Source organism: Parabacteroides vesiculifaciens (assembly GCF_049860805.1).
Classification (GTDB): domain Bacteria; phylum Bacteroidota; class Bacteroidia; order Bacteroidales; family Tannerellaceae; genus Parabacteroides.
On sequence record NZ_CP187555.1, the window covers coordinates 519,043 to 749,728 of the forward strand.

A 230,686-nucleotide genomic window follows, 5' to 3' on the forward strand; every position below is an offset into this window, starting at 1 on the left:
GCAGGATTTCTTATAATACCTTCTTTGATGCGTTTGTCCGGAGCGTGAACGGTGTCTGCCCTGTTACAGTTGCCGAGTGGCAAAAAGAATGGTTGCAGATTGAATCTATTATCCGTTCCATGAATCTTTCCCTACCCGGTTACGATGCCGATCGAAAAGAAATAGAAGATCGTTTGGATCGGGGAGAATATGTGGGGCATCACAGTAAAGTTTTCGAAGAATCCTATTCGCCGCATTATCGTATAATCAGCAGGCTGATATTTGAAAAGGATCTACAACCTTTGTTGTGAGAAACGAGCCTATTCTTGATCTTCCGTATCTTCGAAGTCAAACTCGAAATCGAATCCGTCGTCCGGCATACCCGGATCGGTAAACTGCTCCAATTCGCGGCGGTCTTTCTTGGTCGGCCGGCCTAAACCGCGTGCACGGTCTACAAAACCGGATATACGATTCATTTCCAATATCTCGTATTGGTCGGGAGTTGTAACGTTTTCCAGATAACCGGGCACCAATTTAGCTCCCATACGGCGTTCTGTCAGGTCGAGCACCTTGAAGGAAAAGGTGATAGGCGGCTTTCGAACCTGAATCACTTCTCCAACTTTGATCATGCGGGAAGGTTTTACATTGACCCCGTTTATCATCACCCTGTTCTTCTTGCAAGCCTCGGCTGCTATGGTACGTGTCTTGAATATGCGGGTAGCCCACATCCATTTGTCTATACGGACTTCGTTCATCTTATTATGAGTTGGCAGCTGGTTGGTTGATAACTATGATGTTAAACAACCGGCTGCCGCTTGTTTACTATTTATTGTTATATAAGTTCATCGTATTCTGTATGCCGGCCAGGCAGAAACTTTTGATGATTTCTACAGCCCGTTTCATCTTTTCGGGCATCTCCTGGAGTTCTTCCGGCGGAAACTTGCCAAGCACATAGTTGATTTGTCCGCCACGTGGGAAATCGCTGCCAATACCGAAACGAAGGCGGCTGTATTCTTGTGTGCCTAACAGCTGTTGGATATTTTTCAATCCGTTGTGTCCGGCATCGCTGCCTTTCGGCTTCAGGCGGAGTGTTCCGAACGGGAGTGCCAGATCGTCCACTACGACTAACAGATTCTCTATCGGAATGTTTTCTTTCTGCAACCAATAGCGGACGGCGTTGCCGCTCAGGTTCATGAATGTGTTAGGCTTCAGAATGATCAGCTCACAGTTCTTGACGCGCATCCGGGCGATTGCACCATAACGTTCTTCCGTGAAAGGGACGCCGGCATCTTCTGCCAATGCATTTACAACACGGAATCCGATATTATGGCGGGTCCCTAAATATTCGGAGCCGATATTTCCAAGTCCTGTTATCAGATATTTCATTGTTATGTTGTTTTATAGTATAACAAAGGGAAGAATACTCTGCTGAATATTCTCCCCTTACATTATTTAGGAATAATAATTTTATTATGCCTTAGCCTGAGCACCACGAGCGGCACGAGTCAACTGAACGGCGCAAACAACAGCGTTTTTAGCGTTCATCAGTTCAAGACCTTCGAAGTGTAAAGCGCCAACCTGCATAGTTTTACCTAATCCCAGGTGGTCGACATTGATATGTAATTTCTCAGGGATTGCTGTGTAAAGGGCTTTTACTTTCAGCTTTCTCATCTGCAAGCTCAACTTACCACCGGCTTTAACACCTTCGGCATGACCTTCCAGAACAACCGGGACTTCCATTACTACCGGTTTGCTGTCTGATACTTCCATGAAGTCCATGTGCATGATAGCGTCGGTTACAGGCTGGAACTGGATATCTTTAACGATAGCCATAGTTTTCTTGCCGTCGATACTCAGTTCTACTACAAAGATTTCAGGGCTGTAAACCAAGTTACGAACGCTGTCTTTTGTGATAATGAAATGAGATACTTTTTCACCGCCGTACAGAACAGCAGGAATTTCATTGTTTTTACGCATAGCCTTTAAAGCTCTCTTCTGGTCTGCAGAAGTAGCGGCTACTTCTCTTGACTTTCCTTCTAATTGAAATGTCTTCATTTTGTTTTAATTTTTGTGTTACTCAAAATTAGATGTTTATGCTTTCTAATTTCCCATCACACGTACGGGGGTTAAAAGCGGTGCAAAGGTACGATTTATATTTATATTTGCAAAATCTTGCCTGCATGAAATTTTAGTTCCATAGGCATGGAACCAAAATTCCATAGGCATGGAATTAAAGGGGGATGCTGGCTCAGAGAGAGATTCCCTTTTGCCGGAGTAAAACTTCCGTATCATCCCAGAGCTGTTTTTGCTGTGCATGGTTCCGGATGCGTTCCGATACATTCCTTTTTTTGCAATTGGCGTAACAACAACCGTTTTTATCTTTCGCCTCGTCCGAGAGGGCCAGATGGATGGCGGTTGCCGCACCCTGGGCCGCTGTTTTGATAAAGGGGCGGAACAGGATGTCGGTAAGTGGGTCGAACCAGGCCTGCATCGTGATCATGTTCGTGCTGACAATCCCCGGATCCGATGCGTTGATGGTGATATCCTTGTCGCGGACTCGTCTGGCAAGTTCCTGAGTGAACAGGAGCAACGCCAGTTTGGTATTGCCATAGACCGGGATACGGAAAAAACGTCCGTTCTTTCCTTTTTCAAAGAAATCCGGGTCGATCCGGCCGATCGCATACGTGCAGGACACCGTGTTTACAACGCGGCATCCCGGTTGCATCAAGGGCAATAACTGGCGGGTGAGCATATAAGGAGCCACGTAATTGACACTTACGATTGTTTCCAGCCCGTCTTCGGTTTTACGTACCGGAGTCGTCAGGATTCCGGCATTGTTCATCAGGCGGCTGATCGGGCGTCCTTCTTTTAGTAATTGGCCGGTGAAATTGTTTACGGATGAGAGGGAAGCGAGGTTGATGGCCCGCACTTCAATTTGCATGTTACCGGTTTCTTGTTGGATCCGTGTGCATACGGGAGCGGCTTTCGCCGGATTGAGGCAGGCCATAATCACCGGATAGCCCTCTTTAGCGAGGGCTGCCGTGATTACTTGTCCCATGCCTCCGTCGGCACCGGTTATGATGGCTAATCCTTTTTCCATTACTTATACTCCAGTTTTTCTATTTCTTTGACAATACTTTTGGGCAAGTTCTGAATATGTTTGTGGCAGGCCATCTCGATGGAATACATACGGGCGATGCAATAGTTGCTATGTCCGCAGTCGCAACGGGCATGTTCGTCTTCTTTCATCTTGTTTACGAATGACGGATCGTTCAGCAAGGCGCGTGCCATGCTTACGAACTCGAAACCGTCGTTCAATACCTCGTCTATCTTTTCGCGCGAGATCAGTCCGCCTACATAAACAAGCGGCATTTTCAAAGCTGCCCGGAACTTCAGCGCATCTTCCAGAAAATAAGCCTCCTTGAACGGTTCGGACGGGATCATGAATCGTCCGGCCAGCTTCACACCGAGCGGCAACCAGCCAGCCGGCATATAATGCGTCATTGTGTGGATCGGCATGGAACCCCGCATCACGTACATCGGGGCACGGCTGACGAAACCTCCGCTAAGTATCAGTGCCTGTGCGCCGCATTCATCCTGCAACGTGCGAGCCACTTCGATGGTTTCATCAAGCTCCATTCCGCCTTTGAAACCATCGCGCATATTCATCTTTACCAGTACTGCCATATCCTGTCCGGCGGCTTTCATCACTTCGTCCATGCACATTCTCATGAAACGCATCCGGTTTTGCAGGCTGCCTCCGTATTCGTCTTTCCGGTGGTTGGTGTAAGGGGAGAGGAACTGGCTGATCAGATAACCATGACCGGCATGTATTTCCACGGCATCCATCCCGGCTTCGCGTGCCAGATGAACCGCTTGTCCGAATGCTTTCGACATGTCCACTATCTCGGAGGGCTTCATTCCCCGGACAAGAGTGGGGGAATAGATATTGAAACCGCCGGAAGCAGAGATAGGCCTGCATCCGCAGATGTTTTTGTGGGACATGTTTCCGCAATGTCCGAGTTGTACGGAGGCGGCCGCCCCTTCCTTATGGATGGCATCGGTGATGCGTTTTACTCCGGGGATGATATCCGGGCGCATCCAGAGTTGCCGTTCGAAGGAAAGTCCGCTTTGCGTAACAGCTGCATAGGCTAGCGTCGTCATACCGATCCCGCCGGCGGCAACCGATTTATGGTAGTCGTACAACATGTCGGAAGGTGCATTTCCAGGGCACATGCTTTCGAATGCAGCTGCCCGTATCGTCCGGTTTCTCAGGGTCAACGGCCCGATTTTACCGGGAGTGAATAGTACAGATTCTTTTTTCATCTCTTTATGAGTTAGTCATTCAGTATATAAAAGGAATAATCCGTTTCCGGTTTCCCAGTTCGTTGCCAAACATCGCTTTGTATTTATGGTAGATGGTGTTTGCGCGGGGTACAAGGTTTGCAAATGTCCACCAGGCGAAAACGGCTCCGCTTGCGCTCCAGGTCAGGATGGCAAATCCGCACCATTCCACGATCTCCCCGAAATAGTTGGCCGATGTCACATATTTGAACAGCCCTTTTTTAGGCAGATAATGGTTCGTATCGCCAGGCTTTCGCAGGTGGCGGACAATATGGTCCGATTGGATATTGATTCCCATGCCGGTGAAAAACAAGATTGTCCCGATGATGAATTGGGGACTGCACAACCAGCTTTCCGTATACATATCCTGCGGTGCCAGGTGGAAAATCCACTCTCCCTGCATATAACCGTTCAAGAGGTTGAAAGTTATTCCCATAAGCATAATACCTGCCGGCATTTTACTTTTGCCTTTTATCAGTAAAGGAAAAATAAAAGACCGTTGGAAGTAATGTAGTTCGAAGAACAGGAATATAAGGAGCGGAACCGTCTCGAACTGCCGTTCGGAACCGTTCCACAACAAAAGCATTACGATAAAAACCGGAGCTTCCATACATACCCAAGCGATCTTGTTCGGTATCGGAAATCCCCATTTCTTATCGAACAACATCCCATAGCCGGCTTCAACAAAATAAAGGGCTATAAAGACAATGGCGGCGATAGCTGCCATTATGATTAGGAATAAGGTGAAATGTTCAATTGTCATCTTCGTGTGTTGATAATTTATAACCTTTCCCGTGGACGTTTATAATTTTGATAGTCGGATCATCCTGCAATAATTTGCGTAGTTTGGTGATATAAACATCCATGCTCCGGGCACTGAAATAGTTATCGCTTTTCCATATAACCTTTAGCGCATACATCCTGTCTACCATGTTGTTTGCGTGCTGGCACAGCAACGTAAGCAGATCGGCTTCCTTAGTCGTTAGCTTGGTCGTTTTGCCATCGATAGATAAGAGCTGCTTTTGTAAGTCGAATTTGAATTTTCCGAAAAGATAGATCTTTACCTCTTTGTCGTTTTGAGGCCGGTAACGGTTTTGTATCGCTTTTATCCGCGCTTGCAAGATATCAGAATCAAGTGGCAGGCGAATCACATCGTCTGCATGGAATGAGAACAGCAACGCAATTTCTTCTCTTGTCGGATGTTCGCACAGGAAAATGATAGGGATGATGTTGTCCGAACTTTTGATCATGGCTGCCAATGTCCGTGTTTCTTTCCTGGCCATATCGTGGTCGATAATACAGAATGTGAAGTTTCTGGAAAGGAAGCCCTCATACGCCTCCTCCTCCAGATTGAATACTTGTGAGTCGTATCCGGCAGCTTTTATATAGTCCTGGATGATAGCTCCCTGATTATAGTCTTTACTGAAAATTAGAATGTTACAAATATCGTTCATTATATACTTAAATTGTTTTTTCGATGTTCCAGACAAAAGCACGTAATCCCTGAGCTTCCGTCTTCTGATCCATCTGATGAAGTATCTCCAGGAAATGGTCGACTTTCTCGTCATCCACCATTGCCAGGATTGCCGAGTTCAGTGTCGGCCAGGCGTGACTTCCATAATGCGGTTCGCCAGTTTTACTTCCACGCCCCTGTACTTCGTCCCAGTATGTGAAGCCCCGGATGTTATTCCGGTCCATCGCACTCAGGATCATTTCGTAATATGCTTGATTAAACGATACAAATATAGCTTTCATATTATCTTATTCCTAATTATTATTAATTCTTTTTTTAGATGGTATGTCATCCCTTACCTTGGATGGTATGCTATCCCTTACCTTAGATAGGATACCATCCCTTACCTTGGATAGGGTACCATCTATTCTCTTAGATGATACCCTATCTGAAGGAATGATGTTTTCTTATCTGTCTTTTGCCATCTTCCGGCGTCTGCGGCGGACTCCGTTTCCGGCAAACACGCTGTATACGACCGGCACGATTACCAAGGTGATCAAGGTAGACACCGAAAGTCCCCATGCAACCGTCATACCCATCGAACGCCACATTTCCGAACCTTCGCCTGTCCCGACCGCCATTGGGATCATACCCAATACGGTGGTAAGGGTGGTCATCAATACCGGACGGAGACGTGATTTACCGGCTGTCACTACGGCTGTCAGGATTCCCATGCCTCTTTCGCGGCAGAGGATCGTGTAGTCGATCAGCACAATACCGTTTTTAACAACGATACCCATCAACATGATCAGACCGATCAGTGCCATAACGCCCAATGGAGTCTGCGTGACCGCCAGTCCCAGGATAATGCCGGTGAAGGCGAAGGGAATGGAGAACATGATCACAAACGGGTCTGTCAGCGACTCGAATTGGGCGGCCATTACGATAAATACCAGAATGATGATCAGGATCATCAGGATTGTAAGGTCGAAGAAGGTGTCCATCTGGTCTTCGTACGTGCCGCCTAACTGCCAGCTGACATCCGAGGGTATATCCATCTCCTTCAACTGGTCGCGGGCAGCTGTTACGATATCACTCATAGCTGCGCCTTTTCCGACTACTGCCGATACGGTGATGACACGTTCGCGGTCTTTACGTTCGATGGTCGGAGGCGTCATGCGTTCTACCACTTGGCCTAAGTCGCGGATGCGGATGCCCTGGCCGGCACTGTTATAGACCAAAATATTTTCGATATCTTCAACCGACTGGCGGAATTCGGGGGCGTAACGTACCTTTATATCATACTCGTCGCCGTCTTCACGATATTTGGAGGCGGTGGAACCGTTGATGCGGTTACGTAGAGCCATTGCAGCCGTCGTGATGTTCAGCCCGTTGATTGCCAGTTTTTCCCGGTCGAAGTCAACCTGGTATTCGGGTATGTAGTCCTCGCGGCTGATGTTGACCTGTGAACAACCTTTCACCTTACGCATTCTTGCGGCCAGTTCGGCAGCTACGGCATCGGTCCGGCCGAAGTCGAAACCGTAAATCTCGATGTCGACGGCATTCTGTCCGCCCATGCCTTCTTCCTGTCCGCCTTCGATAACCTTGAAGGTTTTAATCTCCGGGTATTTAGCCAGATCCTTACGCATCTCTTCGCAGATCTCGACCATGCCGCGTTCACGGTCGCCCACGCTCAGCATATTGATGTAATAGTCGATGATATGTGTCCCGTTGTTGCTGAGCTGCGCCCAGGTGTTGTCGGAATCGGCTTGTCCTTCCGTGAAGTTACTGGTCTTTATTTCCGGATATTTCTGTCGGAACAGTTCGTCTATCTCCAGTGCCAGTTTGCGGGTGATATCCTGGCGGGTACCGACCGGCAGTTCGATGTGGACACTGATCTGGGCGTTGTCCTGAGTCGGGAAAAACTCCGTCTTGATGGTCGGGACCAGCAACATACTTCCTGCAAATACAAGTGTCGCTCCGAGTATCACAGTTTTCCGGTGGCGTACCGCCCAGTACAGGAAACGGGAGTAACCCCGGTCTAAGGCATCCAGCGCCTTTTCGATCGGCGTGAAGAATAAGGTGTACAGGCGGCCTTTTTTCGGATTCAGTTTAAGCAGTTGCGAACTCAACATCGGAGTCAGCGTCAAAGCGCCGACTGTCGAAACGATCATGATGATGCTGACAATCCAGCCTAACTGCTTGAACAAAATACCGGCCATCCCCGTCACCATTGTCAAGGGCAGGAACACCGCCAACATGGTCAGCGTGGAAGCGATTACGGAGATCGCCACCTCGTTCGTCGCATGTACGGCAGCCTGTTTCGGGGCACTGCCTCTTTCGATATGCGTCGTAATGTTTTCTAATACCACGATCGCATCGTCCACCACCATACCGATGGCAATGGAAAGTGAACTGAGCGAAATAATATTCAACGTATTGCCGGATGCCAGCAAGTAGGCGAACGAGGCAATCAACGAGATCGGAATGGTCAGGATAATGATAAACGTCGCTCTCCATCGTCCGAGGAACACGAACACCACCAACATAACGATGATAAAGGTGATGAAGATAGTTTCCTTCAAACTGTCGATCGTATTCAGGATATTTGTAGAAGTGTCCAGAATAACACCCAATTTGACATCCGACGGGAGACTTTCCTGAATCTCCGGCAGTTTCTGGTGCACCTTCTTGGCGATATTCACCGAGTTGGCCCCCGATTGTTTCTGGATAACGATCATACCGCCCTTCTTTCCGTTGTTATAGGTTTCCTGGGCGCGTTCTTCGATGCTGTCCTCGATGCGGGCAACGTCGCGGAGGTAAATAGTCTTATTGTCCTTATGGCCGATCACGAGGTTGTCCATCTGGTGGGCATCCGTGAACTCTCCCTGCACGCGGAGCGCATAGGCGTTGGAACCGATATCCACGCTACCGCCCGGTGTATTCCGGTTCTCCTGTGCGATGATAGCGGATATCCCTTCGATCGAGACTCCGTAGGCTTCCAGCTTGTAAGGATCGCAATAGACCTGTATTTCACGAGTCGGCGTACCGGAGATAGATACCGCGCCCACGCCGCTGATACGTGCCAACGGGTTGGAAACCTTATCGTCCAGGATCTTGTACAGGGCGTTCGTACTCTCTTCCGCCGTAACCGACAGGATGATAATCGGAATATCGTTCGTACCGAATTTGAAGATGATGGGGTTGTCCACATCGTCCGGCAGCATCGGTTCGGCAACGTCCAGTTTGTCACGTACGTCATTGGTCGCCACGTCGATATCCGTACCATAGTCGAATTCGAGTGTGATGATCGATATGTTTTCACGCGACTGTGACGTGATGTGTTTCAAGTCGCTGACACTGTTCAGCACGTTCTCCAACGGTTTGGAGACGTTCATCTCGATATCCGCAGCACTGGCGCCGGCATAGGAGGTCATGACCATGATCGTATTCGTTTCGATCTCCGGCAGCAAGTCCACAGATAATCTGGTTAATGAAAAAAGACCGAAGATCACGATTGCCACAAAGACAAGGGCGGTCGTAACCGGCTTTTTTACCGCTGTTGCATATAAACTCATAGTGTTTGTCTCTTACTTTTCGATTTCTACTTCCATTCCGTTGTTGAGGCGGCTCTGACCGGATACCACTACCTGGTCGCCGTTGTTTACCCCCGAAATGACTTCATATTTGTTTCCCATACGACGTCCCAGTTCCACTTTTTCGTAGGACACCTTTCCGTCTTTATATACATATATATAACGGTCGCCTGCGCCTGACTGTTTTACGATGGCGAGATCCGGAGCAACCACATGGTTCTGTGTGCCGAAACCAATCGTCACGCGTGCAAACATACCCGGACGGACACGCTCGTCGCTGTTGTCGATCTTGATCTCTACCGGAAATGTGCGAGTGTTCGGGTCGATGGTCGGGTAGACTAAGCTGACTTTCCCTTTGAAAACTTCGTCTCCGTAAACATCCAGCCGGACGTCGACCTCTTTTCCTTTTTTTACTTTGGTGAAGAGGCTCTCGGACACATTGACCAGCAGTTTGACCGGACGGATCTGCTCTACGGTGAAGATCGGCGAACCTCCGCTATACATATCGCCGCTGTCATAATTGCGGGCGGTTACGATACCGGTTACCGGACTTAACAACTGCGTGTTTTCCTGCAGGTTTTTGTAGGCGGCACGGCTGACGTCCAATTGTGTCTTTTGTGCATCCCAAGCTGATTTGGAAGCACCGCCCACTTTGTACAATTCGTCGATTCGCTTGAATTCCAGCTCCTGGTTGTCTAATTGTATTTTAGTCTGTTTGAGGTTCGTCTCGTCCATCTTGACAAGGAGTTGACCGGCTTTTACATGGTCGCCCACTTCTGCAAACAGTTTTTCGATACGCACTGGTGCTTGCGGAGCGATGTTATTGGATATGTTGGCTTCGACTGTCGCCGTAAATTCACTGATCTGTTCTACATCCTGTGCCGAAACGGTCTCAACTCTCACGATGGCCTTGTTGCTGACGGCCTCCGTTGGCGCGGAATCTTTCTTTTCTCCCGAGCAGGACAGCAATAAAGGTAAAATGAGGAGTGATATGAAGTGTTGTCTTTTATTTGTTTCCATCTTGTGATATTTTTATTCTATGTCTATTTTCTGTTCTTTAAAATTCTTGCTGGCCTAACACTTTTTCCAGGTCAGCTTTTGCTACCATATAATCGTAAATAGCCTGGTTGAAATTCAGCTTTGCTTGTGTCAGCGCCAATTCCGAATCGTTCATTTCGAGCAGAGTACCGGCGCCTGTATCATAGCGCTTCTGTGAGATCATATATCCCCGCTCAGCCTGTTCCACTCCTTTCTGTGAGGCGTCGAACCGTTTGACACAAGTATTCATATTATCGATATATTGCTTGATCGCCAGTTGCAGGTTCCGTTGCGTGTCCTCTCTTTGCAGGCTCAGTTGCTCGATCGAGTTTCTCGTCTGTTTGATCTTATAGAACTTGCTGCCGCCTGAAAAGATCGGAATGGACAGGGAGACGCCAATCATGGAGTAGGGGTTCCACATATAGTCCTTGAACTTGAAATCGTTGTTCATCGCTGTCCATTGATACAATCCGGTTAGCGACAATGTCGGCAGGTAATCGAACTTTTGCATTGTCAATGTCTTTGCTAATTGTTTAGCCTGCAAATCCATCTGTCTCAAGTCTGTGTTATCGGCCAGCGTCGTATCTGTCGAAAGGTAATCGCCGAACAAATCCTTTTCAAAGTCGGCCAGTTGTCCTTCGCATTCGATATTGATGTCCAGATCCATACCCAGCAATGCTTTCAGTTGCCATTTGGCGAGTACCAATGCGTTTTCTGCCTGTAGCATATTGGGCTCGCTGTTCTTTACGGTAACATTGGCACGTATCAGGTCATATTCGGCAACGGTTCCCTGTTCGAATTTGCGTTTGATATCCAGGTAATTTTCCATCGCGTTGTCATAACTTTCCTTGAATACACGATATGAATCGTTTGCAAGAAGTACGCCATAATACCCTTTCTTCACTTGGTTGATCATGGCTATTTTGGAAGAACGTGCCTGTTCGACAGCCAGTTCCACGTCGACAGCCGAGATGCTCAGGCTCTTCCAGAGAGCGGCATTGACAATCGGCATCGAGGCGTTGAAGCCGAGGCTCCAGTTATTGTCACGACCCACTTCGATCCCTTCGTCCATATTCGGCATATCTTCCATGCCCGGTATTTCGGAACTTCCCATATCGAAACCGTCCATATACATCACCTGCTTTTTCAGAGTCCGGTTGTAATCGGCGGCAAAACTGACCTGGGGAAATAGAGCGGCATACGATCCTTTCTGAGCATATTTTTTCTTTTGGATTTCCTTATTAGCCACTTTTACAGTGGGATTTTCACTCAGCGCAATCTCAAGTGCTTTCCCTATATCGAGGACGAGCGTGTCCTGAGCTTTAGCGGAGGTGAAAGCCAGGGAGGGTAATAATATCATCACCGCCCACATCATCTTTTTTGTAATTAAGATTTGTCTCATTTAAAATAAGTAAATTTGATTTTTAATAAAATCGTTCGTTCAATCTAATAGCTTCTTCGTATATTTTAATAAATAACGGTCTAAAATGGCAATACCTTTTTCTGTAGAGATTCCCCGAAGGAAAGTATAAAGAATCGTATTGAACACTTCAGCCACGGAATGATTAGAGAGGGCTTTGGACGGACGGATCATCTTCGCCTGCTCTTTTGCCAGCAAAGCTACAATCTCGAAGTTAATATTCGGTTGGAAAACACCTTCTTTTGCTCCTCGCGACAGTAGTTTGATGCTTTTCTTCAAAAAACGGGACTTTTCTTCTTCTGTTTTCTGTAATGCTTTCGGATAACGTTTCAGATCATCATAGAATTTCCGGTTAAACCAACGAGGCCGTTTCATAAGCTCTTCATAGAAAAGCAATGCAACTTCAAGAGCCGTTATCGGCTCGGATTCAAGTTGCTTCATGGATAGCTTCATTTTGGTGTAACTCAGGGCTATACACTCTGTTAGCAACGTTTCCTTATCTTCGAAAAGTTCATAAAGTGTCCGTTTGGATATACTCATGTTATGAGCGATATTATCCATACTGACATTCTTAATCCCATGTTCAGAAAATAAGTCGAATGCCGTTAACAATATTTGTTCTTTTATGATCATCGATTTTTTATGATTATATTATATGCGATCAGATGGTGCAAATATCTGTCTAATTTGGAAAACTAAAAAGGTTTATTCTGTTACGGAATTAGTCGAAAACGAATAAAAGTATTCCTTCGTATTCTTAAAAAACCGTTATTCATTGGTAAAAATTGAAACATTTCTCTGCCTATTGAAAAAATGTTTACCTTTGCAAGTACACGATTAGTAAATATATGTAGAGATGGAAAAACTTCCTTTAATAGAATTGGCGGAGTTAAATAAGAGCATTATTCTTCGTGATAGTTATCAAGATATTTTTTCGATTGCAGATCTGGACGGAAGTCAGGATATCGGTGATCCTGATGCTCCTGAGCGTTACGCGCCGATGAGAATGGATGCGCTTTTAATGGTATTGACTTTCGAGGGTACGCTTGAAATCAGTCTGGACTATGTCGAATATAAAGTCAATCCGAATAGTTTTATAATGATCATGCCTACGCATGCGCTCCAGCTTAACAGGATCAGTAAGGACTTCAAAGGCCGTTTGCTGATTGCTGCCAAAGAGTTTCTGGAGGATTGCCATCCCGGCGGAGGCAACCGGCCTCATGCGATTGCGAACTATATGGAGGTCCGTAAGAATCCTTGTACGGAACTTGAACCGGAAGAGGCTGCTAAACTGGCCGGCTGCATGTCGGTCATACAGGAGAAGATGAGGGAACGCACTCATTTTTACCAGAAAGAATTGGTGCAAAACGCCTTTATCGGTTTCCTGCTGGATTTGGGAAATATCATGTTAAGTAAGAAAGACCGTTTGATCCGGCCGACTCTTTCCCGTAAGGAAGAACTGTTCGAGCAGTTCCTGCAGTTGTTGTTCGAACATTGCAAAGAACAGCATGTGGTTACTTTTTATGCTGAAAAGTTATTCATCACGCCACAATATCTTTCATTGATCTTGAAAGAATTGACAGGTAAGTCTGCTAATAAGTGGATAGATGATGCTTTGATCGTTGAGGCTAAGATACTTTTGAAAGCCCCGCAGGCGACTGTCCAGCAGGTGGCGGATGTCCTTCATTTTTCCGACCAGTCGACTTTTGGGAAATTCTTTAAGAAACATATGGGGATTTCTCCGATGGAGTACCGTAAGTCTTGAAACAGACGGTACTCCGTTTCCTTTTTATCTTTTACTGAACTTATACCAGTTGATCAATTCGGATATGCCGTAGATCAGGCAAGCTACCCCGAAGATCACAAATGTGTTGGCTGCTGCTCCGAACGGATAGGCGAGGATCATGACTCCTGTTATCAGGATCAGGGACGGTATGATATAAAATCCGTAAGGAACAGTGCTCCATTTACGGGCGGAGACCAGCGATATCAGCTGCTGTGCACCTGCGATAACCAGCAGAGCCCCTAAAATATACATTAATATGCTAACGAAAAATTGTGGCATGATCACTAACCATGCACCGAACAGGATGCTGCCCGCTCCGTCTATCGGGAACATCGGGCTCGGCTCGCCTTCCACTTTCTCACGGGTGAAATAATTTAACAGCGAGAATAATCCGGGTATGATAAAGCAGATCCCGATCGTAATCACCAGATAAGTAACGGCCGCCTCCGGCCAAAGAACCAAAACAAGCCCCAATACGATCGCAAATATGCAACGCAGGACTGAACCATTTAAACTTTTCATGCTATGATGTATTTTAGAATATCTCTTTTTTATATAACAGCGAAGGTACGCTATTTTCTTTTGAAAGCGAAATGAAAAATCAAATGTACAGGGCAACCGCACCAAATCCGGCAGTAACAATTCTTTATTTCCATGGAGAGAAAAACCCGTTTTTGTCCCGAATAATTCTTTCTTAAGTGCCTGCTAATTCTGTAATCGGTGTCAGTGATTATATAATCAGTGGTTGTGATTATATAATTGCTGGCACTGATTTTATAATCACTGGCACTGATTATAGAATTGATAGGCATTCCGATGTTTTTTTATGCCTATGTAGATAAGTTTTCTTGTAGCAGGGATAGATTATTCCTTATCTTATGTAGTCCATAAGATCGTATCGCTTAAAAATGAATTTGGTGCGGTTGCCCTACAAATGTATTCTTTCCCCTTGCGATATGGATGAAAATATGTAACTTTGCAGTTTTGAAATGCGAGTGTGCAATTAAAAGATAATTAAAATATTACTATCGTGGCAGATACAAAGTACATCTTCGTTACGGGCGGCGTGGTCTCTTCATTAGGTAAGGGGATTATTGCCGCATCATTGGGTAAACTACTTCAAGCAAGAGGTTACAAGGTTACCATTCAGAAATTTGACCCCTATATTAATATCGATCCGGGTACGTTGAACCCGTACGAACATGGGGAATGCTATGTAACCGTAGACGGACATGAAGCGGACTTGGACCTCGGACACTACGAACGTTTCCTGAATGTCCAGACAACCCGCGCAAATAACATCACTACAGGACGCATCTACCAGAGCGTCATCAGCAAAGAACGTAAAGGGGATTACTTGGGAAAGACCGTTCAGGTGGTGCCTCATATCACGGACGAGATCAAGCGCAATGTGAAATTGTTGGGGAATAAATACAAATTTGATTTCGTGATTACCGAGATAGGCGGTACGGTTGGTGATATCGAATCCCTGCCGTTTATCGAAAGCGTACGCCAGCTGAAATGGGAATTAGGTAAGAATTGTATATGCGTACATCTTACTTATGTGCCTTATATTGCGGCTGCAAAGGAATACAAAACTAAACCGACACAGCATTCCGTAAAGCAACTGCAGGAGTTGGGCATTCAGCCGGATGTCCTGGTGTTGCGTACCGAACATGAGTTGAGTGCTAATATATTAAGCAAAGTAGCCCTGTTCTGTAATGTTGCACAGGATGCCGTTATACAGTCGATCGACGTTCCGACGATCTACGAAGTCCCGCTGGTATTGCAACGTCAGAAAATGGATGAAGTGATCCTGCGTAAAGTCGGGCTGGAAGTCGGACCGACACCGGAGATGAAACCCTGGCATCAGTTCTTGCAGCGCAAGGTAGACGCTACCGAAACTGTTAAGATCGGTTTGGTCGGTAAATATGTCGAACTGCAGGATGCTTATAAGTCGATCGACGAATCTTTGCTGCAGGCTGCCATTTATAACGATCGCAAGCTGGATTTGCATTTGTTCCATTCCGAAAAACTGAATGACGATAATGCTGCCGAATTATTGAAAGATATGGACGGAATCCTGATTGCTCCGGGATTCGGACAACGCGGTATCGAAGGTAAGTTTGCCGCATTGAAGTATGCCCGCGAAAACGATGTTCCTTGCCTGGGTATCTGTTTGGGTATGCAGTGCATGGTGATCGAATTTGCCCGCGACGTAATGGGATTGACGGAAGCCAACTCGACAGAGATGGAACCGAACACTCCGTATAAAGTAATCGACCTGATGGAAGAGCAGAAGAACGTAACCAATATGGGCGGTTCAATGCGTCTGGGAGCTTACGATTGTACATTAAAGAAAGGTTCCAAGGCTTATGAAGCGTATGGACAGGCACATATCCAGGAACGTCACCGTCACCGTTTCGAATTTAACAGCGAGTATCGCGATAAGTTTGAAGCTGCCGGCATGATGTGCGTAGGCGAAAACCCTGAATCGAACCTGGTCGAAGTGGTCGAGATCCCGGCTCTGAAATGGTTTGTAGGCGTTCAGTTCCATCCGGAATATAACAGCACGGTCGTTAATCCTAATCCTCTTTTCGTTAGCTTTGTAAAAGCTGCAGTTGAAAATAAAAAATAAGAAGTATAGATGGATAAAAACACGATAATAGGTTTCCTGCTTATTGGAGTTGTCTTAATTGTATTTACCTGGTTGAACAAACCTACTCCGGAGCAGATGGAAGCACAGCGCCGGATGCAGGATTCGATAGCACAGATTGAATATGCAAAGCAGCTGGAACAGCAGAAAGAATTGAATAAAGAAACAAAGGCGGACGATGAACTGGCTGGCTTGCCCGATTCTGTGCGGCTTGCCCGCTTGCAGAACAGTTTTGGAGTCTTCGCCGATGCGATGGTAGGAGAGGACGGTTCTACTGTTTTGGAAAACGAGCTGATTGAAGTCCGTTTGGATAATAAGGGGGGACGTGTAGGATATGTCCGTCTGAAAAAGTATGATAATTATAAAAACGAACCTTTGGTCCTTTTCGATGAAAAAGATTCGAAGTTCGATTTTACGTTGGTGACAGCCGACAACCGTGTCGTAAATACAGGCGACCTGTATTTTACACCTGTAAAAGGAAATGATCCCAACAGCATCACTATGCGTTTGAATACAGGTGAAGGCAGTTATCTGGATTTTATGTATACCTTGAAACCGGACGATTATATGTTGCAGTTCTCCATTAAGGGAACCGGTTTGAATGGCGTGCTGTCACCGGGTACGACTGCTCTGGATCTGTTGTGGCAGCAGAAAATAACCCAGCAGGAAAAAGGACGTAAGTTTGAAGACCGTTATGCAACGGTGTACTATAAATTTATGGCTGACAATGTGGAATACCTGAGTGAGACGAAGGACGACAGCAAACAAATTTCCGGTCGTTTGAAATGGCTTGCTTATAAGGATATGTATTTCTCTTCTATCCTGATTGCCGGAAACAACGGTTTCGAGTCGACAACCATCGATTCGAAGATGCTTCCTGCAGACAGCCCTTTCCTGAAAGAATACAAAACAACGACGTCCGTCCCTTTTGACTTGAAAGGAAATGAGGCGACCGATCTGCGTTTTTATTTCGGCCCGAACCAGTTTTCACTGTTGAAATCTTTTGACGACAATGTGGAAAAGGCCGATCAGCTGGATCTGGAAAAGATCGTTCCGCTTGGATGGGGTATTTTCCGTTGGGTGAACCAGTACTTTGTTATTCCGCTGTTTAACTTCCTCGGACAGTTTATCCATAGCTACGGTTTGCTGATCTTCCTGTTGACGGTTATCGTGAAATTGATCCTGTTCCCGTTGACGTATAAGTCTTATATGTCATCAGCCAAGATGCGTGTGTTGCGCCCGCAGGTGGAAGAACTCAATGCCAAGTACCCAGGACAGGACAAGGCTGTAGAGCGTCAGCGTGCAACGATGGAATTGTATAGCCGCGCCGGAGCAAGCCCGATGGCGGGATGTGTCCCGATGTTGTTACAGATGCCGATTCTGGTCGCTTTGTTCATGTTCTTCCCGTCGGCAATCGAGTTGCGTCACCAGAGTTTCCTATGGGCGCACGACTTGTCTACTTATGATGCGATTGTAAGCTGGAATACCTATATTCCTATTATTACACCTTACTTCGGTAACCATATCAGTTTGTTCTGTCTGCTGATGACCGTGACAAACATCATTTATACGAAGTTCAATATGGAACAGACCAATACCGGACAGCAGCAGATGCCGGGGATGAAGGCGATGATGTATATGATGCCGTTGATGATGTTGGTATTTTTCAACCAGTATGCATCCGGTTTGACTTATTACTACTTTATCTCTACTTTGATCACGATCCTGCAGACTGTTATCTTCCGTTATACGATTAACGAAGATAAGTTGTTGGCCAAGCTGGAAGAGAATAAGAAGAAGCCTATGAAGAAGTCCGGTTTCATGAAACGTCTGGAAGAGGCCCAGAAAGCTCAACAATCTCAGTTGGAAAGACAAAAACAGCAAAGAAAGAATCGATAAGATTCTTTTCTAAATAGTTTGTCATAGATAAAACAGGCAAGGAACGAATTCTCGTTCCTTGCCTGTTTTTCTTCTATATGGACAGAGCCTGTTTTTCTATGCTTTTAGAAAATAAATCGGATTCCGGGATTATTTTATTATGGAATGTTTGTACATTTGCAAAATCTATCAATAAGTAGCGAGTTGATAAGTAAAATGATGATGAGGACTTACATAGATCGTTTCATTGTAGGGTGTTTAGGTATTTTATAGGGTATAAATTTTTCGCGGATGGCAAAAAGAGAAATTCTTTTGCAGAGTATTGCGGCTATTTTATTTGGCGCGATGTGCTTTGCTTTTTTCAGGTTTGTATATCCTTCTGACTTTTTTCAGAAAGAACAAGCCGAGGGATTGTTTACGTTAGGGTCCTTTGCTTCTTATCTGGATAAACCGGCATGGCTGGTTCGTTACAGCGGAAAAGTGTTGATGTCTTTTTGCGGGCCGTCCGGCGCCCCTTTTCTGATTACTTTGGTTTTACTTCTCGAATGGCGGTTACTTACTCTGATTCTGAAACGTTTTAATGTCGGCGGGATGGCGTCTTTGTATGCATTCTTTCCAGTCGTGCTGGAATGGGGCGGGTATTGTCATCCGACTTATCTCTTACATTCAATTCTGTCGACGATAGTCTCTCTTTCCCTCTTTTGGGGATATACTTATATAAGGAACAAATGGTTGAGTGTGCTGGCAGGGCTATTGGCGCTGCCGGCTATCTATTTTATTGCAGGCAACCGGCTTAATTTCTTTGTGCTGTTAATTCTTTTTTATGAGATAGGCAAAGATTATAGGCGTTGGGTGTATTGGGGGCTGCTCCTGGTGACAGGAATTATGATGCCGATTTGGATGGGGCATTTTTATTCACTGTCACAAGAGCAGGCTTATTTATATCCGCATAACGGATTGCCCTCTTTCTTTCCACCGATTCTGTTTTGCTTCAGCTTGCTACTATTGCAGATGAAGAAGTTCCGGAATATGGCGGTTCGGGCCTTGCCGGTTATGGCTACGGCTTGTACCTTGTTGGTATTGTTGGGAACCTTTATTTTGCTGCTTGCCGACTTCTAAGGAAGGCCAATGCCTTTTCCATGTCCTCCGGTGTGTCGATCCCGATCGTTTCTTGCTGGGTGATTCCGACTTTGATTTTGTAGCCGTTTTCCAACCAGCGCAGTTGTTCCAGGCTTTCGGCCAGTTCCAACGGAGACTGGGGCAAATGGGTGATCTCTTTTAAGGTATCGGCCCGGTAAGCATACAATCCGATATGTTTGTAATAAGTATGGTTCGGTAGCCATTCGGTATATTTCTTACCCCTCATATAAGGAATGATCGAACGGCTGAAATACATGGCTTCATTCTTCTTGTTCAAGACCACTTTCGGGGAATTGGCATTGAATAAGGTCGTTTCGAAATCATCATCCGGGCGGAATGGTTTTACCAGAGTGGCGATTTGGACGCTTTTATCTATGAAACAGGTCTTTAATATTTCGATCTGCTCCGGTTGGATGAACGGTTCGTCACCTTGTATGTTGACAACCACGTCATATCCGTCACCTGTTTTGCAATACGCTTCATAACAACGGTCTGTGCCGCTTTTGTGTTGGTCGGATGTCATGACGACATTGCCTCCGAAAGTCTGGACGGCTGCTTCTATACGGCTGTCATCCGTAGCTACGCAGACAGCATCGAGCACATCCCGGACTTGTTCGTATACCCGTTGGATCATCGGTTTGCCAGCCATATCGGCAAGTGGCTTCCCCGGGAAACGGGTAGAGGCATAACGTGCTGGAATTATTCCTATAAACTTCATGATTTATAATTTATGATTTATTTTTGTTCGGTTTTTATAGCCGATAGCCTTGTCAGTTGCTTACTGTTTTTCCTTCGCTCAGCCGGAGTACTTTTTCATGTTCCCCGACAATCCATACAATATCCCCTTCTTCAAAAACGGTAGATGGAGACGGGTTCTTGATGGAAGAAGTACCTCGTTCTATACCGATGACCAGGCAGGCTGACTTGTCGCGTATGCCGGATTCCAGGATCGTGCGTCCGATCAGGTGCGAGCCTTCGGCGATGGTGAATTGTTCCATGTTGACTTCATGTATTGTCTGTTCCTTGTTGGTCTGGGCTTTTTTGTATCGTTCGACCAGATATTGACGGAAATGTTCGAGATCGTCATCCGCGCCGACTACTACCAATTTGTCAAAAGGATAGAGGCGTTCCTCTCCTCCGGGGATATTAATCCGTTGTTCCCCCCGGATAATTGTTACGATGTTGACATTGCATTTCTGACGGAAGTTGAGCTCTTTCAATGTTTTTCCCATGCTGGGAGAATTCTGCTTTACTTCGAAATCAGCCAGGTGAAGATCCCGTTCCAGTAGGTGGTTGGCAAACCGTTGGTTGATCGGTGCCTTCCGCTCTTTCTCCAATTCACGTGCGGACAGGTTACTGAAAAAATGCCGTTCCATCAGGATGGATTGCCTTTTCAGTCGTTTGGATAAAATGACAATAACTATTACAGTTGCCGCAATCGCCAGTACGATACCGACTGCGGCATTCAGTAAACGGGCGACGGGCAGCATGACTAAGCCGATACATAATATAATACGTAAGATAACCAGTGAAACCAATGGCCCCCGGTTATATTTGCTATCCAGCCATAATTGTTGAAATTCGGCAGAATGATTCTTTTTCATCATGATTGCGCGCAACATGGGAGCAATCAATAGCAGGATCAGAATAAGTGAAATACCTGCCCCTCGTATGCCGGGGAGTTCCTTCATGATAAAAGGAGCTACGAATTGAAGCCAGATAAAGATCAGGACGAGGGTAACGGCTGTATAAGTACCGACTATGCGAACCAAAGCTTTCAACAATTTATTCCAGGCGCTTTTCTGATGTATGGTATTGGAACCTGAAGAGTAGCGTTCGAGAAATTTCATCCATGATTTCGGAATGACCCGGTCGGCAACCCTGCATGCAGGCTCTGCCAGGCGAATCATATAAGGCGTAAAGAATGTCGTAACAACTGAAACTGCAACGACAATCGGGTAGAGGAAATTGTCGGTTACCCCTAATGATAATCCCAGCGAGGCTATGATAAAGGCAAATTCGCCTATTTGAGCAAGAGAGAAACCGGATTGAATGGCTATTTTGACCGGTTGACCGGATAGCAGCACACCAAAGCCGGCGAATACTATTTGTCCGGCCATAACAACCAATGTAAGAATCAAGATGGGAATTTTGTATTCCCACAGTAACGCCGGATCGATTAGCATTCCGACAGAGACGAAGAATATGGCTCCGAAAAGATCTTTTACAGGTTTGATAATATGTTCGATATGTTCCGCGTAAATTGTCTCTGCCAGGATAGATCCCATAACAAAGGCTCCCAATGCGGAAGAAAATCCGGCTTTTGTAGCAATCATAACCATCCCCAGGCATAGTCCCAGACTGACAATTAACAACGTTTCGTCATTCAGAAAAGTCTTGGCTTTCTTCAGAAAAGAGGGGATCAGGTAAATGCCGATAACGAAACAGAACAGCAAGAAGATTCCTAACTTGACCACGCTGTTGAGTAATTCCATCCCTTCCACATGTTTGCTGACAGCCAGTGTGGAAAGCAAAACCATCAGTAAAACAGCAAACAAGTCTTCGACAACGAGTATTCCGAAAACCACTCCGGCAAACCGCTGGTTACGCAGTCCCATATCGTCAAATGCTTTGAAAATGATAGTTGTAGACGACATGGAAAGCATTCCCCCGAGAAAGAGGCTGTTCATATGCCCCCAACCTAAAGACAGTCCGGTGGTATAGCCGAGCGTCATCATACCTATCACGATGGTGATAGCCCCGATCACGGCGGTTCCGCCGACTTTCATCAGCTTCTTGAAACTAAAGTCGAGCCCTAAAGCAAACAGGAGGAAGATAACGCCTATATCCGCCCAGATGCGGATACTCTCTACATCTGTAACTGTCGGGATTTCCGTAATAGCCGGACCGGCAAGAATTCCGGCAACAATATATCCGAGTACGACCGGTTGCTTTAATCTTTTGAAAAGCAAGGTAACCAATCCTGCCGAGATCAGTATGACAGCAAGATCCGATATGAGAGATGGTATTTGAGACATGCTTTCATTGTTTTTCCGTTGGCAAAGTTATGTATTTATTTTAATTTTGCCGGTCTAAAAAATTGCCAAAATGAAGAAGATACATCCGATAGAAGCGTTGATAGAGCAAGGGGAGCACCAACAACTTGATTTTAAGTTCGAAGTGAGCGACAGCAAGAAGATTGCGCGTACGCTGAGTGCTTTTGCCAATACTGACGGCGGACGCCTCTTGATAGGTGTGAAAGATAATGGGAATATCTCCGGTGTCCGAAGCGAGGAAGAATATTATATGATCGAGGCGGCCTCCAAGATGTACACCCGTCCGGAAGTCCCTTTTGAGGCAACTCGTTGGGAGGTGAACGGCAAGACGGTTCTCGAGGTCTATATTGCCCCCAGTCCGGACAAACCGTATACCGCTCCCGATAAGGATGATAAGTTCAAAGCCTATATCAGAGTCGCCGATGAAAATATATTGGCAAATGAAGTGTTGGTACTTGCCTGGCAGAAGAAGCATAAACCCGACGGGACCTTATTGAAGATAAGCAAACCCGTAGAACGTTTGTTTGCTTATCTGGAGGATCATCCTCATATCAATATCAGTCAGTTCTGCCGTATCGGGCGGATCAATTATTACACGGCGAAAAATATTATAAGCGACCTGCTGGCTATGAACGCCCTGCAATACATTGTAATAGACAAGCGCATCTTATATCAACGCGTCCCCGCATAGAGGCGCCTTTTGTTGAGGTCGTCCGTGTATGTTAAAGGTCTTCAACATAAACCTGTGCATTCTCGAAACGGATAACCTTAACCTTGCGTCCTTTTTCTATAAAGCCGGATTCGGAAACCCCGTCATAATATTCCCCGTCGATCGATACCTTTCCGGAAGGACGTAATACGGTAGCCGCTATTCCCTCTTTTCCGACCAGCGAAGATAAATCAGGAGATGATATCGCATCTTTCAAATCCGTATTCAGCGCGACTTTCCGGAACATACCCCGGTGCCCGATCTTATTGGATAACCAGATCATCAACCCGAAGCCAGCCACTAACCCGACCAGCACCGTCAATGTCGCTTCTCCGATCTCTTGACTGCTCACTCCTTCAAAATCGAAGTTGTCATTATTCAATAAGCCCATTACCAGGCCGCCGATAACCAATATGATACCGCTTATTCCGGCAACACCGAATCCCGGAATGACAAAGATTTCGACCGCGAGCAACAAAACCCCGATGACAAAGACCAAAATTTCCCAGTTTGCAGCCAGCCCGTCTATATAAAGCGGAGCAAAATAGAGGATCGCCGCCAGCAAGGCAGCCGCAGAAGGAAAGCCCAGCCCTGGCGTTTGCATTTCAAAATAAATACCGCCGATGATAATAATGATCAGAATGGACTGAAAAATCGGGTTCATCAAAAATCCTTTTAAATCATCCTGCCAACTGGGGGTATAACTTTTCATTTCATAATCTTTATATCCTAAGTATTGCGTGATAACTTCGTCCGGACTTTCTGCTAATCCGTCGCAATAACCCCACTTTTGGGCCTCCTGCGCTGTGAATGTAAGGACTTTTCCGGTATCTATCAGGTTCGGAATGGCAACCCGTTCGTCGACCATTGCTTCGGCTATCATCGGATCTCGTTTCCACTTATATAAAGTGTCGTTCTTTTGTATGATTGTATCCTGCCCGTGTGCTTCGGCTGTCGAGCGCATCATAGAGCGCATATAGGATTGGTATTTGTCCGGCATCGCTGCACCCGTTTGGTTCACGACGGTGGCTGCTCCGATATTGGCGCCTTTCCGCATATAAATTTTTTTACAGGCGATGGAGATGAGTGCCCCGGCAGAAGCGGCATTGTTGTCGATAAAGACATAAACAGGGATGGGGCTATATAAAATAGCCGTACGCATCGAATCTGCCGCATCCACTTGACCGCCGTATGTGTTCATATGGATCAGAACTGCGTCTGCCCCCAATGTGTTCGCTTCCGCTAAACCGTTACTGAGATACAGGCGTGTGGTGTTGCTGATCTCTTTTTTTATATCGATTTTGTATACTAACGGGCGCGAAACGTCTGCCGCTGATATAAATGGGGCCATCTGGACCAATATGACAGCTAAAAAAAGTCCTAATTTTTTCTTCATTTTATATTATTCTCCATCTCTTTTACATGTCGTACGAATTTGTAATATACATGTTGTAAATTTTGTATTTTAGTTGCTTGAAAACTTGTAAATACTACTCATTTTCAGGGCTATTTGTTATAAATGTATTAAGTTACGATTTTTAATATTAATAATCATCAAACCGTATTGTAATTAGAATATTATTCTTACATTTGTAATGTCCTTCAATGCTGGAGGATAATACTAAACCGGTATTAAACCTTATAAAAAAGTTAGTAATTATGAACGCGTTGCAATTTCAGAAAAAATTATTGAGCATGCAAGAAAATATGATGAATTTTGCTCTTATGCTCACTGCCAACAGGGATGACGCCCAGGATTTGATGCAGGATACAACGCTGAAGGTTTTAGACAATCAGGAAAAGTTTGTAGACAATATTAATTTCAAAGGATGGGTCTTGACCGTGATGCGTAATATTTTTATAAATAATTACCATAAAATCGTTCGTACCCAGACCGTGGTTGATCAGGGGGTCGATTTGTATAATTTGGATGTCGTGAATGACTCAGGCTTTGATTCTCCGGACGGTGCTTATCAAATTAAAGAAATTACAAAGGCGATAAATAGCCTGAATGATGAGTTGAAAATACCGTTCTCTATGTTTTTGAGTGGCTACAAGTATAATGAGATCGCTGAAAAGCTTTGTGTTCCTCTGGGTACGGTTAAGAGTCGCATCTTCTTCGCCCGTCAGGAATTGCAGAAAGTCTTGAAAGATTTCCATCAGAGATGAGGTGAAGTTTAAAATAAATATGAAAAAAATAAACGGGGGCATCCGATGGGTGCTCCCGTTTATTTTTATTACTTTTGGCGCAAAATAGTAAACAGAAATGAGAAGTTTTGCAAGTGATAACAATTCAGGTGTTCATCCTTTGGTAATGGATGCCGTGATTCAGGCGAACGATAATCATGCAGTAGGATATGGCGACGATCCCTGGACCGCAGCAGCTACTGTGAAGATAAAAGAAGTGTTTGGCGAAATGGCATCGCCTTTTTTTGTTTTTAACGGGACGGGGGCGAACTCTGTTGCTTTGCAGGCGGTAACACGTCCGTTTAATAGTATTTTGTGCGCTGAAACGGCTCATATCAATGTGGATGAGTGTGGTGCTCCGGCCCGTATGACCGGCTGCGCTGTCGTGACGATTCCGACTCCGGACGGGAAATTGACGCCGGAGTTGATCAAGCCTCGTCTGCATAATTTCGGTGTCTGCCATCATTCGCAGCCGAAAGCGGTTTATATTTCACAAGTTTCCGAGTTGGGAACGATTTATACGGTCGAAGAAGTCAAGGCGATTGCCGATCTGTTGCATTCTTATAATATGTATTTGCACATGGACGGAGCACGCCTGGCAAATGCCTGTGCTTATCTGAATTGTTCGATGCGGGAGGTGACGGTCGATGCCGGAGTGGATATCCTTAGTTTCGGGGGAACTAAAAATGGGATGATGATGGGAGAAGCTGTCGTTTCTTTCCGTCCGGAGATAACCGGGAATTTGCAGTACTTCAGAAAACAATCTGCCCAATTGGCCTCCAAGTTGCGTTATCTTTCCTGCCAGTTTATCCCTTATCTGGAAAATAACCTGTGGCTGGAAAATGCACGGAAAGCTAACAATAGCGCCTATCGTCTGGCTGAAGCCTTGAAAAAGTATCCGCAAATCCGGTTTACCCAGAAAATAGAATCCAACCAGCTTTTCTTTACGATCCCCACAGAACCGTTGAAGAAACTGCAAGAAAAATATTTCTTCTATATGTGGAATGAAGAAGCCAACGAAGCCCGTTTGGTAACTTCCTGGGACACGACGGAGGAAGATATTAATGATATGATACGGACGTTGGATGTCGTATTTAAAGAAACTCCTTCATCCTTATTGTAAAAAACGATTTATTTAACGTTTGGAGAACTTGATGCTGGAAAGATTCAGCAGCTTGTTTTTTGAGAGTAAAAACGGATCTTTTTCATCTATTTGCCGTTTTTCCGGGATGACGACCGTCTTTATTGCCGTGAAGATTGACTTTGCCGCCATGAAGACGGTCGTCATTACTCATGATCCCGGCAGCTCACGGCGACGAAGACGGTCGTCATGGGAAAGTTCTGCGCACCTCATGGTAGAGAGACCTGAAAAAACTTTTGGCGTAAACGGGAGTGGACCTGTTCTTGTTTGTAAATATTCGATTCTCCGAGAGTTTAGGTTTAACATTTTGTTCTATTATTTGTGACCAGACCGACAAAACGAATCTGCTATCAGAATGAGGTGCCTGCCTCATGAACCCTGTTGTCATTCGGAATATACCTGATCCGAACAAAATGTAAGTTCAAAATAGACTGAAGTTTCAGATGAAATAGAAAAATACCGGAATTTGGGGTTATTGTGTACTTTAACAATAAGAGGGTCTGATTCTACATATAATACTATTTCCGGTTAGTTTGTTGTTGTGTGAGTAATTTTACTCTTTGTTTTTTAGACGGTTAAATGTTTTGTATGCGCTCATTTTCCTGATGGGCGTTTGAAAATTGCGTCAATTTTCGTGTAAGATTGCGCCGTCTCTCCTCACGGTAGAGCTCTTTCAAACCTAATTTTGCTGGTAAAGAAATCAGACGTTTCACCTAATCTATTTCGAGTATGGAAGAAGAAAAACTGACGAAGCCCCTGCTTTCTTATGAAGAGGTGATTGAAGTCATGGACAAGCATATTTCACGCGGTGAACCTGCTGTCTGCGATAAACGGATCGTCTGTGTGGAAAAAGTGGCTGAACAAATGGATGAGGATCGTAAAAAAGGGAGATCATACTGCAGAAAAGTTTTTCTCTTTTATCGGAGATTCATGAAAAAGTCATTAATCGCATTTATGTTTATCGCGAGCTTCCTGATTATGACGGCTTGCGGCGGACCACCTGTCGATAAGGCATTGAAGAAAGTGGACGCTTCAATCGAAAAACTTGAAAAAATCCAGAAGAAAGGTGGCAAATTGAACAAGGAAGAACTTGATGCCTTAGGGAAAGAATTGGAAGAACCGATCGAAACATTGAAAAAGGCAGTTGAAAACGATGAGGTCGGTGGACTTACCAAAATAAAAATTGTCACGAAGTTGGGTAAGTGGGCGGTACTGGCTGTGATCGGTATCATCAATGCTGTAAACGGGCGGGCGAAGGAACTCCCACTCATCGGTAAATACCGTATCCTGAAGTAGTTTACAGGTTTTGATTCTTAATTGTCAATTATCGATATGACAATAAAAAAATATTTTTCAAAACATTACAGTTTGGCTGGATCGAGTTAGGATCGTTGTAGAAACTGTGGGATGCAGCTCGCATGAGCAACGATTCAGATTATATCTTGTACAAGTCGGCTATTTAGAAAATAGGACGGCTTGTGCAAGATGTTTTTTATTGATATACATGTTAGTATATAGTAATATTAAGATGATAGAAATATTGTAGTTCTTGCAGAACTATGTCCAATTATGAAACAAATATTAAATGTAAGGGCGTATATGGAACCGGATATAGCTTTTGTTGAACTAACAAAAAATCAGCAAAAGAAGGATAAAGTATCAATTCGTTACTTTTTACTGTTTAAATTATTTTTTTGATTAAATATTGCTGATATTTGATTTATTCCTATATTTGCAAGTGTATTAACAACTACTTGTTATTAATCACAAATATTAATCTGGTTAATAAAGAAAGGTTAGAGTAGAGTAGCGATTTGTTGCATTTCTATTTTACCATAGTTCTGCAAGAACTACAGTCTTTTGATATTAAATTTTTTGTAATTCTAATATTAATAAAAAAAGTGTCTATGAAACGAGTATTTTACTTTATGTTGTGCTTGATATCAAGTATAAACATACTATTAGCTCAGGATAGCAAGATAACGGGAACCGTTATTTTTGCTGAAGACAATGAACCCGTGATTGGGGCGGCAGTTGTTGTAAGAGGAACGCAAATCGGAACTGTTACGAACATGGATGGAGTCTTTACTCTGGATGTTCCGGTTTCAGCCAAAACGTTAGTCATATCTTATTTAGGTATGAAAACACAAGAGGTAGCTATCAAAGATGGAATCAAGGTGATTCTCCAGTCCGATTCGCAAAGCCTTGATGAAGTCGTAGTAACGGCTATGGGTTTAACCCGTGAAAAAAAATCATTGGGATATGCGATCCAGGAAGTGGGGGCCGAAGATTTGACAAAGGTAGGGCAGCTTAACGTGACGAGCGCTTTATCCGGAAAAGTAGCAGGCGTGCAAGTCAACCAGTTCGGTGGTGGAGTAGGTGCATCATCACGTATTTCCATCCGTGGAAACTCCTCTTTGCAGAATGACCAGCAACCGTTGATCGTTGTCGACGGTGTTCCGATCTCGAACGATACGCAACGTACGGGAGACAATACGTATAATGGTGTGGACTACGGTTCGGGGCTGAACGATATCAATCCTGAAGATATAGAAACCATGACCGTGCTGAAAGGCGGATCTGCCGCTCTTTATGGAATGCGGGCAGGTAACGGCGTTATCCTTATTACGACAAAATCGGGTAAAAAATCAGGCGGTATAAAAGTCTCTTACGACGGAAGCGTTACTGTCGACCGGATTTCCAACCTCCCTAAATTACAAAACTCATACGGCCAGGGTAACAACGGTGACGAATATCATTGGAAGGCCAATCATCCGGAGCTTTCTTACCAGGAATACGCCGAACAGTATGGTTTCAACTGGGTGGACGGTTCGAATGGTATCAATGACTTCTACGACGAGTCATGGGGACCGCGTCTCGACGCCGGTTTGAACCTCGTGCAATATGACAGTAATGGCCAGAAAGCACCATGGGTGTCCAATCCGGATAACGTAAAAGAATTTTTCAGGACAGGCGTTTCGCAGAACCATACGATCTCCGTTACCGCCAGTTCAGAAAAAGCGACGACCCGTGCCTCCCTGTCTTACCGTGGCCAGAACGGTACGGTTCCCAACACGGACCAGAAGCGCTATTCCGCCATGCTGAATACTTCGATCAAGCTAAGTAAATACTTGACATATGACTTGAGTACCAGTTATACACGTACACAGAGCGACAACCTCGTCGGACAGGGTTATGGCGGCAATAACCCGATCAACTCACTGTTCGCCTGGTCAGGACGCCAGATCAATATGAAATCATTGGAAGCAAACTGGGATCAGAAAGATGCTTCCGGCAATTATACCTATTATAACTGGAATACGAACTACCATATGAACCCGTATTTCACCGTAAACGAGAACACGAACAGCTACAAACGCGACCGCGTGTTCGGCAAGACCTCCTTATTCTACCAACCGTTTGAATTTTTAAAATTCGAAGGCCGCGCCGGTCTCGATTACTACAATGCAACAGCATTCGAGCGCCATTACATCGACCGTAGCGATTATCCGAAGGGAGGTTTCAAGCAGACGAATCAAGGTAATACGGAATTGAACTTGGATTTTATCGCCAGCTTCAATAAAACCTTCGGACAATTCAATATCACCGGTATGGCCGGAGCCAATTACCGCGATGTATCATGGGATAAGACCATCTTTGGCGCCAATGAGCTGACTGTACCGGGAGTTTATACGATTGCGAACAAGAACGGCGATGCCTTGACCGAGATGGACCACAGCCATATCCGTTCCAACTCCGTTTATGCCAGTGCATCGGTCGGCTGGAAGAACCAATTGTATGCCGACTTCAGTGCCCGTAACGACTGGAGTTCGACGATCAAAGAAGCATTCTTCTACCCTTCGGTCAGCTTAAGTTGGATCGCAACGGAGTCGTTGCCATGGCTGAAAGGCGATGGAGATATCCTGAGCTTCCTGAAGCTGCGTGCGGGATGGGCTGAAATCGGTAATGCAACGAATGCCTACCGCAACCGCGCCTATTACCAACTGTATACGGACGGTTCGTTCAATGGTGTGGCACAGATTTATAAAAGTACGATATATCCGAATGAAAACCTGAAGCCCGAAAGCATCAAATCTTGGGAAATCGGTGCCGAGTTCGGGTTCCTGAACGATCGCCTGCACTTCGACGTGGCTTATTATAACAAAAGTACGAGCGATCAGATCCTGAACGTAACGACTCCTTATTCGACTGGCTATTCTTCCATGCTGATCAACGCCGGCGAGATCCAGAACAAAGGAGTCGAAATCCAACTGAGTGGCGACATCCTTCAAAATAAAAACGGTTTGAACTGGACCAGCACATTCAACTTCTCAAAAGACAACAGCAAGGTTATCGAACTTTATCCTGCCATGGATCTGAACACATACGGGATCGGTTGGACCTGGGGAGTCGCAACCCAGGCTATCGAAGGGCAGAAATGGGGTTCGCTGGTCGGAACCGGCTTTAATCGCATCCAGCAGGAAGATGTAGACAAAGGACTTGCCACGAAAGACCAGATCGGCGCTATCAAAGTCAATTCGAAAGGTCTCGCACAGACGAAGAGCGGCGTGAACTTCGGCAATGTAACGCCAGATTTTATGATCAACTGGCGGAACGAGTTTTCAATTAAGAATTTCAACTTCGGATTCCTGCTCGACCTGCGTATCGGAGGCGATATATGGTCGCAGACTATGGCGCACGGTTACACGGCAGGTACTTCGGTCGTGACAGCCGAGGGCGGCATCCGCGAACGCTCGATCGTAGGTGGTGTAGACGTTATGCAGGACCAAAAATTCGTTATGCAGGATGCCAGCGGCAATTGGGTTACAAATACGATCGAAACGGATGCGTACAGCTGGTTTAAAAACGATGTTTCCGAATATTATACCTTCGACGGTTCCTACCTGAAACTTCGCGAAGCATATATCTCTTACGCTTTGCCGAAAAACTGGCTTGTACGGACACGTTATATCAGCGCCGCCACGGTATCGCTCACCGGCAACAATCTGGCGTTGCTTTGGGTGCATAAATCAAATAAGATGCGTATCGATCCGGAGACGGGAGGCGTGTCGAGCGATAGCCGCGGTATAGGTTTCGAACAATCATCCGTTCCTACTTCAAGAAGCTTCGGATTGAAAGTGAATTTGACATTCTAATTAATCACATCAAAAAAAATAGCTAAAATTATGGTTAGAAATATATTCAAATCAACAATAGCCGCCTCCCTCGGTGCACTTCTCTTCCTTGGAGGCTGTACGAGCGATTTCGAGCAGATAAACACCGATCCCGATGCTTTGGAAGCCGGTTCGCCGACCAATCAGTTAGGATATGTCCTGCGTTCCACAGCGGCACAATACGGGGCGATCGACGCCACCGAAACTTGGGCCGGTTATATAGTCAAGATCCAATACATGGACAATTTTGCTTACCTGCCGACCAACAATACGTATGGGAACAAATTCTCTTGCTGCTACCGTTGTAACGTCCAGTTAGACGACATCCTGAAGCAAACTGAAGCGACTGCCGGCGAATTTAAAAATATCCGTTTCGCAGCCCGCATCTGGAAAGAATTCCTTTGGTTATGGTGTACCGACCAGTTCGGCCCCATCCCTTATACGGAAGCCAACAAAATCAGCGATGGCACATTGAAAGCAAAATATGATTCGCAGGAAACGATCTACACCGGCATCCTGAGCAACCTCAAAACCATTGCCGACGAAATGGCTGCCGGCATGGGGACGGATGAACTTGGCGGCGGGGACTTCCTCTATGAAGGGAAAATCGCTAATTGGCGCAAATTATGCAACTCCTTACGCCTTCGGGCAGCGATGCGCATCGTTAATGTAGCACCCGAACTCTCGCGCACTACAATCGAAGAAGTTTGCGACAATCCGTCTTCCTATCCGATATTAGATAAGAGCGAAGACAATGCTTATTTCTACTGGCAGGGCAGCAGCCCGTATTTCGAACCATGGTATGACAATTCCCGTACGCGTGATGATCATGGTATGAGCAATATCTTTGTCTCCCACATGAAAAACATGAATGATCCGCGCATTTCGGTCATCATGAAACCAGCAGCGTCAGACGGAGAATACCGGGGCTATGAGAATGGCGCTTTGTCTGCACCTTCGAATATCCGTACCATTTCACGTATGGGTGCGATGTATCGTGAAGAAGAAGCCGGCTTTACGCCTTTCATGAAATCCTGCGAAAACTATTTCATCATCGCCGAAGCCGCCCTTCGCGGATGGAATGTGGGTATGACTGCCGAAGCAGCCTATGATAAAGCGGTCCGGTTATCGATGGACGACAACGGCATCCCTTCGGCCGACGCCGATGCTTACTTGGCCGGAGCCGGGAAATGGGACGGAACGATGGAACGTGTCTATATGGAAGAATGGGTTGCCCTGTTTAAGAATAATCTTGAGGCATGGAGCCTCTACCGCCGTACGGGTTACCCGAAAGCCATCCGGGAATCGGGCGAATACCCTGGCAAATTCTGTATTTACGGCAGCGACCACAATGATGTTCCTTTCCGTATGCCTTACCCGAATAACGAGTACTTATATAATAATGACAATATATCTGCTGCATCTTCCGGCATTGTGGACTATGCCTGGGGTGAAAAAATGTGGTGGGATACACGTACAAACGTAAAATAATTATATGAAACCAAGACAAGAATGTATTTAGACACACATTAGAAACATTCAACAACGAAGGCTGCTTGTGAAAGTGGCCTTTGTTTTCTCGTCAAGATGTCCGTTTTACCTGTCAAATCGTAATCTTATTGCTACTTAAGAGATCATTGGGGATATGATTTTTCAAAATTATAAATCCTAATAATTAGAATGAAGATAATTGGTTTACTTTTTAAATTAGATATATTATGAAAATGAAATTATTTATCCCACTGCTTTTGTTCATAGTAACAAGTATGACTATCTCTGCCCAAATAGTGCAACCTGAAGGTTACCGATCCCTATACTTCGATCGTGAAGACTATATTTCGGCGAATGGCGACACCACCGTATATCTTTATGAAAAAGCGAACCGGTTCAAACCTGAACAAATACATCCGTGAGTGTAATTTTCACTTTATCCATATGTACCGGGCATTGATATTACCGGAAAAGTAGTGGGAAATTCCGAAAATCATCCGAAAATCGAACAGAAACCATGAATATCTTCCTTTTTCTCTTGTTTCATTAAAAATAAAGCCTATCTTTATCCCAGAAAGTAATAAAAATTTTTTTTTTTAGTTTTCCGGCCGCCGTCTAACTATAAAAATGAAAAAATAGAGTTTTCCGGCGGCCGGAAAGTAAAGAAAAAAGAAAAATAGAGTTTTCCGGCGGCCGGAAAGTGAAGAAAAAAGAAAAATAGAGTTTTCCGGCGGCCGGAAAGTGAGAAAAAAGGAAAAATAGAGTTTTCCGGCGGCCGGAAAGTAAGAAAAAAGGAAAAATAGAGTTTTCCGGCCGCCGGAAAGTGAGAAAAAAAGAAAAATGGGGGTTTCCGGCCGCCGGAAAGTGATGAAAAAAGAAAAATAAAGTTTTCCGGCCTCCGGAAAGTGAGGAAAAAGGGGGAAATAAAGTTTATGTTTTTCCGGACGGCTTTGTAAGATTGAAATGATTGCTGGAAGGCGGCAGGAAACCTCTGTTTTGCGAGAATTTAGTATATACCATTTAAAAAGGTGAAAAAAGTATGGAAACAATTGTAACAATGGATCTGAAAGCAATGTCTAATGCGCTTTTCGTACAGTTCATGTCTGACGTCGATGCACAAGTGCAGCGTGTAACACCCGATGCGTTGAAGGTCAAGAAATGCTATGCGGCATTTACGGATGCACGGACTGAAATGGATGGTGTATACCTCTCCCAGAAGAAGGACAACGATACGGCGAAGTCGGATGCGAAAGATATTTGGCGCGACGAGATGTTCCGTTGCTTTTCGGGACATATAAACGCTGCTCTGTTTAGCTACGATCCTAAAAACAGGGAGTATGCACGTGTACTGCGCAACAAACTGAATGCTTATGGTAATTTAACTACTTTGGGTAATGTCGCCGAATCTGCCAAGATGGAAGATTTAGGCCGCGACCTGCTGACCTCACCCTGGAAAGAGGCTGTTGAGGCACTCGGGCTGGCTGACGAACGAGATGCGATGATTCTTGCTAACAAAGAGTTTGTCGAACTATCCCGTACACGGATAGAAAAGCGCAAGCTGGTTCTCGTAACAATGAAATCGGCTCGTGAAAATATAGGAGAGGCCTATCGGAACTTGGTCACTTTAATAAATTCGCAGATCATGGTGCAAAACCTGAAAGACGAAGAGTCGGGAGGTGAAGAAGATCGTCCCGGCGAACTGTCGGTGCTGGTCGATACGCCGGAAGATCCATATACCGATTTCGTACGCAGCCTCAACGTACTGATCAAGGACTACAAAACACGTGTCGCACAGTCGGGCAAGCGTAAGAAAGACGATGAAAGGCCCGGCGAACTCTAAACGGCATCCACTCATATAACAGGCTTTATAAAACGTTGGCTGTTTCTCCTCGCAAGAACGGAAGGAGGGACAGCCAACGTTTTTTTATTTTTATCCCGGCAGGAAAAGACATCTGTTTGTGTCGCGATAGTAGGCATATCGGAGGGCGGCATGACTGTTTTTTCATCGAAAATCCTTACATTTGTACTCTAATCTATAATCCGGCGATAAAATGAAACAGGCGGTTTGGATGGCGGCAATATTGATGTTGTTGTTGCCACAGGGGAAAGCCTACTCGAGGGAGAGTGGCGAACGCGAGAGTAATACGTTACGTATTATGAGTTATAACATCCGTAACGGCAGAGGGATGGACGATGTGGCCGATTTCCGGCGTACGGCGGAGGTGATCCGCAAGGTGTGCCCCGATGTCGTGGCCGTGCAGGAGATCGACAGCGTGACGGGACGCAGCGGCGGGAAAGATGTTTTGCGGGAAATTGCCGGACTCACCCTGATGCACCCTGTGTATGCCCCGGCGATCGATTACGACGGAGGAAAATACGGTATCGGAATGTTGAGCAAGGAGAAGCCTCTCGGCTATCGTTACCTGCCGCTGCCCGGAAGGGAGGAAGCCCGTGCGCTGCTTATCGTGGAGTTTGAAACGTATATATATTGTTGTACGCACCTTTCGCTGACGGAGGAAGACCGGATGCTTTCCTTGTCGGCCATCCGGCAGGCGGCGGCTTCGGCCAGGAAGCCTTTCTTTATTGCCGGTGATATGAATGCGCATCCCGGTTCGGAGTTTATCCGGCAGTTACAGAATGATTTTGTGGTCTTGACGGATATGAAAAAGCCGACTTTCCCGGCGGATGACCCCGATGAGACGATCGATTACATTGCGGCCTATGCGAAAGACACGGCTGCCTTTACCCGCATCTCCTCACGCGTGTGGGACGAGCCGGCCGCTTCCGACCATCGCCCGATACTTGCGGATATCATCTTCAAACAGCCCGCGGACAAGATATTCCGTACGGAACCCTACCTGCAAAACCCTGTGGGGAACGGCATAACGGTCATGTGGCAGACTACCGTCCCCGCTTATAGCTGGGTGGAATACGGGACCGACAAGGAGTATCTCCAAAAAGCCCGCACGATCGTGGACGGGCAAGTGATCTGCAACGATCTGCAAAATAAAATCAGGTTGGACGGCCTGCAACCGGGTAAAACTTATTATTACCGGGTGTGCTCGCAGGAAATCATGCTTTACCAGGCTTATAAGAAGGTGTTCGGCGAGACGGCCGTTTCCGATTTCCATACTTTTACCTTGCCTGATGCGGCGGAGACAGATTTTACGGCTATTATATTCAATGACCTGCATAAAAACTCCGAGACTTTGCAGGCGCTATATGAGCAGGTGAAGGATTTGAAATATGATTTTGTTATTTTCAATGGCGACTGCATCGACGATCCGGCCAACCATGACGAGGCGACCCGTTTCCTTAGCGAGCTGAACGTAACGGTCGGGGCCGACCGTGTGCCGGTATTCTATATCCGTGGGAACCATGAAATCCGCAATGCCTATTCGATCGGCCTGCGCCGTTTGTTCGATTATGTGGGCGACAAGACGTATGGCGCTTTCAATTGGGGCGATACGCGTATCGTCATGCTGGATTGCGGAGAGGATAAACCGGATACGCATTGGGTCTATTACGGGTTGAACGATTTTTCGGATCTGCGTAAGGCGCAGGCCGGTTTCCTCAGGGAAGAACTGTCGTCCAAAGCATTCCGGAAAGCTTCCAAGCGGGTGTTGGTCCACCATATACCTGTCTTTGGCAAAGGTGAGGACTATGATTCGTATAACCCTTGTCGCGAGGAGTGGGGAGCGATCCTCGAGAAAGCGCCTTTTGCCGTCAGCATCAATGCGCATACCCATCGTTTCGCTTTTATCCCCAAAGGTGCAAACGGCAACAATTATCCTGTCGTAGTTGGAGGTGGTCCCAGGATGGATGGCGCTACGGTGATGGTTTTGCAGAAGAAAGGGAAGGGGATGACGCTTCGTGTGCTGAATGCGAAAGGGGAAACATTGCAGGAAGCGGACTTATAAAAAAATAGAGTGCAGGTTTGAAACCGAATCCGGAAGAACCGGAAGGCCGGCCGGGTCATAACAGCGGGGCTTGCCGTTGTTTTCGCGAATGTATTGTTACGAGTCAAAGAAGATAAAAACAGAATAAAAATGGAATTACTTAAACAGCGAATTTTGCAGGACGGCAGATGTTATCCGGGAGGAATCCTGAAGGTCGACAGTTTTATCAACCATCAGATGGACCCTATGCTGCTTTACAAGGTGGCTGAAGAATTTATATACCGTTTCCGGGATGCCGATATAAATAAAATCGTGACGATAGAGGCAAGCGGTATCGCCCCGGCCATTATGGTGGGGTATATATTGCATCTGCCTGTCGTCTTTATCAAGAAAAAGCAGCCGAAGACGATGGAGAATATGCTCACTACCGTTGTCCATTCGTTTACGAAAGACCGCGATTATACGGTGTGCATCAGTAACAACTTTTTGACTCCCGACGACCGCATCCTCTTCATCGATGACTTCCTGGCGTATGGCAATGCCGCGATGGGGGTGCTCGATCTGGTGAAACAGTCCGGGGCGAAGTTGGAAGGCATGGGCTTTATCATCGAAAAAGCATTCCAGAAGGGACGTGATGTGCTCAATGAAGCGAAAGTGCGGGTGGAAAGCCTCGCCATCATCGATAGCTTGGAAGATTGTACGATCACCATCCGCTAATGATTAAAAAAATCTTATAATATGGATCAGGAAGTAAAGGAACGGCTCATTAGCCGTGTGAATACGAACCCGTATGTCAATCATTTGGGTATTGATTTTACGGTGGTGGAAGAGGGCAGGGTGGAAGCCCGCATGCCTTTGCATGATGAACAGCGGCAGTATAGCGGCGTTATCCACGGAGGCGTCTTGGCTGCCCTTGCCGACACGATTGCCGGCTTTGCCGCCTACACAATGTTGCCTTTAGACCGCGATGTGCTGACTGCCGAGCTTAAAATATCCTTTCTGCGGGCGGCATGGGGTAAAGAATTGATCGCAAAAGGCTATGTCGTGAAGCCGGGAAGCCATCTTCACTTTTGCGAATGCGAGATTTACTGCGATGACAAGCTTGTCAGCAAATCATCGGGTACTTTCTGCGTCGTACATCCCCAGATATAAAGCCGGTTGTTGGAAGCAGACCGTCGGAAGATTACGGCAGCGTGAAACGCATGCATGCCGTATTCTTCATGATCGGCAGGCTCAGTATTTTTTCAGGGGCCAGCTTCTCCAACTGTACGATAATAGCTCGGTTGAAGCCTCCATGCCCGATCGCCAGTACTCTTTTTCCAGGAAACTCCTTTTTCAGGAAGCCGACAAAATCCCCAGCCCTCTTATAGAGGGCGTCAAGCGTCTCCACGCTTTCCGGCAATGTCGTAAAATCCATTTCATCCGCCACCTTTCCGGTATATTCACCCCAATCCATCTCGCGGAGCAGGGGAGTCGCTACCGGTTGCAACCCTTTCCGGCGGGCAACGGCCATGGCTGTGTCATAACTGCGTGCAAGGTCACTGCACACAATCACGTCCAACTCTTCTTTATCCAGCATTTCAGCCAATGATTCGGCTTGCTGTTTCCCTAATTCCGAAAGGTGGCCGGGGAGCTGCCCTTGCATAATATGTAATTTGTTTTCTTCCGTCTCGCCGTGGCGGCTCAGGATTAATTCTATCTGGCTCATATCTCTTTTCTATTTGGCGGCAAAGGTAAATAAAAAAAGAGAACCAATTGCTTGATTCTCTTTTACTGGTTGCGGAGGCAAGACTCGAACTTACGACCTTTGGGTTATGAGCCCAACGAGCTACCACTGCTCCACTCCGCGATATGTAGCAATCATTCCCGATTGTGAGTGCAAAGGTACAAAAATATTCTTATGTTCCAAATTTATTTGCAAATAGTTTGTGGAATATTCTTGTACCTCTGCTCTCAAGCCTTAAGAAACAGCAATTTGATACTTTATAAATCTTCTATCGAATCATGATTCTCCGTTTCATATAATTTTAGTTTACTTTTCAACCGGTTAATCTCTTGCTGCATGGACTTCACCCGGTCCAGCAAGTGATGGATGGCGTCGATCCCTTCTATGTTGATAGAGAGGTCGTAATACATACGCGTATATCGTTCTACGTCATACAACTGGGAGGATGGCAAATAGTTTTCCCCTTCCACCGTATCTATCTCTATCAAGCCGCCTTTTTGGAGCAGGTATAGAAACGACGGTTCGATATGGCATATCCGGCAGTATTCATTGACTATGATTAAATCTGTTTGCATAACAATCTCGTTTTTTTAATTAAGACTTTGTATTTCGCGGAACAATTCTTTTTGTTTGTCCGTCAGGTTAGTCGGGATGTCGATAGAGTAGGTGACTATCATATCTCCAAACTTTCCCTCTTCCTTATAAACGGGGAATCCTTTTCCTTTCAACCGTACTTTACTGTTGTTCTGGGTTCCCGGTTTAACCTTGAGCTTGACTTTGCTGTCCATTGTCTCGACAATCTGCTCGCCGCCGAGGATTGCCGTGTACAGATTTAAAGGAGCGGTAACGTACAGGTCGTCACCCACCCGTTTGAACCGGCTGTCTTCGGGGATATGGAAGGTGATATACAAATCGCCTGCCGGTCCTCCGTTTACGCCCGGTCCGCCCTGGCCTCTCAGCTTGATGGTCTGTCCGTCGGCAATACCGGCCGGGATGGTGATTCGCAGGTTTTTGCCGTTTACGGTGATGATCTGCTTGTGTGTTTTGGCTGCATCTGCCAAAGAGACCTGCAACTCTGTCGTGTAATCCTGTCCGCGGAAACCGTGGCTGCCTCTGCTGCTGCGTCCGCCTCTGCCGCCCATGCCTCCGAACATCTGTTCGAAGAAGTCGGAGAATTCGCTGCCATCGCCGGAGCTACTCCAGTAAGTGCCGCCTCCGCTACCGTTCTGGTATTGGCGGTATTGCTGTTGCTGGGCTTCAAATTCGTCGGCGTGCTTCCAGTTTTCTCCGTACTGGTCATATTTCTTCCGTTTCTCCGGGTCGCTGAGTACCTCGTTGGCTTCATTTATCTCCTGAAACTTGCGGTGAGCGTCCGAATCATTCGGGTTCAAGTCGGGATGGTATTTCCGCGCAAGCTTTTTGTACGCCTTCTTGACGTCCTCCTGCGAAGCGTTTTTGTCCAACCCTAAAATTTTGTAGTAATCTATATAGGCCATATTTATATATGTTATTAAGTCTACTTCTTTTTGATATTAATACATATATAGAATAACAACAAATATGCCGCAGAGTTCATGCCGGAATTAAATGGAACTAATAAAATTTAGGAAAAGTAAAAAAGAAAAGCCTCCGGTTCTGAAGAACCGAAGGCTTTTTAGTTGCGGAGGCAAGACTCGAACTTACGACCTTTGGGTTATGAGCCCAACGAGCTACCACTGCTCCACTCCGCGATATAGTTGCGATCATTTCGTGATTGCGAGTGCAAAGGTACGACTTCTTTTTAATAAAACAAATTTTTCGGCAGTTTTCTTCATCTTTGGGCGAAAAGAATATTTGGAATAACTTTCCGGGGATAAGTTCCGTTCTTTGAGAAAACGATTGGTCCATATCCCTATTATAAAGGTTTGTTTGGATAAAATGTAAGTATGTTTTTGGTAGTTATTATTTTTTCCGGTACTTTTGCGCACAGTTTTAATCAAAATGTGCAATACAAATGCCGATGACAGTTTCTAAAACACGTGAGATGTTGGTGGATGTGGCCAGACAATTGTTTGCCCGCATGGGGGTGGATAATACGACAATGAACGATATTGCACAGGCATCCAAAAAGGGAAGGCGTACGCTTTACACGTACTTTAAAAGCAAGAACGAGATTTATCTCGCAGTAGTCGAGTCTGAGTTGGATCAACTATACAAGATGTTGCAGGATGTAGCTGCTAAAGATCTGCCGGCAGATGAAAAGTTGATAACATTTCTTTATGCCAGACTGGATGCTATCAAAGCGCTGGTGTTCCGTAACGGGACATTGAAGGCTAATTTTTTCCGTGATATCTGGCGGGTGGAGAAGATCAGGAAGAGCTTCGATATCCGTGAGACGGAATTGATACAGGGAATTCTGGAAGCCGGAGTGAAGGAAGGAATTTTTGCGATGCCCGATACCGAGATTACGGCGGTCGTTCTTCATCATGCCCTGAAAGGTTTGGAAGTGCCCTATATACGTGGAATCATGGGGGATAATATCAGCCAGCGGATTAAACGGAGAGATAATGTAATGAATTTGATATTCAATGGTATAAAGATAAAGTAACACAATACTGAGGAATGTTTATTAATGCAACAGGGTTTTATGTACCTGAAGAACGGGTCGATAACCAACATTTTTTAGAGTTAAACGGGCTAACCAGCGAGTGGATTGAACAACGCACAGGGATTCGTTCCCGGTCTAAGGCAAAAGCGGAGGAAAATATCAATACGATGAGTATGGAAGCTGTTCGTAACGCCCTACCTAAATTGCCGTATGATATTACGGATGTGGATTTGATTGTTTCTGCCTCCTATTCTCCGTACGATACGGTAGCGACAGCTGCCCATCTTGCCCAGCATGAATTCAATATTGAAAAAGCAAAAGCACTCTATCTTTCTTCCGCCTGCTCTTCATTCCTGAATGCGCTGGAAGTCGTGGAAGGATATTTTGCCATGGGTAAAGCGACAAAAGCGCTGATTCTCTCGGCAGATAAGAACTCGGCTTACTATAATGAGACGGACCCGAAAGCCGGCCACCTCTGGGGTGACGCAGCAGCAGCCTTTTTCATCTCGAAAGAGCGCGTTTCGGAAAAGGACCCGGAAATCGTGGAAGTATATACACAGGGGCTCGGTTCCCTGGGGAAAGCTCCTGTTGCGGTGAACCTTCGTCCGCGTGACGGCGGTATCATGATGCCGGAAGGACGCGACGTGTTTATCCAGGCTTGCACCTACATGCCGAAGAATGTGCTTTATTTATTGGAAAAGAATGGCTATACGCTGGACAACCTGACGTATTTCATCGGTCATCAGGCCAATATGCGTATCATGTCCAATATTGCCAAACAGCTCAACCTGCCGGAAGAGAAGTTCCTCCACAATATCGAAGAATTAGGGAATACCGGTTCGGTAAGCTCTGCGCTGGTATATGCCCAAAATGATCATAATTTCAAGGAAGGCGACCTGGTTGCCATTACCGTGTTCGGCGGTGGCTATTCCACAGGTGCTTGCTTGATTAAGTGTTGAATTTAAAACGGAATTAATATGAAATTATTAGAAGGTAAAGTGGCTATCGTTACCGGTGCTGCTCGCGGTATTGGTAAGGCGATCGCACTGAAGTTCGCTGCAGAAGGTGCAAATATTGCATTCACGGATCTGGTGATCGACGAAAACGGTCTGGCTACCCAGAAGGAAATCGAAGCATTGGGTGTTAAAGCAAAAGGTTATGCTTCCAACGCTGCCAATTTTGAAGAAACGCACAATGTCGTAGCTGAAATCGTAAAAGATTTCGGTCGTGTGGATATCCTTGTAAACAATGCAGGTATCACGAAAGACGGCCTGATGATGCGTATGAGCGAAAGCCAGTGGGATGCTGTTATCGGCGTCAACCTGAAATCTGCTTTCAACTTCGTCCACGCTTGTACTCCGGTGATGATGAAACAGCGTTCGGGCAGCATTATCAATATGGCTTCCGTTGTTGGTGTACACGGAAATGCCGGTCAGAGCAACTATTCTGCATCTAAGGCAGGTATGATCGGTCTGGCTAAATCTATCGCACAGGAACTGGGTTCACGCGGTATCCGTGCCAACGCAATCGCTCCGGGCTTTATCATTACCGATATGACTGCCGGTCTGCCGGAAGAAGTAAAGACGGAATGGGCAAAGAAGATTCCTCTGCGTCGTGGCGGTACGCCTGAAGATGTGGCAAACATCGCTACATTCCTGGCTTCCGATATGTCTTCTTATGTATCAGGCCAGGTGATCCAGGTAGATGGTGGCATGAATATGTAAAGAGATTTACGATTTATAATTTATGATTTATGTAGGTGACGTTTGTTTTGTAAAATCATAAATTCATAAATCATAAATTATAAATCATAAATTTGAAATCATGGAAGTTATCTACGAAGACAATCATATCATTGCGGTAAATAAGACTTGCCGGGAGATTGTACAAGGAGATAAAACCGGTGATACTCCTCTTTCGGACATGCTGAAGGTGTGGCTGAAAGAGAAGTATTGTAAACCCGGAAATGTCTTTGTCGGCGTCACGCATCGTCTGGACCGCCCGGTCAGCGGCGTTGTGCTGTTTGCCAAAACGAGTAAGGCGCTTGCCCGTCTGAACGAGATGTTCCGGGTAGGCGAGGTGAAGAAAACCTATTGGGCGATTGTGAAAAATTGTCCGCCGGCAGAAGAAGGTGAATTGGTGAACTGGCTGGTCCGCAACGAGAAGCAAAACAAGAGTTATGCTTACGACACGGAGCGTCCGGATGCCAAGAAAGCAATCCTGCATTATAAGGTGATTGCCCGCTCGGACAATTATTATTTACTGGCTATAGACCTGAAGACAGGCCGCCATCATCAAATCCGTTGCCAGCTTGCCAAGATGGGATGTCCTATCAAAGGCGACTTGAAATACGGTTTCCCCCGTTCCAATCCGGACGGTGGCATCAGTCTGCATTCCCGCAGTGCCGAATTCATCCATCCTGTATCGAAGCAACCGGTAAGCATTATCGCTCCTGTTCCGGGAGATTCGCTTTGGAAAGCGATGGAACAGTTGAGAGTTGAAAGGTGAAAGTATGATAACCTATTTGCCGTGGGTACAAAAGCAGAAAAACTGTCAAAACTGTCAAAACTTCGCCCCCCATATTTTGAAAAGTATATTATTGGAGTGTGTGTATTAATATTCTGATTATTAATGTGTTATTTGAATTTTATCTCATTTTTTTTGCCTCAAAACAACTATTTCTACGGACATTTTTCTGCTTAATGGTTGGTTCTTATCTCATTGCTATGCGTGAGGATGGAACGGGTTGAGGTATAATAAGGGAAATGTCCGTAGAACAATCCGTTTTATGTACCCAATGTTCTTTTTGTAGCTTGTTATTTTGTGTATAATGTGTTGTTATATAGTGATTTATTTGTTGTAACTCGTCTTTTTGAAGAAAATGTGATAATAAAATATGGGGGGCGAAGTTTTGACAGTTTTGACAGTTTTTTATTTTTTGAGTGGTTTTTAAGTAGAAGATTGCAGGCGGACAGGCGTCCGTTTGAGGTTCGACAGGCATCCGTTTCCGCATCGACAGGCATCCGTTTAGAGATGGATGCCCATGCAATTCGGCATCTCTCTTTTGGAAATATAGGGAAGTTTCGCATAATAGTTTTATCTTTGTATATAGTAGAAACAATAATGGTGAAATTCTTATGAAACCGACTCGTATTATCGAAATTTGTGCAAACTCCGCACAAAGCTGTGTGGAAGCAGAAGCCGGAGGAGCTAAACGTGTGGAACTTTGTGCCGGAATCCCGGAAGGAGGGACGACACCCAGCTACGGGGAGATCCGGACGGCACAGGCACTCACTTCGTCTATCGATATAAATGTGATTATCCGTCCGCGTGGAGGCGATTTCCTCTATACGCCGGCAGAGATTCAATCGATGTTGCTGGATATCGAACTGTGCAAGCAGTTGAAGGTGCACGGCGTAGTCTTTGGCTGCCTGACGAAAGACGGGGATATCGACGTCCCTTTGATGCGCCGGCTGATCGAGGCCGCCAAGCCGCTGTCCGTTACCTGCCACCGCGCCTTTGATGTCTGCCGCGATCCCTTTGCCGCTTTGGAGCAGTTGATCGAGTTGGGCTGCGACCGTATCCTGACTTCCGGCCAGCAGTCTGATGCTGTGAAAGGGATTCCTCTCATTGCCGAACTGGTGAAGCGTGCGGCAGGACGTATCATTGTCATGCCGGGTTGCGGAGTCCGGGAGAATAACATTGCCCGTATCGAAGAAGAGACCGGAGCGAAGGAGTTCCATACATCCGCCCGCAGCATCGTCTACAGCAAGATGGAATACCGGAACGAGAATGTCCCGATGGGCAGCAGTATCGTTTCCTCCGAGTTCGAAACGGTCGAGACGGATCGTAAGAAGGTGGCTGCCTATTTGTAAGGAATATATTTATAAGTACCTTTGTAAGGTAAAGGTGAAATAAAAGGATAAACAATAAAACGAAGGAACAATGGAAGAATCTAAAAAACTTTACCGTTCGAACAACGGGATGATTGCAGGTGTTTGTGGGGGAATCGCTAATTATTTCGGCTGGGACCCGACATTAGTGCGTATCGGATATATATTATTGAGTATCTTTACCGTATTTTCCGGGGTGATCGCTTACCTGATCCTCTGGATGGTTATACCTAAACAACCTATAAATAAAGAATGAATTTTGAATTATCTTCTCCATTCAGTCCGACGGGCGACCAGCCGGAAGCAATTGCGGCCCTGTCCGACGGTATAAAGAGTGGTGTGCCTTTCCAGACCTTGTTAGGGGTAACAGGGTCCGGAAAGACTTTCACTATCGCCAATGTGATCAAGGAAGTGCAAAAACCGACCTTGATACTGAGTCATAACAAAACCCTCGCTGCCCAGTTGTATAGCGAGTTCAAGGCATTCTTCCCGAACAATGCCGTCGAGTATTTCGTCTCGTATTACGATTACTACCAACCGGAAGCCTACCTGCCGACAACGGATACTTATATAGAAAAGGATCTGGCGATTAATGACGAGATCGATAAACTCCGCCTGCGTGCAACGGCTTCGTTGCTGTCGGGGCGGAAGGATGTCATTGTCGTTTCGTCTGTCTCCTGCCTCTATGGTATGGCGGACCCGACTGCTTTTGCCGAAAAGGTGGTGCATATGGAAAAGGGGATGCGGATAGACCGGGATAAACTGCTGCGCCGTTTCGTGGATGCCCTTTATGTCAATAATAAAATAGAGTTCAATCGTGGCTGCTTTCGCGTAAACGGCGATACGGTCGATATCTTTCCAGCTATCGAAACCTTTGACGGGGCAGCCTACCGCATCGAGTTCTGGGACGACGAGGTCGACCGTATTTCTTCGTTCGATCCGCAGACCGGACAGGAGATTGACGAGCAGGATGAACTGAACATCTATCCGACCAACCTCTTCGTGACTACGCAGGATCGTATCAATACCGCTATCGGGCAGATCGATGTCGACTTGGGGACGCAGGTGAATTTCTTGCGGGAGATCGGCAAGCCCTATGAGGCGAAACGCCTGTACGAACGTGTTACGTTCGACTTGGAAATGATCCGCGAACTGGGGCATTGTTCCGGCATCGAGAATTATTCACGCTATTTCGACGGTCGCCAGGCGGGTGAACGTCCTTTCTGCCTGCTCGATTATTTCCCGAAAGATTTTATGCTGGTGGTCGACGAGAGCCATGTGACGATCCCTCAGATACGGGCGATGTACGGAGGCGATTATTCCCGGAAAAAGAATCTGGTGGAATATGGTTTCCGTCTGCCGGCAGCGATGGATAACCGTCCGTTGACGTTCGACGAGTTCGAGTCGTTGACTCCGCTGGCGATTTACGTGAGTGCGACACCTGCCGATTACGAGTTGGAAAAGAGTGAAGGGATTGTGGTGGATCAGGTGATCCGTCCGACAGGCCTGCTCGACCCGGTTATCGAAGTGCGTCCGACACTGAACCAGATCGACGACCTGATGGAGGAGATCACACAACGTTCTGCCGTGGACGAGCGCATCTTGGTTACGACCTTGACGAAGCGCATGGCGGAAGAATTGACTACATACCTGACGCGCATGGGAATCCGTTGCAACTATATCCATAGCGATGTCGATACGCTCGAACGCATTCAGATCATGGACGATTTGCGGAAAGGACTCTTTGACGTGCTGATCGGCGTCAACCTGCTCCGTGAAGGCCTCGATTTGCCGGAAGTCTCTTTGGTCGCTATCTTAGATGCCGATAAGGAAGGTTTCCTGCGCTCGCACCGTTCTCTGACGCAGACGGCCGGACGTGCCGCCCGAAACGTAAACGGAAAGGTGATCTTCTATGCTGACAAGATAACGGACAGTATGCGTCTGACAATGGATGAAACGGCCCGCCGGCGTGAAAAACAGCTCGCCTATAACGAGGCGCATGGCATTACGCCTAAACAGGTCATCAAAAATAGTGTTTCCCTGATGGCGGAGAAACAACAACCTGCCATCGGCGAACCGTATGCTTATGTGGAACCGGAGCCCAGCTTAGTCGCAGATCCTGTGGTTCAGTATATGAATCGTAAGCAACTTGAAAAAGCGATCGAACGGACTAAGAAGCAGATGATGGAGGCGGCCAAGAAGTTAGACTTTATCGAAGCGGCACAGTTCCGCGACGAGCTGGTGAAGCTGGAAGATCTGTTAGTGACAAAACAGGATTGAAATCGAATCATGAGATGAAAAGGAAGCTGTTTTATTTGTTCTTTTTAGCCTTTCTTTCCTTGTCCGGCAAAGCACAAGGCGATAAGGAGATTTACGAGCGTTATTGTGCGGCCATGAAGGAGAAAGCGGATTTGCCGACGGGCGACCTGACGGTGGAAACCGCCCGTTTCTTCCTGGGAACTCCTTATGTGGCCGGGACCTTGGAGGAAGTGCCCGAAAAACTGGTGATCAACCTGCATGGTTTGGATTGCATGACTTTGGTCGAGAATACGGTTGCTTTGGCCCGCTCTGTCAAGCATTGTCCGGCATTTGACAGATATGTTTCTACCCTGAAAGAGTTGCGTTACCGGAATGCCGGCAAGATAACTCTCGATTATACCGATCGCCTCCATTATACCACCGATTGGATCTATGAAAACGAAAGGAGAGGTTACCTGAAGGATGTGACAAAAGAGATAGGAGGAAAGCCGTTTAATCTCGACTTGTCTTTTATGTCCACGCATCCCGATAGCTATAAGCAGTTGAAAGGCAATCCGGAGCGCATCGCTATAATGGCGGCGAAGGAAAAGGAAATCAGTGCCCGTCCGCATTATTATATTCCGCAGGATGAAATCGATACGCATACCGGTCAAATCAGGAATGGCGATATCGTCTGCTTTGTCACGACGGTGAAAGGACTGGATATCTCACACGTCGGCATTATCTGCCGGGAAGGTAATAAACTGACTTTTATCCATGCCTCGACCACTAAGAAGCAAGTGATCGTGAACGAAGAACCCTTGCAGGAGTATGTACAGGGTATCAAGCGCAACTGCGGTATTATGATTGTCCGTCCACAGTTCTGACGGCTACTGGAAGAGCTCGAACGCAAACTTGAACCCGATGCCGTCATACTTCCATTTGTCAAACCCGACGAAGGCGGCGACGTTGAAGATATGGTTACCGAAACCGTACCCGATTTCCGTGTAGCTGGGTTTGACCGGCATCCATAACTGGCTGAGGTAGAAACGTTCCGAAATGATGTGCTTGGTGGCTTCCGGCTTGAATAGCTGGAAGAGCATGAACGGGCTTTCGTACATGACATGTGCCTGGACATATTTGTCGGATGCATTGAACCATACACTTCTTAGCTGATGGAAGACACCTCCGAAATCGTCTCCTCCCCATGATTCGGGGAAGTTGTGCCGCGTGAAATACCGGTAGTCGGCAAAGTAGGTTGACTTCTGGGCCGTATAGAGTCCTCCGCTGATATGGTAATTGAAGCGGCGCGACAGGCCTAAGTAAATGCTTTGGTGGATATCGGCTTCCACACGTCCGTAATTACCGCTGCTGTTCCATATACCCGGTATGGCCTGCCCGAACTCGATGGAGACCGTCGGATAGTAGGAGTAGAGATATTCCTTGCGGTAACCGTCCATCCAGTAATACTGTCTGGGCGTGTAGGAAAAACCGATCGTAGGCATGAAATCGTGATAGTTTTCGTTGATGATCTCCGTGACGCCGTCTCCCGGATCGATAGCGCTTTTCCGGGTAGGCACGCGGCGGTGGTAGGAGATTCCGGTAGTCAGCTGGAAGCCGTTGAACAGTTCGATCTGGTTCTTGAGCTCGATGTAATAGTGCTTAAAGTATTCCAGGTCCAGGTTCTCGAAATTGAAAGCGGAATCTTTCAGTTGTTCGTTGATCTCGTTCATGATCTTGGAAGAATATCCCTGATTGGTGTTTCCGAGGCTGAGGCTTAGGGCGCCTCGTTTCTCCGGAAGATATTCCCAGTCTCCTCCGAACTTGAAAAACAACTCTTTCCGTTTGAATACAAAACCGATCTCAGGACGAAAACGCAACTGGCGGTCCTTCTTGAAGGTCTTGCTGAAACGTAGCTGTTGCCTGTAGGTAATACCGTTCCGCCCGGAATAGCCCAACTGGAAGGGGTTCAGTATGCCGGAGTATTTCAGACGGGTTGTTTTATAGTCGAGATTGATTGTGTTGGTCAGCCTTTCCGTTATTTTGAGGTATTTCCGGATGTTACTTGTGTCGTTGTCCTGAACGGTCCTGGCGATTGTCTTTTCGTATTTTTTTTCTTCTTCCTGAGTCAGCGGAACGTCCCGTTTTTTTCTCCAGTAGCTGCTGTCGCTGATGATCGGGATCGTATCGGATGATAACTGGTAATATCCGGTCAGGTCGAGTGACCGGTATTTTTTGCTCTCATAGTTTTCTTCCACCCATTCTACGGCATCGTATTTGAATGAAGTATGATAATAACTGGCGATGGCATTACCCAATACATGATACCGGAGAAACAGATCCGCTTTTTGCGGCAGGATGAAATGGCGGTAATCCCGTCCGAATGTCATGACTAAGTTAAATTCGGCAAAGGAGAAACGTCCGTTTACGTCGATCTTGTCGATGTGCCAGTCTTTATCCGTGATATACAGGTCGCCGCAAATGAGCTTCTGGCTCCATCGCTTGGGCATGAAACGTATCTTATAGATTTTCAGGTTATCGGCTATTTCGATACTTTCCAGGTTGAAGTTGTAGAATTTGAATGCTTCATGGGCAACCGGCATGATGATCCCTTCGTTGTAAATGGTCGGTGAGTAGACATTTAGGTTCAGGAATGTCAAGACCTCCTGCTGCTTTGCGCCGTTGGGGATGCTGTTCCCGTTTATCGCATCGAAGGTGTGCAGGTAGTTGTTGGGAGCGTTGAACTTGGAATGGCTGACCATCTCGAAGATCATATCTTTGTTCTTCCGGTCTACCGGGAATAGATGATGGGCAAAACGCATCAGGATATTTTGTTTGAGGATCTCGGTCTTTCCTTTGATATAGATTTCTGCCTCGTACCGGGAAACGACCGTCTTGTATTTGTCGGCCTGCTCGATTACCTTCTTCATAATAGAATCCCCTTGCTGTGACGATATCGTTTTAGGAGTCCGGCCCAGCAATAAAAGATTTCCATAACTACCGTCAGGGTTAGCTAAGGCATTTACTGCGATAAAAAGCAGAATGATTATATTAAAATACTTTTTCAACAAATTATCGTCCCTTTCTTTACAAACGTAACGAATAAAATTGAATTTCCTGGTGAAAGAAAGTAAAATGTTCGCATTTTATTAATTTATCGTATTAAACTTATTCAGCTTTTAAAAGAAAAGTATTATATTTGTGCTTCACAAGTATGTTATATAGCAGTCGTGGTTAAACAACAAAAAGAAGAGGTCGATCTATCGGCCAGTTTGGCAGAAGTGTGGAGAGTCCTGACCGAAAAAGAGCGGGATGTTCTCCGTAATAATTCGACGATCCAGCATTTCAAACGTAATGAGTTGATATATTGCGAGGGCGACGAACCGAGAGACATGATGTGCTTATTAAAAGGCAAGGTGAAAATCTTTAAGGAAGGTGTTGGTGGCCGAAGCCAGATCATCCGAATGATCAAGCCGGTGCAGTACTTTGGTTATCGGGCAAACTTTGCTCAGGAAAACTATCTGACGAATGCTTCTGCTTTTGAAGCTTCGACGGTATGCCTGATTCCGATGACTATCGTTACGGATCTTTTAATGGGCAATGCAAACCTTGCCATGTTTTTTATCCGCCAGCTTTCTCTCGATTTAGGAATTGCTGACGAGCGTACAGTCAACCTTACTCAGAAACATATTCGGGGTCGTTTGGCGGAATCCTTGTTATTCCTGAAAGACAGTTACGGTTTGGAGGAAGATGGGGCGACATTGAGTATCTATCTGTCCCGGGAAGATTTGGCTAATCTCTCGAATATGACAACGTCTAACGCAATCCGTACATTGTCTACATTTGTGGCTGAGCGTATCATCGCCATCGACGGTCGAAAGATCAAACTGATAGACGAGGACAAGCTCAGAAAAATAAGTAAGATGGGATAGCTGAATAAATTGAAAATAGAAAATGGATAATTGAAAAGTGGAAGACCGCTGAGGCTTCTGTTTTTCAGTTATCCATTTTTTGTATCGTAATTTTCAATTCTCAACTTTCCATATTCAATTTCCAACCGCTTCCCTTATCCGCACCAACTTTGCCAGCAGTCCTTCCAGCAAGTCGAGTTGCAGCATGTTAGCTCCGTCGGACTTGGCTTTGGAGGGTTCCGGATGGGTTTCGATGAACAAGCCGTCGGCTCCGACTGCAATGGCTGCTTTGGCTATCGTTTCGATCAGGGCGGGGAGGCCGCCTGTCACGCCTGAAGTCTGGTTGGGTTGTTGCAGGGAATGGGTTACGTCCATAATGACGGGATAACCGAACTGCTGCATTTGGGGAATGCCCCGGTAATCGACAACTAAGTCTGTATATCCGAATGTTGTGCCTCTTTCCGTAATCATAACGTTGTCATTTCCGGCATCGGCAACTTTCTGTACGGCAAACTGCATGGCTCCCGGCGAGAGGAACTGTCCTTTTTTGATGTTGACGATCTTTCCTGTCTTGGCTGCGGCGACCAACAGGTCTGTCTGCCGGCAGAGGAAAGCGGGGATTTGCAGGACGTCCACATACTCGGCGGCCATTGCGGCTTCAGTCGTTTCGTGAATATCGGTTACGGTCGGGATGCCGAATGTTTCGCCAACCTTGCGAAGTATTTTCAGGGCTTTTTCGTCGCCTATGCCTGTGAAGGAATCCAAGCGTGAACGGTTGGCTTTCCGGTATGATCCTTTGAATACATACGGGATATTTAATTTATTCGTAATGCCGACTACCTTCTCCGCAATACGCAATGCCATATCTTCCCCCTCTATCACGCATGGTCCCGCCATCAGAAAGAAGTTGTCTTTATCCTTTAAATCCTTAATTGTTACCATAATTGTTATATATTGTTTTGTTTCTAAATTTGCCAGAAATGAATCATAAATGATGATTTATGGGTATATTTAAGGTGTCGCCGTAGGGGCGGGTTCTAAACCCGCCCGATTGCAACATGTATATTTGTCGATATCGGGCAGGTTTAGAACCTGCCCCTACGGAACGACAATCATTTTGCATGACCATGTCATCCATGTTTCACACCCATGAATCATCATTTAATTGGCTCATTATTTCCTCCATTGGCACATTATCTCATTATTTCTTATAATTTCAATAACTCCAATGTCCTTTCTATCTTTTCTTCTGTCGGCCATGTCGCATCTATCCAATGGATGGTGCTTCCCCGGCGTTCCATGCCCCGGAACCAGGTCATTTGCCGTTTGGCAAACTGATGTATGGCGATCTCCAGTTGGGATACCATATCTTCATAAGACAGTTCGCCGATTATATATAAAGTAAGATATTTATACTCCAGCCCGTAGTAAATCAGGTCTTCCGGCTTTACTCCCGAATCGATGATCTTCCGCACTTCATCGACCATCCCTTCATCTAAGCGGGTACGCAGGCGGCGGGAAATCTTTTCGCGTCGTAGTTCCCGGTCTATGTCGATACCGATGATCAGGCTGTTGATTGGATCATACTCATTGGCATCCGGTGCTTCGTTTTTGTAATACTCTTCGATTTCGATTGCCCGGATAGCCCGTTGGGCTGTATCCACATCCGTCTTGTTATGCAGGACCTTGTAGCCGGCAAGTATCTGCTCCAGCTCCGGGAGCGTTTTATCTTTCAAAGACTCTCGCAACTCCGGGTTCTGGGGTACATCCAAGAGCTTATATCCTTTCAGTACGGCTTCTATGTACATCCCCGTACCGCCGCATAGAACCGGCAGTTTCCCTTTTTCCCGGATTGCTTCGTAAGCCCGGAAGAAATCATGCTGGTATTCGAATACGTTATATTTATATCCCGGATCGCAGATGTCGATCAGGTGGTAAGGGATCGCTTTTCCGTTTACCGTATAGTCGGCCAGGTCTTTCCCGGTCCCGATATCCATCGAACGGTAGATTTGTCTGGAATCGGCGCTGATGATCTCCGTGTCCAGCCGGGCGGCGAGTGCTGCGGCAAATGTCGTTTTGCCGGATGCTGTCGGCCCTAAAACAGTGATAAGTTGGTAGGCATCCATAGTGATACAAAGATATACAAAAAAAGCCGCAACCCGAAGGATGCGGCTTTCAAACTATATAATCTTAAATTGATTAGCAGTTTACAGATGCCATGTGAGCGATCAGGTCAAGAACCTTGTTAGAATAACCGATTTCGTTATCATACCAAGAAACAACCTTTACGAATGTATCTGTCAAAGCGATACCAGCTTTTGCATCGAAGATAGAAGTACGAGTGTCTCCTAAGAAGTCAGAAGAAACTACTGCATCTTCAGTGTAGCCCAGAACGCCTTTCAGTTCGCCTTCAGAAGCTTCCTTCATTGCAGCGCAGATTTCAGCGTAAGTAGCCGGTTTAGCCAAGTTAACTGTCAAGTCAACAACAGAAACGTCCAGAGTCGGAACACGCATAGACATACCAGTCAGTTTGCCGTTCAGTTCAGGAATAACTTTACCTACAGCCTTAGCAGCACCTGTAGAAGAAGGGATGATGTTGCCGGAAGCAGCACGGCCACCTCTCCAGTCCTTCATAGACGGACCGTCAACAGTCTTCTGAGTAGCGGTTGTAGAGTGAACAGTTGTCATCAAACCGTCTGTGATACCCCACTTGTCATTCAGAACCTTAGCGATAGGAGCCAAGCAGTTAGTAGTACAAGAAGCGTTAGAAACGAACTGAGTACCTTTAACGTATGATTTTTCGTTTACGCCACAAACGAACATAGGAGTATCGTCTTTTGAAGGAGCAGACATTACTACATATTTAGCACCGGCTTCGATATGAGCCTGAGCTTTTTCTTTTGTCAGGAACAGACCAGTTGATTCAACAACATATTCTGCACCGATTGCATCCCATTTCAAATCAGCAGGGTTTCTTTCTGCAGTTACGCGGATTTCCTTACCGTTTACGATCAGTTTGCTGTTTTCAACATCAGCTTCGATAGTTCCTTCGAACTGACCGTGCATTGTGTCGTATTTCAGCATGTATGCCAAGTAATCAACCGGGCAAAGGTCGTTAATACCTACGATCTGAATATCGCTTCTCTTCTGAGCAGCACGGAAAACGAAACGTCCGATACGGCCGAAACCGTTAATACCTACTTTAATCATTGTAATAAAACTTTTATGGGTTTATTAAAAATATTACTTATCTCCAATTTGACTTAACAGCTGCAAAGAAAATCGATTCGTCGCACCTTGTTTTTAACGACTGCAAATTTAGTCATTTTTTTTATTGTACAGGAATTAGAACGAGAAAAATATGCCCTCTAACATAAATTAATTGTTGAGGCTTATTTCTTTTTCTTAAAAAGTTTCTTAATTATCCACGTCTGGACTTTCTGGATGCCCCAGGCGGTCAGTAACGGGCGTGCGACCTCCCATGCGACGGGTAATAAACCTTGTGCTACAGAAAGATAATCGGCAAAGCCCAATGACATGGATGGAACTTCCGACGTCTGCGCCGGCTGGCTGGTTTCTGTCCCTTTAGATTTGGCTTTTGAGTTAGGAAATAAGAGTGCGGAGACACCTGAAAGTAACAAAGTGCCTGCATTCTCTTGTATGTAAGAGAAATCGGCATTTAATTTCTGCTCCTGTATCGTGCATTCCTGTTGGATGCGGCGACGGTCAGAAATCAGTTTCTCCAGTGGTGTCTGTTGCGGATTGTTCATTGTCTGTCGCGTTTGTTTTATCATCATTTGTTGTCAATGCGGAGATCACAACGTTTAAAACTTTATTGCTGATTCTGTCTTTGTTCATAATAATAATGCCGATCAGCAGCAGATAGAGTACGGCTACGACACCGAATCCCGAACCTGCCGAACCGAACAGATCCCCCAGGAAAAAACCTAAAGCGAGGAAAATGAACAGAATCGCGAAGAAAGCCAGAAATAATAAAATGACACCATACGAGAGAACGGCAATCACTTTTCCCGTCCTCTCATATGTGTTTAATTTTAGGAGTTCGAGCTTCAACTCCACGTAAGCCGAAAGATCTTTTTTCAGCTCCCGGAAGATTTCACCTGAGTCTTTCTCCATACAAAATTATTCAGCTACGATTTCTTCTGTAGTTTTTACAACTTCAGCTTTTCCTTCTTTGTATTTAGCAAGAGCTGAATTGAAGCCTTCTTTTACTTTACCAACTACACCATTCAATTCTTCCAGTAGTTGTTCTCTTTTATCTGTTGCTGCCAGATAACCAACTGCGGCGCCAACGGCTGCACCAACTACTAATCCCAGTAATAATTTAGAATCTACGTTTTTCATAACTCTTTCTTTTTATAATTATGTTGCTACTAAGATAACGAATATACTTGAATGATGGTTTATTTTGGTCTTAACTTTTAGGGTTAATTAATGTTATTGCTTTTGGACTTTCACTGCAACCCAATTATTCTTCTCTGTGTGCGACAACAATGCCAATCCGTTGCGTTTGCACTCTTCTTCAATGGCAGCAATGTCATCTACATAAAAGCCGCTCATATAGAGAAATGCCCCTGGTTTCATACATTCGTTGTAATGGCGGATGTCATTGAGCAGGATATTCCGGTTGATATTGGCGAATACGATATCGAACTTTCCGAACGCCGGAATCTGTTCGGCTCCCCCGAGGGCGACCTGGATATCGTTCGTATTGTTAAGCCGGATATTCTCGAGCGCATTGTTGTAAGCCCATTCGTCGATGTCGATCGCTACGACACGACCGGCTCCTTTCATGCGGGCAAGTATGGCCAGCACGGCTGTTCCGCACCCCATGTCGAGCAACTCTTTGCCGGTCAGGTCCAGTTTGAGCATTTCGCTGATCATCAGGAAGGTCGTCTCATGGTTGCCGGTCCCGAATGCCATCTTCGGATCGATGATGATGTTATAGGTGTAGCCCGGTTCGTATTCGTGGAAAGAGGCGCGGATGACGCAATCCTTGCCGATACGGATCGGCTTGAAGTAGTTCTTTTCCCATTCTTCGTTCCAGTCCTTGCTCTCCACAAGTGATTCGGTAAAATGGATTTCCACGTTTTCCAACGGAAACACGGCAAGTTTGTCCTGCAACCCCTTTACATTATATAATTGGTCGGAAATATACCCCTGCAACCCGTTTTCGTTTTCGGTAAAACTTTCAAAACCGATTTCTCCCAGCTCGGCTGCCAGCACATCGTTGATGATGAAGGTCTCGATCGGAGAGGTGTACGTGAACGTAAGCTCGTAATAATTCATGTTGATTCCTTTTTAATTGGTTCTACAGGCAAAAGTACTTAATTTGTATCAGGAATGCAACCCGATGTTTTTCCTGTTTTCATTAAGTGTAATTTGTTTCCGGCGTCGCCGTGCATATATTCGGCATCGTCGTGTATATTCTTGACGTCGTCGAATATGTACACGACAACGTCGAAAACAAATTACACTTGCATCTTTTTGCCGCCGGATAGGCATTAGATATGAATTTCCCTTTGACCGGTCCGGCAAGCGGTTACTATCGGATTCCTGTTTCCTTTTTATCAAAATCATAAGATATAAAATCATTTTTAGGCATGGAATTAAGCATAAAACGATTTCCTTTGACAACAAGAGTCATGCTATTAACAGATTAAATCGCAACGATATGAAAAAGACAGCTCTATTGCTTTTGATCGCTTTGGTATTGGGATGGACGGGATGCTCGTCCGACCCGACTGTCGAAGTGAAGAATCTCCGGTTGGAAATGAAAGAAAATCCATTGGGAATTAATGTGGCGCAACCCCGTTTCTCCTGGCAGATCGCTTCGGGCAAGCCGGACCTGAAACAGACTGCTTACCAGATACAGGTGGCAGCTTCTCCCGGGCAATTGGAATCCGGTGACGGGCTTTTGTGGGATTCGGGTGTGGTACGTTCGGATGAATCGGTACTGATCCCATATGCAGGAAAGGCATTGGAATCGGGAAAGCCTTACTACTGGCGCGTGAAGTTGGCAACCAATCAGGGAGATACACCCTGGAGCGATGCCGGCAGCTGGTCGATGGCTCTGCTCGATGATTCGGAGTGGAAAGCGACCTGGATCGGTGAAGATTCACTTTCCAATCCGGGAGAGGAGATAGGTGTGGCCGGTGGAAACAATAAAACACGCTTGGCGGCACGCTATCTGCGGAAAGAGTTTACGGCGGATAAGGCGGTGAAAAGAGCTGTCCTGTATATTTCCGGTCTCGGCTCGTATGAAGCTTGGCTGAACGGAAAGAAGGTGAGCGAAGATGTTTTTGCCCCGATGCCATCCTTGTATTATAAACGTATATATTATAATGTATATGATGTGACGGATTTGCTGGCTCCTGATAAGAACACGTTGGGTGTGATTCTGGGGAACGGCCGCTTCTTCTCTATGCGCAATCCGGGGATGAAAACGTTCGGCCTGCCCCGTTTGCTCGCACAGCTTCAGATCGAATATGCCGACGGATCGCAGGCGGCAGTTGTCAGCGATGCTTCCTGGAAGATCACCTCGAAAGGCCCGATCGTTGCGAACAACGAGTTTGACGGCGAAGAGTATGACGCACGCCTCGAGATGGATGGCTGGAACGAGAATGGCTTTGACGACGGCGCCTGGAAAGTTCCCGACGTGATGGAAACCCCGGCGGGCAAGCTGACCGCACAGCAGAATCCGAATATCCGCGTGCAGGAAACCTTGAAACCGGTTGCCATCTTTGAACGCCCCGACGGAAAGTATATCCTGGACATGGGGCAGAACATGGTCGGCTGGTTGTCCGTTGACCTGAAAGGGAAGAAGGATAAGCCGGTATCGATGAAGTTCGCCGAAATGTTGCAGAAAGACGGTTCGCTTTATCTGGCAAACTTGCGCAAAGCAATGGTGACCGATATCTATACGCCGGCTAAAGATGGCGGTTTCAGCTGGCAGCCCCGTTTCGTCTATCATGGTTTCCGTTTCGTCGAAGTTTCGGGACTCGACTATAAGCCGGAACTGTCTGCCTTCACCGGACATGTCATTTATGACCGGATGGAGACAACCGGACGTTTTGAGACATCCAACCCGTTAGTCAACCAGATCCATAAGAACTCATATTGGGGAATCCGTAGCAATTACCGCGGAATGCCGACCGACTGTCCGCAGCGCGACGAACGTCTCGGCTGGTTGGGCGACCGTGCGACGGGTGCTTACGGCGAAGCTTTTATCTTCAACAATGCGCAGTTGTATAATAAATGGTTGCAGGATATTGAAGATTCCATGAGCCCGGAAGGAAGCATTTCGGATGTCTCTCCGAATTACTGGACGATCTATGCCGATGATGTGACCTGGCCGTCCGCCTTCTTCTATGTGGCCGATATGTTGTACCGGCAGTTTGGCGACGACAGCGCGATCCGTGCCCACTATCCGGCCATGAAACGCTGGATGGAGCATATGGAAGAGGTGACCATGAAAGATTACATTATGACAAAAGACCAGTATGGCGACTGGTGCATGCCTCCCGAATCGCAGGAACTGATCCACTCCAAAGATCCTTCGCGCAAGACGGATGGCGCCATCCTCAGCACGACTGTCTATTACGACCTGCTGAATAAGATGGCCGGCTTTGCCCGTATCTGCGGACAGGAAGCCGACATCCCCGGCTACGAATCGCTGGCCGCCAAAATGAAGGCCGCTTATAATGCCAGATTCTTTAATAAGGAAACAGCAGAGTATGGCAATAATACCGTTACGGCGAACATTCTGTCCCTGCGCCTCGGACTTGTGCCGGCAGGAAAGGAAGGGAAAGTGTTTGAAAATATCGTGAAGAAGACCGAAGGAGACTTTAACGGGCATGTAAGCACCGGCGTTCTCGGAATCCAGCACCTGATGCGCGGACTGACCGAATACGGACGTGTCGATATGGCCTATAAGATCCTGACGAACGAGACCTATCCGAGTTGGGGCTATATGATCAAGAACGGAGCGACAACCATCTGGGAACTTTGGAACGGCGATACGGCGGATCCCGCCATGAACTCCGCCAACCACGTGATGCTGCTCGGCGACCTGCTGATCTGGTACTACGAAGACCTGGCCGGTATCAAATGCGCCCCCGATGCAACCGGTTTCAAGAAATTAGTGATGGAACCCGTCTTCCCCGCCGGCCTGGACGAAGTTTCCGCTTCTTATCAGTCTGTCTACGGCGAGATCAAGAGTGCATGGACGAAGAAGGACGGCAACTTTAGCTGGGATATCACGTTGCCGGGCAATACGTCGGCAATCGTCCGGATACCGAAAGAATATAATGTAACGGTCGGCAACCTGCCGGGCGTACGCAAAGTTTCGGCGACGGAAAAGTATATGGAAGTCGAGATCGGTTCGGGAAGCTATCATTTTGGAAAATAGTTTCAAAAAGATTTGGATGATACATCGAGAAACCGTAATTTTGCGCTCTGAATTCCTCAGGAGGTAAACAAGTGATGCTTAGAAGCGTATCCACCCCCGGGACATAACCTGTTTAAATATAAAAAAGACAGATGTACGTAATCGTAGAAATCAACGGACAGCAGTTCAAGGCTGAAGAAGGTAAAAAGTTGTTCGTTCATCACATTCAGAACGCAGAAAGCGGTGCTGTTGTGGAATTTGAAAAAGTATTGTTGGTTGACAACAATGGCGAAGTTAAAGTAGGTGTTCCTACCGTAGAAGGCGCAAAGGTAGTATGCGAAGTACTGTCTCCGCTGGTAAAAGGTGAAAAGGTGCTGATCTTCCACAAGAAGAGAAGAAAAGGGTATCGTAAATTGAACGGTCACCGTCAGCAGTTCACTGAAGTGAGTGTAAAAGAAATTGTTGCTTAACGTTTAAAGGAGAAAAGAAGAAATGGCACATAAGAAAGGTGTGGGTAGTTCTAAGAACGGCCGTGAATCACAAAGTAAGAGATTAGGTGTTAAGCTTTTCGGTGGCGAAGTTGCTAAAGCTGGTAACATTTTAGTTCGTCAGAGAGGAACAGTTCATCATCCGGGTGAAAACGTAGGTATCGGTAAAGACCATACGTTGTATGCATTGGTTGATGGCGTGGTTACTTTCCGCAGAGGTAAAGAAAACCGTTCTTTCGTTTCTGTAAAAGAAGTGGTAGCAGAAGCATAAGTACCGGTTTACATAGAATAAGAAAAAAGGATATTCGCTTGGCGGATATCCTTTTTTTGTCTTTTTTTGATGATCTTGTAGGAACGAAGAGAGGTGGAAACACACAGTAACGGGAAAGTGGCTTTCCATAAACTGTTTTTTTGCTATATGTATCGAAACTATCGAGTAGTTTCTTATCTTTGTCAACACCATGACTCGTAGAAATTTTATCATATCTTATATCGGAATCCTGCTTTTTATGCTGGCGCTTACATCCTGTGGCAGTAAAAAGCAACGTGTAGCCTTGCCTTCGGACTTCAAGGGACCGAAAGAACTTTCCCGTCTCTATGGTGTCCGCCTGACTCCGGATGATAACATATTTCTGTACAATGAAGGGGTTAAATGGCTTGGCGTTCCTCACCGGATGGGGGGGCTGACGAAGAAGGGGGTAGACTGCTCCGGTTTTGTGGCGATCGTATTTCGTGAAGTATATGGAAAGCAGTTGGCACGTTCGTCGGCCGATATGCTGAAGCACAACTGCAAGAAAGTCAGCCGTGCCAACCTGAAGGAAGGCGACCTGGTGTTTTTCCGCACGGGGAAGGGGAAGAAGAAAGTGCCCAACCATGTCGGGATCTATCTGAAAAACGGAAAATTCATTCATACCAGTACTTCGAGCGGCGTGATCGTCAGCAGCCTGAGTGAACCCTATTATGTCCGGTCATGGCTTACAGGCGGACGGGTGAAGAATTTGTGATTTATGAATTATGATTTATGATTTATGCGTCGATGATAAATCATAAATCTTGCTTATCTTTGCAACTCAAATAAAAAACATCATTAAAGTATGTTGACGCTTAAAATAATTACGGAAGAAACAGACCGGGTGATTCGTGGTCTGGAAAAGAAACACTTTAAAGGTGCGCAGGAAAGCATCGCAAAAGTGATCGAACTGAATGATAAAAGACGTAGTGCGCAAAATCAATTAGATAAAAACCTGGCAGAGGTAAACCAGGCTTCGAAAGCCATCGGTATGCTGATGAAAGAAGGTAAAAAAGAGGAGGCTGAAACTGCCAAACAACGTGTTGCCGAGATCAAGGAAGCTAATAAAACTATCCAGGCAGAAATGGATCAGGCAACCGAAGATATGCAGAACTTGCTCTACACAATCCCGAACGTGCCTTATGATGAGGTTCCCGAAGGTGTCGGAGCAGACGATAATAAGGTGGAAAAGATGGGCGGTATGGAAACAGAACTGCCGAAAGACGCACTGCCTCACTGGGAATTGGCTAAGAAATACGACCTGATCGATTTCGACTTGGGCGTGAAGATCACAGGTGCCGGTTTTCCGGTTTACAAAGGACAGGGTGCTCAGTTGCAACGTGCGCTGATCAACTTCTTCCTGGACGAAGCCCGCAAATCCGGTTATATGGAAATCATGCCGCCGACGGTCGTGAATGCAGCCTCCGGTTATGGTACGGGACAGTTGCCCGATAAGGAAGGACAGATGTATCATTGTGAAGTGGATGATCTCTATCTGATCCCGACAGCCGAGGTTCCGGTTACTAATATTTATCGTGATGTTATCCTCGACGAGAAGCAGTTGCCGATCAAGAATTGTGCCTATACGCAGTGTTTCCGTCGCGAAGCCGGCTCTTATGGAAAAGACGTGCGCGGACTGAACCGCCTGCATGAGTTTTCTAAAGTTGAATTGGTTCGTATCGACAAGCCGGAACACTCCAAACAGTCTCATCAGGAAATGTTGGATCACGTGGAAGGTCTGCTTCAAAAGCTGGAACTTCCGTACCGTATTCTTCGTCTTTGCGGTGGCGATATGAGTTTCACGGCCGCTCTTTGCTTCGACTTCGAAGTCTATTCGGAAGCCCAAAAACGTTGGTTGGAAGTAAGTTCGGTTTCAAACTTCGATAATTACCAGGCAAACCGCCTGAAATGCCGTTATCGTGACGAAAACAAAAAGACACAGCTTTGCCATACGTTGAACGGAAGCGCGTTGGCTTTGCCGCGTATCGTAGCAGCCCTGCTCGAAAATAATCAGACTCCCGAAGGCATCCGCATTCCGAAGGCATTGGTTCCGTATACGGGATTTGATATGATTAAGTAAATATGATATCATAATCTGAGGGCGGATGAATAAACCGCTCCGATGGAAACGGGATAAAAGTAAAAAATACTTTTATCCCGTTTTTCTTTTGGCTAATTCCTATTGCTATCTAATCGGATTTATATAAGTTTGTGGCTTGAACTTTGAAATGGAGTATGGTCGAGAGGAATAGCGGGAAAATACAGGATGATATATTTATGCTCAGATTGATCAGGGCGGGAGACAAGCAAGCCTTTGAGTATCTGTTCAAAACCTATTTTGTACCTCTTTGCCGTTTTATCTGTATCTATGTAAAGGAGAGCGGAGTAGCGGAGGAGTTGGCGCTCGATATTTTTACTTCCGTTTGGGAAAAACGTGAGAACCTGGATATAAAACTGACCTTGAAATCCTATCTTTTCCAATCTGCCCGTAACCGGGCAATGAATTACTTGCGGGATAACGACCGCTTTGTTACGGTATCGGACTGGTCTGTGTTGGAACGTTTCGAAGTGGATGAGTCGCTTGAGTTAAAAGAGCTTGAACGTTTGATAACCGAAGCGATCTGTTCCCTTCCCGACAGATGCCGTGAAATATTCCAAAAAAGTCGCGCCGAACATCTATCCAACAAGGAGATAGCAGAGAATCTGAACGTCTCTGTGAAGAATGTAGAAGCCCAAATTACCAAAGCATTGAAGTTGATAAAAGCCTATCTGGGGGATTCTTATACCTATTTTTGGTAAAAAGATTTAATTTTCTTTGATTATTGAGTAGGGTTGTAAGGGTTTGATGTGTCTTATTTAAAAGGACAAGTGTATGATGTACAAAACAATTCCCTGGAATCTAATCATCTCTCATCTGAAACAGGAAACAGATCAGAAAGAGGAAGCAGCCTTGAATGATTGGAAAAATTCTGAAGGCAACGGTGCCCTATATAAAGAATTGAAATCACTCTGGAAAGAAATACAGGCTGAAGTCGGGGAGTATGATCCGGATGTGTCATACTATTGGGAGCAGATGGAAGCCCGAATGGGGGCGAAGCGTAATGTATATACGGTTCCTGTCTGGAAATATAAGTTTGCGATGGTTGCCGCTTCCTTATTATTGATCGTATCTGTTTCGGCTGCTTTTCTGGCCGGCAGGATATCGGGAAGACCGGAGATAACTTCTCAAAGTTATTCGGCTTTGAACGGTAAATCTCAGATGATACTGCCGGATGGAAGTGTAGTCTGGCTGAATATCGGTTCAACGCTGGCATATAAAACTTCTTTTACCGGAAACCGGGAAGTATGGCTTGAGGGGGAAGCACTGTTTCAGGTAAAGAAAGACCGGGAGCACCCGTTTACAGTTTGTGCGGATAATATTAAGGTAAACGTGCACGGTACGCGTTTCAATGTGAAAGCTTATCCCGGGAACCCGGATATACGTGTTGCTCTTTTGGAGGGGCGGATTTCGTTGCAGGTAGGTGATAAGGAAACGTTCATGAAAGCCGGAGAGTTGGCGCAAGTTGACCGGAAAACAAATTTACTCCTGATGCCTTCGGCCGATGTCTATTTCGAGTCGTGTTGGGCAAACAAATCTTGTTCGTTTGAAGCCAGGCCGTTGGATTATATTTGTAAGTATCTGGAACGGTGGTATAATATAAGCATCGAACTCGATCCGGCTATAGCTAACACGAGCTATACATTTACCATAACGGATGAGCCCCTTGAAACGATCCTGCAGATCATGTCACGGATTAATCCGATACGATACTCTTTTGAAGAGAACAAACGTGTCATTATATCAGAAGTCAAACCATTAAAAAAGATAAAGCCTATGAAGTAATACGGATTGAAGAACACAAATAAGGCACGGACGGGAGCCCATGCCTTACGCGGAGTAAATCTCCCACAAGAAAACAACGAGAGCCCGTTTCTGATTTGGTCGTCCGATTTGAGCTCTTTAATGTTAACTTTAAATTTCACAAAGATATGAATAATACAAAGATCTTACTGAAAAAAAGGATGTCTTTTATATCCTTTATTTTTCTACTGTTCCTCTCGTCTTATGTGTACGCCGATAGTGCAAACGAGAAAATAACAGTGTCTTTTTCTAAAATTCCTTTATCGGAAGCAATTAAGAAAGTGGAAGCCGTCTGTAGTTATACCTTCTTTTATGATGTGGATAAAACAGACCTGAAGCAACAAGTCAGCCTTCGGGCAAACGAATTGGATATCGAGATGGCCGTCGACCGTATGTTGAAGCCTACCAATCTGCAATTTGAAATCAATAACCATCAAATCGTCCTGATGCCTAAACTGGTTAAACAAGCCGGAGCGGTGCAGGACGTGAGGGGGCGCGTGGTGGATGAGAACAGCGAACCTATCATTGGTGCCAATGTCTCGGTTAAAGGTACGACAAACGGAACTATCACCGATGCAGAAGGCCGTTTCAACTTATCGGGGGTACCTTCTAATGCAACCTTGCTGATCTCTTATATCGGTATGGAATCCCAGGAGATAATTGTAAAAGGGAATACGGCTGTCAATGTTATTTTGAAAGAGGATGCTGTTGCCCTGTCTGATGTCGTGGTAATCGGTTATGGCGTGACGAAGAAAGCCGATTTGACCGGATCCGTCTCTTCTGTTTCTCTTGAAGATGTTTCCCGCCAACCGGTACTTCGGGTGGAGGAGGCGTTGCGTGGTAAGGCTCCGGGTGTACAGATCACTCAGACAAACGGTGCTCCTGGCACTAATATGAGGATTCGTATTCGTGGAACCAACTCCGTGAACGGTAGCAACGATCCGCTCTATGTAGTCGATGGTTTTTTGGGAGCCGATTATTCGATGCTTAACCCGAACGACATCGAATCGATTACGATTTTGAAGGATGCTTCGGCGACTTCCATGTACGGATCGCAAGGGTCGAATGGTGTAGTATTGATCACGACTAAGTCTGCGAAAGAGGGGGAAATGAAAGTTGAATATAACGGCTTTGTCAGTTTTGACCAACCTTTCCGTAAACTGGATGTTTTAGATGCGACCCAATATAGAACGGTCTTTAATGAACGTTTGGTTGCACTTGGCAACGATCCTTATTATACGGATGCGGAATTAGCTGCTACGGGAAAAGGTATCAACTGGCAGGATGAAGTTTTGCGTTCGGCTGTTTCACAAAACCATCAGTTGGCAATTAGCGGAGGACAGAGTAAAATCAAATACTACTTGTCTGCTTCTTATATCAACCAAGAAGGGGTGGTGGAAAACTCTTTTCATAAGAAATACGGTTTTACTGGCAATATCAATTCCAAGATCAGGGATAATTTTGATATAGTATTTAATATGAACGGAAATTATTATGAATCAAAGAACCTGAATACCGCAACTTATAATGGTCATCCGGTAAGTGCCGCTTTATTATATCCACCCGATTATCCGATCTTTGATGAAAACGGGAAGTATGAAACTCCGGGTGGAACGTATGGAAATGTCGGCTCGAATCCTGTTTGGTTATTGAACAAAGGGGATGAAGACGGATACGGTTTTAAAGTTCTGGCAAGCTTACAGTTGAACTGGATGATTATCGATGGGTTAAAACTGTCTGTAAGTGGCGGTGCCAATCTGATATCAACCAAAAGTACTTCATTGTCATTGAACGATAAAAACTCCTCTGTAACCACCGCCATAGCTCAGGCGTATGATGGAATGGTTGTTTCCTATCAGAACACGAACCAGTTGTCTTATTCCAAAACGTTCAATGAAATCCATAAATTGGATGCGACATTGGTTTATGAGCAGCAGAAGTATATCAACCGCCAGTTGGGTGCTTATGTGACCGGTTTCTCGACAATCTCTTTAGGAGTGAATAATCTGGGGCTGGGATCTAACCAGACTGCATCCAGCGGTTACACGGAATGGTCGCTTCAATCTTACTTGGGGCGTGTCAACTATACTTTGCTGGATCGCTATTTGTTCACGGCTTCTATGCGTATAGACGGTTCGTCTAAATTTGCCGAAGGCAATAAATACGGTTACTTTCCTTCCGGTGCGGTTGCTTGGAGACTGTCGGACGAGCCATTTATTAAGGATTTGAATATTTTCCGGAATTTGAAATTGCGCGGAAGTTACGGGCATGTAGGAAGCCAGGCTATCAACCCTTATGCAACATTGCAGAAAATGTCGAGTGGTAACGGACAGGGGATGAACTATCATTTTGATAATACATCGACTTCTATTGGTGTCGCTCCATCCACAGCAACTAACAAAGACCTGAAATGGGAGACGACCCAGCAGACAAATGTCGGTTTGGACTTTGCCGTATTAAATGGTCGGTTAAGCGGTACGGTGGATTATTATTACAAGAAGACTGTCGATTTGCTGTTTAATGTGTCTGTCCCGGATTACCTGTACGGCGGCTCGGTTTTAAAGAATGTCGGTTCCATGCGGAATAAGGGATGGGAGTTTATGCTGAGCGGCATCCTGGTCGATAACAAAGACTGGTTTGTGGAAACAAGCGCTACATTAAGTTTGAATCGCAATAAGGTATTGAACATGGGAGAAGAGAAAGAAATATTTGTGAATTCAAGCTACGGTTCCCGTGTCTATACCGGATATTCTGTCTTGCAAGTGGATAAGCCCATCGGGCAAATGTACGGATATACCTATTTGGGAACCTGGAAAAGCAATGAGGCGGAAGAAGCCGCCAAATACGGGGCTGTTCCGGGCGATAGCAGGTTTGCCGATCTGAACGGCGACCATACGATAAACGGCGAAGATATGACCGTGATCGGTAATGCTTTGCCTAAGTTTACCTATTCCTGGAACACGACTGTCTCTTATAAGAACTGGGATTTGAATTTGTTATTCAATGGAGTGCAGGGAAATGATATCTGGAATTTTACACGTGCCACAATGAACACAGGCTATGTCCCTACGGATGTTGCTGTGTTGGATCGTTGGAGTCCGACAAATGAAAATTCTAATTATCCGGAATTCAGTAATTCTAACCGGAATGAAACGCAATCGGATCGCTGGCTTGAAAACGGCAGTTACTTGCGTCTGAGTAACCTGACGTTAGGCTATACTTTCAATCAATTGAAACGCAACACTTTTGTCAAGGATGCCAAACTGTACGTAAGTGCACAGAATCTGTTTACTATTACGAAATATTCAGGATATAACCCGGAATCCAATACAAGTGGAAGTAGCGATACGGCATTTGGGTATGATGCCTCCGGCTATCCGGCTATTCGTTCGTTTATGGTCGGTGTCAAGTTTGCATTTTAATAAATCAACTTTAAAACATTGAGATATGAGTACATTAAAATATATAGTTTCATCTATTCTCGGGGGAGCAATCTTCCTGGGTTTGTTGGGCGGTTGCCAGAGTCTGGATGAAAATCCGGCAGGGACGTTGGTGGCAGATTCCTATTTCTCTACAGAAGAAGATTTGGATGCAGCGCTGACGGGTGTGTATGCGCAGTTGGCTTCCAATCGTTGGGGTGGATTGGGACATACCAATATATGGGTTCCCTTGATGGGAGCGGATGATTTGACTTCTCAGGCTGGTAAACCTGATTATGTCCAATTCGATACCTTCAATCCATCCTCTACCAATAGTGGTCTGAAAGCCGCTTCATGGACGGCTCCTTATCGCGTCATATTTGCAGCCAATAATCTATTGAATAATGTCGATAATATGACTATTTCAGAATCTGCAAAGACGAAGGCGAAAGCGGAAGCCTGCTTCTTGCGTGCCTGGTCTTACTTCTGGATGGTCCGGGTTTTCGGCGAGATTCCGCTGCAATTAGATAATAGCATGAATTATAAACTGCCTAAATCTTCGCTCAAAGAAATCTATGCGCAGATAGTCGAAGATTTGCAGTATGCTGTAGACAATCTTTCCGCTGATCTTCCGTCCAGTGTCGGACGACCGTGTAAAATCTCGGCCAAAGGCATATTGGCACAGGTCTATCTGATGATGGCCGGTTATCCGTTGAATGAAACGGATAAATATGCTTTGGCTGCACAAGAGGCTAAGGACGTGATAGACAGTGGACTGTATTATTTGTTGGATAATTATGCCGATTTGTGGAAATGGAATTCGGATGGAAATCCGGAAGTATTGTGGGCAATCATTTTTTGTAACTTTAATGATTGCGGCAATCAGAATATGAATACGTTCACAGGGCTGAACACGCAACCGAGCGAAGAAAATGGCTGGGATCAGGTCTTTTGTGAGATCGGTTTCTTCAATCGCTTCCCGGAAGGACCGCGTAAGGATGCTACTTATCTGACGGTTTTCACAGGACGGGATGATGGCAAGAAAACACCGTGGCAGGAAAGTACTTTCAAGCATCCGTTCCTTGCCAAATACCGTGACGGGATGGTTCCGAACGAACCAAACTATAGTGGTAGTGACCACATGGGTGGCCGTGACCTCAACTACCTGCGTTTCGCTGAAATCCTGCTGATCTATGCTGAAGCACAGGCAATGGCGGACGGGGCGCCGAACGCATTGGCTTATGAATGTATAAATAAGGTCCGCCGTCGTGCCGGGTTGGAAGATCTGAAGGCAGGATTGAACCAGACTGCTTTCCGGAATGCCGTGATCGATGAGAAAGGGTGGGAGCTTTGTGGCGAGTATTGCCGCTGGTTCGATCTGGTCCGGACGGAGAAGGTCGAGGAGATGAACCAATATAAGGATGCAGATGACCTGAAACCTCAAGGGACAATTGACAAGAGCAAATACTTTGCTCCGATACCTTATACGGAAGTCCTGTTGAATCCCTCTTTGGGTGATTGATAAAACAAGCTGCCGGGAACTCCGCCAACGTATTTTCCTTTATGGGCCGGGGTTCCCGTTGGTACTTTTAAAAGTTAAAAGATGCAGTTGGGGTGACTCATCCCGATAAACCTGATTACATTTAGGGAGAAATTCCTGTAAACGTTACAATTATGAATAAAACGATTTTACTTCTTTTGCTTATCAGCTTCTCCGTATGCGGGATGCAGGCGCAAATCTCCTGGCCGGACGGTAAAAAGGCTGCCATTGTATTGACCTACGACGATGGGCTGAAATCTCAGCGCGATATCGTTATGCCCCAACTGGAAGCCCAAAACTTCCGGGGGACTTTCTTCCTCTACGGGCAAGTCGTGAAAGATAGTGATGTTCCCGAATGGCGCGAAGCCAGCAAGCGCGGACACGAATTGGGTAATCACAGCCTCTTTCATCCCTGTCTTGCAGGGACGGTCGAAACTTCCTCATCCTCCCTTTGCCGCTCGCTCGAATGTTATTCGGTGAAAGATATGCTCACGGAGATCGGAATGATGAACAGTTTCCTTTATGCCATCGATGGGAAAAAGGAGCATGCTTACGCCTATCCCTGCGGACAGAGCGTTGCCGGCGGGGAAGACTATTCACAGCCCCTGCTGGACTCCGGGCTGGCCAAGTATTGCCGTGGGGCGGCCGGACGCCATGTGGTAGCTGATGCGAAGACGCTGAATTTTGCTTTGATCCCGACTTTGCCCGCAATGACCGGATGCAAAGCCGGCGATCTGATCCGGTACGTGCAGGATGCACTCGACAAGCATGGATTAGGAATTATCGTATTCCACGGTGTGGGAGGCGATTACCTGACGGTCGATGCAGCCGAACATCAGAAGTTGGTCGACTTTCTGGCTGCTCATTCCGACGAGATCTGGGTCGGAACATTCTCTGAAGTGCTCGATTATGTAGCTGCGCAAGCGAAGAAGTAGAACTCTGTTTTTAATCTTGAGAAAACCAATGTATATACGATTATTCCTGATAATAGCAGCCTTGTTGTACCCTGTTCTTCTCCCGAGCTTCCGGGCATATGCTTCGGTCATAAAGATAACTGAAGATATGGTAACGGACGAATCCGGGTCCGGCGACTTTATGGCTTGGTTCGATGAGCAGGACCTAAGTAAAACCCCCGTCACCCGTTGGGTTACTTCGGGCAATGTGAACTGTTGGCCGGCAGGACTGGTCATCGATCTGAAACGGATGTACCGCATCGAAGCCGTTTATGTGTTCGACGCTCCGAAATCCTATCGGGTAGAAAGGGGCTATCTGAAGGTTTCGGGTGGGCGGCCTTTCGAATGGTGCGACTCGGTTGTGCAACTCCTCCGCAATACGGGGAAGTGGGTGAAGATAAACTGTCCGCTGAAGACACGCTATATCCAGTTGCAGAAGAACGCGACAGTCATGTGCAACCTCAATGGCCGTTATCCGGAGAACTGTGACTTGGCTATCAACGAGATTCTGATAGAAGGAGAACCTGTCGGAGCGGTCGAGTCCGTTGTGAAGTCGGCCGGCAAGCGTCCCGATCCCTGCCCGATGGATCTCTTCATCGGAATGAATTCTTATATCGACACCCCCGACAAGGCACACGAAGCCGTAGGCTGCGTCCGTGAATACCGTCCCTGGGGATGGAATGGCGTGACGGACCTTCAAACGCCTATTTCATGGGCGACTTTGCGCGATGGCAACAGTGACGACTATTACCGCAAACTAAAAAAACTGGGTGTAGATTGTGTTCCTTGCATACATCGCCATGTCGATGCCAAAAAACAGGGCGAACGCATCCCCGCTTTCGGGGAGGATCCAACGAAGCCTGAGACCTACCGTGTCATGGCAGACTATTCTTTCCAGTATGCCGCACGCTACGGTTCGCGAAAGATCCCCAACCGGTTGTTGCGCACCACGGAAGCCGCCCCGAAGAAGAGCGGTCTCGGTCTGATCCGTTATTTTGAGAACTGGAACGAAGGGAACCGCGAGTGGGGCGACCCGCAGGAACACTTCAATCCCTATGTTTTTTCCGCCTTTTGCAGTGCTTCGTATGACGGGCATTTGGGAACGATGGGAGAGGGCTTTGGCGTGAAACAGGCTGACCCGGATATGAAGTTTGTCTTCGGTGGCTTGGCCGGTTTGTCCCTTAGCTATATACAGGCAATGAAACTGTGGGCCGATTACTACCGCAACGGCTCTTTCCCCGCTGATGTCATCAATGTTCATCACTACTGCAACACGCGCGGCAAACAGCATCCCAAGGAAACCGCCTACGGGATCAGCCCCGAGGAAGACGGCTTGAAGGAGAAACTGGAGAAGCTGGTGAAATGGCGGAACGCCAATCTTCCCGACAAGGAAATCTGGCTCACCGAATTTGGCTGGGATACCGATCCGGCCACCTATCAATCTGCGGCGAAAGGACACAAGCTCTATCCCGGCGGTATCACAATGAACGAAATACAGGGGCAGTGGCTCGTCAGAGCTTTTCTCGCCGGCTCGGCTGCCGGACTGGACCGGATGATGATGTTTCTCGCCAACGACATAAAAGGATATACCTTAGGTGTGTATGGTAGCTGCGGATTCTTTACGGTGGACGGCGAGTATAAACCCTCCTGGTATTATGTGAAGACTATGAAGACAGTCCTTACCGGCATGGTGTTCGATGCCGAATGCCCTTCCGGTGATAAGGATGTCCGTATCTACCGCTATAAAGACCGGAATACGGGAAAGCTGGCTTATGCCCTTTGGTGCCCCACAAGCGACGGGACACGGAAAGACCGCTACCTGTTTCGCCCCGATTATCCGTCCGCCCGCGAAGTTCTCCGGATTACTCTTGAAGATAAGAAAGATTTTGGAGTGAAAGAGACGCTCCCCGTGAAGGATGGAGTCGTAGAAGTGAACGTAAGCGAACGCCCTGTCTTTATCCTTGTTGACCGCCCGGAGGAAGATACCCCTTTGCTAAAGGTCGATACCTCTGGCGATTTTATCACTTACCTCTCCCCCTATTATGCTCTTTCCTGGGCAAAAGACTTCCCGATGATGTCCTATTTCAATGTCGAGTCGGGCGGAAGGAACCGGCGCTATCAGGATAAGTCCCTGTTGCGTCCCGGTAAAGGCGGTTGCCTGGTCGGAGGGGGTGAAAGCTCTTTCGGCATGGCTTCGCCGGCTGTGTGCGACGGTTGGAAGACTGTCTACGAGGATGTTCCGTTCACCGAGGGCGGACGGATGGATTGTGTGGTGTCTCCTTCCGGTGACCGCAGGTTCAGCGTCTCCGTCAGAAGCCGTTCGGAGGGTATCGAAGGTGAATTTTTCCGCATCCATACCGCTCCGGATATATCACCAGTTTCCGTATGGGCAGGGAAAACGGCACAGGAGCCGTCCGCACAATACGATACGCCCGTTACATTCTTTACTCCCAAGATCGTAAAAGCCTCTTTCCGTCTTCCCGCCGTCCTGCATTTCCCCGACTGCGGACTGGTGAAGGTGGAGGCCGACACTCCAGGAATCTATCTGCAGGAACATTTCGTCCCCGACTACGAGAACACCGGGCTTTTGCTTGGTCCGTTCAACCGGGGCGGTCATGTCTGGCGTAAGTCGATACACATGGGTTCGGTTATCCTCTCTTTCCATACGGACAGACCGCTGAAAGAAGCTGGGCTTACCTTCACGGTCCTGGAAGAGAACTATCCGCAGATTCCCGGTTGCGACTTCTCGGATGCCCGTTTCGACGGGTTGAAGCGCTGTTGGCAAAACGCTTTCACCGTCAATCCCGTCCACCAGACGATGGGCGACAATATCCTACTCGAAGGCATCGGTCACCTGGCATTGGCGTTTAAGGCGGACATGATCCCCTTCACGCCACCGCTGCCGGGTACCTATTCCATGCGCGAAGCCTTGCGCACCTCCATCGAAGTCGCTTTGCGGGAACGGATCGGCGAGAACGGCCGGATCAAGGATTATGGTTGGGAGAGTACCGAGGTGACGCTTATTTCCCTCTATGATTACCTGTTGGCGACGAACGACTGGGCTTTTATCCGACGTTATCAGGAGGCTATTTGCCACCTCGTGCGCGGTGTCCTGGCGACAGATACGGACGAAGACGGTATTTTCGAATCCCCGTTCCACGGGAACTATATGGACCCTAAGCGCGAAAGCCTCAATTGGTGGGACGACTTCGCTTTCGGCCACAAAGATGCCTATGTCAACTTGCAGGCTTACCGCGGGCTGGCGGGGATGCAGAAGGTCCTGGCGTTACTCGGTCTGCCGGAAGAGGCGGCGGCAGTCGGTTCGCAACTCGGGAAGTTCCGTTCAGCCTTCGATGCTACCTTCTACAATCCGCAGACCGGTATGTACGCCGGATGGGTGAGCCGCGACGGCAGGATGCACGACTATCAGTTCACCTTTATCAGTTCGATGGCGATCAACGAAGGACTGGTTACCGGCAAGCGTGCCCGTAAGATCCTTCAGAAGATGTTGAAAAAACTCGAAGAGGAAGGATATGATTATATCTATGGCATACCCGGTCCGCTCGTTCCCGTGGCCAAAGAGGATAAAGGGTCCTGGGAGGAAATGACCCGCTGGGGACGGTACGAGAACGGCGGCCTTTGCGGTCAGGCTGCTTATCACTTCATCCAGGCATTGTATAACACTGGAATGCGTACCGAAGCGGATAAAATCCTGTTCACGATGATGGCCACTTACGAGCGCGAATACACCCACTCCGGCGTTTTTCCCGGCTACCTGCAAAGCGTGGACTGGCGGACGAAGGGCGGTGCACCGACCGGCTATAACTACCTGGCGGATAATTATTATTTCCTGCTCGCCGCCGTCACCGGGCATTACGGTGTCAAATATCCCGACCTGCAAGCCCCATCCACCGATCCCGATTATGCTGCAGCGCTCTATGCCGATCGCTTGTTCGACGACGGATGGAAGTTCAGCGAAGAAGCCCCGGTCGATGCTTCGGACGTCTCTTTCGATGATTCCGCCTGGCGGACACTCACTCTTCCCCACGATTTCAGCATCGAACGGCGCAATTCGGACGGCGGCAACTCGGTCGGCCCTTTTGTGAAAGGACTTAAAGATTCGATTTCCACTGGGAACCTGCCCGGCGGGACAGGTTGGTACCGCAAACGCTTCACGCTGGACGAGTGGACTTCACGGCAACAGGTCGGTGTCTGCTTCGACGGGGTTATGGAGCGGTCGGATGTCTGGATCAACGGGCACCATCTCGGTTTCCACCCGAATGGATATATGCCTTTCTGCTATAACCTGACCCCTTTTCTGAATCCCGCCGGAGAGGAGAATGTGATGGTGGTCCGTGCGTTCAATCCCGGTGACAACAGCCGTTGGTATCAAGGAGCGGGCATCTACCGCCACGTTCGTCTGACTGTCTCCGGCCACCTTTTCATCCCGGATCAGGAGGTGCAGGTGAAGACTCCGGTCGTCACTGCTGAACGGGCAAAGGTGGAGATCACACTTCCCGTCTGTAATCGGATGGATGAGGAAGCCGGTGTAACGGTGCAGCTCACCCTGGTTCGTCCTGACGGTACGGCCATCACGACAAAAGAATATCCCGGCAAAGTGGTCGCGGGCGGTTCGCATACGTTCCGGCTTTCTGCCGGCGTAGGGCAGCCGGAAGTCTGGTCGGTCGACCGGCCGGCCCTTTACGAAGCGCATGTCCGGGTGGTTTCCGCCGGCGAAACAACCGATTACTACCGGACCGCATTCGGCATCCGGTCGCTTGACTTCTCGGTAGGCAGGGGATTTCTGTTGAATGGTAATCCCGTCAAGCTGAAAGGCGCTTGCCTGCATCATGACAACGGGCTGCTGGGAGCGGCTGCCTATGACGGGGCGGAGGAACGTAAGGTGCGCCTTCTGAAAGAGAATGGCTTCAATGCCGTCCGCACCAGTCACAACCCGCCGTCCGGGCAGTTTCTCGATGCCTGTGACCGCTTGGGAATGCTGGTGATCGACGAGGCTTTCGATATGTGGGAGCATCCCAAGCGCGATCAGGATTACCACCTCTTTTTCCGTGAACATGCCGCGTCTGATATGGCGGCGCTTATAAAACGCGACCGTAATCATCCTTCGGTCATTATCTGGAGCATCGGCAACGAGATCTATGAGCGTGCCGACTCCTCCGGACTACGGATCGCCAGTGAACTGATCTCAGTGGTCAAATCTCTTGATACTACCCGCCCTGTCACTCAGGCGATCTGCGCCTTCTGGGAACAGAAAAGCCGTGAGTGGGAGGAATCAGCGCCGGCGTATGCCTTGTTGGATCTGGGTGGCTACAATTACGAGGCGAAGCAGTATCTTTCCGATCACAAGGCTTATCCCCGCCGCATCATGGTCGGTACCGAAAGTTTCCCTGCCGAAACACTAGAAAACTGGCAGGCGGCAAACCTTTATCCCTTCGTATTGGGCGACTTCGTCTGGACGGGGATGGATTATATAGGGGAGGTCGGGATCGGTAACTTCAGCTATGTTGCCGACGACCGGCCCTATTCGACTCCGGTTCGGTCATGGCCCTGGTTCCTGTCCAATTGCGGAGATCTGGATATGAACGGGAGCAAGAAGCCGCAGTCGCTTTTCCGTGATGTGGTGTGGGGCAGGAGCGAACTGGAACTGCTTGTACATGCTCCCATCCCCGCAGGCAAGCGGGAGGTACTCAGTAAATGGGGCTGGCCCGACGAGCATCCGCACTGGAACTGGAAAGGGCATGAAGGGGAGGCGCTGGCAGTCCGTGCCTATTCCCGTTGTGATTCGGTCCGGCTCTACTTGAACGGGAAATGCCTGGGCACGAAAGTTGTATCTCCTCGGCTTGCCGCAGATTTCGAAGTTCCGTTCTCGGCTGGTTGTCTTGTGGCTGCCGGCATACGGGACGGACGTGAGGTGGTGCGTAAATCCTTGCAAACGACCGGGCGGCCGCGCCATCTGGTCCTGTTTCCGGAAAAGCGTACCGTGTCTGCCGATCCGAATGACCTGGCCTATGTCCGGGTTTGTGTGACGGATGAGGAAGGACGGATAGTGCCTGACGCCGCTGTACGGCTGAAGATGACAGTCGAAGGGGATGGCATCCTGCTCGCTTCGGGCAATGCCGCTCCTGATGATATGCATAGTTTCCGGAACCCGGCTTGCACCACCTGGCAGGGCCAATGCCTCGCTATTCTCCAACCCGGTGTGAAAAGTGGTGTGATGCTCTTGAAAGTTGTGGCAGAGGGGATGCTTCCCGTGGAGATGGAAATACGGATCGCATCCGTGAAATACGAGCCGTAATTATCCATTGATATCTTGTGTTCTATAGGTAACGGACCCTACCGGGTGACGGACTTCATCCCCGGTAGGGGGTAGGAGGGTTAAATGAACAGGTTCACATTCGCCTCCTCTGCCCGTTCGAGGTAGGAAGCCACGCCGCCCAGTGTAACGTTGTCCATCAGTTCTTCCTTCTGCACACCCATGACGTCCATGCTCATGGTGCAGGCGATCATTTCCACGCCGTTGTCGACGGCTTGCCGGATCAGGCTTTCCAGGCTGTCGATTCGCTTTTTCTTCATGATGAGGCGCATCATCCAGCTACCGGCGCCACCCATGTTCATTTTAGACAGCTTGAGTTTGCCGCTGTGCGCCGGAAGCATCCAGCCGAACATCTTGCCGAAGATATCTTTGGAGACTGCCGGCTTCTGCTGTTTCTTGATCACGTTCAGGCCCCAGAAGGTAAAGAACATCGTCACTTTCTTGCCGGTCGATGCTGCTCCGTTGGCAATGACGAAGGAGGCCAGTGCCTTGTCGAGGTCGTCACTGAAGACGATCAGCGTCTTGTTGTCGGCATTGTTACGCGAAATTTCGCAGGCGGCTGTTTTCTCTTGCTTACGGATTGTGGCGGCGACTACCCCGTTTTTGTTTTCCAGCGCAACCAGTTCTGCGCCTGTCATCTTGCACCAGGACGCGACATCCTTTCCGAAAGCCTGGTCGGTGGCGGTTATCTGGAGCTGCTCGCCTGCCTTCAACGTCTCGTAGTTCTTTTTCAGTTGCATCACGGGTCCCGGACACATCAACCCGCAGGCGTCCACTTTCAGCGGGGCGGTCTGGGTGGCAGGGCATCCGCAACTTGTGCTTTCCGGTGATTCCGGCTTGCAGAGGACGACCTCTTTTACCGGTGCAGTCGCCACACTCCATGTCTTGTATCCTCCCGACAGGTTGCGTACATTATTGAAACCATTCTGTACCAGGATGCGGTAAGCCAGGTAACCGCGTAGTCCGACCGCGCAGGTCACGACGATCGGCTTATCCTTCGGCAGCTCGTCGAGGTGCTCGCGCAATTCGTCTACCGGTATGTTTATGAATCCGGGGATTGTACCTAATTTATATTCATCGCGTGTGCGGACGTCGATCCGGATTGTGTCGGCTGGTAGTTCGGCAAGCTCGCGCCATTGGATGATCCGGGACTTTCCGGTCAGTATGTTTTCTGCAACGAAGCCTGCCATATTGACCGGATCTTTTGCCGACGAGTAGGGAGGGGCATAGGCCTGTTCCAATTTTGCCAGGTCGTAGACCGTCCCGTCATGCTGGATCACCTGTTCCAGCATCTCGATGCGCTTGTCTACCCCGTCGAAGCCGACTATCTGGGCGCCTAACAGCTTACCGTTTTCCGGTGCGAACAATATCTTGATGGACAAGGGTACGGCTCCGGGATAATATCCGGCATGTGACACCCCGTGCGTATAGGATGATATGTAAGCGATATTATTCCGCTTCAACAACTTCGCATTGGCTCCGGCCGCGGCAACCGTCAGGTCAAACACTTTCGCGATGGAAGTGCCTATTGACCCCGGATATTTTTCTTTGTTGCCGAATACGATGTTGTCCGCTACGATACGTCCCTGTTTGTTGGCAGGGCCGGCCAGTGGGATAAGGGCCGGTTGCCCGGTTACGAGATGGCGCACTTCGACGGCATCGCCGAGGGCATATATATCCACGTCGGAAGTTTGCATATAATCGTTTACGGCAATGCCTCCCCGTTCCCCGATAGCGAGTCCTGCGTCTTTTGCCAGTTTGGTTTCCGGGCGTACGCCGATGCTCAGGAGCACGATGTCGGTTGCGATCTTTTTGCCGCTGTGCAGGTGTACGGTTACACCACCGTCTTTTTCCTCAAAACGGCTGACACCATCTTCCAGGTGTAGCCTGACTCCTTTGCCGGTCAGTTGCTGGTGAACGATTGCGGCCATCGAGAAGTCCAGCGGAGCCATCACCTGGTTTGCCATTTCCACCACATCGACCAGGATACCTAAGTCGTGCAGGTTTTCCGCCATTTCCAACCCGATGAAGCCGCCGCCCACGACGATGGCGCGTTTCGGGTTTTCCGTGTTGACATAATTCTTGATCGTATCGGTGTCAGGCACGTTGCGGAGGGTGAATATCTTCTTGCTCCCGATTCCCTCGATACCAGGCCGCAGCGGTTCGGCTCCCGGCGAGAGGACCAGTTTGTCGTATGTTTCGGTGTATGTCTCGCCTGTGGAGAGGTTCTTGACTTCCACTTCTTTTTTTTCCGGATGGATGGCGGTCACCTCCTGTTCGGTGCGGATGTCGATCCGGAAACGATCGGTGAAGCCTTTCACGGTCTGTACAAACAGCTTCTCCCGGTTATTGATTGTGCCTCCTATATAATAAGGTAGGCCACAGTTTGCATACGATACGTATTTCCCTCGTTCGAACAGGATGATATTGGCTTTTTCATCCATTCTGCGCAGGCGGGCTGCAACGGTAGCACCTCCGGCTACTCCTCCGATAATCACGTAATTCATGTTGAGAAAGTATTTATTTGTATTATACATATTTGTTAATAGAAAATATTAGGATAAAAAAAGGTTTCAACCTCTTTCCATACAAGTTTTCAGTTTCCCGAACAGTCCGTCGAAACGCAGTTCTGCGTTCATCATCTGCCGTATTTTCTCTTTTCCGTCAGGGGTGAGAGAGAAGAACATCTGCCGCTTATCGTTTTTGTTGATGTTGCGACGAATATAGCCTTTGTTTTCTACGGCTGTAATAACTTTCGAGACGCGTGAGTTGGACAGTCCGATATATTCACAGATCATACCCGCCGATTTCGTTTCTCCGTCTTTCAAACAGCAGAGCAGCATGGCCTCGTTGATCGTGATATCGTGTACTTCAGCAAAAGCTTTCTCGAACTGATATAAAGTTTTGTATATATCCTTGATTGCACAAATTGATTCCATATTCTTATATATTGTTGATGGGTACAAAGATATATATTATTTTTAATATGAATAGTGTTTAGTGGAAAATATTTTAGACAAATAAAAAAGGATGCATGCTATTCCGGAATAGCATGCATCCTTATATAAATAATCCCTACCGGATAACGGAGGAAGTTTTTAATCTCTGTTGGAGAAGTATTTCATGAACTGTGAGCGTTCGTACATCGCCGGATTGGGGATGTTGGCATAGTTTAATTTGCCTTTGAACTGGTCGAGCGATTGGTAATGTGCCTGATGCATCCATTCTTCAATACAAGTGAGTACCTGCGAAATGATTTCTGCCCCGTGTGTATAGACAGCACTACACATCTGTACAGCGTCGGCACCTGCGAGCAAACATTTAATGACATCTTCCCAGTCGTGAACCCCGGTAGAAGACGCAATGCTGATTCCGGGTATCTTGCCCGAAACGATTGCTGTCCAACGAAGCGTGTCACTCAGATCGGAATGGTTGCTGAAGACGTTACCTGAGACAATTTGCATATTGTTGATGTCGATGTCCGGCTGGTAGAAACGGTTGAAAAGGACGATTCCGTCCGCTCCATTTACTGTCAACGTATGGGCGACAGCCGGGATATTGCCGACCATTTTGCTCATCTTGATCATGACAGGGATCGAAACCGTTTCTTTTACTTTACGGATAATGCTGACATACAGGTCGCGCATATTTTCACTACTATAGGTGAGGTCTGTTTCCAGAAAGAACACATTCAACTCCAGGGCATCGGCTCCTGCCAGTTCGATCTGGCGGGCAAATTCGATCCAGGCATCCGATTTGTAGCAATTAATGCTTGCGATAACCGGGATGGTGCAAAGTTCTTTAGTCTTCTGGATCAGTTCCAGATAACCGTTTATCTGATTCGCTTTTACATACCCGCGTATGTAATCGGCCGCTTCGGGATAGTCCGAATCCTGCATTAGTACGTCACTTTGCATTTCGATCTGCTCTTCAAAGAGCGATTTCAGCACGATCGCACCGGCGCCGGCTTTTTCAAATTCCTTATTTCGTTCCGCGTTGTTTGTCAAACCGGAACTTCCGACTATAAGCGGGTTACGAAGTGTCAGGCCCGCATATTGTGTTTTAATGTCAATCATGTCAGATTCAATTATGTTCAACGATTACAAAAATAGAGAATTATTTTCTACCTTATCTATTCTTGCTCTTTAAAATGGTTAAAACTCAATATTCACGTTCTCCGAAAATACTGGTTCCGATGCGTATCATCGTACTGCCTTCGCGGATGGCGATCGGGTAGTCATGACTCATTCCCATCGATAATTCACAAAAATGATCGTCATCTTTGAATACCGAGCTTTTCAGTTCGTGGAAAAGTCCATGGATCTTATGAAACTCACCTTGTATCAGTGCCGTGTCATCGGTGTTCGTTGCCATCCCCATCAGTCCGGATATCCGGATATTGGGAAGGGCGTCGGGCGACAGGCTGTGCAGTAGTTCCCGACATTCGTCGGGGCTGAAACCATGCTTGGCTTCTTCCTGTGCGACATGGATCTCCAGCAAGATACGGATGATACGGTCATATTTGGCCGCTTGTTTGTTGACTTCCTGAAGGAGTTTCAGCGAGTCGATGCTGTGTATCATGTGGATGAACGGGGCGATATCTTTCACCTTGTTGCTTTGTAGCGGGCCGATAAAATGCCATTCTATGTCACCGGGCAATACTTTTTGTTTAGCTGTAAGCTCTTGAGCCCTGCTTTCACCAAATACACGTTGTCCGGCGTCATAGGCTTCTTGTAAAGCCTCGACGGGGTGGAACTTAGAGACCGCCACCAGCGTGACACCTGCCGGTAGCGATGTTTTTAGTCTTGTGATATTTTGGGTGATGCTCATGCCTCTCTTGTTTCCGCCTGTTTTTTCTGTTCGGCAATCAGCTCTTCTTCTGATTTCTTCTCCGCAGGGACACTGTTGGCATCAAAGGGGAAGACATCCATCAGTTGGGTTTCTGCAACGGATGCAATGGTATAGTCGGCAAGCGTGCCTTTCATACCGTCTTCCAGAACGGCGATGGCATCTTTCAGGTTAGACGCCTGTGCCAGCATCTGTGCTGCGGTTTTCTTTTCAGCTCCGCTTTTCTCGTCGAGCGTGATAAAGTAAACTTTGATCTTATAAAAACGGTCGCCGTTTTCATTGAAGAACAACTCCGACAAGCGGGCGCGTTTGATGTCTGTCACTGTAAACTCCCCGGATATGAAGGGACGGATTTCTTCGATGATGCGGGCTTCTGCTTCCGTGAACGACAGGGCGTCAACCAAATAAGGTTCCGTCACTTTCTTTTGCATTCCATTCTCCAAAACTTTTTCGAAGGAGACTTTACATTCAAACCAGTTATGCATATTTTATATGTTTTATAATGTCTGTATTCTTATTCCAAACGAGGTACAAATATAACGGCAATTCGGGAATTAAACAACCGGAACGGATTTCTTTGTCGATTATTGGAATCACAGTGAACCTTTTGCCGGGTGCTCCGGTTATATATGCGTAGTGTGTTTTTTCATGGTATTAGATTTTTAGATTAGTAATTAGGTTGTTTTGCCCGGTTCGCGAGGGATAGGGCAAAGGTTCTAAAATATCAGAGCCGGAGGTGTCAGGGATTTTCCCCATACATTCCGGCTCTTTTATGTTTCAGAATTCGTCATTGGCGTAAATCGCCAGAAGGTTATTCATCTTGTAGTCGAACAATTCGTCGTCACTGAAGAAACGTTTCAGCTCTGTAATAGCTGTTTCGGGCGAATCGGAAGCATGTACGATGTTTTCCTGTACACTCATGCTATAGTCGCCGCGGATCGTTCCCGGTTGCGCATTCCGTCCGTTGGTCGCACCTGCCAACTGCCGGACGACATGGATGGCGTCTACTCCTTCCCAGCAGCATACGATGACGGGGCATACGGACATGGCGTCTTTGATGCGTTGGAAGAACGGTTTCTCTTTCAGGTGTGCATAATGTTCACTGAGGATTTCATCTGTCAGCCAGGACATCTTCATGCCTGCCAGTTTCAAGCCCTTTCTCTCGAAGCGGGAGATTATTTCCCCAATCAGTCCTCGCTGAATGGTACAGGGTTTTAGGATAACGAGTGTCTTTTCCATTCTGTTTATGTTTATAAGGTTCGACGTATCTGTCAAAGATAAGATAATTATTCCTGATAAGTTAATTTGTAGTATAATATTCAATAAAGATTTTGAAATAGGGGGGAAGCAGAAGGGGAGGGGGACTGTTCATGGTTGCATGGAAAGAGTAATTTTCGGTTTATAGGAAGAAAGAATAAAGCACACAAAACCTACCGCACACTGGTGGCGAAGTGTGCAGAGGTATTGGATTATTTAGTATGCGGACCATTTTACCCCGTCGGGTACGCCGTATTGACTGATAATAAATTATTTCAAAAACAATTCATTAAGGTTACATTGATTAACATTCAGACAATTAGAGCCATGAAGGTCCGATTACTTAATATATCTGTATTTCCTCCAGTCCGGGAATGTATCCCGGAGGAAATCGCGGAGAGTCTGACGGTTTACTCCGAATTTCTCGGCGATTTCATTCATCGAGCATTTCTCATTAATCATTTTCCGGATAACATTTTCCTTTCCGGACAACTTAACCTGCATGGTCTTTTTACCTTTAGGGCGACCGAGCTTCGTGCCTTCCACCTTTTTACGTGCAAGCGCCTCGCGGGTACGTTGTGAGATCAGATTACGTTCGATTTCTGCACTCAGACTGAAGGCAAAGGCCAGGATTTTACTATTGATGTTGTTTCCTAATTCATAGCGTTCTTTGACAGTAAGGACGATGATATCCCGCTCCATGCATTGGTGGAGGAAGCTCATGACCTGCATCAAATTACGTCCAAGCCTTGATAGTTCTGTTGTAACAAGTGTGTCACCTTTACGAATTTGTTTTAATAGTCTGCCGAGCTGGCGATCCGATACACTTGTCGTTCCGCTGATTGTTTCGTCTACCCAACGTTCAATACGGAAACCTTTCGCTTTTGAATAGTTTTCAATCTCGAAACGTTGATTCTCAGTACTCTGCTTATCTGTACTGACTCTTACATAACCGTATATCATACCATCTGAATATTAAATGAATAACTAAAGATACTTCAGAAATAGAAATGAAAGGGTGGGATTAGTATTTACCAACTTTTTTTATTGTCGTATGATTATAAGAGCGCATTCCCTCTACAAAGGTGGATATAATAATTTAAACGAAACGACCTCTGAATGCAAAAATTAAATTAAATTTTGCGCAATGATAAGGGAAAGGAGTACTTTTGCCGGAAAGAATGGTGAGATATGAAGAAATTATTGTCGTTGCCGCCTAACCTGGTTGGCAGTTTCCATGAGATAACGAATGCAGATCCGGCGGACTGGTTTTGTACATCCGATCCCGTAGGCTCCCGTTTGGGGTCGGGGGGAGGAACGACCTGGTTACTTGAGGCTTGTCGTCGGGACGATGCTGCTGCAGGAGTGTTAACACCCGGAGAATGGCTGGCGCGTGAAAAACGAATTTTGCTGCATGCGGGAGGGCAGAGCCGGCGTTTGCCGGGATATGCGCCTTCAGGTAAGATATTGACGCCCGTTCCTGTGTTTCGGTGGGCGAGGGGGCAGAAATTGTCTCAGAATCTCCTTTCGCTCCAACTTCCGCTGTATGAGGAGATCATGTGTAAAGCTCCGGATTCGCTGCATACGCTGATTGCCAGTGGTGATGTCTACCTACGTAACAGTGAGCCGTTGCAGGATATCCCCGAGGCAGATGTTGTCTGTTACGGTCTGTGGGTGGATCCCGCGCTTGCCACCCGTCACGGGGTGTTTGTGTCGGACCGTAAGGTTCCCGACCAGCTTGATTTCATGCTTCAGAAACCCTCCCTCGATGAGTTGGGACGTCTGGCAGGTACACACCTTTTTCTAATGGATATTGGAGTTTGGCTGCTCAGTGACCGGGCGGTTGAACTGCTGATGAAACATTCCTACACCAAGGACGGAAAACAGATGAAGGAATACGATCTGTATTCTGAGTTCGGTCTTGCCCTCGGCTCTCATCCGCGCATTACCGACGAAGAGTTGAATGCGTTAACCGTTGCCATCCTACCATTGCCGGGAGGTGAGTTTTATCATTATGGTACGAGTCGCGAACTGATTTCCTCGACGTTGTCGGTACAGAATCTCGTTCGAGACCAGCGGGCGATCATGCAGCGTAAGGTGAAGCCGCATCCTGCCATGTTTGTCCAGAACGCTGAAGTTAGCTGTCCGTTGACCTCAGGTAATTCCGAGTTATGGATTGAAAACAGTTTTGTCGGTAAACGATGGATGCTTGCCGACCGGCATGTTATTACAGGCGTACCGGCAAATGACTGGGAGTTGCACATACCTTCCGGAGTATGTATAGATGTCGTGCCGGTCGGTGACGAAGGTTGGGTGGCACGTCCGTACGGCTTCAATGATCCTTTCAAAGGGAATACAAGTGATGAGGCAACACTCTTTATGGGGCGTCCTGCCGTGGAATGGGCTGCGGAGCGGGGAATTTGTCTGCCTATGTGTGCCGACATACAGAATGCGGCTTTGTTTCCCGTCTGCCGGAATGTGGACGAACTGGGTGTTGTGCTACGCTGGATGGTGTCCGAACCCCGCTTGGAAGAAGGGCGTAAGGTATGGGAAGTGGCTGAAAAGATGTCTGCCAACCAACTTTCCGACTGTGCGAACCTCCGGCGATTGTTTGCACAGCGCGAAGCGTTCAGGAAAAAGAACTGGCCGGTGCTTGCTGCTAATCACGATAAAAGCATTTTCTATCAGCTGGATCTGGCGGATGCAGCCGCCGAATTTATAGCCGGAGGGATCGCATTGCCTGAAGCTTTGCCGGTGGATGCTCCGTTGATGAAGCGTGTACATGACCATATGTTTCGCGCCCGCGTCCTGCAATTTTCGGGAGATAGCCGGAGTATGGAGGAACAGCAGCAGGCATTCTCATTGTTGCGCGAGGGGCTGATCGAAACCATTGCGGGCGAGAAGCAGACGCCCCGCCTCAACGTTTATCGTGACCAGATTGTCTGGGGACGCAGCCCTGTGCGTATAGATTTGGCAGGGGGATGGACGGATACGCCGCCTTACTGCATGTACGCCGGTGGCAATGTTGTGAACGTGGCGATCGAGTTGAACGGCCAGCCTCCTTTGCAGGTTTATGTGAAGCCTGCTCGCGAGCATCGCATCATTCTTCGTTCCATCGATATTGGGGCGATGGAGAGCATCTCGACATGGGACGAATTGCGTAATTTCAACAAGGTCGGTTCTCCTTTCTCCATCCCGAAGGCGGCGCTGGCGTTGGCCGGGTTTGTCCCCGAATTTTCGGCCGGTCGTTACGCTTCGTTGGAAGAGCAGTTGAAGATGTTCGGATGCGGGTTGGAAGTGACGTTGCTGGCTGCTATCCCTGCCGGTTCCGGCTTGGGGACAAGTTCGATCCTGGCCGCTACGGTATTGGGCGCGTTGTCGGATTTCTGCGGTTTGGCATGGGATAAGAACGAGATTGGCAACCGCACGCTGATCCTCGAACAGTTGCTTACGACCGGAGGCGGCTGGCAAGACCAGTACGGAGGCGTGTTGCATGGCTTGAAACTGTTGCAGACCGGTGAGGGTTTCCACCAGAACCCGTCGGTGCGCTGGCTACCGGAGCATCTTTTTACCGATCCGGAATATCGCGCTTGCCACCTGCTTTACTACACGGGGATTACCCGTACGGCGAAAGATATCCTTGCCGAAATCGTACGTGGAATGTTTCTTAACAGCGGTACTCATCTCCGCCTGCTTTTCGAAATGAAAGTGCATGCGCTGGATATGTACGAGGCTATTCTTCGGGGTGATTTCGCCTCTTATGGCCGATTAGTCGGTAAAAGTTGGGAACAAAACAAGGCGCTTGATGCCGGAACAAATCCGCCTGCTGTAGAACGACTTATCTCTCGTATTAGAGATTACACGCTGGGTTATAAACTTCCGGGTGCCGGCGGAGGTGGTTATCTTTATATCGTAGCTAAAGACCCTGAAGCCTCTTTGCAGATCCGCCGCCTTCTCACGGCCGACCCACAAAATGACAATGCTCGTTTTGTTGAAATGAGTTTGTCGGATAAGGGGTTGCAGGTGAGCAGATCGTAAGCCGTTGCAGATACATCTGTTATGCGCGTTGGCATATCACGAGTTGGGACGTCTGTTTTTGTGGCAAAAAGCTATTATTTTGGATTACGTTTCAGATCCCGGCGACGGGATGATCGCATATTTTTTGATGAGCAAGTATCCGCATCCTCCGATGAAAGCGAGGAAGATGAACGCTACAAGAATCAGCAATTTTTTGGGAAAGGAAGCTTTGAGAGGAACGGTAGCCGGTTCGATAATGGTGTAGACCGGTGTCTGTTCCTGTACCCGGAGTTTATCCTGTTCGAGTTTTTGTGCTAACGTGTTATAGACATTGAATGTAAGAGTCATCTCGTTACGTAAACGTTCCTGCTCGGTGCGATAGCTGGCGGAGATGATGTTTTTGTTGCCATCTTCGAAAGCTGCGTATGCTTGCTGTGCTTTGTAATAGGCGGCACGGGATTCTTTCAGCACTTTCTCCGTAAATTCCAGGTCTTTCTTTGCTTTCTGTGTCCGGTAATGCGTGATGTAGGTCTGTAGCTTTATCACGATGTTGTGCGCCACGTCGGCCGAGATCAGCGGGTCCTGCATGTCGACACCGAGAGTGACGACCTGTGTCTTTTTATCGACAAAGACGGTGATGCGCTGGCGTAGGTTTTTCAGTACCTCCTCTTGCTTGCGGGTGAGCTGGAAAGGATTGAGCTGTCCTTCGTTCTCTTCGTTATCGGAGAAGAGCGAACGAAGGGCAGCTAACCCTTTCAGGGGGGCTTTTATGAGGACAGTCCACCAAGCGGAATGCTGATGGTCGGCCATGTAATCGTATAAAGTGATCGTGTGTTTCTTCTTTTTGTCGGTCACTTTTTCGGGGAAGAGTTCCAACAGGAAAGGCGTACTGTGCACAATGTCGGGATAGAGGTTGGGCGACAAGGCGTCTTGGCCGGAAGTCGAGCTGAGGTCTATCCCTGCCATTGCAGCCAGTCCGCCGAGACTGCCCATTTTGCTTGTGGCATCGGTAGTTTCAGGTGCCAGTTTTACTGTTGTCGTGAATTCTTTGGGTATGCTGAAAGCGATGATCAGTCCCACTACAGCCGCGATCCCGCAGCATTTCAATAAGAAGCATCGCTTCTTCCACAGATAGCCGGTGAGGGCGACCAAGTCGATCTCCGGCAGGGGAGACGGCGGGATATGATTGTTCTTATTCATCTGCTTACTTTAATAGATTAACCATTGATGTTATCATTGCAGCCATCGAAGTGACGGAGCTACCGACACTCATGATCTCTGCCAAACTTGCCCGCCGGTCGCGTTGTGTTTTGGCGGGTACTACGATTTCGCAGCCCGGTTCGACCTTCGGGTAGCGTTTGAAGAAAATCATTTTACGCTGCGTGGTTGCCACTTTTCCGTTCATGTAAATAACGATAGGATACTTGCGGGCAATGTCGTTGTAGCCACCAGCCTGCGAGAGACAATCTCGGACGCTCATCCCTTTCGTGTAGGTCACGCTGTTGGGGTAGGTGACGGAACCACTTACCTTCACCGTACTTTGCTGCTGGGGAATATAGAGTACATCTCCGTCGCGCAGTACCAGGTCGTCGGCGCTACCCGGATGGGCGAGAGCCTTTTGCAGGTCGATACCTACGGGGTATTCTTTCAAGTTGGCAAGTGAGACGGAAATAGAATCGCGGCTCTGCTTACTGTTGTTGCTCAGTTGCAGGAGAGTTTCGATCTGGCGCAGTTCGTCGGTCGTCAGTTTGCGTTTCAGGCTGGCTCCCCTCACATAGGCGTCCGGGGTGATGCCGCCCGACTGTGTGATCAGTTCGCTGAGGCGCGTATTCTTTTTCTTTAATGCATAGTTGCCTGCAAAGGTGATCTCGCCGCCGACCTCCACCACTTGCTGTTCCTGGTAGCCGGGAGAGAAGCGGACGAACACTTCGTCGAACGGTTCGAGGGTGAAAAGCGTATCGCCGGAGGTGACCGCCAACCCTTCGTCGAGGGTGAAATTAAATGTTTCGGCCGTCTGGTTACTGCTCCGGGTGGCAGACGGGTCCTTGATCCGTCTTGCCACTTCTACGTTGATGATCGAAGCAGCTTCACGCAGGCCGCCTGCGAGGATAATGACATCCTCTACCGTCAGGTTCTTGCGGAAGGGCAGCACAGTGTCAGGAGCGTTGACTGCTCCACTCACTTTGATAGTATAGGGTTCGCGGAGGTCGAACAGGGAAGGAATAAATAACTGGTCCTCTTTCTGCAATTCAAGATCGGGAGCTTTACCGTTCAATATGTCTACAATGTTGATGGCGATTACCGAACTGGTGAAGTCCGGATTTAACCGTGTGATCTGTGCACGTCCTGCAAACTCGTCACCTTTAAGTCCTGAAGCCTGTTCGATCAACTGTTTGACGGTGTGCACATCCGGACTCAGTTCATATTCGCCGGGACGCCAGACTGCCCCGGAAATGATGATCCGGTTATCATAGTAGGGAATGACCGAATCGACTATCAGCGAGTCACCGTCCTGCATCACGAATGCCTGGAACTGATCTTCGTTGACCGTGGCAATCTTGTAGCGGTCGCCAGCCTTGCGTTTCACCCGTATGCTACCGGTGTAGGCATCTCCTGTGAAACCGCCTGCCATGTCAAGCAGGTCGGCAAGCGTCTCTCCGCGCCGGAGCTCGTAGGTACGGTCACGCTTCACCTTACCGCCGGCGGTGACAAGCTGGTCGTATGGACCGATAATGATCATGTCGTTGTCTTCCAGGCGTATGTTCGTGTCGTACTTGCCGTTCAGCAAGTAGTCGTACACGTCGAGGTTTGCAATCTCCTTGCTGTTCCGGTATACCTTTATATTTCGCAGCGAACCGATATCGTTCACGCCGCCTGCAGCATAAAGGGCGTTGAAAAGTGTAGCGAGTGACGAGAAGGTATAGGTGCCCGGTGCGACGGCCTCGCCGACAATATTGACTTTGATGCTGCGGATTTGTCCCAGTCCGACGGAAACGAATGTGTTAGGTTGGCTACCATCGAGCGTTGCCATGATTTTCCCTAACTCCTGCCGGATGCGATTCTCCGCCGCTTCGATGGTTAGTCCGCTCAGGGAAACGGGGCCGACGTTGGGGATCAGGACCGTCCCGTCAGGCGAAATGGTGAGTTTCAAGTTTAGTTCCGAATCTCCCCACACATTGATCAGCAATTCGTCTCCTGCCGATAAGACATAATTTTTAGGCGTCGGCATATTCAGATCCGGCTCGAATGTCAGATTTTTATCCGAAAAGATTTCACGTCCGAAGACAATTTCTTCTAAAGGTTGCTTGGGCTTATGTTCGTCGCGTTGCTCCGTCAGCGGGGTAAGCGTCTGCTGGGTGGGGCGAGAGCGGTCGGATACGGTATTTTCCGTAGTCGGATTGATGATCTGGTTGATGCCTGTTTGCTCTTTACTATGTTTGGCTATTTCTTTTTGTATCTGCTCTTCTGTCATGCCGGCGGCGCGGGCTTTGTCAATCAGTTCTTGCGGGATTTGTGCACGTATGGTAATCGATACCAGCAGAAAGAGGAATCCAATGATACATTCTGTCAGAAGCCGTAGCTTCGTTCGATGGCGGTCCGATGGCTTTTGCCGGCACGGTATGTCGTGCTTTTTGTCAAGATCTTTCATATTACTTTTTCTATTGTTTGAACGATTCGTTGGCTGGCAGTCCCGTCACCATAGGGATTTACTGCCTGGCTCATACGATTATAATAAACATTGTCGTCCAGCAAGCGGGATACTTCATTCACGATCCGGTCATAGTTCGCTCCCACTAATTTCACTGTTCCTGCATCGAGTGCTTCCGGACGTTCCGTCGTGTCACGCATGACAAGCACGGGCTTTCCCAAGCCCGGAGCCTCTTCTTGTATACCTCCGCTATCGGTCAGGATAAGTGCCGACTTCTCCATTAGATAGACGAAAGGTAAATATTCCAAAGGCTCGATAAAGAACAGGTTAGGGAGATGAATGCCTCCGAACACTTCGTGAATGGGCTTTCTGACATTTGGGTTCAAGTGCATAGGATAGACAAAGTCCACCTTCGTGTACCGCTCCGCCAGTGTCTTGATTGCCCGGCATATCTGGATGAATCCATCACCGAAGTTTTCCCGGCGGTGGCCTGTTATTAAAACCAGTTTGCAGCTACTTTGTTCGGCAGGTGGAGTAGTTTCATAACCTGCAGACGTCAGTTCGGTGTCAAGCTGTTTACGTAGGGTGGAGTCTTCCCGGATAGTAGCGACAACATGGTAAAGGGCGTCGATCACTGTATTACCGGTAATGCGGATCTTCTCCTCATCCACCCCTTCCAGAATCAGGTTGTTACGGCTCAAGGCTGTAGGGGAGAAGTGCCAGGTGGCAATCCTTCCGGTGATCTGTCTGTTCATCTCTTCCGGCCAAGGGCTGTAGATGTTGTGCGTACGTAATCCCGCTTCTACATGACCGATCGGTATTTGTTGATAGAAGGCGGCAAGCGACGCTACCATTGAAGTGGTGGTATCTCCGTGGACCAGGACGATGTCTGGTTTTGTTTCCTGCAGAATGCTCCGCATCCCCGTTAGGACCCGTGCAGTCACGTCGTAGAGGTCCTGCCCTTGCTTCATGATGTCGAGATCGTAGTCGGGTCGGATATTGAAAAGCCTCAAAACCTGGTCCAGCATCTCCCGGTGTTGCCCGGTGACGCAGACTATGGTTTCAAATTTTTCGGGATATCTCCTGAACTCTTTTACCAGCGGAGCCATCTTGATTGCTTCGGGGCGTGTGCCGAAGACAAGCATTATTTTCTTCATGATGTTTCTGTTTAGATTTTTCCTGCCTTTACCAGTATCAGGAATTTGATTAAATGAATCTGTCGTTTGATGCGGGAAGGCTGTTTCAAGAGGCGGTATGCAAATTCTAAATTGTGCTTCACCCACCATTCGGGCGCTCGTTTCACATTCCCGGTATAGACATCGAAACTACCTCCCAAACCTTGGTAGATGGCGGGATGTGCTTCGTACATTTCCTCCATCAGCAACTCTTGTCTGGGTGATCCCATTGCAACGAAGACAGCATCCGGTTGCTTCGCTTTAATGTCTTCGATCAGTTCTTTTTGCTCCGCCTTCGTCTGTAAATATCCGTTTCGGTAACCGGCAATCCTGATGCCGGGGAAATCTTCCTTCAATTTGGCGGCGGTTTTTTCTATTATCGGCTGTTTGCTCCCGACCAGATAGAATGTTTTTCCTTTTTTATGCAGTGATGCAATGATCTTTAGCCATAATTCGCATCCCGCAATCTTGACGACCTCCCGGATACCATGGCGGCGTACTGCTATGACAGCCCCTATGCCGTCACAATATCCGATGTTCCGGTTTACGATCTCCCGTATCTGTTCATTCGCATGCAGGATCTTCTCTGCATTAATCGCCACCAATATCCCTTTATGTTGCTCCACATACTCCAGCAAATTGGAATCTGAGGGAAAGGGATGGACTTTTATTCCGTTTAATTGTATTCTGTTATCGTTCATACTTATTTTTGAAAAAAGATTTAATGATTGTTCTATATTCATTTATCATTGTAAAAGCCCTGAAGCGTTTTTCATAAAGTGCTCTCGAGTGTTTAGATAAGGATTGATATTTTTCTGAATTGGGCAATGGTAATGAGTTAAGACAAGTAACGAGTTTTTCCCATGTGCTTGCAACAAAACCATTATAGCCGTTTATATTGACATCTTGCACACTTGCCAGATCATTCGATATTAATGGTTTTCCGAACATACACCCTTCAATTAGGGTTAGCCCTAAACCTTCATTCTGAGAAAACAGACAGACGTAATCGTATTTGGGCATTTCCTCTCCGATATCTATTTGCCCTAATACAAAATACTGTTCGGAATTTCCAATCTCCTGTTTCAGCAAAGCTATTTGTTCTCCGGTACCGGCAAAATAAAACTTAATATGAGGCAATAGTTTTCCTTTAGTTTGTTTGACTAATTCTATTTGTTGTTTTACAGGGCAGATACGTCCTGCTAATAAGATTCTTATTTCGTTTGTGTTTTGTGTGTAATGGGTATTGTGGAAAATATCTTCTATTCCGTTAAAAATGACGGTGATCCTGTCGTTTTTTATCTGGAAATAGTCAATAAGATTTTGTTTCACACCATTGGAGATGGCTACGATCTTTTCAGGTAACCATGTGAGTGATTTTAAGTTTGTGAATGTACTGTGAGCAATATGTATAACTTTTAATTTCCCAGCTAATAAAAAGTTTAAAAACACCAAACGTGAAGTTTGAGAACGATGGTGGGATAGAAACACTGTGTTTGGGGTATTATACTTAAAAATCGTATAAATACTGAATTTCTCAAAGTGTATATCTTCTTTTTTATAATCCTGATGTATTTTTTCAATTGGAGTGTTTGTCAATATGATTGGAGTATTTCCATTTAGCTCTTTTGCTAATTGTATAGTGATATTCTGAGCACCTCCTTTATTCTTAAAATTGGGATAGATTGAAATAATTTTCATACCGTATCTTTTTTGATATAAGATGAAACAGTCTCTAAAGAATATAGGAACCAAGCCTGGAATTCGATATAGGGAATTTTATTCTTACCCCATATTAGAATTTCACTGGCAAAGGCTCCTGTTTTTTTATCATAGAATTCTTTATGTAGATAGGAAAGCAGCCCGTTTATCATTGTCTCGTCATAGCTATATTTGGAAAAGAAAACTAAAGCTTCAGCAATGTCTCTCCCATCAACACTTTGAAATAACCATGTGTTTCGGGGAAGGTATCTTTTGTCATACCGGATAGGAATAATCAGATCACCACGCATTTTAAATAAGCTCTGTCGGTAATAGCGAGTGCCTTTTTCTATACTTATGGAAATATCAAATGGTAGATAATCTTTTGCTATACAGAGAGCTTGTAAAATGTAAGATTGGTGGAAACAATCGATCGATTTCCTTTCGGGAGGGGAAGCATAAAACCAACTACCATCGTCATTTTGTTTATTAACAATGTATTGGATACCTCTCTCTCCCAGTGTTTTATAGAGTTGAATATCATATAAATGACCGACACGCAGTAGAAATGCACTTATTAAAGCGCTTGCATTGTATATCTCTTTTTTTAGCGTAGGTCCGTAGTAAAAATAGACTCCCTCTGAATAGTGATCGTTATATCCCAGTTCTTCTATTAAATAATCTGATATGGATAATAGAAGTTTTTTTTTATTTTGTTTACTGAATATCCCTGTTTGTTCTTCCAAAAGAAATTGTCCGAACCATACTGTATTTAATGGAGTTGGATCATCTTTATCATTTTCATATAAACTAATAGATATTTTTATACCTTGCTTTAATGCAAAATGTTTTGTCTTTGTTGAACGGAGTTTCCTTATTCGTTTAAGAAGTATTTGGATAACTTTTTTGTTTTTTGATAGGTTATATGCTTTTAATAATGCAACATTTGCTTGAGGTGTTAAGGGATATGTATCTCCTTTTTTATCCCCTCTGATATTGATAGGAAAAAGACGAAAGAAAGTTCTTAAAATAATATTTAAATGATGATTGTTCGTCAATAATTTTTCCGGGACATAATTACATTCCATATAACAGAACTGGATGGATTGTAGCCATTTGTCCAGTCCGTTTATCATTTGATTGAGATAGGAAGTATTTATCATAATGTTCTTTGTGTTATCCTTTAAAGTTTAAAACTGTTTTAAGTTTGTTTTCCATATTAAGTGCAATTCGGGATGCCAGAAAATGCTTTTGTGCATATTGATAATTATATTGTGACATTTGTTTTACCAGAGTGGCATTTGTAAGAAGAGGCTCTATTGCATCAGTGAAGTCGGATGGTTTCATGCTATCGACCATTTTTCCCATTTTTCCATTTTCAAAAAAATCAACCAAGCCTCCTACCGGACGTGTTATGACTGGAATCCCAAAAGCCATGGCTTCCAAAACAGAAGTTGGCATTCCTTCATGGAAGGAAGGGAATAAATATAAATCTCCATTACGGAAGGCTTCTTTCAATTTCTCGCCTTGTAAAGCACCTGTGAATATCACATGTTGTAAATTGTGTTTTGCACAGTAATTTTCTGCTTCTTTTAAAGCATCTCCTTCCCCGACAATCGTAAGTTTTAGTTGTGGATGAAGGGTTTGTAATTTTTGGTAAGCCTGTATTGCAATAAAGATTCCTTTTTCTATGGTAATACGTGATAAAAAAAGAATATTTTGAATGTTCCCTGTACGAGAATGGATGTTAAAATTATCAACAAGCCTGTCATCAACTTTGGTTGTCATTGTATAAATAGGAACTTTTACCCCCCACATTTCGAATGTTTTTTTGAAGTTTTTTGCTAAAACGAATATACAGACATTCCGATTTAATGTTTTTGTTAATCTCCTTTTGTCGATGTTTGTAACAGCATTTTCGTTGAAACCGTGGAAAAACAGGGCTGTTTTTCTGTGGAATAATCTACTTAGTGTTAGAAATATGGTATCTCTTTTTAATGCAGACACTCCTAAAGAAGGGTTTAAAATGACGATATCCGGAGAAAAGAAGATTAAGTTCAGAGTAAACTTGATGATATCAAAAGGTAACCAATATATTCCTTTTATGTTATGCCTTTTCCCTATTATATTATATTTGACATTTTCTGTCCAGTAACTTTTCAATCCGGAGTAGTGATTAGCAACACCGCCGATCAAAGATAATGAAGGAACAGTGAATAATATTTTTAGTTGTCTCATTTTTATTGTGTTTTGAAACATATATATATTCTTTATGAGTGATAGATTTGCAGATATTTATCAGTGCATTGTTTCATCGAATAATTGCTTTTGAAATGTATTTTCAATGTCTCTTTGTTTATATAGTTCGGACGATTCATGAATGCTTTTATTGCAGAAAAATAAGAGTCGACTGACAAATCCGAGAGATAACCTTCTACCTTGTCTTCAATCACATCCGTGATTCCCCCTACGGCGGTACATATAGGAACACACCCACATGACAGAGCTTCCAACAGGCTGATGGGCAAACCTTCGTACTGTGATGTCAGGCAGAAAGCATCGGAGCAGAGAAGATAATCACCGACATTAGGCTTTAGTCCTAAAAAATGGATATTCCGACAAGCTTTTTGTTGCAGTTCAAGCCCTTTCGGTGTATCAAAGCCATTCCCGATAATGAGAAGCGTAAATTGATCTTTTTCGGTAGCCAGTTTGTTAAAAGCATTGATCAACATTTCCTGGTTCTTTTGTGGATGAAATCTGGCAACATGGATGAAAACCGGATCAGTTGCGTTTGCTTTATAGCTTGAAACCTCTTTGTGAGTTTCAGGAAACAGAGGGGAAGGGAGTACTTCCGGGCAACCATTGTTTATGCAGGAAACTTCAGGTAATTTGTAAAGTCTTTCATACGAAAGTTGGCATTCCCTGGAAATGGTGACTGGCCTGATTAACCGGTTAGCATAAAAGAATTTGTTGACGTAAAACTGATATTTACCCTCGTATGTCTTTTCGGCAAGGTTATGTAACGTATGGAATATTTTTATTTTCCGGTTGGTTGCTGCCAGTCGGTAGAAGTAGGGGATTACATTCAAATGGCAATGGATGATGTCGGGTTCCGTCTCCTTTACGAAGTCCTCTACCCGTTTTATTTTTTTGATCGAAAAGCCCGTCGAGATTTTTAGATTGACATAACGGACTTTCTCATTCAGAAATTGCCGGTTGAATGACATTGTCGGGGTGGCCTCGTCATCCCTGAAAGTACATAGTGTAACCTGATGTCCCTTTTCTGCCAGTTCATTAGATAAATTGACAACGAAACGTTCGGCTCCACCTTGCGAAAGGCTATATATAACTTGCAATATATTCATTGTAATCTATGTTCCCAACCAAATAAACGGAAAGATTTTAAAACAAATTAAGAATATTGCAAAAATCTAAGCCGTTTGGTCGAAAGTTTGGTTCCTGACCAATGCACAGATTCGATGTATCAGTTTGTTTCTAATATTGTTTATAACTAAATTATGATGCTTCCCCTCTTCTCTTTTGCGCCTGTAATATTCTCTTAATATTGGATCATGTATGGCAGCGGTTCGTGCCGCTTGGGTGAGTAGCGTGTTTAGTTTTTTATTGGCAAATCCACTTGTCTTGGCATTGCTTTTGACACTGGAGCCGGAGGTTCGTTGGAACGGTACCACTCCCGCATAGCAGGCCAGCTTGCGCGGATCGTCAAAACAGGTGAAGTTTTCGGTATAAACGATCAAAGCAAGGGCGTTGACAAAAGCCACGCCTTTGATGGATGTAATACGCTCATAATTGTTTTTGATCTCCTCTTCACTGTTGATCAGATCCATTATTTCCTTTTCCACATCTTTTATTTCACGGTTCAAGTTATCCACTTGTGTCAGGCTATGTTGATATATGTAATCTGTTGCGTGATTCCCTTTTAGGACCGAATGGAGTTCTTTGGCATGTACCAATGCTTCATTTTTCATTTTCACCAATAAATCACGGAATGTGAAAAATGAGTGCAGCGCCCGGATGGTTTCCGTATTGGGGGTATAGACCTTGGCCATATCCTCGAAACGGCAAGCGTATTGTGCGATCAGCAATGAATCCAATTTATCGTTTTTCCCGCGTTGCATGCCGCTGCTGTGTTTGATCCTGTAAGGATGTTCCAGCCACAGTGTATAACCCTCGTGCGCGAGAGTGTTACTCAAACAAACGCTGTAAAGTCCCGTGTTCTCACCGCAAAAGAGCATCTGATCTTTGCCTGTCTGCGGATAGCTATCACAAAGCCATGCCAACAGACTCTCATGTCCGGCAACATCATTACTGAACTCACGGTGGACACCTGAAGATATGTTTTCTTTCTCTATCACACTTACATCTACTTTTTTCTTGGAGAAATCAATCCCGATAAATAATTTATTCATACCTTTATATTGTTTTTGGATTAACCGAAAGCAGGAATGGGCTACTACTCTAAATGATATCCTATTATATATCAATAATCTATTTAGTCTTTGCCTGCTTGACTAACGGAAGTCTGTTACAATAACTAGTCTTTAAAGACTATCGTTTTCCATTAGTGTACTTCCGTTAGTCGGTTAATTTAGTTTCTTCATACAACAAAGATATAAATTAACCTCAGCTTCTTGCTTTACGCAAACTTAGAGTTGTTTTTTATTGGATGCGATATTGTTTTATGTTCGTATGAATAGAAGAAAGGTAAAGTCGCAATCAAGAAAAAGAGAGGAAACTCGATTTCATATGATAAAGATATCAGAAGCAAAACTATAAAAAGTAGATATTTGGCACCTTCCACCTGATAAAACGATTGGACAAATACCGAGAATCTGTAAAAAACGTACATCCAAATGATAGCCATCGATATCCCATAGTAGACCAATAGCATGGCAAATCCGCTTACCAGCATTACTTCCCCGTCATACAGGTCGGACAAAGAGGAGACTTTTGTTCCCCCACCCCAAAACGGGTGATGTAGAAAGTCTATGAATGCCAACCTGAGCGAGATCAACCTTCCGGGAGTTTGTGTGGAATCCGTCTCCTTGGCCAACTGGAACACCTGTTCGTAGTTGATCATCTGCTCATAGTCATTTGTGATTTTCAGAATAAAAAAGTCTGAATACAAAAGTGGCAAAAGAATCAGGATGAACAGAGGAAAGAGTAGGAGCGAATACTTCTTTGACCGGTTATATCCCACTACTATCAAAATGAACAGATAGATAATAAACCCGGTTGTCGAGAGAGTCGTCAGTAATACGCAGGTGAGAAGGAAAAAACGTCTTCCGAATTTTAGGCCGTTTCTCATTATATTCAGTGCCAATGCCAGGCAGAGAATGCATGCATGTAACCCCGGTTCGAAGAATAGCCCGCAGTTGCGGGTAAACGATCCGTCGAACGGGGAGTTTATCGAGTATATAAGTATGTTGTAGGCAAACCTGTTTTCGGATGATGCAAGGGCATCCGGGTATTGTACGCCGATCAGTTTGATGATATAAAACAGGCTTGCCGGATTGGCAAGTTGCCATAAAAAGAAAAACACGCTAATGTAGGCGAACATGGTAATGGCTGTCTCGGTGTAAAATAAAAGATTGTTTGAGACAATCCGTATAGCCGCATACGCCGCATACGAATAGGTGAAATAACAAATGAACTTGTAATATTCCAGCTGGTGGTGCAGGAAAGAGAGTAATCCGAAATAAACCAATAGCAACCCAATGAAGAGTAAAAACTTACGGCTGATAAGTATTTTCCTTTCCTGGATAAGCTGGTACGAAAGAGTGCATGTAAACAAAAGGATACACCCTGGGATACCGGATAAATGTATATTGGCACTCGTTGAAAACAACAAGATGATACATATAAATATATAGTCAATGCTATTCCTCGAAATTGTCAGCATTTCAGATCGCGAATGTATTACCCGTTTTCTTTTTGAGACAGTCTATCGCTCCTTTGCGGACCGCTTTTTTCATTTTCTGCCTGAGAGGTTTATCCAACTGTGAGTACCTGTATGTATACGATTTCAAAATACCAAGGGTAAATCTGATTTTTGTCCAGAAAGTGAATCCTTTGTTTTCAGATAGTTTCCGGCAGTATTCGTTTCGGAGATGGAAATTCCGGATCAGATAGTAGGTATACATCGGGCTGTATTTTGTTTCGGAAGAAAGAGCCTGCCGTTTTAATTTGGCATCCCGCACGAGTGTGACATCCGTATACTGGCTTGCGAGATGCCCGTATATCCTGTCGTCGCTGGTGATAAAAAAACGTTTGTCCGGGAAACCGATCTTACGGATAATGGAACGGTGGATAAGCATCCCTTCGAAACAACCGACATTAACGGAAAAAATATCTTTCTCAAAATTCTTAGGAGAGACTTTTATCTCCTTATCCCTTCGTATGTCATACTGATATCCCCATGGGACATAAACGTCGTCGGAATAATATCTTGCCGGATGGAGGCAAAGTGAACGGTCACTATATTTCAGTAATGTTTCCAGGCAATCCGGTGCCGGGAAAACATCATCATCCATCATCCATATCCAGTCGGCACCTTCCTCGTATGCGAATCGGACTCCGGTAGAAAAACCACCGGCACCGCCGGTATTCTGTTGGTGGATTATCTGTAAACCGGGCTGAGTGGATAACCATTCAGCCGTGCCATCGGTCGAACCATTATTCACGATAAACAATTTATCGATGGGGTAGGATTGATGTTGCAGACAGGCAATTGTTTTTTTTAGCAGATCGAGCCTGTTGTAAGTCACGACAAATGCATATACAATCATATCAAAACCTTTTAAGAACTTCTTCGATAATCTGGTGCATATCGTAATACTTGTATTCGGCGAGGCGTCCGCCAAAGATGATATTCTCCTCTTTGTCGGCCAGCTCCTTGTATTGCCTATAAACATCATTGTTACCATGATCGTTAATAGGATAGTAAGGTTCGTCGTTCTCCTTCCATTCGGTGGAATATTCGCGCGTGATGACAGTTTTGCTTTGTGTACCGAATTCGAAATGCTTGTGTTCGATAATACGTGTAAAAGGCACTTCTGCATCCGTATAGTTTACGACGGCATTTCCTTGATAGTTGGGGCAATCCAATATCTCTTCCTCGAAGCGGAGGCTCCTGTATGCCAGCTTCCCGAATTGATAACGGTAGAATTCGTCAATCTTGCCGGTATAGACTAACGTATCGGCGAGCAGTTCGAAGTAGGGGCGGTCAGAGAAAAAATCAATCCCTGTCCGGACTTCAGTGCCTTCAAGCAGGCCTTCTATCAGTTTGTTATAGCCACCGATGGGTATACCTTGATACCGGTCGTTAAAATAATTATTGTCAAAAGTGAAGCGTACAGGTAACCTTTTGATGATGAAAGCTGGAACCTCCGTTGCTTTCCTGCCCCACTGTTTTTCTGTATATCCTTTGATTAATATCTCATAGATGTCTTTCCCAACCAATGAGATCGCTTGCTCTTCCAGGTTTTGAGGATCGGCAATACCGGAAGTCTTTCGCTGTTCTTCGATCTTTTTCATCGCTTCTTCCGGTGTTTTCGTGCCCCATAATGTGTAAAATGTATTCATATTGAAGGGAAGATTGAATAATTTCCCTTTGTAGTTGGCAAGCGGTGAGTTCGTATACCGGTTGAACTCGACAATAGAGTTGACGAAATCCCATACTTCCTTGTTGGATGTATGGAAAATATGGGCTCCGTATTTGTGAACATTGATTCCCTCTATGTTTTCACAATACAGGTTTCCTCCAATATGCGGACGTTTGTCTATGACTAATGCTTTCTTTCCTGCCTGCTTTGCTTTGTAGGCGAATACGGAACCATATAGTCCGGCTCCGACAATCAGGTAATCATACTCTTTCATATATGTAATTTTAATTTTGATACAAGGATATTTTTGATCTGTAAGGCAAATATATCTTTCCGGCTATAGAGGTACAGGCTATAGAGGATGATCGATGCCGGTATTCCGATAAGTACTTTCAGATAGTCGTTAAGCCTTACATGATTTATTAGAAACAAAAAAAACGTTATTAGGAGAGTCCCCAGGACATATTGCAGGTTTTGCCTGCTTATGAACCTGATCGGAAGGAATCTCTTTCCGATCAGGATTATTGTGACGAGTACAGACAACTCGGCTATCGAGGTGGAGAAGGCTGCGCCGTATTGGAAGTACTGGGGGATTAGTAAGTAATTCAGTGTAAAATTGATGACCGCTCCCGTCCCCGTTGCGATTATAACCAGCTTTTCTTTTCCTTGTGGATAGAGGATCTGCATACCCAGGATTCCCGATATACCGATGAAGAGAATGGTTGGGGCGATCAGTTGCAAGGTGAAGATGGAAGGATCGAAATCCGGCCCGCAAAACAGATGGATAATCGGCGTCGACATGAAGACGATTCCCGTCGCCATCGGCAGGCACAGGCAGATAATAAAGCTTACCGCCTTATCCGCCAAAGCTCTGAAATCTTTTAGTTGCCTGTTGCTGATCATATTGGAGAACCTGGGGAGAAGCACCATACCCAATGACGAGACTATTCCTATGACCGCTTTTGTCACTCGTGTGGCGGCCGTATAGAATCCGACAGCCTGTTCATCTTTGAGAAAGCCCAGCATGATGGAATCGAGATTGACATAAATACTGATCATCAGGTTCAGAATGAATATCCGTAGAGCCGGTTTCAGATGTTTCCACAGGTTTAACTCTTTCCAAGGAATGAACAGGATGTATTTTCGTAGACGAAAGAAGTTGAATACGTTACTCCCTACGTTTGCAATTACCAGGATGGCGGCATAGTAGAATAAGTCGTTCCTGTTTTTGACAAACACAAAGAGAGTGACCAGAGACACAACACGGACGATCAGGGTCCGAATCGTGATATATTTGAAATCTTCTATCGCCTGATAGAACCAGGCAACTCCGATCGCGTTGAAAAATAAAGTAGCACTGAGCAACAGGAATAAAGGAACATCCACCTCAATCTTGGCAATCGTGAAAGCCAGCAGCAGCACAACCCCATAACCCGCTAATGTCAACAGGGCATGAAGCAATAGGATTTCAGTAGTCGTTTTGCTTCGTAATACCGTGTCGTCCCGTACTCTTGCAATTTCCCGTACGGCGTATAAAGGAATTCCTAATGCTGTGCATAAGGCGATGTAGTCAATAATCGACAGGAAGAACTGTACCCGCCCAATGCCTTCCGCAAATAAAATCCGTGAAGCATAAGGAAACGTAATCAAAGGGAAAAGGAGCGCCGTTACCGTATTCAGGAGGTTCAATACAAAATTTCTTTTGATTGAAGCCGCGTTGATGGGTTTGGATTTGTTCGCTATGCCCATCCCTATTTTTTAAACACCCCGCAAAAATCCAATATCACCTTTCCTTCGGTGTGGGGTAATGTTTTGAATTCTTTGTGGGCGACGAGGAAGGCGACGATGTCGGCGCGGGAGTAGGCATCTTCGTAGTCGGTCAGTTTGAAGACAGGATGTTCGAGAACGTTGGGTTCGACGATCAGGATGTCGGTGTCGGCTGAACGTTGGAGGACTTTCGAAGTGATGTATTTGGCTGGCGATTCGCGCAGGTCGTCGATGTCAGGCTTGAAGGCGAGACCCATCAGAGCCACTACCGGCTTGCGGTGGTGCTCGAGGAAGAAGCGGAGGATGGCGTTTTCGGTCTTTTCGGCACACCAGAACGCCTTATAGTTGTTGATCTCGCGTGCTTTCGAGATAAGCTGCGACTCGTAGGGAAACTCGGAGGTTAGGAAATAAGGATCGACGGCGATGCAATGGCCTCCCACGCCCGAACCCGGTTGCAGGATGTTGACACGCGGGTGCTTGTTGGCGAGTTCGATCAGCTCCCAGACGTTGATACCCGCCTTGTCGCAGATTAGCGAAAGCTCGTTGGCAAAAGCGATCTGGACGTCGCGCGATGAATTCTCCGTCAGCTTGCACATCTCCGCTGTCCGGGCGTTTGTCCGGTGGAGCGTCCCCTTGACGAAACGGCTGTAGAATTGTACTGCCTTTTCGGTCGATTCGGCGTTGATGCCGCCGATCACCCGGTCGTTCTGCATCAGTTCGTAGATGACGTTGCCCGGTAAGACACGCTCCGGACAGTAAGCGATATATATTTTCCCTTCCAGCTCTGGGCGCAACGCGTAGAGCAGGTTCGCCATCTTCTCGGTAGTCCCGACAGGCGAGGTCGACTCGATCACGAAGAGATCCCCCTTTTTAAGGAAAGGGGCGACCATACGGGTGGCTGCTTCGACGTATGAAATGTCCGGTTCGTGGTTGCCTTTGAACGGAGTCGGCACGACGACGAGGTACACATCGCTTTCCTCTGGAGTACCCGATGCCCTCAGTTTGCCCGATTCCACGACTTCTGCACACAACTCCTGCAAACCCGGTTCCACGATATGGATTATACCCCGGTTTGTCATATCCACCACCTTCGGGTTTACGTCGACCCCGATGACATCAATGCCGCTTCCGGCTGCGATAATTGCGGTAGGCAGGCCGATATAGCCCAATCCCATAAAACATGCTTTCATTATCTGTATTTTTTCTAAATTCGTTTGACCCATTCTTTTCCGTTTAAAGATTCTTTTTTGTTTCCTGCCTTTTCAAACCAAATGCTCAATGCCACCCAGATCACGATGTCGCCGGCAAACACGATATTGATATTCACGAACGACACCAGCAGGATATTGAGGCTACTGAACAGGCAGGCGATCAGGACGATGCTGATCATCGCCTTGTGTGCACTCATCCCCATGTCGAGGAATTTATGATGGATGTGGTTGCGGTCCGGTTTGAAGAGTGGCCGATGGTTGCGTGCCCGTACGATCATTACGCGTACTACGTCGAGCATCGGCACGATCAGTGTTGAGAAGGCGATCACGATCGCCCCGGCGGAATAGTGCGCCACGTCCGGATTGTAGGACGCATAGCGGATGGCAAGAAACGCCAGGATATAGCCCAGTGTCAGGCTTCCCGTATCGCCCATAAAAATTTTTCTCCCGTGATCCGCCTGCCCGAAAACGTTGTAATAGAAAAAGGGCACCAGTACCCCCAGCGTAGCGAACGACAGCATGGCGTATATCCACAATCCGTTGATCAGGAAGAGGCTGCCGAGCACGAGCAATGCCGAACCACTCAGTCCCGAAGCCAGTCCGTCGATCCCGTCGATCAGGTTGATGGCGTTGGTGATAAACACGATTACGACGATAGTAAGTGGAATACCTATCCACGATGCCAGCTCGTGCACCCCGAACAATCCGTACAGGTTGTTGATCCACAGCCCCGACAACGGCAGGAGCAAGGCCGCCACGATCTGCACCATGAACTTCTTGGTATAACGCATCCCCACCAAATCGTCTTTAAGTCCGGCGAGGTAGAGCAGGATCACCCCGCACACCAGCAGATAAAACTCCGACAGGATATGTGTGAACAACCATAGCGGTATTTGCTGCCCGTACATATATCCCGCACAATAGAGGGCGGTAACGAACGCGAGGGAGAACAGGATTGACGGAGCGAAAGACAATCCTCCCAGTCTTGGGATAGCCCCTTTATGTACCTTTCGGCTGTCCGGGATGTCAAAAAGTCGCTTTTTCAGCGCGACGACCAGAATCCTTGGAATAATGATCATCGACATCAGGGCGGAAATCGTGAAGGCCAATAAAATCAATAAGTATATCATATGACAAATCTCGGTTTATACGTGACAAAGTTCGTCAGTCACATGGATATGTTCTGGCGATTGTCCACTATTCTTATAGCATGGGAATTAACAAGAGGCAGGAATAAAACGTTTTGGCTTTTGATTGTAATTGTGCTATTTTAGAAACCGTTTCCTAAAAATTATGGAGAGAATGCGAAGGGTAGGATTTGTATAAACGGAAAAGAATGGGAGGTATGGTTTATGATTCAAGTCATAAATGCGAATTACTGATTAAGCGAATGGATTATGGTATGTTAATAAAGAAAATAATATTTAGCGAGTGTGCAAATGTGGTTTCCGGAAGTGACGAATAGGTATTATATAGCTTCCTTCCGCCCCAGTATATGAAGGATAGGATAGGGTTCACGCATTTGTAAATATTTAATAGCCAATTATTTAATGTGAACCCTGTGAAGGCTTGGACTTACCTCCGGGTAAGCGTCTCCGCGATCCCCTCTTTTTACCCGTATATAATAAGAGTATCTGCCTTTGCCGCGATGATTCAAAAATCTCAAATTTTTATAGGGTTAACATCAAATCCCAGTTAATTAATGAGTTGCAGTAGTGTGAACCAGGATTGGTTTTATGAAAAAGGGAGACAGGAGTCATATAATATGATTCCCGTCGTGTAAAATATAGCCTATAGGGAAAAGATTATAGCCTATAGGCCGTTCGTGAATAGGTTATAACCTGTCCTGAAAAAGGTATAAGTCTTTTCCGGAAGGGATGCCGGCCTTTTTACTAAGCGGTAGGCATTCCTTTTTCTTTGTTTCCAACCTTTGGAACTAATCCCGGCAAGTCGCGCTTGACGACGAACTGAGTTGCACGGTCCGCCCTGAAACAACAAAGGCTGTCAATCTTTCGATAGACAGCCTTTGGAGCGGAAGCGGGGGGATTCGAACCCCCGGTACCCTTACGAGTACGTCAGTTTAGCAAACTGGTGGTTTCAGCCACTCACCCACACTTCCATGGGTTTCGCGCTTCATTTCCTTGAATTGCGCTGCAAAGATATGCTTAAGTTTTTAAATACACAAAGCATTTTGTGCATTATTTTTTAAGAAAAAAACATTTCTCCCTCCACGTTGTTGGCAATCAGATGATTTCAGAATTAAAAAAGATTGCATTTGTCCTTCCGGTCGCTGTTGCAGGAATAAGTTTGAAAAGAGGTAGGGCATTCGGGAAAAAGATACTATTTTTGTGGCCGGTTCTGATATACAGCAGACTATATATAATATGAAGAAAAAAAAGATGCGGAAGCGCACTCTCATAACCGGAATCCTTTCGTTTATCGTGCTTTTATTGGCAGGGGCGGGGTTCTGGGCATACCGTCTGGTGCTTGCGCCTGATTTCGAGCCGAGCAAGACCGTATATATTTATATTGACGGGAAGAAAGATTTCGGCGACCTCTGTCGCCAGTTGGTCGATTCTGCCGGTTGCCGGCATATCGGGAGTTTCAGGCAGCTTGCCGGAATGCTGGGATATCCCGCCAATATGCGTACCGGGCGCTACGCCGTGGAGCCGGGGATGAATAACCTGGCGCTACTCAACAACTTGCGCCGCGGGCACCAGGAGGCTACCCGGATCACCTTTAATAATATACGTTTCAAGCAGGATCTGGCCGAGCGGCTTGCCGGGCAGCTGATGATCGGGGAGGACGACCTGCTCCCTCTGCTGACCGATTCCGCCTACTGCGCTTCGCTGGGCTTTACGCCCGAGACGATTCTTGCGTTGTTTATTCCCAACACCTACGAGGTGTACTGGAACATTTCCGCCGGGAAACTGATGCAGCGTATGCAGCGTGAATACAAGGCTTTCTGGAACGACATCCGCCTGGCGAAAGCGAAGGAGATCGGATTGACGCCGGTCGAAGTCGCCATCCTCGCCTCCATAGTCGAGGAAGAGACGGCGGCGGCAGACGAATATCCCATCGTGGCAGGTCTGTATCTCAACCGGCTGCAACGCGGTATTCCTCTGCAGGCCGATCCGACCGTTAAGTTTGCCGTGGGTGACTTCTCCCTCCAGCGTATCCTGTTCGAACATTTGGAGATCGATTCTCCCTACAATACCTACAAACATGCCGGACTTCCTCCCGGGCCGCTCCGCATCCCGACGATCAGGGGGCTGGATGCCGTGCTGAACCATATGAAGCATAACTATCTTTATATGTGTGCGAAGGAAGATTTCTCCGGACGTCATAACTTTGCCGCCACCCTTGCCGAGCATAACCGCAACGCCAACCGCTACAGGGCGGAGCTGAACAGGCGTCGCATACGATAGGAGCGGCGGGCGTAAATAATGGCTTTTACCTTTTGATTTGTCATAAAAGTCTTATCTTTGTGAGTTGGATAACACAGAAAAATCAATTAAAACAAATAAACGTTACATGGAAAAACATCTATTTTTAGGGGATGAAGCCGTGGCACAAGCTGCTATCGATGCAGGTCTGTCCGGTGTTTATGCCTATCCGGGAACCCCTTCGACCGAGATTACCGAATTTATACAAGGTTCGGCCGTCGCAAAGGAAAGGGGCATTCACTGCCGTTGGAGCGCGAATGAAAAGACTGCAATGGAAGCTGCTTTGGGTATGAGCTACGCAGGCAAGCGGGCTCTTTGCTGCATGAAACATGTGGGGCTGAACGTTGCCGCCGATTGTTTTATGAATGCTGCCATGAGCGGTATCAATGGAGGTATGATCATCATTACAGCCGATGACCCTTCGATGCACTCTTCACAGAATGAACAGGACAACCGTATGTATGGCAACTTCGCCATGATCCCGATGCTTGAGCCGTCCAGCCAGCAGGAGGCATACGACATGGTATATGAAGGGTTCGAATTGTCCGAAAAGCTGGGTTACCCCGTTTTGGTGCGCATCACCACCCGTATGGCTCACTCCCGTGCAGGTGTGGTCAGACGTGAACAGAAGGTGGAGAACGAAATGCATACTCCCGAAGACGGACGTCAGCGTTTTATCCTCCTTCCGGCGCTTGCCCGCAAACGCTTCAAGACGTTGATCTCGGCACAGGATACATTTACCGCTTCTTCCGAAGCCTCTCCCTATAATACCTATTTCGAAGGCCCGAACAAGGACCTCGGCATCATCACGACCGGTATTGCGTTTAATTACCTTTCGGAGAACTATCCTGACGGGTTCGAACATCCGGTATTGAAGATCAGTCAATACCCGCTGCCCCGCAAGATGGTCGAAAAGATCGTCAGCGAATGCAAGGAAATACTTGTCCTCGAAGAAGGTTATCCGGTAGTCGAGGAGCAATTGAAAGGTTTCCTTAGCATCGGCATCCAGGTGCATGGCCGTCTCGACGGAACGTTGCAACGCGATGGCGAGCTGACTCCCGATGCTGTCGGCAAGGCGCTGGGCAAGCAGATCACAAGCTACTATGCCACTCCGGAAGTTGTCGAACAGCGGCCGCCCGCATTGTGCCAGGGTTGCGGACACCGCGATATGTACGAAGCGCTGAATGAAGTGCTCGCCGGGTACAAAGGCGCCAAAGTGTTCGGCGATATCGGCTGCTACACGTTGGGAGCTTTGCCTCCTTTCCGGGCAATCGACACTTGTATCGACATGGGGGCCTCTATCACGATGGCCAAAGGAGCTTCCGACGCGGGCGTTTACCCGGCTGTGTCGGTGATCGGCGACTCGACGTTCACGCACTCCGGAATGACCGGCTTGCTCGATTGCGTCAATGAAAATACGAATATCACGATCGTTATTTCCGATAACGAGACGACAGCTATGACCGGCGGACAGGACTCTGCGGGAACAGGACGCCTCGAATCGATATGTGCCGGTATCGGTGTCGATCCGGCCCATATCCGCGTTATGGTTCCTTTGAAGAAGAACTACGACGAGATGAAAGCGATCATACGCGAAGAGATCGAATATAAAGGCGTATCTGTCTTGATCCCCCGCCGCGAATGTATCCAGACATTAACAAGAAAGAAAAAAGCAAGCAAGAAATGAAAGCAGATATTATATTATCCGGTGTGGGAGGACAGGGCATCCTCTCCATCGCTGCCGTTATCGGTGAAGCCGCATTAAAAGAAGGTTTGTACATGAAACAAGCCGAAGTTCACGGAATGAGTCAGCGTGGGGGCGACGTGCAGTCCAACCTCCGTCTGTCCGACCAGCCGATTGCGTCCGATCTGATCCCGCTGGGGCAGGCCGACCTTATCATCTCGCTCGAACCGATGGAAGCGCTTCGCTACCTGCCGTATCTGAAGAAGGAGGGCTGGCTGGTGACCAATTCTGAACCTTTCATCAACATCCCCAATTATCCGGAGGTGGAAAAAGTGAGCGAAGAACTGCGGAAACTGCCGCATAAGGTCGTGCTGGATGTGGAAGCGATCGCCAAGGAGGTGGGTTCCGTCCGTGCGGCCAACATCGTGATGCTGGGAGCTGCCGCTCCCTTTATCGGGATCGAATATGACAAGATTGCCGATGGTATCCGTCGCATCTTCGGACGCAAAGGCGAAGAGATCGTCGAAATGAACCTCAAGGCTTTGAAAGCCGGCTACGATGTTGCGCAGGGTATGCAGAAATAATAAAATGCCAACAGGGGAAGTTTTCCGGTTGCCGGAAAGTTTCTCCTGTTGATTTTGGGCTTTACCGGCTGCCGGAGAGCTTCGCCGAACGATTTAGGATGTTTCCGACTGCCGGAAGCTCCACAAACAAAAAATAAACAATGATAAGATGAGAAAGTATTTATTCCTTACCTTTTTTGCTCTCCTTGCCCTCGTATTGAAGGCGCAGGATGAGAGTGGCGACCTTGTAAAAGTAGGGCAACAGATGCCGGCTTTTACGATTGTGAACGATAATGGTACGCAGACGCCTTCTTCTTCCTTGAAGGGGAAAGTGATCCTGGTGAACTTTTTTGCTACCTGGTGTCCTCCCTGCCAGAAAGAACTTGCTGAGGTGCAGAAGACGCTTTGGCCGAAGTATAAGGACAATAAGGATTTCGCCTTGTTGGTGATCGGCCGCGAGCATACGGACGCCGAATTGCAGAAGTATAACGAAAAGAAAGGTTTTACCTTCCCCCTCTATCCGGACAGGAACCGGGCTATCTATGGCGCTTTTGCCAAGAACCTGATCCCGCGTAGCTATCTGGTCGACAAGACCGGCAAAGTGGTGTATGCCACCAAAGGCTATAGCGACGAAGAATTTGCCGAACTGATGGAAAAGATTGAATCAGCTTTAAAATAAGGAATAATGGAATATAAGCATATACATATCATTTATTTCTCCCCGACGCATACGTCAGCCAAGACTGCCTATGCGATTGCGGAAGGACTGAGCGGCGACGTCCTGCTGGAGTCGGACATTACTTACGATGCCCCGGCGGAAGAACTCGATATCCATGACGACGAACTGACTATCGTGGCCGCCCCCGTCTATGGCGGGCGTGTAGCCGAGACGGCGATGGAACGGCTTCGTGCCTTCCATGCCCATCAGGCTCCGGTCGTTCCGGTTGTGGTCTACGGCAACCGCGATTACGAGGATGCGCTGAAAGAATTGTCCGACACGTTGGCTTCCGCCGGCTTTGTCCCTGTTTCGGCAGGTGCTTTCATCGGAGAGCACTCTTTCAGCCGCAAGGATATGCCGATCGCTGCCGGACGTCCTGACAATGTCGACCATAAAGCCGCCGTCAACTTCGGACGTGCGATCAAAGCGAAGCTCGAAAAAGTGGATGAACTTTCCTGCCTGAAGCCGTTGGAGATGAAAGGAAATTTTCCCTACAAGGTAAAAGGCCCTTCCACGCCGCAGGCTCCTGTGACGGATGAGGATTTGTGTACGCAGTGTGAATATTGCATCGACGTATGCCCCGTATCGGCCATTTCGATTGTCGACGACCGTATGTTCAGTGATCCGGCGACCTGCATCAAATGTTGCGCTTGTGTGAAGGAATGTCCCGAAGGCGCCCGCACGTTCGACACTCCTTACACGGCGATGTTGCATAAGAACTTTAGCGCCCGCCGCGAACCGGAACTGTTTATTTGATTTTCTAAAATATCAGCTTATAGCCGATTCCTCGTAGATTCAGTTTCTGGACCGAGGGATCGGCTTTTAGTTTTTTACGGAGCTTGGTGATGAAGACATCCATGAGTATTTCGGCCTCGCGGTGCGAAAGCGTCTCCTTTTGATCTCGATACCTCTTTTGCGCGGTAACACTAAATAACAGAATAAAAATAGTATCTTTGCCTCTGTCCTTATTTGTTTAATCTCTAATACCAATGTATTGAATGAAGACACGTGTATTGATTTTTCTATCTCTACTTTGCAGTCTGTCGCTTGGCGCCCAGATCCGTTTGGAAGGTTACCGGCAAGCCGACATCAATCCCGGACTCCTTGCCGGACGTTGGAAAGCGCACTGGATTTCCATGCCTGGAGAGCCAGCCAATGTGTATGGCGTCTACCATATGCGTAAGACGTTCGAACTGGACGAAGTCCCGTCCCGCTTTATTGTCCATGTGACGGCTGACAATCGTTATAAGCTCTATCTGAACGGCCGTTTCGTCTCGCTTGGGCCGGCACGCGGGGATATCTATAACTGGAATTTTGAAACGGTTGATCTGGCTCCTTACCTGAAAAAGGGAAAGAATGTGTTGGCAGCTGTCGTCTGGAATTATGCCGAACAGAAGCCGGTTGCACAGATAAGTTTTAACCAGACTGGATTTCTTCTGCAAGGAAATACGGATGCTGAGGCCGTGGTCAACACCGATGCTTCCTGGTTGTGCATGAAGAACGAAGCATACGCTCCCTGGCATAAGCCCGTCCTGGGCTATTATGTGGCGGGACCCGGTGAACTTCTCTCTGCCTCGAAGTATCCCTGGGGATGGGAACGGCTTGCTTACGACGACAGCAAGTGGCTGCCTGCCCGCGCAGGTATCGAAGGGGGCGCGAAGGGATCGCGCGACTATCCCGGACGTCTGCTTGTTCCCTGTCCCATCCCTCCGATGGACTTGCAGCCTGAACGTTTTGAGGCGGTACGTGTCTCCGAAGGGGTGAAGGCACCTGTCGGATTTCTGAAAACTAAGACTTCACTGACGGTTCCGGCAAACAGCAAGGTGCACCTCCTGCTTGACAATGGCAAGCTGACGACGGGCTATCTCTCCCTTTTGTTCAGCCGCGGTAAGGATGCCGAAATTGCAATCGCTTATGCCGAAGCTCTCTATGAAGGTAAGGAGCAGAGTACGACCAAGTCTTATTCGCTCCCGGCAAAGGGAAACCGGAATGAGGTAAAGGGGAAAAGATTTATAGGATATGAAGACAAAGTGATCGCCGACGGGGGGGAGGGACGTGATTTCACTACCCTCTGGTGGCGCACGTGGCGGTATGTGGACCTGACGATCTCGACCGCTGACGAACCGCTCGTGTTGGAAGATGTTTACGGCACGTTCTCCGCCTATCCTTTCCGGAGCGAGATTGCTTTTTCCGCACCCGGACACGACGAATTGAACAAGATGCTCGATATAGGCTGGCACACGGCACGTCTTTGTGCGAACGAGACTTATATGGATTGCCCTTATTACGAGCAGTTGCAGTATTTCGGTGATACCCGCATCCAGGCGATGATTACCTTATATAATACGCATGATGCTTATATGGTGAAGAACGCAATCGAGCAGGGGCGGCAGTCGATCGTGGCGGATGGGATCACGATGAGCCGCTACCCGTCGAGCCTGCATCAGTTTATTTCTTCCTTTTCGCTTTGGTGGATCTTTATGGGGCATGACTACTGGATGTACCGTGGGGATGAGGCTTATATGAAGACTTTGCTGCCCGCTTATCGCGGGGTGCTTTCCTGGTACGAGCAGTGGTTGAAACCGGATCATAGCCTGGGTTATGTGCCGCATTGGTTCTTTGCCGACTGGGCTGCCGGTTTTGATTCGGGCGAGCCGGTGCGTGAAAAGGAGGGGAATTCAGCCTTCCAGGATTTGATGTATATCCTGACACTTGAGTCGGCTGCCGGAATGGAACGGGCTTTCGGTATTCCGTCGATGGCGGATCATTATACGCAGATCGCTTCTGCAATCCGGGGAACGATCCGGGCAAAATACTGGGATGCTGACCGCGGATTGTTTGCCGACACCTACGATCATCACAGTTTCTCACAGCATGTCAACTCATTGGCTATATTGGCGGGTATCGTGACGGGCGAAGAGGCTGCCGGCGTGATGGAGCGTACGTTGAGCGATCCGTCGCTGATCCAGGCGACAATCTATTTTCGCTACTATGTGCACCAGGCGTTGAAGGCAGCGGGTATGGGTGACCGCCTGCTCGACAACCTGCAGATCTGGCGTGACCAGATGGCACTGGGACTGACGACCTGGGCAGAAATGCCCGAACCTACTCGTTCCGATTGCCATGCCTGGGGGGCCAGTCCGAACATCGAGTTTTTCCGTATCTTGTTGGGGATAGACAGCAATGCGCCGGGATTCAAATCCGTTCGCATCGCTCCGTCGCTGGGTGGCCTGAAAGAGGTGTCAGGTACGATGCCGCACCCGGCAGGTAGTGTGACTGCTTCCTACAAACTCGATAAGAAGGGTAAGCTGACGGCACGTCTTGTCTTGCCGGCTGGTACGGACGGTGTGTTCGTCTGGAAAGGAAAAGAATATCAACTTAAATCCGGTGAACAGGTCTTGACGGTGGAATAGGGAGGCACACTTTGTAGTTGTGCAACTATTACGAATATAAATTCCAAGTAGAAGGTTAACATTAACCGGAATTTAAAAGAACAGGCAAAGCCGCTGGAATTCCAGCGGCTTTGCCTTGTCAAAACTTTAAATCGTGAATAAGTCGGTATCGTTCTCTGAATTTATAAGACTTATTGTCCAAAACGTGCTGAAAACAACCTTGTAAGCTCCTTATAAAGTTTCTTCCGAGCGATTGTACCCGGATCAAAAAAATGGTAATTTTAAGTTTTAGCCGTGAGTTGCGCAGTTTTTTCCCGTGACGACCGTCTTCATCGCCATGAAGTCCGTTCTCATGTATAGTGAACTCGGCAACTCGGGGCAATGAAGACGGTCGTCATGGTGATGAAGACGGTCGTCGTGGAAACGAGGTGCCGGACATCCCCAAAATATCCCCCGAATCCCTCTTTTGTTCCTGTACGTTCCCTGGCAGCTTTTCAAATATTCGATTCTCCGGGAGTTAAGGTTTTCCAGAATGTCCTGTATTTAAAAAAAACGATTGACGAATGTAGTCCGAATTTAGACGAGATAGGCAGACGGTTATCCTATGTGTAAGATAAAACGCTTTATCGGTGTGAAAAAGACAGAACAAAATGAATCGTTTTTTCTCATTAAATAGAAAAATAGGGGGTTATTGTGAAAAATGAATAAGAATGCCCGTTTATCGAGATGAAATATTGTAGTCTGTTGGCAAAGTTGAATGTGCATTAATTTAATTCCATCAACAGGTATTTTCCATACATTATAAAACGCGTATAAAAAGGAGCAGTTTACTATGAAAATGGGTGTTTTGGATGATAAAAAAAGTTTTACTTGTAACAGGCAGAAGCTCAGAGGTTAGCAGAAAAACGCTACAAATTCGTAAAAAAAACACTCCGAATAATTTGGATAGTAGAATCAGAAGTTCTACTTTTGCACCCGCATTCGAGAGAGAACGGCAGCAGTCAACATGATGATAGAAGGTAGCCCGGATAGGGGGATGAGGTTAGCAAAGCTAAGCGAGATGTCCGGCCTCCCGGTGGCTTGAAAAACTTTCCGAAATTTTTCTTCGAAAAAATTTGGCAGTTAAGAAAAAGTCCTTACCTTTGCAGCCGCAATCGAAAGATAGCATAAGTTCTTTGAAAGATTTACATATCAACAAGTAGTACAAGAGACGTAGTAGAAATACTAAACATACCGTCAAGGAACTACAATAAAATAACGAGATTCTGAGCGAAGATATAAAACAATTTAACAACGAAGAGTTTGATCCTGGCTCAGGATGAACGCTAGCGACAGGCTTAACACATGCAAGTCGAGGGGCATCGGGGTGTAGCAATACATTGCCGGCGACCGGCGCACGGGTGAGTAACGCGTATGCAACTTACCTATCAGAGGGGAATAGCCCGGCGAAAGTCGGATTAATGCCCCATAAAACAGGGGTCCCGCATGGGACTATTTGTTAAAGATTCATCGCTGATAGATAGGCATGCGTTCCATTAGGCAGTTGGCGGGGTAACGGCCCACCAAACCGACGATGGATAGGGGTTCTGAGAGGAAGGTCCCCCACATTGGAACTGAGACACGGTCCAAACTCCTACGGGAGGCAGCAGTGAGGAATATTGGTCAATGGACGTGAGTCTGAACCAGCCAAGTCGCGTGAAGGAAGAAGGTTCTATGGATTGTAAACTTCTTTTATACGGGAATAAAGTGCGCCACGTGTGGTGTTTTGTATGTACCGTATGAATAAGCATCGGCTAACTCCGTGCCAGCAGCCGCGGTAATACGGAGGATGCGAGCGTTATCCGGATTTATTGGGTTTAAAGGGTGCGTAGGTTGTTTTTTAAGTCAGCGGTGAAAGTTTGTGGCTCAACCATAAAATTGCCGTTGAAACTGGAAGACTTGAGTGTGTTTGAGGTAGGCGGAATGCGTGGTGTAGCGGTGAAATGCATAGATATCACGCAGAACTCCGATTGCGAAGGCAGCTTACTAAACCATAACTGACACTGAAGCACGAAAGCGTGGGGATCAAACAGGATTAGATACCCTGGTAGTCCACGCAGTAAACGATGATTACTAGGAGTTTGCGATAGACAGTAAGCTCTACAGCGAAAGCGTTAAGTAATCCACCTGGGGAGTACGCCGGCAACGGTGAAACTCAAAGGAATTGACGGGGGCCCGCACAAGCGGAGGAACATGTGGTTTAATTCGATGATACGCGAGGAACCTTACCCGGGTTTGAACGTAGTCGGACCGGCCTTGAAAGAGGCCTTCTAGCAATAGCTGATTACGAGGTGCTGCATGGTTGTCGTCAGCTCGTGCCGTGAGGTGTCGGCTTAAGTGCCATAACGAGCGCAACCCTTATCACTAGTTACTAACAGGTAAAGCTGAGGACTCTGGTGAGACTGCCAGCGTAAGCTGTGAGGAAGGTGGGGATGACGTCAAATCAGCACGGCCCTTACATCCGGGGCGACACACGTGTTACAATGGCATGGACAAAGGGCAGCTACACAGCGATGTGATGCTAATCTCCAAACCATGTCTCAGTTCGGATCGGAGTCTGCAACTCGACTCCGTGAAGCTGGATTCGCTAGTAATCGCGCATCAGCCATGGCGCGGTGAATACGTTCCCGGGCCTTGTACACACCGCCCGTCAAGCCATGGGAGCCGGGGGTACCTGAAGTCCGTAACCGCAAGGATCGGCCTAGGGTAAAACTGGTGACTGGGGCTAAGTCGTAACAAGGTAGCCGTACCGGAAGGTGCGGCTGGAACACCTCCTTTCTGGAGCCTGAATCTGGTTAAAGTAGGAGAACGACAGGTATGTAGTTCTCGTGTACTACGGTTGAATATGTATTCATATATGATCTTAAAACTGGACAACCAGTAAAGAGAAAGATGAAGCTGAGATGAGAAACTCTCAGGCAACACAACAGTTGACAGTCCTATAGCTCAGTTGGTTAGAGCGCTACACTGATAATGTAGAGGTCGGCAGTTCAACTCTGCCTGGGACTACTTATGAAGTTGAAAGTTAAGAGTTGAAAGTTGAAAGTTAAGAAACTGTCCACTTTCACCTGTTATACGGGGGATTAGCTCAGCTGGCTAGAGCATCTGCCTTGCACGCAGAGGGTCAACGGTTCGAATCCGTTATTCTCCACATAAGATGAGTGGTTTTTAATTGTTAATTATTAATTATTCATTAAACAAAAGATCTTTGACGTATTGGACAACTTCAAAAAAGTTAAGTAACGAATAAATAAGAGCAAACTGAAGATATATCAATCCGACGCGCGATGGATAAGTAATTGCAAAATTGCGAATCCGTCAAGTGTCAGTGATAAAGAAAGTAAGTAAGGGCAGACGGTGGATGCCTTGGCTCTCGGAGGCGATGAAGGACGTGATAAGCTGCGATAAGCCTGGGGTAGGTGCAAATAACCATTGATCCCGGGATTTCCGAATGGGGCAACCCGGCTGGTTGAAGGCCAGCCATTCCGTAAGGAAAGCGAACGTGGGGAACTGAAACATCTAAGTACCCATAGGAGAAGAAAACAAAAGTGATTCCGCAAGTAGTGGCGAGCGAACGCGGAATAGCCCAAACCGTCAATGTTTAGGCATTGTCGGGGTTGTAGGACCACGGCGTAGCAAGAAATTAAGGAAGTAGAATATCTTGGAAAAGATGGCCATAGACGGTGATAGCCCGGTATACGACTCCTTGACGAAGCTTAGTGGTATCCTGAGTAGCGCGGAGCACGAGAAATTCTGTGTGAATCTACGGGGCCCATCCCGTAAGGCTAAATACTCCCGAGAGACCGATAGCGAACCAGTACTGTGAAGGAAAGGTGAAAAGCACCTCGAACAGAGGAGTGAAATAGTCCCTGAAACCGTCTGCCTACAAGCGGTCGGAGCATCGTAAGATGTGACGGCGTGCCTTTTGCATAATGAACCTACGAGTTACTTTCTCCGGCAAGGTTAAGGACTTCAGGTCCGGAGCCGAAGCGAAAGCGAGTCTGAATAGGGCGCCATAGTCGGAGGGAGTAGACGCGAAACCAAGTGATCTACCCTTGGTCAGGATGAAGGTTAGGTAACACTAACTGGAGGTCCGAATGGGTATACGTTGAAAAGTGTTCCAATGAACTGAGGGTAGGGGTGAAAGGCTAATCAAACTTGGAGATAGCTCGTACTCCCCGAAATGCATTTAGGTGCAGCCTTTATTAAGTATAGTATGAGGTAGAGCGACTGATTGGATGCGAGGGCTTCACCGCCTATCAAGTCCAGATAAACTCCGAATGCGTGCTATATATTGATAAGGAGTGAGGGCGCGGGTGCTAAGGTCCGCGTCCGAGAGGAGAAGAATCCAGACCATCAGCTAAGGTCCCCAAATAACAGTTAAGTTGAACTAACGAAGTCAGACTGCAGAGACAGCTAGGATGTTGGCTTGGAAGCAGCCATTCATTTAAAGAGTGCGTAACAGCTCACTAGTCGAGGAGTCTGGCGTGGATAATACTCGGGCATAAACTGTTTACCGAAGCTATGGATGTAGTAATACATGGTAGGGGAGCATTCCATGTGCGTCGAAGGTAAGGGATAACCGTTGCTGGAGCGCATGGAAAAGCAAATGTAGGTATAAGTAACGATAAAGGGAGTGAGAAACTCCCTCGCCGAAAGACTAAGGTTTCCTGATCAACGTTAATCGGATCAGGGTAAGTCGGGACCTAAGGATAAGCCGAACGGCGATTCCGATGGAAGAATGGTTTAATATTCCCATACTACTTTATGGAGCGATGTGGAGACGGAGAAGTGACAGTCCTGCCATCTGACGGAATAGATGGTTGAAGGGTGTAGGCGTCGATCGGGGTAGGCAAATCCGCCCCGAGAGTTGAACCTGACAGTATGCCGAGTACTTGTACAAGGCAATATGGATGTAATCAGGCTCCCTAGAAAATCCGCTAAGCATATTCATAAAGTACCCGTACCGTAAACGGACACACGTAGTTGGGTTGAAAATACTGAGGCGCTCGAGTGATTCACGGTTAAGGAACTAGGCAAATTGACCCTGTAACTTCGGGATAAAGGGTCCCAGCTGTAAGGCTGGGCGCAGAGAATAGGTCCAGGCAACTGTTTAACAAAAACACATGGCTGTGCGAAATAGAAATATGAAGTATACAGCCTGACACCTGCCCGGTGCTGGAAGGTTAAGAGGAGAGCTTATCGCAAGAGAAGGTTTGAATTGAAGCCCCAGTAAACGGCGGCCGTAACTATAACGGTCCTAAGGTAGCGAAATTCCTTGTCGGGTAAGTTCCGACCTGCACGAATGGTGTAATGATCTGGACACTGTCTCAACCGTGAGCTCGGTGAAATTGTAGTATCGGTGAAGATGCCGATTACCCGCGATGGGACGAAAAGACCCCGTGAACCTTTACTATAGCTTTACATTGAATTTGGGCAATTGATGTGTAGGATAGGCCGGAGACAATGAATCAGGCACGCCAGTGTTTGTGGAGTCGCCGTTGAAATACGGCCCTTTGATTGTTTGAGTTCTAACTCTTGGAAAAGAGGACACTGTATGGTGGGTAGTTTGACTGGGGTGGTCGCCTCCAAAAGAGTAACGGAGGCTTCTAAAGGTACCCTCAGACCGATTGGTAACCGGTCGTAGAGTGTAATGGCATAAGGGTGCTTGACTGGGAGACTCACAAGTCGATCAGGTAGGAAACTAGAGCATAGTGATCCGGTGGTTCCGCATGGAAGGGCCATCGCTCAAAGGATAAAAGGTACTCCGGGGATAACAGGCTGATCGCTCCCAAGAGCTCATATCGACGGAGCGGTTTGGCACCTCGATGTCGGCTCGTCACATCCTGGGGCTGGAGAAGGTCCCAAGGGTTGGGCTGTTCGCCCATTAAAGTGGCACGCGAGCTGGGTTCAGAACGTCGTGAGACAGTTCGGTCTCTATCTATCGTGGGCGTAGGATATTTGAGGGGCTCTGACACTAGTACGAGAGGACCGTGTTGGACAGACCACTGGTTTACCGGTTGTTCCGCCAGGAGCACCGCCGGGTATCTAAGTCTGGATTGGATAAGTGCTGAAAGCATCTAAGTACGAAGCCAGCCTCAAGATGAGATATCCCTCAAGGGTCGTTGTAGACTACGACGTAGATAGGCTACAGGTGTAAGGGCAGTAATGTCGAAGCCGAGTAGTACTAATAGCCCGGGACTTTCAAATCATGTAAGGGTTGCTATATAGGCAGTATGCTTGAAAAGAACATAAGAGTTACAAGACAAATCCTTGGGGTTGTCCAGTCAAAAATCTTAATATATAAGAAAAAAGATATTAAGGTGGTTATAGCGTTGGGGATCCACCTCTTCCCATTCCGAACAGAGAAGTTAAGCCCAACCACGTCGATGGTACTGCGTAAAAGTGGGAGAGTAGATAGCCGCCGTTTTAGAGCAAGAAAGCCGATCCAGTTTTGGGTCGGCTTTCTTCGTTTAAGAAGGTCGGTGGAACAGAAGAACCACCGATAGTTTCCGCACATTTCGTATTATACACATCTCCTTTTTCTGTTCTATAGAAGTCTCTTTGAAGGATTGCTTTATATAGGGAAACACTTAAACGTCGTAATTGGGGATATTTCAGGGAGAATGTGGAATAATTCTACATATAGGGATTATGGTTTAGATAACAAGCTATTTCATGCCAGGATTATAGCGTTAATAATAAGCTATATAATGTTTTTTAACGTCTCTGTTGAAACAATGGTATGATTATTTCATTTCTTAATTTAGAGATAGATATATAGTATGATTAAATGTCAATTATAGATATTAGAAAATGGTAGGAGAAAGATTGATTAAAGGGGCTGTGTTTTTAGCCTTAATTGTGTTTGCTACAGGATGTCGGCATAAGGATCAACCTTTGAAACCCCTTGTGATTGTTGATAAACCAGCGAAGGAGGATGTACAGATCTTTGGTGAATATGTAGGGCGCATCCGGGCAGCCCGGTTCGTAGAGATACATGCCCGTGTTGAAGGTTATCTGGAAAAGATGTTGTTTGTGGAAGGAAAGGAAGTGAAGCAGAACGAACCTCTTTTCATTATTAATTCAGCTCTTTATAAGGCAAAGGTAGAGAAAGCCAAAGCACAATTGAAAAAGAACGAAGCGCAGGCTGCAAAAGCCAAACGTGATGTAGAACGTTTGCAGCCTTTGTACGAGCAACATGCAGCCAGCCAATTGGATTTGGATAATGCGTTAGCGTCGTTGGGAGATGCAGAAGCGAATATTGCCATGAGTAAGGCAGATCTGGACCTGGCACAACTTGAATTGAGTTATACGACCGTAATTTCTCCGCTTGCCGGATACATCAGTGAACGTTTTGTGGATGTAGGTGCCCTCGTCGGACCCGGTGTAAATTCTAAACTGGCGGCAGTTGTAAAGAGCGACACTGTGCTGGTAGACTTTAAGATGACGGCATTGGACTATTTACGTGCCGAACGCCGTAACATTAAATTCGGGGAGCAGGACACCTCCCGTTCCTGGCAGCCGACCGTAACGGTTACATTGGCCGACGATTCCGAATACCCGGTTAAAGGCATAGTTGATTTTGCCGATCCGATTGTTGATCCGCAGACCGGTACATTCGGAGTACGTGCCGAACTACCCAACCCGAACCGGAAACTTCTTCCGGGACAGTTCACAAAGGTGAAACTCTTGCTGGATGTCCGTGAACGCGCAATTGTTGTTCCCCGTAAAGCTATTTCCATCGAGAAAGGAGGAGCTTTCATTTATGTAGTCCGCCGGGATGACGTGGCAGAGAAACGTTTTGTGCAGACGGGACCGGAAATTGGAAACAACATCGTCATCGAACGCGGATTGGGAGAAAATGAACAAGTCGTAATAGAAGGCTATCATAAGTTAGTCCCCGGTATGCTGGTACAACCGATACAGGCGGGTGACGATAAAGCGATTGAAGCATTAAGAGCAGAGGAGGAAGGAGAATGAAGCCTGGATTCTTTATAGACCGTCCCGTTTTCTCGACAGTACTCTCTTTGGTGATTGTTATTGTCGGGGTTATCGGGTTGGTGATGTTGCCGGTGGATCAATATCCGCAGATCACGCCGCCGGTTGTGAAGATTAGTGCTTCTTATCCGGGTGCAAGTGCCATGACGGTTTCGCAGGCCGTTGCGACTCCTATTGAACAGGAACTGAACGGTACGCCGGGTATGATCTATATGCAAAGTAGTAGCTCCAACTCAGGAGGGTTGACTATCACGGTTACGTTCGATGTGAATGCGAATCCGGATCTTTCGGCCGTAGAGATTCAGAACCGTGTGAAACTGGCGGAATCCCGTTTGCCGGTAGATGTCGTGCAGAATGGCATCACGGTGGAAAAACAATCAGCCAGCCAGCTGATGACATTGAGCCTGCTTTCGGACGATCCTCGTTTCGACGAGATCTATTTGAGTAACTTTGCGACCATCAACGTGCTGGACGTGCTGCGCCGTATTCCCGGTGTAGGCCGTGTCTCGAATATCGGTAGCCGCTATTATGGCATGCAGATCTGGGTTTATCCGGATCGCCTGGCAAATATGGGATTGACCGTAAAAGACTTGCAGAATGCTTTGAAAGAGCAAAACAGCGAATCGGCAGCCGGTGAATTGGGAAAACAACCCGTTTTGGATGTCGACATCACCCTGCCTGTTACTGCCCGCGGACGTTTGTCCACGGTAAAGGAGTTTGAAGATATCGTAGTCCGTGCCAATCCCGACGGCTCCATCGTTCGTATCCGTGACGTGGCAAGAGTTTCGCTCGAAGCCTCTTCTTATTCGACTGAAAGCGGGTTGAACGGCAAGAATGCGGCTATCCTCGCCATCTATATGTTGCCGGGAGCCAATGCACTCGAAGTGGCTACGAACGTAAAGGAAGCGATGAAAGAAATCAGTCGGAACTTTCCCGAAGGATTGGAATATAAGTTCCCCTTCGACGCAACCGAATATATATCACAGTCTATCCACGAGGTATATAAAACCTTGTTTGAAGCCCTGCTCTTAGTGGTACTGGTCGTATTCCTGTCCCTGCAGAACTGGCGTGCAGCCCTGATTCCGACAATCGCCGTGCCTATCTCCCTGATCGGAACATTCGGCTTTATGCTGGTTATGGGATTTTCGCTCAATATGCTGACGTTGTTAGGCCTGATCCTGGCAATCGGTATTGTGGTGGATGATGCGATCGTCGTCGTGGAAAATGTGGAACGCCTGATGCACGAAGAACATCTGACGGCACGCGAGGCAACCCATAAAGCCATGCGCGAACTGTCGGGAGCCCTGATCGCTACCTCTATGGTGCTGGCAGCCGTGTTTGTCCCCGTCAGCTTTCTGAGTGGAATAACCGGAGCCTTGTACCGCCAGTTTTCCATTACGATTGTGGTATCCGTGTTACTGTCCACGGTCGTGGCGTTGACGCTAAGCCCTGCCATGTGTGCGATTATCCTGCGTCCGAACAGGAAAAAAAAGAATATAGTATTCCGGAAGATCAATATCTGGCTTGCCAAAGGCAATAACAAATATGTCTACTTACTGGAAAAAGCGATCCGGAACCCGAAGCGCATCCTGGTCGGTTTCGGAATGGTGATCGTATTTATTTTTGTGCTGAACCGGGTGATTCCGACCAGCTTTATTCCCGAAGAGGACCAGGGATTCTTTACTGTCGAATTGGTAATGCCTGAAGGAGCGACTCTGGAACGCACCCGCAAAGTCACGGAACGCGCCATTTCTTTCATCGAGAACCTGTCGGCTGTCGCATATGTACAGAACGTAACAGGTAGCAGTACCCGTGTCGGAACATCGCAGAGCCGTTCCACCTTGACCGTTATCCTGAAACCCTGGGAGGAACGCAAATCATCCGACATGAGAGTGGAAGACGTAATGGAGCAGTGCCGCAAAGAGTTTTTATACTATCCGGAGATACTGGCCTACTTGAACCGCCCCCCTGTGATACCTGGGCTGGGAGAGAGCGGAGGTCTGGAAATGCAATTGGAAGCCCGTGGCGATGCCAGCTGGGATAACCTGGTGGCGGCGACCGACACCTTCATGCTTTATGCATCGAAAGCGCCGGAATTGACAGGCGTGTCATCCGCTTTGCAGTCGGAGATACCGCAGCTCTACTTCAATGTAGATCGCGACCGCGCGAAATTCCTCGGTATCCCGCTGACGGATATCTTCTCGACCATGAAAGCCTATCTGGGTTCCGTCTACGTCAACGACTTCAATATGTTCAACCGTATCTATAAGGTGTATATCCAGGCGGAAGCCCCCTATCGTGCAACGCGCGAAAACCTCGGACTGTTCTTTGTCCGTGCGCAGAACGGCTCGATGGTCCCGTTGACCGCCTTAGGAACGACCAGCTATACGACCGGACCGGGAACGATCAAGCGCTTCAATATGTTCACGACTGCCGCTATCAGTGCCGTTGCCGCTCCCGGATATAGCTCCGGCGAGGCGATGGCCGCTATGCAACGGATTGCCCGCGAGCATCTGCCGGAAAACATCGGGCTGGAATGGAGCGGACTTTCCTATCAGGAGAAGAAAGCTGGCGGACAGACCGGATTCGTCTTGGCCCTGGTCTTCCTGTTTGTTTTTCTTTTTTTAGCTGCCCAATATGAAAGCTGGATCGTGCCGATCGCCGTACTGCTTTCCCTGCCGGTTGCGGCGTTGGGGGCATACCTTGGGATATGGGCGACGGGCCTGCATAACGATATCTATTTCCAGATCGGATTAGTGACGTTGATCGGCCTGGCGGCAAAAAATGCGATCCTGATCGTCGAGTTTGCCAAAGTGCAGGTCGATTCCGGTATCGAGGTTACCAAAGCCGCCCTCCATGCCGCCCGGATGCGTTTCCGTCCGATCCTGATGACGTCATTGGCATTCGTTCTGGGCATGCTTCCGATGGTATTGGCAAGCGGACCGGGTTCTGCTTCGCGCCACAGCATCGGTACCGGCGTATTTTTCGGGATGCTGGTCGCCATCACGGTCGGGATTGTTTTGGTTCCCTTTTTCTTTGTCTTGATTTACAAGATGAAGGCGAAAGTAAGAATGGAACGTATTCTTCGTCGAACAACAAACAAATAATCACAATGAAACGAAACATCTATTATATACTCACGGTCTTGTCCCTCACGCTGGCGCTTTCTTCCTGCAAAATCGGCAAGAAGTACGCCCGTCCGGAACTGGACCTCCCGCAAGAGATCACGGCAGGGGCGGACACCGCTTCGATCGACAGCATCCCCTGGCAGAGCCTCTACGCCGATACGACTTTGCAGCGCCTGATCACTATAGCTCTCGAACATAACAAAGATATGAAGATCGCTGCCTCGAAAATCAAGGAGATGGTCGCCTCGAAGCGGATCACCTTTGCCGACCAGTTTCCTGAAATAGGAGCCCGTATCTACGGACAGAAGGAACGTCTAAATTACGGAGGCGACACCCCTAAACCCGATCCCGAATACGGAGCCAAGCTGACCCTCTCGTGGGAGCTGGACCTCTGGGGAAACCTTCGCTGGGCAAACGAAGCGGGGATTGCCGCCTACCTGCAATCAGTGGAAGCGCGCCGCGCCTTGCAGATGACCTTGGTGGCGGAAGTGGCTGCCGCCTATTACGAACTGTGCGCGCTCGATCAGGAGCAGGACATCGTGCGTCACACGTTAGCTGCCCGCCGCGAAGGTATCCGCCTTGCCAAACTGCGTTTTGAAGGCGGCCTGACATCCGAGACATCCTATAGTCAGGCACAGGTGGAACTGGCCCGTACGGAAACCCTGCTTCCTTCGATCGAGCGGAAAATCCGGATTAAGGAGAGCGAACTCTCTTTCCTGCTCGGCCGGTATCCGGGGGATATCCCGCGCGGATTGCCTTTCGACGAACAACACTTGCCGGAAACATTGCCGGTCGGTTTGCCCTCTTCCCTGCTTGAACGGCGTCCGGATATGCGGCAGGCTGAACAGAAGCTGCGCGAAGCGAATGCCCGGGTAGGGATAGCCCAGACCGACCTCTTCCCGAAGATCAGCCTGACCGGTAACTTAGGCTTTGAGAACGAGGAACTGACGAATTTCATCAAGAGTCCCGCCTGGCTTCTTGCTGGCGACTTGTTGCAACCGTTGTTCGCGATGGGCAAGAACAAAGCGAAGCTGAAAGCGGCCCGTGCGCGCTACGAACAGGAGGTATATAACTACCAGAAAAGCGTGCTCGGCGCCTTCAAGGAAGTCAATAATGCGATCGTCACGATCCGCAAAGCAAAGGAGGTTCGCCGTTCATACGAGAAATTGCTCAAGGCGGCCGATACCTATCTCCAGCTGGCCCAATTGCAATACATCAATGGTGTCATCAGCTACATGGACGTGCTGGACGCCCAGCGTGGTTTTCTCGAGGCGCAACTGAGCTTGAACAGGGGGATGCTGGACGAACTGTTGTCGGCGGTCTACCTTTACAAAGCGTTAGGGGGCGGCTGGGAATAGGTTTAATCCTGTAGGGGCAGGTTCCAAACCTAGGGCAACCGCACCAAATCCAGCAGTAACAAATCTTTATTTTCATGGAGAGAAAAACCCGTTTTTGTCCCGAATAATTCTTTCTTAAGTGCCTGCTAATTCTGTAATCGGTGTCAGTGATTTTATAATCAGTGGTTGTGATTATATAATTGCTGGCACTGATTTTATAATCACTGGCACTGATTACAGAATTGATAGGCACTCCGATGTTTTTTTATGCCTATATAAATAAGTTTTCTTGTAGCAGGGATAGATTATTCCTTGAATTATGTAGCCCATAAGATCGTATCGCTTAAAAATGAATTTGGTGCGGTCGCCCTGTTCCAAACCAGTCCGATTGTGTCAATGAAAAAAATCTCATTATCTTTGTGTCCTATATCAATAATCAAGGAAATAAGATGCCTTTAAACCTACAGAAAAACTTACCAGCCGTTGAGCTGTTGAAGAAAGAGCACATTTTTGTGATGGACTCGTTGCGTGCGTCTGAACAGGACATCCGTCCGCTGCGTGTGGTTGTGCTGAACCTGATGCCGCTGAAGATCACGACGGAGACGGACCTTGTGCGCCTCCTGAGTAACACCCCCCTGCAAGTAGAGCTTGACTTTATGAAGATAAAGGGCCATACTCCCAAGAACACCCCGATCGAGCATATGCAGGAGTTTTATAAAGATTTCGACGAGATGAAGGGTGACTACTACGACGGTATGATCATCACCGGCGCCCCTGTAGAGCAGATGCCTTTCGAGGAGGTGAGCTATTGGGAGGAAGTGACCGAGATATTCGACTGGGCACGTACACATGTGACATCCACCTTATATATCTGTTGGGCGGCGCAGGCCGGGTTGTACCATTTCTATGGTGTGCCTAAATACGACCTGCCGGCCAAGATGTTCGGCGTGTTCCGGCATACGTTGCGCGAGCCTTACGTGCCGATCTTCCGTGGCTTCGACGACGAGTTTTATGTGCCGCACAGCCGGCATACGGAAATCCGCCGCGAAGATGTGATGAAAGTGCCCGAACTGACACTCTTGTCCGAGAGCGAGGAATCCGGCGTTTATATGGCGATGGCGCGCGGGGGACGTGAGTTTTTTATCACCGGGCATTCCGAATATTCGCCTTATACGCTGAACGACGAGTATATGCGTGACGTAAACAAGGGATTGCCCATTGCCGTTCCCCGCAATTATTACCGCAATAACAATCCCGCCCTCGGCCCGGTAGTTCGCTGGCGTGGCCATGCCAATCTGTTGTTCACCAACTGGCTGAACTATTACATCTACCAGGAAACCCCGTTCCGCATCGAGGATATCAGCAAGTTGGGGGATTTGTAATTAAGGAATAATGTGAATAATTAAATGATGATTTATCAGTGTGATTATATTGACGGTGTCTTAGGGCTTACAGATCTAAGATATTGTCGCTGTTAACATACCCATAAATCATCATTCATGTTTTATATCAGACAGTACATAACAACAACATTATGCAAACAAAATCCCGTCCCATAGAACTTCTCTCACCCGCCAAAGATCTCAATTGCGGGATCGAAGCTATCAATCATGGAGCTGACGCCGTCTATATCGGCGCCCCTAAGTTCGGTGCCCGCGCTGCTGCCGGCAACTCTTTGGAAGATATACGCGCGCTTTGCGAGTATGCACACCTGTACGACGCCCGCATCTACGTTACGCTTAATACGATCCTGATGGACGAAGAGCTGGACGAGGCCGAACGGATGATCTGGGACCTTTGGCGCGCCGGGACGGATGCCTTGATCGTCCAGGATATGGGGATCACCCGGCTGAACCTGCCGCCTATCCCGCTTCACGCCAGCACACAAACGGACAACCGCACGCCGGAAAAAGTCCGCTTCCTCGAAGCAGCCGGCTTTACGCAGGTCGTCCTCGCACGTGAACTGTCGCTCAACGAGATACGCAGGATCGCGGCAGCAACCACCGTCCCCCTGGAAGTATTCGTGCACGGCGCCCTGTGTGTCAGTTACAGCGGACAGTGTTACCTGAGTGCCGCCCTGAGCGGGCGCAGCGCCAATCGTGGTGAATGCGCCCAATACTGCCGCCTGCCCTACACGATGGTCGATGCTGCCGGGACGGAAATTGTCTGCAACAAGCATCTACTTTCGCTCAGGGACATGAACCGTTCCGGCCAGCTGGAGGCTCTGCTGGATGCCGGCGTCTCTTCCTTCAAGATCGAAGGGCGGTTGAAAGATGTCGACTATGTGAAGAATATCACGGCTTGTTACCGGAAAAAATTAGACGCAATCCTGTCCCGCCGCCCCGAATACCGTCGCGCCTCTGCCGGACGAAGCATCTATACGTTCGAGCCGGTAGCCGAAAAGAGCTTTAACCGCGGTTTCACTCCCTTCCTGCTGGAAGGGCGGACGGCGGATATTACCGCTTTCGATACGCCCAAATCCTTAGGCGAACCCGTCGGAACGGTCAAGGAGATCAAAGGTAATTCCTTTACCGTGGCCGGACTGAAGCAGTTGAACAACGGCGACGGTCTTGTCTTCTTCAACAAGAAAGGCGAGTTGGAAGGTTTTCGCGTGAACCGGGTGGAGGCAAATCGGGTGTTCCCGTTGGATATGCCGCAGCTTACCCCCAAAACTCCGCTCTACCGCAATTTCGACCAGGCTTTCGACAAACTGCTCGCCAAGCCTTCGGCCGAACGCAAATTGTCCGTCAGGATCGAGTTTCTCGACAACCCCTTTGGTTTTACGCTCTGCATGGAGGATGAGACAGGCGCGCGGATCATGCTGACCGAGCCGTTTGCGAAGAAACTGGCCCGCCGTGAGCAGCAAGACAATATCCGCACACAGCTTTCCAAGTTGGGGAATACGCCGTTCGAAGCATCCGAAGTCACAGTCGGCCTGTCTGAAAACTGGTTCGTCCCCTCCTCCCTGCTCGCCGATATGCGCCGGGCAGGAGTGGAGAAACTGTTGGAAGCCCGCCGCGTCCGCTATCCCCGGGAGACGGTGAAACGCGTGCAGCCGTCGGAGGTAACGCCCTTTCCCGAAAACAGCTTGACCTATTTGGGAAATGTCGCCAACGCGAAAGCCCGCTCGTTCTACCAGGACCACGGGGTGGAGCAGGTCGACCCGGCCTTTGAACTCTCTCCCCGGAAAGACGTTCCGCTGATGTTCTCCAAACACTGCCTGCGCTACAGCATGGGCTGGTGTCCTACTTATCAGAAGAACAAGTCCCCCTACAAGGAGCCCTATTATCTGCTTTATAAAGATACGCGCCTCCGCCTGCAGTTCGACTGCAAGCATTGCCAGATGCTGGTATTTGAAAGTTGAAAGTTTAAAATTTAAAGTTATGAGAACACTATTATTGCTTTGTTTGTCTTTGTTGACTTTGGCCTCCTGTGCAGAGAAGCCGTTGGATCCGGATAAGCCGGTTTATGTAACGGTCCGCACCTCGATGGGAGACGTAACCGTCCTGCTCTATGACGATACACCTTTGCATCGCGACAATTTCATCAAGCTCTGCCAGGCAGGCGAGTATGAAGGGATGTTGTTCCACCGCATTATCAAGGATTTTGTCGTACAGGGTGGCGATCCGGCCAGTAAAGCGCATGAACCCGGTGTGCTTTATGGCGACGGCGACGGAGGCTATACCGTCCCGGCCGAGATCTTACCCCATCATTTTAACAAACGCGGCGCTCTGATCGATGCGAAAGAAACCGACGACGTGAATATAGAACGTGCTTCCGCCGGCACACAATTTTGTTTCGTCCAGGGAAAGAAGCTGACGGATGAAGAGCTGGTGCAGAAAGAAACCCGCATCAACGAGATACGCCGTAACTGGTTGTTCTATAAATTTCAGGATCGCCTGAAGAAACAGGAACCGTCCTTAGCCGCCGACTCGATGAAGACGGAGCTGGAGAACCGGGCGCTCGTCATGTTGGAAGATACGCTTGAAGTGCTGGGATATTACACGATCCCTGCCGACCGCCGCGAGATTTATAAGAATGTCGGTGGCGTTCCGCATCTGGATGGCTCGGTGACGATCTTCGGCGAAGTGGTGGACGGCTTCGATATAGTCGAGAAGATGTCGCTTGTCAAGACCGATAAAAACGACCGCCCGGTGAAAGATGTCATGATCCGTTCGACTAAAGTATTCCAGAAATAGATGAAAACTGTGTTTTTCATGAAAAGTTGCGCCACGAACCGGCTTCTGTTTATGCAAAACACTTGGATGTGGAAACCAAGCACCTGCATGGCGTCATGTATGCCCTCACAGGAATGAGCTTTCTCGAATGGCAGCGCCGTTATCTGTTGTTGATGGCAAAAGAACTGTTGCGCGACACGGATATGAACTGTCTGGAGATCGCCCGTTTCATGCATTTCGGGAGCAACACGGCTTTTAGCCAATGGCTGGTTCCGCTTCTGGGCTGCCATCCGTCGGAATGGCGCAAATTATAGCCGTTTTTAGCATTTCCAGGTAACTTTGAATCTCTTCCGTTTCTTCGGGGGCTGGGCTCCAGGGCGCGAAATTATCCGGTGCGAGCGGAGCGAACGGCCCCTCTTTAATCTCATATATGACAGAGCCGGACTCCAGGACGAGCAGGCCGTGCCATGTCCCCGCCTTTATTTCGGCGCCGTAGACCCCCGCTTTCGGATCGAGTATCTGTGTCGCTGTGATCTTTCCCTCATTGTCGAAGAGGAAAACGGCGACCTGTCCGCGAAGCAGGAGGAAGATTTCGTCCTTTGCAGGGTTCAGATGGCGGTGTGGACGGAGGTAAGTCCCCGGTTCCAAGGCATTGAGCAGGCGGTTGACGGGATCGTCCAAACGTTCATGAAAGTTGTAGTTCATGCGTAGCCGGGGCGACTGTTTGGCACGCCCGGTCGTTTCGTCCAATAGAGTTTCGTTTATGATCTTCATGTGAATAATTGATTTCTGAGGGACGAATGTACAAAATAAATATTGGCTGGTATGCCATTTCTCCGTACATTTGCAGAAACCTGTAAACAAAACAGAATGAAACCTGCTCTAACTTATTACGCTCTACTAGTATTACTTCTGGCATTCTGTTTTTCCTGCAAAACAGATTCGGAGAAGAAGAAGTATGTTATTGGCGTCTCGCAGTGTACGCTTGAAGGTTCCTGGCGCAAGTCGATGTTGCTGGATATGAAGGTGCAGGCCTCCGAATATCCGGGTGTCTCCCTGTTGGTCGAGGATGCTGCGGACAGCAGTTTATTGCAGGTGGAGCAGATACGTAGCCTGATAAAACGGAAGGTCGATCTGCTGATTATCTCCGCCAACGAATCGGAACCTGTCACTCCCATTGCAATCGAGGCCTACCGTGCCGGCATCCCGACTATCCTGGTGGACCGGAAGATCAGTTCGGACGAATATACGACTTATATCGGCGGAAACAATTACGAGATCGGTCGTCAGGCGGGATTTTTTGTGAACCGTCAGGTGAAAGAAAAATATCCTACCGTACTGGAAGTATGGGGCTTGTCCGGTTCTTCTCCGGCACAAGATCGCCATCGCGGTTTTATGGATGTCTTGAACTCCCGCATAAAGGTGAAGGAAATATTCGGGAAATGGAAGCCGGAAACGGTGGAGAAGGAAATTGCGAAAATGGATTCGCTGGAGGAGGTGGACGTGGTGTTCGCTCATAATGATGTGATGGCAATGGCTGCCCGCAGGGCAATCGAAAGGAAGCATCCCGGATTGGCCGATCGGATTCGCTTTGTGGGGATCGATGCTGTTTCGGGACGCGGTTCAGGGCTGGAAGCCGTCATGCACGGGGAACTGGCCGCTTCGATCTTGTATCCGACGGGTGGGAGCTTAGCTATTCGCGTAGCCATGCAGATATTGAACGGGGAAGATGTGTCCCGGCAATATTTGCTTTCTTCCGCCTTGATCGATAAGAACAATGCCGGGACGCTGTTTATCCAGTCCGAACAGGTGGTCGACTACCAGCATCAGATCGAGTTGCAACGGGAGAATTTGGAGAGTATGCTTTCCAAATATACGTTTCTCCAAAACTCCGTCGGCATCATCCTCTTGCTGATGGGGCTGCTGCTTTTGTCCGCCTTGTATGTGATCCATGTGAACCGCGCGGTGAAACGGAAGAACCGTGAGCTGAAACGTACGAACTTGCAGGTACAGCAGCAAAAAGAAGAATTAGCCGAGGCAAACCGTTATATCGAGAAGTCGACGGCTCAGAAACTTCAATTCTTTACCAATATCACGCACGAGATCAAGACGCCGCTGACGCTTATCCTCGGTCCGCTCGGCAAGCTGTCGAAAGAGGCGCCCGAAGGTTCTTCGTTAGCCGACGATATCCGCATTATCCGGAAAAATGCGGAGAGGTTGAAGAAGGTGGTGGACCAGTTGCTCGATTTCCGCAAGGTGGAGAGCAATAAGATGAATATGCGGGTCGGCGAGGTAGATTTAGTCGCTTTTGTGGCGGAAGTGAAATCTTGTTTCGATACGATGGCTGCCGCCAAGCAGATACATTTCACGTTCGAACATGACTGTCCTTCTGTCAGTATATGGGTGGACAGGGACAAGATGGAGAAGATTCTGGCCAATCTTTTGTCTAATGCATTCAAGTTCACGCTGGACGGAGGTACGATCACGGTTCGCCTGAAGGATAAAGGCGATCAGGTCGAACTTGCTGTCGAAGATAATGGTAAAGGCATTCCGTCGGAAAACATTGCTTCCGTTTTTGACCGTTTCTTTACCGGCGACCAGAACTATGTGACGGGGACGGGGATCGGCCTGCACCTGACGCGTGAGTTCGTCCATATGCACAAAGGTACGATCCGGGTGGCGAGTGTTCCGCATAAAAGCACCGTCTTTACGGTTGTCCTCTTGAAAGGTAAATCTCATTTTGACGAATCCTGTACGTTCGATCTTTCCGTAACCGAGCTTTCCAGCGGTGTCGCCAATCTGAACACGGACGAATTGCAGGAAGTTTTGGGCCGCACTTACGATTATACGGTCTTGGTCGTAGAAGACGATCCTGATATACAGGGTTACTTGCAGGCGGAATTAAAACAGAACTTCCATGTATTGGTTGCCGATAACGGTGTGAAGGCTTTGGAGGTGCTGATGAACGAAGAGGTTTCGATGGTTGTCAGTGATGTGATGATGCCGGAAATGAACGGTTTCGATCTTTGCCGCAAAATCAAGTCGGATATTGTCCTGAGCCATCTTCCGGTTATGCTGTTGACCGCTTTGGCCGACGACAAGCAGCAGATGTACGGGGCTGCCAGCGGTGCGGATGCGTATATCCAGAAGCCTTTTAACATAGAAGTCGTGAAACTGCGTATCATTAAATTGTTGGAGGACCGTGCCCGGTTGCGTGAGGCTTATGCTCGCGATGCTTCCTCGCCTGCCGTTTCCGTGAAGGAGGAAAAAGCGGAAAGCATGGACGATCTTTTTATGAATCGTTTCTTGAAACTGATTGAAGAGTCATATGCCGATCCGGATTTCAGCATCGAGAAAGGCAGTGAAAAGTTGGGTTTGTCGCGCGTGCACCTTTACCGGAAAGTGAAGGAACTTGCCGGAGTGACGCCGACCGATTTCCTGCGTAACTATCGTTTGAAGAAAGCCGCCGCCCTGCTCCGTCGGAAAGCCGGTAATGTGAACGAGGTGGCTTATGCGACAGGCTTCGGTTCGCCTGCTTATTTCTCGAAATGTTTTAAAGCCGTTTACAATATTACTCCGACGGAGTATCTGGAAAAAGAATAATATCCTTCTCTTTGATAACGCTCGTTACATTTGTGTAACATCTGTGTATGTGATTTGAAAATAAGTGCATTATGTAACAAGCGTTATCAATCCTGTAGCATTTGTTATCGTCACATCCGCCACCCGGTATCTATCTTTGCATCGTGAAAAACGAAATTATCCTTGTCAAATAAACTATAATGAAACAAATGCAAAGCAACAATAAGAAACCGGTCGTAGTAGGCATAGGAGAACTCCTGTGGGACATGCTGCCAACAGGAAAGAAAGCAGGCGGTGCTCCTATTAATTTCGTCTACCATGCTTCACGATTGGGTGCGGAAGGATATGCTATCAGCGCCGTGGGAGATGACGAGCTGGGACATGAAATCCTCGGCGAGCTGGATAATAATTCGATCCGGTATCTGATCGAGAAAGTCCCTTATCCGACTGGAACGGTACAGGTTACTTTGCAGAATGGTGTCCCTGATTATATTATCAACGAACGTGTAGCCTGGGATCATCTTTCCCCGACATCGAACGCGATCGATCTGGCTGAACGGGCGGATGCCATTTGCTTCGGTACGTTAGGACAGCGTTCCGCGCAGTCGAGAGAGACGATACAGGCGATTCTTTCTTTTGCCCCGGATGATGCTTATCGTTGCTTTGACATCAATTTGCGTCAGCATTATTATACGAAAGAGCTGATCGAAGAGTCGCTTTATCTGGCCAATGTGTTGAAGGTGAATGACGGGGAGTTGGTTGTCCTGCGGGAGATGTTTCATTTGGAAGGAACGGACAAGGAGGTAGCGCATTGGTTTATAGAACGTTATAATCTTCGCCTCGTAGTGTTGACTGCCGGAGATGTCTGTAGCACGATCTATACTGCTGATGAAGAATCGACTTTGCAGACACCGGAAGTGCAGGTGGTGGATACGGTAGGGGCGGGTGATGCTTTCTCCGGTGCACTGATCATTTCGCTGCTGCAAGGGGCTTCGCTCAAGGAAGCACATGAATTTGCTGTCCGCACTGCTGCTTATGTCTGCACGAAAGAGGGGGCATGGCCGGTATACGAAGAGTAAAATACTTGGTAAATATTTAGATATACGATTTGATAGGTTTAGTTTTTAGGTTAAAAAGATTGTTTAGTAATAGGAAGCCTTAACGTAGAGTATAACAAAAAGAAAAAGATGGTTGATGTTTTAGGTTTTTAGGTTTTTTTGTTTTGGTTGATTGAATGGCTCGGAACCTCCGGGCCATTTTTATTGTTGAATATCTATAGAAACATAAATAGTGAATGATATGGACAAAGATTTTACCAAAATTCCGGAGAATGCCGAATCGAAAGCATCAGACAGGGAAAAAGAAGAATACCCCGTGCAACAAGTTGCCGTAACCTACCCGATAGGCGAAAAAGAAGTAAAGGATGCTGTAAAAGAACTCAATCCTGATACGGATAGTCTCGGTAGCAGAGGATGAGAGAAATGGAGAATTGAAAATTAGTTACAGATGTAATTTTCAATTCTCCATTTTCAAATTTCAATTCTCAAATAGCTCCTTCCATTTTATATCTTAGCTGATCCAGCATCAGGGCTACTTCGGCTTCTTCGATGCCGGCGATCAAGAGGTCGGCCACGTCTTGGTTGAATTGTTCCTGGAACTTGATGAAGTTACCGTTTTCCATTTGTACGGCCTGCTGGTAATAGGAGAGGGCTCCTTTGATGTTTTGCAACGCCCATTCGGTATGACCGGCGTTCAGCAGGTCTTGTGCGTTGGGTTGGTTATCCAATATCTTTTTATAGTAGTTCCGTGCTTGGTCGTACTTTCCTGTCAGGAATGAACACCATGCGATAGGGCGCCATGCTTTATGGCTTTTACCATCCAGATAATCAACTTTGAAGAAGCATTTCAACGCTTCGTTATAATCCTTTAGCTCGAGGTGGCAATGGCCGATGCTGATTTGAACCGACAAATTGTCCGGATTTAATGCTTCGTACCGGCGGTAATATTTCAGGGCTTCTTCCGGTTGCTTAAGTGAACGGTAGCAACCGGCGATTCGCCGGATCACCCATTTGCTTTCGGAGTTCAGTAAGTCTGCGTGCAGGTAGGCTTCCAGAGCGCCTTTCAAATCCCCTTCCATCTGTTTGCAGTGACCTATTTTCTGGAAAAGGATGTCGCTGTCCTGATCCGTTTCCGCCAATTGACTGAATATGGTCAGTGCATCGCTGAAATAGTTTTTACGGAGGTAATATTCGGCGATGGTCGTAAGGCTCTCTTTGTCCGATATGTAAGGATGGAGAATGGCCAGATTGTGGAAGTCGAACGGCATCGTGAAGATATCTGTAAAATCCAAATGGCCCGGGTATAGCTTGAAGAAACGATACAGGTCTTGTATGTATTGGCCGATGATCGTATCTTGCTTCCCACGCTTGCTTATCAGTTCCTCTTTGTTTTGCTGGATCATTTCCGTGGCCTGGCTGTCGAACTGATTCATCATCACTTTCCGGGCTTCTTTCGGTAGCTGCATCATGCTGAAATAAAGCGAGTATTTATCTGAGTTGCACATAAAGGCTGCCAATGTCATGGAGTCGAGCATCTGCTTTTCAGCTTCATTGTCCGGAGTGAATTGATCATCGAAAGATGAATGTTCGATTGTGAATGGAAGCAGCCAGTTGCTTAGTTCGCGGAAAAACGGGAAGTTCTTCAGATGAACGAAGGTCGAGTGCATGACGTCGGCCCCTTCCTGTTGGAGTTCCCCGAACTCTTCCATCTTTTTGCCCAGGTTGCTGTCCGAGAAAAAGTTTTCCCATTCCGGATTCATATCTTCGCTTGTCATATCCTCAGGCGTGAGATCTTTCAGATTGATTTTATTGCTGATCTTCGGGCTTAGCTTCATCATTTCCGGAATAATCTCGTCCTGTAGTTTGCGGGTGATCTTCTCCGTCTCACGTGCTAAGATAAAGCGTAAAATAATTGTCCGGATCACTTTGGTGAATCCCGGAACTTCGGCCAATGCCGCCAGCCGGTTGGTTATCTGCGGGTATAAGGCAGTCCGTTTTCTATATGTATATAAAGTGATCAGGATTGAGATTAATGCTCTGACTTTGATCTCATCATCCGGATGATTGGCGGCATCGAACAGTAACAGCATTTTTTCTTTGTCGAAAAATTCTTGCAACCCCAACATCAGTGCGGAAACAATCTGGCTACCGGTTGTAAAAGGCAGTGCGTTATCCAAGAACATATCGCGAATATCTTCTACTTCCTCTTTCTTTAGAAAAGATGATATCCATATTTTATTGAAGATGATAGTATTGAAAGCGTCGCTTTCTTTATGCTTTCCGGCTTCATGCTCCAGTACCAGTTGGTTGTGCAACTGTTTGTAAGTGAGAGGCGGCTGTGCGTTCAAGCTTCTTCGACGGCTGTAATAGGAAAGGGGTGATTCTACTGCCATCGCCTTTTGCTTGACCAAATCCGCCAGTTCATAGGTGGACGCCTGCAAATTGGTATATATCTGTTCCTGCATCGGATCTTTCGCCCCTTCGATGCGATAGCGCAACATATACTTGTAGGTATCCTGCAGTTCGTTCAGTTTGTCCTGAAAAAAATATTCACGGCTTCCTGCAATAAGAGCCTGTAAGGAATCGAAGGCATTCTTTAATTCTTTACTATCCAATGAACCGACTATGCGGTTGTATGCTTTGTTTATTTCTTGTAGTGTCATATTTTATTAACAACAAATGGTGTGCCAAATGTATGACAAATTAGCCTAAATTTTCTATCTTTGCACACCTAAATAAATTTAGCAGATGAAGAATATCCGCAATTTCTGTATTATTGCCCATATTGACCATGGTAAAAGTACTTTGGCCGACCGTTTGCTCGAGTATACCAAGACAGTAGAAGGTAAAGATTTGCAGGCGCAGGTTCTGGACGATATGGACCTGGAGCGTGAACGAGGCATTACGATCAAGAGTCATGCCATTCAGATGAAGTATAATTATAAAGGAGAAGAATATATCCTGAATCTGATCGATACTCCGGGACATGTCGACTTTTCGTATGAAGTTTCCCGTTCGATTGCTGCTTGTGAAGGTGCTTTGCTTATTATTGATGCGGCTCAGGGCATTCAGGCGCAGACTATTTCCAATTTGTATATGGCAATCGAAAATGACTTGGAGATTATTCCGGTCATGAATAAGATAGACCTTCCGAGTGCTATGCCGGATGAGGTGGAAGACCAAATTGTCGAACTGTTAGGATGTCCGCGTGAAGACATTATCCGGGCCAGTGGAAAGACGGGAGAAGGTGTCTATGACATATTAAATACGATCGTCGAAAAAGTCCCGGCTCCTAAGGGAGATCCGGAAGCTCCGTTGCAGTGCTTGATTTTTGACTCTGTCTTTAATTCCTTCCGTGGCATTATTGCTTACTTTAAAGTTGTGAACGGCGTGATTCGGAAAGGAGACCATGTTAAGTTTATTGCAACCGGTAAGGAATATGATGCCGATGAGGTAGGTGTATTGAAGCTGACGATGTCCCCCCGTGATGAGATTCGTACCGGAGATGTCGGTTATATTATTTCCGGTATTAAGACTTCACGTGAGGTCCGGGTCGGTGATACCATCACACATGTAGCCCGTCCGGCTAAGCAAGCGATTGCCGGATTCGAAGAGGTGAAACCGATGGTCTTTGCCGGTGTTTATCCGATCGATAGCGAAGATTTCGAGAATCTGCGTGCTTCATTGGAAAAGCTCCAGTTGAACGATGCTTCTTTGACCTTCCAGCCTGAAAGTTCGGCAGCATTGGGCTTCGGTTTCCGTTGCGGCTTCTTGGGGTTGTTGCACATGGAGATTGTACAGGAACGTTTGGATCGTGAGTTCAATATGGATGTGATCACGACTGTTCCTAACGTGTCTTATAAAGTATATGATAAGAAAGGTACTTGCATGGAAGTGCATAACCCGAGCGGTTTGCCTGATCCAACGCTGATCGACCATATCGATGAACCGTATATCCGTGCATCTGTCATTACCAATACGACTTTTATCGGCCCGATCATGACACTTTGTCTGGGTAAGCGTGGCATATTGCTTAAGCAGGAGTATATTTCCGGTGACCGTGTCGAGATTCATTATGATATGCCTTTGGGTGAGATCGTAATCGATTTTTATGACAAACTGAAAAGTATTTCTAAAGGGTATGCCTCTTTTGACTATCACATCCATGATTTCCGTCCGAGTAAGTTAGTTAAACTGGATATCCTTCTGAATGGGGAGCCGGTGGATGCCCTTTCGACATTGACCCATGTGGATAATAGCGTCACCTTCGGTCGTCGCATGTGCGAAAAGCTGAAAGAACTGATTCCCCGGCAACAGTTTGACATTGCTATTCAGGCAGCTATTGGTGCTAAGATCATTGCCCGCGAAACAATTAAGGCGGTTCGTAAAGATGTAACAGCCAAATGTTATGGTGGTGATATTTCCCGTAAACGTAAGTTGCTTGAAAAGCAGAAGGAAGGAAAGAAACGAATGAAACAGATCGGTACGGTAGAAGTTCCTCAGAAAGCGTTCTTGGCTGTGTTGAAATTAGATTAAGAGGATTTGTTGGAATAAAATAAAAAAGGATGGATCGCAATAGCGGTTCATCCTTTTTTATTACGTGAATTGGATTTCTTAGTATTGTCTTTCCAGAATCCAGGCATCCTGGAAGTTAGGAGCATATTTGGCTTTGATTGCGTCGCGGCTGTCGGCTGCATCGGCTTTGTCGTTAAAGCTGGCAACGATCACACGAAGCATACCTTGTTCGTTTTCTCCTAAAACAGCGTTATATCCGTCGTTCTGCATACGTTCTTTCAAAGCGTAAGCATTTGTTTTGTTCTTAAAACTACCGATAACAACACTATAACGTTTCAGTCTGCTTGCGTCCTCACCCTGTGCTGCATTAATTCTTTCTGCGCGTGTGCTGACGTTGGATGTTCTCGGTTTGGAAACCGGGGTTACTTCTTCAACTACTTCCTCTTCTTCAACTACCGCTACCGGCGCTGTCGATTCTTTTTCTTTTGCTTGTTCGTAAGCAGCCTTATACGCACTCTGTTTAGGTTTACAAGAACCTAATGCTAAAACCATACATATGGAGGCTCCAAATAACCAAATCTTATTCATACTGTTCAGTTCTTAAATTAATGGGACAAAGATATAAATTATATTTTGTACTTTCGTGCCCAAAACACAATATATTATAAACTACATGAATAAATCTATCGGAACAATGGTTATGGCAACATCCTTATTATTTGGAGCTTGTAATAGCAAGGATATAGATATTGCCGTAAAGGTAAAAGCGAAAGGAAGCACCGAAAATGTGATCGGGCGTTCGGATATTAAAGTCAAAGACGGACGAATGACTCCCGAAGTGCTTTGGGCAATGGGACGTATCGGGGGAATGAATGTTTCTCCGGACGGACAGAAAGTCGTGTATACTGTAGCCTATTACAGCGTACCGGAAAACAGAAGTAATCGTGAAGTGTTTGTCATGAATGCAGACGGGACAGACAATAAACAGATTACGAAAACGGCTTATTCTGAAAATGAAGCTGTCTGGATCAAAGGAGGAAAGAAAATCGCTTTCCTTTGTAATGAAAGCGGTAGCAGCCAGCTTTGGGAGATGAACCCGGATGGAAGCGACCGCAAACAACTTTCCGAATACGACGGAGATATCGAAGGTTTCGCCTTTTCTCCCGATGAAAAGAAAGTCCTGTTTATTTCACAGGTAAAGACGGTAAAGAGTACGGCAGATAAATATCCGGATTTGGATAAGGCTACCGGCATTATTGTTACGGACCTGATGTACAAACATTGGGACGAATGGGTAACAACAGCCCCGCATCCTTTTGTTGCGGATTTTGATGGCAAGGCTATCAGTAACCCTGTTGATATTATGGAAGGCGAACCGTTTGAAAGTCCGATGAAACCGTTCGGGGGAATCGAACAGCTGGCATGGAATACGACATCGGACAAGATCGCTTACACGAGTCGTAAAAAGACCGGAAAGGAATATGCGTTGTCCACCAATTCGGATATTTATGTATATGACCTGAACACGAAAAAAACGACTAATATCAGCGAAGGCATCATGGGCTATGACACAAACCCACAATATTCTCCCGATGGCAAGTCCATCGCATGGCAGAGCATGGAGCGTGACGGCTATGAGTCAGATCAGAACCGTTTGATGGTAATGAACTTAGAAACAGGCGAAAAGACATTCGTCAGCAAAGACTTTGACTCCAACGTAGACGGATTTGTCTGGAGTGCAGATGCAAAGGCCCTTTACTTCACGGGCGTTTGGCATGGCGAATCTCAGGTGTATAAGATCGATTTGACTGATGGAAACAAGATCACCCCGCTTACGTCCGGGATGTACGATTATGCAGGTGTAGCCCTGCTGGACGAAAACAAGTTGATCGTGCAACGTCATTCATTGAGCATGGGAGATGAGATCTACTCGATTGATTTGGCCGATAATAACAAGGTCGCTCAATTGACAACGGAAAACAAGCAAATCTATGACCAGTTGGAAATTGGTAAAGTAGAAGGCCGTTGGATGAAAACAACAGATGGCAAACAAATGCTTACCTGGGTGATTTATCCTCCCCATTTCGATCCGAATAAGAAATATCCTACCTTGTTGTTCTGCGAGGGTGGTCCGCAAAGTCCTGTAAGCCAATTCTGGTCCTACCGTTGGAATATGCAGATTATGGCCGCTAACGACTATATCGTGGTCGCTCCGAACCGCCGCGGTCTTCCCGGCTTCGGCATGGAGTGGAATGAACAGATCAGCGGAGATTATGGTGGCCAGTGCATGAAAGACTACTTTACGGCTATTGACGAGATGGCCAAAGAGCCGTTTGTTGATAAAGACCGCCTGGGGTGCGTGGGAGCGAGCTTCGGAGGCTTCTCCGTTTACTGGCTGGCCGGTCACCACGACAAACGTTTTAAAGCCTTTATTGCACACGATGGTATCTTTAATATGGAAATGCAGTATCTGGAAACGGAAGAGAAGTGGTTTGCCAACTGGGATATGGGCGGTGCTTACTGGGAGAAGCAGAATGCAACGGCACAACGCACGTTTGCCAACTCCCCGCACTTGTTTGTCGATAAATGGGATACTCCGATTCTCTGCATCCACGGTGAAAAGGACTATCGTATTTTGGCCAACCAGGGTATGGCTGCCTTTGATGCAGCGGTTCTCCGGGGTGTTCCTGCCGAGCTGTTGATTTATCCTGATGAAAACCATTGGGTGTTGAAACCTCAGAATGGTGTGCTTTGGCAGCGTACATTCTTTGAATGGTTGGATATGTGGTTGAAGAAATAAAGATTTATTCATAAAAAAGAAACACCGCCCCGGACAATTCGGAGCGGCGTTTCTTTTTTATACTAAGCAATTGTTATTTCCGGGTCCAGATATACATCCTGTATACTATGCAGTAATTCCACACCGTCTTTCATCGGACGTTGGAAGGCTTTACGCCCGCTGATCAGTCCCATGCCGCCGGCACGCTTATTGACAACAGCCGTATAAACCGCATCCTTCAGGTCGGAAGCCCCGTGCGATTCCCCGCCGGAGTTGATAAGGCCGACACGCCCCATATAGTTATTGGCAACCTGGTAGCGGCAGAGATCGATCGGATGTTCTGTTGCCAGTTCGGTGTACATCTTCTGGTTGATTTTGCCGAATTTGATAGCCGTAAACCCGCCGTTGTTTTCCGGCAGTTTCTGTTTTATAATATCCGCCTTGATCGTAACGCCCAGATGGTTGGCTTGTCCTGTCAGGTCGGCTGCGGCATGATAGTCCACCCCGTCTTTTTTGAATTCACTGTTGCGCAGGTAGCACCATAAGATAGTAGCCATTCCTAACTCGTGCGCATAATCGAAAGCTTCGGAAACTTCGACCAGTTGCCTTCTGCTTGCTTCCGAACCGAAATAGATGGTTGCGCCAACGGCAGCCGCTCCCATATCCCAGGCCTCTTTCACGGAGCCGAACATGATCTGGTTGTATGAATTGGGATAAGTCAGCAATTCGTTGTGATTCAGCTTGACCACGAACGGTATCTTGTGTGCATATTTGCGCGCTACGGAACCTAAGACTCCGAATGTGGAGGCTACCCCGTTGCAACCTCCTTCGATCGCCAGTTTGACAATATTTTCCGGATCGAAATAGATCGGGTTCGGAGCGAATGAAGCCCCCGCCGTATGTTCGATATCCTGATCCACAGGCAGGATCGAAACATAGCCGGTATTTGACAACCGTCCGCTTCCCAATAACCGTTGCAGATTGTTTAATGTCTGGATATTTCTGTCGGAATCGATCCATATATCGTTGATGACAGACGGAGAGGGGAGGTGTATAAGAGATTTATCGATTGTTTTGCAAGTGTGTCCAAGCAGGAACTCGCCCTGTTCGCCCAATAGGCTGATAATCTTTGATGTGTCCATAATTATGAAAGTTTTTTAGTATAACACCGGCCGTAGGGGATCTGTTTTATAGTTTTTATCAATTAGTGGATAGAATAAATCTATAAGGTTTTGTAGAACTTGTTTTAGAATGTTTCCATACATTTGCAAATAACAAATAACGAGTGTTACAATTAATTTTAAGATTATACAACCAATAAAAATTTTACAAAGATGAAAAAGAAATGGATTTGCACAGTATGCGGTTATGTACACGAAGGTGATGAAGCTCCTGAATTCTGTCCTCAATGCAAGCAGCCGAAGAGCAAATTTAAAGAATTAGTAGAAACGACCGGTGCACTGACTTTCGCTGACGAACACGTGATCGGTGTTGCTAAAGGTTGTGACGAAGAAATGATTAAAGATCTGAACGCGCATTTCATGGGCGAGTGTACTGAGGTCGGTATGTATTTGGCTATGAGTCGTCAGGCTGATCGTGAAGGCTATCCTGAAGTTGCAGAAGCATTCAAACGTTATGCTTGGGAAGAAGCAGAACACGCTGCTAAGTTTGCAGAATTGTTAGGCGATGTTGTTTGGGACACAAAAACAAACCTGGAAAAACGTAAAGATGCCGAATGTGGTGCTTGTGAAGACAAAAAACGTATTGCCACTCGTGCAAAACAATTGAACCTGGACGCTATCCACGACACAGTTCACGAAATGTGCAAGGACGAAGCTCGCCACGGTAAAGGATTTGAAGGTTTATACAACCGTTATTTCAAATAATTCGCAAATTCGTTAACAAGGGAAGGGCGTTCTTTTAGGAGAATGCCCTTTTTTATTAAGAAAAATGCTCTTTGGAGGACAACGGAATTAAATTTTCCCTACATTTGTACTCGCAAATGACGACCTAAGGAAAGCTGCCAGAGTGGTCGAATGGGCCGCACTCGAAATGCGGTGTACGGGTAACTGTACCGGGGGTTCGAATCCCTCGCTCTCCGCTGAACTAACCGGACAAAACCGGACAATGAACAGCCAAGTCCCACAAATTCAACGATTTGTGGGACTTTTTTATCCCCTTATGTCTGCCCTACCGGACATCATTTAGCCCTTAAAAGACAAAGTTAGTAACCTAACTCGTACCCCCGACAACCAAAAGTCCAAAAGGGGTACACTTAGTCCGAAATTGGCGAACTTCTGTCGCTATTTGGCGAGCCTGTATAAACTTCACTTTGAGCTAATTAACGTAGTTTTGTAACCTAAAAAAGTGAGTTTATGAAGAGTACATTCAACGTTCTTTTCTTTGTGAAAAAGGACAAGCAAAAAATCAATGGCAGTTACCCTATTTTCGTCCGTATCACGATTGATGGTGTGGCAAGTCGTTTTAATTCCAAACTGGACGTTCAACCCAAACTTTGGGATGGCAAGGCAGGCAAAGCCGCCGGACGTTCTGCGGAAGCTACCCGCATCAACCGATTGCTGGATGATATAAACGCATCCCTTAATACCATCTATCACGAACTGCAAAGGCGTGACAATTATGTTACCGCCGAAAAGGTGAAGAATGAATTTTTAGGGCATAGCGAAAACCACGATACCATCCTTAACCTTTTCCAAAAGCACAATGACGATGTGAAACAGTTGGTCGGCATATCCAAAACGATTGCCACTTATCGCAAATATGAAGTGACCCGCCGCCATCTTGCCGAGTTCATCCAAAGCAAATATAACCTGTCGGATATTTCTATAAAGGAAATAACCCCGATGTTCATTACCGACTTCGAGTTATATTTGCGTACCACCTGCAAATGTGGCTTTAATACGACCGCCAAGTTCATGCAGTTCTTCAAACGCATTATCCTGATAGCTCGTAATAACGGCATCCTGATAGGTGACCCGTTCGCCAATTATAAAATACGTTTGGAAAAAGTGGATAGGGGATATTTAACAGAGGATGAAATAAAAATCATCCTCAAAAAGAAAATGGTTTCCGAACGGTTGGAACAGGTGCGTGATGTTTTTATCTTTTCCTGTTTCAGTGGTTTGGCTTATGTGGATGTAGCAAACTTAAAGGAAGATAATATCCGTAAATCCTTTGACGGTAATTTGTGGATAATTACCAAACGTCAGAAAACGAATACAGACGTGAATGTCCCTTTGCTGGACATTCCTAAAATGATACTGGAAAAGTACAAAGGTAAATTGCCGAACGGTAAGGTACTTCCTATTATCAGCAATCAAAAACTTAATGCGTATTGTGCGCCCGTAAAGGTTGCGTAATGAATGTCTCTTTAGCAAGAGACTAGACTAGATTCTAAGTCTACTCCCAACCGACTTATCCGGCGGGGAAACCCAATGGGGAGTATCGCATGTCGGTTGCAGCATGGCCGCCCTAATTGCCAAGAGCGAGTGCATCGCTGGGGAGAAAGACAGACACGAGGATGAAACCTATACTGGTTGAACGATAGTTCAGTGAGGCATGTTGGACTTGTGACGAAAGGCAGTTGTATTGTCACACCGTGGCTCTCTCATTTGTCAGGTAGCCTTTGAGAGCATAGAACATAGCTACGGCACAACCGCAATAAGCGGAGAAAAGAACGAAAGTCGCATCCGACAGTCTGTCGCGCTAATAGTCATTACGAAACTAAACGGGGATTTCCTAAATCGGGATGCCTATGGAAACAAGGGCTATGTATAAAGATACTGAATACCCGATATGGAAACGGAGCTTCCGTAGTAGTCCGAGCAAGGTAACGCCTTGCACATGGCGAAGGGAAGCAGTTGTCAACTTAATACAAACTAAGGAAAACGTGTGAGACGTATGAGAGATCCACAGCAAGTATTAAACGCTTTATGCGAACATAGCAAAGATTCGGATTACCGATACGAAAGACTCTACCGGATTCTGTTTAATGAGCAGATGTTCTTCATTGCCTATCAGCGTAAATATGCCAATCAAGGTAATATGACGCCCGGCAGCGATGGTAGAACCATCGACCGAATGAGCATTGACCGTATACAGAAAATAGTGGCAAGTCTGAGGGATGAATCTTATAAGCCCCACCCGACACGTCGAGTGTATATTCCTAAAAAGAATGGGAAGAATCGCCCGCTGGGCATTCCATCTTTTGAGGATAAACTTGTGCAAGAGGTAGTGCATATGATTCTGGAAGCCATTTACGAGGGACACTTTGAAGATACCTCGCATGGATTCCGCCCCAATAGAAGTTGCCACACGGCATTAAGAGACATAAAGGTGACATTCAAAGGAACACGATGGTTTATCGAAGGTGACATCAAAGGCTTCTTTGACAATATTGATCATAACATTATGATTGATATCCTCAGAGAGCGCATCTCCGATGAACGGTTCCTGCGATTAATCCGCAAATTCTTAAATGCAGGCTATATGGAGAAATGGACATACAACAACACCTACTCTGGAACACCACAAGGTGGTATCATTAGCCCTATTTTGGCTAACATCTACCTTGACAAGTTCGACAAGTATATAAAGGAGTATGCCGATAACTTCAATAGAGGCAGAGGACGTAGACTAACCCAAGAGTATCAGCGTAACCGGAATCAAAGGAATGTATTACGATGGAAACTAGAAGCAGAAACGGATGAAAACCGCAAGGTTGAACTGAAATCAAAAATTGCCGAAATGCGCAAGAAGATGCTGGATATTCCAGCAACAAGGGACATAGACGATGCGTTCAGAAGATTGAAGTATGTGAGGTATGCCGATGACTTTCTTATAGGAGTGATTGGCAGCAAAGAGGAATGCGAGAAAATCAAGGCTGATATTACGACGTTCATGAGTGATAAACTCAAATTGGAGATGTCGCAGGAAAAGACCTTGATTACGAACGCACAGGAACCTGCAAAATTCCTTGGGTACGAAATCAATGCACGCCGTTCTATGGACCACACACGCACACGGAGTGGACTACAACGACGCCCGTGGCTGGGAACAATTGTGTTGAAAGTCTCTTACGAAACTGTACTTAAGCGTCTTCAATACTATGATGCTGTGCTTATCACACAAGTAAACAGAAAAGAGACACTTAAGCCTTCGTCTCGTAAGTATATGGTAAATAGACAAGACGCAGATATCCTGGCGCAATACAATCTTGAATTGCGGGGATTCTACAACTACTATTCCATTGCGGACAATATCGGCTATTGGGGGTGGAAGTTCAATTACTTCATGAAGTATAGTATGCTCAAAACTCTCGGTCGCAAGCACAAAAGAACCGTCGGACAAATACTTGAAAAGTACAAAGACGGAACGGATGTGATTATCCCTTATAAGGATAGCAAAGGCAATGCGAAACAAAGAGTATGGTATAACGGCGGATTCAGATGCAAACGCTTCACCGACATCTATGAGGATAACCATTACGACAACATACCGAACACCATGTATCTTCCTGCCCCCACACTTGTGGAAAGGCTCAAAGAGAGAAAGTGTGAATTATGCGGTGCAATAGGAGACCTTGTGATGCATCACATACGCAACATCAATCAGCTTAAAGCTGACACCAAGTGGAATGTTGTGATGATTAAACGCCATCGTAAAACTCTCGCAGTCTGTCATGATTGCGATGCATTAATCCATAAAAGCTATGATAAGTAAAGTGATGTTGACAATGGAGAGCCGTATACATGGAGACATGTACGTACGGTTCGGGGGCAGGTTAGCGGAAACTTACCACCGAAAGGTGGAAAAGCGCTGCGGGCCTAGCCTACTGAAAGAGATAGCGGATGTATGCGGAATTAAAAAGAACTTGACATTTCACCTTGCAAGGCATACTTTTGCCACGACCACCACGCTTGCAAAGGGTGTACCCATTGAAACTGTCAGCAAGATGTTGGGACACACCAATATAGAAACTACACAAATATACGCCCGTGCGCCCAGAATGGTCGCTTAATAAATACTTCTTTAGCAAGAAGTTAGGATTGGGTTCGATATAATCCTATCGTCAATCAGTTTATCCAAAGGGGAAACCTGGTGGGGAGTGTAGCATACTGATTAAAGCCCTAAGTCTACTAATAGTCAAGTAGCGACTGAGGGGCAAGACGAAAAGACATACATAAGGATGAAGCCTTGATTGGTTGAACGATAGTTCTGTGGTACCAAATCTTGCAACAACGGAAGACTATTATACATACGTTGTTTCATAGTACTCTGCCTATTTTGTGCGTTAGTGCAGAGCATAAAGAACCGACTATGACACAGCCGCAATAAGCGGACAAGAACGAAAGTCGCATCCGACAGTATGACGTGCTAATAGTTATTAAGAGAACTAACTGGGGATTACCTAAGTCGGAACGCTGGAATAAACAGCTATAAAGAAAGCTTTTGAATATCCGATATGGTAACGGAACTTCCGTAGTAGTCCGAGCAAGGGAAAGCCTTGTACATGGCGAAGGGAAGTAGTCTGTAATTTTAATACAAACAACGGAAAACGTGAGAGACGTATGAGAAATCCAGAGCAAGTATTAAACATTTTAGCTGGACACAGCAACGAGCCTGAGTATAAATACGAAAGGCTCTACCGTATTCTATTCAATGAACAGATGTTCTTTGTCGCCTACCAACGTATGTATGCAAAGCCGGGAAACATGACACCCGGCACAGATGGCAAAACAGAGGATGAAATGAGCATCGATAGGATAAACAAACTCATAAAGAGTATAAAGGATGAGACTTATAGCCCCAATCCTGCAAAGAGAATTTACATTCCGAAAAAGAATGGGAAAATGCGTCCGTTAGGAATACTGTCTTTTGAAGACAAATTGGTTCAAGAGGTAGTAAGAATGGTGCTTGAAGCCATATATGAGGGACACTTTGAGTGGACATCGCACGGTTTCAGACCAAACCGAAGCTGTCACACAGCACTGAAAAGTCTACAAAACAATTTCAACGGTGCAAAATGGTTCATTGAGGGAGATATAAAAGGCTTCTTTGACAACATAGACCATGATGTGCTGATAGAAATAATGAAAGGTAGAATAGCAGATGACAGATTTCTTCGTCTGATACGGAAATTCCTCAATGCAGGGTACATGGAAGAGTGGCAATTCAACAAGACTTATTCAGGGACACCGCAAGGTGGTATTATAAGTCCTATTTTGGCAAATATATACCTTGACAAGTTCGATAAATACATGGAAGAATATGCCAACAAATTCAATAAAGGGACAATCAGAAGTCGTAACAAGGACATTTGCAAACTCAACAACAGAGTACACTACCTAAAGCGTAGGATAAACGAAGTGAAGGATGCAAACGAAAGAACAAAAATGGTAGAAGAACTGCACGAAAAGCAGAAGCGGATACTAACAATGCCAAGTGGCAACGATATGGATAGAAATTTTCGCAGACTGAGATATGTGCGCTACGCCGATGATTTTCTAATCGGGGTTATCGGAACGAAAAATGAATGTGAGACAATCAAAGCTGACATCACTAGGTTTATGCAGGAAAAGTTAAGGCTGGAGATGTCACAGGAAAAAACTTTGATTACAAATGCACAAGACAGCGCAAAATTTTTGGGTTACGAAATATATGTCCGTAAAGACTATGCCACAAAGAGAAACAGTAACGGAACAGTGCGCAGATACTTCAACGGGAATGTGATATTGCACGTTTCAAGAGAAGTAATCAAGAATAAACTGCTCAGCCTCGAAGCCATGAAAGTTGTCACCAAACACGGCAAGGAAACATGGGTGTCAAAAGGCAGGACTTATATGATTGACAATGAAGCGCACGAGATTGTATCTCAGTTTAATACCGAAATACGAGGGTTCTATAACTATTACTCAATAGCAAACAATGCATCGGCTTTGGGACGCTCTTTCGGCTGTATTATGAAGTTCTCCATGTACAAAACTCTTGCTCAAAAGCTGAATATGTCAGTGAGAAAAGTCATTGAAACATACCGCAAGGACAATCTCTTTGTCGTGCCTTTTGTAAACAAGGGAGGAGAAACCAAGTACAGGGTATTCTACAATGAGGGTTACGCCCGTAAAACGGATTGTGAAACAGCCCCAAGTGACAATCTGCCGTATATGTTCAAAACGCCATCGTTGAGTTTGATAGAAAGGCTTACAACAAAAACGTGCGAACTATGTGGCAAGCACGGAGAAGTGGTAATGCATCATGTCCGCACTCTCAAAGAGTTAAAAGGTAAAAATGACTGGGAACGCAAAATGCTCCATATGCACAGAAAGACTTTGGTCGTATGCGCGGAGTGTAACGCAAAAATCCAGAGCTGTGATAAGTAAAAATGATGTTACAGATGGAGAGCCGTATACATGGAGACGTGTAAGTACGGTTCGGGGGCAGGTAAACGAAAACCTACCGCTGTAAAGCGGAAAGGCGTTGTTTGCCGAGCCTACGCATAACGAATAACAAGATAAGTAACGATATGCAGGGGCTTGACAAGAAGTTTGTCGGCATTGAAAAAATCTACAAAGAAGTATCTATGAAATAGATATATAGGGAGACTTATCACAAACTGTGATAAGTCCCTTTATGCTTTATTACTCACCATTAAATAATAACATTATGGACTTACAAATCATCCAAAACAAGATTTATGAAATCAGAGGTTGCCGGGTTATGCTTGATAGTGACCTTGCGGCACTTTATCAGGTGGAAACAAAAGCCTTGAAACAGGCTGTTAAACGTAATATAGAACGTTTCCCGGAAGATTTTATGTTTGAACTGACAAAGGAAGAAGTGGAATGTTTAAGGTCACAAATTGTGACCTTAAAGAATAATCCGGATGAAATGGAAGAAGAAAGCAGTTCAAAACGTGGTAAACACACTAAATATTTGCCCTATGTTTTTACGCAAGAGGGAGTAGCTGCACTGTCCGGTGTGCTACGCAGCCCTATTGCCATACAGGTGAATATTTCCATCATGCGGGCATTCGTAGCCTTGCGTCAAATGATAACAGGCTATCAGGAACTACTAAAGCGTATTGAAGAACTGGAAGAAAGTACGGATGCACAATTCAGCGAGATATACCAAGCACTGACCCAATTACTAAGCAAGCCCGAACCAAAACCACGCAAACCGATAGGATATAGAACCTATGACGAATAACGGTTTAAGGTATTCGGTTGTCTAAGGGGTGTCACCAGTGATACCCCTTTTTCAGTTCCCTAAAGTAATGTATCTCAATCACAAATTTTAGCAAAGTTACAGCCCGGTGGGGACAAATACCAAATCGGAGCCGTTCCGGTTTTCTAAAAAATCTCCACACCTACGGGTCGTATTTTTTGAAAAGATATGGTTGAAGTCCCCGCCAAACTGTGGATGTCCGGCAAAATTTCTTATTGTTTAATTTAAAATTCAGTAGTCATGAAAACAACAGAATTTACCATGCCGGAAATCACTATCTCTTATAAGGACAATGTAAAAGCATCCGAAAGGGTGAAAATACTCTCATCCGAAACGTCCTACTCTTACCTGAAACCGTTCTATATCGAATGTATGGAACACCACGAAGAAAGTTATGTAATGTTCCTCAACCGTGCTAACAAGGCTTTAGGTGTTTCCCTTATCTCTAAAGGCGGCATGGCTGAAACTGTAATGGACGTGAAAATCATCTTGCAAACCGCCTTGAAAGTCCATGCTTCGGGCATAATCCTCTCACATAACCACCCATCGGGCAACCTACGTCCGAGTGAGCCGGACAAACAAATTACCTCAAAAATAAAAGAAGCCTGCAAGGTCTTGGATTTACACTTGTTAGACCATATCATCCTGACAGAAGAAAGCTATTACAGTTTCACAGACGAGGGGCTTTTATAAGCCCTTTTTTTACTCTCTCATTACCCAATACAAAAAGCCTGATGGCTTTTACTTCTATCCTCTCAAACAAGAGAAAAATTTTCCCTAAAACTGATTGGAACATTGTCAAAGGTATATCCGTGCCTGTTACTGTTCAAATTATTTTTTAGAAATCTCCACACCTGCGGGTAGTATTTCATAAATAATAATTTGCCCTGTACCATTCCCGAACCTTTGAAAAGACAATGTTCCCATTCAGTTAAAGGAAAAATTTATGTGGTGGGCGACAAGCGATGTTAACGATTAAAATTCAAAAGTCATGGAAGCAGTAACATTATCAGAAGCAAGAGTTTATGTAGGTACTTACAACAAGTATAACAGTGGTTCACTTTTCGGCAAGTGGTTAGACCTTTCCGACTATTCGGACAAGGATGAGTTTTTGGAAGCGTGCCGGGAACTCCACGAGGACGAGCAAGACCCGGAATTTATGTTTCAGGACATCGAGAACATACCCGAAGACCTGATTTCCGAAAGTTGGCTTTCTGATAAGTTCTTTGAGCTACGGGATGCCATCGAAAAACTAAGCGAAACCGAGCAGGAAGCATTTTTCGTATGGTGCGACCATCACAACAGCGATATAAGCGAAGAGGATGCAGACGACCTTGTTTCTTCTTTTGAAGATGATTATCAGGGAGAATATAAGGACGAGGAAGATTACGCCTATGAAATCGTAGAGGAATGTTACGACCTGCCGGAGTTCGCAAAGACCTACTTTGATTATTCGGCTTTTGCCCGTGACCTGTTTATGACTGATTACTGGATGGATAACGGTTTTGTTTTCCGTTGCGCCTGATTACTAACCGGGTGGAGCAATCCACCCGCAACACACCAAGACAATGAAAGTATATAATAAGATAACAACTTTATTAAGGTGGGTAATACTTGCTTTTATCATCTATCAGGCAGCCACCAGCACCGCCGGAATGTGGATAGCCCTAATCATAGGCTTTTTTATTCTCCGGTTCGTTCTCCGGTTGTTTATCTCTGCCGTTTACCTGTTCTGCATGGCTTTTATTTTCATTGTCCTGCTCTCACTTCTGATTATTTGATAACTCATTATAAATTATAACAATATGGAAACTTTAAACAAAAACGGGGTAAGCATTACCCAAACACCGGGAGAAGAAAAATATGTCAAATGCTGTTTAGGCGCATTCAGGGGACAGATTTATTTCCAGTATGATTATCGCCATTTTAACGACAATCTGTTTTCTACACTGGCTAAAACGCTTGAAGAATGTCGTAGGCAGCGGGACGAATGGCTGAAAACTCAAAAGTAAAAAGGAAATCCGGCGGGAGAAATTTTGTCGGACTACTTTCTTTCATGAACTCGAATGGAAAAGAAAGTAGTAAAGCCCCTTTTTATAATCTTCCCACCCATATATGAGAAAAAGATGTCTTCAAGTGGTTGCTGTATTTCTAATCTATGTATATTTGCATATAATATTAATTAATACCTAGAAACATGAGTTATACATCTAAAACTATAAGTGAAACAATTATCGATTATGTAAATAGAAATACTTTCTTACCTGCAATACAAAGAGAGTATGTATGGAATACATATAGTATAGAGAAACTATTTGATTCAATAATGTGTGGATATCCGATTAGCTCTTTTTTGTTTTGGAAAATAAGAGAGGAGAAGAAAAAAGATTGGGTTGCTTACCAGTTTGTAACTGATTTTGATAAAACAGACCCACACAATGAAGAAGCTAATTTGTCAGGCGTGAATCAAGATATTTATTTAGTATTGGATGGACAACAGAGGCTTACTTCATTATTGATAGGACTAAAAGGCTCATATAGCTTCTTCTATTACAGATGGCGTAAGACAAGACTATACCTTAACTTATTTAAGAAACCTACTAATGACGATAATCCTGAAGAACTTACATATCAGTTTCAATTTAGAGAGAATGATTCCATCAATGCTAATGACTCCACTCCACAATATTGGTATTTAGTCAGCAATATTTTAGATTTTAATACAGCAAGTGCAGCAAGAAAGGATATTCGGGAGAAACTATCAAATATTAGTGTAGATAGTTCTTTTAAAGAAAATGCGGTTGAACTAATAGAAGAGTTACATTCAAGATTGTTCACAGAGAAATTTATCAATATATATGAAGAAAAATCTCAAGAATATGACAAGGTAGTTGAAATTTTTATAAGAACAAATACTGGAGGTGTAAAACTGGAATATAGTGATATCCTTTTATCGACAGCAACAGCAAAATGGAGGAATTTGAATGCACGAAAGGAAATATATTCTTTTACCGATGAAATAAATTCAATAGGTAACGGATATTCATTTGGGAAGGACTTTGTATTAAAGGGTTGTTTATATTTGACAGACCATCTTCCAATTCAATACAAAGTTGGTAATTTTACACAGAGTAATTTGGAACTAATAGAGGAAAATTGGACAAATATTCAAACTTCCATAAGTGACTCTGTAAAATTAATTAATAAATTCGGTTTTAATGATAAAAATCTTGTAGCTAAATTAGTTTTACTCCCAATTGCATTATATTTGAAGAAAGTAAATAAAAGTAATTATGTCAATTCAACTAATGCAGAAGATATAAAGAATCAACTTAGAATACAAAGATGGGTTGCTATTGCTTTGTTGAAAAATATGTTTGGAAGTTCTACTGATAATACTTTAAAATCTATTCAAGATATTATTCTAAATCAAACTAACAGTGAGAATTTTCCATGCTCAGAAATTAATCAGAAACTCAATGTAATTTCATCTTTTAGTAAAGATGAAATTGATAATATATTGAGATATAGCTATGGAACTAAATATAGTTATTTGATATTATCTCTATTTTATCCAAACAGAGATTGGAAAGATTGTAGATTTAGCGAAGACCATATTTTCCCAAAATCAGAATTTACAGAAGCTAAGTTGAGAAAAAGGGGGTATAATAGTGATAAGATAAAATTATATCAAACCTATTATAATACAATATTAAATCTACAGTTATTGGACGAAACAGAAAATAAAGAGAAAAGTGCTAAGCCATTTAATGAATGGATTAAAACAAGGGATGATAACTTTAAAAAAAGGCATTCTATACCCATTATTGCTTCATATGATTTTGATTCATTTATTGAATTTATAAATGGTAGAAAGAAATTGTTATCTAATTTTTTGGAGAATCTTACAATATGATAAATATAAAAAGAATCCCTTTAACTTTGGATTAAAGGGATTCTTTTTATATATTACTATTCTTTAGTTTCATTATCATTGTTAAATGAAAACGTAAGTTGTTCCAATTGCCCGAAGCTATCCTGAAAATACACATCTACCGTCTGTTGGTCGGTTGATGCAGAGGTATAGTAAAGCCGGAATGTTTCGCCCGGAAGCGGGTACAGGTCATTCGGCAGTAGAACCGTCCCATCGGACATTTTCAGCGTTCCCGCCCCGTCCGGCTGGAAATAGCGGATGAAATACTTTGTTTCCTCATACCGCCCGTCCCGGTGAAGCTGACACCTGATTTCGGCGGTTTCACCCACCTTTAATTTCTTCGGAACAGGCATCGTTTCGATACTGAACGGGTAAGACTGCTGTATATCCACATCGTCATTACACGCACCCACAAATAAGATGGCGGCCATTACATAGCAGCCCATCAAAATACGGCTTAAAATCTTTCTCATATACATTATAATATATAATGGGTTAGTTTATCACATGATTATCTTTAGACCGATACCGAACTGTGTATGGAACTTTCCAACGGAAGAACCGAACAGGCATCTTTCCCGTGCGTTAATCAGGAACACCACCCGGTCGGTAATATAACTTTCCAGTTCCAGCGTCAGCGCACCGCCATAGACAAAACCGTCCTTATCGGTTAGGGTCGAGCCATCGGGCAGCAGCTTGTCACCCCAGTTACTTGTTTCGTACCCGGCAAGGGCAGACAATCCCAGCGAGAGGAAAAAGGTTTTCTTCCGGTCGGAAAGGAAGTTCATATAGTAACCGCCCTCACCTGTGAACTGGCTCACGGGTATCTGCAAATCCTTATAGGGGTAATGCTTTTCGAGGTATTCCCCGCCGATAACCCACCTGTTCCCATTTTTGGTATAGGTAGAGAGAGCCGCCCCGAAGTAATAGGCAAAATCACTTTTACTGTTCCAGTGAACACCGTCCGCCATGCCGCCCGTAACCTGCAAACCTTTCATTCCCGGCAGACATCTTTGTGCGTGTGCCTGGTTAAAAGTCAGGCACAGCACAAAAAGGAACATCATACAGCATATCCTTTTCATGTTCATTTGATTTTAAGTTCGTTAATCACTTTGGCTGCCACTATATCCGAATTTTCCACCCGGATAGTTTGGTGTCTGCCCCCGTTCTTTTCCACCAGTTCAATGACTAATATCTTATCGTCAGGGATAGTGAACTGTGGAACGGTGTACACGGTGCGGACAGTACTTTTACCACCGATAACCAGTATCTCGTTATAGCTCCGCACCGGGTCAATGACCGTTTCCTGAATAGCCGTTCTTTTGGCTACTTTCTTATCCACAATCTTGAAACGGATAAAATCGGTATCAAACGGTACGTTTGAACTGTTCCTTATTTGTGTGTGGAAGTAGAACAGTCCGTTATGCGAATAAATGCCCTTTACCAAGAACTGCACCCCGAAACGCTTGCATCCCAGATGTTTTATTTCCCGGTCATTGTTCTTGTAGATGGACTGCATAATCAGCTTTACCAAAAGCGGGCTTTCGTTACCCAGTTCACGGAAATAGATGTTCATCCGGGTATGGCTGAAATCTGTCGTGTCCTCATTCTCCAAGAAATCTTTCATTTCGATGTTCAGCATTTCCGGTTCGTGTGCGTATTTCGTATTGAAAGAATAAAAGCTGCCATCCTCACAGATAACGGAAAAATTGGTTTCACCGGGAAAGCCCTCTGTCGTAGCCTTGACCCTGACAACATTTTCCGCCCCATCCGCTTTTCCGGCGATAATGTAGTTACTGCCTAAGTCTACATACTTAACGGCAGACGGGAAAATGATGTGTACCGTTTTGGCGAATGTCACCTGTACGCCGTAAGGTGTCACCATTTGGCGGTAAGGCAGCTTTTTAGTAATGCCCTGATACAAATCGTTACTTTGTGCTTTCACTGAAACCACGCCCAAAACAAGAGCGAATAAAATCATTAACTTTTTCATTTGGATTGAAATTTTTGTAGTTGATAATTGATACATAGTTATTGTTGTTTGGCGTAAAGCATCACCTGATAGTTCGCTTTCAGGTGTACTTTTACCGTTCTGAATTTCTTAGCGAGGTATTGTGAACCGCCTTGCATCAAGCCCCTTGTAATATCCATTGCGACCTGTTGCCCGGCACTTTGCGCAAATGAAATGCTCGTACCCAGTCCCGCACCAATATTTGCCATCGCTTCTTTTGCCGCTTCCTGTTCCAGTGACGAGGGGACGGAAAGCCCCTTCTGCCCGTCACTGTCGTAAACGGCAAGTTCCACCGGAATAATGTTACCCGCATATTCAAGCGAGGAAACCAGTATGTCGAGCCGTTCACCCTGAACTTTGGCACTTCCTGAAACAAGGCTGTTTTTCGGGACAATCACGTTTCCCGCTTGCAACGGTTCTAATAGCCGCAGTTTAACGGTCTGCCCGTCCGTAAGTGTTTGGTCGTTATGAATACACGCCCGGATAGTGTTCTTTCCCATCGAATAACCGCAGCCGACCGCCGTGTTAAACCCGTAATTGCGTGGCTTGCCGTATTCGGCTATAAATTCGCTGTTGCTCATGGGCTGTTGCAATCCTGAAACTGTTCTGTCCGATACCGATTTCACAGGTGTGGCATTTCCTTTACTCTGAACGGGTGTGGACGGTGTGGCCTGTGCAATCTGTCCCGGCTGTGAACTTTGCCCGTTTTGTCCGTTCATATACTTTGCCGCCAGTTCGTAGGACTTTTCCATAAGAGCCACCTGTTCATCCATGCTGCCCGCCCCGTTTTCTTTCGCATCGAGCCGGGCAGTGAGTTCTTCCACCTTACGTTTCAGTTCTTCCTTTTCCTTGTCCTCTTTCGGCGTTTCGTAGAAACTGCCTAATTGACGGTTCATGTCCCGGTAAGCTGCCGCCGAAGACTGGATAGAGGAACGCTTATTATTCGGCACACCCGCCCCGAAATCTATCACGGCAGTTTTCGGCTTTCCTGCCGGAGCATCATCTATCAGAGTCAAATCTTCCCCCTTTCCGTTTTTCTCTCCGAGCGAAAAGGCAAAATCCTGCAAGGAGCGCATCTTGTCCGCCTGTTTGTTCTCCATCTGTTCCTGTTCGTAGGCGGTCTTTTTATCGCTGATTATCCCGTCCCCTTTGGGCTGCGGTATATCGGCGTTAAATCCGCCCACGCTTTCCACCGTTGCTTCGTCCTTTTCGGACGGTGCAAAAATCAGGTACATAGCCCCCAAGAAAACCAGTCCCATAAGCGGGTAAACCAGCATCTTCTTTCGTTGCTGTATCTGCTGCGGGGTCAGTTCCTTTTTTTCCTTTTCCTGTTTTGCGGATTCTTTTCCCTTTTCCGTTTCCGGTGCGGGAACTTCATTCTTCACTTCTTTCTCTTCCATTGTCTGACTGATTAAAAATGTTCGTACTGTCTTTACTTTGTAGCTGCAACTGCCTGATGTGTTCTATCCGCAGGATTTCGCCATCCTCTTTCCCTATCCGGTAAATGGATGATACCGTGAAGTAGATGGATAACCCGCCGAAAAACAGGAGCATAAGCAGGATTACCGCCAGCCTTATTTCCGGTGTCATGCGCCCGCACAGGCGGCGGAGTTTTTCATCCGCCCAGTCCTGAACATGGGTAATCGCCTGATTAACCGGAGAGAGTATTTTCCGTATCATGGTTTACCGCTTTATGGTGTTCAAGTCCTTGTTTTCCGTTATCTCGAAACTTTCCATGATAAAGCCGTGCGGGTTGTTGTCCGAGCGCACAGCGTTCAGCAACCGGCAACGGGTGACAAGGCTTCTTTCCGTCACGCTGCTTTCACGGATAATCATTTGCCGGGCATAGGTAGTCACCGCATACGGGTACACATCGAAATTGCATGAAACGCTGTCTATCCGTATTGTTTGGCTGATATTGCCCGATATGATACGGTTGTAATACCCTTTTTCCGAGAGGTCACGGTAATAGTTGAATGCGCTCTTATCGGCAAGGAACAGCGACCGTTTGATATTGCTTTCGATAGCGTTCTTATCGGGTGAGAGCGTGAAAAAGAGTTCGTGGAAACGCTTCACGTGTTCCCTTGCTTCAACCGGACGGTTTTGCGAGAGGTCTTGCGAAAGCGCAAGCATCAACGATTTGCCACCGTCCAGCACATAAATCTTCTGCCGTTGCGCTTCGGCAAACGTGTAGGAGTTCCAAACGGCATAACCTGTTATCAGGGTACACATCACGACAAACACAATACCGAAAAGCCGTATCTGTTTGAAACTGGTTTCAATGTTCTTTAAACTTTTAAATTCCATCTTGATTTTTATTTATTGATTACTTTTGATTAGTTTACCGCCGACCCTGCCGCCAGCGTTTCCGGTTGCTGCCCCGGCTACCGCACCGACACCGCTACCCGCTTTGTTAGCCGCACTGTTTATATTCCGGCTCATGTTACCCATTCCGCCCGCCTGAATAATCCAGTTCGATACGGTGGGGATGGTGAAGTAACCGACAATGCCGATTATCATAAAAATTATGTACACGCTATTGCTGCTGTCCGGTATGAAATTGGGGTCTGATAGCTCTTGAATATCCTTTTGCAGCATAAGCACCTGTATTCGGGCAAGAATGGAACTGAACAGGTCGGAAACGGGCAACCACAGGTAAACGGAAATGTACCTTGTTATCCATTGGGTCAGTGTCGCCTGAAAGCCATCATACACGCTGATGGCAAAGGCTATTGGACCCAGTATGGCAAGGACAATCAAGAAAAAGGTTCGGATAGTGTCTATCACAAGGGCTGCCGCCTGAAAGAGCAGTTCCAAAAGTTCCCTGAACCAGTCCCGGACGGATTGCTTGATATTATGTGCCGCCCTATCCATATACATGCCGCCCATCGTGGCTATGTCTTTGGCAGACCACCCCAGTTCATCTATCTGCTTGTCAAACGCTTCATCCGAAACAAGATAAGCCGTTTCCGGATTGCGTACCATCGCTTCATATTCCAGCTTGTCCTTTTGTTCCCGGTAAGCGTTCATATCGAAAGTTTGCGTTTCGAGCATATTGTTACAGCCCTTGACTACTGGCGACATCACGCTGTTAATCGTACCCAGTACGAATGTGGGAAAGAACATAATACAGAAGCCAATCACAAAAGGACGGAGCAAAGGGTAAACGTCTATCGGTTCGACACTGGCGAGCGACTGCCATACTTTGGCAGCCACATAGAACAATGCGCCCAGTCCCGCTATTCCTTTGGCTACCCCCGCCATGTTCCCGCATAACGGCATCATGTCCGTGTACAGACTTCGTAAAATCTGATGCAGGTTATCAAATTCGATTGCTAATAACATACTTGTCTGTTTTTAGAGGTTACCAGTAACGTTCATCCGCCGAGCCGTAAAGAGCCATTACCCGGTCGGTGTCCTTTTTCTTTTTCGCCCGTAGGTAGGAAACGGAAATATTCTTGCGGGTATAATAACTCACCAAGTCCCGATAGTTCCTGATGGCGTTATACGTCCGGTCGATTACGTCCATCCGTTCCTTGTCCGACATGGAAAGCCCGTTGATGTTCACCACGCTTTTCATTTCTTCCAGTACATCGGAACTTTCCTGCAACAGTTGGGTATAGCCGTAAGCAATCGCCGAAAGTTCGTCCGGTGTATAGTTTTCATCCGAAAGCATCTTCTGAAAACTGTTCACGTATATATCGGAAATCTCCCCGATAAGCAGGATGGACTTTTGTACTTTCCGGGCATCTTTGACAAGGTTATGCACTGATTTTAAGGCATCGTAATATTCCTTGTCGGGTAGGTCGGGGGTATTGCTACCCCTTTCCCCCCTAAGAACCGTACATGATACTTTCGCATCATACGGCTCAAGCAACTCAAAATTTCTGTTATGAAACCGGCTCATATTCTTCATTATTAAAAGGTTGAACATTATTTCTACCGCAGTAGCTATGCACGAGCATTCGCTCGGTTTTACCGTGAACCACTTTTTCGGATACCCGCCAAGGAGTATTCCGGGTAATGGGTTCCCCACAGTAGGGACATTTTCGCTGTTGGCGTTTCCAAATACGAACTATCGTATTCCTACCTTTTGCAGACTGGAGCATCAGACGGGTTTCCCGTTTTTCAAAATACTCTGTCCAATCCGGGTCGTAGGGGTTTGCATCACATTTAAGCTTTGCATAGCGGGTAATTTTAGTATCCGTCAGCCACTTAATCGGGTACAGTCCTTGCCTACCGTCCTTGTCGAAAGGTGCGGCGAAGACCCAAGACCTGCCCCTGTGCTTATGGAAATACCTCTCTGCTACCCACCATTTCCCTTTCGCTGGATGTCGTCGGAGCGACCATTGCAAAAGTTTCTGGTAGATATGGAAGTCCATTTTTTGGAACACTTTGCCCGATACCACGTGTTGGTAATAATTCGCCCATCCGGTAATGACCGGATTAAGAAGCCTAATAAGCGATTCCTGCGGGATAGTTTTGTGAGAATTGAAAATCTCGTTAATCTTCCGCTGAAATTTCTTTTGGCTCTCCTTTGACGGCGTAATTAGAAACTTGCCTTTATACTTCCTAATGTTGAATCCAAGAAAATCAAAACCTTCGTCGATGTGAGTAATCTTCGTCTTTTCTTCTGATAGGGTAAGCCCCCGTGCCTGAAGAAACTCTTTGACCATCGGCATGATTTCCTGTTCGAGCATCTCCTTACTTATACTGGTGATTATAAAGTCATCGGCATACCGTATAAGATGCACTTTCGGATAGTATGATCTCTTAGGGCTGTACAAATCAACCCTGTGAAACTTTGCTTCAAGCATTGTTTGCAGACCGTCAAGTGCCATATTCGCAAGCGTCGGCGAGATAATACCGCCCTGCGGAGTACCTTCCTCGGTGGGGAAAAGCTGTTTATTGAAAATAAAACCGCTTTTCAGCCACTTACGGAGCATCACTTTATCCATCGGGATATTGTTCAGCAACCATTCGTGGTTGATGTGGTCGAAGCATCCTTTGATGTCGCCCTCTAAAATCCACTGCGGGGATGACTCTTTGGACAGGTTGATGTAGCACTGATGTATGGCGTCGCCCGTGCATCTTTCCCTACGGAAACCGTATGAATGGTTGTCCGCTGTGGTTTCGGCAACGGGGTCTAATGCCATAAGGTACAATGCCTGCATCGCCCTGTCTTTCATCGTCGGTATCCCTAACGGGCGCAATTTCCCGTTACTCTTACGAATATTTACCCGTTTCAAAGGCATGGGATTGTAGTTCCGCCTTTTCAACTCTGTGATAGCGTTCGCCTTAGCGATAGAAGTAGACCATAAAACCTTGTCCACTCCCGATGTGTTCTTCCCTTTGTTGGAAGTCACCCGTTTAACGGCTAATGCCTTAGCCGCGAACGAATGGGTCAGTAGCCATTGCAGGGCTTTCACCTTGCCGTAGCGACCTTCCTTTTGAGCCTTTACAATACGTGCTTGCAGCTTTCTAACCTCTAACTCGCATTTGTTCCAGTCGATACTTTCCCAATTGCTGATTGTTTGGTCAGTAGGCGCACACGATGTTCTAATCTCGTTCATTTGCTTTCCTCCTTTTTTATAGTTCAACAAGTTTCTTGTAAAGAGTTACCTAACGCGGAAGTCTGCCCGGTTTCCCGTGAGGTGACGTTTAAACCTCTATCCATCCCATTACAGAATGGCATTCGCTTTCTCCGCAATCCTATACCCGCATCCCGTTCGGCTTGCCTTGCGGCTCACTTACCTATCGAATGATAGGAGAAATACGGGCTTACCACGTTTTACATAAATGACTTTCGAATGACTTAGGCTCTGTCTATACACCGGCAGCTCTAGTGTCCGTGTAGCCCCACAAGGTTCGGGGTTATCCGGCTGCTTACCATTTTGGTTCAAGCCTTATAGCATCTTTAGCTCGTTTCATACCTTACGATGCGTCAAAAACAGTTCACTCTCGTTAGCCATATCACTCAGCCTCGCTCCCTAACCTCCTGATGCTGGCGGTCGTTGCGTCCACCTTACGGCTTCGGCTTCCCCTTTAGGGTGGGTTACTTTGTCCGGAGCAGCTTCGTACAAAACAATTACTCGTGATGCACGTGCCCGTAGGCTACCACTGACGGAACAGTGGGTTTAAACTTTGGCTTACCGTTCCCGACGGTTAGCCGCTTGTTAAACAATCATTTATGCAACTATACGTGTCGCACACCTTGTTGATAAATCTTTACCGTTTCCTGAAAATTCTTTATCATGTTCTGTGCGGTGGATGATGTCTGTACGATGTTCTTTGATGCATTGATAATCCCTTGCGCCAAATTACCGGGGTCACTCACCACCCACTGTGCACTTACCTTTCCAGCAAACAGGCTGCATACTACGAGCAGCATTATAATCTTTGTTCTCATACGCTTATTTCTTTATTGGTTGTTTACTCCGTTTGTATTCTCCACCGGGTGAAAGTAGAATCCGGTCGTTCTCTTTGTCGTAGGTCAGCAAGACGGAAAGCCCCGTTTCGATGAACAGGTTTCTGTCCTGTTCTGAAATCTGATAGGTTTCCGTTTGGACAGTCCCCCGGTAGGTCTTTCGATAGGTCGTTACCCGGTAATGCCCGTTTTCTTCAAAAAGGGTAAATGCCGGACGATTTTTTACACTTTTCCAGTCGCCACGCATCGCCCTAAGACGGTCGGCGTTCGTTTCCTTACAGGAAGAAAACCCCAGTAACAAGGTGCATAGCAGCACCGGAAACAAAAATTTTAAATGTTTCATACTGATTGATTTTTAAATTGTTGATTGATTATTTTTCAGGATTGCGCTTGCTTTCGGCAAGCCGTTTGATAGCCAGTTCGAGGTTGCCGCCCAACTTTTCAGACAAGGCGAAAAGTTCCATCTTTTCCGTTTCTTCGGTCGTATATGTAAAATATTCTTCCAAACTCACTTCTGTGGCATATACGGCTGATTGTGTACCGCCTAAGCCTATCCAAACTTCCTTGTATTTCCGGTTCGGATGGTTGGCAAGATTGATGGAAAGCACCTGTGAACGTTCCTTGTCGGTCAGTCCCAAAAGGTTCTGTATGCTGTCGAATTTATTAAGATACTTCCTTTGGTCGAGCAGTATCTTACAGTCTGAATTGTTTATAATGCTCTCTTTTACAATGGGTGAGGAAATAATATCTTCGACCTCTTGGGTAACTACAATCGCTTCGCCGAAATACTTTCTAACCGTTTTGTAAAGGTATTTTATGTAATCCGCCATATTCGCCGATGCAATCGCTTTCCACGCTTCTTCAATTAATATTAATTTCCTGATACCCTTTAATTTACGCATCTTGTTTATAAAAACTTCCATAATAATAATGGTCGTAATCGGGAATAGGATTTTGTGGTCTTTGATATTATCCAACTCAAAGACAATGAAGCGTTTATGTAGTAAATCAAGCTCTTTGTCGGAGTTCAGCAGGTAGTCGTATTCGCCCCCTTTATAGTAAGGCTCTAACACATTCAGGAAGTTATCTATATCAAAATCCTTTTCCCGGACGTTCTTTTCTTGCAGGTGTTCCCGGTAATCGGTTTTCACATACTCGTAGAATGTATTGAAGCAGGGAGTAACCGAACTGTCCTTAGTAATCAGTTCGATATAGGAACTAACAGCGTTCGACAAAGCCACTTCTTCCGCCCGTGTGGGTGCTTCATCGTCCCTTTTCCACAAGGTGAGGATAAGCGTCTTGATACTCTCTTTCTTTTCAATATCAAACACGCCATCTTCCACATAGAAAGGATTAAACGCTATCGGGTTTTCGGTGGTATAGGTAAAATAAATTCCATCTTCCCCGTGCGTTTTCCTATTTATCATTTCACACAAACCTAAGTAACTGTTTCCGGTATCTACCAACAGCACATGTGCATTCTGTTCGTAATACTGGCGTACCATGTGGTTGGTAAAAAATGACTTGCCGCTACCACTCGGCCCAAGTATAAACTTGTTGCGATTGGTAATAATACCCCGCTTCATGGGTAAATCTGAAATATCAATGTGCAACGGCTTTCCTGTGACCCTATCCACCATCTTGATACCAAAGGGAGAAAGTGAACTTTTGTAGTTCGTTTCTTCGGTGAACAGGCAAAGAGCCTGTTCTATAAAGGTGTAGAAACTTTCTTCCGCCGGGAAGTCTGCCTGATTACCGGGTATTCCCGCCCAAAACAGGGTCGGCGTGTCGGTAGTGTTATGGCGTGGCTTGCACTCCATAAGTGCGAGCTGTGACCCCACATCATTTTTAATGTGCTTTAATTCGTCCCGGTCGTCACTCCACGCCATGATATTGCAATGGCATCGCACGGAAATAAGCCCCTGTGAATGGGCTTCGTTCAAATATTCCTCTATCCAAGCCTTGTTTATCTGATTGGCACGGCTGTATTTGGAAAGGGAGTGCATATTGCGAGCCATCTTTTCAAACTGTTTCAAGTTCTCCGTATGGTCGTCAATGAAGATATACTGGTTATAAATATGGTTACAGGAGAGCAGCACTCCAACCGGAGAAGCAAACGACAAACGGCAATCGCTCCGGTCGGTGGATAGCTTTTCATAACGGGTATCTGTTCCTACTTTTCCCGGCATATCTTCCGCATCCGAAAGGGTATGCAGGCAAAGAATATCATCGCCAATCTTCATTTCGTCAGTACCCAGTGAAATATCTTTCAGTGTGGTGGTGTCGGTCTGTGAGAGTGAAAAGTATTTCTCCACGATACCCGCCGTTTCCCTTGTCCCGGTTATCTCGTCCGAAGTCAGACGGGTAAGGGTAATGAAACCGCTATCGTTCATAATGCTTTCAAACTGCCCCACCGCTTCGAGGAACTTTGTAACCGTTTCCTTATCCTTTATCTCTTTGGGGACAAGGAAGCCCCGACAAAGAGTGGAAAAATTGCTCTGCATCCGGCTGCGTTCCTTTGTCGTTTTCGTCAGGAACAAATAGCAGGTATGGTTCAAGAACGGTCGTTCATTGAAATGGCGTTCAAAGGAACGGGAAAGGAAACTCAAATCATCCTTTTGGATGTCAGGTGCATAGTTCTCTTTGATGAACCAGTCCTGTTTGTGTACGATGCTATAATCGGGCAGCACCTTTACCGCCTTGTTCCAAGCGGAATGTATTGCTTCGTATTCGGCTGCCGTGACGGTGAACAGTTCGGGCAGTTCCACCCGGAACGCCACCGTTATGTCGGCATCTTTGGAAACGATGCACCCGTTTTCCACCGTGAACAGTGGAAACTTGTTTTCCAGCGTGGTAGCTTTTAATATATTTCTCATTTCGATGCTTGTTTCTGATTTTTAGTGAATAATCGGGATATGGCTTTTCGGTTGATAATATGGAAAGGGTGGCTTTTGCGTGCGGACAATTTCATCAACCCGTGTGTCCCGTACTTTTCGTTTAACCGGAATGTGAGCCATACCAGCAGCGTTGCCGAAGTAACGCCGAAGATGATGCACACCCACTGGTTGATACCCACCATGTACATAATGATGAAAAGTACGAACAGGGCTAACAGCCCGCCCGCAAAAATGAAAAGATACTGGCTTTTCAACCCTTTAAACTCAACTGGCTTACCTATCCCCCTGTTAATCGGATAGTCTGCCATAGCTCATTTCTTTAGAGGAAGAATGAACGTAGGATGGTGGCAGCCACAATCAGGAAGATACATGCACCGAACCACGAAGCCGCCGTTTTACTGGTGTCAGGGTCGCCACTGCTGAACTTTCCATACACTTTCACGCCGCCAATCAAGCCGACCACCGCACCGATAGCGTAAATTAACTTTGTCGCCGGGTCGAAATAACTGGTTACCATATTGGTAGCTTCGGTAATACCTGCCATGCCGTTACCCTGTGCAAAGGCGGAGGATGCAGCCAAAAGAACGGCTGCCGAAAAGAGAACTTTCTTTTTCATTATAAATATATTGATTTTTAAATTGCCGGACGGTTGGATAGTCCGCCCGGCGGAGTGATTAATAATTGAATTTTTGTGGTTGTGGGGAGTGTTCCCCATGTTCTAAAAGGTCTGTTTAACCGTAATCTCTTTGTTTCATCATCTTACTTATTTAAAGTTTACCATTAAAGAAAATCGTTCATGTCAAAGTCTGCCATTTCATTACTTCCGGCAGCCGGGACGATGGCAGGCACGGGTATCTCATGCTTTTGTAAAAGTTCCGCCACCCGTGACCTGCCCCCGTTAATCTGTTCCACCAGCGAATGAAAGAGGTTTGTTTCCGTCCGGCAGATGGTCTGAACGGCTTGCCGTTCTTCCGTGTCAGACGCTTGCTTAACCTGAATGACCTGTACCATTTGACCCAGTTCCCCCAGCGTGATACCTTGCGCCATTTCCGGCTCACCGTCACCCATGTAACAGGCGATTTCTTCCGCTTCAATTTCATCTGGCGAAATGTCCGTTTCTTCCGCATCTTCTGTTTCAAACTCCATCTCAAACTCGGTTTCAATCGCTTGCGGGGTATCGGCTTTTTTTTCATCTGCCAGCTCGTTATCAAGCGTTTTCGTTACCGTTTCCTCGCTTTGCGGGACAAATATAGAAGCATTATCAACCCCTTTTGAAAGGTGTCCTAAGATGTCCCCGCTTGTCCTCATTTGTCCCATCCGGTAACGGCTTGCACCTACAAGAGAATCACCGTTTCCGGTTTTCACAGTCGTTTTGCTTTCCGGTTGTTCCGGCTGCTTTTTCCTATCCGTGAACCATGTTCCCAAGCTATCCCGGTATCGCCATAAGAGAACGGCGTAATACAGGAGCGTTCCGATAATAAACCATTTCAACATATCAGAACGGCTTTTCAAATTTGCTTTCGTACAGTTCGTTTATCTCGTCCTGAAACTGCTCGAAATGCCGGAGCAGGATATTTTCTACATAGCTGCTCACGGTTGCCTTGCGCCCGCCGATAACGGTTACTATTTTCATTAACTTTTCGTGGGTGGTACGGCTGACGTACAACGGCTGGCGGTCGGTCAAGTCCACCCGTATGAAGTAGGTTTCCCGGTAATCACCCGGAGCATTCTTTTTCCGGCGGGCAGGTTCTTTCACCGTCTTTTCATCCTTTGCCGTTTCCGTTTCCCGTTTCGGTTCTTGTTCAGGTACGTTTGCCGGGATGTCGGGTGTTTCCGCTTTAGTTTTCACTTCCGTTGGTATTGCCACCATTGGTGTTTCCTGTTTCTTCACGGGCAAGCCCTGTGAAATAATCTCTTTCATAAAATCCTCGTCTATTTGCGGTTTCCCGCCACTTAGCTTTGCCATATCGTTACAATTTTATAAGGTATGCGATTTCGGTTATCAGTTCTTCCATGTTGCTGCCCTTTACCAGCCGTTTGTCCGCCGGGAACAGCGTGGAACGGAACACGGTTTTACGCTGTGCGTCCAGTTCCTTTTTAAATCTTTTGGTGTCGGGGATAAATACTTTCATAAGGGGCAGTTCCAGTTCCCCAATGGTCTGCTCATACAGGGTGTACAAGTCTGTTTTCTCCCGTCCATCTACCATGTTCCAAAACAGGTGCAGCCCTTTCAGTCGGCACGCTTCATTCTTAACCAGCAGTTTATGGATAGCCACTGCAAAGGAAAGGCTGCTTTCCAATACCACCCGGTCGGCGGCTATGGGGGTGAAAATATAATCCACCCCGGAAAGGGAGTTGATAACGCCCTCACTGTTCACCGTTCCGGGCAGGTCGAAAAAGACTACATCATACTCCATCCCGGCAGACACAAGAAATTCATCCGCCGTTTTTATCGCTTCGTCCGGTGAACTGCAAAGGACAGGGTACGCTTTCTTTCCCAGTGCTTTGAACTGGTTGAAAGCAAGCTGTTTGTAATAATCGTCACCGTTCACCTGTTCGGCATCCCTTTTGCGCATGGCACTGATACTGTGCTGCGGGTAATCGCAATCCACGACCGCCACGTTATACCCTTTCAGGTAATACAGGTAACTTGCCACCAAGACAGTAAATGTTGTTTTGCCGACCCCGCCCTTTTGGGTAGAGAAAGCTACATACAAGGTTTCTTTCTTCATTGTCATTTTGAATTATTGTGATACATCTTTATTTCATTACGTCCATACAGATTGACGGATGGTTTTCTTTCGTGCCATGTTGAAAGCTCGAAAGCCGGAATGATTGTTTCCTTTCTGCAAAGACAGATTGTTTTCTTTCTTGCTTCTTTGTTTTCATTCATTCCACAAAGACAGCTTGTTTTCTTTGCAGACAGTTTGCTTTCCCGATTGAATGACTGTTTCCTTTCAATCATTCCATCCGGTTTGCTTTCTTGTTTTCTTGAAAGATTGCAATCTTGAAATCTTGTTTTCAAGTTTTCAAAACCGTTTTCTTTCCGCACGCTTTTCAAGCTATATTTTCATCTATCCATATTGCTTTCTTTCTTAAATCCGGGACAAATAAACGTAGAAAAATAACCCGTTTCGAGATGTGTCCTCAAATGTCCCCATTTGTCCTCATTTGTCATATAACCCGCTATTTCACAGCATTTTTAATACCCGTTACTTTGCAACCGAAAGGTATCGGTCAGGCTAACCAAGCCCCCGCCGCCGGGAGCGTTCCAATATCCGCTAACTCCAATCCGTCCGTAGGCGGATTTTTATTTGCACTGGCAAATAGCAAGGTGTGTTCTAAGCAGCTTGAAATTCTTTCAGCAGCTTTGAACGCCTTGTCCGGACGAAGCCGGGACACAGGTCACTCCGAAGTCGTAACCCTTTAAAAAAAGAAGCATGAAACAGAAAAATGAAAATGTGCCCCGTCCGGGTGGCGCAGGACGAAAGCCCAAAGCAGACCCGGCAGTGTTCAGGTACTCTATCAGCTTCAATGCGATAGACCACGCCCGCTTTTTGGCATTGTTCGACCAGTCCGGTATGCGCACTAAAGCGCATTTTATCACCGCCCGTATCTTCGGCGAACCGTTCAAAGTGATTAAAATCGACAAGGCGGCAGTAGAATATTATACCCGGCTGACCGCTTTATATTCCCAGTACAGGGGTATTGCCGTGAATTATAATCAGGTGGTAAAGGCTCTCAATACCAATTTTTCAGAGAAGAAAGCACTCGCATTTCTCTATAAACTGGAAAAGGCAACGATGGAACTTGCTGACCTGAACCGCCAAATTATTGAACTGACCCGTGAATTTGAAACAAGATGGTTGCAAAGATAAGTGTAGGCAGTTCCTTGTTCGGTGCGCTTTCCTACAACCAAAACAAGGTCGATGAAGAGCAGGGAAAGGTACTTTTAAGCAACCGGATGTTCGAGAGCGAGGACGGGAATTTCAGCATCCGGCGATGTATGGAATGTTTCGATATGCACCTGCCCGCCGACCTGAAAACGGAAAAGCCGATTATCCATATCTCCCTGAACCCGCACCCGGACGATGTGCTTTCCGACAGCCAGCTTGCGGATATTGCCAAAGAGTATATGGACAAGCTGGGGTACGGCAACCAGCCGTATATGGTTTACAAGCACGAAGATATAGCAAGACACCATGTACATATCGTTTCCATCCGGATAGATGATACAGGCAAAAAGATAAACGACAAGTTCGAGCATGTACGCAGCAAGCAAATCACCCGTGAACTGGAACAGAAGTACGGGCTGCATCCAGCAGAGAAGAAACAGGCAACCGAACGTCCCGAACTTAAAAAGGTGGACTACCGGGCAGGGGACGTAAAGCACCAGTTATCCAATACGGTGAAAGCCCTTGTCGGCAGTTACCGCTTTCAAAGTTTTACGGAGTACAAAGCCCTGCTATCTATATATAATGTACAGGCGGAGGAAGTGAAAGGGGAAGTGAACGGCAAACCCTATAACGGCATTGTCTATTCGGCTACCAATAACAAAGGAGAAAAGCAGGGAAACCCGTTCAAATCTTCCTCTTTGGGAAAGTCGGTAGGTTACGAAGCCATACAGCGACATATCAAGAAATCCACAAAGGACATTCAGGACAAGAACCTGAAAGAGCGTACCCGCAGGACGGTTGGTGCAGTGATGAAATCCACCTATAACCGTAAGGAACTGGAACAAGAACTGAAAAAGAAAGGTATAGATGTTCTTTTCCGGCAGAACGATACGGGCAGGATATACGGTGTAACATTCATCGACCATGAAAACCGTACCGTCCTGAACGGTTCACGGTTGGGAAAGGACTTTTCTGCCAATGTGTTCAACAACCTGTTTTCCGGCTCCCGTACTTTGACGGGAAACAGCAAACAGGAAATGCAGGAACACACGCCGGAATATAGCCCGACCGGACACCTTGAAAATACAGGTAAAGCCATTGCGGGACTGTTCAGCCTGTTATCCGGCGGGAATGATACACCGCCCGATAACAGCCAAGTTCCGCCACCCAAAAAGAAAAAGAAGAAGAAACAAAAACGTATTTAGTAATCCTAAAAACTCAATTATGCAGAACGAAGATGATTTAAGAGGACTGGCAAAAGTCATGGACTTTATGCGGGCAATCAGCATTTTATTTGTAGTGATAAACATTTACTGGTTTTGTTACCAGTCGTTCCGGGAGTGGGGTATCAATATCGGAGTAATCGATAAAATCCTGCTGAACTTCCAGCGTACCGCCGGGTTGTTCTCCAATATCCTATATACCAAACTTTTTTCAGTGGTATTCCTTGCGCTTTCCTGTTTAGGTACAAAGGGAGTGAAAGAGGAAAAAATCACATGGAACAGGATTTATGTATTCCTGACAATCGGTTTTATCCTGTTTTTCCTGAATTGGTGGCTGTTGTTTCTGCCGCTGCCACTGGCGGCAAACACGGCATTGTATATCTTTACCATGACCGCCGGGTATCTTTCCCTGTTGGCTGCCGGAGTATGGATTTCACGTTTGCTGAAAAATAACCTGATGGATGATGTGTTTAATACCGAGAATGAAAGTTTTGCACAAGAAACACGCTTGATAGAAAACGAGTATTCCATCAACCTGCCGACACGGTTCTACTACAAAAAGAAATGGAATGACGGATGGATAAACGTTGTAAATCCGTTCAGGGCAAGCATGGTATTGGGTACGCCCGGTTCGGGAAAATCGTATGCGATAGTCAATAATTACATCAAACAGCAAATCGAAAAAGGCTTTGCTGTTTATATTTATGACTACAAATTTCCTGACCTTTCAGAGATAGCTTACAACCACTTAATCAGTCATTTAGATGGATATAAAGTGAAACCTAAATTCTACATGATTAACTTTGACGACCCACGTAAAAGCCACCGATGCAACCCGATAAATCCGGCGTTTATGACGGACATATCGGACGCATACGAAGCCAGTTATACAATCATGTTAAATTTAAATCGCAGTTGGATAACCAAGCAGGGAGACTTTTTTGTAGAAAGCCCGATTATCCTGCTGGCTTCTATCATTTGGTTTTTGAAAACCTATCAGGGTGGTAAGTATTGTACATTCCCGCACGCTATCGAGTTTCTGAACAAAAAATATGCCGATACGTTCACTATTTTAACCAGTTATCCCGAACTGGAAAACTACCTTTCTCCATTCGTGGATGCTTGGGAGAGTTCGGCGGTCGAACAGTTACAGGTGCGCCCGTAAGGGCATATAATAAATATAGCTTTGGCAAGCTATTAGGTACGTGTTCTTTGAAATAATTACCTATCACCAGCCGACTTATCCATTCAACGAAAGACGATGGGGAGTGTAGCATGTCGGTAAAGCCACAAGTGGACTAATTGTCAAGTCCTGACCGGGTGGCGAGGTGAAACGATAGATATGAGGATAAAGCCTATACTGGTTAAACGATAGTCCGAGCGGCTCGATGGTTAAGCCTTGGCGGAAGACAGTTATAGACGCCAAGCCGTGATACCCAACTTCGCCTTGTAGGTTGTTTGGGCAAAAGAACTTATCACGGAGCAACTACATACATAGTAAAGGACGAAAGTCGTATCCGACAATCTATCATGCCAAATAGTTATTATATGTCTAAACGGGGATTGCCTAAGTGGGGCAACCCATATGGCAACAGAGCTTCCGTAGTAGTCCGAGCAAGGGAAAACCTTGTACATGGCGAAGGGAAGCAGCCAATATCGTTTAATGTCAAATTTTGGAAAATGTGAGAGACATGAAAAGAAATCCAGAGAAGATATTAAACAGTCTAACACAACATAGTTCCGACTTGGAGTACAAGTTTGAACGTTTGTACCGGATACTGTTTAATGAAGAGATATACTATATTGCCTACCAACGCATATATGCAAAACAGGGCAATATGACCAAAGGTGTTGACGGAAAAACCGTTGACGGCTTCAGTATATCTCATATTGAACGGTTGATTGATACGCTCAAAGATGAGACGTATCAGCCGAATCCCTCTCAACGGGTGTATATTCCCAAGAAAAACGGGAAGATGCGACCGCTGGGTATTCCGTCATTCATTGACAAGCTCCTGCAAGAAGCTATTCGAATGATTTTGGAAGCAATCTATGAGGGTAGTTTTGAAAACTCCTCTCATGGTTTCAGACCACAGAGAAGTCCACAGACTGCACTTTGGAACATCCAAAAGAGATTCAACAATACAAAGTGGTTTATCGAGGGAGACATCAAAGGTTTCTTTGATAATATCGACCACGAAGTATTGATAGCAATTCTTTCAGAACGTATTTCGGATGTACGCTTTCTGCGTCTTATCCGAAAGTTCCTGAATGCCGGGTATGTAGAAGATTGGGTATTTCACAAATCGTATAGTGGAACACCTCAAGGTGGAATAATAAGTCCCATATTGGCAAATATCTATCTTGACAAGTTTGACAAATACATTAAGGAATACATCAATAGATTTGATAAAGGGAAAAGGCGTAAAGAAAATCCGATAGTAAAACGTTTTGGACAACGGAAAGCCAAGTTAGTGGAGAAGCTAAAAAAGTCAACGGACGAAGTTGAACGTCAACGACTGATGATGCAAATCAAAGAGATTGTTAAAGAACGTCTTAAGTATCCCGCAAGTGATGAAATGGACTCGGACATGAAACGACTGAAATATGTGAGATATGCGGATGATTTCCTGATTGGTATTATTGGCAGTAAAGAAGACTGTATCCATATCAAAGAGGACATAAAGAAATTTATGGCTGAAAAATTGAAATTGGAACTATCTGATGAGAAAACGCTGATTACTAATGCAAGGAAACATGCTAAATTTCTCGGATATGACATATTCGTGAGAAAGTCAAACGATATCCATAGGGATAAAAACGGACATTTAACAAGAAGCTTAGACCACAAGATAGTTTTGTATGTGACAACCGAGGTTATGAGAAAGAAACTCCTTGAATATGATGCGGTAAAAATCACCGTACAAAATGGAAAGGAAATCTGGAAGCCAAAAGGTCGTTCATACATGCGTTGTCTTGATGATTTGGAGATTATAAGCCAATATAACTCCGAAATCATGGGGTTCTATAACTTCTATTCGATTGCAAACAACAGTCCTGTGATAGATTCATTCTATAATATAATGGAATACAGTATGTATAAGACATATGCCGCAAAATACAGTACCTCGAAAAAGAAAATCATAGCAAGGTACAAGAAAAACGGAGTGTTTGCCATACCGTACACCAATAAAAATGGATATGAGTTCAAACGTGAGTTCTATGACAAAGGCTTTAAACGTAAGGAACTGCCTAATCGGTATTTAGATGACAGACTACCCAACACGATTGCCATAACGGGCGGCAGAAATGGTTTAATCAAGAGACTTCAAGCACGGGTATGTGAAAACTGCGGTGCTACGGACAACCTCGAAATGCACCATGTACGTAAACTTAAAGACCTTAATGGCAAAAGTGATTGGGAGATTAAAATGATTTCACGTAAACGTAAAACATTAGCAGTATGTTCAGTATGTCATCACAAGATACACGCAGGAAAGTTAGATTGAATGAGAAGGTGGAGAGCCGTGTACGGGGAGACCTGTATGCACGGTTCGGAGGCGAGTGCTTGGAAACCTATCGTGATAAAACACGGCAAGGCGCCGGGTGCTTAGCCTATGGACAGCTTGCAAGTGCTAAAATCCCGCTTTCCCGTATGATAAGTCCGGCTTTATATTGGGTAATGACAGGTGATGATTTTTCACTGGATATAAACAATCCGGAAGAGCCTAAAATTTTAGTAGTAGGTAACAATCCCGACCGACAAAATATCTATTCCTGTGCTTTGGGACTGTATAATTCCCGTATTGTGAAGCTGATAAACAAGAAGCACCAACTCAAAAGTTCCGTAATCATAGATGAATTACCGACCATCTATTTTCGGGGACTGGATAACCTGATAGCAACGGCACGAAGCAACAAGGTAGCGGTCTGTTTGGGCTTTCAGGATTTCAGCCAGTTACGCCGGGATTATGGGGACAAGGAAAGCAAAGTTATCGAAAATACTGTGGGTAATATCTTTTCCGGTCAGGTGGTTTCTGAAACGGCTAAAACGCTTTCAGACCGTTTCGGAAAGGTACTGCAAAAACGGCAAAGCATGACTATCAACCGGAACGATAAATCAACTTCTATCAGTACGCAGATGGATAGCCTGATACCACCCAGCAAAATATCCAATCTCACACAGGGTATGTTTGTGGGTGCGGTCAGCGACAATTTCGATGAACGGATAGAGCAGAAAATATTCCATGCGGAAATTATGGTGGATAACGAGAAAGTGAAACGGGAAACAGCCAGTTACAAAAAACTACCCCAAATTATAGATTTCAGGGACGAGGACGGGAACGACCGGATGCAGGAAGAAATACAGTCGAATTACAATCGGGTCAAGCAGGAAGTCCAGCAGATTGTCACGGACGAAATGGAACGGATAAAGAACGACCCTAATTTGCAACACCTGATAAAAATAGATGAGTAAATGAGCAGGGGATTATACCCCTGCTTCTATCCATTCCTCAGGAATAAGTGCATTATCTTTTTTCTTTCCACGCCAATTTCTAATTAACTTTATACAGTCTGCATAGTCTTTCCAAGTGGCTTCTCCTGCGTGTTCAATGATAATAACCTGAACTTGAGAGTTTGTTCGTTTTTTGAAATCTGCTAAAACTTGAAAAATTCTTTTCACCTTTAATACGGCTTCTTCATTATTTACTTTCTTTTTGTTCTTTAGTTCAGGAAAATAAACTTGAGATGGTTGGTCAAAAACTATAAAACTAGGAACTTTGTTATATTCTTTTGTGGATAACAAGTATTCATGTATAGCAAGTATGGTTGAGATGTGATATGACATAAAATTGTGACCACTTCCAATTTCCCATAGAAAATCTTTTCTACTCGAAGATGAGAATTGAAGAGTTAAATTTTCTATATCGAATAATATGTTATCGTTACAATATTCTGCTCCAAATATTCGAGCATAGTATTTGATTTTATCGCTAATATTTTGTAGAATTCTTTTCTTATTTTGCTCTAAAGTGTCAGAGTTGAATTCTTTTTCTATGCTGTATATTCTGTTATTTACCTCATTCAAATCTGATACTAAACTTCCATTGTTTGCTATTTTGTCATAATTCTTCAGTGATTCTTCCAGCTTTCCACCAAAGCGAAAAATAGAATTTAGCATCTGATGTTGTTTTTGGTAATCTTGATTTTCTTGGGATAAAGTTTGTTTTTCGATACGAATTTGATTAAGTAATGCTTCTAGTTTATTGAGGTCTGATTTTAAATTAGAAATTTCTTTTGTGAAAACTCTATGGCTATCTGTTACTTTTCTTGAGAGAGCATTTAATTCTAAACTTAATGCAGAATAATTATCTATATATGTTTTTGCTAAAGTATTATTTGAGCCACAAAAGGGACATGTATTATTATCAAAACAATCTTTTAGCCAGCTTAATGCATCTAGTCTACCATTTTGAGTTTGAATATCATTTCCATAATTAATATTGCTGATTTTAACATTCTCAACTAGGCGTAGTTTTTCTTTTTTTTCTTGAATAGAAATAGCTGTTTGATATTCTTTTTCATCCAATTCTGCTAATCTCATACTAATTTGCGATGATGCTCCCTCTTTTATTATTGGTATAACATTCCTATTTATTTTATTTAGAACGTTTCTTAACTGGTTTACATATTTTTCTGATGACCATGAATTTTCGATGTCATCTAGTTTGCTATCTGTTAAACCTAATTCATAGGCTATTGCATAGTAACTTTTAACTTCACTTAGCCAAGTGTTTGCAATATTTTTACGTTGTTCAATCTCTTTTTTTAGAAGTTTAGCTTGTGTTTGTAATTCTTTCAATTCTTCTTTAAGACTCAATAACCTGTCATTTAATATTCCTAATATATAAGGGAAAATAGTAATCAATTTTTCTCTATTTTGATATGTGTCTGCTTTGTAGAATAACGCATAGGGGTTAGCTACTAAATGTTGAGGTTGAAAATTTAATGATATTAAATCTCGAAAACTTGCTGGTTGAGCAATACTTTTTTCTCCTAAATCAAAGCCTGTTAGTTGTGATAATTTGTTTAATTCTAATATAATATCTTTATAATTAGCATTTTCTTCTATTGCGTGGGGAATTACAATTTTCTTACCACGTTGAATATACATACTTGTAGATACAATATCTAATCCGGCTTCTTTTCTTGCTAAAAGAATTTCTCCATCATTATGATATATAATAATCCCAAACCAGCTAGTCAAGTCTCTTATATATCCGATTGGAATACTACATTTACTACTTGCTAAACAATAGTCTATTATCGAAATTATTGCTGATTTTCCTTTTGCGTTATCACCAGAAATTACATTCACAAAGTTTGCAACAAAAGGAATTATGCGTATTTTCATTTTGGGGTTCTTAGGCCACAATATAATTTTGCTAATTTTACAATCCATATCAAAAGGTTATATTATAGTAGGAACATATTTCTTCATCTTCTAGATTACCTAACCAATGTCCTAGTCTTCGTACTGTTTTCAACATTTTATCATAATCTTGTTTTTTAGAAGAATCAGGAATTGATTTTCCTCTGTTGGGTATGAGTTCGGTATTTTCCTTGTCATAAAATAATATAGATGTAGAAAATGCAATATTTAATGACTGAAAAGTTATCTCTGAAAAAGATTTCATCTTTAGAGGTAGAGAATCCCAATTCAAGGTATTGTTATTTAGAGACTTTATCATGCTTCCTAATTTATAGCTTTTTCTATAAATTTCATCAGAAAAGTCTTTAGAAAATGCGATAGGGAGCACCATAAAAGAAAAAGGTAATTTTATACCTCTATTTTTTACAGAATAATATTCCTTTGTAAATTGATAGATAAGATGGCTACCTACAATTGGATTTTGCAAAAGAATAAACTCATCTATTTCCAATATTTGTTCCATATTTATTTATTATATTTTGCCAATTAGGATGCCAGCCAATGAGTAAACTATTAGCTAACTTATGATAACTTCCATTGCTTAGATAACTATATGTTGGTTCTATTCCAGCAAGTTTTCCTTTATATTTTAACGTTTCACAATATACTTCATACCCAATGTCAGCAGGTGTATTTTTATTTAATCGTTTGTGCTTCCAAAAAACTTGTTGCCAATTTTCCTTCAGACTTTCTTCGTATGCAATTATATGTGATTGAGTTATATTTGCATTTAAAGCATATTTATGCTTTTCTTGTTTTGCCCTTAGAAAATCTTGTATTGCTTTTAATTTTTCATCTTCACCGACCTCTATAATATCCAACTGTTTCACAAACGTACTTCCTTTTTCTTTTTCTTGTTCATAGCTTGTAACAGGTATTAAATCAGTAGCTTGTTCTATAAATGGTTTTAGAGCTATTTGTTGTTTTAAAAAATCTCTTTTTCTCCATAACATTTTTGGGGTAAATAGAGAATCTGAATCTTTTTCCCATAATGAAAGACAAGTATTTACAATCCACCCATAGAGAGAATTCATTATATCATAATATGGGATTTCATCATCTTTTAGATGAAGATTTTGGATAATCTGTTCTATAAAATTTTGCCTATCATAATTTTTGTGACATTCACACAATTCTATCCTTTTCAACAAGCCAACAATATCTTCTTTGCTATACTCTTTAAATTTATCAATATATGGCAATAGAGTTTTACTTTTATTGTTATTGGCTATGTTTGTTAGTTCTTGATATGCTGTATTATATATATTTTTATCCACAGAAGCAGATGAAAGGCTTTTTATAATGCTATTTCCTTTACATGATACATTTGTTGCTAATAAAAATTTAGAGTTAGCAACATCTATATTTTTTGTTTTTATCAATGTAAGCCAATTTGTAATTGATTTCCATAAATTTTTATTAGTATTTGAAAAGGGATATTTCTTTTTAATACTTGCTTTATCTTGTTCATAAATTGTTTCAATATTCTCTCCTTGTTGCAAACGAATAACAACATCATCATCTGTTTCGATTGAAACAATCGAATTTTCGGGAGATACACTTAGCCAATAAAGAACTCTGTCTATTTGGTATAAATAGCCATACATTTGTCCTTTTGCTGCATATAAGTAGTCTGATAAAGATTCACCCATAATAGCCTTATTTCTTGTCAATTGCAAATATAATAAAAAATATTTGTTTTATTACATATTCATATTTATGTGCAATGATAAGACAAATGAAGTCATACGAGGACAAATGAAGCCACCCGTTCCCAAATCTTTAAATATACTCTATTTCATCCTTACTTTTACTTTCGAAATTTTTATTTACTCACTAAAATTCAAACAGTTATGGATGTAAACAAAGCCAACCAATCCACCACTGACGAACAGATGATGGATATTCTTCTTGTACTGGATAAGGAGAAAAAGACAATTAGCGCAGTAAAAGGCGTAGATGAAAACGGAGAACTCCAAACCGTACCACCGGAGAACAACAGCGAACTTTTGAAATTCGACCGTCACGGTGATTTCTTCTCCAACTTCTTTTCCAACATGATAAACCAGTTGAAGAACCCGACCCGTTTTAACTTCTTCAAAATTCCTAAGATTGAACTTCACAAAATCGAGCCGATAATCAGGGATAACTTCAATCATCCGACACCTGAAAACGAAGCGGGCATAGAGCGTTACCGGGTAACACCTGAAACCGTGAAACAGGAAGCGAAGAAAGAACAGCAGGAAACCCAAACCCAACAACCACAGGTACAGCAGCCAGCCAAAGAAACGGGAGCAACGGCACAAGCACCACAGCAACCCGACAAAAGCAAGTATGTGATTGACCCGGATAAGGTGGACTGGGAAGCCTTGAAGAACTTCGGTCTATCCAAAGAACAGCTTGAAAAGGCAAAGGCTTTAGAACCCATGTTAAGGGGGTACAAGTCACCCGGTGCGTTCTCCATCGCAGGAAACTACAATTCCGCCATTATGAAACTGGATGCACGCCTGTCTTTTCGGCATGACAAGGACGGGAATGTAGTTTTGGCGATACATGGCATCCGACAAAAGCCGGAACTTGAACGTCCGTTCTTCGGTCACGAGTTTTCCAAAGAGGATAAAGCCAATCTTCTTGAAACGGGCAATATGGGACGGATAGTAAACCTGAAAAACTATATCACAGGAGAAATGATACCCTCTTTTATCAGCGTGGATAAGGTGACGAACGAACTGGTTTCCATGCGTGCAAGCAGCGTCCAGATACCCGATGAAATAAAGGGTGTCAAACTGAACAAGGAACAAAAGGAAGCCTTACGGGAGGGAAAGGGAGTATTCCTTGAAAATATGATTTCCAACCGTAAAAATCCCTTTTCCGCAACCGTTCAGGTCAATGCCGACAAGAAGAGTCTGGAATTTATCTATCCCAATGCCAAACAGTCACAGGAGCAACGGCAGAAACAGGAACAACCGAACAACCTTGTCACCAGTGACGGTGTAACCATCCCCAAGAGCATTTCAGGAATAGAACTGACACGCCAGCAACAGCAGGATTTAGTCAATGACAAAACCATCTTCGTTGCCGGGCTGAAAGACAAGAGAGGGGTCGAATACGATGCTTATATTCAGGTGAACCATGATAAGAAGAAGTTAGGCTTTTATAGTGACAATCCCAGCTTTGACCGTTCCGCCGTGAAAGAGATTACTCCGGCAAGCAAGAACCGCACACAGGTAGCGGTCAATTCGGAGGGCAAGACCAACGAAGCCACCAAAAAAGTGAAAGAACCTTTGAAAAAGGGTCAGGACAAGCCTACTGAAAAACAGAAAACCAAGCAAGATAAAAAGGAGAAGCAGGAGCAGATGAACAACCCCAAACAAAGCAGGGGACGCAAAAGATGATAACGGTATTAATCCTTATCCCGGTTATCGGTTTCGTCCTGTTTCTCTTTGCCTGTTACAAAACGGACTGGAAAACCATAGACGAGCAGAACCAACAATATTATATAGATGGCTATCACATCTACTATGACCGGAAAATCCTAAGACAAAAAGAAGTGGAACAATTAAAATCAAAATTAGAATGATTGCAGTAATCGGAGAAAAACCAAGTGTGGCAAGGGACATTGCCCGCATTTTAGGAGCGAGTGAAAAACAGGATGGCTACCTTTCAGGTAACGGGTATCTCGTTACCTGGGCGTTCGGCCATCTTGTAGGTTTGGCAATGCCGGAAGCATACGGCATACAGAGTTTCCGTCGGGAAAGTCTGCCTATCATTCCGGATAGTTTTCAACTTACACCCCGACAAGTAAAAGCGGAAAAAGGGTACAAGGCAGACCCCGGCGCATTGAAACAGCTAAAGGTAATCAAAGAGGTATTCGACCAGTCGGACAAGATTATAGTCGCCACCGATGCAGGAAGAGAGGGAGAACTTATATTCAGGTACATCTACCAGTATATCGGATGCAACAAGCCCTTTGTCCGTTTATGGATAAGCAGCCTTACGGACAAGGCAATCCGTGAGGGACTGCAAAATCTGAAAGCCGGTAGTCTGTATGATAACCTGTTCCGTTCGGCACAGGCACGCAGCGAAGCGGATTATTTGATTGGAATAAACGCAACACAGGCTTTAAGCGTGGCAGCCGGACAAGGAATATTCTCTTTGGGACGGGTACAGTCACCTACGTTGGCAATGATATGCACCCGCTTTTTGGAGAACAAGAACTTTGTCCCGCAAAAGTATTGGCAACTGAAATTACAGTCGGCAAAGGATAATATAGCTTTTACGGCACTATCCGCAGATAAATACGATATGCAGCAAGCCGCCATCGACACGTTGCAAAGGATAAAGGAAGCGAAAACGGTTCAAGTGAAAACCGTAGAGCGTAAGGAAGTGAACCAAGAACCGCCTTTGCTCTATGATTTAACCACGCTGCAAAAAGAAGCGAATGCCAAACTGAATTTTTCCGCAGACAAAACCCTATCCATTGCACAAAAGTTATACGAGGGTAAACTAATCAGCTACCCCCGAACCGGAAGCCGTTATATATCGCAGGATGTGTTCGAGGAAATCCCGGAACGTCTTGTTAATTTGGAACAGTACGCCCGTTTTGCCGGATATGCTGCCGGGATGAAAGGCAAAACCTTAAATTCCCGTCCCGTGAACGATGGCAAGGTAACAGACCACCACGCCTTGATAGTAACGGAAAACCTGCCCGGTAAACTGGAAGCGGACGAACAGGCAATCTATGAACTGATAGCCGGAAGAATGTTAGAAGCCTTTTCTGAAAAATGCGTCAAAGACGTTACCAGTATAATGCTGGAATGTGCAGGCTCACTTTTCACGGTCAAAGGGTCTGTAACCAAATCTGCCGGATGGCGTGCCGTATTCGGTGAGAAAGAGGACGGGGAAGATAACACCGCTTTACCCGCCATGCAGGACGGAGATAGTTTACAGCTTTCCGGCATTGAACTGTTGGAGAAACAGACCAAGCCCAAGCCGTTACATACGGAAAGCAGTTTGCTTTCTTCAATGGAAACAGCGGGTAAGGAACTGGAAAACGCCGACCTGAAAGCCAGCATGAAAGATACGGGTATCGGCACGCCCGCAACACGGGCAGCCATCATCGAAACGCTGTTTTCCCGCCAGTACATCATCCGGGAGAAAAAGAACCTTGTCCCGACCGAGAAAGGGCTTGCCGTTTACAACATTATCCGGGATAAGAAGATAGCAGACGTTGAAATGACGGGAATGTGGGAAAACACGCTTGCCAAAATAGAAAGCGGAGAAATGAACCCCGACACGTTCCGCAAAGGCATCGAAGTGTACGCACGGCAAATTACGGCTGAACTTTTGGACGTTCAGCTTTCTTTCGCTTCGGGTAGTGGTTGCATTTGTCCCAAATGCAAGACCGGACGCATCCTTTTCTATCCGAAAGTCGCCAAATGTTCCAATGTGGATTGTTCCGTTACCATCTTTCGCAATAAGAGCGACAAGCAGCTAACAGACAAGCAGATTACCGAACTGGTGACTACCGGGAAAACCGGGCTAATCAAAGGCTTTAAAAGCAAGAACGGCAAAGTCTTTGACGCTTCACTTACCTTTGACGAGCAGTTTAATGTTACTTTCGTGTTTCCTGAAAAGAAAGGTAAGCCGAAGAAGTAAAACGAAAATCGCTATATTTGCCACAGAAAGTTTCATTATAGATAGATTATAATTGAAATTTTTGTGGTTGAAGCACCCGGAGGGACACCGGGTGCTTTTTTAATCATTCTCCTTTATACTGGTAGGTCAGGCAAACGACCTGATTATCCAGTATCTTGTTTTGGGTCAGTTCCCACTTCGACCCGAAAGTTTTACCTATAAACTTGATACCGTTCCCCAGCATGACCGGGATAATATATAGCGTTATTTCATCAAGCAGGGACGCTTCAATCAGGGATGTTATGAACTTACCGCCGCCGATAACCTGAATATCGGTTTCCGAACTTGATTTAAGTTCATTGACCGCACGTAATGGCATATCAGTAAGAAAGCTTACATTCTCCTTTTCCGACACATTGGTATCGTAGTGGGACACTACAAAAGTTTTTTTGCTTTTGTACGGCCATCCGCCCCAATGTTCAAAAATATAGGTATAGGTATTAACTCCGGCAAGCAATACACCCGGCTGTTCGTAGGCTTCCGAAATCTCCTTTTTGACGTTTTCAGGCATCCAGTCCAATTCATTATCCTTTGTGGCTATGAAACCATCAAGAGAAACGGCAATACAAGTTTTTAAATGTTTCATAATTGAGTATTTAACAGTTACTTTTTATAAACTGTTCGCCAGTACGCCAAAAAAGGGGGCAATCCGAAAACCCTGTGGGTGATAAGCATGACCTCTGAGTTACAATGCTGACGTCCAATCAGGTGTTCGTCTGATGTGCTTGATTTATAATACTTTGGAAGGATGTATGTTTTTAGCATTGCAAACTTTAAATGTTTCTCAAATATTATACCCACATACTTTTTGGCTTGACCCCAAAAAAGAAGCGTGAACTTACACTGCTTCAAAGTAGAGGTACTGGCATACCTTAATGACGAAACAGGCAAGCCCACGCTATGTTGAAACATAGCATAGACATTGCGCTGAAAATCTCGTCATTATTGAAAAGTGCCAGTTTTCTACTTTGAGACGTTCTGCGAACGAATATGTTATATATAAAGGCGAAATCACAGGTTACCGTTCAATCGCCGTTATTTTCTTATGTAACTTTTGCAAAGTTAGCCAAATCCCTGAAAAGTCCGGCATACAATAAAAGAAAATCCTGCCTTATCTCACGACAAAACAGGATTGAAAGCCATTAGAAAAGAAAAAATTAATCGGTTTTTTCTCGGATTAACTTGTGTACGTCCGTAGCACGGTAATAACACCTGCCATCCAGCATAAGGAAAGGGAGTATTCCCTTTTTTCGGTAACGGGTCAGTGTTCGGGGAGCTACTTTCAGAAGCAGGCACAAGTCCTGATTATCCAGCAGTTCTTCCCCGTCCAAACAATTACGTCCTTTTATTACCCGGTCTATCTTCTTGTCCTGCATATCGAACCTATCCATGATACGTTCCATCCATGCGGTAAAAACGTCTTTATCTATATACATAAGGCTGCCTGATTAAATTAAACCAATCATAAAATAACTTTGGTTGGACGGGTCTTTGATGATAATGTCCCGTTCCCGCATGAAGCGGATATAACTTTTTGCGGTGCGTTCTTTCACATCCAAAATTTGCTGTATCTGTTCGCACAAGTCTATATAGGTGATATGTTCCTGTCTGCCGAACACGTCACGGGCAACCCCGACCAGTTCCTTTTCCTTGCGTTTCTCTTTTTCCTCTCGTGGCTTTTCTCCTTTGTAAAGGTGCATTCCGGCTGTTTTATCCCATGCGAACAGCATCAAAGGAACATCCAATGGGCTACCATCCCTTATTTTCAGAGCTTTTACTACTGATTGCGTAGGGTCTTCATCCTTTTCGATGGAAAGGATAGTTGCCGCCTTACGTTGTAATTCCGAACCTAAATGCCCCCGCAGCTTCAATCCATTGGGTACAAAATGCAGCACGCAGAGAATACAGGTATTATAAATTCCTGCCAGTCGGTATAGTTCATCTATCACTGCCACACTTTCCACTTCATCATTGGCACTCTTTACAAGGTCGGCGATGCCGTCAATAACTACCAACTGGATGCCGCCATACTGGTAATAGAATTTATCCATACTTTGAACAATGGCGTGCAGTCGTTCTTTGCGGGACATACCTGTCAGACAAAATGCTTTCAGTTCTTCCGGTTTGGTTAGTTGCTTCGCACGTGCCAGCAGGTTACTTACATTCTTGAACAGTTGTACTTCGGATTGTTCCGTATCATAAAGTAATACCGCTTTATGTTTGCTGTTGGCGGCTATCTGTATGCCAAGCGTATCTACTTCCTTATCCGGTTGGCAGATGCAGCCTGCCACAATTGCGGCTACATAATTGCTCTTGCCCGTTCCCTCGCCTCCGGTGATGCCGAACAGGTTGCCTTGTGTTCCTAACGGAACGTCACCCGCCGAAATAATCTCTTGCGCTTTGGCGGGCGGGTTGTTGAAATCTATCTCGCACGATTTTAGCATAATCAATGTGTCACTATATAGGTTGTCTAAAAATTCGATAAACAGTTTCAGGAAATCTTTACGGGTGTTCCCGGCTTTGAAGTAGTCGGAAATATCCTTTTCCTCTTTCGTCCCCGGAAGCGGCAGGAGCAGACGTTTCACGCCAAATTCTTCCAATAGCTTTTCCTGCTTGCGTGCGCTTTCCCTGCCTGTCTTGTCCGTATCATAGAGCAATACAATATGCTTGAAGCGGAATGTCAGCCGATAAATCAGCGTGGGCGGAACGGTCACCGTTTCACTGTTGAAGCAGATAGCGTGAAATCCGTGTGCCGCCAAAGAAAGCACGTCTTTCTCACCGCCCGTGATAAACAGGGTATCACCTTTGGCGGGCAGTTGCTCCAGCCCGAAACAATAATTCTCACCGAAGCTGCCACCGTAGAGGAAACGGGGCGTGGAGAACGGACGGTACAGCTTGATATACTGTTTGCCCTTGTAACCATACATGGGTTCTGTCACCGATGAAACATAGGTGTATGGTTTCCCCTCTGCCGTTTCGCTGTTATACTCCCGGAGTGAACAGACCTTGTAATGCTCCAGCAGTTCAGGCGTGATACCATATTGTTGCCAGTACATCAGTTCTGCAAGCGGAAACTTCTGTTCCCGGAACTGGTAGGGCTTGACAGGCTTTTCGGGTGCTTCTTCGGTTTTGTCTGCTACATTCCGATTATTTACCGTTGTAGGAATAGCTATCGAAGTTCCTGCCGCCAGTCCCAGCCCCAAATCCCGGTCGATAATCTCCAGTATCTCCACAAAGTCAGCTGCCCGGTTACAGTCCAACCCTTTTAACTGCCCCACGAAGAAAAAGCAGTCGCCGCTGTAATTGTCGTTACCGAAGTCCTTCATCTTGTACATACCGCTATGGCGGTCGAAGTAGATATTACACGATGCTTTCCTGTCCTGATAGAGCGGGTTAAGAAAATGCCTGCCTATACGCCAGTCACCGGGTAAGTAATGTTTGAAAACGAGCAGACCGTTATTTGTCCTGCTTAGTATTTCTTCTTTCCTTAACATATTTCTGATGATTGGTTATCAGTTCGTTTATACACTCCTTGTCACGCTTAATCAGGCGTTCTTCCAACATTCGCTTGACTTCCTTAATCTTATAGAAGTAATGTCCCTTGATGTCGGAGTAAGAAATCATTCCTGCCGCCCGCAGGCGTTGCAGGGTTCGGTCACTGATTTTCAAGAAAGTACATACTTCGTAACTGTCCACCCAAATTTCATCTTCATCGGTTTTGTATTCGTCCAAGTGATTGAAGATGTAATCGGCAATGGCGGTAATCTTGTTGTCAAGTTCCTTGTAGGCTTTTGACTCAAATGTTATAATCTCCATAATGCTAACTTATTGATTTGCTGCAAAGTTCGGCAGAAGAAATAATCTAAAAGTCATGGTTGTACCTATCATGGTATTACTTTTTTTAGGCTATTTTGGGGGAATGTCGGTGTAAAAACTCCCAAAAAAATATCATTTTCAAAATATATTCCACCATAAAAAGGAAGTACCATATTGGGGTGAACATGGTAATTCTACATATTGGAATACAGAAATTTATAGTTCATATCATTTTCATCCTTTTTTGAACCAACGTGAAATTGTCAAGAAACGGTTGCTAATATCTTGTAAGTATCGTATTTGCTTCTTTGATGCCATATAAAAACATCCATGTCGTTTTTATACAATTTAATGCGAACCAAGTGAAGTAACTTTGCCGGATAAATGAAATGAATATGAATATTACTTATATATCAATTTATAAAACCAGTCTGCCTGTATTGGTTAGTTTATTAATGGAATACTTAATAGGTTTTACTGATACAGCCTATTTAGGAAGAGTTGGAGAAACTGAATTGGCTGCATCAGCTATAGCTGGTACTTATTATATGATTATATACATGATTGGATTTGGATTCAGCATAGGAGCGCAAATCTTAATAGCCCAATATAATGGAAACCAACAGTATAAAGAAGCTGGAAAAATTCTCTCACAAGGCATATTGTTTTTGCTGATAATTGCGGTAATAGTAATATTGTTTTCTTCTATAATTTCACCAATTATATTAAAATCAATTATAGATTCTGAATCTGTACTCCAAGCTGTTTTACAATATCTTGATTGGAGAATCTATGGTTTCTTTTTTTCTTTTACAATTATCATGTTTAGAGCCTTTTATATCGGAATAATACACACTTCCGCATTAATGCTCAATTCTATAACTATGGTAGCAATTAATGTTATTCTGAATTATATCTTAATATTTGGAGCATTAGGTATTCCCGCATTAGGCATTTCTGGAGCAGCCATAGCGTCAGTCATTTCCGAAGCGGTTGCGGTAATTCATTTTATCATATATACCCAAAAGAACGTAAGTTCTTGCAAATATGGATTAAAAAGGCGAATAACCATAGATTGTACAATATTAAAAAAGATACTATCTATTTCTATTTGGATGATGTTACAGCATGGATTAGTATTTGGCAGTTGGTTCGTTTTTTTCATTACAATAGAGCATTTCGGGGAGAGGTCATTAGCTATTACGAATATTGTGAGAAATATTTCGTCCTTTCTTTTTCTTTTCGTACAAGCTTTTGCATCTGTTGTTAGTTCTTTGGTTGGAAATCTCATAGGAGAGAATAAAGGTAACTCTATCCTATATGTATGTAAAAAAGTAATATTCTTATGTTACATGACTATTTTGCCGATAATGGTACTGTTCCTGTTTTTTCCATCATCTGCTTTGCGTATTTATAGTGACAATACAGTATTGGTGTTTGAGGCTATCCCTACATTAAAAGTTATGCTAACTTCTTACTTGATAGCTGTACCTACATTCGTATTTTTTAGTGCAGTTTCGGGAATAGGTCATGCTGTCACTTCTTTATTGATAGCATTTATATCCTTAGTCGTTTACATAGTATATGTGGAAACAATTAGTCATTTTAGTTCGAGTGTTCCACTATTGTGGACATCGGAGCATATTTACTTTTCATGCGTGTTTATACTTTCTCTTTATCATATTCACCATTGGTGGATGCGCTTTATCAATCAAGACAAAAAATTAACCACTAATATTTCTTAGAATTAGAGTTGATAATTATCTTTGTTATATGTATAAAGAATATTCCCCATGTAGCATATTAGCTCCTTTTATCTATCACTTTTGGGAATATAAAGGAGAAACAAGAAGTGGATTGAAATTCAACATTCCACCTCATGGTTGTTCTGATTTTGTTTTCATAGTGGGTAATGCCGCAGATTGCATCAGGAATAGCTTGATAATGAAGCCTTATCATTCCTATTTCTTTGGACCGATGAATACATTTACGGAATTGGTTGCTCACACAAACTTCATTCATATTATAGGAGTACGGTTTCGCCCATGCGGGCTTTTTCGATTTATAGATATTCCGCTAAACGAATTGACAAATCAAGGAATTGATAGCCAAGAATTTCCAGTCCTTTTTAGTCAATCTTTCATATATCAACTCTGCGAATCCAATCAAAATCCAATTGATACTATTGAATATGAGTTGGTTAGACAAGTGTACAAAAACAACACGGATACAGAAAAGCAAATATCTTATGCTGTTTCCTTGATTAGTAGGCAGAAAGGTATTGTTTCGATTAAGGAATTGGCAACAGAAGCATGCTTATGCCTACGACAATTTGAGCGGAAGTTTAAATTTTACACAGGTTATTCGCCCAAAGAATATAGTAGAATCGTCAAGTTTTGGAACGCTATTCACCTTTTAAAATCCAATACTTCATTCGATAACTTTTTGTCTGTTGCTATCCAAGCGGGATATTATGATACACCGCACCTATATAGGGAAGTAAAAAGGCTTTCAGGTAATACACCCAATGCTTTTCTTTCACTCCCAACAAATGAAAAAGTAGAAGTGTTGCATTTTGAATTATAGAAATACAGCAACAATGCTTTTTGTAATTATTTGTTGTGCTAACATTTCATATCATCTTCGTTCATCCGCTTAATCAGACTATCTATAAGATGATGAAGATATGCCGTTCGGTCTTTTCTCTCTTTCATAGCTATATAAGAAGCGTAATAATCCCCTAAATCAATATGGAATATCATGCTAAGGAAATTCATCATTTCTTTTATCTCCACATTGCCATTGTTTATGTCGCCCGAAGATACAAGCGAATATCCCAGTTCGATAAGATATGCCTTTTTGCCTGTAAAACGGAACGGATATTTGAAGCATTTCTGTAAATAGTCTTCTATCTGATTATTAGTTCCCAGTTTCACCAATCGTTTATTCAGGTAGATACGTAGCATTTCATTGGCGATAATCTTTGCCACTTTATAATCATATCCGGTTGAGAAATTAGGGTCTTTGTCAAACTGTGCGCTATCAGTACATAACCGCAAATCAGCTTTTCCACGTACAAAGTAATATTCATCGTACACAGTGGAATGTGAACGGTAATATTGGTAAAAGTCCAAATTGCGATTGAAGAAATAAGTCAGATTATCCAGTTCCCGATTGATATAATTTCTAATTGCTTCATCGCTACCATTAGGGCATTGCGTTTCAATCTTGTATATCTTATAGAAAAATAACAACCGCCCGAGTATCTCCGGTTTCTGTGTCTTGAAAAATAAGATTTCATCCTCTTTGGTTAGAAATACATAAGTCTGTATTTTCGTTCTCAAATCATTAAGAACTGTTTGCAGCCTATGTACCATTGAAAGAGAAGTTTCGATAATATTATAACCGTAGAGGTCGATTTCCGAAATATCAGCCTCTACTTGCTCTAATATCCTATCTACTACCTCTTTCATTGTATAAACAGCTTATTTCATTTATGCTATTATCCGGCTCTACTTCTTTTTTATTCGGTTATTGTTCTTTTGATATATAAGGAGGATAATCTTCTTTAGACAATCTCTTTTCCAATGTGTCAGGGGATATATCCCAAAGCGTTGGCAAATATTCAAATATGACTTTCCCGTTATCAAGATAAAAACGAACTTTGGAATTAAAGGCGACTGGTTTATATTTATCTTCTCCTATGGGATTATCTCTATATAGCAATTGATTTTCTTGCCATTTCAGTTCTTTCCCGTCAAAAGTCACATCAAATATTCCACAAACTACAGCTTCCATTGTGGAATCTTGAACTGTTGTTGAAACACAACGCATATAACCTGTGATTTGCTTTGTGCTTTTTCGCATTGCCAATTCATAACAAAACACACTTGTTCCTGTATAATCTTTGGCTATGGTGGTTCTTGCTCCTTTATCATCCAAATTGTAAACCAATTCTTGGGTGACAGTTGTCATATTGAACTTAATGCCGTTTTCTGTTGTCACCAAATTTGAGAATGTCATTTTATCGCTATACACGCCTTCTAAATTTCCGTTCTCTAATTTATAAACTGCACCAGTAAGCAATGTTTTGCCAATGATATTCTCTCTTAAAAATTGAATTATTTCGTTTTTCATTTTATCTTTTGTTTTGCTTCAATGGGTAAATAAATTTCTGTAACCAATTCATCCGTGCTTGTTTTATTGGGAGTATTGGCATATATTTCAAAGGTCATTTGTTCTCTTAGACGGTACTTGCTATTTGGTAGCCAATCAAGGTAAACACTCCGGTAAATTTTATTTAATTCATGGTTGCCCCCTTTTATATTAAATACAGAATATAACCCTGCTTGTATGTTCAAAGTCCCAAAACCTTTAGGGACTTCCATTGAATAAGGAACAGTTATCCCTATCAAAAATCGGCATTTATCTATTTCCGTAATATCAAGACTATCCAAACTGATACTAACGTATTTGAAACCTTTATCTGTCAGATTGTATTTCTTGGCAAATTCTATTATCTGCCCCCACAAAGTAGAATATGCTTGCTTATTTCTATGTGTTCGCTCAAATTTCAAATATGCAACTTTGAATTCTTTAATCCTCTTTATTGAACAGTCAGGCTGTTTTATAATTTTGTTTTCATAAGCAACATTTGAATATGTTTTCCTGAAAGCAGGGATAGACATTTGAAAATGCTTTTTAAATGCCCTTGATAAAGTATGTTTATTGTGAAAATTTATCTGTTCAAGCAGTTCCGATACCCTTGTATTTGTTGAAATAAGTTTGAAAGCAATATATTCCAACCTTAACCTCTGAATATAATCACCGACATTCTCTCCTACAACATCTTTGAATACTCTCCGAAAGTGATATATCGACATACAAGCGATATGAGATAAATTGTCAGAGTTTAAGTCCTCAAATAAATGCCGATTGATATATTCCTGAACATTTATTATAAGGGCATAGTGTATATGGGCAGTGTTTATTTTTTGCTTCCACCGCTTTAGATTAGGCAATCTGTCGGATAAAACATTTCTTAATTCCTCGCTTTTATAATTAGTACCTGCAATTTGATTATAGGAATCGGGGAAAAGCCCCCAAAGATAAATGAGGTATTCCATTGAGAAATCAAAAAGATATTTGCCGGAGTTTAAACAACAGGAACAAAATTCCTGATTGAGTGTACCATCAGAATTTGTTCCATATTCTGAAATACCCTCAATGTCTAATGGCATACCACAACTTTGGCAATATTTCTTTTCGTTATCTATATCCATAGTTCTCTTATTTGAAAGCAAATATACGGAATAAGCCAGAGAAAAAGTTACCCTAAATAGCTATTCTTGTTTTCGTATGATAAGACAAACTTTTCATACGAAAACAAGAATGGCTACATTATAACACGATGCGCTCAAATTTCCTGTCTATCCACAAAACTGCTTCTTCCGTATGGAAACAAAGAATGCAATAATCCGGGTCGTTTACACCTTGCGGGAAATAGTGTAGCATATAATCTTGCCAAAAGGTCTGACGGGTTTCCGCATCAGTAAGTATTTCTATTTTTCCGGTTAGAGTAACACTGTCTGCTTCGTGAACAAAGCAAACTCCGGCTTTTGAATTTTGTCTGATATGTTTTACCTTTTCTGTGGATAAGGCTGTTGTCATCCATAAAGTTGATATATCGGTATGGCGCAATAGGTCGATAGCTACCGGGCGAGGACAACCATTTTCACTGATAGTGGAAAGTGTGATGTAGCCGCATTGTTCAAGTACCCATTCAGCCTGCTGTCTGATAGGCATCCAGCGTTTAAGCGTAGGCAGGAACTTACGTAGTCCTTCGATAGCTTCTTCTTTGGTAAAATTACTTCCTGACGCTTCGTTAAATGCAGCCAGACTTTCGGGTTGGGTATTCAGTTCGATTTGTTCCTCCAATGAATTGTTGGTGAAAAATCCTTTTTGGAAGCAGTGGCAGCAATATTCAGTACACAAACATCCGTTACCGTGAGTTCCTAACAAATCATCAGTGGGCATAGACATGCCACAACTTTGGCAAATTCTCTGTTTCATATTGTTCTGTTTTAATTGAGTTGATAAAATTCACTGTAAATAAGACAATCATGTTTTTATATTAAGATATTTGAATAAGGACGGTATCGAATAAAACACATTTTTAGGGTTACTGTTTTCTAAAGCTGTCACTTCATTTTGTGGAATACTCCAAGCGGCAGACAGACACATCACATTGGCTTTCCTGCACTCCGTTATATCTGAAAGTGCATCCCCGACATATACAATTTCATTTGCAGCCAAATGATAATCATGCAAGAGTTCTTTCAATGCTTCCGACTTGATGTTCCTTTCTGCGTTTCCCGTAATGACTTTTGCAAAAGAATCCTTCATATTGAATTGCTTTAAGGTTATATCACAACTGTTTATCCCCTTTCCGGTGATAAGTGCCACAATGATACCCTTTGCTTTAACAAGGCTATCAACTCACGTATTCCCTCAAAAGGTGTCGGACACATTTCTTGATGCAATTCCTTATAAATCACATAAAAGTCATTCAATGCCTGTTGCCGATAGGGTTCATCAACGACACACCCAATCATACCTTCTTCATTCAAACCAAAAGTATGAACCATTTCTTTATCCGACAATTCATGTCCGATATATGGTTGTGTGGCTTTCTTGAAAGCCTGTATGCACATCGGCAAGGTATTGCCTATCGTGCCGTCCAAATCGAAAGCGACTAATTTAATCATGGCTATATGGAAGTATTGATTTCCCGAATTACTTTACATGGATTTCCTACGGCAAGGCTGTTTGCCGGAATGGATTTGGTGACAACACTTCCCGCTCCAATAACGCTTCCCTGACCGATAGTAACACCCGGCAGGATAATGACACCGCCGCCAATCCAACAACCGTCCTCAATGGTAACAGGCAAGGCATACGTGTGACGGATATATGCTGTCCCGTCCTCCGTTTCTGTCGGTGTTAGCCGCTCATTCAATTCAACAGGGTGGGTAGCCGTATAGATTTGCACATTGGGGGCTATCAATACATTGTTGCCGATAATGATTTTGTTGCAGTCCACAAAGGTGCATCCGGTGTTTATGCTGACATTATTACCTATGCTGATGTTACAGCCATAATCGCATATAAAAGAATGTCCTACTGAAACTTTCTTGCCAACGCTTTCAAACATTTCTTTCAATAGCGCATACTTTTCCTCTTTATAATCATACGGCAATGAATTGTATTTCAGCAACAATTCATGCGTCTTTCTTTTAAACCCCATAAATACGGGAGCATGACAATCATACCATTCGCCCGACAAGCATTTTTCCAATTCTGTTTTCATACCTCATCCTAATAAAAGTTACTGCTTCATCTTATTTGTGGCAAAGTTATACATATCCGAGCGTAAATATATGTATTATTTTTCTTTTTATTTGTATCTTTACGTCCTAATAGAAAAATTCACAAAATGAAAAGGGAAAATCTACACCAACCGTTTGAAATCTGTTTCAGTGAACTGGACGAATCACAATTAAAGGAACACGACCATACTTTTTTTGAACTGGTCTATATTCTATCGGGAACAGGTATTCAGTGGATAAACAACAACAAATTTCCATATCATGACGGGCATCTTTTCATGATTACTCCCGGTGACATACATTCTTTCGACATTCACACTACGACAAAGTTCGTATATATAAAGTTCAATGACATCTACATTCATTCGGCTGTTTTTGGGGCGGAGAACATTCAACGGCTGGAATTTATATTGCAACACGCCAATCACCGTCCCGGCTGTATATTACGTAATCAAACCGATAAATTGCTGGTAAAACCTATGATAGAAGCGATTATCCGTGAATATGTGAATAGGAATATATACAGCAGTGAAATTATTACGCAGTTAATCAACACGATTGTTATTGTTGTTGCCCGTAACATTACTATGTTCCTGCCTGAACAGATAGATGAAAATTCAGAAGAAAAGTCACTGAACATCTTGCAATATATCCAATCCAACATTTGCTATCCCGAAAAGATAAAAGCCAAAGCGATAAGCCAGCATTTTGGTATTTCACCCAATTATCTTGGGAGATACTTCAAAAAGCAGACCAACGAAACCATGCAGCAGTATATCTTAAACTATAAGATGAAAATGGTGGAAAGTCGGCTTTTACACAGCGAAATGAGAATTAGCGAGATAGTAGAGGAACTGGGATTTACGGATGAAAGCCATTTGAATAGGCTATTTAAGAAATACAAAGATTGTAATCCTACTGATTTTAGGAAGAAGCATAGGGGGCAATAAAGTTCTTTTTTTAGTGCAAGGTGCAAGTATATATATAAATATAGCTTGCACCTTGCACTAACCGCAGAATATTTATATTCAATGATTTGCGTATTTTAAAAACAAGTTGTATCTTTGAACCGAAGTTTTAGGCAGACAATGAACAGCCAAAGGACGACAAATAAACGTCTTTTTTGAGACCTAAATTGTACCCCCTAAGGCATTGACATATTGATAAAGAGTTGAATTAAAGCGACATAAGGAGATAGGTTCATTACCCTGTCTTTCCGCAGAAAAGAGGATGTGTCACCAAATATTATGGCACATCCTCTTTTTCTATGTCGTCACTGACTTTAGTGCCGATATGGAACTGACAACTTCACACATACAATTCATCAAAGAACATGCCACAGACGATTTGGCCCGCCTGTTGCTTTCCGCTGCCAAGTATCCCGGAATGGATATTCCCTTTTTGGCCGATCAGATTGCGGCCAGAAGACAAATCCGGGAGAAATTGCCGTCGTGGTATGAGAACGGACAATTGGTTTTTCCGGCTAAGATAGCTGCGGAGCAATGTTCTTCCGAACAGACGGCTGCTTATAAGCAGGAATTGATTGGTGAAGGTTGGACAGTTTGCGACCTGACAGGAGGGTTGGGGATCGATAGCTATTTCCTTTCCCGCAAGGCGAAGCACTTGACTTATATAGAGCGCTTCCCGGCTTATTGCGAAGCAGCAAAACACAATTTCTCTGTCTTAGGAGCCGGTAATATAACGGTCGTGAATGCCGATTCCACCCAATCCGTCGATATCCTTCCGGAAGTCGACGCCTTCTATATCGACCCTGCACGGCGGGGAGAATCGAACAAGCGGGTTTTCGCTTTGCAGGATTGCGAGCCGGATCTGCCCGGCCTGTTGCCGGAACTTCTGAAACGCTCCCCGCGTATAATCGCGAAACTCTCGCCAATGGCAGACATACAAATGACTTTGGACCTCCTGCCGGGTACGACCTCCGTACACGTCCTTTCCGTAAAGAACGAATGCAAAGAACTGCTCTTCGTGACAGAACGCGGGGCGGACGGTAGGGAGCCGGCGATCCATTGCATCAATTTCGGGCTGGACGGAAGGCAATCTTTCCTTTTTACATTGGAAGAAGAACGTAACGCCCCGTTGATCCCCGCCGGCCGGGTCGCCGGATATTTATACGAACCGAATGCCTCGGTCTTAAAAGCCGGCGCGTTTAAGCAGATAGCCGTCCGGATGGGAGTAAAGAAATTGCAGGTGAGCAGCCATTTATATACGTCGGACCAGTTAATCCCCGGCTTTCCGGGCCGCAGATTCCGGGTAGATGAAGTGCTGCCTTTTACCGGGAAGTTGTGCAAAGGGCTTTCAAAGACAATCCCCCAGGCCAATATAACCGTGCGTAATTTCCCCCTCTCCGTTGAAGAACTGCGCAAGCGGACGAAGATTGCCGACGGCGGTTCCGTCTATCTCTTTGCCACCACCCTGGCTGATGGAGAAAAGGTGCTGGTCAGATGTACCAAAGCCTGATCAGGTAAACAACATCAGCACCAACTGCGCCGATATCACGCGGATAAACATCGAAAGCGGATAGACGGTGGCATAGGAAACGGAAGGCTCGTCACCATCGACAGTTGTGTTGGCATAGTTCAACGCCATCGGGTTTGCCATGCTTCCGCAGAGCATCCCCACGTTATGCGCATAGTCGAGTTTGAAGAATTGCGAAGCAATGAACCCGACGATCAGCACCGGAACGATCGTCAGCAGAAACCCAAGCCCGATCCAGAGCAATCCCTCGGCACGGAAAACCGTTTCGAAGAAATGGGCACCCGAATCGATCCCCAATCCCGCCAGATAAATAATGATCCCCAATTGGCGGAGCATCAGGTTGGCACTCATCGTTGTGTAGGTTGTCAGGTGGAAACGCGGACCGAATGCACCCATCAGGATTCCGACGATGATCGGGCCTCCGGCAATCCCCAATTTGACCGGCGTGCTCATCCCCGGCAACGTGATCGGTAGCGCCCCCAACAGCATCCCCAGCGAGATGCCGATAAAGACCGCCAATAGGTTAGGATTATTCAGCCGCTTGATCTCGTCCCCCAAAATCTTTCCGACCGTGTTTACCGAATTGGCTTCCCCTACGATCGTCAGCCGGTCGCCTATTTGCAGGCGCAGGTCAGGAGAGGCCAGCAGGTCTATACCGGCACGATTCACGCGCGTAATATTGATACCGTAGAGGTTACGGAGACGGAGAGAACCTAATTTTACCCCGTTCACCCGGTTGCGTGTCACCGCGATGCGGCGCGAGATCAGTTGGCTGTCGATGGCATTCCAGTCGATATCCGCTTTGTTCCAATCCACATTCTCCTGTTCACCGAAAAGGACTTTAATATTTTCGACATCCGATTTGACGGAGATAATCAGCAGATGGTCATGATGATGGAGCAATGTATCCGAAGTCGGAATGCTCACCTTGCCATTCCTCCAGATACGCGAAATGACGAAATGCTTGTCCGTCAGTTTCATCACATCCCGGATGCTTTTCTCATAAATGCCAGGATTACTCACCTGGAATTCGGCTACATAGGTAGTCGTATCGCGCTTTTCCTGCTGGTCTTTCTGTTTTTTGTCGGCAAACATGGCTCTCAGGATAATAATCGCTAAAATCACGCCCACCACACCGAGCGGATAAGCGACGGCGCACGCCAAAGCCATATCCGTCACCCCTTTGGTATTGGCAGGATCTATCTGCAACAAAGCCTGCTGGGCGGCTCCCAAAGCCGGCGTATTAGTGACAGCTCCGCAAAGCAAACCGACCATATTGGCAAGGGAAACGCCCGTTGTCCAATGCAGTCCGACCGTCATTATCAGTCCGAGCAGGATCACACCCAGCCCCATCATATTCATAGCTACGCCCCCTTTTTTCAGTGAAGAGAAAAAACCGGGCCCCACCTGCAATCCTAATGCATAGACGAAAAGGATCAGGCCGAAACTTTGCGCAAAATAAAGCATATCCTTATTCACGACAATCCCTAAATGCCCTGCTAGGATCCCGGCAAAGAATACGAATGTGATACCCAGCGAAATGCCGAATATCTTGATCCGCCCCAAATACAATCCGAGTGCGGAAACCAGTGAAATAATGATAACTGCCTGCACCATCGTAGGCTCTAAAAAAGCCTCTTGTAACCAATTCATAAGTTCCCCTGTTTGTTGACGGCACAAAGATAGACAATTATAAATAAAAACTGTTCATGCCATTAATCGTGTAATGATAGGCAGGCTGAAAACTACTTGATAAGTAATCTCTGTGTTTGCTTAGTAAGTAGAGTATTATTTACTTAGTAAGTAGACGGACATCTACTTACTAAGTAGTTTTTAGCATTCCTGATAAGGATGCTAAAGTGTTGTTTAATTGCGTATTTTGGGAAAATAAAATTATGAAAAGCTTTGTTTGGACAAAATGAATTTGTAATTTTGTAGCCGTTGTAGGAGTAGTGATTCCTTATTTGCTGCTGAATGATGCATTATAAATAAAGAAGCATTGTTTTTATGTCTTGATAGCAGAAGCGTTAAAACTGATGATACGTTATATATAGAGAGGTATCTTCTTTAAATCTTTTTGGAGGTAGTTTTGAATTCTATATTAGATTAGCCTTAATAACTCTTTTCTCTCCTGCAATTTATCAAATTAATATTGCTGCTTGTGAAGTATCCGGGCAGAGTGTGTGCTTATCCTGATTGGCAAGAGGGTAAGGATAAGTCTGTAGGTGTGTCCCTCTTTTATGTTTTAATCATTAAACAATGTTGATTTTTGTATGGCATTTAGAGTTAGAAGAGTAAAAAAGGCTTTTGGTTTTGATAAGTCAAAAACTGAAAATTATGTACTTGTCCCGGATCGGGCAACGGTTGTTACGTTTCAGAACCTTTGCGACCAAGTCGTACTGGTTTCCGGTATTAACTTAGGAACGGTTCAGGCTACCCTTTATGGACTGGTTCAATCCATGAAGACTTTCCTCCGTCAAGGGCATTCTGTGCAAGTTGCAGGATTTGGGACTTTTATTCCTTCCTTTAATGCAAAGAGCAGCTTGGTGGAGAAGGATGTGAACGTAGGTTCTATCCATAAAGTGAAATTGCGTTTCATTCCCAGTTCCGAATTGAGGCAGGTACTGGATAAGATGGAATTTGAATTTGACGTATTGGAGAGCACAAACGATTCCAAATCCTCTTCGGGCGAAGAAGAAAGACCGGGTGAGCTGTAACTCGCCTGTCTGAAATTGTGATTTAATGACTCCCCGGATCGTCTTTTGTGGTTCGGGGAGTTTTTATTTTGTTGGATATGAGTTTTCTTCTGTAAATATTACTATTTTTGTAGCAATTCCAAGTAGTAGCCTCGGAGGAGGTTGGAACGGAAGGATGTATTAGAAAGCGAAAAGCGTTTACGATATTATTCCCTATTCAGGAAATCGCCAATTTTCAACAAACTGGGATAATAGACAAAAGTGCTTGCGCTTCTTTACCTATATGCTTATCTGTTATAGAATAAGATTGTATGGTATAGAGCGCAGGCTGTTGTTTTATTATCAGTTTGTGGGTGTTTGGCGATACCTCTGGATAGGATAGTAGAATGACAGTTCCTGCGCTTTTCTATTTTGATAATCTTAGAGTGAATGCCGAACGGAGGGGGACAGGGAGGCGGAGGTTGCGTATGAAAAAGTGGATAGGTCTTTGTTTGTTGCTCATCTCGGCTTGTTTGACCGGGCATGCACAGGATGTTAGGGTGATTCATGTGGATGAACCGGGAACGTTGGCTGAGAAAATTGCAGAAATTGAAAGTTTGAATCCCGATGAAACTGTAAAGATCACAGGTGAATTGTATAATTCAGATTTTAAGGCTTTTCAAAAGTGGAAAGGATATTCTTTTGCGTTGGATTTATCGGATGCGGTAATAGACACTATACCTGAAAAATCTTTTTATGGTATCGATTTAAAAAAAATACTTTTTCCTATATCTTTGAAGAGAATAGAGGCTCATGGATTTAATAGTTGTGTAAGTCTAAAAAATGTAGATTTGTCTCATTGTGTTGATTTAGTATTTATAGGAACTGCAGCCTTTGGAGGCTGTAATTTTTTGCAAAGAATAGATGTCTCAACTTGTATAAAGTTAGAATATTTGGGTGAATATGTTTTTAGTGGCTGTACCAAATTAGAAAGCATTGATTTAAGTAATAATTTGAATTTAAGAGAAATAAAAGATTTGAGCTTTTATTCGAATATTTCGTTATCAGAGATAAAGTTACCTCCTTTTATAGAAATTATAGGGAAAGAAGCTTTTGCAATGTGTAAATTCCAATATTTGGAAATACCAGCTTCAATAAAAAAAATAAAATGGCATGCATTTGTTGCTTCCAAACTTTCCATAATAAAAATAGATGCGGTAGAACCTCCTTTATTATTAACTACAGATGATCCTTTTATGAAAAATGATATATCTTTAATAGTTCCAATGGGCAGTAAATCTTTATATCAGTTAGCTCCTGTTTGGAGTAAATTGGATATCCGTGAAGTCGGTTTATGCTTCATAAAAGTAAAAAACGATGGTGGCGGTTTTGTTAAAATTGGAGAACAGACAATCCAATCGGGTGAAATCTCTGTACCAGAAGCAAAAGATGTACAAGTCTCTTTTATTCCTGATAAAGGGTATCGTTTAATACAAGTGAAATTGGGTACGATTGATGTTACGGATCAAGTAGAAGGTGATATATTGACTATTCCCCAAATAGTAGAAAACAAAGAACTGGCAGTCGTATTTGAGAAAGAGATCTATTCACTTAAAGTTTCTTATAATGAAGGAGGTGAGGTTAAAGTAAATGAACAAAATATTACTTCAGGTTCTTCTGTTCCTATAGCTGTCGGTACAGATGTAAAACTGGTAATTATACCCAATGAAGGTTTTAAGTTACAACAAGTATTATTAGGAACAGATGATGTGACGGATGAAGTTATAGATGGTGCTCTTTCTATTCCGATGATTTCAGAAAACAAGGATATTGTAGTCCGTTTTGAAAAAACAGAGGCTGTAACAACCTATTCCGTCAAAGTAACTTATCACACCGGAGGTAGTGTTAAGATTAATGACAAAACCATTCCGAGTGGTTCAAGTGAAACGGTAAATGCTTCAACTGATGTAACGGTTTCGATAGTTCCGAATACAGGCTATCATATTAAGAGTGTGAAGTTGGGTGAAATGGATGTGACTTCACAAGTGAGGGGTGATAATACTTTAATGATACCGTCTGTCTCGGAAGATAAGGAATTGACGGTTGTCTTTGAACAAACTACTTATATCGTCAAAGTTACTTATAATGCAGGTGGTATGGTCAAAGTGAATAATAGCCCTATTGCCAACGGTGCAGTTGAAACCGTGAATGCTTTGACTGATGTCCAAGTTTCCATGATCCCGAATGAAGGCTATCTGCTAAAACAAGTAAAATTGGGAGAAGCGGATGTTACGGATCAGATTGTGAACCATATTCTGACCATATCGGAGATAGCCGGAGATAGGGAAGTGACCGTTGTTTTTGAAAAAGGTACACCTGTCACCTATTCTCTTAAAGTCTCTTATTCGGATGGAGGAACGGTTAAAGTCAATAATCTTCTTGTTGGGAGTGGTACATCTTTGGCTGTTACAAAATCTACAAAAGTGTCTGTTCGTTTTGTTCCAGATGAAGGTTTTGTTTTGAAGCAAGTATTGTTGGATGGCGTGGATGTAACGAATCAGTTGGTTGGAAATGTGTTGGAGATACCAACTGTTTCTGCTGATTTGGAAATAGTCGTATTCTTTGAAGAGATTCCGATGGTATCCTGTATTGTGAATATCGTAGGGAATGGTGTGGTGAAAGTAAACGAGCAACAGATCAAAAATTCTTTGGACTTTGTCTCGGTGGAGAAAGGAGAAGCCGTAACGTTTTCGTTTACCCCAGATGCAGGCTATGAGTTGGGTAAAGTGTTGATGAATAACCAAGAAATTACCAGTCAGGTGAAAAACAATACATATCGGATTGCACCTCTTATTTCCGATGTGACTTGCCAAGTCGAATTTGTATTGAAGGAAGACCCCACAAGCATCGACCCAGTGCCAAACGCCACCAAACGCGTTTACCGTTCCGCCCCCAGACGCTTGGTTTTATCCGGTTTTGAAGCTGGTGTTCCGGTGTATGTCTATGATGGCAGTGGGCGGCTTGTCGTTTTGAAAACGATCCGGGACAGTGTGGAGGTTGTGGATGTTCCTTCCGATGGACTTTACTTCGTCCGCATAGGAAAGGAATCGTTTAAGGTGGTTTTGTAAAAAGGTAAATAGGCCGGATTGTAAAGGGTATATCTGAAGGAGGTTTGTCTCTTTCGGATATACCCTTTGTTTTTTCTGTTTGAAAAAGTAGGGAAAGGTAATGCTTTTTTTCGTATGTTTGCAAATATATCATTTAAAAAGAAATAAATGAGTCCAAAATTCTTATGTGAGGATGGATATATCTTTAAAATATACTCTAATGAGGAAACAAGAGTGCATATCCATGTTGTGAAAGCTGAGCGAGAAGCAAAGTTTTGGCTTGAGCCGATAATCGAACTGGCTGAAAATTTCGGTTTTAATAGTAAAGAAATAAAAGCAATAACTAAAATAATAGATGAATATGGAGACGAGTTTAGACAACAATATAAACAACACATCGGTAAGCGTATTGATGATTAATTCACAAGGCATGATGCTTTCAGTCTTGGGGCAGGATTATTTTGTCTCGTATAATCGTGTACCATGGTTGAGGGATGCCCGCGTAAGTAGTGTACTGAATGTTCGTATGAGTGGTTTGCGGGCCATTGAATGGCCGGAACTTGATGTTGACCTTGAAATAGAGAGTCTGAAACATCCGGAACGTTATCCGTTGATAATGAAGCGTAATCCAATGGAGTTGTTGATGTAAAATGCATATAGGCGTGAAACCGGATGGGTTCACGCCTTTTTTATGCTATCGTTTGTATATTTGCAAACAAAACAAAAATACAATGTCATTGAAAATAATCCATACCGCCGACTGGCATCTCGGACAAACCTTTTTCGGGTATGACCGTGATGATGAGCATGAGGCATTTCTTTCGTGGTTGACTGACCTGTTGGTGCAACGGCAGACCGATGTCCTGCTGATTGCGGGGGATGTCTTCGATGTCGCTAATCCGTCGGCAGCCGCGCAACGCCGCTTCTTCCGCTTTCTGCGGGAAGCGAACAGGCGTAACCCGCATCTACAGATCGTGGTGATCGCAGGCAATCATGATTCGGCAGCCCGTTTGGAGGCGCCGGTTCCCTTGTTGGAAGAGCTGAACACGTCGATTGTCGGGATTGTTCCGCGGACGGACTTGTGCAAGATCGATTTCGGTTCGCTTCTGATCCCTTTATATAATAAGGAAAGGAAGCGGGAAGCGCTCTGTTTGGCCGTGCCCTATCTCCGCCAGGGAGATTACCCCGCTTCGAAGGAAGGAAAAGACACCTATGTGGAGGGTATTACCCGGATGTACCACGAACTGTATGACTATGCCGACAGCCAGAGGCAACCGGGCGAGGCGCTCCTTGCGATGGGGCATCTACATGCGACCGGAGCCGAACTGTCGGAAGACGACCGGAGCGAGCGGACCATCATGGGAGGGCTTGAATCCGTGTCGGTAGATGCCTTTAAAGAAGGCTTGGCCTATACCGCACTCGGGCATATCCACAAGGCGCAGCGGGTAGGGGAACGCGAAAACATACGCTATGCCGGCAGTCCGCTCCCGATGTCTTTTTCCGAGCAGCATTATCACCACCAGGTTGTCGCTTTCACCCTCGAAAACGGATGCCTGTCGGATTGCGAAGCAGTGCCTATCCCACTCCGAACCGCCCTGCATCGGATTCCGGCGGAACCGGCATTGCCTGCCGAAGTCCTTTTGCAGCTTTCTGCTCTGCCGTTGGCGGAAGAGGGAGCCGACCGCAGCCTGTGGCCTTATCTGGAAGTGCAGGTGCTGTTGACGGAGCCTGATCCGGGTTTCCGGCACCGGGTAGAGGAGGCGCTGGCGGACAAGGCTGTACGCCTGACTTCTATCATACCTTCTTATCCGAAAAGGGAGGGGGAGGATGATTTTCGTCCTTTGTCTTATACGGATTTACAAAAGATCGATCCGCTGGATATGCTCCGCCATACCTTTACGAACCGTTTCGGGGGAGATTTGCCGGAAGAGTTGGAGAAGATGTTTAACGATGTAATACGGGAGGTTTCCCTATGAAGATATTAGCGATACGAGGCCGCAACCTGGCTTCACTGGAAGGTGATTTTGAAATTGATTTTACGGCGGAGCCGTTGCTCTCGGCCGGGATTTTTGCTATTTCCGGACCGACGGGGGCGGGAAAGTCCACGCTCCTGGATGCGATGTGTCTTGCCCTGTTTTCCCGTACGCCCCGCACCGACCAGGCGAAAGAAAATAATGTCAAGCTACAGGATGTCAGCAATGAGCAACTGTCGCAGAGCGATCCCCGCTTCCTGCTACGGAGAGGGACGGCTTCCGGTTTTGCGGAGGTGGACTTTATGGCTTTGAACGGACACCGCTACCGGACACGTTGGTCGGTGGCACGAGCCCGTGACAAGGAAACCGGACGGTTGCAGATTCCGCGTTTGGCTTTGTACAACCTCGATAAGGAGGAGGAAGAGCAGGGGACGCGCTCCGACCTGCAAGCTCGTATCATCGAACTGATCGGCTTGACCTTCGAACAGTTTACGCGTTCCGTATTGTTGGCGCAGAACGATTTTTCCACGTTCTTGAAAGCCGATCAGGGAGAAAAGGCGGCTCTTTTGGAGAAGTTGACCGGAACAGAGCTCTATTCCGCTATTTCCCGCCAGATATTTGAAAGGAATGCGCGGGCGAAAGAAGCCTTCGACCTGATCCAATCACGTATACAGGGCATCGAGCTATTGACGGATGAGGAAGAAAACGACTTGCGCACCCGCCTCGCCGGAACGGAAAAGGTATTGCAGCAGATCGAGAAAGCAAAAATGGAGCAGCAGGCCCTTCAAGAGGCCGTCCGTTCTGTCGAACAGCAGATCACTATTCGCCAGAGGCAGCAGAAAGAAGTTGCCGATAAGTTGGCACGTGCAACGGAACTCTTGACAGTCGCCCGCCGCGAATACGAAAAAGGAGTGGGGGAACAACAACAGTCCGAAGCTCATTTCAAATCCCTTCAACAGGAGATATTGCAGGCGCGTAAACTGGATATCCAGTTAGATACGGCTATCCGTGACTTGTCTAATTCGGAGCAGCAGTTGAAGAATGTAACGCTCCGGAAGGAAGAAACTGAAAAGAAGTACCAGGCTGCCGTCCTCCGCCGCAAACAGGGGGTGGAGGAGATTGACCGCCTGACCGCCTGGCGCAAACGTTTTGAGGATAAGGAGAGTATAGCGGAGCAGCTTTCCGCCTTATTGCTTCACCTGGATGCAGCATCGGCCGCCCGTTCGGGTGTGGAAACGGCAAACCGTTTGATCGAAACGATCCGGCAGGAGGTAGCAGCATTGAATAAAAAACTCGCCGGCTTGCAACAGACCAGCGTTAGTAAACAGCAAGCGTTGAAGCAGGCGGAAGCGGACTACCGGAGCTTGGAGGAAGAATTGAAAGCGTTCGACATACCGGCTTTGGACAAACAGATCGAGAAACTACGTCAGGAGCGTGAGCAACTGCTTATCGAACAGGCGCGTTTGGAGGCTTCCGGCAATATAAAGGATTTGCGCAGTAGGTTACAGGAAGGACAGCCCTGCCCGGTTTGCGGGAGCACGCATCATCCTTTCGCCGGTCATGTGCCCGTTGCCCCTGTTTCCGTCTTAACCCTTCAACTACAGGAACTGTCGAATAAAAAAGAAATCTATTCTACCAACACCCGCAAACTCGCCCGCCTGCAACAGCAACTCTTTCAACTACACAAGGAACTCGCAGACAGCGAAGCCGCCTGTAAGGACATCATCGGCAAGCAACAACTCGCCGCCAGCCGGCAGGAGCGGGAGGAAGTCATTGTAAAAGAACAATCCGCCCTACTAATCCAGTCCCTTTCAGCAGCCGATCGCCTGTTCGGCAATGACGAATGGCAAAAAGCATGGCTACAGAACCCGGAAACCTTCCGCATAAAATTGACCGACTTTGCCCGTCAGTGGCACGAGAATACCGATAAACTCCACCAACTGGAGCGGCAGGAAAGCGCTCGGAAGGCCGAATGCGAATCTCTCGCTTCCTTTCTCCCTTCTCTCGAAAAGCAAGCTGAAGAAGCCGGACAGCTCCACGAAAAGAACTGCACCGCTTTTTCTGCTTTGCAGGCGGAACGGAAGAAGCTCTTAGACGGCCGCCCCGCAGATAGCGTGGAACAGGAGTATACCCGGCGAATGGAAGAACTGAAAGAACGTCTGAAAAAGCTGTCGGCAACCCAAACCGAGCAATCCGGTATCGTCGAACAAACGCGCGGCATCGCCGACCAGATTGCAAAAGACCTGGCCGAAGCCTCTACCGACCTGCTCTTGCGAAAGGAGGCTTTAGACAAATGGAACACCGACTATCTGGCTTCTTCGGACGGACAGCCGCTCGAAGCAACCCTGCTTTGTTTCACGCAGGAAAAGACGGAGCTTGCTTTCCGCCTCCGTACCCAGACGGAGAATAAGGCGAAAGTCTCCGGCCTGCAGGAAGAGCTGAATGCCTGTCGCATGGAAAGCGAACGTTGGGCGAAACTGAACGAACTGGCCGGCTCTGCCGATGGCGCCAAGTTCCGCCGTATCGCGCAGGGATATACACTTGACATCCTGTTGAACTATGCCAATGTGCAGCTGCGCGAACTGACGCGCCGCTATCGGCTGGAACGGGTTCCCGAAACACTTGCCTTGCAGGTGATCGACCGGGATATGTGTGATGAGGTGCGAACCGTCCATAGTCTTTCGGGCGGTGAGTCGTTCCTTGTTTCGCTGGCACTTGCGCTCGGTTTGTCTTCCCTTTCGTCCAACCGGATGAGGGTCGAAAGCCTTTTTATCGACGAAGGTTTCGGATCTTTAGATGCCGAGACGCTTCGTGTGGCGATGGATGCTTTGGAAAGTTTACGGACGCAGGGACGCAAGATCGGTGTCATCTCGCATGTACAGGAAATGACCGAACGCATCCCTGTCCGAATCTGTGTGAACCGCGCCGGCAATGGACGAAGCGTCATTCGACAATAATCCTGAAGCCGACGTTCATCGGCCGTTGCCAAGGCAGGTAGGCTTTACGGACGGCAGATGTGGAGTATTTGGGACGTTCACGCCAAGAGCCGCCGCGTACAACTTTCTTTTCGGCAGTCTCTTTGTTTGCCTTTTCTTTTAAAGGATAAGGAATGTAATCGGAGGCCGTCCATTCCGCCACATTTCCGTTCATGTCGTACAATCCCCAGGGATTGGGGCGGTAAGAGGCGACGGGGCCGCTGATCAGTTGATGGTCGTTTACGTTCAGGACTTTCGGCAGAAAATCCCAGAACTTGCGCATGGGATCGTTTGCCCGCATCGGCTTGGGATCTACGCCTGTTACCGCCAGATCGACAGTCGTGCTGTCTGCTAAGTTCTCGAAAGAACCGAAGTCGCTGTCTACCGATCCGAACCAGAAATCATCTGCACTTCCTGCACGTGCCGCCCATTCCCATTGTGTTTCGGTAGGAAGGGAGGCGTTGCAGTTTTGCATCTCGCCGATCTTCCGGCAGAAAGCGTTCGCCTCGTCCCAGCTGACGCGCACGACAGGTTGTCCGGCTCCGTTAGCCGCATAGCCGGGAGTCGTGTGGTCTTTCCAGGTCTGTCCGATGTACCGGCTGTCGTGTTCCGGGAAAAGTGCGCGGAACTGTTCATTCGTGATTTCGGTCGCGCTCATCCAGAAACCGTTCTTCACGTTTGCTTTGAAGGCAGGCGAAGCGGAGGGTGTCCGGTTGTTACCCATCACGAAACTGCCGGCGGGAATCCATACCAGGTCGATATGGACATCCGGGGCGATGGACAAGCGGCGGGAAGTTTCGCCTTTGGCTGCTTGCCGGGCAGTCGCCGTCTGCGTGTCGAACGGGAAACCTTTTACCTTTACCGAACGGATCGGTTTGGCGGGTTCTTTTGTTTCGACAGTTTCACCGGTTGTCGCTCCGGTTATACCGTCTGCCTTTTTGTTTTCTTTCAGCCAGGCGGCATAATCGGCAATCTCTTTTTGCCAGTCTACCCGTACACCGCTATATTTCTCAGCTAACTCCATACGGCGTTTCACCTGGCCCTTCGGCGATTCGGGTTTCAGGTCGATCTGGGTGAAAGCTCCGTAGTAAGGCGCGTTGAGGTCGATCCAAGTATAGAGCGTCTGCATGTCCTCCTGCGGAACCTGCACTCCATGATGGCCGGCTTGCAGGATACGGATCAGTTCGCTGTTGCTCGCGTGGAACTCGGCTGGTTTGAGGACATAGATGTCCGACTCCGGTCCCTGGCGGTACACGTATGGATGCAGGTTCAGATAGCTCTGGTCGTACTGCTTGTTGATTTTCGTCAATATCCCTCTTTTGTAAGTGACCATCTGGTCTTTGCGGAAATCCGGTCCGGCATTATTCCCGTTGTGGCAGGACACGCAGTTACGGTCCAGCACCGGTTGCACTTCCAGACGGAAGGTGAAAGGACGGACGCCTCCTTCCGGTGCTTCCAGCCGGCGTGCCTGCTTGGCTGAGGCAATCGTACGTTTAGGAATCGGTATGCTGTTCTGATCTTCGTGGCAACCGACGCAAGAGACGATCTCGCCCGGCATCCCCGTCAGCCAACTGCGCATCCACTGGATAGCCGCCCCGTCTTTATCCAACGGCTGGATGGAAACCGGCGTGTTGGCTGGAATGGTGAACAGTGCGGAACCGTCTTCCTCGACCGGGACTGTCCCGAGCACGCGCTTGATGTCCCATCCGCTCTGTATGCCCTGTGCATCATGGTCGGAAGGAGCTAAGATATAGGCATATTCGTATGCGAAGATGCGGAGCGCCTTGATCGTTCCGCGGGGAACACCCTGTGTCCCTTCTCCTTCATAAATATCCTGGATAAAGACCGTAGCCTCTTTGCCGCCCGGCTTGATCTTCGAGGGGATAACGGGAGGCGTCTCGCGTTTTACCAGCGGAATGGGAGCGGTCAGGCCTTCTCCTTCCTGTTCGGCAATGAGAGTCAGGTTATCGAAAACATCGACTAAATAGATTCCCCAAAGTGCATCTTTCGCCGGTTTGCAGGCGACTAAAAAATACTTTTCGTTCAATGGAAACGGCTTCATGAACTGCGGCCAGACACCTTCCACCAGTTCGTCTTTGATGATCGGGACGATCGGACGGTCTTTGAACGGCAGTTCCTGTATCATCCCCTTTTCCTCTTTCCTGCTTTTGGCAGGGTCGAAAATGACGAGCCGTCCCGAACGTGCCGTCCCGTGATGGCCGGAGATGATGCCGATGAAGCGGCTGCTGTGTTTGGAGAGCGGTTTCATGTCGAACGTGCTGTTCGGGAAATAGGAGCCGCTGCCGTAGAGCGCTTTATTTTCCGTCCCGTCGGGATTCATGTGCATCACGATACGGGAGAAGTAGTGTGTCAAATCCGTATATTCCCAACGGGTGTACATGATGCGGCCGTTCGGGATCACGATCGGCGACCAATTCCCGTCCTGGTCGAAGGTGAGGCGGCGCAGGGCGCGTGTCTCCGGATCATACGAAACAAGGTTAGCCACCACATCGTCACCATGTACGCATGGCACGCCGTTGTAACCGATATTGGTTGTCGCCACTACTTTTCCGTCCGGCAGGTAATTGGCGTCGCAAAACTCCAGGTCCGGTTCATCGACCGTGATCTTTTGGTGGAGGCTGCTGCCATCTGTGTTCATTTCATAGATCTGCCATTTCCGGTCTTCGTCGAGCGAGGAGAAAAGGAGGCGGTCAGCGTCCCAGTGGAGCTGTATGTCTGAAACGGGAACATCGGCTTCGGGCTTGTAGATACGGCTGCTTTCGATATCGTGACGCAGGTTGGACAGGATGTCGATTTCAGCTTCATACCCTTTGCGTGAGTTGGAAAAGAGCGAGTTGTAATTGGCCGTCGAAGTTCCCATCGACGGGCCCATCGCCTTGCGGGCTTTGTCGCCCAGATGGTAACGGGCCACTATGATCTTGTCCATGTCCAGCAGCGGGTTGGCCAGGATGACTTCGCGTTTTAAGGTTAATACTTTCTGTGCCTTGTCAATTGTCTCGGAGGAAGCATTGCCGGAAAGTGCTTGTTGTACTTCGGGCAGAAGCGTTTCCAGGCGGGACAGTTTTTCGTAAAGTGCGGGAGCTTTTTCTCCCAATGCCGTTTTTGTGTCGTCCAGATAGGCGCGTATGGCAGCAGGGTTGACCCATTGGATCTGTACTTTCAGATCGTTTATGTTTTCCGGCTCTGTAAGATCGTTCCGGTTTATTTCTGATGCATTTGATAGAGAAGTAAAGAAGAAAGAAAGGAGTATGATACAGTATTTCATATTAGAGGAAATTTCTGAAAAATGGTTGTTTGTAATTAAAAGCTGATTCGTAGGCATCCCTATGTCTACGAATCAGCTTTTAATCGTGAAATCTACTTGATCAATTTATACACCTCACAGGCTGCCATCAGGAACGCTCCTGTACCATATAGTTCGGTCATGTCGCGTGTCACCTTTTTGGGATCGGCGCCTACCGGCTGGACCCAACCTAATTTCCCGTCCGTTTCAACGGCGCAGGTCAATGCTTCCCAACCTTTTTTTACGACAGGCAGGTATTTGTCTGCCGGCAGATAACCCTGGTTGATTCCGTATGCCAGGCCATAGACGATAAATCCGGTCGCGCTTGTTTCGGGCGAAGGATAGCTGTCCGGGTCCAGCAGGCTGGCATGCCAGTAACCGTCTTTCCCTTGCAACCCGGCGAGGCGCTCGGACATCTCCTTATAAAGTTCGAGATAGAAAGGCCGGAACTCGGTATCTTCCGCCGGCAGCGTCTTCAATATTTCCGCCAATCCGCCGATTACCCAGCCGTTGCCGCGTCCCCAGAACACCTTCTTGCCGTTGGCTTCTTTCTGTCCGATATAGCGGCTGTCGCGGTAGAACAGGTCTTCATCTTTATCATACAGGTGGTTGTAAGTAGCACGAAATTCTCCGTCGGCAAAATACATGTATTTGCGGTTGCCGGTCAGCGTGTAGAGCCGCGTGTAGACACCGGGTGCCATGAAGAGGGCGTCACACCAGGTCCAGCGTTCGATCGTGCTGCCTTTGCTGTAATCAAGGTCCATACTTCCGTTGGAAGGGTTGTTCAAAACCCAGTCAGCGCGGGCGATGGTCGGTTTCAGCATATTCTCGTTCTTTTCCTTGTTATAGAAATCGATGTAGGTTTGTGCGATACAAACGTCGTCGGCATGATACATCCGGTTAGCGACCTGCCAGCTCTGGCGGTTGAAGATTTTCCGGAGCCAGTCGTAATAGGTATTGTCTCCACTCAGTTCCGCCCAGTCGAACATCCCCATGTAAAGCGCGGCGGGAACCCACCCACGCGGTTCGTTCTTGGCATATTTGTTTTCGGGATAATCCTTGATCTGCCAGTCTGCCACCCGGCGGGCGACGTCCATAACGCTTTGCCGGTTCCAGCCGGCGGCTGTCGCAGTAACGGCGGTATTTGTCGTTTCGGCCTGTGCCGGCAGGTTGTTCACTAAACAGGTACAAGCGCAAAGTGAGAGGCCTGTACAAATGTACTTGATTGTAGTTTTCATGATATTCGTTCTGTTTCTATTTAATTCTGCACCAAAAATAGGAAAGATAAGGCTCAGGATATAATAATATCATCTCAAAATGATTAAAAAATGTACCAAATCCAATGATTCTTATTAAAAAGAAAGGGGATGCTCCTTTGGTTGGAACTTCCCCTTTCACCACACAAGTGTGTGTCTGTCAGTAGGTATTTAATACTTAATACCCCGGATTCTGCGGAAACTCGGCTCCTGTGTTAGAGTCGATGATGGTCTGCGGGATCGGCCACAAAGTGTGGTGTTCGTCCATTGTGTTGCTGTGCGGATTGTATTTCTTTACGCGCTCAACCAACTTGCCTGTACGAACCAGCGTAAACCGGCGCAACTCTTCACCGACCAATTCACGGATACGTTCGTCCAGCAGGAAGTCAATCGTGGCATCTTTGGCTGTAATTTCCGGCGCGTTTGCACGTTTGCGGATTACATTGATCGCGTCTGCAGCTCCTTGCGCATTGTTTTGCATCAGACGCGCTTCAGCCAATAACAGATATGTTTCGGCCAGACGGAACTTCATGCGGTCTTTGTTGTTACCGCCGTAGCTCAGGTTTTCAGCTTTTCCGTAAAAGAATTTCGTGACAGCCGGGAATACGGTGAACTTGGTCCATGTATCCTCTGTAATTTCGGCTTTCTTTCCATATTTATCAGAAGAGGTATCATTGTAATACCAGTTCCTCTTGATGTTGTATTCCGAGTTACGGATATCGCTTGAAGCGAAGAAGTCGTTGCTGTCGATCCACCATTTGAATGGGACGATCTGTGCCAGGCCACGTCCGCCTAAAGAGTCTGCCAACACAAAACCGTCTTCGTTATAGTATTTGGGAACCCAGGCACGTTTTGTCCAGTCTTCATATTCCCCGCCGCCTCCGGTCGTGTTATATTCGAGCTGCATTACCCAGATGCTTTCCATATTGCCGGAAGTACGGTTCTGGTTGTACTCTTTAAACATATCGGAGAAAGGATCACCAGCTTTATCTTTTTCCGCACCGAAGCGTGAAGTCATCAGATTGAAGTAACCGCAATCGATTACGGCTTTTGCAGCTGTTTCCGCTTCCGCATACTTGCCTGCCATGAGGTATACTTCCGAAAGCATATGCTGGGCAGCCCATTTAGTCAATTGTCCAACTTCGACCTTATCGGGATCTTCCGGCAGATTTGCAATTGCAAACTGCAAGTCTTCGATCATCTTGCCTAAAACTTCCGCTTTCGGCGTACGGGTAAAGTCTATACGGAAATTCTTTTCAATTTTGTCGACATATGGAACATCTCCGTACAAATATACCAGATACCGGTAAGCATAAGCACGGAAGAAGCGGGCGACAGCCTGATAATAGGCTTTGTCGGTCGGTTCGTCCCAGTTGACGTCACCTTCCGAATATTCGAGGATTTCATTTGCAGAGGCAATCAGACCATATCCCCAGTTCCAATAGGACGTGACAAACGTGGTAGAAGAGGTATAGGATAAATTCTCAAAAGGAACCAGTGAACCGTCGCCATGACCGGCATAGACAATGTCGGTTGCAACCTGGAACGATTCGTACGGGCAAGCTTGTCCCTGGCTTGTGGTAGCCTCTCCCCATGTGTTAAACTCAGAACGGGCCCAACCGTACAGTCCGTTTACGCCGACTTCGAAGCCATAGCTGCTTGTGTATGTATTGTCCGGAGCCAGCGAGCTTTTTAGCTCTTCATCCAGAAAACCAGAACAACCGGTTGATGTCACCAATAAAAATGCGGCAGCGGCAGTTGCTAATATATTTTTCATATTCAAATTCGATTATAATGTTAGAAAGTAAGATTTAATCCAAACATGTAAGAACGGGCTGTCGGATAAGTAACGAGGATGTTTCTGTTGTTATCGTTATCTTCCAAGTTCAACCAGTTGTCGATGTTGCTGAAAGTATAGAGGTTATTGACACTTGCATTGATACTCAGCGAACTGATTCCAATCGTGCTTAAAACTGTCTTCGGGAACGTGTATCCGATCGTGATGTTCTTGATATTGACATAATTCATCTTTTTGTAGAATGAATGTTTGTCGTAAGGAACATAAGCCGGAGAGGTCATTTCGTTTGTTGGATTTTCCGGTGTCCAGTAGTCCATACCACTTATGTAGTTGTATGTCGGCATCCAGCGATCGAAGTTGTAGTCGTGCAATTCTTTTGTCTGTCCGAACACCCCGTTCAGTAAGAAAGAGAAATAGATGTTTTTGTAATCGAAGCGGTTACCCATTGACAGTAGGAAGCTTGGTAGTTTGGAACCGATGATTTTCTTATCGTCGGCCGTGATGGAGCCGTTTCCGTCTTTGTCTTCCAGTTTTGCAGAACCGGGAACGGCGCCTTTCTGGTATTCTTTTCCTTCTTCATTCAGGAACTTGCCGCTTTCGGCATCCCAGCTGATCGTATGTCCGTTCTCAACGTATGTTTCGTTTTCCTGCCATGTCCCGACAACATTGTAGTCGTAGAATACACGTAGCGGTTCTCCGATGAACCATTTGTTTGTGATATCGTCTTTACCGTCGCCGCGCAGTTCGATGATTTTATCACGGTTCAGTGAGAAGTTCACATTTGTAGTCCATTTGAAATCATTGTTTTGGATGTTGACAGAGTTTAATGCTATTTCAACCCCCTTGTTGCGAGTTTTACCAACATTGTCCATGATGGACTTGTAACCGTTCATGTAAGGTACGGTGCGGCTCATGAGCAAGTCATTTGTATTGACAACGTACATATCAATATTACCGGAAAGACGTCCATTGAAGAAGCTGAAATCGATACCGGCATTGATTGTGCGCGAAGTTTCCCATTTAAGGTTGGGGTTACCAACACCGTTTGTGGGAAGATAGGCTCCATTTACAACTGTTCCATTGTCCCCCCAGATGTAGTTGGTCAATGTCAAACGGTCAAGTGTCTGGTAAGGATTGATGGCTTGGTTACCGTTTGAACCCCATGAAAGACGGATTTTCAGCATATCCAGATAATTGGCTTGGCTTTCCATAAAGTCTTCGGAAGAAATATTCCATGCTGCGGCTACAGAAGGAAAGAATGCGTATTTGTTGTTCTTTCCGAATGCAGAGTAACCGTCTGAACGCCCTGTCAGTGTCAATAAATACTTGTTGGCGTATGAATAGTTCAAACGTAACATATAAGATAACATTGCTGTTTTTGTCAGTTTGGATGAAATTTCCTTGTTCTTTTCAGCACCAGCCATGTTGTGATATTCGGAATCATCGTTTACAAAGCTTTCACCTGATTCTTTAGCTTCCTTTTTACTTGTTTCCTGCATACTGAATAAGGCTGTGGCATCGATTTTATGCAGACCGAATGTCTTATTGTATTTCAAGAGATTTTCCCATGTGTAATCGTAATAGTGGATATTCTCTATGGAGGCAGAACCGTTCACTTTGCTACCGGAAAGCGTGTTTCTTCCATAATAAGTCCCTTCGAACTCGTTACGATAGTTGTAACCGAAGTTTGTGCGGAATGACAGACCTTCGATCGGGAATTGAATTTCTGCAAAAGTAGAAATGAATACGTTGCGGTTTGTCTTATCGCTTGTCGCATTTATGTTAGCCATCGGATTATAAAACAATGTCTGGTCCATCGGATAATCAACGTAGCGTCCTTCTTCATCTTTATAGATACCGAAAGGACTCATTTTCAGGCCGGCTTCCAGGTAAGGCTGTTCTCCTCCGAATTCCTTTTGGACTGCTTGTGTACCCATTCCGACAGTTAACCATTTATTTAAAACCTGTGTGATGTTCAACGCGATGTTGGTACGTTTTAACCCTGTGTTTTCCATAACACCATCTTCTTTCAGGTGAGAGATCGATGCCATATAGGTTGTTGCGTCTGTTCCACCGGAAATGCTGATTTGATGGCTGGTGGTTAAGGCGTTGCGGAACATGATATCTTGCCAGTCCAGTTCCGAACCGTTCTGATAATTTGCACGTTCACTTGGGTTCAGGAGTACAAGCGGATCGAGCTGGTCTCCGGAATAACCATATTTCATGCGGTTGTAGTCCTGCGTGTATTTTACATATTCGGCACCTTTCATCATGTCGACGCGACGTTGTGCTTGTTGCATGCCGACCTGCCCTTTGTAGCTTACGGTCGGTGCTCCTTTTTTACCTTTCTTAGTCTGGATCAGGATTACGCCGTTCGCACCGCGTGAACCGTAAATAGCTGCTGAAGATGCATCTTTCAATACGGACATGTTCTCGATGATATCCGGATCGATGTCTCCTAACGAACCGCTGTAAGGAATACCGTCCATGACGATCAGAGGGGAGTTGTCTGCACTCAACGAATTTTCACCACGGACGCGCAGTGACTGGTCTTCGCCCGGTTTGGCGTTGCCGGTCGTGACATTCATACCCGGAATCTGTCCGGCCAGCTTGTCCATCAAGTTGTTTGTCGTAACCATCTGCAGCTTTTCTTCACCCACAGCCACGATACCGCCCGTCAAGTCTGATTTGCGCTGCGAACCGTAACCGATAACGACAACGTCGTCCAAACCGATCGCATTGTCTTTTAAAACAATGTTAAGAGTTTTTGCTCCCGTAATCTTGATTTCTTGTGTTTCGCAACCGATGTAAGAGACTGCGATTGTCGAGTTTTGGGGGACGTCAAGGGAGAAGTTACCATCTATATCGGTAACAGTACCGATCGTCGTACCTTTTACAACAATGTTAGCTCCGATGATTGGAAATTTGTCAGCTTCCGCGATTACCGTACCACTGATTTTGACATCCTGCGCATATACCTGTACGGATATAAACGCCATAAAGAGTAATAATAAGGAAAGAAATCTGTTCTTTCCGTTTGCCTTTTCACTGGGAGGCAAATTCCCTCGTAGTTGTCTTTTCATGCCTTTCATAATTTATTAGCACATTGAACAATTAATACTCGACCTGTCGGTCCTATTTGTTTTTTGTGTCAAAAGAATGAAAGATGCAAGCCAAGAGCGAGTAAAATTATTCCAAAAGGGGATAAAAACATTCCAACGTGCTAAAAAACATTTATTTTGATGAGATTTAAGACATACGTCCCTGCTTTTGAGATTCTGATTCCTGGTATTCCGTCGGAGACATTCCGTAGACCGCCTTAAAACTACGGGCAAAATACGAACGGCTGCTGAAGCCGATGTGCTGGGCTATTTCGGATATGTTCATATCCGACTCTTTTAAGAGTTTAGCCCCGGCTTCCAGACGGATATTTTTGATCAGTTCGATGGGAGAGAGGCCGGTCACTGCCTTTACTTTCCTGTAAAAATTAGTCCGGCTCATTCCCAATGCCTCATAGATGACCGACACGTCGAGTTCGGGATTCGAGATATTGGCTTTTACGATCTCGATATACCGGGCGAGGAAATCGTCGTGCTCTTTCGGTTCTTCCACTCCGAGCTGTTTGAGGGAAAGCGTTTCCCCGTACATCGTTTTCATCTTCTCGCGCAGGGAAAGAATGTTCCGGATGCGGGCTTTGAGCAAAGATATCTGGAACGGTTTGACGATATAATCGTCTGCGCCGGCATCCAGGCCTTCTTCGATTTGCGATATCATCGATTTGGCGGTGAGCAGGATAACCGGTATATGGCAGAAGTTTTGGTTTTCCTTGATACGTTTGCAAAGTTCGAGCCCGTTCATTTCAGGCATCATGATGTCGCTGATGACGATATGCGGATATGACTCCTCGATCATCGCCAGCGCCTCTTTTCCATTGAATGCTTTGACGACGATATAGTCGAGGCTGAGTTGTTGTTCCAGGTATTGAAGCACTTCCTGGTTGTCATCGGCCAACAAGACCGTTTGCTTGTTTTTGTTTTCAGTCTCTTCGACCAGCAAATCGAATTTCCGGCTGATCTCGGCCGATTTGGACAAAGTAGGGGCTTCCGTCTGCCCTTCTTCCTGCTTTTCGGTGTCGGGAAGAATGAACATAAAGTGCGTTCCTGCCGCTTCCGAACTTTCGGTCCAGATGCAACCGTTATGCTGCAAAATGATGGATCGCGTCAGGCTGAGTCCGATACCCGTCCCTGAAATTTGTCGGTGTATATCTTCTTGTGAACGGTAGAAAGGTTCGAAAATCTTTTCGGTTTCCTGCTCGCTGAACCCTTTCCCGGTGTCGATTACTTCGATGAACAAGTATTTGGCTTCCACCAGGATGGAGTTGTATTGAGCCGGGAAGTGCGGAAGCAGTTCGCATTCCGCTTGCGTGATCGTACTGACACGAATGGTCACATGTCCTTCCGACGGTGTGAATTTGAAGGCGTTGGAGAGCAGGTTAAAGAAAATCTTTTCGATCTCCGCCTCGTCGAAACAAACCTGATACACTTCCGGCAGTTCATTGTCCAACGTGAAAACAATCTCCCGGTTATTGGCCACACTTTCGAACGAATGATACATTTCGCGGATAAAAGCGGAAAAATTGAAGCGGGTCTTTTGCAAGATCGTCTTACCGGCCTCGTATTTTTGTATATCCATCAGGTTGTTGACTAAGAGCAACATCCGTCCGGTGTTCTTTTTGATTAGTTGGAGCGTCTCTTTTATTTCGGGCGAGAACGACACGTATTGCATCAAGTCGTTCAGCGGATTGATGATGAGCGTCAAGGGAGTTCGCAGTTCATGTGAGAAGTTGGTGAACATACGCATACGCTCCTCGTGCAATTCGTTGACCTTGTCCTGTTCCAACTGCTTGTAACGGAGTTCCCGTTCCCTTTCATGTTTATTGTGCTGGTAGCGGATGACTCTTACAATAATAAATGTAATGATACTCATGTATAGAAGGTAAGCCCACCAGGTTTTGTAGAAAGGAGGATCGATCGTGATCCGTAGCGTAGCCTCTTCCGGGTTCCACACGTTGTCGTTGTTGGACGCTTTGATCCGGAACGTATAAGTACCGGGAGCCAGGTTGCTGTAATAAGCCTCCCGCCGGTTGCCTACCGTATGCCAGGTCGGGTCGGCTCCTTCCAGCTTGTAGGCATACTGGTTCCGTTCGGAATGGATAAAGTTCAATGCCGTATATCTGAATGTGATATTGTTCTGGTTGGAACCGAGCGTAATATCGCCGTTTTCAATGTTTCCGGTAATATCGTTCTCGTTGTTTACGATCAGCGAGGTGATATATACGGGCGGAATGTTGGGATTAACCATAATCCTGTCCGGGTTGAAGAAAAGGACTCCTTTATCTCCGGGGAAATAGATGCTGCCGTCGGAAGAAAGACTGTTGCCCGAAAATCGCGTAAACTCCATAGGCGGAACATCGGCTATCTTCATTTCGCTAAAAGTGTCAGTCGTACGATTCAGCTTATATAAGGATTTCCCGGTCGTTACCCAGATATTCTGACGTTTGTCGATCGTAAGCGAGTTGATATAGCTTTCGGACAGTCCGTCCTCTTTCTGGTAATGTTTAGCCAGTTTCAGATTCCGGTTCAAGCGGTATAGGCCGTTTTTGTTGGTCGCAATCCAGACATAACCTTCGTTGTCTTGTGTAATAGCCGTAATATTCCCTAACTTTTCAAACTGGGGATTTGATTGCAGTTCGGTGAAAAGATTACGGACCGTTTGTCTTTTTATATCATACAGGTAAAGGCTGTCGGACAGTGTGCCGAACAAAAACAGGTCCGGTTCGAGCTCATGAATCACAGTGACCCATTTGAAAGAGTGGGCGACGCCGTCGGCCATGAACCGGTTGGTCTGTTTCCCTTTATCGACCATGACCAGATCCTGGTTGCTGTTGGTCGGTATCCAGAGTCGTTTACTTTTGTCGATATATAAGGAAAAGATGTCGTTGTGCTCGAAGTCATATAGCTTTTTGTACTGTTTGTTCCGGATGGAAAACAAATAGACCGAGCCGAAATGGGTGGAACATAAGATCGAGTCTCCTTGTATCAGGATCGATTTGATAATATTAATCTCATAATTCCCTTCATGAAGAGGTTTGATGGGATAAAGTTGTTGCTGTCCGTTTTCCGGATTATAGTAAAACAGCCCCGCACCTTCTGTGGCAAACCACATATTCCCGTTGCTGTCTTGCTGCCCTTTGCCGATGATGCCGGCATATTCGTTTGGCGTGATATAAGATGCCGGCCTGTAAAAAGGACTGTGATAGTTGACTCCCGCCGAATAGGTCCCGATCCAGAGTGTCTGGTCTTTGTCGATCAGCATACTGTGGATGGAATAATGGCTCAATCCTCCTTTTCCGGCAATATTGATATCTGCCGGAGCGATGGTGAGGTTCTTTTTATCCAGAATATTCAAACCCCGGAAAGTTCCGACCAGAATGGAACTGTCGTTATAGGACACGAATGTCCGTATCGAGTTATTACTGAGATCGGTATTGTCTTTGTTCAACCAGGTAAAAGTCTGTTTTTCTTTGTTGAAAAGGCAAACTCCGGTTTCATCCGTTCCGAGCCATATATCTCCGTTGCTGTCTGGCTGTATGGACGCGATAGTACCTTTGACCGGCACTTGCTGTTTCAGTTTCCAGTTCCCGGAATAGATATACAAACCGCTGCTTTCCGTACCGACGTAAATATCCTCATCCGGAGCTTGTGCTACGGAATATATCGGGGAAGAGATTGCGGTGTCTGGAAGGACCGTTTCGACAGTTCGATCCGTGCTGCATTTGAATACGCACTGGTTGCAGAAGGCATAGACATTACCATCCGAATGTTTGAATAAACGGTTGATGACGTTGCTTGTACATTCGTTATTGATACTCATGGGATAGAAGCGGGTGATCTTCTTGGTTTTATAATCGATGCAGTTTATCCCGTTCGATGTCGCGATCCAGATATTTTTCTTGCCGTCTTCGGCAAATCCCCGGATGTAGTTGTCCGTTAAAGTTGCGTTGTTGTTTACTTCATTCTGATAGGTGACAAATTCATACCCGTCATAGCGGTTTGCACCATTGCGCGTCCCGAACCAAATATAGCCGTCCGAATCCTGAAAAATATCAAGCACGGAAACTTGCGACAGGCCGTCTTCTACTCCCAGATGGGAGAAGAAGAAATTTATGCTATATGCCGGGGCTGCATATAGCATAACCCAATAGAGTGTTAGCAGGGTATAGAATCTTTTTATCATCCGTAGTTTCATGATTTACGTGTAGAGAAGCACGGCCGTGTGTCTCTACACTGCAAAGATAATGATTTAGAGACGATCTTAAACAGGATTGAGATGATTTTACACGGTGGAACAAGTTGATAATTCTATTTTTGCAATTCAATCAATTAAAACATCATGAATAAACGAGTATTGAGTTTAACCTTATTGTTGGCCTGTTTCAGTTTGGTGATGCAGGCTGAAGGCCGGATTGTCGAGTCGTTCAATAGCGGCTGGGTATTTAAAAAAGCGCCGGTGGGCAAGGAATTGGCTGTTAATGCGCCGAAATGGGAGAGTGGATGGCAGGAAGTCGAGATTCCCCACACATGGAATGCAAAAGACATGCAGGTGCAGTACGATAATTTCTATGAAGGGCCTGCCTACTATAAGAAACAATATTTCTTCCCTGCCGAAATGAAAGGGAAACGCGTGTTTCTCCGGTTCGAAGGTGTGGGAGCTGTTACGGAAGTGTATGTGAACGGTTCGCTTGCCACCACCCATAAAGGCGCCTATTCCGCCTTCTCCTGCGAGATAGGCACGCTGTTGAAACCGGGAGCGGATAATGAGATTATCGTGAAAGCCGACAACGCGTCGCGTCCGGATGTGATCCCGATCAACCATGTGCTTTTCGGCGTTTACGGCGGAATGTACCGTCCGGTTTGGCTGATTATGACGGAGCCCTATACTATCTGTGTGACCGATTGCGCCTCTTCCGGCGTCTACATCACCCAGAAGAATGTCTCCAAAAAGCAGGCGGATGTAAAAGTAAAGGTGAAGTTGGACAACGGGACCCTGCAACCGGCTTCGCTCACGTTGCAGAATACGATTTATAACCAGGAGGGGAAACAGGTCGCAACCCAGAGCCGCTCGTTCGATCTCACGGCACAAGGCGTACAGTCGTTCGAAGCTGATTTCAAGATCAAGAATCCTACATTGTGGCAGGGGCGCAAGAATCCTTATTTATATAAGGTGGTGAGCCGCCTGATCCGGGACGGAAAGGTGATCGACGAAGTGGTGCAACCATTGGGCCTGCGCAAATACGAGATCGTTGCCGGCGATGGTTTCTACCTGAATGGCGAGAAATATCCGATGTACGGCGTTACCCGCCATCAGGACTGGTGGGGGCTGGGGAGCGCGTTGAAGAATGAAAACCATGACTTCGACCTGGCGACTATTATGGATATAGGCGCGACGACCGTCCGCTTTGCCCATTACCAGCAGTCGGACTACCTGTATTCACGCTGCGACAGCTTGGGATTGATCATCTGGGCGGAGATACCTTTTGTGAACCGTGTCTCCGGGCAGGAGGCCGAGAACGCCCGTAACCAGCTCCGCGAACTGATCCGCCAGAGTTTCAACCACCCGTCCATTTATGTTTGGGGGTTACATAACGAAGTCTATCATCCGCACGAATATACAAAGGAACTGACACAGTCCCTGCATGACCTGGCAAAGACGGAAGATCCCGATCGCTATACCGTTTCCGTAAACGGTTACGGGCACATGGAGCATCCGGTCAACCTGAATGCCGACATCCAGGGCATGAACCGCTATTTCGGCTGGTATGAAAAGAAATTGCAGGATATCGAACCGTGGGTGGAAGGCCTGGAAAAGAACTATCCTGACCAGAAACTGATGTTGACGGAGTATGGGGCGGACGCTAACCTGGCCCACCAAACCGAATACTTAGACAATTCGCTGAACTGGACGAAGCCGTTCTATCCGGAAACTTTCCAGACGAAGACGCACGAATACCAGTGGAGCGTGATCGCGAAGCATCCGTATATCATCGCTTCTTATCTGTGGAACACGTTCGATTTCGCCACCCCGCTGGCAAACCGTGGCGACCTTCCCGCCCGTAATATGAAGGGCATGGTGACCTTCGACCGCAAGACGAAGAAAGATTCTTATTTCTGGTACAAGGCCAACTGGAGTGAAGATCCCGTCCTGTACCTGACGCAACGCCGTAATGTGGATCGTGAGAAGAAAGTAACTTCCATCACCGTCTATTCAAATATCGGCGAACCGAAAATTTTCCTGAACGGCAAAGAACTATCCGGCATCCATAAAGGTTATACTGATGTACATTATATTATAGATAATGTCACCCTGGCAGACGGAAAGAACGTCGTGAAGACTGTCGTTCTCAAAGACGGCAAGACGTATGAAGATGCCATCGAATGGATGTACACCGGCGAGAAAAAACGGGAAGCAGATTCCTTTTCCATCAAAGGGGTACATGCCGGATTCGAATAAAAAGACAACATACTAATTTAATATACCTGACCTTGGCTGTAAAAGTCACTAAAGCGAGTCTGATCCCATTTGGGGAAATCAGGCTGTTTTAGTGACTTTTTCCATCTCCACACCTTTTACACTCCCATGTTGCGGGTTCCAACATGATTCTTGCTCAAAATCAATGTCGACGGCATTCTTTGAAGGGCTTCTTTACGGTGTTCGGATACATCGTTCCAGGTGTCGTAGCTGATCAGCATGAAGTTGTAACCGTTGAACAAACCGGGTGTCAGGTCTTTCTCCGGCAACAGGTTTGCTTGCGGGACAGTGGCCGTAAATTCTTCGATCGCTTCGATGATCTTGTCGTATCCGGGTGTTGTCGTGCTTGCCTTGTTGACGATACCGACAGAACCGTGAGTCGTCTTCAGCAATGTCCTTGTATAGTCAAGCAGGAAGAGGTCTTCTTCGGAGCTGATGATGACCAATACATTGGAGGCCTTGACGAAATTGCGGTTGATGAACACGCCGACGGCGCAATTGCTGCGGGCGATAAACATCTTTGTCTTGTCTTTCAGCAACGCACCGGGATAAAACCAGGATTCGGGAGCTTTGAAGCGTTTGAAATAACGGTTGTAGAAAGAAGTACGGTAGCGGGTGGCCGCAATATCGTCCGGCGAGTCGCTCATGGAGATACCGGAACCGACCAGCAGGAAGTCGAATCCTTCGTTGTTGACGATGTCGCAAATATCCTGTCCGGCGTTGTTCGACACCTCGTAGCGCGTATGGATATGCATGCCTAACTTTTTGGCGCCATATAGAATCGGGCCGAAGCTAACCTCTTCAAAGTTATCCGTATGCAAGGGATTGACATCCGAACCGACAGTCAGGTGAAGCGCCGTCAGATCCAGTTTGTTTTTCCCGCGGGCAAACATCTGGTGGGCGACATCGAGCATGATCTGTCCGTTTCCGGCACGTCCGAATGAGAGCAGTACCTTAAATGCCCCGATGGTCGGTTCTGCATAGATCTGATGTTCTTTAATCTTGTCGCGAGTCTTGAAGCAAAATTTAATGAAAGAAACCAACGGAGTCGTCATAAAGGTCGTGACCAATGTCATCAGAACCAACATGACGAAAATGGAAGGCGGTAATATCTTCATCTCATAGCCGATCGTCAGCACGACCAGCTCCATCAAACCGCGCGTATTCATTAAGGCTCCGATATAAAGACTGTCTTTCCAGCTTTCACCGACAAAACGGGCGGAGAACATGGCGCCTCCGAATTTCCCGATAATTGCCACTATGATGAAGATTCCGCACATCACCCAAAGTTCCGGTGTGTTCAGCAAACCGATCTCCGTACGCAGTCCGGTCGAAACGAAGAAAAGCGGCAAGAATAGCGCCAATGACACATCCTCCACCTTCTCCGTCATGATCTTGCGGAATTTGATGTTCCCCGGCATGACTACACCCGCAATAAAGGCGCCGAAAAGAGCATGTAATCCTAATATCTCGGTAAAGTAGGAGGAGACGATCAGCAACAGGAACATCAGGGCGACCAGCGCTTTATCGATCACCTCTTTATTATGGTATATATGCCCGATCATCCGTAAAAAAGGACGTACGGCAAAAAACATAAAGAGGATATACAGGATGGAGAATAATATATTGTAAACGGCACTCAGCATACTGCCGGCCTGGGCGATGGCAATCACGACAGCCAGCAAACACCAGGCGGTAATATCTCCATTGGCGGCGCTTGCCAGTGAAATCGTGCCCAAATGTGTTTTAGTCAATCCTTTTTCCTGGATAATACGGGCCAGCACAGGAAAGGCCGTGATGCTCATGGCAATCCCGATAAACAGGGCGAAAGATATGAACGGCGTCCCTTTATGGGCGTATGATTCATAGACATAATAGGCTGTCAGCATGCCGAAGAAAAACGGGACGATCGTGCTGGTATGGCTGATCAGGATGGTCTCTTTCAGCTTCTTCCGGACTTCTCCGATATCCAGTTCCATACCGATGGCAAACATAAAAAGGATCAGGCCGAATTGACTTAATAGGGTAATATTGCCTAACGAATCAAGTGGAAAGAGAAATGCGGATACTCCCGGCAAGAGATGGCCGAGCACGGACGGTCCGAGTACGACACCGGCTACTATTTCACCGATAACCGTTGGTTGCCCGATCTTCTGGAACATCCAGCCGAACAGGCGGCAGACGATCAATATGGTAATGATTTGCAGAAGGAGTATTCCGATTGAAGATTGGATATGATGAGTGACCGAATCCCAGAACACAAAGAACCCTTCGCCCATATCCCGGGGGGCGTTTTGCATCGATTGGATAGCCGTGTCGACCTGCCGGCTTTCTCCTTCTTTGACTATGAAATACATGAGTGAGCCAAAGACCAGAATCATCATCAAATAGAAGGCTATGCTTTTTGTTCCCTTACTCATCTGCTATCTTTAAACGGTTTTTTGCAAAAATAAGAAAAGGAATTAATATAGCTCCCTGTGTAATGAGAAATTTTATTGGCGATTTTGTTTTTTTGCAGAATGTCAGATTTGCCTTCTTTAGGTTCGTCTGTATACGTCCATTCGTCGGGGTGGTTACAAATAGAACAAGGAAACAGGGGAAGCGATTGTCACTTTGTATACTGAATCACCTGAAAGTTTGTTTCTGTTGCTTGAAAAACGGAATGATGCATAAGAAATAAATAGGAATGTAAGTTTAAAGGATGGATTTCCGTCAAGATGTCAATCATAAAAGGTCTTCCCTGTAAGGCTTTTGAGGTGTTAAAATTGTATTCAAAGGCCTTTCGGTTGTCTTTTACGCATCCTTTTTTCTTTTATTCCGGTTCGTCTGGTAAAATCATCTCAATGATTTTCCAAATTCATCTGTATGGTTTCCCGAAAACATCTCAATGATTTTCCAAAACCATTGAGAACATTTGAAAAATCATTTAGATGATTTCCCGGAAAAGATGCAAAAACAAGTGGCTTTTAGGCTAAAAGGTATAACAATAGGAATATACGTGTCGATGAAAATGAGTAAAATGAAATAAATTGATAGCAAACAGCCTGTTTTTGTAGTAAAATGATTGATTGGTAAAGGTGCTTTTTCTTTGATACGGCTTTTTTCACCCCTTATTGTATTATGGTGAAAAAAGCTATTGGTCCAAATCGAAACTACTATCGCATCTAATTTGATTTTCTACCCCATATAATTCAAATTAGTAGCAAGGGTAATATTTTTTAACAAACAACAGGTTTTGGTATGGCGTTAAGAACCAATGATTTATTATAAATCTTTGTTTTAAGGAGGGATATTGTCAGATTTTTATGGGATTTTGGTGTGGTTGCCATAGGGAAATGAAGGCAAATGGAAAGTTTATATCTTTTGAAAATAGGAAAGTATCCGGACTTTTTGTATATATGTGAGTTTTTTCTTCTATCTTTGTGCGAAACCAATCTCAAAAAATCATGGAGTCGCTAAATCTAATAAAGAATGACCCTTGGCTGGCCCCCTATAAGGAGGCAATAGAAGGAAGGTACCAATACGTAGTAAACAAGGAGAAAAGCCTGACGGGTAACGGTAAACAGACGTTGTCGGAAATGGCCTCCGGATATCTTTACTTCGGGTTGCATAAGACAAAGAATGGATGGGTATTTCGTGAGTGGGCGCCCAATGCTACCGCTATATACCTGATCGGAACTTTCAACGGATGGGAGAAAGACGACCGGTATAAATTGCAACGGTTGGGTAATGGCATTTGGGAGATCACGCTTGCAGAAGATTTGCTGCATCATGAAGACCTCTTCAAACTTTTGGTCGAGTGGGAAGGAGGCAGCGGGGAACGTATTCCTGCATGGATACGGCGTGTCGTTCAGGATGAAAATACCAAAATTTTCAGCGCGCAAGTCTGGAATCCCGAGAAATCGTATGTGTTTAAACATAAGCGGTTCAAGCCTAATGTATCTCCTTTGCTGATTTATGAATGCCATATCGGTATGGCTTCGAATGAAGAGAAGGTCGGCAGTTACGACGAGTTCCGCCGTATCGTGTTGCCCCGTATTGCAAAGGAAGGGTATAATGCCATTCAGATCATGGCTATCCAGGAACATCCTTATTATGGCTCGTTCGGTTATCATGTCAGCAGCTTTTTTGCCGCATCTTCCCGTTTCGGTACGCCCGAAGAGTTAAAACAGTTGATAGACGATGCTCATAGTCTGGGGATCGCCGTGATTATGGATATCGTCCATAGCCACGCAGTTAAGAACGAAGTAGAAGGACTCGGACGTTTTGACGGGTCTTATACGCAATATTTTCTGGGTGGAACGCGTCGTGAGCATCCGGCATGGGATTCGCTATGTTTCGACTATGGAAAGAATGAAGTGCTTCATTTCCTTTTGTCGAACTGCAAGTTCTGGTTAGATGAATATAAATTCGATGGTTTCCGTTTCGACGGGGTAACCTCGATGCTTTACTATAGTCATGGACTGGGCGAAGCATTTTGCAATTATGGTGATTATTTTAACGGTCATCAGGATGGAGATGCTATTGCATACCTGACATTGGCTAATAAGCTTATCCACGAAGTTAATAAAAATGCGATTACGATTGCCGAAGAAGTAAGTGGAATGCCTGGATTGGCAGCTAAGTATGAAGATGGCGGTTATGGCTTCGACTATCGTATGGCAATGAATATCCCCGATTACTGGATCAAGACGATTAAGGAGAAAAAAGACGAAGACTGGCATCCCTCTTCCATCTGGTGGGAGACAACGAACCGCCGTGCCGATGAGAAGACAATCAGCTATGCTGAAAGTCATGACCAGGCTTTGGTGGGCGACAAGACAATCATCTTCCGCCTGATTGACGCTGATATGTATTGGCATATGCAGAAAGACGACCATAATTTTATGGTGGAACGTGGTGTGGCTTTGCATAAAATGATCCGTCTGGTTACGGCCTCCACCATCAACGGAGGCTATCTGAACTTTATGGGAAATGAATTCGGCCATCCGGAGTGGATCGACTTCCCGCGCGAAGGAAATGGCTGGTCGCATAAGTATGCACGCCGCCAATGGAATCTGGTCGATAATATGGATTTGAAATATCATTTCTTGGGCGATTTCGATCGCGAAATGCTGGAGATGATCCGTAGCGTGAAGAACTTCCAGTCCACTCCGATACAGAAAGTATGGGATAACGACGGCGATCAGATTTTGGCTTATATGCGGAAAAACCTGGTATTCGTATTCAATTTCAATCCGACAAAATCGTTTGCCGATTACGGCTTCCTGGTGCCGAGGGGCGAATATGAAGTGATGTTAAATACCGATGCCACCCGTTTCGGGGGTTTTGGACTTGCGGATGATTCCATTCGCCATTTCACACAATTTGACCCATTGTATAAAAAAGATAAAAAAGAATGGCTCAAATTATACATTCCGGCACGTAGCGCTGTTGTACTGAGGAAAGCGAAATAATTTATGATTTATGATTTATGCGTTGATCACTAATCATAAATCATAAATCATAAATCTGATAAATTATAAATCATAAATCAAATATGTTATATCCTATGACATTTAAGCCTATCCTCAAGAAGATTATCTGGGGAGGCTCTGATATCTGCCCGTTTAAGGGCATCACTCCGGTACAGGATGGTATCGGTGAAAGTTGGGAACTTTCACATGTGGAAGGTAATTATTCTGTTGTAGATAATGGTGCACTCGAAGGTAAAACGCTGGACGAACTGATCCGTACGTATGGCAAAGAACTGTTGGGGAAAAAGGTGGTTGAACAATTCGGCTCTACGTTTCCCTTACTGATCAAGTTTATCGATGCACGTGATGATTTGTCTATCCAGGTCCATCCGAACGACGAGTTGGCAAAGGAACGCCACAATTCTTTCGGAAAGACAGAGATGTGGTATGTGATCAATGCAGCAAAAGGTGCTGGCTTATATTCCGGTTTTTCAAAACAGATCGATGCGGATGAATATGTGAAACGTGTCGAGGACAATACGATCATGGATGTGCTACAGCGTTACGAGGTGAATCCGGGTGATGTGTTTTTCTTGCCTGCAGGCCGTGTGCATGCGATCGGTGCCGGTTGTTTCATTGCTGAAATCCAGCAGACGAGCAATATTACCTACCGTATCTATGATTACGACCGCAAAGGACCGGACGGTAAGGGCCGCGAATTGCATAC

Annotated in this window: 171 protein-coding genes, 6 tRNA genes, 3 rRNA genes and 8 pseudogenes (2 of these 188 running past the window's edge); 92 read left to right on the forward strand and 96 right to left on the reverse strand. The window is 45.7% G+C overall.

Features of this window, described 5'->3' with window-relative positions; translation table 11 throughout:
• Positions 1-290: the end of a hypothetical protein gene (locus ACPYIV_RS02055; RefSeq protein WP_425885291.1), read on the forward strand. It extends 322 nt beyond the left edge of the window; only the last 290 of its 612 coding nucleotides appear in the window; the start codon falls outside the window, past its left edge; its stop codon occupies positions 288-290.
• A 9-nt stretch (positions 291-299) separates the two neighbouring features.
• Here the strand turns inward: ACPYIV_RS02055 and ACPYIV_RS02060 are convergent, their stop codons facing one another.
• From ACPYIV_RS02060 to ACPYIV_RS02115, 12 genes are all read right to left on the reverse strand, one after another.
• Entirely contained in the window at positions 300-734 is a 435-nt protein-coding gene (locus ACPYIV_RS02060) for an RNA-binding S4 domain-containing protein (protein WP_293734377.1), read from the reverse strand.
• A 67-nt stretch (positions 735-801) separates the two neighbouring features.
• On the reverse strand, positions 802-1,365 hold the full coding sequence (pth, locus tag ACPYIV_RS02065; RefSeq protein ID WP_425885293.1) for an aminoacyl-tRNA hydrolase: 564 nt from the start codon (positions 1,363-1,365) through the stop codon (positions 802-804).
• Between the two features lie 84 nt (positions 1,366-1,449).
• Positions 1,450-2,034: a 50S ribosomal protein L25/general stress protein Ctc gene (locus tag ACPYIV_RS02070; protein WP_293734375.1), complete on the reverse strand. Its 585-nt coding sequence runs from the start codon at positions 2,032-2,034 to the stop codon at positions 1,450-1,452.
• A gap of 193 nt (positions 2,035-2,227) precedes the next feature.
• Entirely contained in the window at positions 2,228-3,079 is an 852-nt protein-coding gene (locus ACPYIV_RS02075; protein ID WP_293734374.1) for an SDR family oxidoreductase, read from the reverse strand.
• A complete protein-coding gene (locus tag ACPYIV_RS02080) occupies positions 3,079-4,305 on the reverse strand; it encodes an NADH:flavin oxidoreductase (RefSeq protein WP_293734373.1) in 1,227 nt (408 codons plus the stop codon). The genes ACPYIV_RS02075 and ACPYIV_RS02080 overlap by 1 nt, the downstream gene beginning before the upstream one ends.
• A gap of 19 nt (positions 4,306-4,324) precedes the next feature.
• The gene (locus ACPYIV_RS02085) at positions 4,325-5,086 is read right to left on the reverse strand and encodes a DUF1295 domain-containing protein (protein ID WP_425885296.1); all 762 of its coding nucleotides are present in this window, start codon (positions 5,084-5,086) and stop codon (positions 4,325-4,327) included.
• A complete protein-coding gene (locus tag ACPYIV_RS02090; RefSeq protein WP_293734371.1) occupies positions 5,076-5,777 on the reverse strand; it encodes a response regulator transcription factor in 702 nt (233 codons plus the stop codon). Before ACPYIV_RS02090 ends, ACPYIV_RS02085 begins: the two co-directional genes overlap by 11 nt.
• Before the next feature lie 7 nt (positions 5,778-5,784).
• On the reverse strand, positions 5,785-6,078 hold the full coding sequence (locus tag ACPYIV_RS02095; RefSeq protein ID WP_301705175.1) for a PG0541 family transporter-associated protein: 294 nt from the start codon (positions 6,076-6,078) through the stop codon (positions 5,785-5,787).
• A gap of 165 nt (positions 6,079-6,243) precedes the next feature.
• The gene (locus ACPYIV_RS02100) at positions 6,244-9,354 is read right to left on the reverse strand and encodes an efflux RND transporter permease subunit (protein WP_293734369.1); all 3,111 of its coding nucleotides are present in this window, start codon (positions 9,352-9,354) and stop codon (positions 6,244-6,246) included.
• A gap of 12 nt (positions 9,355-9,366) precedes the next feature.
• Complete coding sequence (locus ACPYIV_RS02105) at positions 9,367-10,392, reverse strand: efflux RND transporter periplasmic adaptor subunit (protein ID WP_293734368.1); 1,026 nt, start codon at positions 10,390-10,392, stop codon at positions 9,367-9,369.
• Positions 10,393-10,429: 37 nt separating this feature from the next.
• Entirely contained in the window at positions 10,430-11,812 is a 1,383-nt protein-coding gene (locus ACPYIV_RS02110; protein WP_293739988.1) for a TolC family protein, read from the reverse strand.
• A gap of 39 nt (positions 11,813-11,851) precedes the next feature.
• On the reverse strand, positions 11,852-12,463 hold the full coding sequence (locus ACPYIV_RS02115) for a TetR/AcrR family transcriptional regulator (protein ID WP_425885300.1): 612 nt from the start codon (positions 12,461-12,463) through the stop codon (positions 11,852-11,854).
• A 223-nt stretch (positions 12,464-12,686) separates the two neighbouring features.
• Here ACPYIV_RS02115 and ACPYIV_RS02120 point away from each other — a divergent pair, with 223 nt between their 5' ends.
• Entirely contained in the window at positions 12,687-13,595 is a 909-nt protein-coding gene (locus ACPYIV_RS02120; protein WP_293734365.1) for a helix-turn-helix domain-containing protein, read from the forward strand.
• Positions 13,596-13,619: 24 nt separating this feature from the next.
• Here ACPYIV_RS02120 and ACPYIV_RS02125 read toward each other — a convergent pair whose 3' ends face one another.
• Positions 13,620-14,138: an HdeD family acid-resistance protein gene (locus ACPYIV_RS02125; protein ID WP_293739989.1), complete on the reverse strand. Its 519-nt coding sequence runs from the start codon at positions 14,136-14,138 to the stop codon at positions 13,620-13,622.
• A 508-nt stretch (positions 14,139-14,646) separates the two neighbouring features.
• Between ACPYIV_RS02125 and ACPYIV_RS02130 the strand changes: the two genes are divergently transcribed.
• From ACPYIV_RS02130 to ACPYIV_RS02140, 3 genes are all read left to right on the forward strand, one after another.
• Positions 14,647-16,254, forward strand: a complete 1,608-nt coding sequence (locus tag ACPYIV_RS02130; RefSeq protein ID WP_293734468.1) for a CTP synthase — start codon at positions 14,647-14,649, stop codon at positions 16,252-16,254.
• Positions 16,255-16,263: 9 nt separating this feature from the next.
• Positions 16,264-18,171: a membrane protein insertase YidC gene (gene yidC, locus ACPYIV_RS02135; RefSeq protein WP_293734467.1), complete on the forward strand. Its 1,908-nt coding sequence runs from the start codon at positions 16,264-16,266 to the stop codon at positions 18,169-18,171.
• 270 nt (positions 18,172-18,441) lie between these two features.
• A complete protein-coding gene (locus tag ACPYIV_RS02140; protein WP_425885304.1) occupies positions 18,442-19,269 on the forward strand; it encodes a DUF6057 family protein in 828 nt (275 codons plus the stop codon).
• Here the strand turns inward: ACPYIV_RS02140 and kdsB are convergent.
• Both kdsB and ACPYIV_RS02150 read right to left on the reverse strand, forming a co-directional pair.
• Positions 19,244-20,008 (reverse strand): 3-deoxy-manno-octulosonate cytidylyltransferase, encoded by a 765-nt coding sequence (gene kdsB, locus ACPYIV_RS02145; RefSeq protein WP_293734465.1) that lies wholly within the window; start codon positions 20,006-20,008, stop codon positions 19,244-19,246. The genes ACPYIV_RS02140 and kdsB overlap by 26 nt on opposite strands.
• A 52-nt stretch (positions 20,009-20,060) precedes the next feature.
• Entirely contained in the window at positions 20,061-22,328 is a 2,268-nt protein-coding gene (locus tag ACPYIV_RS02150; protein ID WP_293734464.1) for a cation:proton antiporter, read from the reverse strand.
• A gap of 70 nt (positions 22,329-22,398) precedes the next feature.
• Here ACPYIV_RS02150 and ACPYIV_RS02155 point away from each other — a divergent pair, with 70 nt between their 5' ends.
• Positions 22,399-23,037: a helix-turn-helix domain-containing protein gene (locus ACPYIV_RS02155; RefSeq protein WP_425885307.1), complete on the forward strand. Its 639-nt coding sequence runs from the start codon at positions 22,399-22,401 to the stop codon at positions 23,035-23,037.
• 31 nt (positions 23,038-23,068) lie between these two features.
• Here the strand turns inward: ACPYIV_RS02155 and ACPYIV_RS02160 are convergent, their stop codons facing one another.
• On the reverse strand, positions 23,069-24,451 hold the full coding sequence (locus tag ACPYIV_RS02160; RefSeq protein WP_293734462.1) for an NfeD family protein: 1,383 nt from the start codon (positions 24,449-24,451) through the stop codon (positions 23,069-23,071).
• Positions 24,452-24,714: 263 nt separating this feature from the next.
• Here ACPYIV_RS02160 and ACPYIV_RS02165 point away from each other — a divergent pair, with 263 nt between their 5' ends.
• Entirely contained in the window at positions 24,715-25,224 is a 510-nt protein-coding gene (locus ACPYIV_RS02165; RefSeq protein WP_293734461.1) for an RNA polymerase sigma factor, read from the forward strand.
• A gap of 97 nt (positions 25,225-25,321) precedes the next feature.
• A complete protein-coding gene (locus ACPYIV_RS02170; RefSeq protein WP_293734460.1) occupies positions 25,322-26,365 on the forward strand; it encodes a threonine aldolase family protein in 1,044 nt (347 codons plus the stop codon).
• Between the two features lie 12 nt (positions 26,366-26,377).
• On the opposite strand, the gene ACPYIV_RS02175 is transcribed toward ACPYIV_RS02170, so the two are convergent.
• The gene (locus tag ACPYIV_RS02175; protein WP_293734459.1) at positions 26,378-26,515 is read right to left on the reverse strand and encodes a hypothetical protein; all 138 of its coding nucleotides are present in this window, start codon (positions 26,513-26,515) and stop codon (positions 26,378-26,380) included.
• A gap of 597 nt (positions 26,516-27,112) precedes the next feature.
• Between ACPYIV_RS02175 and ACPYIV_RS02180 the strand changes: the two genes are divergently transcribed.
• The 7 genes from ACPYIV_RS02180 to ACPYIV_RS02210 all read left to right on the forward strand — a co-directional run bounded on the left by ACPYIV_RS02180 (position 27,113) and on the right by ACPYIV_RS02210 (position 38,099).
• On the forward strand, positions 27,113-27,679 hold the full coding sequence (locus ACPYIV_RS02180; protein ID WP_425885310.1) for a hypothetical protein: 567 nt from the start codon (positions 27,113-27,115) through the stop codon (positions 27,677-27,679).
• Between the two features lie 611 nt (positions 27,680-28,290).
• Complete coding sequence (locus ACPYIV_RS02185; RefSeq protein WP_293739992.1) at positions 28,291-31,539, forward strand: SusC/RagA family TonB-linked outer membrane protein; 3,249 nt, start codon at positions 28,291-28,293, stop codon at positions 31,537-31,539.
• A 30-nt stretch (positions 31,540-31,569) separates the two neighbouring features.
• Complete coding sequence (locus ACPYIV_RS02190) at positions 31,570-33,048, forward strand: SusD/RagB family nutrient-binding outer membrane lipoprotein (RefSeq protein ID WP_425885312.1); 1,479 nt, start codon at positions 31,570-31,572, stop codon at positions 33,046-33,048.
• A gap of 1,039 nt (positions 33,049-34,087) precedes the next feature.
• Positions 34,088-34,888: a DUF6261 family protein gene (locus ACPYIV_RS02195; protein ID WP_293733402.1), complete on the forward strand. Its 801-nt coding sequence runs from the start codon at positions 34,088-34,090 to the stop codon at positions 34,886-34,888.
• 211 nt (positions 34,889-35,099) lie between these two features.
• Positions 35,100-36,968 (forward strand): endonuclease/exonuclease/phosphatase family protein, encoded by a 1,869-nt coding sequence (locus tag ACPYIV_RS02200; protein WP_425885314.1) that lies wholly within the window; start codon positions 35,100-35,102, stop codon positions 36,966-36,968.
• Between the two features lie 129 nt (positions 36,969-37,097).
• Positions 37,098-37,664, forward strand: a complete 567-nt coding sequence (gene xpt / locus ACPYIV_RS02205) for a xanthine phosphoribosyltransferase (protein WP_293733403.1) — start codon at positions 37,098-37,100, stop codon at positions 37,662-37,664.
• A gap of 21 nt (positions 37,665-37,685) precedes the next feature.
• The gene (locus ACPYIV_RS02210) at positions 37,686-38,099 is read left to right on the forward strand and encodes a PaaI family thioesterase (protein WP_008150565.1); all 414 of its coding nucleotides are present in this window, start codon (positions 37,686-37,688) and stop codon (positions 38,097-38,099) included.
• A gap of 31 nt (positions 38,100-38,130) precedes the next feature.
• Here ACPYIV_RS02210 and ACPYIV_RS02215 read toward each other — a convergent pair whose 3' ends face one another.
• From ACPYIV_RS02215 to ACPYIV_RS02235, 5 genes are all read right to left on the reverse strand, one after another.
• Positions 38,131-38,655, reverse strand: a complete 525-nt coding sequence (locus tag ACPYIV_RS02215; RefSeq protein ID WP_293733404.1) for a histidine phosphatase family protein — start codon at positions 38,653-38,655, stop codon at positions 38,131-38,133.
• 66 nt (positions 38,656-38,721) lie between these two features.
• Positions 38,722-38,796, reverse strand: a tRNA-Met gene (locus ACPYIV_RS02220).
• A gap of 134 nt (positions 38,797-38,930) precedes the next feature.
• Positions 38,931-39,248, reverse strand: a complete 318-nt coding sequence (locus ACPYIV_RS02225; protein ID WP_293733405.1) for a chaperone modulator CbpM — start codon at positions 39,246-39,248, stop codon at positions 38,931-38,933.
• A 15-nt stretch (positions 39,249-39,263) separates the two neighbouring features.
• On the reverse strand, positions 39,264-40,169 hold the full coding sequence (locus ACPYIV_RS02230; protein WP_425885318.1) for a DnaJ C-terminal domain-containing protein: 906 nt from the start codon (positions 40,167-40,169) through the stop codon (positions 39,264-39,266).
• 162 nt (positions 40,170-40,331) lie between these two features.
• Positions 40,332-40,403: transfer RNA gene (locus ACPYIV_RS02235), tRNA-Met, on the reverse strand.
• A 263-nt stretch (positions 40,404-40,666) separates the two neighbouring features.
• Here ACPYIV_RS02235 and ACPYIV_RS02240 point away from each other — a divergent pair.
• From ACPYIV_RS02240 to ACPYIV_RS02275, 8 genes are all read left to right on the forward strand, one after another.
• Positions 40,667-41,260 (forward strand): TetR/AcrR family transcriptional regulator, encoded by a 594-nt coding sequence (locus ACPYIV_RS02240; RefSeq protein ID WP_293733407.1) that lies wholly within the window; start codon positions 40,667-40,669, stop codon positions 41,258-41,260.
• A gap of 14 nt (positions 41,261-41,274) precedes the next feature.
• On the forward strand, positions 41,275-42,219 hold the full coding sequence (locus tag ACPYIV_RS02245) for a 3-oxoacyl-ACP synthase III family protein (RefSeq protein WP_293733408.1): 945 nt from the start codon (positions 41,275-41,277) through the stop codon (positions 42,217-42,219).
• A gap of 18 nt (positions 42,220-42,237) precedes the next feature.
• Positions 42,238-42,984 (forward strand): 3-oxoacyl-[acyl-carrier-protein] reductase, encoded by a 747-nt coding sequence (gene fabG, locus ACPYIV_RS02250; protein WP_293733409.1) that lies wholly within the window; start codon positions 42,238-42,240, stop codon positions 42,982-42,984.
• Between the two features lie 100 nt (positions 42,985-43,084).
• A complete protein-coding gene (locus ACPYIV_RS02255) occupies positions 43,085-43,768 on the forward strand; it encodes an RluA family pseudouridine synthase (RefSeq protein ID WP_301704698.1) in 684 nt (227 codons plus the stop codon).
• Positions 43,769-44,397: 629 nt separating this feature from the next.
• Complete coding sequence (locus tag ACPYIV_RS02260; RefSeq protein WP_293733412.1) at positions 44,398-45,135, forward strand: copper homeostasis protein CutC; 738 nt, start codon at positions 44,398-44,400, stop codon at positions 45,133-45,135.
• A 70-nt stretch (positions 45,136-45,205) separates the two neighbouring features.
• A complete protein-coding gene (locus ACPYIV_RS02265) occupies positions 45,206-45,409 on the forward strand; it encodes a PspC domain-containing protein (protein ID WP_293733413.1) in 204 nt (67 codons plus the stop codon).
• A complete protein-coding gene (gene uvrB / locus ACPYIV_RS02270; protein ID WP_293733414.1) occupies positions 45,406-47,433 on the forward strand; it encodes an excinuclease ABC subunit UvrB in 2,028 nt (675 codons plus the stop codon). Before ACPYIV_RS02265 ends, uvrB begins: the two co-directional genes overlap by 4 nt.
• Before the next feature lie 14 nt (positions 47,434-47,447).
• Entirely contained in the window at positions 47,448-48,278 is an 831-nt protein-coding gene (locus ACPYIV_RS02275; RefSeq protein ID WP_425885322.1) for an N-acetylmuramoyl-L-alanine amidase-like domain-containing protein, read from the forward strand.
• Between the two features lie 3 nt (positions 48,279-48,281).
• Here the strand turns inward: ACPYIV_RS02275 and ACPYIV_RS02280 are convergent, their stop codons facing one another.
• On the reverse strand, positions 48,282-50,462 hold the full coding sequence (locus tag ACPYIV_RS02280; RefSeq protein WP_425885324.1) for a DUF5686 family protein: 2,181 nt from the start codon (positions 50,460-50,462) through the stop codon (positions 48,282-48,284).
• Between the two features lie 159 nt (positions 50,463-50,621).
• Here ACPYIV_RS02280 and ACPYIV_RS02285 point away from each other — a divergent pair, with 159 nt between their 5' ends.
• Positions 50,622-51,323, forward strand: coding sequence for a Crp/Fnr family transcriptional regulator (locus ACPYIV_RS02285; protein ID WP_115499112.1), 702 nt, complete (start codon positions 50,622-50,624; stop codon positions 51,321-51,323).
• A gap of 114 nt (positions 51,324-51,437) precedes the next feature.
• On the opposite strand, the gene kdsA is transcribed toward ACPYIV_RS02285, so the two are convergent.
• The 7 genes from kdsA to prmA all read right to left on the reverse strand — a co-directional run bounded on the left by kdsA (position 51,438) and on the right by prmA (position 56,612).
• Positions 51,438-52,244 (reverse strand): 3-deoxy-8-phosphooctulonate synthase, encoded by an 807-nt coding sequence (gene kdsA / locus ACPYIV_RS02290; RefSeq protein WP_293739999.1) that lies wholly within the window; start codon positions 52,242-52,244, stop codon positions 51,438-51,440.
• Between the two features lie 266 nt (positions 52,245-52,510).
• Positions 52,511-53,428 carry a tRNA (adenosine(37)-N6)-dimethylallyltransferase MiaA gene (gene miaA / locus ACPYIV_RS02295; RefSeq protein WP_425885327.1) on the reverse strand — a complete coding sequence of 306 codons (918 nt, stop codon included), beginning with the start codon at positions 53,426-53,428 and terminating at the stop codon, positions 52,511-52,513.
• A gap of 73 nt (positions 53,429-53,501) precedes the next feature.
• Positions 53,502-54,512: a type I glyceraldehyde-3-phosphate dehydrogenase gene (gap, locus tag ACPYIV_RS02300; protein ID WP_293732870.1), complete on the reverse strand. Its 1,011-nt coding sequence runs from the start codon at positions 54,510-54,512 to the stop codon at positions 53,502-53,504.
• Positions 54,513-54,694: 182 nt separating this feature from the next.
• Positions 54,695-55,072 (reverse strand): hypothetical protein, encoded by a 378-nt coding sequence (locus tag ACPYIV_RS02305; protein WP_293732871.1) that lies wholly within the window; start codon positions 55,070-55,072, stop codon positions 54,695-54,697.
• A complete protein-coding gene (locus ACPYIV_RS02310; protein WP_008150522.1) occupies positions 55,029-55,439 on the reverse strand; it encodes a phage holin family protein in 411 nt (136 codons plus the stop codon). The genes ACPYIV_RS02305 and ACPYIV_RS02310 overlap by 44 nt, the downstream gene beginning before the upstream one ends.
• Positions 55,440-55,445: 6 nt before the next feature.
• A complete protein-coding gene (locus ACPYIV_RS02315) occupies positions 55,446-55,667 on the reverse strand; it encodes a YtxH domain-containing protein (RefSeq protein ID WP_293732872.1) in 222 nt (73 codons plus the stop codon).
• 93 nt (positions 55,668-55,760) lie between these two features.
• Positions 55,761-56,612, reverse strand: coding sequence for a 50S ribosomal protein L11 methyltransferase (gene prmA / locus ACPYIV_RS02320; RefSeq protein WP_425885330.1), 852 nt, complete (start codon positions 56,610-56,612; stop codon positions 55,761-55,763).
• Between the two features lie 385 nt (positions 56,613-56,997).
• Between prmA and ACPYIV_RS02325 the strand changes: the two genes are divergently transcribed.
• The 11 genes from ACPYIV_RS02325 to ACPYIV_RS02375 all read left to right on the forward strand — a co-directional run bounded on the left by ACPYIV_RS02325 (position 56,998) and on the right by ACPYIV_RS02375 (position 76,618).
• Positions 56,998-59,733 carry an alpha-L-rhamnosidase gene (locus ACPYIV_RS02325; RefSeq protein WP_293732874.1) on the forward strand — a complete coding sequence of 912 codons (2,736 nt, stop codon included), beginning with the start codon at positions 56,998-57,000 and terminating at the stop codon, positions 59,731-59,733.
• A 131-nt stretch (positions 59,734-59,864) separates the two neighbouring features.
• Entirely contained in the window at positions 59,865-60,182 is a 318-nt protein-coding gene (gene rplU / locus ACPYIV_RS02330) for a 50S ribosomal protein L21 (RefSeq protein ID WP_075965130.1), read from the forward strand.
• 22 nt (positions 60,183-60,204) lie between these two features.
• The gene (gene rpmA, locus ACPYIV_RS02335) at positions 60,205-60,471 is read left to right on the forward strand and encodes a 50S ribosomal protein L27 (protein ID WP_293732875.1); all 267 of its coding nucleotides are present in this window, start codon (positions 60,205-60,207) and stop codon (positions 60,469-60,471) included.
• Between the two features lie 190 nt (positions 60,472-60,661).
• Positions 60,662-61,204: a C40 family peptidase gene (locus tag ACPYIV_RS02340; protein WP_425885333.1), complete on the forward strand. Its 543-nt coding sequence runs from the start codon at positions 60,662-60,664 to the stop codon at positions 61,202-61,204.
• Positions 61,205-61,294: 90 nt separating this feature from the next.
• Positions 61,295-62,569 (forward strand): serine--tRNA ligase, encoded by a 1,275-nt coding sequence (gene serS, locus ACPYIV_RS02345; protein ID WP_293732877.1) that lies wholly within the window; start codon positions 61,295-61,297, stop codon positions 62,567-62,569.
• A 197-nt stretch (positions 62,570-62,766) separates the two neighbouring features.
• The gene (locus ACPYIV_RS02350; RefSeq protein ID WP_425885336.1) at positions 62,767-63,288 is read left to right on the forward strand and encodes an RNA polymerase sigma-70 factor; all 522 of its coding nucleotides are present in this window, start codon (positions 62,767-62,769) and stop codon (positions 63,286-63,288) included.
• 73 nt (positions 63,289-63,361) lie between these two features.
• Positions 63,362-64,372 (forward strand): FecR family protein, encoded by a 1,011-nt coding sequence (locus tag ACPYIV_RS02355; protein WP_425885338.1) that lies wholly within the window; start codon positions 63,362-63,364, stop codon positions 64,370-64,372.
• 146 nt (positions 64,373-64,518) lie between these two features.
• On the forward strand, positions 64,519-67,812 hold the full coding sequence (locus ACPYIV_RS02360) for a TonB-dependent receptor (RefSeq protein WP_425885340.1): 3,294 nt from the start codon (positions 64,519-64,521) through the stop codon (positions 67,810-67,812).
• A 25-nt stretch (positions 67,813-67,837) separates the two neighbouring features.
• Positions 67,838-69,331 (forward strand): RagB/SusD family nutrient uptake outer membrane protein, encoded by a 1,494-nt coding sequence (locus ACPYIV_RS02365; RefSeq protein ID WP_425885342.1) that lies wholly within the window; start codon positions 67,838-67,840, stop codon positions 69,329-69,331.
• A gap of 152 nt (positions 69,332-69,483) precedes the next feature.
• Entirely contained in the window at positions 69,484-70,284 is an 801-nt protein-coding gene (locus ACPYIV_RS02370) for a polysaccharide deacetylase family protein (RefSeq protein WP_425885344.1), read from the forward strand.
• Positions 70,285-70,411: 127 nt separating this feature from the next.
• Entirely contained in the window at positions 70,412-76,618 is a 6,207-nt protein-coding gene (locus ACPYIV_RS02375; protein WP_425885346.1) for a glycoside hydrolase family 2 TIM barrel-domain containing protein, read from the forward strand.
• 80 nt (positions 76,619-76,698) lie between these two features.
• Here ACPYIV_RS02375 and ACPYIV_RS02380 read toward each other — a convergent pair whose 3' ends face one another.
• The 7 genes from ACPYIV_RS02380 to ACPYIV_RS02410 form a co-directional block, all read right to left on the reverse strand.
• Positions 76,699-79,143: an FAD-dependent oxidoreductase gene (locus ACPYIV_RS02380; RefSeq protein ID WP_425885348.1), complete on the reverse strand. Its 2,445-nt coding sequence runs from the start codon at positions 79,141-79,143 to the stop codon at positions 76,699-76,701.
• A 66-nt stretch (positions 79,144-79,209) separates the two neighbouring features.
• Positions 79,210-79,575 carry a MarR family winged helix-turn-helix transcriptional regulator gene (locus tag ACPYIV_RS02385; protein ID WP_293732881.1) on the reverse strand — a complete coding sequence of 122 codons (366 nt, stop codon included), beginning with the start codon at positions 79,573-79,575 and terminating at the stop codon, positions 79,210-79,212.
• A gap of 159 nt (positions 79,576-79,734) precedes the next feature.
• The gene (locus tag ACPYIV_RS02390) at positions 79,735-80,712 is read right to left on the reverse strand and encodes a dihydroorotate dehydrogenase-like protein (protein ID WP_293732882.1); all 978 of its coding nucleotides are present in this window, start codon (positions 80,710-80,712) and stop codon (positions 79,735-79,737) included.
• Positions 80,713-80,797: 85 nt separating this feature from the next.
• Positions 80,798-81,466, reverse strand: a complete 669-nt coding sequence (locus ACPYIV_RS02395; RefSeq protein ID WP_299361992.1) for a YggS family pyridoxal phosphate-dependent enzyme — start codon at positions 81,464-81,466, stop codon at positions 80,798-80,800.
• On the reverse strand, positions 81,463-81,969 hold the full coding sequence (locus ACPYIV_RS02400; RefSeq protein ID WP_293732884.1) for a DUF4494 domain-containing protein: 507 nt from the start codon (positions 81,967-81,969) through the stop codon (positions 81,463-81,465). The genes ACPYIV_RS02395 and ACPYIV_RS02400 overlap by 4 nt, the downstream gene beginning before the upstream one ends.
• Positions 81,970-82,261: 292 nt before the next feature.
• Entirely contained in the window at positions 82,262-82,723 is a 462-nt protein-coding gene (gene ndk, locus ACPYIV_RS02405; protein ID WP_425885351.1) for a nucleoside-diphosphate kinase, read from the reverse strand.
• A gap of 357 nt (positions 82,724-83,080) precedes the next feature.
• A complete protein-coding gene (locus ACPYIV_RS02410; RefSeq protein ID WP_293732886.1) occupies positions 83,081-83,704 on the reverse strand; it encodes a master DNA invertase Mpi family serine-type recombinase in 624 nt (207 codons plus the stop codon).
• 228 nt (positions 83,705-83,932) lie between these two features.
• Between ACPYIV_RS02410 and ACPYIV_RS02415 the strand changes: the two genes are divergently transcribed.
• Positions 83,933-86,779, forward strand: coding sequence for a bifunctional fucokinase/fucose-1-phosphate guanylyltransferase (locus tag ACPYIV_RS02415; RefSeq protein ID WP_425885354.1), 2,847 nt, complete (start codon positions 83,933-83,935; stop codon positions 86,777-86,779).
• 84 nt (positions 86,780-86,863) lie between these two features.
• Here the strand turns inward: ACPYIV_RS02415 and ACPYIV_RS02420 are convergent, their stop codons facing one another.
• The 16 genes from ACPYIV_RS02420 to ACPYIV_RS02495 form a co-directional block, all read right to left on the reverse strand.
• Entirely contained in the window at positions 86,864-87,958 is a 1,095-nt protein-coding gene (locus ACPYIV_RS02420; protein ID WP_293740630.1) for a GNVR domain-containing protein, read from the reverse strand.
• A 4-nt stretch (positions 87,959-87,962) separates the two neighbouring features.
• Complete coding sequence (locus tag ACPYIV_RS02425) at positions 87,963-90,407, reverse strand: SLBB domain-containing protein (RefSeq protein WP_425885356.1); 2,445 nt, start codon at positions 90,405-90,407, stop codon at positions 87,963-87,965.
• A complete protein-coding gene (gene wecB / locus ACPYIV_RS02430; RefSeq protein ID WP_293732890.1) occupies positions 90,404-91,564 on the reverse strand; it encodes a non-hydrolyzing UDP-N-acetylglucosamine 2-epimerase in 1,161 nt (386 codons plus the stop codon). The genes ACPYIV_RS02425 and wecB overlap by 4 nt, the downstream gene beginning before the upstream one ends.
• 11 nt (positions 91,565-91,575) lie before the next feature.
• Positions 91,576-92,283, reverse strand: a complete 708-nt coding sequence (locus ACPYIV_RS02435; protein WP_293732891.1) for a WecB/TagA/CpsF family glycosyltransferase — start codon at positions 92,281-92,283, stop codon at positions 91,576-91,578.
• The gene (locus ACPYIV_RS02440; protein ID WP_293732892.1) at positions 92,273-93,283 is read right to left on the reverse strand and encodes a glycosyltransferase family 4 protein; all 1,011 of its coding nucleotides are present in this window, start codon (positions 93,281-93,283) and stop codon (positions 92,273-92,275) included. The genes ACPYIV_RS02435 and ACPYIV_RS02440 overlap by 11 nt, the downstream gene beginning before the upstream one ends.
• The gene (locus tag ACPYIV_RS02445) at positions 93,280-94,446 is read right to left on the reverse strand and encodes a hypothetical protein (protein ID WP_425885359.1); all 1,167 of its coding nucleotides are present in this window, start codon (positions 94,444-94,446) and stop codon (positions 93,280-93,282) included. The genes ACPYIV_RS02440 and ACPYIV_RS02445 overlap by 4 nt, the downstream gene beginning before the upstream one ends.
• A 13-nt stretch (positions 94,447-94,459) precedes the next feature.
• Positions 94,460-95,521 (reverse strand): glycosyltransferase family 4 protein, encoded by a 1,062-nt coding sequence (locus ACPYIV_RS02450; protein WP_293732894.1) that lies wholly within the window; start codon positions 95,519-95,521, stop codon positions 94,460-94,462.
• Positions 95,522-95,553: 32 nt separating this feature from the next.
• Positions 95,554-96,648, reverse strand: coding sequence for a glycosyltransferase (locus ACPYIV_RS02455; RefSeq protein WP_425885361.1), 1,095 nt, complete (start codon positions 96,646-96,648; stop codon positions 95,554-95,556).
• A gap of 66 nt (positions 96,649-96,714) precedes the next feature.
• Complete coding sequence (locus ACPYIV_RS02460; protein WP_290092606.1) at positions 96,715-97,713, reverse strand: IS110 family transposase; 999 nt, start codon at positions 97,711-97,713, stop codon at positions 96,715-96,717.
• A 227-nt stretch (positions 97,714-97,940) separates the two neighbouring features.
• Positions 97,941-99,098 (reverse strand): O-antigen ligase family protein, encoded by a 1,158-nt coding sequence (locus ACPYIV_RS02465; RefSeq protein WP_425885363.1) that lies wholly within the window; start codon positions 99,096-99,098, stop codon positions 97,941-97,943.
• Positions 99,099-99,207: 109 nt separating this feature from the next.
• Complete coding sequence (locus ACPYIV_RS02470; RefSeq protein WP_293732897.1) at positions 99,208-100,092, reverse strand: glycosyltransferase family 2 protein; 885 nt, start codon at positions 100,090-100,092, stop codon at positions 99,208-99,210.
• A gap of 1 nt (position 100,093) precedes the next feature.
• Positions 100,094-101,182, reverse strand: a complete 1,089-nt coding sequence (gene glf, locus ACPYIV_RS02475; RefSeq protein WP_293740637.1) for a UDP-galactopyranose mutase — start codon at positions 101,180-101,182, stop codon at positions 100,094-100,096.
• Complete coding sequence (locus ACPYIV_RS02480) at positions 101,179-102,657, reverse strand: flippase (RefSeq protein WP_425885366.1); 1,479 nt, start codon at positions 102,655-102,657, stop codon at positions 101,179-101,181. The genes glf and ACPYIV_RS02480 overlap by 4 nt, the downstream gene beginning before the upstream one ends.
• A gap of 2 nt (positions 102,658-102,659) precedes the next feature.
• The gene (gene wecC / locus ACPYIV_RS02485) at positions 102,660-103,865 is read right to left on the reverse strand and encodes a UDP-N-acetyl-D-mannosamine dehydrogenase (protein ID WP_425885368.1); all 1,206 of its coding nucleotides are present in this window, start codon (positions 103,863-103,865) and stop codon (positions 102,660-102,662) included.
• 14 nt (positions 103,866-103,879) lie between these two features.
• The gene (locus ACPYIV_RS02490) at positions 103,880-105,016 is read right to left on the reverse strand and encodes an MraY family glycosyltransferase (protein WP_293732901.1); all 1,137 of its coding nucleotides are present in this window, start codon (positions 105,014-105,016) and stop codon (positions 103,880-103,882) included.
• A gap of 902 nt (positions 105,017-105,918) precedes the next feature.
• Positions 105,919-106,005: transfer RNA gene (locus ACPYIV_RS02495), tRNA-Ser, on the reverse strand.
• A gap of 280 nt (positions 106,006-106,285) precedes the next feature.
• Here ACPYIV_RS02495 and mltG point away from each other — a divergent pair.
• From mltG to ACPYIV_RS02520, 5 genes are all read left to right on the forward strand, one after another.
• Positions 106,286-107,314, forward strand: coding sequence for an endolytic transglycosylase MltG (gene mltG / locus ACPYIV_RS02500; protein ID WP_425886487.1), 1,029 nt, complete (start codon positions 106,286-106,288; stop codon positions 107,312-107,314).
• Between the two features lie 106 nt (positions 107,315-107,420).
• The gene (locus tag ACPYIV_RS02505; protein WP_425885370.1) at positions 107,421-109,019 is read left to right on the forward strand and encodes a thiamine pyrophosphate-dependent enzyme; all 1,599 of its coding nucleotides are present in this window, start codon (positions 107,421-107,423) and stop codon (positions 109,017-109,019) included.
• The gene (locus ACPYIV_RS02510) at positions 109,016-109,600 is read left to right on the forward strand and encodes an indolepyruvate oxidoreductase subunit beta (protein WP_293740970.1); all 585 of its coding nucleotides are present in this window, start codon (positions 109,016-109,018) and stop codon (positions 109,598-109,600) included. The genes ACPYIV_RS02505 and ACPYIV_RS02510 overlap by 4 nt, the downstream gene beginning before the upstream one ends.
• 148 nt (positions 109,601-109,748) lie before the next feature.
• Positions 109,749-110,258 carry a TlpA family protein disulfide reductase gene (locus ACPYIV_RS02515; RefSeq protein WP_293732905.1) on the forward strand — a complete coding sequence of 170 codons (510 nt, stop codon included), beginning with the start codon at positions 109,749-109,751 and terminating at the stop codon, positions 110,256-110,258.
• Positions 110,259-110,264: 6 nt separating this feature from the next.
• Positions 110,265-111,053, forward strand: a complete 789-nt coding sequence (locus tag ACPYIV_RS02520; RefSeq protein ID WP_425885373.1) for a 4Fe-4S binding protein — start codon at positions 110,265-110,267, stop codon at positions 111,051-111,053.
• Between the two features lie 4 nt (positions 111,054-111,057).
• Here ACPYIV_RS02520 and ACPYIV_RS02525 read toward each other — a convergent pair.
• Positions 111,058-111,156, reverse strand: a pseudogene (locus ACPYIV_RS02525) (DNA-binding response regulator); the annotation flags it as partial.
• A gap of 139 nt (positions 111,157-111,295) precedes the next feature.
• On the opposite strand from ACPYIV_RS02525, the gene ACPYIV_RS02530 reads away from it, so the two are divergent.
• The 13 genes from ACPYIV_RS02530 to ACPYIV_RS02590 all read left to right on the forward strand — a co-directional run bounded on the left by ACPYIV_RS02530 (position 111,296) and on the right by ACPYIV_RS02590 (position 130,686).
• Positions 111,296-113,710, forward strand: a complete 2,415-nt coding sequence (locus ACPYIV_RS02530; RefSeq protein ID WP_425885375.1) for an alpha-L-rhamnosidase C-terminal domain-containing protein — start codon at positions 111,296-111,298, stop codon at positions 113,708-113,710.
• Positions 113,711-114,979: 1,269 nt separating this feature from the next.
• A 16S ribosomal RNA gene (locus ACPYIV_RS02535) occupies positions 114,980-116,506 on the forward strand.
• Between the two features lie 157 nt (positions 116,507-116,663).
• Positions 116,664-116,737, forward strand: a tRNA-Ile gene (locus ACPYIV_RS02540).
• Between the two features lie 68 nt (positions 116,738-116,805).
• Positions 116,806-116,879 (forward strand) — tRNA-Ala (locus ACPYIV_RS02545).
• Positions 116,880-117,062: 183 nt separating this feature from the next.
• A 23S ribosomal RNA gene (locus ACPYIV_RS02550) occupies positions 117,063-119,938 on the forward strand.
• Positions 119,939-120,047: 109 nt separating this feature from the next.
• Positions 120,048-120,158: ribosomal RNA gene (gene rrf / locus ACPYIV_RS02555) — 5S ribosomal RNA — on the forward strand.
• Together the 16S, 23S and 5S rRNA genes with 2 tRNA genes alongside form the textbook arrangement of a ribosomal RNA operon.
• Before the next feature lie 386 nt (positions 120,159-120,544).
• The gene (locus tag ACPYIV_RS02560) at positions 120,545-121,711 is read left to right on the forward strand and encodes an efflux RND transporter periplasmic adaptor subunit (protein WP_299363705.1); all 1,167 of its coding nucleotides are present in this window, start codon (positions 120,545-120,547) and stop codon (positions 121,709-121,711) included.
• Positions 121,708-124,836 carry an efflux RND transporter permease subunit gene (locus tag ACPYIV_RS02565; RefSeq protein ID WP_425885378.1) on the forward strand — a complete coding sequence of 1,043 codons (3,129 nt, stop codon included), beginning with the start codon at positions 121,708-121,710 and terminating at the stop codon, positions 124,834-124,836. Before ACPYIV_RS02560 ends, ACPYIV_RS02565 begins: the two co-directional genes overlap by 4 nt.
• Positions 124,837-124,841: 5 nt before the next feature.
• Positions 124,842-126,215, forward strand: a complete 1,374-nt coding sequence (locus ACPYIV_RS02570) for an efflux transporter outer membrane subunit (protein ID WP_293734845.1) — start codon at positions 124,842-124,844, stop codon at positions 126,213-126,215.
• A 428-nt stretch (positions 126,216-126,643) separates the two neighbouring features.
• A complete protein-coding gene (gene metA / locus ACPYIV_RS02575; protein WP_293731943.1) occupies positions 126,644-127,576 on the forward strand; it encodes a homoserine O-acetyltransferase MetA in 933 nt (310 codons plus the stop codon).
• A gap of 152 nt (positions 127,577-127,728) precedes the next feature.
• Complete coding sequence (locus ACPYIV_RS02580) at positions 127,729-129,558, forward strand: peptidase U32 family protein (RefSeq protein WP_425885381.1); 1,830 nt, start codon at positions 127,729-127,731, stop codon at positions 129,556-129,558.
• 19 nt (positions 129,559-129,577) lie between these two features.
• On the forward strand, positions 129,578-130,393 hold the full coding sequence (locus ACPYIV_RS02585) for a peptidylprolyl isomerase (RefSeq protein ID WP_425885383.1): 816 nt from the start codon (positions 129,578-129,580) through the stop codon (positions 130,391-130,393).
• Between the two features lie 68 nt (positions 130,394-130,461).
• Positions 130,462-130,686 carry a helix-turn-helix domain-containing protein gene (locus tag ACPYIV_RS02590; RefSeq protein ID WP_293731946.1) on the forward strand — a complete coding sequence of 75 codons (225 nt, stop codon included), beginning with the start codon at positions 130,462-130,464 and terminating at the stop codon, positions 130,684-130,686.
• On the opposite strand, the gene ACPYIV_RS02595 is transcribed toward ACPYIV_RS02590, so the two are convergent.
• Positions 130,628-131,146: a WbuC family cupin fold metalloprotein gene (locus tag ACPYIV_RS02595; RefSeq protein WP_293731947.1), complete on the reverse strand. Its 519-nt coding sequence runs from the start codon at positions 131,144-131,146 to the stop codon at positions 130,628-130,630. The genes ACPYIV_RS02590 and ACPYIV_RS02595 overlap by 59 nt on opposite strands.
• Before the next feature lie 96 nt (positions 131,147-131,242).
• Here ACPYIV_RS02595 and ACPYIV_RS02600 point away from each other — a divergent pair, with 96 nt between their 5' ends.
• From ACPYIV_RS02600 to ACPYIV_RS02610, 3 genes are all read left to right on the forward strand, one after another.
• Entirely contained in the window at positions 131,243-133,975 is a 2,733-nt protein-coding gene (locus ACPYIV_RS02600; protein WP_425885386.1) for a hybrid sensor histidine kinase/response regulator transcription factor, read from the forward strand.
• 188 nt (positions 133,976-134,163) lie between these two features.
• Entirely contained in the window at positions 134,164-135,033 is an 870-nt protein-coding gene (locus ACPYIV_RS02605) for a carbohydrate kinase family protein (RefSeq protein WP_370648503.1), read from the forward strand.
• A 220-nt stretch (positions 135,034-135,253) separates the two neighbouring features.
• The gene (locus ACPYIV_RS02610; RefSeq protein WP_008150391.1) at positions 135,254-135,430 is read left to right on the forward strand and encodes a hypothetical protein; all 177 of its coding nucleotides are present in this window, start codon (positions 135,254-135,256) and stop codon (positions 135,428-135,430) included.
• A 67-nt stretch (positions 135,431-135,497) separates the two neighbouring features.
• Here the strand turns inward: ACPYIV_RS02610 and ACPYIV_RS02615 are convergent, their stop codons facing one another.
• On the reverse strand, positions 135,498-137,675 hold the full coding sequence (locus ACPYIV_RS02615; RefSeq protein ID WP_425885388.1) for a tetratricopeptide repeat protein: 2,178 nt from the start codon (positions 137,673-137,675) through the stop codon (positions 135,498-135,500).
• Positions 137,676-137,760: 85 nt separating this feature from the next.
• Here ACPYIV_RS02615 and lepA point away from each other — a divergent pair, with 85 nt between their 5' ends.
• Positions 137,761-139,548: a translation elongation factor 4 gene (lepA, locus tag ACPYIV_RS02620; RefSeq protein ID WP_293731951.1), complete on the forward strand. Its 1,788-nt coding sequence runs from the start codon at positions 137,761-137,763 to the stop codon at positions 139,546-139,548.
• Positions 139,549-139,626: 78 nt separating this feature from the next.
• Here lepA and ACPYIV_RS02625 read toward each other — a convergent pair whose 3' ends face one another.
• Positions 139,627-140,115: an SPOR domain-containing protein gene (locus ACPYIV_RS02625; RefSeq protein WP_293731952.1), complete on the reverse strand. Its 489-nt coding sequence runs from the start codon at positions 140,113-140,115 to the stop codon at positions 139,627-139,629.
• 85 nt (positions 140,116-140,200) lie between these two features.
• Here ACPYIV_RS02625 and ACPYIV_RS02630 point away from each other — a divergent pair, with 85 nt between their 5' ends.
• Positions 140,201-142,327, forward strand: a complete 2,127-nt coding sequence (locus ACPYIV_RS02630; protein ID WP_293731953.1) for an alpha/beta hydrolase family protein — start codon at positions 140,201-140,203, stop codon at positions 142,325-142,327.
• Positions 142,328-142,389: 62 nt separating this feature from the next.
• On the opposite strand, the gene ACPYIV_RS02635 is transcribed toward ACPYIV_RS02630, so the two are convergent.
• A complete protein-coding gene (locus ACPYIV_RS02635) occupies positions 142,390-143,448 on the reverse strand; it encodes a class I fructose-bisphosphate aldolase (protein WP_293731954.1) in 1,059 nt (352 codons plus the stop codon).
• A gap of 192 nt (positions 143,449-143,640) precedes the next feature.
• Between ACPYIV_RS02635 and ACPYIV_RS02640 the strand changes: the two genes are divergently transcribed.
• The 12 genes and pseudogenes from ACPYIV_RS02640 to ACPYIV_RS02695 all read left to right on the forward strand — a co-directional run bounded on the left by ACPYIV_RS02640 (position 143,641) and on the right by ACPYIV_RS02695 (position 155,465).
• Positions 143,641-144,192 carry an NADH peroxidase gene (locus ACPYIV_RS02640; RefSeq protein ID WP_115501409.1) on the forward strand — a complete coding sequence of 184 codons (552 nt, stop codon included), beginning with the start codon at positions 143,641-143,643 and terminating at the stop codon, positions 144,190-144,192.
• A gap of 128 nt (positions 144,193-144,320) precedes the next feature.
• A tRNA-Ser gene (locus tag ACPYIV_RS02645) sits at positions 144,321-144,407 on the forward strand.
• Between the two features lie 274 nt (positions 144,408-144,681).
• Positions 144,682-145,662 (forward strand): annotated as a pseudogene (locus ACPYIV_RS02650) (phage integrase SAM-like domain-containing protein); the annotation flags it as partial.
• Positions 145,663-146,227: 565 nt separating this feature from the next.
• Positions 146,228-148,048, forward strand: a complete 1,821-nt coding sequence (locus ACPYIV_RS02655) for a reverse transcriptase domain-containing protein (RefSeq protein WP_425886488.1) — start codon at positions 146,228-146,230, stop codon at positions 148,046-148,048.
• A gap of 112 nt (positions 148,049-148,160) precedes the next feature.
• Positions 148,161-148,346 (forward strand): annotated as a pseudogene (locus ACPYIV_RS02660) (tyrosine-type recombinase/integrase); the annotation flags it as partial.
• Positions 148,347-148,896: 550 nt separating this feature from the next.
• Positions 148,897-150,705, forward strand: a complete 1,809-nt coding sequence (locus ACPYIV_RS02665; protein ID WP_425883772.1) for a reverse transcriptase domain-containing protein — start codon at positions 148,897-148,899, stop codon at positions 150,703-150,705.
• A gap of 113 nt (positions 150,706-150,818) precedes the next feature.
• Positions 150,819-150,914 (forward strand): annotated as a pseudogene (locus ACPYIV_RS02670) (tyrosine-type recombinase/integrase); the annotation flags it as partial.
• Between the two features lie 74 nt (positions 150,915-150,988).
• Positions 150,989-151,531, forward strand: a complete 543-nt coding sequence (locus tag ACPYIV_RS02675) for an ORF6N domain-containing protein (RefSeq protein WP_425885392.1) — start codon at positions 150,989-150,991, stop codon at positions 151,529-151,531.
• A gap of 258 nt (positions 151,532-151,789) precedes the next feature.
• A complete protein-coding gene (locus ACPYIV_RS02680; RefSeq protein ID WP_425885394.1) occupies positions 151,790-152,242 on the forward strand; it encodes a JAB domain-containing protein in 453 nt (150 codons plus the stop codon).
• Between the two features lie 298 nt (positions 152,243-152,540).
• The gene (locus tag ACPYIV_RS02685; protein ID WP_425885396.1) at positions 152,541-153,074 is read left to right on the forward strand and encodes an antirestriction protein ArdA; all 534 of its coding nucleotides are present in this window, start codon (positions 152,541-152,543) and stop codon (positions 153,072-153,074) included.
• A gap of 280 nt (positions 153,075-153,354) precedes the next feature.
• Positions 153,355-153,561: a DUF3873 domain-containing protein gene (locus tag ACPYIV_RS02690; RefSeq protein WP_425885398.1), complete on the forward strand. Its 207-nt coding sequence runs from the start codon at positions 153,355-153,357 to the stop codon at positions 153,559-153,561.
• Positions 153,562-153,746: 185 nt separating this feature from the next.
• Positions 153,747-155,465 (forward strand): DUF262 domain-containing protein, encoded by a 1,719-nt coding sequence (locus ACPYIV_RS02695; protein WP_425885400.1) that lies wholly within the window; start codon positions 153,747-153,749, stop codon positions 155,463-155,465.
• A gap of 56 nt (positions 155,466-155,521) precedes the next feature.
• Here ACPYIV_RS02695 and ACPYIV_RS02700 read toward each other — a convergent pair whose 3' ends face one another.
• The 18 genes and pseudogenes from ACPYIV_RS02700 to ACPYIV_RS02785 all read right to left on the reverse strand — a co-directional run bounded on the left by ACPYIV_RS02700 (position 155,522) and on the right by ACPYIV_RS02785 (position 169,870).
• Positions 155,522-155,962, reverse strand: a complete 441-nt coding sequence (locus ACPYIV_RS02700) for a DUF3872 domain-containing protein (RefSeq protein ID WP_425885402.1) — start codon at positions 155,960-155,962, stop codon at positions 155,522-155,524.
• 24 nt (positions 155,963-155,986) lie between these two features.
• Complete coding sequence (locus tag ACPYIV_RS02705) at positions 155,987-156,565, reverse strand: conjugal transfer protein TraO (protein WP_117867298.1); 579 nt, start codon at positions 156,563-156,565, stop codon at positions 155,987-155,989.
• Between the two features lie 2 nt (positions 156,566-156,567).
• Complete coding sequence (gene traN / locus ACPYIV_RS02710) at positions 156,568-157,476, reverse strand: conjugative transposon protein TraN (RefSeq protein WP_425885404.1); 909 nt, start codon at positions 157,474-157,476, stop codon at positions 156,568-156,570.
• A gap of 38 nt (positions 157,477-157,514) precedes the next feature.
• Complete coding sequence (gene traM, locus ACPYIV_RS02715) at positions 157,515-158,894, reverse strand: conjugative transposon protein TraM (RefSeq protein WP_425885406.1); 1,380 nt, start codon at positions 158,892-158,894, stop codon at positions 157,515-157,517.
• On the reverse strand, positions 158,869-159,174 hold the full coding sequence (locus tag ACPYIV_RS02720) for a TraL conjugative transposon family protein (RefSeq protein ID WP_425885408.1): 306 nt from the start codon (positions 159,172-159,174) through the stop codon (positions 158,869-158,871). The genes traM and ACPYIV_RS02720 overlap by 26 nt, the downstream gene beginning before the upstream one ends.
• A gap of 3 nt (positions 159,175-159,177) precedes the next feature.
• On the reverse strand, positions 159,178-159,801 hold the full coding sequence (gene traK / locus ACPYIV_RS02725; protein WP_425885410.1) for a conjugative transposon protein TraK: 624 nt from the start codon (positions 159,799-159,801) through the stop codon (positions 159,178-159,180).
• 12 nt (positions 159,802-159,813) lie between these two features.
• A complete protein-coding gene (traJ, locus tag ACPYIV_RS02730; RefSeq protein ID WP_425885412.1) occupies positions 159,814-160,839 on the reverse strand; it encodes a conjugative transposon protein TraJ in 1,026 nt (341 codons plus the stop codon).
• A gap of 19 nt (positions 160,840-160,858) precedes the next feature.
• On the reverse strand, positions 160,859-161,401 hold the full coding sequence (locus ACPYIV_RS02735; RefSeq protein ID WP_117867289.1) for a conjugal transfer protein TraI: 543 nt from the start codon (positions 161,399-161,401) through the stop codon (positions 160,859-160,861).
• Positions 161,385-163,067, reverse strand: coding sequence for a group II intron reverse transcriptase/maturase (gene ltrA / locus ACPYIV_RS02740; RefSeq protein WP_425885414.1), 1,683 nt, complete (start codon positions 163,065-163,067; stop codon positions 161,385-161,387). The genes ACPYIV_RS02735 and ltrA overlap by 17 nt, the downstream gene beginning before the upstream one ends.
• A gap of 638 nt (positions 163,068-163,705) precedes the next feature.
• A pseudogene (locus ACPYIV_RS02745) lies at positions 163,706-163,903 on the reverse strand (DUF4141 domain-containing protein); the annotation flags it as partial.
• 4 nt (positions 163,904-163,907) lie between these two features.
• Positions 163,908-164,264, reverse strand: coding sequence for a DUF3876 domain-containing protein (locus tag ACPYIV_RS02750; protein WP_425885416.1), 357 nt, complete (start codon positions 164,262-164,264; stop codon positions 163,908-163,910).
• A 28-nt stretch (positions 164,265-164,292) separates the two neighbouring features.
• Positions 164,293-166,797, reverse strand: coding sequence for a TraG family conjugative transposon ATPase (locus ACPYIV_RS02755; protein WP_425885418.1), 2,505 nt, complete (start codon positions 166,795-166,797; stop codon positions 164,293-164,295).
• The gene (locus ACPYIV_RS02760) at positions 166,794-167,126 is read right to left on the reverse strand and encodes a DUF4133 domain-containing protein (protein WP_008775036.1); all 333 of its coding nucleotides are present in this window, start codon (positions 167,124-167,126) and stop codon (positions 166,794-166,796) included. Before ACPYIV_RS02760 ends, ACPYIV_RS02755 begins: the two co-directional genes overlap by 4 nt.
• Positions 167,127-167,137: 11 nt before the next feature.
• A complete protein-coding gene (locus tag ACPYIV_RS02765) occupies positions 167,138-167,434 on the reverse strand; it encodes a DUF4134 domain-containing protein (RefSeq protein ID WP_005926215.1) in 297 nt (98 codons plus the stop codon).
• 164 nt (positions 167,435-167,598) lie between these two features.
• Positions 167,599-168,312, reverse strand: coding sequence for a hypothetical protein (locus ACPYIV_RS02770; protein ID WP_425885422.1), 714 nt, complete (start codon positions 168,310-168,312; stop codon positions 167,599-167,601).
• Position 168,313: 1 nt separating this feature from the next.
• Entirely contained in the window at positions 168,314-168,784 is a 471-nt protein-coding gene (locus tag ACPYIV_RS02775; protein WP_425885424.1) for a DUF3408 domain-containing protein, read from the reverse strand.
• Positions 168,785-168,788: 4 nt separating this feature from the next.
• Entirely contained in the window at positions 168,789-169,550 is a 762-nt protein-coding gene (locus tag ACPYIV_RS02780) for a ParA family protein (protein WP_118440583.1), read from the reverse strand.
• Between the two features lie 2 nt (positions 169,551-169,552).
• Positions 169,553-169,870: a hypothetical protein gene (locus tag ACPYIV_RS02785; RefSeq protein WP_425885426.1), complete on the reverse strand. Its 318-nt coding sequence runs from the start codon at positions 169,868-169,870 to the stop codon at positions 169,553-169,555.
• Between the two features lie 388 nt (positions 169,871-170,258).
• Here ACPYIV_RS02785 and mobA point away from each other — a divergent pair, with 388 nt between their 5' ends.
• The 5 genes and pseudogenes from mobA to ACPYIV_RS02810 all read left to right on the forward strand — a co-directional run.
• Positions 170,259-170,696 (forward strand): conjugal transfer protein MobA, encoded by a 438-nt coding sequence (gene mobA, locus ACPYIV_RS02790; RefSeq protein WP_235334328.1) that lies wholly within the window; start codon positions 170,259-170,261, stop codon positions 170,694-170,696.
• Positions 170,681-171,919 carry a conjugal transfer protein MobB gene (gene mobB / locus ACPYIV_RS02795; protein WP_413645430.1) on the forward strand — a complete coding sequence of 413 codons (1,239 nt, stop codon included), beginning with the start codon at positions 170,681-170,683 and terminating at the stop codon, positions 171,917-171,919. The genes mobA and mobB overlap by 16 nt, the downstream gene beginning before the upstream one ends.
• A 19-nt stretch (positions 171,920-171,938) precedes the next feature.
• Positions 171,939-173,090, forward strand: a pseudogene (locus tag ACPYIV_RS02800) (YWFCY domain-containing protein); the annotation flags it as partial.
• Positions 173,091-173,628: 538 nt separating this feature from the next.
• Positions 173,629-175,446, forward strand: a complete 1,818-nt coding sequence (locus tag ACPYIV_RS02805) for a reverse transcriptase domain-containing protein (protein WP_425884505.1) — start codon at positions 173,629-173,631, stop codon at positions 175,444-175,446.
• A 107-nt stretch (positions 175,447-175,553) separates the two neighbouring features.
• Positions 175,554-176,414, forward strand: a pseudogene (locus ACPYIV_RS02810) (TraM recognition domain-containing protein); the annotation flags it as partial.
• 12 nt (positions 176,415-176,426) lie between these two features.
• On the opposite strand, the gene ACPYIV_RS02815 reads toward ACPYIV_RS02810, so the two are convergent.
• From ACPYIV_RS02815 to ACPYIV_RS02825, 3 genes are read right to left on the reverse strand one after another with little or no spacing between them, the layout of a single operon-like run.
• The gene (locus ACPYIV_RS02815; protein WP_235334326.1) at positions 176,427-178,352 is read right to left on the reverse strand and encodes a DUF3732 domain-containing protein; all 1,926 of its coding nucleotides are present in this window, start codon (positions 178,350-178,352) and stop codon (positions 176,427-176,429) included.
• Positions 178,353-178,401: 49 nt separating this feature from the next.
• Complete coding sequence (locus tag ACPYIV_RS02820) at positions 178,402-178,893, reverse strand: three component ABC system middle component (protein ID WP_235334325.1); 492 nt, start codon at positions 178,891-178,893, stop codon at positions 178,402-178,404.
• Positions 178,868-180,082 (reverse strand): ABC-three component system protein, encoded by a 1,215-nt coding sequence (locus ACPYIV_RS02825; RefSeq protein WP_235334324.1) that lies wholly within the window; start codon positions 180,080-180,082, stop codon positions 178,868-178,870. Before ACPYIV_RS02825 ends, ACPYIV_RS02820 begins: the two co-directional genes overlap by 26 nt.
• Positions 180,083-180,283: 201 nt before the next feature.
• Here ACPYIV_RS02825 and ACPYIV_RS02830 point away from each other — a divergent pair, with 201 nt between their 5' ends.
• From ACPYIV_RS02830 to ACPYIV_RS02840, 3 genes are read left to right on the forward strand one after another with little or no spacing between them, the layout of a single operon-like run.
• Positions 180,284-181,825 (forward strand): DUF3945 domain-containing protein, encoded by a 1,542-nt coding sequence (locus tag ACPYIV_RS02830; RefSeq protein ID WP_235334323.1) that lies wholly within the window; start codon positions 180,284-180,286, stop codon positions 181,823-181,825.
• A complete protein-coding gene (locus ACPYIV_RS02835) occupies positions 181,822-182,010 on the forward strand; it encodes a hypothetical protein (RefSeq protein ID WP_008766824.1) in 189 nt (62 codons plus the stop codon). Before ACPYIV_RS02830 ends, ACPYIV_RS02835 begins: the two co-directional genes overlap by 4 nt.
• Positions 182,007-184,088 (forward strand): type IA DNA topoisomerase, encoded by a 2,082-nt coding sequence (locus ACPYIV_RS02840; protein WP_235334322.1) that lies wholly within the window; start codon positions 182,007-182,009, stop codon positions 184,086-184,088. Before ACPYIV_RS02835 ends, ACPYIV_RS02840 begins: the two co-directional genes overlap by 4 nt.
• 103 nt (positions 184,089-184,191) lie before the next feature.
• Here the strand turns inward: ACPYIV_RS02840 and ACPYIV_RS02845 are convergent, their stop codons facing one another.
• The 4 genes from ACPYIV_RS02845 to ACPYIV_RS02860 form a co-directional block, all read right to left on the reverse strand.
• Positions 184,192-184,713 (reverse strand): dihydrofolate reductase family protein, encoded by a 522-nt coding sequence (locus ACPYIV_RS02845; protein WP_007665498.1) that lies wholly within the window; start codon positions 184,711-184,713, stop codon positions 184,192-184,194.
• A gap of 571 nt (positions 184,714-185,284) precedes the next feature.
• Positions 185,285-185,563: a helix-turn-helix domain-containing protein gene (locus ACPYIV_RS02850; RefSeq protein WP_032533102.1), complete on the reverse strand. Its 279-nt coding sequence runs from the start codon at positions 185,561-185,563 to the stop codon at positions 185,285-185,287.
• Between the two features lie 12 nt (positions 185,564-185,575).
• Positions 185,576-187,621, reverse strand: a complete 2,046-nt coding sequence (locus ACPYIV_RS02855) for a bifunctional DNA primase/helicase (RefSeq protein ID WP_425885432.1) — start codon at positions 187,619-187,621, stop codon at positions 185,576-185,578.
• On the reverse strand, positions 187,584-187,943 hold the full coding sequence (locus ACPYIV_RS02860; protein ID WP_373161401.1) for a helix-turn-helix domain-containing protein: 360 nt from the start codon (positions 187,941-187,943) through the stop codon (positions 187,584-187,586). Before ACPYIV_RS02860 ends, ACPYIV_RS02855 begins: the two co-directional genes overlap by 38 nt.
• Positions 187,944-188,338: 395 nt before the next feature.
• Between ACPYIV_RS02860 and ACPYIV_RS02865 the strand changes: the two genes are divergently transcribed.
• Together ACPYIV_RS02865 and ACPYIV_RS02870 are read left to right on the forward strand one after the other, a co-directional pair.
• On the forward strand, positions 188,339-189,688 hold the full coding sequence (locus ACPYIV_RS02865; protein WP_235334319.1) for an MATE family efflux transporter: 1,350 nt from the start codon (positions 188,339-188,341) through the stop codon (positions 189,686-189,688).
• A 28-nt stretch (positions 189,689-189,716) separates the two neighbouring features.
• Complete coding sequence (locus tag ACPYIV_RS02870; protein WP_235334318.1) at positions 189,717-190,529, forward strand: AraC family transcriptional regulator; 813 nt, start codon at positions 189,717-189,719, stop codon at positions 190,527-190,529.
• Positions 190,530-190,567: 38 nt separating this feature from the next.
• Here the strand turns inward: ACPYIV_RS02870 and ACPYIV_RS02875 are convergent, their stop codons facing one another.
• The 6 genes and pseudogenes from ACPYIV_RS02875 to ACPYIV_RS02900 all read right to left on the reverse strand — a co-directional run bounded on the left by ACPYIV_RS02875 (position 190,568) and on the right by ACPYIV_RS02900 (position 195,312).
• A complete protein-coding gene (locus ACPYIV_RS02875) occupies positions 190,568-191,416 on the reverse strand; it encodes an RteC domain-containing protein (protein ID WP_373161404.1) in 849 nt (282 codons plus the stop codon).
• Between the two features lie 58 nt (positions 191,417-191,474).
• Entirely contained in the window at positions 191,475-192,080 is a 606-nt protein-coding gene (locus ACPYIV_RS02880; RefSeq protein WP_235334316.1) for a hypothetical protein, read from the reverse strand.
• A complete protein-coding gene (locus ACPYIV_RS02885) occupies positions 192,077-193,225 on the reverse strand; it encodes a GyrI-like domain-containing protein (RefSeq protein WP_235334315.1) in 1,149 nt (382 codons plus the stop codon). The genes ACPYIV_RS02880 and ACPYIV_RS02885 overlap by 4 nt, the downstream gene beginning before the upstream one ends.
• Before the next feature lie 118 nt (positions 193,226-193,343).
• A complete protein-coding gene (locus ACPYIV_RS02890) occupies positions 193,344-194,015 on the reverse strand; it encodes a zinc ribbon domain-containing protein (RefSeq protein WP_425885436.1) in 672 nt (223 codons plus the stop codon).
• Positions 194,016-194,063: 48 nt separating this feature from the next.
• Positions 194,064-194,710, reverse strand: a pseudogene (locus ACPYIV_RS02895) (HAD family hydrolase).
• 2 nt (positions 194,711-194,712) lie between these two features.
• Complete coding sequence (locus ACPYIV_RS02900) at positions 194,713-195,312, reverse strand: sugar O-acetyltransferase (protein WP_235334313.1); 600 nt, start codon at positions 195,310-195,312, stop codon at positions 194,713-194,715.
• A 126-nt stretch (positions 195,313-195,438) separates the two neighbouring features.
• Here ACPYIV_RS02900 and ACPYIV_RS02905 point away from each other — a divergent pair, with 126 nt between their 5' ends.
• Positions 195,439-196,281 (forward strand): AraC family transcriptional regulator, encoded by an 843-nt coding sequence (locus ACPYIV_RS02905; protein ID WP_425885439.1) that lies wholly within the window; start codon positions 195,439-195,441, stop codon positions 196,279-196,281.
• Positions 196,282-196,624: 343 nt separating this feature from the next.
• Positions 196,625-197,809, forward strand: a complete 1,185-nt coding sequence (locus ACPYIV_RS02910; RefSeq protein ID WP_293739794.1) for a class I SAM-dependent methyltransferase — start codon at positions 196,625-196,627, stop codon at positions 197,807-197,809.
• On the opposite strand, the gene ACPYIV_RS02915 is transcribed toward ACPYIV_RS02910, so the two are convergent.
• Positions 197,810-199,480: a putative transporter gene (locus ACPYIV_RS02915; RefSeq protein WP_293731955.1), complete on the reverse strand. Its 1,671-nt coding sequence runs from the start codon at positions 199,478-199,480 to the stop codon at positions 197,810-197,812.
• 620 nt (positions 199,481-200,100) lie between these two features.
• On the opposite strand from ACPYIV_RS02915, the gene ACPYIV_RS02920 reads away from it, so the two are divergent.
• The 6 genes from ACPYIV_RS02920 (at position 200,101) to ACPYIV_RS02945 (ending at position 208,539) form a co-directional block, all read left to right on the forward strand.
• Positions 200,101-200,544: a hypothetical protein gene (locus ACPYIV_RS02920; RefSeq protein ID WP_301704784.1), complete on the forward strand. Its 444-nt coding sequence runs from the start codon at positions 200,101-200,103 to the stop codon at positions 200,542-200,544.
• Between the two features lie 446 nt (positions 200,545-200,990).
• The gene (locus tag ACPYIV_RS02925) at positions 200,991-203,630 is read left to right on the forward strand and encodes a leucine-rich repeat domain-containing protein (protein ID WP_425885442.1); all 2,640 of its coding nucleotides are present in this window, start codon (positions 200,991-200,993) and stop codon (positions 203,628-203,630) included.
• 147 nt (positions 203,631-203,777) lie between these two features.
• Entirely contained in the window at positions 203,778-204,029 is a 252-nt protein-coding gene (locus ACPYIV_RS02930; protein WP_301705864.1) for a DUF4160 domain-containing protein, read from the forward strand.
• Positions 204,022-204,258: a DUF2442 domain-containing protein gene (locus tag ACPYIV_RS02935; RefSeq protein WP_293739812.1), complete on the forward strand. Its 237-nt coding sequence runs from the start codon at positions 204,022-204,024 to the stop codon at positions 204,256-204,258. The genes ACPYIV_RS02930 and ACPYIV_RS02935 overlap by 8 nt, the downstream gene beginning before the upstream one ends.
• Positions 204,259-204,340: 82 nt before the next feature.
• Positions 204,341-205,585 carry an exonuclease SbcCD subunit D gene (locus ACPYIV_RS02940; protein ID WP_425885444.1) on the forward strand — a complete coding sequence of 415 codons (1,245 nt, stop codon included), beginning with the start codon at positions 204,341-204,343 and terminating at the stop codon, positions 205,583-205,585.
• The gene (locus ACPYIV_RS02945) at positions 205,582-208,539 is read left to right on the forward strand and encodes an AAA family ATPase (RefSeq protein WP_425885446.1); all 2,958 of its coding nucleotides are present in this window, start codon (positions 205,582-205,584) and stop codon (positions 208,537-208,539) included. Before ACPYIV_RS02940 ends, ACPYIV_RS02945 begins: the two co-directional genes overlap by 4 nt.
• Here the strand turns inward: ACPYIV_RS02945 and ACPYIV_RS02950 are convergent.
• The 5 genes from ACPYIV_RS02950 to ACPYIV_RS02970 form a co-directional block, all read right to left on the reverse strand.
• Positions 208,526-211,843: an SUMF1/EgtB/PvdO family nonheme iron enzyme gene (locus ACPYIV_RS02950; RefSeq protein WP_425885448.1), complete on the reverse strand. Its 3,318-nt coding sequence runs from the start codon at positions 211,841-211,843 to the stop codon at positions 208,526-208,528. The two genes, ACPYIV_RS02945 and ACPYIV_RS02950, sit on opposite strands and share 14 nt — an antisense overlap.
• A gap of 92 nt (positions 211,844-211,935) precedes the next feature.
• Entirely contained in the window at positions 211,936-213,099 is a 1,164-nt protein-coding gene (locus ACPYIV_RS02955; RefSeq protein WP_299363228.1) for a glycoside hydrolase family 88/105 protein, read from the reverse strand.
• A gap of 196 nt (positions 213,100-213,295) precedes the next feature.
• Positions 213,296-214,894: a RagB/SusD family nutrient uptake outer membrane protein gene (locus tag ACPYIV_RS02960; protein ID WP_425885451.1), complete on the reverse strand. Its 1,599-nt coding sequence runs from the start codon at positions 214,892-214,894 to the stop codon at positions 213,296-213,298.
• 20 nt (positions 214,895-214,914) lie between these two features.
• Positions 214,915-217,998: a SusC/RagA family TonB-linked outer membrane protein gene (locus ACPYIV_RS02965; protein WP_293739775.1), complete on the reverse strand. Its 3,084-nt coding sequence runs from the start codon at positions 217,996-217,998 to the stop codon at positions 214,915-214,917.
• Between the two features lie 166 nt (positions 217,999-218,164).
• The gene (locus ACPYIV_RS02970; protein ID WP_425885454.1) at positions 218,165-222,211 is read right to left on the reverse strand and encodes a hybrid sensor histidine kinase/response regulator transcription factor; all 4,047 of its coding nucleotides are present in this window, start codon (positions 222,209-222,211) and stop codon (positions 218,165-218,167) included.
• Between the two features lie 210 nt (positions 222,212-222,421).
• On the opposite strand from ACPYIV_RS02970, the gene ACPYIV_RS02975 reads away from it, so the two are divergent.
• Entirely contained in the window at positions 222,422-224,485 is a 2,064-nt protein-coding gene (locus ACPYIV_RS02975; RefSeq protein WP_293732009.1) for a glycoside hydrolase family 2 protein, read from the forward strand.
• Positions 224,486-224,601: 116 nt separating this feature from the next.
• Here the strand turns inward: ACPYIV_RS02975 and ACPYIV_RS02980 are convergent, their stop codons facing one another.
• Positions 224,602-226,923 carry a cation:proton antiporter gene (locus tag ACPYIV_RS02980; protein WP_425885456.1) on the reverse strand — a complete coding sequence of 774 codons (2,322 nt, stop codon included), beginning with the start codon at positions 226,921-226,923 and terminating at the stop codon, positions 224,602-224,604.
• Between the two features lie 1,026 nt (positions 226,924-227,949).
• Here ACPYIV_RS02980 and ACPYIV_RS02985 point away from each other — a divergent pair.
• Positions 227,950-229,959 carry an alpha amylase C-terminal domain-containing protein gene (locus ACPYIV_RS02985; RefSeq protein ID WP_425885458.1) on the forward strand — a complete coding sequence of 670 codons (2,010 nt, stop codon included), beginning with the start codon at positions 227,950-227,952 and terminating at the stop codon, positions 229,957-229,959.
• 83 nt (positions 229,960-230,042) lie between these two features.
• Positions 230,043-230,686, forward strand: the 5' portion of a protein-coding gene (locus ACPYIV_RS02990) for a type I phosphomannose isomerase catalytic subunit (RefSeq protein WP_425885460.1). The gene runs 331 nt beyond the window's last position; 644 of the gene's 975 nt are visible here — the first part of the coding sequence; its start codon is at positions 230,043-230,045; its stop codon lies beyond the right edge, outside the window.

Excerpts from the sequence above, each read along its gene's own strand:
- ACPYIV_RS02835 (WP_008766824.1), top strand. The coding sequence starts at position 181,822 with ATGATAACGGTATTAATCCTTATCCCGGTTATCGGTTTCGTCCTGTTT.
- ACPYIV_RS02625 (WP_293731952.1), bottom strand. The coding sequence starts at position 140,115 with ATGAATAAGATTTGGTTATTTGGAGCCTCCATATGTATGGTTTTAGCA.
- ACPYIV_RS02340 (WP_425885333.1), top strand. The coding sequence starts at position 60,662 with ATGACTCGTAGAAATTTTATCATATCTTATATCGGAATCCTGCTTTTT.
- ACPYIV_RS02170 (WP_293734460.1), top strand. The coding sequence starts at position 25,322 with ATGAGAAGTTTTGCAAGTGATAACAATTCAGGTGTTCATCCTTTGGTA.
- ACPYIV_RS02275 (WP_425885322.1), top strand. The coding sequence starts at position 47,448 with ATGAAAAGGAAGCTGTTTTATTTGTTCTTTTTAGCCTTTCTTTCCTTG.
- ACPYIV_RS02970 (WP_425885454.1), bottom strand. The coding sequence starts at position 222,211 with ATGATAAAAAGATTCTATACCCTGCTAACACTCTATTGGGTTATGCTA.
- ACPYIV_RS02395 (WP_299361992.1), bottom strand. The coding sequence starts at position 81,466 with ATGAGCATCACCCAAAATATCACAAGACTAAAAACATCGCTACCGGCA.
- ACPYIV_RS02210 (WP_008150565.1), top strand. The coding sequence starts at position 37,686 with ATGGATCAGGAAGTAAAGGAACGGCTCATTAGCCGTGTGAATACGAAC.
- ACPYIV_RS02585 (WP_425885383.1), top strand. The coding sequence starts at position 129,578 with ATGAGAACACTATTATTGCTTTGTTTGTCTTTGTTGACTTTGGCCTCC.
- ACPYIV_RS02855 (WP_425885432.1), bottom strand. The coding sequence starts at position 187,621 with ATGTTAAGGAAAGAAGAAATACTAAGCAGGACAAATAACGGTCTGCTC.
- ACPYIV_RS02120 (WP_293734365.1), top strand. The coding sequence starts at position 12,687 with ATGGAAAAACTTCCTTTAATAGAATTGGCGGAGTTAAATAAGAGCATT.
- ACPYIV_RS02750 (WP_425885416.1), bottom strand. The coding sequence starts at position 164,264 with ATGAAACATTTAAAATTTTTGTTTCCGGTGCTGCTATGCACCTTGTTA.
- ACPYIV_RS02695 (WP_425885400.1), top strand. The coding sequence starts at position 153,747 with ATGAGTTATACATCTAAAACTATAAGTGAAACAATTATCGATTATGTA.
- ACPYIV_RS02365 (WP_425885342.1), top strand. The coding sequence starts at position 67,838 with ATGAGTACATTAAAATATATAGTTTCATCTATTCTCGGGGGAGCAATC.
- mobB (WP_413645430.1), top strand. The coding sequence starts at position 170,681 with ATGGTTGCAAAGATAAGTGTAGGCAGTTCCTTGTTCGGTGCGCTTTCC.
- ACPYIV_RS02680 (WP_425885394.1), top strand. The coding sequence starts at position 151,790 with ATGAAAACAACAGAATTTACCATGCCGGAAATCACTATCTCTTATAAG.
- ACPYIV_RS02440 (WP_293732892.1), bottom strand. The coding sequence starts at position 93,283 with ATGAAAATTATTTCAATCTATCCCAATTTTAAGAATAAAGGAGGTGCT.
- ACPYIV_RS02720 (WP_425885408.1), bottom strand. The coding sequence starts at position 159,174 with ATGATACGGAAAATACTCTCTCCGGTTAATCAGGCGATTACCCATGTT.
- ACPYIV_RS02185 (WP_293739992.1), top strand. The coding sequence starts at position 28,291 with ATGAAACGAGTATTTTACTTTATGTTGTGCTTGATATCAAGTATAAAC.
- ACPYIV_RS02245 (WP_293733408.1), top strand. The coding sequence starts at position 41,275 with ATGTTTATTAATGCAACAGGGTTTTATGTACCTGAAGAACGGGTCGAT.
- traN (WP_425885404.1), bottom strand. The coding sequence starts at position 157,476 with ATGAAAAAGTTAATGATTTTATTCGCTCTTGTTTTGGGCGTGGTTTCA.
- ACPYIV_RS02380 (WP_425885348.1), bottom strand. The coding sequence starts at position 79,143 with ATGAATTACGTGATTATCGGAGGAGTAGCCGGAGGTGCTACCGTTGCA.
- ACPYIV_RS02595 (WP_293731947.1), bottom strand. The coding sequence starts at position 131,146 with ATGAAGATCATAAACGAAACTCTATTGGACGAAACGACCGGGCGTGCC.
- miaA (WP_425885327.1), bottom strand. The coding sequence starts at position 53,428 with ATGGATGCCTACCAACTTATCACTGTTTTAGGGCCGACAGCATCCGGC.
- mobA (WP_235334328.1), top strand. The coding sequence starts at position 170,259 with ATGAAACAGAAAAATGAAAATGTGCCCCGTCCGGGTGGCGCAGGACGA.
- ACPYIV_RS02805 (WP_425884505.1), top strand. The coding sequence starts at position 173,629 with ATGAAAAGAAATCCAGAGAAGATATTAAACAGTCTAACACAACATAGT.
- ACPYIV_RS02770 (WP_425885422.1), bottom strand. The coding sequence starts at position 168,312 with ATGTTGAAATGGTTTATTATCGGAACGCTCCTGTATTACGCCGTTCTC.
- fabG (WP_293733409.1), top strand. The coding sequence starts at position 42,238 with ATGAAATTATTAGAAGGTAAAGTGGCTATCGTTACCGGTGCTGCTCGC.
- ACPYIV_RS02950 (WP_425885448.1), bottom strand. The coding sequence starts at position 211,843 with ATGAAATACTGTATCATACTCCTTTCTTTCTTCTTTACTTCTCTATCA.
- ACPYIV_RS02635 (WP_293731954.1), bottom strand. The coding sequence starts at position 143,448 with ATGGACACATCAAAGATTATCAGCCTATTGGGCGAACAGGGCGAGTTC.
- ACPYIV_RS02420 (WP_293740630.1), bottom strand. The coding sequence starts at position 87,958 with ATGAATAAGAACAATCATATCCCGCCGTCTCCCCTGCCGGAGATCGAC.
- ACPYIV_RS02925 (WP_425885442.1), top strand. The coding sequence starts at position 200,991 with ATGAAAAAGTGGATAGGTCTTTGTTTGTTGCTCATCTCGGCTTGTTTG.
- kdsA (WP_293739999.1), bottom strand. The coding sequence starts at position 52,244 with ATGGTAACAATTAAGGATTTAAAGGATAAAGACAACTTCTTTCTGATG.
- ACPYIV_RS02060 (WP_293734377.1), bottom strand. The coding sequence starts at position 734 with ATGAACGAAGTCCGTATAGACAAATGGATGTGGGCTACCCGCATATTC.
- ACPYIV_RS02875 (WP_373161404.1), bottom strand. The coding sequence starts at position 191,416 with ATGAAAGAGGTAGTAGATAGGATATTAGAGCAAGTAGAGGCTGATATT.
- ACPYIV_RS02190 (WP_425885312.1), top strand. The coding sequence starts at position 31,570 with ATGGTTAGAAATATATTCAAATCAACAATAGCCGCCTCCCTCGGTGCA.
- ACPYIV_RS02825 (WP_235334324.1), bottom strand. The coding sequence starts at position 180,082 with ATGGGTGAATCTTTATCAGACTACTTATATGCAGCAAAAGGACAAATG.
- ACPYIV_RS02775 (WP_425885424.1), bottom strand. The coding sequence starts at position 168,784 with ATGGCAAAGCTAAGTGGCGGGAAACCGCAAATAGACGAGGATTTTATG.
- pth (WP_425885293.1), bottom strand. The coding sequence starts at position 1,365 with ATGAAATATCTGATAACAGGACTTGGAAATATCGGCTCCGAATATTTA.
- ACPYIV_RS02655 (WP_425886488.1), top strand. The coding sequence starts at position 146,228 with ATGAGAGATCCACAGCAAGTATTAAACGCTTTATGCGAACATAGCAAA.
- ACPYIV_RS02450 (WP_293732894.1), bottom strand. The coding sequence starts at position 95,521 with ATGAGACAACTAAAAATATTATTCACTGTTCCTTCATTATCTTTGATC.
- ACPYIV_RS02685 (WP_425885396.1), top strand. The coding sequence starts at position 152,541 with ATGGAAGCAGTAACATTATCAGAAGCAAGAGTTTATGTAGGTACTTAC.
- ACPYIV_RS02165 (WP_293734461.1), top strand. The coding sequence starts at position 24,715 with ATGAACGCGTTGCAATTTCAGAAAAAATTATTGAGCATGCAAGAAAAT.
- ACPYIV_RS02935 (WP_293739812.1), top strand. The coding sequence starts at position 204,022 with ATGATTAATTCACAAGGCATGATGCTTTCAGTCTTGGGGCAGGATTAT.
- ACPYIV_RS02260 (WP_293733412.1), top strand. The coding sequence starts at position 44,398 with ATGAAACCGACTCGTATTATCGAAATTTGTGCAAACTCCGCACAAAGC.
- ACPYIV_RS02090 (WP_293734371.1), bottom strand. The coding sequence starts at position 5,777 with ATGAACGATATTTGTAACATTCTAATTTTCAGTAAAGACTATAATCAG.
- ACPYIV_RS02470 (WP_293732897.1), bottom strand. The coding sequence starts at position 100,092 with ATGATTGTATATGCATTTGTCGTGACTTACAACAGGCTCGATCTGCTA.
- ACPYIV_RS02860 (WP_373161401.1), bottom strand. The coding sequence starts at position 187,943 with ATGGAGATTATAACATTTGAGTCAAAAGCCTACAAGGAACTTGACAAC.
- ACPYIV_RS02155 (WP_425885307.1), top strand. The coding sequence starts at position 22,399 with ATGAAGAAGATACATCCGATAGAAGCGTTGATAGAGCAAGGGGAGCAC.
- ACPYIV_RS02910 (WP_293739794.1), top strand. The coding sequence starts at position 196,625 with ATGGAACTGACAACTTCACACATACAATTCATCAAAGAACATGCCACA.
- ACPYIV_RS02985 (WP_425885458.1), top strand. The coding sequence starts at position 227,950 with ATGGAGTCGCTAAATCTAATAAAGAATGACCCTTGGCTGGCCCCCTAT.
- rplU (WP_075965130.1), top strand. The coding sequence starts at position 59,865 with ATGTACGTAATCGTAGAAATCAACGGACAGCAGTTCAAGGCTGAAGAA.
- ACPYIV_RS02845 (WP_007665498.1), bottom strand. The coding sequence starts at position 184,713 with ATGAAACATTTAAAAACTTGTATTGCCGTTTCTCTTGATGGTTTCATA.
- ACPYIV_RS02605 (WP_370648503.1), top strand. The coding sequence starts at position 134,164 with ATGCAAAGCAACAATAAGAAACCGGTCGTAGTAGGCATAGGAGAACTC.
- lepA (WP_293731951.1), top strand. The coding sequence starts at position 137,761 with ATGAAGAATATCCGCAATTTCTGTATTATTGCCCATATTGACCATGGT.
- ACPYIV_RS02095 (WP_301705175.1), bottom strand. The coding sequence starts at position 6,078 with ATGAAAGCTATATTTGTATCGTTTAATCAAGCATATTACGAAATGATC.
- ACPYIV_RS02975 (WP_293732009.1), top strand. The coding sequence starts at position 222,422 with ATGCAGGCTGAAGGCCGGATTGTCGAGTCGTTCAATAGCGGCTGGGTA.
- ACPYIV_RS02900 (WP_235334313.1), bottom strand. The coding sequence starts at position 195,312 with ATGAAAACAGAATTGGAAAAATGCTTGTCGGGCGAATGGTATGATTGT.
- ACPYIV_RS02675 (WP_425885392.1), top strand. The coding sequence starts at position 150,989 with ATGGACTTACAAATCATCCAAAACAAGATTTATGAAATCAGAGGTTGC.
- ACPYIV_RS02085 (WP_425885296.1), bottom strand. The coding sequence starts at position 5,086 with ATGACAATTGAACATTTCACCTTATTCCTAATCATAATGGCAGCTATC.
- ACPYIV_RS02415 (WP_425885354.1), top strand. The coding sequence starts at position 83,933 with ATGAAGAAATTATTGTCGTTGCCGCCTAACCTGGTTGGCAGTTTCCAT.
- ACPYIV_RS02425 (WP_425885356.1), bottom strand. The coding sequence starts at position 90,407 with ATGAAAGATCTTGACAAAAAGCACGACATACCGTGCCGGCAAAAGCCA.
- ACPYIV_RS02705 (WP_117867298.1), bottom strand. The coding sequence starts at position 156,565 with ATGAAAAGGATATGCTGTATGATGTTCCTTTTTGTGCTGTGCCTGACT.
- ACPYIV_RS02305 (WP_293732871.1), bottom strand. The coding sequence starts at position 55,072 with ATGAACAATCCGCAACAGACACCACTGGAGAAACTGATTTCTGACCGT.
- ACPYIV_RS02530 (WP_425885375.1), top strand. The coding sequence starts at position 111,296 with ATGAAGACACGTGTATTGATTTTTCTATCTCTACTTTGCAGTCTGTCG.
- traM (WP_425885406.1), bottom strand. The coding sequence starts at position 158,894 with ATGGAAGAGAAAGAAGTGAAGAATGAAGTTCCCGCACCGGAAACGGAA.
- gap (WP_293732870.1), bottom strand. The coding sequence starts at position 54,512 with ATGATTAAAGTAGGTATTAACGGTTTCGGCCGTATCGGACGTTTCGTT.
- ACPYIV_RS02565 (WP_425885378.1), top strand. The coding sequence starts at position 121,708 with ATGAAGCCTGGATTCTTTATAGACCGTCCCGTTTTCTCGACAGTACTC.
- ACPYIV_RS02955 (WP_299363228.1), bottom strand. The coding sequence starts at position 213,099 with ATGAAAACTACAATCAAGTACATTTGTACAGGCCTCTCACTTTGCGCT.
- ACPYIV_RS02615 (WP_425885388.1), bottom strand. The coding sequence starts at position 137,675 with ATGACACTACAAGAAATAAACAAAGCATACAACCGCATAGTCGGTTCA.
- ACPYIV_RS02735 (WP_117867289.1), bottom strand. The coding sequence starts at position 161,401 with ATGAGCCGGTTTCATAACAGAAATTTTGAGTTGCTTGAGCCGTATGAT.
- ACPYIV_RS02150 (WP_293734464.1), bottom strand. The coding sequence starts at position 22,328 with ATGTCTCAAATACCATCTCTCATATCGGATCTTGCTGTCATACTGATC.
- ACPYIV_RS02570 (WP_293734845.1), top strand. The coding sequence starts at position 124,842 with ATGAAACGAAACATCTATTATATACTCACGGTCTTGTCCCTCACGCTG.
- ACPYIV_RS02815 (WP_235334326.1), bottom strand. The coding sequence starts at position 178,352 with ATGAAAATACGCATAATTCCTTTTGTTGCAAACTTTGTGAATGTAATT.
- ACPYIV_RS02700 (WP_425885402.1), bottom strand. The coding sequence starts at position 155,962 with ATGTATATGAGAAAGATTTTAAGCCGTATTTTGATGGGCTGCTATGTA.
- ACPYIV_RS02230 (WP_425885318.1), bottom strand. The coding sequence starts at position 40,169 with ATGGCCTATATAGATTACTACAAAATTTTAGGGTTGGACAAAAACGCT.
- ACPYIV_RS02945 (WP_425885446.1), top strand. The coding sequence starts at position 205,582 with ATGAAGATATTAGCGATACGAGGCCGCAACCTGGCTTCACTGGAAGGT.
- ACPYIV_RS02410 (WP_293732886.1), bottom strand. The coding sequence starts at position 83,704 with ATGATATACGGTTATGTAAGAGTCAGTACAGATAAGCAGAGTACTGAG.
- ACPYIV_RS02780 (WP_118440583.1), bottom strand. The coding sequence starts at position 169,550 with ATGAAGAAAGAAACCTTGTATGTAGCTTTCTCTACCCAAAAGGGCGGG.
- prmA (WP_425885330.1), bottom strand. The coding sequence starts at position 56,612 with ATGAATTATTACGAGCTTACGTTCACGTACACCTCTCCGATCGAGACC.
- rpmA (WP_293732875.1), top strand. The coding sequence starts at position 60,205 with ATGGCACATAAGAAAGGTGTGGGTAGTTCTAAGAACGGCCGTGAATCA.
- ACPYIV_RS02840 (WP_235334322.1), top strand. The coding sequence starts at position 182,007 with ATGATTGCAGTAATCGGAGAAAAACCAAGTGTGGCAAGGGACATTGCC.
- ndk (WP_425885351.1), bottom strand. The coding sequence starts at position 82,723 with ATGGAAAAGACACTCGTTATCCTAAAACCCTGTACCATTCAGCGAGGA.
- ACPYIV_RS02905 (WP_425885439.1), top strand. The coding sequence starts at position 195,439 with ATGAAAAGGGAAAATCTACACCAACCGTTTGAAATCTGTTTCAGTGAA.
- ACPYIV_RS02870 (WP_235334318.1), top strand. The coding sequence starts at position 189,717 with ATGTATAAAGAATATTCCCCATGTAGCATATTAGCTCCTTTTATCTAT.
- glf (WP_293740637.1), bottom strand. The coding sequence starts at position 101,182 with ATGAAAGAGTATGATTACCTGATTGTCGGAGCCGGACTATATGGTTCC.
- ACPYIV_RS02100 (WP_293734369.1), bottom strand. The coding sequence starts at position 9,354 with ATGAGTTTATATGCAACAGCGGTAAAAAAGCCGGTTACGACCGCCCTT.
- ACPYIV_RS02445 (WP_425885359.1), bottom strand. The coding sequence starts at position 94,446 with ATGATAAATACTTCCTATCTCAATCAAATGATAAACGGACTGGACAAA.
- ltrA (WP_425885414.1), bottom strand. The coding sequence starts at position 163,067 with ATGAACGAGATTAGAACATCGTGTGCGCCTACTGACCAAACAATCAGC.
- ACPYIV_RS02455 (WP_425885361.1), bottom strand. The coding sequence starts at position 96,648 with ATGAATATATTGCAAGTTATATATAGCCTTTCGCAAGGTGGAGCCGAA.
- ACPYIV_RS02255 (WP_301704698.1), top strand. The coding sequence starts at position 43,085 with ATGGAAGTTATCTACGAAGACAATCATATCATTGCGGTAAATAAGACT.
- ACPYIV_RS02315 (WP_293732872.1), bottom strand. The coding sequence starts at position 55,667 with ATGAAAAACGTAGATTCTAAATTATTACTGGGATTAGTAGTTGGTGCA.
- wecC (WP_425885368.1), bottom strand. The coding sequence starts at position 103,865 with ATGAAAGCATGTTTTATGGGATTGGGCTATATCGGCCTGCCTACCGCA.
- ACPYIV_RS02520 (WP_425885373.1), top strand. The coding sequence starts at position 110,265 with ATGGAATATAAGCATATACATATCATTTATTTCTCCCCGACGCATACG.
- ACPYIV_RS02765 (WP_005926215.1), bottom strand. The coding sequence starts at position 167,434 with ATGAAAAAGAAAGTTCTCTTTTCGGCAGCCGTTCTTTTGGCTGCATCC.
- kdsB (WP_293734465.1), bottom strand. The coding sequence starts at position 20,008 with ATGAAGTTTATAGGAATAATTCCAGCACGTTATGCCTCTACCCGTTTC.
- ACPYIV_RS02265 (WP_293733413.1), top strand. The coding sequence starts at position 45,206 with ATGGAAGAATCTAAAAAACTTTACCGTTCGAACAACGGGATGATTGCA.
- ACPYIV_RS02480 (WP_425885366.1), bottom strand. The coding sequence starts at position 102,657 with ATGGGCATAGCGAACAAATCCAAACCCATCAACGCGGCTTCAATCAAA.
- ACPYIV_RS02350 (WP_425885336.1), top strand. The coding sequence starts at position 62,767 with ATGCTCAGATTGATCAGGGCGGGAGACAAGCAAGCCTTTGAGTATCTG.
- ACPYIV_RS02915 (WP_293731955.1), bottom strand. The coding sequence starts at position 199,480 with ATGAATTGGTTACAAGAGGCTTTTTTAGAGCCTACGATGGTGCAGGCA.
- traK (WP_425885410.1), bottom strand. The coding sequence starts at position 159,801 with ATGGAATTTAAAAGTTTAAAGAACATTGAAACCAGTTTCAAACAGATA.
- yidC (WP_293734467.1), top strand. The coding sequence starts at position 16,264 with ATGGATAAAAACACGATAATAGGTTTCCTGCTTATTGGAGTTGTCTTA.
- ACPYIV_RS02180 (WP_425885310.1), top strand. The coding sequence starts at position 27,113 with ATGGAAGAAGAAAAACTGACGAAGCCCCTGCTTTCTTATGAAGAGGTG.
- uvrB (WP_293733414.1), top strand. The coding sequence starts at position 45,406 with ATGAATTTTGAATTATCTTCTCCATTCAGTCCGACGGGCGACCAGCCG.
- ACPYIV_RS02390 (WP_293732882.1), bottom strand. The coding sequence starts at position 80,712 with ATGATTGACATTAAAACACAATATGCGGGCCTGACACTTCGTAACCCG.
- ACPYIV_RS02610 (WP_008150391.1), top strand. The coding sequence starts at position 135,254 with ATGGACAAAGATTTTACCAAAATTCCGGAGAATGCCGAATCGAAAGCA.
- ACPYIV_RS02400 (WP_293732884.1), bottom strand. The coding sequence starts at position 81,969 with ATGCATAACTGGTTTGAATGTAAAGTCTCCTTCGAAAAAGTTTTGGAG.
- ACPYIV_RS02755 (WP_425885418.1), bottom strand. The coding sequence starts at position 166,797 with ATGAGAAATATATTAAAAGCTACCACGCTGGAAAACAAGTTTCCACTG.
- ACPYIV_RS02515 (WP_293732905.1), top strand. The coding sequence starts at position 109,749 with ATGAGAAAGTATTTATTCCTTACCTTTTTTGCTCTCCTTGCCCTCGTA.
- ACPYIV_RS02355 (WP_425885338.1), top strand. The coding sequence starts at position 63,362 with ATGATGTACAAAACAATTCCCTGGAATCTAATCATCTCTCATCTGAAA.
- ACPYIV_RS02195 (WP_293733402.1), top strand. The coding sequence starts at position 34,088 with ATGGAAACAATTGTAACAATGGATCTGAAAGCAATGTCTAATGCGCTT.
- ACPYIV_RS02965 (WP_293739775.1), bottom strand. The coding sequence starts at position 217,998 with ATGAAAAGACAACTACGAGGGAATTTGCCTCCCAGTGAAAAGGCAAAC.
- ACPYIV_RS02980 (WP_425885456.1), bottom strand. The coding sequence starts at position 226,923 with ATGAGTAAGGGAACAAAAAGCATAGCCTTCTATTTGATGATGATTCTG.
- ACPYIV_RS02200 (WP_425885314.1), top strand. The coding sequence starts at position 35,100 with ATGAAACAGGCGGTTTGGATGGCGGCAATATTGATGTTGTTGTTGCCA.
- ACPYIV_RS02215 (WP_293733404.1), bottom strand. The coding sequence starts at position 38,655 with ATGAGCCAGATAGAATTAATCCTGAGCCGCCACGGCGAGACGGAAGAA.
- ACPYIV_RS02140 (WP_425885304.1), top strand. The coding sequence starts at position 18,442 with ATGGCAAAAAGAGAAATTCTTTTGCAGAGTATTGCGGCTATTTTATTT.
- ACPYIV_RS02310 (WP_008150522.1), bottom strand. The coding sequence starts at position 55,439 with ATGGAGAAAGACTCAGGTGAAATCTTCCGGGAGCTGAAAAAAGATCTT.
- ACPYIV_RS02920 (WP_301704784.1), top strand. The coding sequence starts at position 200,101 with ATGGCATTTAGAGTTAGAAGAGTAAAAAAGGCTTTTGGTTTTGATAAG.
- ACPYIV_RS02640 (WP_115501409.1), top strand. The coding sequence starts at position 143,641 with ATGAAAAAGAAATGGATTTGCACAGTATGCGGTTATGTACACGAAGGT.
- ACPYIV_RS02880 (WP_235334316.1), bottom strand. The coding sequence starts at position 192,080 with ATGAAAAACGAAATAATTCAATTTTTAAGAGAGAATATCATTGGCAAA.
- ACPYIV_RS02890 (WP_425885436.1), bottom strand. The coding sequence starts at position 194,015 with ATGAAACAGAGAATTTGCCAAAGTTGTGGCATGTCTATGCCCACTGAT.
- ACPYIV_RS02460 (WP_290092606.1), bottom strand. The coding sequence starts at position 97,713 with ATGAATAAATTATTTATCGGGATTGATTTCTCCAAGAAAAAAGTAGAT.
- ACPYIV_RS02125 (WP_293739989.1), bottom strand. The coding sequence starts at position 14,138 with ATGAAAAGTTTAAATGGTTCAGTCCTGCGTTGCATATTTGCGATCGTA.
- ACPYIV_RS02115 (WP_425885300.1), bottom strand. The coding sequence starts at position 12,463 with ATGATCATAAAAGAACAAATATTGTTAACGGCATTCGACTTATTTTCT.
- mltG (WP_425886487.1), top strand. The coding sequence starts at position 106,286 with ATGCGGAAGCGCACTCTCATAACCGGAATCCTTTCGTTTATCGTGCTT.
- serS (WP_293732877.1), top strand. The coding sequence starts at position 61,295 with ATGTTGACGCTTAAAATAATTACGGAAGAAACAGACCGGGTGATTCGT.
- ACPYIV_RS02175 (WP_293734459.1), bottom strand. The coding sequence starts at position 26,515 with ATGGCGGCAAAGTCAATCTTCACGGCAATAAAGACGGTCGTCATCCCG.
- ACPYIV_RS02325 (WP_293732874.1), top strand. The coding sequence starts at position 56,998 with ATGAAAAAGACAGCTCTATTGCTTTTGATCGCTTTGGTATTGGGATGG.
- ACPYIV_RS02385 (WP_293732881.1), bottom strand. The coding sequence starts at position 79,575 with ATGGAATCAATTTGTGCAATCAAGGATATATACAAAACTTTATATCAG.
- traJ (WP_425885412.1), bottom strand. The coding sequence starts at position 160,839 with ATGTTATTAGCAATCGAATTTGATAACCTGCATCAGATTTTACGAAGT.
- ACPYIV_RS02630 (WP_293731953.1), top strand. The coding sequence starts at position 140,201 with ATGAATAAATCTATCGGAACAATGGTTATGGCAACATCCTTATTATTT.
- ACPYIV_RS02580 (WP_425885381.1), top strand. The coding sequence starts at position 127,729 with ATGCAAACAAAATCCCGTCCCATAGAACTTCTCTCACCCGCCAAAGAT.
- ACPYIV_RS02225 (WP_293733405.1), bottom strand. The coding sequence starts at position 39,248 with ATGCAAACAGATTTAATCATAGTCAATGAATACTGCCGGATATGCCAT.
- ACPYIV_RS02850 (WP_032533102.1), bottom strand. The coding sequence starts at position 185,563 with ATGTATATAGATAAAGACGTTTTTACCGCATGGATGGAACGTATCATG.
- ACPYIV_RS02080 (WP_293734373.1), bottom strand. The coding sequence starts at position 4,305 with ATGAAAAAAGAATCTGTACTATTCACTCCCGGTAAAATCGGGCCGTTG.
- ACPYIV_RS02940 (WP_425885444.1), top strand. The coding sequence starts at position 204,341 with ATGTCATTGAAAATAATCCATACCGCCGACTGGCATCTCGGACAAACC.
- ACPYIV_RS02375 (WP_425885346.1), top strand. The coding sequence starts at position 70,412 with ATGGTAACGGACGAATCCGGGTCCGGCGACTTTATGGCTTGGTTCGAT.
- ACPYIV_RS02665 (WP_425883772.1), top strand. The coding sequence starts at position 148,897 with ATGAGAAATCCAGAGCAAGTATTAAACATTTTAGCTGGACACAGCAAC.
- ACPYIV_RS02070 (WP_293734375.1), bottom strand. The coding sequence starts at position 2,034 with ATGAAGACATTTCAATTAGAAGGAAAGTCAAGAGAAGTAGCCGCTACT.
- ACPYIV_RS02435 (WP_293732891.1), bottom strand. The coding sequence starts at position 92,283 with ATGAACGATAACAGAATACAATTAAACGGAATAAAAGTCCATCCCTTT.
- ACPYIV_RS02505 (WP_425885370.1), top strand. The coding sequence starts at position 107,421 with ATGGAAAAACATCTATTTTTAGGGGATGAAGCCGTGGCACAAGCTGCT.
- ACPYIV_RS02110 (WP_293739988.1), bottom strand. The coding sequence starts at position 11,812 with ATGAGACAAATCTTAATTACAAAAAAGATGATGTGGGCGGTGATGATA.
- metA (WP_293731943.1), top strand. The coding sequence starts at position 126,644 with ATGCCTTTAAACCTACAGAAAAACTTACCAGCCGTTGAGCTGTTGAAG.
- wecB (WP_293732890.1), bottom strand. The coding sequence starts at position 91,564 with ATGAAGAAAATAATGCTTGTCTTCGGCACACGCCCCGAAGCAATCAAG.
- ACPYIV_RS02830 (WP_235334323.1), top strand. The coding sequence starts at position 180,284 with ATGGATGTAAACAAAGCCAACCAATCCACCACTGACGAACAGATGATG.
- ACPYIV_RS02820 (WP_235334325.1), bottom strand. The coding sequence starts at position 178,893 with ATGGAACAAATATTGGAAATAGATGAGTTTATTCTTTTGCAAAATCCA.
- ACPYIV_RS02885 (WP_235334315.1), bottom strand. The coding sequence starts at position 193,225 with ATGGATATAGATAACGAAAAGAAATATTGCCAAAGTTGTGGTATGCCA.
- ACPYIV_RS02760 (WP_008775036.1), bottom strand. The coding sequence starts at position 167,126 with ATGGCAGACTATCCGATTAACAGGGGGATAGGTAAGCCAGTTGAGTTT.
- ACPYIV_RS02930 (WP_301705864.1), top strand. The coding sequence starts at position 203,778 with ATGAGTCCAAAATTCTTATGTGAGGATGGATATATCTTTAAAATATAC.
- ACPYIV_RS02160 (WP_293734462.1), bottom strand. The coding sequence starts at position 24,451 with ATGAAGAAAAAATTAGGACTTTTTTTAGCTGTCATATTGGTCCAGATG.
- ACPYIV_RS02960 (WP_425885451.1), bottom strand. The coding sequence starts at position 214,894 with ATGAAAAATATATTAGCAACTGCCGCTGCCGCATTTTTATTGGTGACA.
- ACPYIV_RS02510 (WP_293740970.1), top strand. The coding sequence starts at position 109,016 with ATGAAAGCAGATATTATATTATCCGGTGTGGGAGGACAGGGCATCCTC.
- ACPYIV_RS02360 (WP_425885340.1), top strand. The coding sequence starts at position 64,519 with ATGAATAATACAAAGATCTTACTGAAAAAAAGGATGTCTTTTATATCC.
- xpt (WP_293733403.1), top strand. The coding sequence starts at position 37,098 with ATGGAATTACTTAAACAGCGAATTTTGCAGGACGGCAGATGTTATCCG.
- ACPYIV_RS02075 (WP_293734374.1), bottom strand. The coding sequence starts at position 3,079 with ATGGAAAAAGGATTAGCCATCATAACCGGTGCCGACGGAGGCATGGGA.
- ACPYIV_RS02600 (WP_425885386.1), top strand. The coding sequence starts at position 131,243 with ATGAAACCTGCTCTAACTTATTACGCTCTACTAGTATTACTTCTGGCA.
- ACPYIV_RS02105 (WP_293734368.1), bottom strand. The coding sequence starts at position 10,392 with ATGGAAACAAATAAAAGACAACACTTCATATCACTCCTCATTTTACCT.
- ACPYIV_RS02690 (WP_425885398.1), top strand. The coding sequence starts at position 153,355 with ATGGAAACTTTAAACAAAAACGGGGTAAGCATTACCCAAACACCGGGA.
- ACPYIV_RS02370 (WP_425885344.1), top strand. The coding sequence starts at position 69,484 with ATGAATAAAACGATTTTACTTCTTTTGCTTATCAGCTTCTCCGTATGC.
- ACPYIV_RS02865 (WP_235334319.1), top strand. The coding sequence starts at position 188,339 with ATGAATATTACTTATATATCAATTTATAAAACCAGTCTGCCTGTATTG.
- ACPYIV_RS02490 (WP_293732901.1), bottom strand. The coding sequence starts at position 105,016 with ATGATATACTTATTGATTTTATTGGCCTTCACGATTTCCGCCCTGATG.
- ACPYIV_RS02240 (WP_293733407.1), top strand. The coding sequence starts at position 40,667 with ATGCCGATGACAGTTTCTAAAACACGTGAGATGTTGGTGGATGTGGCC.
- ACPYIV_RS02560 (WP_299363705.1), top strand. The coding sequence starts at position 120,545 with ATGGTAGGAGAAAGATTGATTAAAGGGGCTGTGTTTTTAGCCTTAATT.